At 65.5% G+C, this 228,065-nt stretch carries 213 protein-coding genes, 2 tRNA genes and 1 pseudogene (2 of these 216 running past the window's edge); 88 read left to right on the top strand and 128 right to left on the bottom strand.

Annotation, left to right across the window (positions count from 1 at the left end):
- Positions 1–2,599, top strand: partial view of a valine--tRNA ligase gene (locus AXW83_RS07665; protein WP_066612043.1) — the 3' portion only. 221 nt of this gene lie to the left of the window's left edge; only the last 2,599 of its 2,820 coding nucleotides appear in the window; its start codon lies off the left edge, out of view; it ends in the stop codon at positions 2,597–2,599.
- Positions 2,600–2,762: 163 nt separating this feature from the next.
- Here the strand turns inward: AXW83_RS07665 and AXW83_RS07660 are convergent, their stop codons facing one another.
- A complete protein-coding gene (locus AXW83_RS07660) occupies positions 2,763–3,839 on the bottom strand; it encodes a malate/lactate/ureidoglycolate dehydrogenase (RefSeq protein WP_066612042.1) in 1,077 nt (358 codons plus the stop codon).
- A 179-nt stretch (positions 3,840–4,018) separates the two neighbouring features.
- Here AXW83_RS07660 and AXW83_RS07655 point away from each other — a divergent pair, with 179 nt between their 5' ends.
- Both AXW83_RS07655 and AXW83_RS07650 read left to right on the top strand, forming a co-directional pair.
- Positions 4,019–4,411, top strand: coding sequence for a HesB/IscA family protein (locus AXW83_RS07655; protein ID WP_066612040.1), 393 nt, complete (start codon positions 4,019–4,021; stop codon positions 4,409–4,411).
- 8 nt (positions 4,412–4,419) lie between these two features.
- Positions 4,420–4,779 (top strand): TfoX/Sxy family protein, encoded by a 360-nt coding sequence (locus AXW83_RS07650; RefSeq protein WP_066612037.1) that lies wholly within the window; start codon positions 4,420–4,422, stop codon positions 4,777–4,779.
- Here AXW83_RS07650 and AXW83_RS07645 read toward each other — a convergent pair.
- Together AXW83_RS07645 and AXW83_RS07640 are read right to left on the bottom strand one after the other, a co-directional pair.
- Positions 4,739–5,806 carry a GGDEF domain-containing protein gene (locus AXW83_RS07645; protein ID WP_066612036.1) on the bottom strand — a complete coding sequence of 356 codons (1,068 nt, stop codon included), beginning with the start codon at positions 5,804–5,806 and terminating at the stop codon, positions 4,739–4,741. The genes AXW83_RS07650 and AXW83_RS07645 overlap by 41 nt on opposite strands.
- Positions 5,807–5,984: 178 nt before the next feature.
- Complete coding sequence (locus tag AXW83_RS07640) at positions 5,985–7,559, bottom strand: DEAD/DEAH box helicase (protein WP_066612035.1); 1,575 nt, start codon at positions 7,557–7,559, stop codon at positions 5,985–5,987.
- A 161-nt stretch (positions 7,560–7,720) separates the two neighbouring features.
- Here AXW83_RS07640 and AXW83_RS07635 point away from each other — a divergent pair, with 161 nt between their 5' ends.
- A complete protein-coding gene (locus AXW83_RS07635) occupies positions 7,721–8,416 on the top strand; it encodes an alpha/beta fold hydrolase (protein ID WP_066612034.1) in 696 nt (231 codons plus the stop codon).
- Between the two features lie 11 nt (positions 8,417–8,427).
- Here the strand turns inward: AXW83_RS07635 and AXW83_RS07630 are convergent, their stop codons facing one another.
- Together AXW83_RS07630 and parE are read right to left on the bottom strand one after the other, a co-directional pair.
- A complete protein-coding gene (locus AXW83_RS07630) occupies positions 8,428–8,688 on the bottom strand; it encodes a hypothetical protein (RefSeq protein ID WP_066612032.1) in 261 nt (86 codons plus the stop codon).
- Between the two features lie 108 nt (positions 8,689–8,796).
- A complete protein-coding gene (gene parE / locus AXW83_RS07625; protein ID WP_082767003.1) occupies positions 8,797–10,935 on the bottom strand; it encodes a DNA topoisomerase IV subunit B in 2,139 nt (712 codons plus the stop codon).
- A gap of 299 nt (positions 10,936–11,234) precedes the next feature.
- On the opposite strand from parE, the gene AXW83_RS27490 reads away from it, so the two are divergent.
- Positions 11,235–11,405, top strand: coding sequence for a hypothetical protein (locus AXW83_RS27490; RefSeq protein ID WP_168166072.1), 171 nt, complete (start codon positions 11,235–11,237; stop codon positions 11,403–11,405).
- 70 nt (positions 11,406–11,475) lie between these two features.
- Positions 11,476–12,696 carry a glycosyltransferase family 4 protein gene (locus AXW83_RS07620; RefSeq protein ID WP_066612030.1) on the top strand — a complete coding sequence of 407 codons (1,221 nt, stop codon included), beginning with the start codon at positions 11,476–11,478 and terminating at the stop codon, positions 12,694–12,696.
- Between the two features lie 5 nt (positions 12,697–12,701).
- On the opposite strand, the gene AXW83_RS07615 is transcribed toward AXW83_RS07620, so the two are convergent.
- Complete coding sequence (locus AXW83_RS07615; RefSeq protein WP_168166071.1) at positions 12,702–13,502, bottom strand: FkbM family methyltransferase; 801 nt, start codon at positions 13,500–13,502, stop codon at positions 12,702–12,704.
- Here AXW83_RS07615 and AXW83_RS27010 point away from each other — a divergent pair.
- Positions 13,492–13,815, top strand: a complete 324-nt coding sequence (locus AXW83_RS27010; protein WP_168166070.1) for a hypothetical protein — start codon at positions 13,492–13,494, stop codon at positions 13,813–13,815. The two genes, AXW83_RS07615 and AXW83_RS27010, sit on opposite strands and share 11 nt — an antisense overlap.
- A 207-nt stretch (positions 13,816–14,022) precedes the next feature.
- Here the strand turns inward: AXW83_RS27010 and glnA are convergent, their stop codons facing one another.
- Complete coding sequence (glnA, locus tag AXW83_RS07610) at positions 14,023–15,432, bottom strand: type I glutamate--ammonia ligase (protein ID WP_066612026.1); 1,410 nt, start codon at positions 15,430–15,432, stop codon at positions 14,023–14,025.
- A 95-nt stretch (positions 15,433–15,527) separates the two neighbouring features.
- Positions 15,528–15,866 carry a P-II family nitrogen regulator gene (locus AXW83_RS07605; RefSeq protein WP_066620066.1) on the bottom strand — a complete coding sequence of 113 codons (339 nt, stop codon included), beginning with the start codon at positions 15,864–15,866 and terminating at the stop codon, positions 15,528–15,530.
- Between the two features lie 336 nt (positions 15,867–16,202).
- Here AXW83_RS07605 and AXW83_RS07600 point away from each other — a divergent pair, with 336 nt between their 5' ends.
- Positions 16,203–17,738, top strand: coding sequence for an NAD(P)H-hydrate dehydratase (locus AXW83_RS07600; RefSeq protein WP_335339342.1), 1,536 nt, complete (start codon positions 16,203–16,205; stop codon positions 17,736–17,738).
- A gap of 34 nt (positions 17,739–17,772) precedes the next feature.
- On the opposite strand, the gene AXW83_RS07595 is transcribed toward AXW83_RS07600, so the two are convergent.
- Entirely contained in the window at positions 17,773–18,312 is a 540-nt protein-coding gene (locus AXW83_RS07595) for a PRC-barrel domain-containing protein (RefSeq protein WP_066612022.1), read from the bottom strand.
- A 163-nt stretch (positions 18,313–18,475) separates the two neighbouring features.
- The gene (locus AXW83_RS07590; protein WP_066612021.1) at positions 18,476–18,658 is read right to left on the bottom strand and encodes a hypothetical protein; all 183 of its coding nucleotides are present in this window, start codon (positions 18,656–18,658) and stop codon (positions 18,476–18,478) included.
- Between the two features lie 188 nt (positions 18,659–18,846).
- On the opposite strand from AXW83_RS07590, the gene AXW83_RS07585 reads away from it, so the two are divergent.
- Positions 18,847–19,125 (top strand): hypothetical protein, encoded by a 279-nt coding sequence (locus AXW83_RS07585; RefSeq protein WP_156639859.1) that lies wholly within the window; start codon positions 18,847–18,849, stop codon positions 19,123–19,125.
- 21 nt (positions 19,126–19,146) lie between these two features.
- On the opposite strand, the gene AXW83_RS07580 is transcribed toward AXW83_RS07585, so the two are convergent.
- Positions 19,147–19,221, bottom strand: a tRNA-Lys gene (locus AXW83_RS07580).
- A gap of 101 nt (positions 19,222–19,322) precedes the next feature.
- On the opposite strand from AXW83_RS07580, the gene AXW83_RS07575 reads away from it, so the two are divergent.
- From AXW83_RS07575 to AXW83_RS07520, 12 genes are all read left to right on the top strand, one after another.
- Positions 19,323–20,420, top strand: a complete 1,098-nt coding sequence (locus tag AXW83_RS07575; protein ID WP_156639857.1) for a hypothetical protein — start codon at positions 19,323–19,325, stop codon at positions 20,418–20,420.
- 94 nt (positions 20,421–20,514) lie between these two features.
- Entirely contained in the window at positions 20,515–20,790 is a 276-nt protein-coding gene (locus AXW83_RS07570) for an FtsB family cell division protein (protein ID WP_236841856.1), read from the top strand.
- A gap of 173 nt (positions 20,791–20,963) precedes the next feature.
- Positions 20,964–22,064: a pyruvate dehydrogenase (acetyl-transferring) E1 component subunit alpha gene (pdhA, locus tag AXW83_RS07565; protein WP_082767000.1), complete on the top strand. Its 1,101-nt coding sequence runs from the start codon at positions 20,964–20,966 to the stop codon at positions 22,062–22,064.
- Between the two features lie 59 nt (positions 22,065–22,123).
- Positions 22,124–23,524, top strand: coding sequence for a pyruvate dehydrogenase complex E1 component subunit beta (locus AXW83_RS07560; protein WP_066620057.1), 1,401 nt, complete (start codon positions 22,124–22,126; stop codon positions 23,522–23,524).
- Positions 23,525–23,539: 15 nt separating this feature from the next.
- A complete protein-coding gene (locus AXW83_RS07555; protein WP_066612011.1) occupies positions 23,540–24,868 on the top strand; it encodes a pyruvate dehydrogenase complex dihydrolipoamide acetyltransferase in 1,329 nt (442 codons plus the stop codon).
- 55 nt (positions 24,869–24,923) lie between these two features.
- Positions 24,924–25,367 (top strand): hypothetical protein, encoded by a 444-nt coding sequence (locus AXW83_RS07550; protein ID WP_066612007.1) that lies wholly within the window; start codon positions 24,924–24,926, stop codon positions 25,365–25,367.
- Positions 25,368–25,394: 27 nt separating this feature from the next.
- A complete protein-coding gene (gene lpdA, locus AXW83_RS07545) occupies positions 25,395–26,852 on the top strand; it encodes a dihydrolipoyl dehydrogenase (protein ID WP_066612006.1) in 1,458 nt (485 codons plus the stop codon).
- Between the two features lie 217 nt (positions 26,853–27,069).
- A complete protein-coding gene (locus tag AXW83_RS07540; protein WP_066612005.1) occupies positions 27,070–28,149 on the top strand; it encodes an acyltransferase family protein in 1,080 nt (359 codons plus the stop codon).
- A gap of 80 nt (positions 28,150–28,229) precedes the next feature.
- The gene (locus AXW83_RS07535) at positions 28,230–28,568 is read left to right on the top strand and encodes a GlsB/YeaQ/YmgE family stress response membrane protein (RefSeq protein ID WP_236841855.1); all 339 of its coding nucleotides are present in this window, start codon (positions 28,230–28,232) and stop codon (positions 28,566–28,568) included.
- Positions 28,569–28,663: 95 nt separating this feature from the next.
- Positions 28,664–28,921, top strand: a complete 258-nt coding sequence (locus AXW83_RS07530; protein ID WP_236841854.1) for a GlsB/YeaQ/YmgE family stress response membrane protein — start codon at positions 28,664–28,666, stop codon at positions 28,919–28,921.
- A gap of 80 nt (positions 28,922–29,001) precedes the next feature.
- Positions 29,002–30,009, top strand: a complete 1,008-nt coding sequence (lipA, locus tag AXW83_RS07525; RefSeq protein ID WP_066612002.1) for a lipoyl synthase — start codon at positions 29,002–29,004, stop codon at positions 30,007–30,009.
- A gap of 13 nt (positions 30,010–30,022) precedes the next feature.
- A complete protein-coding gene (locus tag AXW83_RS07520) occupies positions 30,023–30,502 on the top strand; it encodes a type II toxin-antitoxin system RatA family toxin (RefSeq protein ID WP_066612001.1) in 480 nt (159 codons plus the stop codon).
- Here the strand turns inward: AXW83_RS07520 and AXW83_RS07515 are convergent.
- Genes AXW83_RS07515 through AXW83_RS27485 form a run of 3 tightly spaced genes read right to left on the bottom strand, consistent with a single transcriptional unit; the run spans position 30,489 to position 32,484 of the window.
- Complete coding sequence (locus tag AXW83_RS07515) at positions 30,489–30,989, bottom strand: CinA family protein (protein ID WP_066612000.1); 501 nt, start codon at positions 30,987–30,989, stop codon at positions 30,489–30,491. The two genes, AXW83_RS07520 and AXW83_RS07515, sit on opposite strands and share 14 nt — an antisense overlap.
- Positions 30,990–30,995: 6 nt before the next feature.
- Positions 30,996–32,195, bottom strand: a complete 1,200-nt coding sequence (locus AXW83_RS07510) for a bifunctional 2-C-methyl-D-erythritol 4-phosphate cytidylyltransferase/2-C-methyl-D-erythritol 2,4-cyclodiphosphate synthase (protein WP_066611998.1) — start codon at positions 32,193–32,195, stop codon at positions 30,996–30,998.
- A complete protein-coding gene (locus AXW83_RS27485; protein ID WP_168166030.1) occupies positions 32,173–32,484 on the bottom strand; it encodes a hypothetical protein in 312 nt (103 codons plus the stop codon). The genes AXW83_RS07510 and AXW83_RS27485 overlap by 23 nt, the downstream gene beginning before the upstream one ends.
- Here AXW83_RS27485 and dusB point away from each other — a divergent pair.
- The 7 genes from dusB (at position 32,414) to hflX (ending at position 41,666) form a co-directional block, all read left to right on the top strand.
- Positions 32,414–33,403 (top strand): tRNA dihydrouridine synthase DusB, encoded by a 990-nt coding sequence (dusB, locus tag AXW83_RS07505; protein WP_236841853.1) that lies wholly within the window; start codon positions 32,414–32,416, stop codon positions 33,401–33,403. The two genes, AXW83_RS27485 and dusB, sit on opposite strands and share 71 nt — an antisense overlap.
- 16 nt (positions 33,404–33,419) lie before the next feature.
- On the top strand, positions 33,420–34,562 hold the full coding sequence (locus AXW83_RS07500; RefSeq protein WP_236841852.1) for a two-component system sensor histidine kinase NtrB: 1,143 nt from the start codon (positions 33,420–33,422) through the stop codon (positions 34,560–34,562).
- Positions 34,563–34,580: 18 nt separating this feature from the next.
- Positions 34,581–36,029, top strand: a complete 1,449-nt coding sequence (gene ntrC / locus AXW83_RS07495; protein WP_066611995.1) for a nitrogen regulation protein NR(I) — start codon at positions 34,581–34,583, stop codon at positions 36,027–36,029.
- Between the two features lie 124 nt (positions 36,030–36,153).
- The gene (locus AXW83_RS07490; RefSeq protein ID WP_335339341.1) at positions 36,154–38,442 is read left to right on the top strand and encodes a sensor histidine kinase NtrY-like; all 2,289 of its coding nucleotides are present in this window, start codon (positions 36,154–36,156) and stop codon (positions 38,440–38,442) included.
- Positions 38,439–39,806 (top strand): nitrogen assimilation response regulator NtrX, encoded by a 1,368-nt coding sequence (gene ntrX / locus AXW83_RS07485; protein ID WP_066611993.1) that lies wholly within the window; start codon positions 38,439–38,441, stop codon positions 39,804–39,806. The genes AXW83_RS07490 and ntrX overlap by 4 nt, the downstream gene beginning before the upstream one ends.
- Before the next feature lie 214 nt (positions 39,807–40,020).
- Positions 40,021–40,269, top strand: coding sequence for an RNA chaperone Hfq (hfq, locus tag AXW83_RS07480; protein ID WP_066611991.1), 249 nt, complete (start codon positions 40,021–40,023; stop codon positions 40,267–40,269).
- Between the two features lie 5 nt (positions 40,270–40,274).
- The gene (gene hflX, locus AXW83_RS07475; protein ID WP_066611989.1) at positions 40,275–41,666 is read left to right on the top strand and encodes a GTPase HflX; all 1,392 of its coding nucleotides are present in this window, start codon (positions 40,275–40,277) and stop codon (positions 41,664–41,666) included.
- Here the strand turns inward: hflX and mazG are convergent.
- The gene (mazG, locus tag AXW83_RS07470; RefSeq protein ID WP_066611987.1) at positions 41,663–42,502 is read right to left on the bottom strand and encodes a nucleoside triphosphate pyrophosphohydrolase; all 840 of its coding nucleotides are present in this window, start codon (positions 42,500–42,502) and stop codon (positions 41,663–41,665) included. The genes hflX and mazG overlap by 4 nt on opposite strands.
- Positions 42,503–42,539: 37 nt before the next feature.
- On the opposite strand from mazG, the gene arfB reads away from it, so the two are divergent.
- Together arfB and AXW83_RS07460 are read left to right on the top strand one after the other, a co-directional pair.
- Positions 42,540–42,959 (top strand): alternative ribosome rescue aminoacyl-tRNA hydrolase ArfB, encoded by a 420-nt coding sequence (gene arfB, locus AXW83_RS07465; protein ID WP_066611983.1) that lies wholly within the window; start codon positions 42,540–42,542, stop codon positions 42,957–42,959.
- The gene (locus AXW83_RS07460; RefSeq protein WP_236841851.1) at positions 42,959–43,522 is read left to right on the top strand and encodes a regulatory protein RecX; all 564 of its coding nucleotides are present in this window, start codon (positions 42,959–42,961) and stop codon (positions 43,520–43,522) included. Before arfB ends, AXW83_RS07460 begins: the two co-directional genes overlap by 1 nt.
- A 27-nt stretch (positions 43,523–43,549) precedes the next feature.
- On the opposite strand, the gene AXW83_RS07455 is transcribed toward AXW83_RS07460, so the two are convergent.
- Entirely contained in the window at positions 43,550–44,530 is a 981-nt protein-coding gene (locus tag AXW83_RS07455; RefSeq protein WP_066611981.1) for a Bug family tripartite tricarboxylate transporter substrate binding protein, read from the bottom strand.
- 192 nt (positions 44,531–44,722) lie between these two features.
- Between AXW83_RS07455 and AXW83_RS26460 the strand changes: the two genes are divergently transcribed.
- Positions 44,723–45,436, top strand: a complete 714-nt coding sequence (locus AXW83_RS26460) for a class I SAM-dependent methyltransferase (protein ID WP_335339340.1) — start codon at positions 44,723–44,725, stop codon at positions 45,434–45,436.
- Here the strand turns inward: AXW83_RS26460 and AXW83_RS07445 are convergent.
- From AXW83_RS07445 to AXW83_RS07415, 7 genes are read right to left on the bottom strand one after another with little or no spacing between them, the layout of a single operon-like run.
- Positions 45,358–46,161 (bottom strand): MBL fold metallo-hydrolase, encoded by an 804-nt coding sequence (locus AXW83_RS07445; protein ID WP_066611975.1) that lies wholly within the window; start codon positions 46,159–46,161, stop codon positions 45,358–45,360. The genes AXW83_RS26460 and AXW83_RS07445 overlap by 79 nt on opposite strands.
- Before the next feature lie 13 nt (positions 46,162–46,174).
- The gene (locus AXW83_RS07440; RefSeq protein ID WP_066611973.1) at positions 46,175–46,975 is read right to left on the bottom strand and encodes a TatD family hydrolase; all 801 of its coding nucleotides are present in this window, start codon (positions 46,973–46,975) and stop codon (positions 46,175–46,177) included.
- Complete coding sequence (gene metG, locus AXW83_RS07435; RefSeq protein WP_066620047.1) at positions 46,975–48,549, bottom strand: methionine--tRNA ligase; 1,575 nt, start codon at positions 48,547–48,549, stop codon at positions 46,975–46,977. Before metG ends, AXW83_RS07440 begins: the two co-directional genes overlap by 1 nt.
- A 28-nt stretch (positions 48,550–48,577) precedes the next feature.
- A complete protein-coding gene (locus AXW83_RS07430) occupies positions 48,578–49,648 on the bottom strand; it encodes a DNA polymerase III subunit delta' (RefSeq protein ID WP_066611971.1) in 1,071 nt (356 codons plus the stop codon).
- A complete protein-coding gene (tmk, locus tag AXW83_RS07425) occupies positions 49,648–50,280 on the bottom strand; it encodes a dTMP kinase (protein WP_066611970.1) in 633 nt (210 codons plus the stop codon). The genes AXW83_RS07430 and tmk overlap by 1 nt, the downstream gene beginning before the upstream one ends.
- A 31-nt stretch (positions 50,281–50,311) precedes the next feature.
- Positions 50,312–51,532: a D-alanyl-D-alanine carboxypeptidase family protein gene (locus AXW83_RS07420; protein ID WP_066611968.1), complete on the bottom strand. Its 1,221-nt coding sequence runs from the start codon at positions 51,530–51,532 to the stop codon at positions 50,312–50,314.
- Positions 51,533–51,581: 49 nt separating this feature from the next.
- Entirely contained in the window at positions 51,582–52,709 is a 1,128-nt protein-coding gene (locus AXW83_RS07415; protein WP_236841850.1) for a septal ring lytic transglycosylase RlpA family protein, read from the bottom strand.
- 430 nt (positions 52,710–53,139) lie between these two features.
- Between AXW83_RS07415 and AXW83_RS07410 the strand changes: the two genes are divergently transcribed.
- A complete protein-coding gene (locus AXW83_RS07410) occupies positions 53,140–53,319 on the top strand; it encodes a hypothetical protein (protein WP_066611965.1) in 180 nt (59 codons plus the stop codon).
- 57 nt (positions 53,320–53,376) lie between these two features.
- On the opposite strand, the gene AXW83_RS07405 is transcribed toward AXW83_RS07410, so the two are convergent.
- A complete protein-coding gene (locus AXW83_RS07405; RefSeq protein ID WP_066611962.1) occupies positions 53,377–53,811 on the bottom strand; it encodes a MarR family winged helix-turn-helix transcriptional regulator in 435 nt (144 codons plus the stop codon).
- Between the two features lie 93 nt (positions 53,812–53,904).
- On the opposite strand from AXW83_RS07405, the gene AXW83_RS07400 reads away from it, so the two are divergent.
- Positions 53,905–54,771: an SDR family NAD(P)-dependent oxidoreductase gene (locus tag AXW83_RS07400; protein WP_066611961.1), complete on the top strand. Its 867-nt coding sequence runs from the start codon at positions 53,905–53,907 to the stop codon at positions 54,769–54,771.
- A gap of 69 nt (positions 54,772–54,840) precedes the next feature.
- Here the strand turns inward: AXW83_RS07400 and AXW83_RS07395 are convergent.
- A tRNA-Ser gene (locus AXW83_RS07395) sits at positions 54,841–54,930 on the bottom strand.
- A 319-nt stretch (positions 54,931–55,249) separates the two neighbouring features.
- Here AXW83_RS07395 and cysG point away from each other — a divergent pair.
- From cysG to rimO, 8 genes are all read left to right on the top strand, one after another.
- Positions 55,250–56,710 carry a siroheme synthase CysG gene (gene cysG, locus AXW83_RS07390; RefSeq protein ID WP_066611960.1) on the top strand — a complete coding sequence of 487 codons (1,461 nt, stop codon included), beginning with the start codon at positions 55,250–55,252 and terminating at the stop codon, positions 56,708–56,710.
- Positions 56,711–56,975: 265 nt separating this feature from the next.
- On the top strand, positions 56,976–58,013 hold the full coding sequence (locus AXW83_RS07385; protein WP_082766999.1) for a sulfate ABC transporter substrate-binding protein: 1,038 nt from the start codon (positions 56,976–56,978) through the stop codon (positions 58,011–58,013).
- On the top strand, positions 58,010–58,879 hold the full coding sequence (gene cysT, locus AXW83_RS07380) for a sulfate ABC transporter permease subunit CysT (RefSeq protein ID WP_236841849.1): 870 nt from the start codon (positions 58,010–58,012) through the stop codon (positions 58,877–58,879). Before AXW83_RS07385 ends, cysT begins: the two co-directional genes overlap by 4 nt.
- Entirely contained in the window at positions 58,872–59,759 is an 888-nt protein-coding gene (gene cysW, locus AXW83_RS07375) for a sulfate ABC transporter permease subunit CysW (RefSeq protein ID WP_066611958.1), read from the top strand. The genes cysT and cysW overlap by 8 nt, the downstream gene beginning before the upstream one ends.
- Before the next feature lie 15 nt (positions 59,760–59,774).
- Positions 59,775–60,821, top strand: a complete 1,047-nt coding sequence (locus AXW83_RS07370) for a sulfate/molybdate ABC transporter ATP-binding protein (RefSeq protein ID WP_066611956.1) — start codon at positions 59,775–59,777, stop codon at positions 60,819–60,821.
- A gap of 69 nt (positions 60,822–60,890) precedes the next feature.
- Complete coding sequence (locus AXW83_RS07365) at positions 60,891–61,328, top strand: OsmC family protein (RefSeq protein WP_066611955.1); 438 nt, start codon at positions 60,891–60,893, stop codon at positions 61,326–61,328.
- Entirely contained in the window at positions 61,325–62,188 is an 864-nt protein-coding gene (locus tag AXW83_RS07360) for a sulfurtransferase (protein WP_066611954.1), read from the top strand. Before AXW83_RS07365 ends, AXW83_RS07360 begins: the two co-directional genes overlap by 4 nt.
- Before the next feature lie 104 nt (positions 62,189–62,292).
- Entirely contained in the window at positions 62,293–63,612 is a 1,320-nt protein-coding gene (gene rimO / locus AXW83_RS07355; RefSeq protein WP_066611953.1) for a 30S ribosomal protein S12 methylthiotransferase RimO, read from the top strand.
- A 5-nt stretch (positions 63,613–63,617) separates the two neighbouring features.
- On the opposite strand, the gene AXW83_RS07350 is transcribed toward rimO, so the two are convergent.
- From AXW83_RS07350 to AXW83_RS07340, 3 genes are all read right to left on the bottom strand, one after another.
- Entirely contained in the window at positions 63,618–63,854 is a 237-nt protein-coding gene (locus AXW83_RS07350) for a hypothetical protein (RefSeq protein WP_066611950.1), read from the bottom strand.
- Between the two features lie 65 nt (positions 63,855–63,919).
- Positions 63,920–64,987 (bottom strand): hypothetical protein, encoded by a 1,068-nt coding sequence (locus tag AXW83_RS07345; RefSeq protein WP_066611947.1) that lies wholly within the window; start codon positions 64,985–64,987, stop codon positions 63,920–63,922.
- 93 nt (positions 64,988–65,080) lie between these two features.
- Positions 65,081–66,055 (bottom strand): quinone oxidoreductase family protein, encoded by a 975-nt coding sequence (locus AXW83_RS07340; protein WP_066611945.1) that lies wholly within the window; start codon positions 66,053–66,055, stop codon positions 65,081–65,083.
- Positions 66,056–66,244: 189 nt separating this feature from the next.
- On the opposite strand from AXW83_RS07340, the gene AXW83_RS07335 reads away from it, so the two are divergent.
- The gene (locus tag AXW83_RS07335) at positions 66,245–67,420 is read left to right on the top strand and encodes a UbiH/UbiF family hydroxylase (RefSeq protein WP_066611943.1); all 1,176 of its coding nucleotides are present in this window, start codon (positions 66,245–66,247) and stop codon (positions 67,418–67,420) included.
- A gap of 171 nt (positions 67,421–67,591) precedes the next feature.
- On the opposite strand, the gene AXW83_RS07330 is transcribed toward AXW83_RS07335, so the two are convergent.
- Complete coding sequence (locus AXW83_RS07330; RefSeq protein WP_066611940.1) at positions 67,592–68,743, bottom strand: CaiB/BaiF CoA transferase family protein; 1,152 nt, start codon at positions 68,741–68,743, stop codon at positions 67,592–67,594.
- A gap of 15 nt (positions 68,744–68,758) precedes the next feature.
- On the bottom strand, positions 68,759–69,730 hold the full coding sequence (locus AXW83_RS07325) for an AEC family transporter (protein ID WP_066611936.1): 972 nt from the start codon (positions 69,728–69,730) through the stop codon (positions 68,759–68,761).
- Between the two features lie 302 nt (positions 69,731–70,032).
- Here AXW83_RS07325 and AXW83_RS07320 point away from each other — a divergent pair, with 302 nt between their 5' ends.
- Together AXW83_RS07320 and hspQ are read left to right on the top strand one after the other, a co-directional pair.
- Positions 70,033–71,082: an HpcH/HpaI aldolase/citrate lyase family protein gene (locus AXW83_RS07320; protein ID WP_066611929.1), complete on the top strand. Its 1,050-nt coding sequence runs from the start codon at positions 70,033–70,035 to the stop codon at positions 71,080–71,082.
- 115 nt (positions 71,083–71,197) lie between these two features.
- Positions 71,198–71,527, top strand: coding sequence for a heat shock protein HspQ (gene hspQ / locus AXW83_RS07315; protein WP_066611925.1), 330 nt, complete (start codon positions 71,198–71,200; stop codon positions 71,525–71,527).
- Between the two features lie 134 nt (positions 71,528–71,661).
- On the opposite strand, the gene AXW83_RS07310 is transcribed toward hspQ, so the two are convergent.
- Complete coding sequence (locus AXW83_RS07310; protein WP_066611924.1) at positions 71,662–72,459, bottom strand: invasion associated locus B family protein; 798 nt, start codon at positions 72,457–72,459, stop codon at positions 71,662–71,664.
- A gap of 377 nt (positions 72,460–72,836) precedes the next feature.
- On the opposite strand from AXW83_RS07310, the gene AXW83_RS07305 reads away from it, so the two are divergent.
- Entirely contained in the window at positions 72,837–74,558 is a 1,722-nt protein-coding gene (locus tag AXW83_RS07305; protein WP_236841848.1) for an extracellular solute-binding protein, read from the top strand.
- A 9-nt stretch (positions 74,559–74,567) separates the two neighbouring features.
- Positions 74,568–75,587, top strand: a complete 1,020-nt coding sequence (locus AXW83_RS07300) for an AMP-binding protein (protein ID WP_066611922.1) — start codon at positions 74,568–74,570, stop codon at positions 75,585–75,587.
- 9 nt (positions 75,588–75,596) lie between these two features.
- Here AXW83_RS07300 and mfd read toward each other — a convergent pair whose 3' ends face one another.
- Together mfd and AXW83_RS07290 are read right to left on the bottom strand one after the other, a co-directional pair.
- The gene (mfd, locus tag AXW83_RS07295; protein WP_066611921.1) at positions 75,597–79,145 is read right to left on the bottom strand and encodes a transcription-repair coupling factor; all 3,549 of its coding nucleotides are present in this window, start codon (positions 79,143–79,145) and stop codon (positions 75,597–75,599) included.
- Positions 79,146–79,306: 161 nt separating this feature from the next.
- A complete protein-coding gene (locus AXW83_RS07290; protein WP_066611920.1) occupies positions 79,307–79,603 on the bottom strand; it encodes an FAD assembly factor SdhE in 297 nt (98 codons plus the stop codon).
- Positions 79,604–79,751: 148 nt separating this feature from the next.
- Between AXW83_RS07290 and recG the strand changes: the two genes are divergently transcribed.
- Complete coding sequence (recG, locus tag AXW83_RS07285) at positions 79,752–81,854, top strand: ATP-dependent DNA helicase RecG (protein ID WP_066611918.1); 2,103 nt, start codon at positions 79,752–79,754, stop codon at positions 81,852–81,854.
- Here recG and AXW83_RS07280 read toward each other — a convergent pair.
- The 3 genes from AXW83_RS07280 to AXW83_RS07270 all read right to left on the bottom strand — a co-directional run bounded on the left by AXW83_RS07280 (position 81,832) and on the right by AXW83_RS07270 (position 83,197).
- A complete protein-coding gene (locus AXW83_RS07280) occupies positions 81,832–82,563 on the bottom strand; it encodes a DUF502 domain-containing protein (RefSeq protein WP_066611916.1) in 732 nt (243 codons plus the stop codon). The genes recG and AXW83_RS07280 overlap by 23 nt on opposite strands.
- 65 nt (positions 82,564–82,628) lie before the next feature.
- Complete coding sequence (locus AXW83_RS28230) at positions 82,629–82,886, bottom strand: DUF5615 family PIN-like protein (protein ID WP_442855245.1); 258 nt, start codon at positions 82,884–82,886, stop codon at positions 82,629–82,631.
- Between the two features lie 77 nt (positions 82,887–82,963).
- Positions 82,964–83,197: a DUF433 domain-containing protein gene (locus AXW83_RS07270; protein WP_066620040.1), complete on the bottom strand. Its 234-nt coding sequence runs from the start codon at positions 83,195–83,197 to the stop codon at positions 82,964–82,966.
- 53 nt (positions 83,198–83,250) lie between these two features.
- Here AXW83_RS07270 and AXW83_RS07265 point away from each other — a divergent pair, with 53 nt between their 5' ends.
- Positions 83,251–83,637, top strand: a complete 387-nt coding sequence (locus AXW83_RS07265) for a YbaN family protein (protein ID WP_066611913.1) — start codon at positions 83,251–83,253, stop codon at positions 83,635–83,637.
- A 4-nt stretch (positions 83,638–83,641) separates the two neighbouring features.
- On the opposite strand, the gene glmS is transcribed toward AXW83_RS07265, so the two are convergent.
- Both glmS and glmU read right to left on the bottom strand, forming a co-directional pair.
- Positions 83,642–85,468 (bottom strand): glutamine--fructose-6-phosphate transaminase (isomerizing), encoded by a 1,827-nt coding sequence (gene glmS, locus AXW83_RS07260; protein WP_066611912.1) that lies wholly within the window; start codon positions 85,466–85,468, stop codon positions 83,642–83,644.
- A gap of 113 nt (positions 85,469–85,581) precedes the next feature.
- Positions 85,582–86,955, bottom strand: a complete 1,374-nt coding sequence (gene glmU, locus AXW83_RS07255; protein WP_066611911.1) for a bifunctional UDP-N-acetylglucosamine diphosphorylase/glucosamine-1-phosphate N-acetyltransferase GlmU — start codon at positions 86,953–86,955, stop codon at positions 85,582–85,584.
- Positions 86,956–87,267: 312 nt separating this feature from the next.
- Between glmU and AXW83_RS07250 the strand changes: the two genes are divergently transcribed.
- Together AXW83_RS07250 and mdoH are read left to right on the top strand one after the other, a co-directional pair.
- Entirely contained in the window at positions 87,268–88,827 is a 1,560-nt protein-coding gene (locus AXW83_RS07250; RefSeq protein WP_082767469.1) for an OpgD/OpgG family glucan biosynthesis protein, read from the top strand.
- Positions 88,815–91,001 carry a glucans biosynthesis glucosyltransferase MdoH gene (mdoH, locus tag AXW83_RS07245; protein WP_442855244.1) on the top strand — a complete coding sequence of 729 codons (2,187 nt, stop codon included), beginning with the start codon at positions 88,815–88,817 and terminating at the stop codon, positions 90,999–91,001. The genes AXW83_RS07250 and mdoH overlap by 13 nt, the downstream gene beginning before the upstream one ends.
- 9 nt (positions 91,002–91,010) lie before the next feature.
- Here the strand turns inward: mdoH and AXW83_RS07240 are convergent, their stop codons facing one another.
- From AXW83_RS07240 to tpiA, 7 genes are all read right to left on the bottom strand, one after another.
- A complete protein-coding gene (locus tag AXW83_RS07240; RefSeq protein WP_236841847.1) occupies positions 91,011–91,910 on the bottom strand; it encodes a VOC family protein in 900 nt (299 codons plus the stop codon).
- 22 nt (positions 91,911–91,932) lie between these two features.
- Positions 91,933–93,102 (bottom strand): glutathionylspermidine synthase family protein, encoded by a 1,170-nt coding sequence (locus tag AXW83_RS07235; protein WP_066611900.1) that lies wholly within the window; start codon positions 93,100–93,102, stop codon positions 91,933–91,935.
- Position 93,103: 1 nt separating this feature from the next.
- Complete coding sequence (locus AXW83_RS07230) at positions 93,104–93,718, bottom strand: DUF1190 domain-containing protein (RefSeq protein WP_066611898.1); 615 nt, start codon at positions 93,716–93,718, stop codon at positions 93,104–93,106.
- An 11-nt stretch (positions 93,719–93,729) separates the two neighbouring features.
- A complete protein-coding gene (locus AXW83_RS27475; RefSeq protein WP_066611896.1) occupies positions 93,730–94,131 on the bottom strand; it encodes a DUF350 domain-containing protein in 402 nt (133 codons plus the stop codon).
- 784 nt (positions 94,132–94,915) lie between these two features.
- Positions 94,916–96,544 carry a CTP synthase gene (locus AXW83_RS07210; RefSeq protein WP_066611890.1) on the bottom strand — a complete coding sequence of 543 codons (1,629 nt, stop codon included), beginning with the start codon at positions 96,542–96,544 and terminating at the stop codon, positions 94,916–94,918.
- A gap of 154 nt (positions 96,545–96,698) precedes the next feature.
- Positions 96,699–97,097, bottom strand: a complete 399-nt coding sequence (secG, locus tag AXW83_RS07205; protein ID WP_066620029.1) for a preprotein translocase subunit SecG — start codon at positions 97,095–97,097, stop codon at positions 96,699–96,701.
- Between the two features lie 141 nt (positions 97,098–97,238).
- Positions 97,239–98,000 (bottom strand): triose-phosphate isomerase, encoded by a 762-nt coding sequence (tpiA, locus tag AXW83_RS07200; RefSeq protein WP_066620026.1) that lies wholly within the window; start codon positions 97,998–98,000, stop codon positions 97,239–97,241.
- Between the two features lie 188 nt (positions 98,001–98,188).
- Here tpiA and AXW83_RS07195 point away from each other — a divergent pair, with 188 nt between their 5' ends.
- The 8 genes from AXW83_RS07195 (at position 98,189) to lexA (ending at position 106,812) form a co-directional block, all read left to right on the top strand.
- Positions 98,189–100,102: a peptidylprolyl isomerase gene (locus AXW83_RS07195; RefSeq protein WP_066611888.1), complete on the top strand. Its 1,914-nt coding sequence runs from the start codon at positions 98,189–98,191 to the stop codon at positions 100,100–100,102.
- A gap of 2 nt (positions 100,103–100,104) precedes the next feature.
- A complete protein-coding gene (gene trpE, locus AXW83_RS07190; protein WP_066611886.1) occupies positions 100,105–101,619 on the top strand; it encodes an anthranilate synthase component I in 1,515 nt (504 codons plus the stop codon).
- 197 nt (positions 101,620–101,816) lie between these two features.
- Positions 101,817–102,440, top strand: coding sequence for an anthranilate synthase component II (locus AXW83_RS07185; protein WP_066611884.1), 624 nt, complete (start codon positions 101,817–101,819; stop codon positions 102,438–102,440).
- 14 nt (positions 102,441–102,454) lie between these two features.
- Positions 102,455–103,468, top strand: a complete 1,014-nt coding sequence (gene trpD / locus AXW83_RS07180) for an anthranilate phosphoribosyltransferase (RefSeq protein WP_066611882.1) — start codon at positions 102,455–102,457, stop codon at positions 103,466–103,468.
- A gap of 7 nt (positions 103,469–103,475) precedes the next feature.
- The gene (gene trpC / locus AXW83_RS07175; RefSeq protein ID WP_066611880.1) at positions 103,476–104,288 is read left to right on the top strand and encodes an indole-3-glycerol phosphate synthase TrpC; all 813 of its coding nucleotides are present in this window, start codon (positions 103,476–103,478) and stop codon (positions 104,286–104,288) included.
- On the top strand, positions 104,285–104,770 hold the full coding sequence (moaC, locus tag AXW83_RS07170) for a cyclic pyranopterin monophosphate synthase MoaC (RefSeq protein ID WP_066611878.1): 486 nt from the start codon (positions 104,285–104,287) through the stop codon (positions 104,768–104,770). The genes trpC and moaC overlap by 4 nt, the downstream gene beginning before the upstream one ends.
- The gene (locus tag AXW83_RS07165) at positions 104,767–105,978 is read left to right on the top strand and encodes a molybdopterin molybdotransferase MoeA (RefSeq protein ID WP_066611875.1); all 1,212 of its coding nucleotides are present in this window, start codon (positions 104,767–104,769) and stop codon (positions 105,976–105,978) included. The genes moaC and AXW83_RS07165 overlap by 4 nt, the downstream gene beginning before the upstream one ends.
- 129 nt (positions 105,979–106,107) lie before the next feature.
- A complete protein-coding gene (gene lexA, locus AXW83_RS07160; RefSeq protein ID WP_066611873.1) occupies positions 106,108–106,812 on the top strand; it encodes a transcriptional repressor LexA in 705 nt (234 codons plus the stop codon).
- Here the strand turns inward: lexA and AXW83_RS07155 are convergent.
- Entirely contained in the window at positions 106,806–109,070 is a 2,265-nt protein-coding gene (locus tag AXW83_RS07155) for a ComEC/Rec2 family competence protein (protein ID WP_066611872.1), read from the bottom strand. The two genes, lexA and AXW83_RS07155, sit on opposite strands and share 7 nt — an antisense overlap.
- 153 nt (positions 109,071–109,223) lie before the next feature.
- Between AXW83_RS07155 and gltX the strand changes: the two genes are divergently transcribed.
- From gltX to AXW83_RS07140, 3 genes are all read left to right on the top strand, one after another.
- On the top strand, positions 109,224–110,642 hold the full coding sequence (gene gltX, locus AXW83_RS07150; RefSeq protein ID WP_066611871.1) for a glutamate--tRNA ligase: 1,419 nt from the start codon (positions 109,224–109,226) through the stop codon (positions 110,640–110,642).
- Between the two features lie 284 nt (positions 110,643–110,926).
- Entirely contained in the window at positions 110,927–112,216 is a 1,290-nt protein-coding gene (gltA, locus tag AXW83_RS07145; protein WP_066611870.1) for a citrate synthase, read from the top strand.
- 130 nt (positions 112,217–112,346) lie between these two features.
- Positions 112,347–113,342 (top strand): Bug family tripartite tricarboxylate transporter substrate binding protein, encoded by a 996-nt coding sequence (locus AXW83_RS07140; RefSeq protein ID WP_066611869.1) that lies wholly within the window; start codon positions 112,347–112,349, stop codon positions 113,340–113,342.
- Between the two features lies 1 nt (position 113,343).
- Here the strand turns inward: AXW83_RS07140 and lpxB are convergent, their stop codons facing one another.
- The 24 genes from lpxB to AXW83_RS28025 all read right to left on the bottom strand — a co-directional run bounded on the left by lpxB (position 113,344) and on the right by AXW83_RS28025 (position 141,776).
- The gene (lpxB, locus tag AXW83_RS07135; protein WP_066611867.1) at positions 113,344–114,516 is read right to left on the bottom strand and encodes a lipid-A-disaccharide synthase; all 1,173 of its coding nucleotides are present in this window, start codon (positions 114,514–114,516) and stop codon (positions 113,344–113,346) included.
- Positions 114,513–115,373, bottom strand: a complete 861-nt coding sequence (locus AXW83_RS07130) for an LpxI family protein (RefSeq protein WP_082766996.1) — start codon at positions 115,371–115,373, stop codon at positions 114,513–114,515. The genes lpxB and AXW83_RS07130 overlap by 4 nt, the downstream gene beginning before the upstream one ends.
- Positions 115,370–116,179, bottom strand: coding sequence for an acyl-ACP--UDP-N-acetylglucosamine O-acyltransferase (gene lpxA / locus AXW83_RS07125; RefSeq protein WP_066611866.1), 810 nt, complete (start codon positions 116,177–116,179; stop codon positions 115,370–115,372). The genes AXW83_RS07130 and lpxA overlap by 4 nt, the downstream gene beginning before the upstream one ends.
- Positions 116,180–116,211: 32 nt before the next feature.
- Positions 116,212–116,670 (bottom strand): 3-hydroxyacyl-ACP dehydratase FabZ, encoded by a 459-nt coding sequence (fabZ, locus tag AXW83_RS07120; RefSeq protein WP_066611865.1) that lies wholly within the window; start codon positions 116,668–116,670, stop codon positions 116,212–116,214.
- Between the two features lie 176 nt (positions 116,671–116,846).
- Positions 116,847–117,902 (bottom strand): UDP-3-O-(3-hydroxymyristoyl)glucosamine N-acyltransferase, encoded by a 1,056-nt coding sequence (gene lpxD / locus AXW83_RS07115; protein WP_066611864.1) that lies wholly within the window; start codon positions 117,900–117,902, stop codon positions 116,847–116,849.
- A 38-nt stretch (positions 117,903–117,940) separates the two neighbouring features.
- Entirely contained in the window at positions 117,941–120,454 is a 2,514-nt protein-coding gene (gene bamA, locus AXW83_RS07110; protein ID WP_066620023.1) for an outer membrane protein assembly factor BamA, read from the bottom strand.
- Positions 120,455–120,691: 237 nt separating this feature from the next.
- The gene (rseP, locus tag AXW83_RS07105; protein ID WP_066611863.1) at positions 120,692–121,840 is read right to left on the bottom strand and encodes an RIP metalloprotease RseP; all 1,149 of its coding nucleotides are present in this window, start codon (positions 121,838–121,840) and stop codon (positions 120,692–120,694) included.
- Positions 121,841–121,863: 23 nt separating this feature from the next.
- The gene (dxr, locus tag AXW83_RS07100; RefSeq protein WP_066611862.1) at positions 121,864–123,042 is read right to left on the bottom strand and encodes a 1-deoxy-D-xylulose-5-phosphate reductoisomerase; all 1,179 of its coding nucleotides are present in this window, start codon (positions 123,040–123,042) and stop codon (positions 121,864–121,866) included.
- Between the two features lie 7 nt (positions 123,043–123,049).
- A complete protein-coding gene (locus AXW83_RS07095; protein ID WP_066611860.1) occupies positions 123,050–123,880 on the bottom strand; it encodes a phosphatidate cytidylyltransferase in 831 nt (276 codons plus the stop codon).
- The gene (locus AXW83_RS07090; protein WP_066611859.1) at positions 123,877–124,638 is read right to left on the bottom strand and encodes an isoprenyl transferase; all 762 of its coding nucleotides are present in this window, start codon (positions 124,636–124,638) and stop codon (positions 123,877–123,879) included. Before AXW83_RS07090 ends, AXW83_RS07095 begins: the two co-directional genes overlap by 4 nt.
- A 59-nt stretch (positions 124,639–124,697) precedes the next feature.
- Entirely contained in the window at positions 124,698–125,261 is a 564-nt protein-coding gene (gene frr / locus AXW83_RS07085; protein ID WP_066620021.1) for a ribosome recycling factor, read from the bottom strand.
- Between the two features lie 108 nt (positions 125,262–125,369).
- Positions 125,370–126,077, bottom strand: coding sequence for a UMP kinase (gene pyrH, locus AXW83_RS07080; RefSeq protein WP_066611854.1), 708 nt, complete (start codon positions 126,075–126,077; stop codon positions 125,370–125,372).
- Between the two features lie 129 nt (positions 126,078–126,206).
- A complete protein-coding gene (gene tsf, locus AXW83_RS07075; RefSeq protein WP_066611852.1) occupies positions 126,207–127,130 on the bottom strand; it encodes a translation elongation factor Ts in 924 nt (307 codons plus the stop codon).
- 200 nt (positions 127,131–127,330) lie between these two features.
- Positions 127,331–128,338 carry a 30S ribosomal protein S2 gene (locus AXW83_RS07070; RefSeq protein WP_066611850.1) on the bottom strand — a complete coding sequence of 336 codons (1,008 nt, stop codon included), beginning with the start codon at positions 128,336–128,338 and terminating at the stop codon, positions 127,331–127,333.
- Between the two features lie 214 nt (positions 128,339–128,552).
- Positions 128,553–129,956, bottom strand: coding sequence for an amidase (locus tag AXW83_RS07065; protein ID WP_082766994.1), 1,404 nt, complete (start codon positions 129,954–129,956; stop codon positions 128,553–128,555).
- 16 nt (positions 129,957–129,972) lie between these two features.
- Complete coding sequence (gene pncA / locus AXW83_RS07060) at positions 129,973–130,701, bottom strand: bifunctional nicotinamidase/pyrazinamidase (RefSeq protein WP_066611845.1); 729 nt, start codon at positions 130,699–130,701, stop codon at positions 129,973–129,975.
- Complete coding sequence (locus AXW83_RS07055; protein ID WP_066611843.1) at positions 130,698–131,426, bottom strand: FkbM family methyltransferase; 729 nt, start codon at positions 131,424–131,426, stop codon at positions 130,698–130,700. Before AXW83_RS07055 ends, pncA begins: the two co-directional genes overlap by 4 nt.
- 157 nt (positions 131,427–131,583) lie before the next feature.
- The gene (gene dnaE, locus AXW83_RS07050) at positions 131,584–135,060 is read right to left on the bottom strand and encodes a DNA polymerase III subunit alpha (protein WP_066620018.1); all 3,477 of its coding nucleotides are present in this window, start codon (positions 135,058–135,060) and stop codon (positions 131,584–131,586) included.
- 378 nt (positions 135,061–135,438) lie between these two features.
- A complete protein-coding gene (locus AXW83_RS07045) occupies positions 135,439–136,128 on the bottom strand; it encodes an ABC transporter ATP-binding protein (RefSeq protein WP_066611840.1) in 690 nt (229 codons plus the stop codon).
- A 4-nt stretch (positions 136,129–136,132) separates the two neighbouring features.
- Positions 136,133–137,437 carry a lipoprotein-releasing ABC transporter permease subunit gene (locus tag AXW83_RS07040; RefSeq protein ID WP_066611836.1) on the bottom strand — a complete coding sequence of 435 codons (1,305 nt, stop codon included), beginning with the start codon at positions 137,435–137,437 and terminating at the stop codon, positions 136,133–136,135.
- The gene (gene proS, locus AXW83_RS07035; RefSeq protein ID WP_066611834.1) at positions 137,434–138,765 is read right to left on the bottom strand and encodes a proline--tRNA ligase; all 1,332 of its coding nucleotides are present in this window, start codon (positions 138,763–138,765) and stop codon (positions 137,434–137,436) included. Before proS ends, AXW83_RS07040 begins: the two co-directional genes overlap by 4 nt.
- A 130-nt stretch (positions 138,766–138,895) precedes the next feature.
- Positions 138,896–139,396, bottom strand: coding sequence for a pantetheine-phosphate adenylyltransferase (gene coaD, locus AXW83_RS07030; RefSeq protein ID WP_066611833.1), 501 nt, complete (start codon positions 139,394–139,396; stop codon positions 138,896–138,898).
- A gap of 39 nt (positions 139,397–139,435) precedes the next feature.
- Complete coding sequence (locus tag AXW83_RS07025) at positions 139,436–141,574, bottom strand: methyl-accepting chemotaxis protein (protein ID WP_156639852.1); 2,139 nt, start codon at positions 141,572–141,574, stop codon at positions 139,436–139,438.
- 79 nt (positions 141,575–141,653) lie between these two features.
- Positions 141,654–141,776 carry a hypothetical protein gene (locus AXW83_RS28025; RefSeq protein WP_257722115.1) on the bottom strand — a complete coding sequence of 41 codons (123 nt, stop codon included), beginning with the start codon at positions 141,774–141,776 and terminating at the stop codon, positions 141,654–141,656.
- Positions 141,777–141,931: 155 nt separating this feature from the next.
- On the opposite strand from AXW83_RS28025, the gene AXW83_RS07020 reads away from it, so the two are divergent.
- Positions 141,932–143,809, top strand: a complete 1,878-nt coding sequence (locus AXW83_RS07020) for an ABC-F family ATP-binding cassette domain-containing protein (RefSeq protein WP_066611831.1) — start codon at positions 141,932–141,934, stop codon at positions 143,807–143,809.
- Positions 143,810–143,904: 95 nt separating this feature from the next.
- Here AXW83_RS07020 and AXW83_RS27755 read toward each other — a convergent pair whose 3' ends face one another.
- From AXW83_RS27755 to AXW83_RS07005, 3 genes are read right to left on the bottom strand one after another with little or no spacing between them, the layout of a single operon-like run.
- Positions 143,905–144,315, bottom strand: a complete 411-nt coding sequence (locus AXW83_RS27755) for a hypothetical protein (RefSeq protein WP_236841846.1) — start codon at positions 144,313–144,315, stop codon at positions 143,905–143,907.
- On the bottom strand, positions 144,312–144,764 hold the full coding sequence (locus tag AXW83_RS07010; RefSeq protein ID WP_066611830.1) for a DNA polymerase III subunit chi: 453 nt from the start codon (positions 144,762–144,764) through the stop codon (positions 144,312–144,314). The genes AXW83_RS27755 and AXW83_RS07010 overlap by 4 nt, the downstream gene beginning before the upstream one ends.
- A gap of 22 nt (positions 144,765–144,786) precedes the next feature.
- Entirely contained in the window at positions 144,787–146,280 is a 1,494-nt protein-coding gene (locus tag AXW83_RS07005; RefSeq protein ID WP_066611829.1) for a leucyl aminopeptidase, read from the bottom strand.
- A gap of 159 nt (positions 146,281–146,439) precedes the next feature.
- On the opposite strand from AXW83_RS07005, the gene lptF reads away from it, so the two are divergent.
- From lptF to rsmA, 5 genes are all read left to right on the top strand, one after another.
- Entirely contained in the window at positions 146,440–147,627 is a 1,188-nt protein-coding gene (lptF, locus tag AXW83_RS07000) for an LPS export ABC transporter permease LptF (RefSeq protein WP_236841845.1), read from the top strand.
- A complete protein-coding gene (gene lptG / locus AXW83_RS06995; protein ID WP_066611828.1) occupies positions 147,627–148,715 on the top strand; it encodes an LPS export ABC transporter permease LptG in 1,089 nt (362 codons plus the stop codon). Before lptF ends, lptG begins: the two co-directional genes overlap by 1 nt.
- Positions 148,716–148,772: 57 nt before the next feature.
- Positions 148,773–151,289, top strand: coding sequence for an LPS-assembly protein LptD (locus AXW83_RS06990; RefSeq protein ID WP_066611826.1), 2,517 nt, complete (start codon positions 148,773–148,775; stop codon positions 151,287–151,289).
- A gap of 61 nt (positions 151,290–151,350) precedes the next feature.
- A complete protein-coding gene (gene pdxA / locus AXW83_RS06985; protein WP_066611824.1) occupies positions 151,351–152,358 on the top strand; it encodes a 4-hydroxythreonine-4-phosphate dehydrogenase PdxA in 1,008 nt (335 codons plus the stop codon).
- Positions 152,355–153,203 (top strand): 16S rRNA (adenine(1518)-N(6)/adenine(1519)-N(6))-dimethyltransferase RsmA, encoded by an 849-nt coding sequence (gene rsmA / locus AXW83_RS06980; protein WP_066611822.1) that lies wholly within the window; start codon positions 152,355–152,357, stop codon positions 153,201–153,203. Before pdxA ends, rsmA begins: the two co-directional genes overlap by 4 nt.
- Positions 153,204–153,214: 11 nt before the next feature.
- Here the strand turns inward: rsmA and gmk are convergent, their stop codons facing one another.
- From gmk to fabD, 7 genes are all read right to left on the bottom strand, one after another.
- Positions 153,215–153,868 (bottom strand): guanylate kinase, encoded by a 654-nt coding sequence (gene gmk, locus AXW83_RS06975; RefSeq protein WP_066611820.1) that lies wholly within the window; start codon positions 153,866–153,868, stop codon positions 153,215–153,217.
- 6 nt (positions 153,869–153,874) lie between these two features.
- On the bottom strand, positions 153,875–154,756 hold the full coding sequence (locus AXW83_RS06970) for a YicC/YloC family endoribonuclease (RefSeq protein WP_066611819.1): 882 nt from the start codon (positions 154,754–154,756) through the stop codon (positions 153,875–153,877).
- 170 nt (positions 154,757–154,926) lie between these two features.
- The gene (gene mltG / locus AXW83_RS06965) at positions 154,927–156,264 is read right to left on the bottom strand and encodes an endolytic transglycosylase MltG (RefSeq protein WP_066611817.1); all 1,338 of its coding nucleotides are present in this window, start codon (positions 156,262–156,264) and stop codon (positions 154,927–154,929) included.
- 116 nt (positions 156,265–156,380) lie between these two features.
- Positions 156,381–157,646, bottom strand: a complete 1,266-nt coding sequence (gene fabF / locus AXW83_RS06960; protein ID WP_066620013.1) for a beta-ketoacyl-ACP synthase II — start codon at positions 157,644–157,646, stop codon at positions 156,381–156,383.
- Between the two features lie 55 nt (positions 157,647–157,701).
- Positions 157,702–157,935 (bottom strand): acyl carrier protein, encoded by a 234-nt coding sequence (locus tag AXW83_RS06955; RefSeq protein ID WP_054207921.1) that lies wholly within the window; start codon positions 157,933–157,935, stop codon positions 157,702–157,704.
- Between the two features lie 256 nt (positions 157,936–158,191).
- Positions 158,192–158,929: a 3-oxoacyl-[acyl-carrier-protein] reductase gene (gene fabG / locus AXW83_RS06950; protein WP_066611815.1), complete on the bottom strand. Its 738-nt coding sequence runs from the start codon at positions 158,927–158,929 to the stop codon at positions 158,192–158,194.
- Positions 158,930–158,978: 49 nt separating this feature from the next.
- Positions 158,979–159,923 carry an ACP S-malonyltransferase gene (gene fabD / locus AXW83_RS06945; protein ID WP_066611813.1) on the bottom strand — a complete coding sequence of 315 codons (945 nt, stop codon included), beginning with the start codon at positions 159,921–159,923 and terminating at the stop codon, positions 158,979–158,981.
- Positions 159,924–160,293: 370 nt separating this feature from the next.
- Between fabD and rpsF the strand changes: the two genes are divergently transcribed.
- From rpsF to rplI, 4 genes are all read left to right on the top strand, one after another.
- On the top strand, positions 160,294–160,761 hold the full coding sequence (gene rpsF / locus AXW83_RS06940) for a 30S ribosomal protein S6 (RefSeq protein WP_066611811.1): 468 nt from the start codon (positions 160,294–160,296) through the stop codon (positions 160,759–160,761).
- Between the two features lie 3 nt (positions 160,762–160,764).
- The gene (rpsR, locus tag AXW83_RS06935; RefSeq protein WP_038367644.1) at positions 160,765–161,010 is read left to right on the top strand and encodes a 30S ribosomal protein S18; all 246 of its coding nucleotides are present in this window, start codon (positions 160,765–160,767) and stop codon (positions 161,008–161,010) included.
- Between the two features lie 168 nt (positions 161,011–161,178).
- Entirely contained in the window at positions 161,179–162,123 is a 945-nt protein-coding gene (locus tag AXW83_RS06930) for a DUF2232 domain-containing protein (RefSeq protein ID WP_066611810.1), read from the top strand.
- 35 nt (positions 162,124–162,158) lie between these two features.
- Positions 162,159–162,722, top strand: coding sequence for a 50S ribosomal protein L9 (rplI, locus tag AXW83_RS06925; protein WP_066611809.1), 564 nt, complete (start codon positions 162,159–162,161; stop codon positions 162,720–162,722).
- A gap of 66 nt (positions 162,723–162,788) precedes the next feature.
- On the opposite strand, the gene AXW83_RS06920 is transcribed toward rplI, so the two are convergent.
- Together AXW83_RS06920 and AXW83_RS06915 are read right to left on the bottom strand one after the other, a co-directional pair.
- A complete protein-coding gene (locus AXW83_RS06920) occupies positions 162,789–163,202 on the bottom strand; it encodes a type II toxin-antitoxin system VapC family toxin (RefSeq protein WP_066611808.1) in 414 nt (137 codons plus the stop codon).
- Entirely contained in the window at positions 163,199–163,447 is a 249-nt protein-coding gene (locus tag AXW83_RS06915; protein ID WP_066611802.1) for a plasmid stabilization protein, read from the bottom strand. Before AXW83_RS06915 ends, AXW83_RS06920 begins: the two co-directional genes overlap by 4 nt.
- A gap of 204 nt (positions 163,448–163,651) precedes the next feature.
- On the opposite strand from AXW83_RS06915, the gene AXW83_RS06910 reads away from it, so the two are divergent.
- From AXW83_RS06910 to AXW83_RS06885, 6 genes are all read left to right on the top strand, one after another.
- A complete protein-coding gene (locus tag AXW83_RS06910) occupies positions 163,652–165,139 on the top strand; it encodes a replicative DNA helicase (RefSeq protein WP_066611800.1) in 1,488 nt (495 codons plus the stop codon).
- A complete protein-coding gene (gene alr / locus AXW83_RS06905; RefSeq protein WP_066611798.1) occupies positions 165,136–166,266 on the top strand; it encodes an alanine racemase in 1,131 nt (376 codons plus the stop codon). The genes AXW83_RS06910 and alr overlap by 4 nt, the downstream gene beginning before the upstream one ends.
- A 167-nt stretch (positions 166,267–166,433) precedes the next feature.
- Complete coding sequence (gene radA, locus AXW83_RS06900; RefSeq protein WP_066611797.1) at positions 166,434–167,831, top strand: DNA repair protein RadA; 1,398 nt, start codon at positions 166,434–166,436, stop codon at positions 167,829–167,831.
- A 106-nt stretch (positions 167,832–167,937) separates the two neighbouring features.
- Positions 167,938–168,621: a CvpA family protein gene (locus AXW83_RS06895; protein WP_066611796.1), complete on the top strand. Its 684-nt coding sequence runs from the start codon at positions 167,938–167,940 to the stop codon at positions 168,619–168,621.
- Between the two features lie 42 nt (positions 168,622–168,663).
- A complete protein-coding gene (gene purF / locus AXW83_RS06890) occupies positions 168,664–170,136 on the top strand; it encodes an amidophosphoribosyltransferase (RefSeq protein ID WP_236841844.1) in 1,473 nt (490 codons plus the stop codon).
- A 9-nt stretch (positions 170,137–170,145) separates the two neighbouring features.
- Positions 170,146–170,892: an SDR family NAD(P)-dependent oxidoreductase gene (locus AXW83_RS06885; protein WP_066611792.1), complete on the top strand. Its 747-nt coding sequence runs from the start codon at positions 170,146–170,148 to the stop codon at positions 170,890–170,892.
- A 184-nt stretch (positions 170,893–171,076) separates the two neighbouring features.
- Here AXW83_RS06885 and der read toward each other — a convergent pair whose 3' ends face one another.
- The 27 genes from der to AXW83_RS06755 all read right to left on the bottom strand — a co-directional run bounded on the left by der (position 171,077) and on the right by AXW83_RS06755 (position 196,297).
- Complete coding sequence (gene der, locus AXW83_RS06880; RefSeq protein WP_066611790.1) at positions 171,077–172,501, bottom strand: ribosome biogenesis GTPase Der; 1,425 nt, start codon at positions 172,499–172,501, stop codon at positions 171,077–171,079.
- Between the two features lie 155 nt (positions 172,502–172,656).
- Entirely contained in the window at positions 172,657–173,319 is a 663-nt protein-coding gene (locus tag AXW83_RS06875; protein WP_066611788.1) for a tetratricopeptide repeat protein, read from the bottom strand.
- 303 nt (positions 173,320–173,622) lie between these two features.
- Entirely contained in the window at positions 173,623–174,714 is a 1,092-nt protein-coding gene (gene queA / locus AXW83_RS06870) for a tRNA preQ1(34) S-adenosylmethionine ribosyltransferase-isomerase QueA (protein ID WP_066611787.1), read from the bottom strand.
- 23 nt (positions 174,715–174,737) lie between these two features.
- Complete coding sequence (locus AXW83_RS06865) at positions 174,738–175,208, bottom strand: peptidylprolyl isomerase (RefSeq protein ID WP_066611785.1); 471 nt, start codon at positions 175,206–175,208, stop codon at positions 174,738–174,740.
- Complete coding sequence (locus tag AXW83_RS06860) at positions 175,208–175,849, bottom strand: hypothetical protein (protein ID WP_066611783.1); 642 nt, start codon at positions 175,847–175,849, stop codon at positions 175,208–175,210. The genes AXW83_RS06865 and AXW83_RS06860 overlap by 1 nt, the downstream gene beginning before the upstream one ends.
- Positions 175,850–175,872: 23 nt before the next feature.
- The gene (locus AXW83_RS06855; protein WP_066611781.1) at positions 175,873–176,418 is read right to left on the bottom strand and encodes a peptidylprolyl isomerase; all 546 of its coding nucleotides are present in this window, start codon (positions 176,416–176,418) and stop codon (positions 175,873–175,875) included.
- Positions 176,419–176,801: 383 nt separating this feature from the next.
- The gene (locus tag AXW83_RS06850) at positions 176,802–177,032 is read right to left on the bottom strand and encodes a DUF1467 family protein (protein ID WP_066611779.1); all 231 of its coding nucleotides are present in this window, start codon (positions 177,030–177,032) and stop codon (positions 176,802–176,804) included.
- Positions 177,029–177,418, bottom strand: a complete 390-nt coding sequence (locus AXW83_RS06845; RefSeq protein ID WP_156639850.1) for a RidA family protein — start codon at positions 177,416–177,418, stop codon at positions 177,029–177,031. The genes AXW83_RS06850 and AXW83_RS06845 overlap by 4 nt, the downstream gene beginning before the upstream one ends.
- A 17-nt stretch (positions 177,419–177,435) precedes the next feature.
- Positions 177,436–177,840: a methylmalonyl-CoA epimerase gene (gene mce / locus AXW83_RS06840; RefSeq protein ID WP_066611776.1), complete on the bottom strand. Its 405-nt coding sequence runs from the start codon at positions 177,838–177,840 to the stop codon at positions 177,436–177,438.
- A gap of 179 nt (positions 177,841–178,019) precedes the next feature.
- Positions 178,020–179,690 carry a ribonuclease J gene (locus AXW83_RS06835; protein WP_066620011.1) on the bottom strand — a complete coding sequence of 557 codons (1,671 nt, stop codon included), beginning with the start codon at positions 179,688–179,690 and terminating at the stop codon, positions 178,020–178,022.
- Between the two features lie 124 nt (positions 179,691–179,814).
- Positions 179,815–180,573: a biotin--[acetyl-CoA-carboxylase] ligase gene (locus tag AXW83_RS06830; protein ID WP_066611774.1), complete on the bottom strand. Its 759-nt coding sequence runs from the start codon at positions 180,571–180,573 to the stop codon at positions 179,815–179,817.
- A gap of 141 nt (positions 180,574–180,714) precedes the next feature.
- Positions 180,715–182,145, bottom strand: coding sequence for an NADH-quinone oxidoreductase subunit NuoN (nuoN, locus tag AXW83_RS06825; RefSeq protein ID WP_066611772.1), 1,431 nt, complete (start codon positions 182,143–182,145; stop codon positions 180,715–180,717).
- A gap of 12 nt (positions 182,146–182,157) precedes the next feature.
- On the bottom strand, positions 182,158–183,669 hold the full coding sequence (locus tag AXW83_RS06820) for an NADH-quinone oxidoreductase subunit M (protein WP_066620008.1): 1,512 nt from the start codon (positions 183,667–183,669) through the stop codon (positions 182,158–182,160).
- A 4-nt stretch (positions 183,670–183,673) separates the two neighbouring features.
- A complete protein-coding gene (gene nuoL / locus AXW83_RS06815; protein ID WP_066611767.1) occupies positions 183,674–185,704 on the bottom strand; it encodes an NADH-quinone oxidoreductase subunit L in 2,031 nt (676 codons plus the stop codon).
- A 26-nt stretch (positions 185,705–185,730) separates the two neighbouring features.
- Positions 185,731–186,039 carry an NADH-quinone oxidoreductase subunit NuoK gene (nuoK, locus tag AXW83_RS06810; protein ID WP_066620004.1) on the bottom strand — a complete coding sequence of 103 codons (309 nt, stop codon included), beginning with the start codon at positions 186,037–186,039 and terminating at the stop codon, positions 185,731–185,733.
- The gene (locus AXW83_RS06805) at positions 186,036–186,659 is read right to left on the bottom strand and encodes an NADH-quinone oxidoreductase subunit J (protein WP_066611765.1); all 624 of its coding nucleotides are present in this window, start codon (positions 186,657–186,659) and stop codon (positions 186,036–186,038) included. Before AXW83_RS06805 ends, nuoK begins: the two co-directional genes overlap by 4 nt.
- 271 nt (positions 186,660–186,930) lie before the next feature.
- Positions 186,931–187,425 carry an NADH-quinone oxidoreductase subunit NuoI gene (nuoI, locus tag AXW83_RS06800; RefSeq protein ID WP_066620001.1) on the bottom strand — a complete coding sequence of 165 codons (495 nt, stop codon included), beginning with the start codon at positions 187,423–187,425 and terminating at the stop codon, positions 186,931–186,933.
- A gap of 20 nt (positions 187,426–187,445) precedes the next feature.
- Positions 187,446–187,643 (bottom strand): hypothetical protein, encoded by a 198-nt coding sequence (locus AXW83_RS06795; RefSeq protein ID WP_066611763.1) that lies wholly within the window; start codon positions 187,641–187,643, stop codon positions 187,446–187,448.
- Entirely contained in the window at positions 187,643–188,662 is a 1,020-nt protein-coding gene (nuoH, locus tag AXW83_RS06790) for an NADH-quinone oxidoreductase subunit NuoH (RefSeq protein ID WP_066611761.1), read from the bottom strand. The genes AXW83_RS06795 and nuoH overlap by 1 nt, the downstream gene beginning before the upstream one ends.
- A gap of 6 nt (positions 188,663–188,668) precedes the next feature.
- Positions 188,669–190,735, bottom strand: a complete 2,067-nt coding sequence (gene nuoG, locus AXW83_RS06785) for an NADH-quinone oxidoreductase subunit NuoG (RefSeq protein ID WP_066611759.1) — start codon at positions 190,733–190,735, stop codon at positions 188,669–188,671.
- Between the two features lie 4 nt (positions 190,736–190,739).
- Complete coding sequence (nuoF, locus tag AXW83_RS06780) at positions 190,740–192,044, bottom strand: NADH-quinone oxidoreductase subunit NuoF (protein WP_066611757.1); 1,305 nt, start codon at positions 192,042–192,044, stop codon at positions 190,740–190,742.
- 10 nt (positions 192,045–192,054) lie between these two features.
- On the bottom strand, positions 192,055–193,005 hold the full coding sequence (gene nuoE / locus AXW83_RS06775) for an NADH-quinone oxidoreductase subunit NuoE (protein ID WP_066611756.1): 951 nt from the start codon (positions 193,003–193,005) through the stop codon (positions 192,055–192,057).
- A 1-nt stretch (position 193,006) separates the two neighbouring features.
- Positions 193,007–193,129 carry a hypothetical protein gene (locus AXW83_RS28020; protein WP_257722114.1) on the bottom strand — a complete coding sequence of 41 codons (123 nt, stop codon included), beginning with the start codon at positions 193,127–193,129 and terminating at the stop codon, positions 193,007–193,009.
- A gap of 322 nt (positions 193,130–193,451) precedes the next feature.
- The gene (locus tag AXW83_RS06770) at positions 193,452–194,642 is read right to left on the bottom strand and encodes an NADH-quinone oxidoreductase subunit D (protein WP_066611755.1); all 1,191 of its coding nucleotides are present in this window, start codon (positions 194,640–194,642) and stop codon (positions 193,452–193,454) included.
- Between the two features lie 12 nt (positions 194,643–194,654).
- Positions 194,655–195,257, bottom strand: a complete 603-nt coding sequence (locus tag AXW83_RS06765; RefSeq protein WP_066611751.1) for an NADH-quinone oxidoreductase subunit C — start codon at positions 195,255–195,257, stop codon at positions 194,655–194,657.
- 9 nt (positions 195,258–195,266) lie between these two features.
- Complete coding sequence (locus AXW83_RS06760; protein WP_066611750.1) at positions 195,267–195,851, bottom strand: NuoB/complex I 20 kDa subunit family protein; 585 nt, start codon at positions 195,849–195,851, stop codon at positions 195,267–195,269.
- Between the two features lie 65 nt (positions 195,852–195,916).
- Positions 195,917–196,297, bottom strand: coding sequence for an NADH-quinone oxidoreductase subunit A (locus tag AXW83_RS06755; protein ID WP_066611749.1), 381 nt, complete (start codon positions 196,295–196,297; stop codon positions 195,917–195,919).
- A gap of 415 nt (positions 196,298–196,712) precedes the next feature.
- Here AXW83_RS06755 and AXW83_RS06750 point away from each other — a divergent pair, with 415 nt between their 5' ends.
- Positions 196,713–197,228, top strand: a complete 516-nt coding sequence (locus tag AXW83_RS06750) for a YcbK family protein (RefSeq protein WP_168166069.1) — start codon at positions 196,713–196,715, stop codon at positions 197,226–197,228.
- 636 nt (positions 197,229–197,864) lie between these two features.
- On the top strand, positions 197,865–198,794 hold the full coding sequence (locus AXW83_RS26450) for a sensor domain-containing diguanylate cyclase (protein ID WP_082766989.1): 930 nt from the start codon (positions 197,865–197,867) through the stop codon (positions 198,792–198,794).
- A 190-nt stretch (positions 198,795–198,984) separates the two neighbouring features.
- On the opposite strand, the gene edd is transcribed toward AXW83_RS26450, so the two are convergent.
- The 13 genes from edd to AXW83_RS06680 form a co-directional block, all read right to left on the bottom strand.
- Positions 198,985–200,817 (bottom strand): phosphogluconate dehydratase, encoded by a 1,833-nt coding sequence (edd, locus tag AXW83_RS06740; RefSeq protein WP_066611742.1) that lies wholly within the window; start codon positions 200,815–200,817, stop codon positions 198,985–198,987.
- 149 nt (positions 200,818–200,966) lie between these two features.
- Positions 200,967–201,920 (bottom strand): carbohydrate kinase family protein, encoded by a 954-nt coding sequence (locus AXW83_RS06735; RefSeq protein ID WP_066611740.1) that lies wholly within the window; start codon positions 201,918–201,920, stop codon positions 200,967–200,969.
- Positions 201,921–201,974: 54 nt separating this feature from the next.
- Complete coding sequence (gene xylB / locus AXW83_RS06730; RefSeq protein WP_066611738.1) at positions 201,975–203,447, bottom strand: xylulokinase; 1,473 nt, start codon at positions 203,445–203,447, stop codon at positions 201,975–201,977.
- 2 nt (positions 203,448–203,449) lie between these two features.
- Complete coding sequence (locus AXW83_RS06725; protein WP_236841843.1) at positions 203,450–204,967, bottom strand: mannitol dehydrogenase family protein; 1,518 nt, start codon at positions 204,965–204,967, stop codon at positions 203,450–203,452.
- Positions 204,955–205,725, bottom strand: a complete 771-nt coding sequence (locus tag AXW83_RS06720; RefSeq protein ID WP_066611736.1) for an L-iditol 2-dehydrogenase — start codon at positions 205,723–205,725, stop codon at positions 204,955–204,957. The genes AXW83_RS06725 and AXW83_RS06720 overlap by 13 nt, the downstream gene beginning before the upstream one ends.
- Positions 205,722–206,726 (bottom strand): ABC transporter ATP-binding protein, encoded by a 1,005-nt coding sequence (locus AXW83_RS06715; RefSeq protein ID WP_066611735.1) that lies wholly within the window; start codon positions 206,724–206,726, stop codon positions 205,722–205,724. Before AXW83_RS06715 ends, AXW83_RS06720 begins: the two co-directional genes overlap by 4 nt.
- On the bottom strand, positions 206,723–207,553 hold the full coding sequence (locus AXW83_RS06710) for a carbohydrate ABC transporter permease (protein ID WP_066611733.1): 831 nt from the start codon (positions 207,551–207,553) through the stop codon (positions 206,723–206,725). The genes AXW83_RS06715 and AXW83_RS06710 overlap by 4 nt, the downstream gene beginning before the upstream one ends.
- Before the next feature lie 2 nt (positions 207,554–207,555).
- Complete coding sequence (locus AXW83_RS06705; protein ID WP_066611730.1) at positions 207,556–208,419, bottom strand: carbohydrate ABC transporter permease; 864 nt, start codon at positions 208,417–208,419, stop codon at positions 207,556–207,558.
- Between the two features lie 117 nt (positions 208,420–208,536).
- Complete coding sequence (locus AXW83_RS06700) at positions 208,537–209,787, bottom strand: ABC transporter substrate-binding protein (RefSeq protein ID WP_236841926.1); 1,251 nt, start codon at positions 209,785–209,787, stop codon at positions 208,537–208,539.
- Positions 209,788–210,070: 283 nt separating this feature from the next.
- Entirely contained in the window at positions 210,071–211,042 is a 972-nt protein-coding gene (locus AXW83_RS06695) for a sugar-binding transcriptional regulator (protein WP_066611728.1), read from the bottom strand.
- Positions 211,043–211,215: 173 nt separating this feature from the next.
- A complete protein-coding gene (locus AXW83_RS06690) occupies positions 211,216–212,217 on the bottom strand; it encodes a LysR family transcriptional regulator (RefSeq protein ID WP_082767467.1) in 1,002 nt (333 codons plus the stop codon).
- A gap of 103 nt (positions 212,218–212,320) precedes the next feature.
- On the bottom strand, positions 212,321–213,097 hold the full coding sequence (locus AXW83_RS06685) for an SDR family NAD(P)-dependent oxidoreductase (protein WP_066611727.1): 777 nt from the start codon (positions 213,095–213,097) through the stop codon (positions 212,321–212,323).
- Positions 213,097–213,795, bottom strand: coding sequence for a hypothetical protein (locus AXW83_RS06680; RefSeq protein WP_066611726.1), 699 nt, complete (start codon positions 213,793–213,795; stop codon positions 213,097–213,099). Before AXW83_RS06680 ends, AXW83_RS06685 begins: the two co-directional genes overlap by 1 nt.
- A 132-nt stretch (positions 213,796–213,927) precedes the next feature.
- Between AXW83_RS06680 and AXW83_RS06675 the strand changes: the two genes are divergently transcribed.
- The 5 genes from AXW83_RS06675 to AXW83_RS06655 all read left to right on the top strand — a co-directional run bounded on the left by AXW83_RS06675 (position 213,928) and on the right by AXW83_RS06655 (position 218,361).
- Entirely contained in the window at positions 213,928–214,791 is an 864-nt protein-coding gene (locus AXW83_RS06675) for an IclR family transcriptional regulator (protein ID WP_082766988.1), read from the top strand.
- Positions 214,788–215,609, top strand: a complete 822-nt coding sequence (locus tag AXW83_RS06670) for an ABC transporter permease (protein ID WP_066611724.1) — start codon at positions 214,788–214,790, stop codon at positions 215,607–215,609. Before AXW83_RS06675 ends, AXW83_RS06670 begins: the two co-directional genes overlap by 4 nt.
- Before the next feature lie 66 nt (positions 215,610–215,675).
- Positions 215,676–216,668, top strand: a complete 993-nt coding sequence (locus AXW83_RS06665; protein WP_066611723.1) for an ABC transporter substrate-binding protein — start codon at positions 215,676–215,678, stop codon at positions 216,666–216,668.
- Positions 216,669–216,675: 7 nt separating this feature from the next.
- Positions 216,676–217,455 (top strand): ABC transporter ATP-binding protein, encoded by a 780-nt coding sequence (locus AXW83_RS06660; RefSeq protein WP_082766987.1) that lies wholly within the window; start codon positions 216,676–216,678, stop codon positions 217,453–217,455.
- A gap of 12 nt (positions 217,456–217,467) precedes the next feature.
- Positions 217,468–218,361: an NAD-dependent epimerase/dehydratase family protein gene (locus tag AXW83_RS06655; RefSeq protein WP_066611721.1), complete on the top strand. Its 894-nt coding sequence runs from the start codon at positions 217,468–217,470 to the stop codon at positions 218,359–218,361.
- A gap of 367 nt (positions 218,362–218,728) precedes the next feature.
- Here AXW83_RS06655 and AXW83_RS06650 read toward each other — a convergent pair whose 3' ends face one another.
- Positions 218,729–219,220 carry a DUF427 domain-containing protein gene (locus AXW83_RS06650; protein ID WP_066611719.1) on the bottom strand — a complete coding sequence of 164 codons (492 nt, stop codon included), beginning with the start codon at positions 219,218–219,220 and terminating at the stop codon, positions 218,729–218,731.
- A 277-nt stretch (positions 219,221–219,497) separates the two neighbouring features.
- Here AXW83_RS06650 and AXW83_RS06645 point away from each other — a divergent pair.
- Positions 219,498–220,322, top strand: a pseudogene (locus AXW83_RS06645) (LysR substrate-binding domain-containing protein); the annotation flags it as partial.
- Between the two features lie 81 nt (positions 220,323–220,403).
- Here the strand turns inward: AXW83_RS06645 and map are convergent.
- Together map and AXW83_RS06635 are read right to left on the bottom strand one after the other, a co-directional pair.
- Entirely contained in the window at positions 220,404–221,156 is a 753-nt protein-coding gene (gene map / locus AXW83_RS06640; protein ID WP_066611715.1) for a type I methionyl aminopeptidase, read from the bottom strand.
- 14 nt (positions 221,157–221,170) lie between these two features.
- On the bottom strand, positions 221,171–223,249 hold the full coding sequence (locus tag AXW83_RS06635; protein ID WP_236841842.1) for a prolyl oligopeptidase family serine peptidase: 2,079 nt from the start codon (positions 223,247–223,249) through the stop codon (positions 221,171–221,173).
- Positions 223,250–223,386: 137 nt separating this feature from the next.
- On the opposite strand from AXW83_RS06635, the gene AXW83_RS06630 reads away from it, so the two are divergent.
- Positions 223,387–224,040, top strand: coding sequence for a TetR/AcrR family transcriptional regulator (locus tag AXW83_RS06630; RefSeq protein ID WP_066611711.1), 654 nt, complete (start codon positions 223,387–223,389; stop codon positions 224,038–224,040).
- Positions 224,041–224,152: 112 nt separating this feature from the next.
- Here the strand turns inward: AXW83_RS06630 and AXW83_RS06625 are convergent, their stop codons facing one another.
- Entirely contained in the window at positions 224,153–224,560 is a 408-nt protein-coding gene (locus tag AXW83_RS06625; RefSeq protein WP_066611709.1) for a RidA family protein, read from the bottom strand.
- 131 nt (positions 224,561–224,691) lie between these two features.
- Between AXW83_RS06625 and AXW83_RS06620 the strand changes: the two genes are divergently transcribed.
- Together AXW83_RS06620 and AXW83_RS06615 are read left to right on the top strand one after the other, a co-directional pair.
- Positions 224,692–225,588, top strand: coding sequence for a LysR family transcriptional regulator (locus AXW83_RS06620; RefSeq protein WP_066611707.1), 897 nt, complete (start codon positions 224,692–224,694; stop codon positions 225,586–225,588).
- A 209-nt stretch (positions 225,589–225,797) separates the two neighbouring features.
- Positions 225,798–226,148: an ethanolamine utilization protein gene (locus AXW83_RS06615; RefSeq protein ID WP_066611706.1), complete on the top strand. Its 351-nt coding sequence runs from the start codon at positions 225,798–225,800 to the stop codon at positions 226,146–226,148.
- Between the two features lie 99 nt (positions 226,149–226,247).
- Here the strand turns inward: AXW83_RS06615 and AXW83_RS06610 are convergent, their stop codons facing one another.
- Positions 226,248–227,630, bottom strand: a complete 1,383-nt coding sequence (locus AXW83_RS06610; RefSeq protein ID WP_066611705.1) for an aldehyde dehydrogenase family protein — start codon at positions 227,628–227,630, stop codon at positions 226,248–226,250.
- Positions 227,631–227,641: 11 nt separating this feature from the next.
- Positions 227,642–228,065, bottom strand: the final stretch of a protein-coding gene (locus tag AXW83_RS06605) for an acetolactate synthase large subunit (protein ID WP_066611704.1). Its footprint extends 1,232 nt past the window's final position; the window shows 424 of its 1,656 coding nt (coding positions 1,233–1,656); its start codon lies off the right edge, out of view — the gene reads right to left on this strand; its stop codon occupies positions 227,642–227,644.

Below are 228,065 nucleotides of genomic sequence, written 5' to 3'. Positions count from 1 at the left end.
GGACGTGCTCTGGCAGCCGGGAACCGACCATGCAGGCATCGCGACGCAGATGGTGGTCGAGCGCAGGCTCGCAGCCGAGAACAAGACCGACCGCCGGACGATGGGCCGCGAGGCCTTCCTCGAGGAGGTCTGGCGCTGGAAGGAGGAATCCGGGGGGACGATCGTCAACCAGTTGAAGCGGCTCGGCGCTTCCTGCGATTGGTCACGCGAGCGTTTCACCATGGATGAGGGCCTGAGCCAGTCCGTCGTCAAGGTCTTCGTCGCCCTGCACAGGCAGGGGCTGATCTATCGTGCCAAGCGCCTGGTCAATTGGGATCCAAAGTTCCAGACCGCGATTTCGGACCTCGAAGTCGTCCAGGTCGAAAAGCTCGGCTCGTTCAAATGGCAGCGCGGCGGGGAAGAGGCGTTCGATGCCGCCAAGCTCGACAAGGTCCTGAACAAGGATCCGAACGGGCATCTCTACTATTTCAACTATCCCCTCGAAGGTACGGTGTACGATGCCGACGACGCCTCGACCTTCATCACCGTAGCGACGACTCGGCCGGAGACGATGCTGGGCGACACCGGCGTCGCGGTCCATCCCGAGAACGATACGCTCGGCCATCTGATCGGCCGCAACGTCGTCCTGCCGCTGGTCGGTCGCGTCATTCCGATCTTCGGCGACGATTACGCCGACCCTGAGAAGGGCACGGGTGCGGTCAAGATCACGCCGGCTCATGATTTCAATGATTTCGAGGTCGGTCGGCGTCACAAGCTGCGCATCGTCAATATGCTGGACGGCGAAGCTCATATCCTGCTTCAAGACAATGACGACTTCGCCGGCGACGGCCCGCTGGAGGCCGGGACGCTCGCATTGAACGGGCTCGACCGCTTCGCCGCACGCAAGGCCATCGTCGCGATGATGGCGGAGCGAGGATATCTCGCGAAGATCGAGCCTCATGGTCACACCGTGCCGCATGGCGACCGCTCGGACGTCGTGATCGAGCCCTGGCTGACCGACCAGTGGTATGTCGACGTCAAGCCCATGGCGCAGCGTGCCCTGAAGGCCGTCCGGGACGGCCGGACGAAGATCACTCCGGAGAGCTGGAACAAGGTCTATTTCGACTGGCTCGAGAACATCGAACCCTGGTGCGTCTCGCGCCAGCTCTGGTGGGGGCACCAGATTCCGGTCTGGTACGGACCCGACGGCGAGGTCTTCGTTGCCGAGTCGGAAGCCGCGGCACAGGCGCAGGCTCTCGGTCATTATGGCGGGACGGTCGCGCTGATCCGCGACGAAGACGTGCTCGACACATGGTTTTCGTCGGCGCTGTGGCCGTTCTCGACTCTCGGCTGGCCCGAGGAGACGTCGGAGCTGAAGCGCTACTATCCGACTGCGACGCTCGTCACCGCCTTCGACATCATCTTCTTCTGGGTTGCCCGGATGATGATGATGGGCCTGAACTTCATGGACGAGGTGCCGTTCAAGGACGTGTACATCCACGCCATCGTTCGCGACGAGAAGGGCGCGAAGATGTCGAAGTCGAAGGGCAACGTCATCGATCCGCTGGTCCTGATCGACCAGTATGGGGCCGATGCGCTGCGCTTCACGCTTGCCGCCATGGCGGCGCAGGGACGCGACATCAAACTCTCTACCGCGCGTGTCGAGGGCTATCGCAACTTCGCGACCAAGATCTGGAACGCGGCGCGCTTCGCCGAACTGAACGGCTGTGCTCGAGTCGAGGGCTTCGATCCTGCGTCCGTGAAGCAACCGCTCAACCGCTGGATACTGAGCGAGGCGGCGCGCGCGGCGGACGAGATCGCGGCCGGAATCCCGAGCTTCAGGTTCAACGAGGCGGCAGGCGCGGCCTATCGCTTCGTCTGGGGCCAGTTCTGCGACTGGTATCTCGAACTGGCGAAGCCGGTCCTGCAAGGCGAGGGTGTCGATCCGGCCGAGAAGGCGGAGACACAGGCGACGGTCGCGCATGTCATCGACCTGATCTGCCAACTGCTGCACCCGTTCATGCCGTTCCTGACCGAGGAGCTTTGGGCGCAAAAGGCAGGTGAGGGGGCTCCGCGCTCGCTCGCTGCCGGCGACGATGCGCTGGTCTGCCTGACACGCTGGCCCGAGCTTGCGGCGCTGAAGGACGAGGCGGCGGAGGCCGAGATCGGTTTCGTCGTCGATCTGATTTCCGATATTCGCTCGGTGCGCTCGGAGATCAATGTCCCGGCCGGAACGCAGGCGCCACTGGTGCTGGTCAACGCTTCGCCCGCGACGCGAGCGACGATCGAGAGCTGGCGGCCGATGATCGAGCGGCTGGCGCGCATCTCGGAAATCGCCTTCGAGGAGACGCCGCCGGCCCAGTCGGCACAGATCATCGTGCGCGGCGAGGTCGCGGCCCTGCCCTTGGCAGGCATCATCGACCTCGACGTCGAGCGGTCCCGCCTGATCAAGGAAATGGCCAAGCTCGACCAGGATATCGCTGTCGTCGACAAGAAGCTGGGCAATCCCGATTTCATGGCGCGCGCGCCCGAGGAGGTCGTTGAAGAGAACCGCGAGCGCAAAGCGGCGGCGGAAGCACGCAAGATCAAGATCGCAGAGGCGCTGGCGCGGCTGTCTTGACGGTTTTATCTTTTCCAACACACCGCCGTCATCCCGGACGAAGCGAAGCGAAGATCCGGGATCCATCGTAGGGAACAACAGCGCTCTATGATGGATCCCGGATCTGCGCCGCTATGCGGCTTGTCCGGGATGACGGCGGTGTTTCCGCGGCAAATCATCAAGCTCAGTCGAAACTCTCGGCATCGATGCCGAAGCGCTTTGCGGCGGCCGTAATCTGCGACCAGGTCTCGTCGTCGAGCGGGATGCCGTTCCGCTGGCGCTCAACGCGCGTTGCGCGCTCCTTGTCACCGGGCACCAGCACCGGGTTGGCCTCCTCCTGCGGCTTTGCTGCCCGCACGAAGGCGAGATAGCTCTCGATCCGGCTTTTGCGTAGCGCCTCGTCCGGCTCCAGCCGGGCGGGGTCGATCAGGATGCCGAAGAGCGAGTTGATGATCCAGCTCTTCTGCGGCTTCTGGTCGATACGGGCCGCTCCCATCAGGCCGGCCGATAGCAGTTCGACGATCAGCGAGAGACCGGCGCCCTTGTGGTCTCCGAACGGCAGCAGCGCACCAAGCGGAAGGTCCGGAATGGCGTGCTGGAAGACGTGCCTGGGCTCCGTCGTGGGGCGGCCTTCGCCATCGATGATGTAGCCCGGCGGCACCTGCTCGCCCTTGTTGAACGCGACGCGGGCCTTGCCATGCGCCATCCGGCTCGTGGCGAAATCCAGAATGATCGGGTCACCACCGGGCAGCGGTATGCCGATCGCATGAGGATTGGTGCCGAAGCGCGCTTCCTTGGCCGCATGGGGGGCGACGATCGGCGGGCGGCCGGCGACGTTGACCCAGAACAGCGAGATCAGCCCGGCCTGCGCTGCGACTTCGGCATAATGGCCGATGCGGCCGATGTGGTGGGCGTCGAGAAGATTCAGGATGGCGACGCCGCCTGCCTTCGCCATCGGAACGGCGCGCTCGACCGCGTTGCGAGCCGTCGGCTGGCCGAGCGAGACCTGCGCATCGACGATCAGAAACGGTGCAGCGTCCAGCCTGTCGCTGGGTGCGGAAGTCGGCGACAGGTTCCCATCGGCCAGGGACTGGAAATAAAGCGGGATCATGCCGACGCCATGGCTGTCATGGCCGCTGAGATTGGCCAGCACCAGATGGTCGGCGGTTTCTTGAGCCTCAGCGTCGGTCCAGCCAGCTTTGGCGACCATCTCGCGAACAAGGGCGCGGAGCGCTTCGGGGCGGTGCAGCCGGTAGGTCATGAGTTTTTCGTCGTTGGTTTCGAGGCCGCCAGAGTGCATGACCCGCCAAGTCATGCAAGGCGCGCAGGCCGAGAGGGGTTGCGCGTGGCGGCATCTCGACGCCGGGTTCGTCAATCCTTATGTTAGGCGATGCAATCTTGCTTCACCGGACCTTGAATCCGGTCGGGGAGGGACAACAGATGTTTTCGATTCCGGGCTTCAAGGTCGTGTCGCTGACCGATGGTGCCGCCGCGCGCATTCGCGAGATCATGGCGCACTCGGCGTCGGATGTGGCCGCCCCTGCACTCGGCTTGCGCGTCGGCGTCAAGAAGGGTGGCTGTGCGGGTATGGAATACACCTTCGAAGTCGCGCACGAAACGGCCAAGGGCGACGAGGTCGTCACGGAGAAGGGCGCGACCGTGATCGTCGATGCCAAGGCCGTCCTGTTCCTGCTCGGCACCGAACTCGATTTCAAGACCGACCGCTTTTCCTCGACCTTCGTCTTCAACAATCCCAATCAGGTTTCTGCCTGCGGTTGCGGCGAATCAGTCGAGATCAAGCCGCAGGCCGAAAGTGCGCTCGCGGCGCATTGAGCGCGGCGATGGACGCCGACGGTATCCGCGAGGTTTTCGCGGAGATCATGCCGGTTCGGGTGCGCCGTATGTTCGGCGGCCACGGCATCTATGACGGCGAGACCATGTTTGCGCTGGAAGCCGGCGGCGAGATTTACCTGAAGGTCGATACGCAAACCGAGAGCCACTTCGTGGCAGTCGGAGCTGCGCCTTTCACCTACAGCCGGAACGGCGAGCCATTCGCGATGAGCTACTGGCGGCTGCCGGATGAGGCGTTCGACGATGGAGAAGCGCTGCGCGCCTGGACCGCGCTTGCCCTGGCTGCGGCCCGGCGCGTCGTGCGGCCGGTCAGGCGACGCGCCTCGCCAGTTCGAGCGCGTCTTCCGTGACGGTGCGGTTGCGGCCGTCGCGCTTGGCCTGCATCAGGGACTGATCGGCACGATCCACCAGCGAACTTGCAGTATCGCCCCGATGATAACTGGCAACGCCCAGCGAAATGGTGATGCGTCCTAGATTCTCGTTCGTGGAGCGTTTGATCAGCTCTCGCGTCAGCAGCGCCTGACGCACGGTCTCGGCACCAAACTTGCCGGCGATGAGATCGGCTTCCGGCAGGATGATGGCGAATTCCTCGCCGCCGAAGCGTGTGATCACCGCCTTGTCCTTGAATTTGTCCTTCATGGTTCGCGCCACGAGTCGCAGAACCTGGTCGCCGGTGAGATGGCCATGGGCGTCGTTGAACTTCTTGAAGAAGTCGATATCGGCCATCACCAGTGCAAAGGGCTCGCGGCGAAGTGTGGCCTGATCGATCGATTTCTGCAGCATTTCTTCGAAATGGCGGCGGTTGGCGAGTCCGGTCAGCGGATCGGTCAGCGCTTCGGCACGGGTCGATTCGAGCGCTTCGCGCAGATTGCGGATTTCGTTGGCACTGTCGCGCAGTTGCGTCTCGAGCTGGGTCTTGCGGATGACCTCCTCGCGGGTCGACATGACCAGCGCTTCGACCCATTCGCGCAGCTTCTGCCGGTCGGCGGGCTGGGGCACGTCGTCCGACATCGCGGTCAGGCGGCCATGATAGCGCTCGCTGGAATTGAGTGACTGATCGACCAGGCTCATCAGGCTGTCGATCTCGCCCAGTACCTGCAGGCTGGTGCGTTCGGTCTGGCGTGCCAGCCGCTCCGTGCCGATGAAGCGCTCGTAGAGGCTGTCGATGTCGGCTGCGCCGACCTTGCCGCCTTCGCTGCCGGTGATGATGGCGTTCATCGCCATGCTCACGGCGGGCATTTCACCGCTCAGATGCGCGTACCAGACCTCGAAGGCGCGGGGATAGCTCGGAGAACCATGCACGCGCATTGCGGCAACGACACTGTCGGCAAGGTCGTATGCCGGGGACGTACTCTGCGCTTCTTCGCTCATCGCCATCGACAATCCGGACAGGAAGCCGATTCATGGCGTCAACCATGACAGCTTCGATCGTGAATCGAAGCGGGACATCCTGTCCGTCTCAACGGCGGCATGCGCCCGTTCGCGGCCGCAATCCGATTGCAACCGCGCGAGCATTCTGCCGAGGACGGGTTAAGATCAGGTTGATGACCCTGCGTCAGCCGACGCGGACGGGCCTCAGCAGGAAGGCAGGGACGTGGTCGCCAAGGCCCTTGACCTTCGGGCCATCGTCGTCGTCGCGACGGCGGGGCTCATGCGTGCGCTCGGGCCGCGGGGGACGGGTCTCGGGCGCGGGTGCCTTCGTCCTGGCAGCACGCGGCTCGGGTGTCTGCTCGGGCTTGGCGGCTGGCGCCGCGGCGACCTCGCCACGGATCTTGGTCCTGGTCGGTCCGTCCGCCTTGGCGCGGCGACGACGTGGCGCGGCCTCCTCCTCGGACGCAGGACGCTCGACCTTGACCGCGCGCGTCGGGGTCTCGGGCTCGGCACGGGGCCCACGCTCGGGGCGCCCGCGGCCGCGCTCGCCGCCACGCGCCGGGCGGCGCTCGTCACCGCGCCCGCCTCTGCCGCCAGAGCGCTCCTCGCGCGGCGCACCGGGCGGAAGCGTGTCGATGCCGCCGCCTTCCCAGGCGATGGGCTGGCCCATCAGCTTCTCGATGGCGGCAACCAGTTTCTCGTCATGACGGGTGACGATGGTGAAGGATGCGCCTTCGCGACCGGCGCGGCCGGTCCGGCCGATGCGGTGGACGTAATCCTCGGCATGGGTCGGCACGTCGTAGTTGAAGACGTGGCTGACGGCGGGGATGTCGAGGCCGCGCGCAGCGACGTCGCTGGCCACCAGGATCGGCATCTCGCCGGTGCGGAAGGATTCGAGCGCGGCCATGCGGGCATACTGGTCCATGTCGCCGTGGAGCGACACGGCGGGAAGACCATGCGACTGCAGCGATTTGTGCAGGGTCGCGACATCGCGCTTGCGGTTGCAGAAGACGATCGCGTTCTGCAGGTCCTTGGCGTCCTTGATCAACTTGCGCAGCGTATCGCGCTTCTCGAAATCCTGTCCGTTCGAGGCGATCAGACGCTGGGTAATCGTGGTCGCGGCGGTGGCCGGGCGCGAAGCCTCGATGCGGACCGGATTGTGCAGGAACTGCTCGCTGATGCGCGTGATCTCGGGTGGCATCGTCGCGGTGAAGAACAACGTCTGGCGTGTGAAGGGCACCAGCTTGCAGACCCGCTCGATGTCGGGGATGAAGCCCATGTCGAGCATCCGGTCGGCCTCGTCGATGACGAGGAGTTCGACGCCGGTCAGCAGCAGCTTGCCACGTTCGACATGGTCGAGCAGGCGGCCCGGCGTCGCGATCAGCACATCGACGCCCCGCGTGATCTTGGCATCCTGGTCGCCGAAGGAGACGCCGCCGATCAGCAGCGCAACTGAGAGCTTCTGGTTGACGCCGTAGCGCGAGAAATTCTCCTCGACCTGGGCAGCAAGCTCGCGGGTCGGTTCCAGGATCAGGGTGCGCGGCATACGCGCTCTGGCGCGGCCGTTCTCCAGTATCGTCAGCATCGGGAGGGTAAAGGCCGCGGTCTTGCCGGTGCCGGTCTGGGCGATGCCGAGAACGTCGCGACGGGCCAGGACATGGGGGATGGCCTGGGCCTGGATGGGGGTGGGCGTGGTGTAGCCTGCGGTCGTGACGGCCGTCAGAACCTTTTCGCTCAGGCCGAGTTCGGCAAATGACATAGAGTGTTGCGCTTCTTCAAGGGTCGGTTACTCGTGGCGGGATGACCTATCAACCGGCACGGTGGCGCGACATCTCTTTCCAGCGCGCCTTCGGACCCTCGTGCAATGCAGAAAAAGCGCGGCGAAGTCAATAAACCAGCGAACTGCGAGGGATACCCGCCATGACGGAAGCGCTCGTGCTGGTCCCGGGCCTGAATTGCTCGGCTGCGCTCTATGGCCCGCAATGGCCGCATCTGGCACATGGACGTTCGATACTGGTCGCCGACCATACGAGCGACGAGACGCTGGAAGGTATCGCCGCGCGGCTGCTGGCGGCGGCGCCTGACCGTTTTGCGCTCTGCGGCCTGTCGATGGGCGGCTATATCGCCTTCGAGGTGATGCGCCAGGCGCCGGAGCGGGTGATGCGGCTTACCCTGCTCAACACCAGTGCCAAGCCCGCCACGCCGGAGACCAATGGGCCGCGGGAGCAGATGATCGCGCTGGCGCAGAAGGGCGCTTTCGACAACGTCACCACGCTGCTCTGGCAAAAGCTTGTCGCGCCGGACCGGCTCGCCGACGAGTCCCTGCGGCTGACTGTGCGGGCGATGGCGGACGACGTCGGCGCGGAAGGCTTCGTGCGCCAGCAACGCGCGATCATGGGCCGGCCGGATTCGCGGCCGGGATTGGCGACGATCGCGGTGCCGACGCTGGTGCTGGTCGGCGAGGAGGACGCGCTGACGCCGCCGACCGAGGCGCGCGAGATCGTTCAGGGGATCGGAGCCAATGCCAAGCTTGTCATCGTTCCCGGCTGTGGTCATCTCTCGACGCTGGAGGCGCCTGATGCGGTAACGCGGGAACTGCTTCGCTGGTTGGGCTGAGGGCTGAGGGCTCAGCGCTGGACGACGCAGGGGTCGAGTTTGGTCTCGTTGGCGCGTTTCAGGATCGAGCCTGTGACGAGGGGGTCGATGGCCTGGCCCCGGGACGCTGCCGAGGCGACCTGGCCCAGACGCTCCTGATCGAGATTGGTTGTCCGGCTCGAGACGAAATTGGCGGCGACGACCGAGAGAAAGGCGATCGCGGCTCCGGCCTTGGCGATGTCGGCGACCATGGTGCCGCGCTCGTTCTTCCAGAACAGTTCGATCAGCCGCATCGGGCGCTCCATCCTTGTCGGGCGCAAGCCGGTCCCTGCGTCACCATGCGGCCTGGGCAGTAAAGGGATGGTTAGCGAAGCGTTGCGGTGGCGGCAGGACCCGCTGCCTCACAGATCGATCAGTTCGCCGGCGAAGGCTGCCCGCTCCTGGATGAAGATGAAGCGCGCCTCGGGCTTGTTGCCCATCAGCCGCTCGACCGTGTCCGAGGTCTCGTCGCGGGCCTCGTGATCGACCATGACCTTGAGCAGGATGCGTTTCGCCGGGTCCATCGTGGTCTCCTTGAGCTCGGCCGGCATCATCTCGCCGAGACCCTTGAAGCGGCCGATCTCGGGCTTCTTGCCCTTGAAGACCGTAGCCATCAGCTCGTCCTTATGGGCGTCGTTGCGCGCATAGATGCTCTTGCCGCCGTGGCGGAGCCGGTAGAGGGGCGGGATCGAGAGATAAAGATGCCCCTTCTCGATCAGGCGCGGCATCTGGCGCCAGAAGAAAGTCACCAGCAGCGAGGCGATATGGGCGCCATCGACATCGGCGTCGGTCATCACGATGACCTTTTCGTAGCGCAGGTCGTCCTCGCGAAACTGGGTGCCGATGCCGCAACCCAGCGCCAGGATCAGGTCGGCGAGCTGCTGGTTCTGGTTCATCTTCTCGCGCGTCGCATTGGCGACGTTGAGGATTTTCCCGCGCAGGGGAAGAATGGCCTGCGTCGCGCGGTTGCGCGCCTGCTTGGCGGAGCCGCCAGCCGAATCGCCCTCGACGATGAAGATTTCCGAGCCCGCCGCGCCGGCATTGCTGCAATCGGCGAGCTTGCCCGGCAGGCGCAGCTTGCGAGTGGCGGTCTTGCGCGAGACCTCCTTCTCGAGGCGGCGGCGCAGGCGCTCCTCGGCCCGGTCGACCGACCAGTCGAGCAGCTTCAATGCTTGTTGCGGCGCGGCGGCCAGCCAATGGTCGAATGCGTCGCGAACCGCGTTCTCGACGATGCGCGAGGCTTCAAGCGTCGCGAGCTTGTCCTTGGTCTGGCCCTGGAATTCAGGCTCTCGAATGAAGACCGAAAGCATGGCGGCGCAAGTCGCCATCACGTCGTCGGAGGTCACCTGCGCCATGCGCTTGGACTGGCCGATGCGCTCGGCGTGGTCGCGCAGACCCCGCAGCAGGGCGATCCTCAACCCGGCTTCATGGGTGCCGCCTTCGGGCGTCGGAATCGTGTTGCAATAGGAGGACGAGAAGCCGTCCTCGCCGGTTGCGAGCCAGGCGATCGCCCATTCGAGCGAGCCGTGGCTGCCCTCTTTCGTGATCTTGCCCGAGAAGATCGGTTCGGCGACGAGGTCCTTGCCCTCGATCTCGCGGCCGAGATAGTCGCGCAAGCCCCCCGGGAAACGGAACACGGCCTCGGCTGCTACATCGCCTTCGGGCTTCAGTAGGGCAGGGGCGCAGTGCCAGCGGATTTCGACGCCGCCGAAGAGATAGGCTTTCGAGCGCGCCATGCGGAACAGGCGTGACGGCACGAAGTGCGCGCCCTCGCCAAAGATCTGCGCGTCGGGATGGAAACGCACGCGGGTGCCACGCCGGTTGGCGACGGGGCCGACCGTCTCCAGCGGCCCCAGCGGCAGGCCACGCGAAAAATGCTGACGGTAGAGCGTCTTGCCGCGCGCGACCTCGACCTCGAGCGCGTCGGAGAGCGCATTGACGACCGAGACGCCGACGCCGTGCAGGCCGCCCGAGGTCTCATAAGCCTTGGAATCGAATTTTCCGCCGGCGTGCAACGTCGTCATGATGACTTCGAGCGCCGATTTTCCGGGGAATTTCGGGTGCGGGTCGACCGGGATGCCGCGGCCATTATCGGTGACGGCGATCGAGCCGTCATCGAGAATCTCGACATCGATGAAGGTGGCGTGGCCCGCCACCGCCTCGTCCATGGCGTTGTCGATCACCTCGGCGAAGAGATGGTGCAACGCGCGCTCGTCGGTTCCGCCGATATACATGCCCGGACGGCGGCGGACCGGCTCCAACCCTTCCAGCACCTCGATGGCGGAGGCGTCGTAGCCGGCCTCCGACAAGGTGCCGTTGCGCGGCGGGGTCGGCGCGGCGGGCTGGGCAAGCCTCACCTCTGTCGAGACGGTGCCCGGCCGCCGGACGGCACCTGTGGCGGCGTCCGTTCTGGCCGGTGCCGGCCCTGGCGCGACAGCCCGCGGCACGGCGGCTGCCGGCCGCTCGGGGTCAGCGCCGAAAAGATCGCCGTTCTCCGCCATCGTGTCCGCAGGCCCCCTGATTCGCGACGACAAATCCTAGTGCAGATGCCACCATGACGCGCTGCGGCACTTCCTACAGCCAAGGGCATCGCGAGGAAACCCGCGAGGTCGAGATCCCGTCATCCCGCAGACATGCAGATTGGCTACTCAGTGCAATGGAATCGGACTTTCAGACCGTATCAACCTGCGCATCGGCGAAGGGCTGCGACGATCGAAGGGCTGGGCGGCAGGCGGCGGACTGCTATGATCGGTCGAAAACGGGGGAGGGTGTCGTGGCGTCTGGTCGTATTGTGCCAAGCATGAGAGTGGCGGGCCTGCAACGAGTCGCGCGCCTCGCGGGCGAAGCCTTCGGGCATGAGGAAGCGGCTGCGGTGCCAGGCTGGCGGCTTGCGGTCTTTACGCGCGCGCTTCTCGCTCCGATCCTGGGCGTCGCCGTCGCTTTGGCGGTGGTCATCCTGTCGCTTCGCTGAACGCGAACAGCGCCACTTACGTAAAAAATCAACGATTGCCTTTTACGCTTTTCGGCGGAGAATCTTCGCCATGCGCGTCGTCATCATCAGCGACTTTGCATCCGTCAACGGCGGCGCGGCCAAGGTCGCGATCGAAAGCGCCCGCGGCCTGGCCGAGGCGGGTGTCGATATCGTTCTGGCCTGCGGAATCGGACCGGTCTCGAACCGACTCGATCACCCGCGTATCCAGGTCGAGATGTTCCGCGGCGACGAGATCTGGAAGGTCGGCAGCAAGTTTGCGGCTGCTCGGCAGGGAATCTGGAATGCCCCGGCCCATGCCTTCCTGAGCGCGCTGCTGTCGCGCCAGCCGGCCGGAACGCTGGTGCATCTGCATCAATGGACCAAGGCCTTCAGCCCGGCCGCGATTGCGGCAGCTGGCGAGAGCGGGCTGCCCGTCGCGATCACCATGCACGACTATTTCTCGTTTTGTCCCGTAGGCGGCTATTTCGACTTCAAGGCCGGCGCACCCTGCAAGCGCCAGCCGATGTCAGTCGGCTGCATCGCAAGCAATTGCGACCGCGCATCCTATGCCCATAAGCTGGTGCGAGTCGCCCGGCAGTGGCGCTCAGACGAGGCGATGCGCAGCCTCAAGGCGCCGCTCTTCATCCATGTCAGCGAATTCGCACGGCGCTTCGCCGAACCCTTCCTGCCGAAGCAGGGGCGTCATGTCGTGGTCGAGAACATGATGGAAGCGCAGAAGAGCCCGCCAGTGGAGGTGGCGGGCAATAGCCATACGCTGTTTGTTGGACGGCTGACGCAGGAGAAGGGCGTGCTGCTGTTAGCTGAGGCGGCTTATAAGGCTGGGCTGCCTTTGCGTTTCGTCGGCGATGGAGAAAGCGATATCAAGGCACAGATCGTCAAGCTCAATCCAGCCGCCGAGATCACAGGCTGGCTTGACCCAAAAAGCTTGCTGCCCGAACTGCGCGCGGCTCGCTGCCTCGTTGCACCTTCGCTCTGGTACGAGACCGGGCCCCTGACGGTCGTCGAGGCCATGGCGCAGGGCGTTCCCGCAGTGTTGTCGCAGAGGACGGGCGCCGCCGGACGTGTTCGGGACGGCATCGACGGAGTTCTCCTGCCGTCGCTCGATGTCGGGGCCCTGACGGAGGCCTTGGTGGCCCTGCAAGACGACGCGTATGTCCGCAGGCTTGGTCTCGCGGCCTATGAGACCTACTGGGCCGACCCACCGACACTGGCGCGCCATCTCGAAATGCTGCGGCGCAGCTATGGCGCCACCGAGAGCCTGGCGGCCTAAAAAGCTCAGACGGGGAGCTTGGCCGTAGCCACGAGATTGACGGCATGGGTTGGAGCCGCGTCGACCTGTTCAAGCCAGCAGCGATGACCCCGTGCAAGCCGGACGAACTCCCGGACAAGGGGCGGCTGATTCTGCGCCGTGTGCTGCAGCGCGTAGAGACGGTCGTATCCGAAGCTCTGCAGAAGATGCCAGACCGGATTGCCGAGTTCGGCTGAATTGCTCTCGAAAGCGATAACCGGCCGCGCCTGGGTCAGGGTCAGCGCCAGCCCCTCGAACACGGATTGCTCGAAGCCTTCGACATCGCATTTGACGAAGGTGATCGCGGCTTCAAGCCCCAGTTCGGCAATGAGGCGGTCGCCATGCCGCACCGGCAAAGTCCGTTCGCCCGCCTCCTTGGCAAAGGTGCCGGTGCCGTCATTGCCGGCTTCATGAAACGAGAACGGTAGCTCCGCGTCACTGGTGCCGAGCCCGGCATCGACGACACGGACATTGCTGCATTCATTGAGGGTGAGATTGGCGCGCAGCACCGCGACCATATGGGGGTTGGGTTCGAAGCAGACGACGTGCTCGAACAGCCGTGACCAGATCACCGCGTGGTTGCCGATGTTGGCGCCGATGTCGAGGCAGGTGCCGCTGCCGAGACGGTGTTCGCGAATCAGCGCCGAGAGGCAGTCGAGTTCCTCACGCTCGTAAAGCCCGTTCGTCAGGACGGCGAGCCCGACATGCTCGTGCGGCACGACGGCAAGGCGCGGCGATGAGCCCCGCAAGCCGGCCCATTGACGCCGAACGAGTGCCTTGATCGCCAAATCCCTGATCCGAAACAGCGCGCCCAAACTTTTCCCCCACCTGTCCAGTGCAGCGACATGCCTTGGATATCGAATTTTTGACATCGTCGTCGTGGCCGATCCTGCGACGCCACCGCTTGCCGGTTTCACCAGCACGACGATCGGTGCTGCGATCGAAGCAGCACGCGTGGCCGGCAAGCCGCTGCAGGTTCGGCCGGGCAGCTATAGCGTCTCGAATATTGACATACTCACAACGAACGGTGCCGGTCGTGGCATCGAGGTCTATTGCCTGGCCGGAATCGCGCGATCGTCGCGGCGCCGTCGATCGGGCTGACGCCTCCGCTGGTCAGCTACAAGGCCGATCTGCTGTCGCAGACGGTCGGTTCCGGTTCGCAGATACTGATCGCGCATAATCGCGCATCCTGACCCATGATTCCTCACAACAAAAAACCGGGGCGTCGCCGCCCCGGTTGTCAAGGTGGATCGCGACCAGGTCGCGATCGGGAGGAAGCTCTGGGCGGCCGCTTGGCCAGCCGAAACCTCAGTAGGAATAGTACATGGCGAACTCGACCGGGTGCGGCGTCATTTCGAAACGCATCACGTCCTGCATCTTCAGTTCGATATAGCTCTCGATGAAGTCGTCGTTGAAGACGCCGCCGGCCTTGAGGTAGGCGTTGTCCTTCTTGAGATTGTCGAGCGCTTCGCGCAGCGATCCGCAGACGGTCGGGATCTTCTTCAACTCGCGCGGGGGCAGGTCGTAGAGATCCTTGTCCATGGCCGGGCCCGGATCGATCTTGTTGATGATCCCGTCGATGCCTGCCATCAGCAGAGCCGAGAAGGCGAGATAGGGGTTCGCCATCGGATCGGGGAAGCGGACCTCGACGCGCTTGGCCTTGGGCGAGTTCGTCCACGGAATACGGCAGGAGGCCGAGCGATTGCGGGCCGAATAGGCCAGCAGCACCGGAGCCTCATAGCCCGGGACGAGGCGCTTGTAGGAGTTCGTCGACGGGTTGGTGAAGGCGTTCAGCGACTTGGCGTGCTTGATGATGCCGCCGATATACCAGAGGCACTCCTGCGACAGGTCGGCATATTTGTTGCCGGCCATGATCGGCTTGCCGTTTTTCCAGATCGACTGGTGGACGTGCATGCCGGAGCCGTTGTCGCCGAAGATCGGCTTGGGCATGAAGGTCGCGGTCTTGCCGTAGCTCTGCGCGACGTTGTGGATCGCGTATTTGTAGACCTGCATCGTGTCGGCCATCAGCGTCAGCGTGTCGAACTTCAGGCCGAGCTCGTGCTGGGCGGAAGCGACCTCGTGGTGGTGCTTCTCGACCTTGGCGCCCATGGCAGCCATGGCAGCCAGCATCTCGCCGCGCATGTCCTGCGCCGAATCCTGCGGCGGGACGGGGAAATAGCCGCCCTTGGTCGCGATGCGGTGGCCGAGGTTGCCGCCTTCGTATTCGGTCATGCCGTTGGTCGGCAGCTCGACGTTGTCGAGCTTGAAGCCCGTGTTGTAGGGGTCGGCGGCGATCTTGACGTCGTCGAAGACGAAGAACTCGGCTTCTGGGCCGACATAGCAGGTGTCGCCGATGCCGGTCGATTTGAGATAGGCCTCGGCCTTCTTGGCCATGCCGCGGGGATCGCGGCCATAGGGCTCGCCAGTGGCGGGCTCGAGCACGTCACAGGTGATGACCATCGTGGCCGCCGAGAAGAACGGGTCCATGACCGCTGTCGTCGGGTCCGGCATCAGCAGCATGTCGGATTCGTTGATGGCCTTCCAGCCGGCGATCGAAGAGCCGTCGAACATCGTGCCTTCGGCGAAGATGTCCTCGTCGATCATCGTGATGTCGAACGTCACATGCTGCCACTTGCCGCGCGGGTCGGTGAAGCGGAAATCGACATATTTGACATCGTTGTCCTTGATCGCCTTGAGGACGTCCTTGGCGCTCTTCATCTCAGCATTCCTCTTGCAAGCAGTTTCTCAAACTTCGCTGATCCGCGGTGTGTCCAAACCACCGGGACGCTGAATTCTCGGGTGGGGATGCAGCCCTAGATCGCGTCCGCGCCGGTTTCGCCGGTACGGATACGGATCGCCCCCTCGACCGTCGATACAAAAATCTTGCCATCACCGATCCGACCGGTCTGGGCGGCCTTCTTGATCGCTTCGATGGCGGCTTCGACCATCTCGTCGGCAAGCACGATCTCGATCTTTACCTTGGGCAGGAAGTCGACGACATATTCGGCGCCGCGGTAGAGTTCGGTATGGCCCTTCTGGCGGCCGAAGCCCTTGGCCTCAAGCACCGTGATGCCCTGCAGGCCAACCTCCTGCAGCGCCTCTTTGACCTCGTCCAGCTTGAACGGCTTGATGATCGCTTCGATCTTTTTCATCGGCCGACCTGTTTCCCTTGCGCGTTGCCGGACCTGGGGCGATCGCCCGGTCCATTCATCAGCTTCATCGCCTCCGCTCCCGTTCTCCGGAGCCGCGGCGCGGCCGATCCAGAGGACGTGGAAGGCGATGAAGAACCCCGCCATTTCTGCTCATAGCATCGGCGCATTTTGCCCGCCATGAGGAAGGAGGGGCAGAGCAGCCCGATGATAAGGCAGGAAACGGCATATAAAATAAGCAAATGATCATTTCATAGCCATTCTATTGCGTTTCGCCATTCGCTTGTGGTTGTCGCTGCTGTCGCCGATGATGTTTGGATGGACTTGCCGGACAGGAATTTGCAAGCGCTTTTGACCGTTGCCGAGATGGCGGCCGCCGACCGCACCGCAATCGCGGCCGGCGTGCCGGCGAGTGTGCTGATGGAGCAGGCGGGGCGCGCCGTGGCCGATGCCGCGGGACGGAGGCTTAGGCCGGGCGATGCCGTGCTCGTGCTGTGCGGGCCGGGCGACAATGGCGGCGACGGCTTCGTGGCGGCTCGGGTCCTGCGAGAACGCGGCTTCGCCGTGACGCTGGCTGGCACGGCCAGGGGGCCTGCTACGTCGTCGGTCGCAGCAGAGATGACGGTGCGCTGGCTTGGGCCCGCCGAGTTGCTGGAGGCGGTCGATCTCAGCCGGTACGCCTTGGTCGTCGATGCGTTGTTCGGAGCAGGGCTCAGCCGTTCTTTGACGGGCCAGATCGCGGCCGCGGTTTGCCGCGTCAACGAGTCGGACGTGCCGGTACTGGCCGTCGATGTTCCTTCGGGAGTGTCGGGCGATAGCGGGCGTGTCGATGGCGTTGCGCTGCGCGCAGCCGAGACCGTGACGTTCTTTCGCCTGAAGCCGGGACATCTGCTCCAGCCCGGCCGGACGCTTTGCGGCACCGTCACGCTGGCTCAGATCGGGATTGCGCCGGAGGTCGCGTTTGCGGAGGCAAAGCCCCGCACTTTTCGCAATGGTCCGGCGCTGTGGCGTGCAACCTGGCCGCATCACAGTGCGGAAACGCACAAATTCCAGCGCGGCGCCGTGCTGGTGGCGGCTGGTGGTCTCGAGAGCGTGGGCGCGCCGCGCCTGAGCGCGCGATCGGCGCTTCGGATTGGGGCTGGGCTGGCCACAATCGCTTGCCGTCCCGAGGCGCTGGCAACTCATGCCGCACGCGGGCCAGACGCTCTCATGCAGCGACCGGTCGCCGACGCCCGGGCGCTGGATACGCTTCTGGGCGAGAAGCGCCTCGGAGCCGTGCTCGCCGGGCCGGCGCTGGGACTGGACGCACAGGCCAGAGCCATGCTGGCCAGCGTGCTGCGCAGCCGCGTGCCTGCGGTTCTCGACGCCGACGCGCTGACGCTGCTCGCCGCCAGGCCAAGGGCGCTGCGCCGCTCCGTCGCCGCGCGCGGCGCTCCTTGCGTGCTGACCCCGCATGAGGGCGAGTTCAAACGGCTGTTCGGAGAACGGCCCGAGATCGCCGATGCCAGCTCCAAGCTCGAGCGCGCCAGGCTCGCGGCGGCCGTGTCCGGTGCGGTCATCGTCCTCAAGGGATCCGACACCGTTATCGCCGCACCCGAGGGTGAGGCGGTGATCAATACCACCGGCTCTCCAGCCCTGGCGACGGCAGGGTCCGGCGACGTGCTCGCCGGGCTGATCGCGGGCCTGCTGGCGCAGGGTATGCCGGCATTCGAGGCCGCCTGTGCTGCGGTCTGGCTGCATGGCAAGGCGGGGGAGCATCTCGGGTTTGGACTGATCGCGGACGACCTCCCGGAGGCTATCCCTCGGTTGCTGTCGGAGATGGAGGATGCCGCGCAGTCAATCGGCCCGCCCTCATGCGAAGGCGGGCCGATCTGATCGTCTATCTATCCGGGATTTCAGCCTGACCGGGTCAGCGGGCGGCGTAGGTCACGGCGGGAGCCGAGGTCAGCTGGTCCTTGGTCATGGTGATCTTGCCATGGTCGGGATACATCTGCGGCGCCTTGGGGGCATTCGCAGGCGAAGCCGCGGGCGCCATACCGCCAGGCGCCGCCGTTCCGCCAGACGGCGCGGGGGCTGGCGCTGCGGCGGCCACCGGCTGGTCGCTCCAGCTTACCTGCTCGAAGGGGATGGCGACGTCCTTCGAGCCGATGCCGAGGAACCCGCCGACGCCAACGGTGACCATCTCGACCTTGCCCATCTTGTCGAACAGAATCTCGGTGACATCGCCGACCTTGTTGTTGTCGGGGCCGTAGATATCCACGCCCATCAGTTTAGACGCGCGCCACTTGCCCTGCCCGGCAAGGTTGTTTTCGGGTGACTTGGAGGTCTCCGTAGTGGGCGCAGGCGCGGCTCCCGGTGCGGCCGGCGATGGCGCGCTGGTCTGTGCGACAGCCGTCGCCGCAAGCATCGTGCAGCCGAGAAGACCGAATGCGATATGACGATTGAACATGACTTCCTCCTGTCGTCGCTGCGTTGAGCAGACTGCGAAATCAACTCGTCAGGAGTGACTTGGTTCGTCTCGATCCCTCAAAAATCCGCCTGTCGATGCTTGCTTGCGCTCGCTTTTTGCCCGCGTTCGGGTTGATGCCGGCCAGTCCGAGCCGGCCGACAGCTCATTCCAGAGCTTCGTCGCGCCGCAACTCGAAGGCGAGCATCGCTTCGGCGAGCGCCGCGATTTCGGCCTCGACATCGCGATGGAGTGCGGCGTCTCCGGCGGCCTTGGCGCTCAACTCCTCGGCGCGGCGCTGCGCGCGTTCATAATCTTCTTCGGTGTGGATCAAGATCGGTTCGCGCATGTTCGTCCCTCCAGCCTTGGCGTAGCACAGCATGATTCACCAGCGCCTGCCGGTCACTACCCGTGGACCGGTATCCGGTTCCGTTGGGCATCTTGCCGTTCTCAAGGATTTGGTAAGGCATCGCCATGCCTAATGACGATGCGGTGGATCTGAGGCCATTACGGAGTTCGGGAGCAAGGCGTCGTATCATGCCAAAGACCATGGTCGCGGCTCTGATCGGTGCCGGGCTCCTGATTCTGCTGCCCGGGCCATCGCAGGCCTTCTGGCAGCGCGGCCAGCTCAGCGCCTGTTCCGACGCGACCTCCGAGCTCGAGCGGATCCGCCTGCGCTGCTGGGAACTCGACCCCTACGCAACCACTCTGCCGTCGCCGGTCGGTCTCGATGGCGGCTTGCGCGATCGCCCCTTCGGGCATCGGTCGGGCGCTGGCGCGCCCTATCGCGGCCCTGTCGCCCGCCGCCTGGGATAACGTATCCGGGGTCGGCGGTCGTGGTGAGCGGGGTGGGTATCGAACCCACGACCACATGATTAAAAGTCACGTGCTCTACCACTGAGCTACCCGCCCTCACTGGGGCGCTGACATAGCAGGGCCGACAGTCGCGTCAATGTTGAAAACACCGCGCGCCCGTGCCAATCGACGCAGGTCGGCACGCAAGGGGAAGCACCATGGCTTCGCGCGGTGATCGGATCGCCGCGTCGTCATGGATGGTGTGGGTCCAGAGTTTCGCTCTCACCGCGGCGGTCGCGCTGACCCTGCTCGGCGGCTTTTCCTTGGCGGTCGATCCTTACGGCGCGCGCGTCGGGCCCGGCGATTCCCCGCGCCCGCTCGTCGATCTCAATCAGCGCTTCGTTTATCCCCAGCTCCTGCGCTCGCGCCGTTTCGACGCCGCGATCGTCGGTACCTCCACCATGCGATTGATCGACCCCCAGGTTCTGTCGAGCCGGGCTGCGATGCGGTTTGCCAACGTCGCCATGGATGCGGCGACGCCGTGGGAGCAGATGCGGATGGCTCTGCTCTTCGGCAGATCGGCGGACGCACCGAAAGCGCTCGTCTGGGGTATCGACCCGCTGTGGTGCGAGGCGGATGCGGACCACCCCCAGAAGCGTTTGACGGGCCGCCGTTTTCCCGATTGGCTGTATGACGGCAACCGTCTCAACGATCTCCAGAACCCGATCGAGCCACGCCTGCTCGAAAATGCTTGGCGGGTCGTGCTGCACCGCCTCGGCTACCCCCGGTCACGGTTCCGCGACGATGGTTTTGCAGTCTTCACGCCGCCCGAATCGCAATACGATCTCGCTCGGGCGCGGGCGCATATCTATGGCGATAGCGGCGCCGGCAGGGAGCCCAAACCGCTCGCCCGACCTGACGAAGTCACCGCCGCAGTCCGTGAAACGTGGACATTTCCGGCGCTGCATTGGCTCGAAACCACCTTGGCCAGTCTCCCTCCCGGCGCGACGAAGATCCTGGTCTTGCCACCGCGCCACATTGCGGCCCTGCCGCAGACCGGCTCGGCCGGCTGGCAGCAGTTCGAATCCTGCAAGGATTCGATACGCCAGATCGCCGCGCGGACGGCCCAGGCAACCGTGCTGGATTATGCCCGCGCCTCGCCGATGACGCAGGCAGACGAGAATTTCTGGGATGGGCTGCACTATCGCCTGCCGGTCGCGACCCGGCTCGAGCGCGACCTTTCCACCATGCTGACGTCCGGAAACCTCCTACCGGACGAATCCTTCGTGGTCACGCCTTCGCCGCGGCAGCCTTAACGAAGGTCCGCAGCTATTCGTTAACCTCGCAGAAACCACCCGGGCCTAGCCTCGTGACATGGTCATCCGTCGCGGCGTCAGATCCGTTTTCGTCATGCTCGCCCTCTACCTAGTGTCGGGCGGGGCGGTGTCGTATTTTCTGTTTCACGCCCAGCACGGCGCCCGCGGTCTCGAGGCGCGTGGCGGATTGCGCGACTCGCTCAAGGAGATGCGGGAGGAGCTTGCAACCCTGTCGGTGGAGCGGCGACAGTGGGAGCAGCGGTTGGCACTGGTTCGCGACGAAGCAGTCGATCGGGATCTGCTTGAGGAACATGCCAGGCACGTCCTCGGGCGGGTCCACAGGAACGATGTCATCCTGATGGGTCGTTGACCGTGAGCCGGCCATCAAAATAGTTCCGGACACGCCGATTAACTGAAATCCAGTTAATTGACAGAAATTGATTCATTTCAATAACTTAGACAATGCTGCATTGCGAGATGGCTCTCTCGCAAATGGTTTTGCGATCCTCTACAACTTCGGGAACTGTTCCTGGAGGATCGCCGATGGCCGTTGCCGCGCGCAAGACGAAAGCCCCCGCCACCAAAGCCGCGGCCAAGGCGCCGTCGAAGTCCGCTTCGGCGAAGTCCGGGGCCGACAAGGAGCCGTCCAAAGCGCTCAGCAACATGCCGGTCTTCAGCAAAGCCGAGGAACTGCACGCGTATAGCGAGATGCTGCTGATCCGCCGCTTCGAGGAAAAGGCCGGCCAGATGTACGGCATGGGTCTGATCGGCGGGTTCTGCCATCTCTATATCGGCCAGGAAGCCGTTGTCATCGGTATGCAGATGGCCTCCAAGGACGGCGACCAGACCATTACCGGCTATCGCGACCATGGCCATATGCTCGCCTGCGGCATGGAATCGCGCGGCGTGATGGCTGAGCTCACCGGCCGGCGCGGTGGCTACTCGCACGGCAAGGGCGGGTCCATGCACATGTTTTCGCGCGAGAAGAATTTCTACGGCGGCCACGGCATCGTCGGCGCGCAGGTCTCGCTCGGCACGGGCCTGGGCTTCGCCAACTGGTATCGCGAGGATGGGCGCGTCTCCTTCGCCTATTTCGGCGATGGCGCAGCCAATCAGGGCCAGGTCTATGAGAGCTTCAACATGGCCCAGCTCTGGAAGCTGCCGGTCGTGTTCGTGATCGAGAACAACCGCTACGCCATGGGAACCTCGGTTAGCCGCGCCTCGGCGCAGACCGATTTCTCCAAGCGCGGCCTCTCCTTCGGCATTCCCGGCGAGCAGGTCGACGGCATGGATGTGCGCGCCGTCCGGGAGGCCGCCACGCGTGCCATCGAACACGCCCGGACCGGCAAGGGCCCCTACATCCTGGAGATGCAGACCTACCGCTATCGCGGCCACTCGATGTCCGACCCGGCCAAGTACCGCTCCAAGGACGAGGTCCAGCGTATGCGCGAGGAGCACGATCCGATCGAGCAGGTGAGGGGGCGTCTCGTTCGTGAGCACAAGCTCGGCGAGGACGAGTTGAAGGCGATCGACGCCAAGGTTCGCGCGATGGTCAACGACGCCGCCGAATTCGCCACACATGATCCCGAGCCCGATCCGTCGGAACTCTGGACCGACATCACGCTGGAGACGGCGCGCGCCTGATCCGGCGCCCGTCCGTCTTCGTTTCAAGTCCGACGTTTTCCGATCATCCGGGTGTGTTCATGCCGATCGACATTCTCATGCCTGCCCTTTCGCCCACGATGGAGCAGGGCAAGCTCGCCAAATGGCTGAAAGCCGAAGGCGACAAGATCAAGGCCGGCGATATCATCGCCGAGATCGAGACCGACAAGGCGACCATGGAGGTCGAGGCGGTCGACGAGGGCATCCTGGCCAAGATCCTGATCGCGGACGGGACGGACAACGTTGCTGTCAACACGCCGATCGGCGTGATCGCGGCCGAGGGCGAGGATGTCAGCGCGGCATCGAAGCCTGCTGCCAAGGCGCCCGAGAAAGCCCCGGAGCCGGAAGCGAAGGCAGACGTGCTGCCGGCAGATGCCCCCGCCGTCACCGCGCCTGAAATGACCGTGCCGGCGCAGGCGAGGTCCTATGATTCCTCGTCCGAGTTCCCCGCCGGCGCCGAGGTCGTCAGCATGACCGTGCGCGAGGCCTTGCGCGACGCCATGGCCGAGGAGATGCGCCGCGACGGCGACGTCTTCGTCATGGGCGAGGAGGTCGCCGAATATCAGGGCGCCTACAAGGTCACGCAGGGGCTGCTGCAGGAATTCGGCGCCAAGCGCGTCATCGACACCCCGATCACCGAGCACGGCTTTGCCGGCATCGGCGTCGGCGCGGCGCTGACGGGCCTGAAGCCGATCGTCGAGTTCATGACCTTCAACTTTGCCATGCAGGCGATCGACCATATCATCAACTCGGCTGCCAAGACGCTTTACATGTCGGGCGGCCAGATGGGGTGTCCGATCGTGTTCCGCGGCCCCAACGGAGCCGCTGCCCGTGTCGGCGCCCAGCACAGCCACGACTACGCCGCCTGGTACTCCAACGTGCCCGGTCTCAAGGTGGTGATGCCCTACAGCGCTTCGGACGCGAAAGGGCTGCTCAAGAGCGCGATCCGCGATCCCAACCCGATCATCTTCCTGGAAAACGAGATCCTCTACGGCCGCCAGTTCGAGGTGCCCAAGGGCGACGATTTCCTGATCCCGATCGGCAAGGCCAAGGTCGTGCGGCCGGGCACCGATGTCACCATCGTCTCCTTCAGCATCGGCATGACCTATGCGCTGGCTGCAGCCGAGGCACTGGCCAAGGACGGCATCGAGGCGGAGGTCATCGATCTGCGGACGATCCGGCCGATGGACATCGAGACGGTGATCGCCTCGGTGCAGAAGACGCATCGCTGCGTCGCCGTCGAGGAAGGCTTCCCGCAGTCGGGCGTCACGGCCGAGATCGGCATGAGGATCATGGAGGCGGCGTTCGACTATCTCGACGCACCGGTCATCCGCGTCACCGGCAAGGACGTGCCGATGCCCTATGCGGCGAACCTCGAAAAGCTGGCGCTACCGAATGTCGGCGAGGTCGTCGCGGCGGCCAAAGCCGTCTGCTATCGCTGAGAAGGGGCTTCACCGATGCCAACCAACATCCTGATGCCCGCGCTCTCTCCCACCATGGAGAAGGGCAATCTCGCCAAATGGCTGAAGAAGGAAGGCGACGCCATCAAGTCCGGCGATATCATCGCCGAGATCGAGACCGACAAGGCGACCATGGAAGTGGAAGCCGTCGATGAGGGCATTCTGGCGAAGATCCTGGTGCCGGACGGCACGGCCGATGTAGCGGTCAACGAGATCATCGGCGTGATCGCGGCCGAGGGCGAGGACGCCAAGAGCGTGTCGGCTCCTGTGAAGGCCGAAGCACCGAAGGCCGAGGCTTCCAAGGCCGAGCCTGCCGCCACGAAACCGGCCGAGGCCGCGCCTCCGGCTGCCGCAACTGCTCCGGCATCGAGCGGTGATCGCCCTTTCGCCTCGCCGCTGGCCCGTCGCCTCGCCAAGGAGGCCAGGCTCGACCTCGGCAAGGTTCAGGGCTCGGGCCCGCATGGCCGCATCGTCGAAAAGGACATCGAGGCGGCCAAGGCCGGGGGCGGTGCCAAGGCTAGCGCCCCTGCCCCCCAGACGAGTGCGCCATCGGCAGCCAAGCCCGCCGCTGCTCCGCTCGCCGCCGGCATGTCCGACGAGACCGTCAAGAAGCTGTTCGCGCCCGGTTCGTACGAGGAAATTCCTCATGACGGGATGCGCAAGACGATCGCGCGCCGCCTGCTCGAATCCAAGCAGACCATCCCGCATTTCTACCTGACGATCGACTGTGAACTCGACGCGCTACTGAAGCTGCGGGGCGAGCTCAATGCGGCGGCGCCCGAGATCGACGACAAGCCGGCCTACAAGCTGTCGGTCAACGACATGGTGATCAAGGCGATGGCGATGTCGCTGCGTGCCGTGCCGGACGCGAATGTGAGCTGGACCGAAAACACCATGCTCAAGCACAAGCACGCCGATGTCGGCGTCGCGGTCTCGATTCCTGGCGGCCTGATCACGCCTGTGATCAGGGACGCCTGCCACAAGACGCTGAGCCAGATCTCGAACGAGATGAAGGACCTCGCGGCGCGCGCCAAGAACCGCAAGCTGAAGCCCGAGGAGTATCAGGGCGGCACCACGGCGGTCAGCAATCTCGGCATGTTCGGCGTCAAGGATTTTGCCGCCATCGTGAACCCGCCGCATGCCACGATCCTGGCGGTCGGTGCCGGCGAGCAGCGCGCGATCGTCCGGAAGGGCGAACTGGCGGTCGCAACGATCATGTCCGTGACGCTATCGACCGACCATCGCGCGGTGGACGGCGCGCTCGGTGCGCAGCTGATGCAGGCGTTCAAGGGTTATATCGAGAAGCCGATGGCGATGCTGGTGTGAGGACTGGGCCATGGCGGGCGCTGGCAGCGGTTCGTCCGGGGGAAATCCCCTGGCCATGGTCTCGCTAATCATTGCCGGAATGTCGCTGGGGGCGTCGGTTCTGCAGAACATCAATTACGCCCGCAGCATCGACAGCGTTCAACGGAATGTCCTGCGGGCCGAAAGCCTGCGCAGTTGCAAGGACATCATCGCGGTGTTCTTCGAATTCCGCCTGAAGGCCGAAGCGGCCAACATAGCGGGAGGAGCCGAGGGCATGAGCGCCGTCGAACTCAAGGGTCTGGCCTATCGTTTTGGAGCGCTGGGCACGTTCCTGGCCAATTTCCAGGAACAGCCGGCCCGCGACCGCTACACGACGCTGGCATGGCACCTCAACAAGATCGCGGATGAGGGGCCACGCCTGCCCAAGGCCGCGTTCGATGCGCTTTTCAATGAGGCCGACAAGCAGTTCACCGCGATCAACGACGATTGCGTCAAGGCTGCGACGGGCCATCTCCTCTGATACCACGCTGACCGGGAGCGTCACCCCATGGCTGACTACGACATCATCATCATCGGCTCCGGCCCCGGCGGCTATGTCGCCGCCATCCGCGCGGCCCAGCTCGGCTTCAAGACCGCGATCGTCGAGCGCGAGCATCTGGCCGGCATCTGCTCGAACTGGGGCTGCATTCCGACCAAGGCGTTGCTGCGCTCGGCCGAGATCCTGCACTACGGCCAGCACGCCAAGGATTACGGCCTGGTGCTGGAGGGCTCATTCAAGGCCGATCTGGCGGCTGTCGTCGCTCGTTCGCGAGGCATTGCGGCGCGGATGAACAACGGCGTCCAGTTCCTGATGAAGAAGAACAAGGTCGACGTGATCTGGGGCGAGGCGACACTGACCAAATCTTCAGACAAGGACCGGCCCGGCACGATCTCAGTTGTGCCGACCAAGAAGCCGGCGATGCAGCCGCAGGTGCCGCCGCCCAAGAACGCCAAGGGCGAGGGCAGCTACACCGCCGACCACATCATCGTTGCGACCGGGGCACGCCCCCGGGCGCTGCCGGGCATCGAGCCGGACGGCAAGCTCATCTGGACCTATTTCGAGTCGATGGTGCCGGCAAAAATGCCGAAATCGCTGCTCGTCATGGGCTCGGGCGCGATCGGCATCGAGTTCGCCTCGTTCTACCGGACGATGGGCGTCGAGGTCACTGTCGTCGAGGTGATGTCGCAGGTCGTGCCAGTCGAGGATGCCGAGATCGGCGCTTTTGCGCGGAAGGCCTTCGAGAAGCAGGGCATGAAGATCCTGACCGGCGCCAAGGTCACCAAGGTCGAGAAGGGCGCTGACAGCGTCACCGCCCATATCGAGGATGAGAAGGGCGGCAAACAGACCGTCACGGCCGATCGTATGATCTCGGCGGTCGGCGTCGTCGCCAATGTCGAGAACATCGGGCTGGAGGCGCTGGGCGTGAAGACGGATCGCGGCTTCATCGCGATCGACGGCTTCTGCCGGACCAACGTCAAGGGCATCTATGCCATCGGCGACGTCGCCGGCCCGCCGATGCTGGCCCACAAGGCCGAGCACGAGGCGGTGATCTGCGTCGAGGCGATCAAGGGTCTGCACCCGCACCCGATGGACAAGAACATGATCCCGGGCTGCACCTATTGCCATCCGCAGATCGCCAGCGTCGGCCTGACCGAGGCCAAGGCCAAAGCCGCAGGCCACGACCTCAAGGTCGGTCGCTTCCCCTTCGTCGCCAACGGCAAGGCGGTGGCGCTCGGCGAAGATTCAGGCCTGGTCAAGACCATCTTCGATGCCAAGACCGGCAAGCTTCTGGGCGCGCATATGGTTGGTGCCGAAGTGACCGAGTTGATTCAGGGCTTCGTCGTGGCGATGAACCTCGAGACCACCGAGGAAGAGCTGATGCACACGATCTTCCCGCACCCGACCCTCTCGGAGACGATGAAAGAAAGCGTGCTCGACGCCTATGGCAAGGTCCTGAACGCTTGAGGCTCTGACGGACCATTGCCGTCGCCCCGCCACGATGCAAGCGGGCCACAAGATCCAACTCGTGTTAACCTGAACCCGTCGACTTGGAACGCGCTGGGTTGATCTTTGCCGTGACCCAGCGGTAGTTCAGGCGCTCGCCGCCTGTGTTTGGATTGTTACCGTCGCTGCATACGCTTCGGGTGCCGTCCGCTTCAACCCTTAGCCCTGTGATCGCCAGATGGAAAAATTGCCCGTCCTGACTGGCTTGCAGGCCCTTCGCATTCAGGCCGCAACGCTCGTTCTCTGGAGCCATCTGATCACGGAACTGGCCAAGGCCGGCGTCATCTCCACCCAGCATAACCTGCTGGCACTCCAGATGGGTGGTTTCGGCGTCAAGATCTTCTTCGCCGTCAGCGGCTTCATCATGGTAAGGTCGAGCCGGTCGGGGTTTGGAAAAAAGGGATTTGCAGTCGACTTTATGATCAGGCGACTTTATCGCATTGCGCCGCTGTACTATTTGACGGCATCTATCTGGATGGCGACGGTCTTTTTCTTAGGCCACCATGAGATGGACATTGTGAACGTCATCAAGACGTTTCTGTTCCTGCCTTACCTGGATCATCGCGGATCTTTAGAGCCTTATTACAACATAGGCTGGACATTAAACTACGAGATGTATTTCTATGCCGTATTCGCACTGGCGCTCTGTTTTCGATACGCGATCGGCGTCTGCGTCTGCATCGGTCTGATTGCGCTGGTTTTTGCGGCCGGCCAGCTTTACGCGGTCTCGGCCGGCGATTCTGGAGCTAGGTTGGCCCTGTTCGTCTACAGCCGGGGGATCGTGTTCTATTTCGTGCTGGGCATGATCATCGCCGTGTCGAACAGGTTTCTGGCACCGAAACTCAAGGTCATCGGTCACGGTGCCGGACTGGCCTTGTCGACGGTACTCATCGTTGTGGCCCTGACCTTCGACAGCAAAGCCATCGCCTTTGCGATCTGCTTCTGCCTGATCATGGCAGCCAATCTCGAGGCGCCTCCGCATCGCGGGACATCATCCCGTGACGATCTCTATTCCCGCTGGGTCGTTTTCCTCGGGAACGCCTCATACAGCGTCTACCTGACCCATGTCTTCGTGCTGGTGCCCGTGGTCGCGGTCCTTGCCCGGTTCGGATCATTGGGTGTCGCCGGCTTCACAATCGCCATGGTTGTCGCGACGGCTCTTTGCCTTGCGATTGGCGCCATCGTGCATGTCACAGTCGAGCGGCCGCTCCATCTCGCCCTGAACGGGAGACGTCTGCGGCCTGCCGTGGCAGCCTGAGACACTTCCGGTCCCTGCGTCCGGTCCCTGCGTAGCTTCCGCCTCTGGACTTTACGCGCGATTTTTGCCGAAATCGGCTCATGATGACACGCACCCGCAAGCCGCACCATCCCGGCCATACCGTTCCCGACGACAAGGTCGAGATCCTCCCGCCCGGCGGTGGCCTCATGCTGGATTGGCGCGTTCTGGCGCCGACGATCGCGCTCGGCACCGTGACGGGTTTCGCCGCGAGCCTGATCGTAGGCGGCGGAGGGTTGGTCCGACATGCCGTCGTCGGCGTGCTCGGCATGTTGGTGGGGCAGGGGCTCGTGCGCCTGACCGGCTGGCGCCTTCGCACCGGCCATGCTTTCCTCGACGAAGCGGCGATGGCGGTGATCGGAGCGATCCTCGTCGTACTGCTGGCGCGCTTTATCGCCTGAGGGAGCCGGCGTCGTCTCGTCGGCGGCCGTCGGCGGTGAGGGCGCCCTTCTGACATGTCTGGGGGAATTCGACGATGCAAAGCTTCGCTGCCACAATGGCCCAGCCGGGCTACGGCTTCTTCGCCACCATTCTGATCGGGATGCTGGCCGGCTGGATTGCCGAGCGCCTGACCTCGTCCGATCATGGCCTCTTCACCAACATGCTGGTGGGGGTGGCCGGTTCCTTTCTGGGCAGCCGGGTCGCCGAGTTGCTGGACATCCAGATCTTCGGGTTCTGGCGCACGCTTGCGGCAGCCATCGTCGGCGCTGTGGTCGTCATCGTGATCTGGAATGCGGCGCGCGGTCGCCGCTGACGAGGTTGCCCTGCGACGCCGGGGCGATTAGCTAGACAGCATGGGCGGCGGCAGGACAGCCGCCGCGACGGATTGGTGCCATGGCTCTCGTTCTCGATCTCCTGAACCGCGACCCGCGGCCCAATATCGGCAATCCGAAGGCCGATGGCGCATCGGTGCCTGCCGAACTGCGCCATCCCGAGAAGCAGAAGCGGCCCGAGAACCCGATCCTGCGCAAGCCGGACTGGATCAGGGTCAAGGCGCCGGGCTCGCCGAAATGGGCCGAGACCCAGAAAATCGTCAAGGAGAACAAGCTCGTCACGGTCTGCGAAGAGGCAGGCTGCCCCAATATCGGCGAATGCTGGGAGAAGAAGCACGCCACCTTCATGATCATGGGCGACACCTGCACGCGGGCCTGCGCCTTCTGCAACGTCAAGACCGGTGTTCCGCTGCCTCTGGATATCCTGGAGCCGGCCAAGGTCGCCCAAGCCGTCGCCAAGTTGGGCCTCGAGCATGTCGTGATCACTTCGGTCGATCGCGACGATCTGAAGGACGGCGGCGCCGAGCATTTCGCACAGGTCATCCGTGCCATCCGCGCCGCGTCCCCCGGCACCACGATCGAGATCCTGACGCCGGACTTCCTGCGCAAGCCTGGCGCTCTGGAAGTCGTGGTCGCGGCCAAGCCCGACGTGTTCAACCATAATCTCGAGACGGTGCCCGGCAGGTACCTGACCGTTCGGCCAGGCGCGCGCTACTTCCATTCGCTGCGGCTGCTGCAGCGGGTCAAGGAACTCGACCCGACCATCTTCACCAAATCCGGCATCATGGTCGGGCTCGGCGAGGAGCGGAACGAAATCCTGCAGCTGATGGACGATCTGCGCTCCGCCGATGTCGATTTCATCACCATCGGCCAGTATCTCGCGCCCTCCCGCAAGCACCATGCCGTAATCCGCTTCGTCACGCCCGAGGAATTCAAGGGTTTCGAGGCGATCGCCTATGTGAAGGGCTTTCTGATGGTCTCCTCGACGCCATTGACGCGCTCCTCACATCATGCGGGCGAGGACTTTGCGCGTTTGCGCGCGGCACGGGCCGCCAAGACCGGCAACTGAGGTCGGACCGCAGATGCCGATGTTCAACAATAGCAGGCGGGTGAAGCACTCGCCGGAGCAGATGTTTTCGCTCGTCGCCGATGTCGAGAACTACCCGCAGTTCCTGCCGCTCTGCGAGGGGCTGACGGTGCGCAAGCGGACCCCGCGCGAGGGCGGCGGCGAGGTGCTGCTTGCCGATATGAGTGTCGGCTACAAGGCGATCCGCGAGACCTTCACCAGCCGCGTCACGCTCGATCCCGCCAATCTCAAGATCCTGGTCGAATATGTCGATGGGCCGTTTCGCTATCTGGAGAACCGCTGGACGTTCAAGCCGCATGACAGCGGCTGCGAGATCGGCTTCTTCATTTCCTACGAATTCGCCAGCCGGATGCTCGGGCTGCTGATGGGAGCGATGTTCGACAAGGCTTTCCGGAAGTTCGCGGAAGCCTTCGAGCGGCGCGCCGATTTGGTCTATGGCAGGGGCATCTTGCCTGCTGCCGTCAGCGGCGGCTGAGCGCGGCGTCCTTCAGCATCTCCAGCGCGACGATGACCGATTGCCGGCGGATTTCGTCACGCGACAGCGGCCCGAAGCGGCGCTCGCGATGCTGCGTCGACTGGCCTTGCGACGCGCAGCCGAAATGCACCAGTCCGACCGGCTTTTCCGTGCTACCGCCTCCGGGACCGGCGACGCCGGTGATCGAAACCGCGAGATCGGCGTCGAGCCGTGCGCGACCGCCTTCGGCCATGGCCTGCGCGACCGGTTCACTCACGGCGCCATGGGCTTCGATCAAGGCTGGGGGAACGCTGGCGAGCGCGCTCTTGGCGGCGTTCGAATAGGTCGCGAGCCCGCCCAGAACGATGTCCGACGAGCCCGGTATCGACGTTAGTGCGGCGCAGACCAATCCGCCGGTGCAGGATTCGACGGTTGCGACAGTCAGGCCGCGCTCGCGGCAGAGTGCCAGGACTGCAACGGCAAGGGCGGTGATCTCCGCATCGAACATGTCGCCTCACTCCGACTCGGGCAGGCGGACGGTCGCTGTCGCGAAAGCCGCGAGCCCTTCGCCGCGTCCTGTGAAACCCAGGCGCTCGGACGTGGTCGCCTTGATGGCGACCTGGGCGATCCGGATGCCGGCGATTTCCGCGATGCGGGCGCGGATCGTTTCGCGGTGCGGGCCGACCTTCGGCGCCTCGCAGACGATGGTGATGTCGAGATGGTCGATCAGGCCTCCCCGCTCGGCGACGCGCCCGGCTGCGAAGGCCAGGAAACGGTCCGAGGAGGCTCCCCTCCACTGCGGATCGCTCGGCGGGAAATGCGTGCCGATATCGCCGTCGGCCAGTGCGCCCAGCAGCGCGTCGGTCAAGGCATGGAGTGCGACATCGCCGTCCGAATGCGCGATCACGCCTTGGGCATGCGGGATACGGATGCCGCCGAGCCAGACATGGTCGCCCGGCCCTAAGGCGTGGACGTCGTAGCCCGAGCCGACGCGGACGGTCAGGCTGCGAGCATTTTGTGCGCGGACGAAGTCTTCGGCATGGGTCAGCTTCACGTTGGCGGGGTCTCCGGGGAAGGTCGCGACCCTGTGGCCGGCCCATTCCATCAGTGCGGCATCGTCGGTGAAGCTGTCCTGCCCGGCCGCGCTCGCAGCATCATGGGCTGCGAGCAGCCGGTCAAACTCGAAGGCCTGGGGCGTCTGGACGCTGACGAGGCGAGCGCGTGCCGGTGTCTCCTCGACGTGGCCTTGCGCGTCGACGCGCTTGATCGTGTCGGTCACGGGTAGCGCCGGGATGGCGGCGGGTGCTTCGACGGCCGCGGCGATCGCGCGCTGGATCAGTGCCCCGGAGACGAAGGGGCGCGCCGCGTCATGGACCAGCACGACGCCCCGGAAGCCGGACTTTGCCAGCGCCTGCAGGCCTCGCCGGACCGATTCCTGGCGAGTTACCCCACCGGTGGTCGGGCCGACGAGCTTGTCCGTGGCAAGATCTGCGATGGCATCGGCATATCGCATCTCGTCGCCTGCGCCGATCACGACCGCCACCGTGGTGATTGCAGCCTCGTCCAGGAACGGTTTCAGCGCATATGCAAGAACCGGCCTGCCGGCGATGTGGCGATATTGCTTGGGACGATCGCCGCCGGCACGCAGGCCACGGCCGGCAGCGACCAGAAGGGCTGCGACCAAAATCTGGTCATCGGAAGTGTCGGTCGGCATGGGCTCTGGTCCTGCAGGCGTTGCGGTGATAGTCGCAGCGCCGGAATTCGCCAAGTCCGCCTTGCGCAGATATCGGAGCGGCCGGGCGATCGCGGGCCTGCGGCGGGGGTGCGGCAATGATGCGCTGCAATATCAGTTCGAGCCTCTTGCGCTTGTGCAGCAATGTCCAATAAATATGCACAATGGAAGTTGCCTCATATTCGGGCTCTGATGTGCAGATGATTGGCGGGGTTGCCGTCGCGTCGCGTGCGTTCCTGGCGCCGATGTCGGGCGTGACCGATATCGTCATGCGCCGGATAGCCGCGCGCTACGGGGCGGGACTCGTCGTGTCCGAGATGGTCGCGTCGGACGAGTTCGTACGCGGCAGCGAAGAGGCGCGGATCCGCGCCGAGGGAGCAGGCGTCTTCCCTCATGTCGTGCAGTTGGCGGGATGCGATCCGCATTGGCTCGGCGAGGCGGCGAGGTTGGCCGAGGCGAACGGCGCGCAGATCGTCGACATCAACATGGGGTGCCCCGCCAAGAAGGTGACTGGCGGCTGGGCGGGCTCGGCGCTGATGCGCGATCTCGATCATGCGATGCGGTTGATCGAAGCCGCTGTCACGGCGGTCTCCGTTCCGGTCACGGTCAAGATGCGGCTGGGCTGGGATGACAGCAGTCGCAATGCGCCGGAACTCGCGCGCAGAGCGGTGGCGGCCGGAGTGGCGATGATCGCCGTGCATGGCCGCACCCGCCAGCAATTTTATAAAGGCGTCGCCGACTGGCAGGCAATCCGGGCCGTGCGCGACGCTGTCGATGAATTTCCGCTCGTCGCCAATGGGGACATTCACGACGTGGCCGATGCCCGGGCCTGCCTTGCGCAGTCCGGCGCGGATTTCGTCATGGTCGGCCGGTCGGCACTGGGCCGGCCCTGGATCGTCGGGGAGATCGGCGCAGAGCTTGCCGGCCGCACTCCGCAGCGCCTGGGCCTCGCGCAGAAGCACGATGTTGCCCGCGAACACTATGAGGGCCTGTTGTCGCTGCTGGGGCAGGACCACGGGGTCAGGCATGCTCGCAAGCACCTGGCGGCTTATGCCGACGAGGCCATTGCAAGTGGCTGCGACGGCGAGCCGGACGTGCGGCGCGCGCTTCTGACCACGGACGATCCGCGCCGAGCGCTGACCGCGCTTGGCGATCTTTTTTCCACCGAACGGAGCCGCAAGGCGGCTTGAACGAAAGGTGTTGCGTATGGCGATGGCGTTCTTTGACGGCGGAGGTCCGGGCCGAGGCGAATTCCTGCTGGATTCGATCGAGTTCCAGGCCCTGAACGTGCTGCCTGTGCCGATTCTCGTGATCGGGGAGGGCCATGGCATCCTCTACGCCAACACGGCGGCGGAAGACTTCTTCCAGTCCAGCGCCGTCGTCCTGAAGCGGCAGCGCATCGACGACCACATCGCCTTTGGCTCACCCGTGCTTGCGCTGGTGGAGGAGGTGCAACGGCGCGGTTCGAGCGTCAGCGAGTATCGTCTCGATCTCGGCTCGCCACGTCTCGGAACCGACCGTGTCGTCGACGTGTTTGCCTCGCCTTTGTCCAGCCAGAGCGATGCCGTCGTATTAATGCTTCAAGAACGGACAATTGCCGAAAAAATGGACAGACAGCTGACCCATCGTGGGGCGGCCCGGTCGATCACGGCGCTCGGAGCGATGCTGGCCCACGAAATCAAGAACCCGCTCTCCGGCATTCGCGGCGCGGCGCAACTGCTCGAAGCGTCCGTCCCCGACAGCGAGCGTATCCTGACCCAGCTGATCTGCGACGAGACCGACCGGATCGTGAAGCTCGTCGAGCGCGTCGAACTGTTCGGCGACGAACGCCCGAGCGAGCGCGGCCCCGTAAACGTCCATGATGTCCTTGACCATGTGAAGCGGCTGGCCCAGTCGGGCTTTGCCCGCCATATCCGTTTCAACGAGGTCTACGACCCGTCGCTGCCGGCGGTCGCCGGAAACCGGGACCAACTCGTCCAGGTTCTGCTGAACCTAGTGAAGAATGCGGCCGAGGCCATCGGAACGCATTCGATCGACGGCGAGATCACCCTGACGACGGCTTACCGTCCCGGCATCCGTATGCAGCTTGCCGGCTCCTCCGGACGCATCGCCCTGCCGTTGGAAATCGGCATTCGCGACAACGGGCCCGGCGTGCCGTCGGACCTGCTGCCGCATCTGTTCGATCCCTTCGTCACGACCAAGGCGCAGGGCAGTGGCCTTGGACTTGCACTTGTCGCCAAGGTGATCGGCGATCACGGCGGAATCGTCGAGTGCGACTCTGCCGCGCGCCGGACCACCTTCAGAATTCTGCTGCCTCTGCACCAGTCGCGAGCGCTTCAGACCGTTTAGGCCTACAGGACCCAGTGAATGCCGACCGGTAACATCCTCATCGCGGACGACGACGCCGCGATCCGCACCGTGCTCAACCAGGCTCTTGCCCGCGCCGGATACGAAGTGCGGACAACCGGTCAGGCGGCGACGCTCTGGACCTGGGCCGCGCAAGGTCTCGGCGACCTGATCATCACCGATGTCGTGATGCCGGACGGCAACGCCTTCGATCTGCTGCCGCGCATCAAGCGGGTTCGTCCGGAACTGCCGATCATCGTGATGAGCGCGCAGAACACCTTCATGACCGCGATCAAGGCATCCGAGCGAGGCGCCTACGAATATCTGCCGAAACCCTTCGACCTGAAGGAACTCGTCGCCATCGTCGGTCGCGCCTTGTCGCGCCCGCGCGGCGATGGCGGACGCGCCAACGCGGCCGAGCCCGACGACATTCCGTTGATCGGCCGTTCGCCGGCGATGCAGGACGTCTATCGCGCGCTCGCCAGGCTGATGCCGATCGACCTGACGGTCATGATCAACGGCGAGTCGGGTACCGGCAAGGAGCTGGTCGCGCGTGCGCTGCACGATTACGGCAAGCGCAAGAATGGTCCGTTCGTCGCGATCAACATGGCCGCGATCCCGAAGGACCTGATCGAATCGGAGCTGTTCGGCCATGAGAAGGGTGCCTTCACCGGCGCGCTGACCCGCTCGTCGGGCCGGTTCGAGCAGGCCGAGGGCGGCACGCTCTTTCTCGACGAGATCGGCGACATGCCGATGGAGGCTCAGACCCGGCTGCTGCGCGTTCTCCAGCAGGGCGAATACACCACGGTCGGCGGGCGGACTCCCATCAAGACGAACGTCCGCATCGTCGCCGCGACCAACAAGGATCTGCGCATCTCGATCGCCCACGGGCTGTTCCGGGAGGATCTGTTCTTCCGTCTGAACGTCGTGCCAATTCGCCTGCCGCCGCTGCGCGAGCGCGTCGAGGACATTCCCGATCTCGTTCGGCACTTCTTCCTGCTGGTCGAGAAGGAGGGTCTGCCGCGCAAGCAGATCGATTCGGAAGCGATGGACGTGATGCGGCGCTATCGCTGGCCCGGCAATGTTCGCGAACTTGAGAATCTGGTTCGCAGGCTCGCGGCGCTTTATCCGCAGGAGACGATAACCGCGCCGATCGTCGAGGCCGAACTGCAGCCGGCCACCTCCCATACGAGCTTCTCGGGGGGCTCCACGCAGGAGCGGGCCGAGACGCTGTCGGGTTCGGTCGAGCGGCATCTCACGCAATATTTCGGCGGCTTCGGCGACAATATCCCGCCGCCCGGACTCTACCACCGCATTCTGCGCGAGGTTGAGCCGCCGCTGATCGCGGCCGCCCTGGCCGCGACGCGCGGCAACCAGATTCGTGCAGCGGAACTGCTCGGACTAAACCGCAATACGCTGCGCAAGAAGATCCGCGAACTCGATATGCAGGTCGTGCGTTCGCCCCGGTAAGCGAGAGGCTGACCTCCGCCTTTTCTATGTCATATTTTGACAACACCGTTGCGGCGGCGCATCAGTTGCGCGCCGGGAGACGGTTCCACATGGAACCCGCCCCGAACGGAGTCGTTGTCAGATCGTGTCCTCGTCCGTCGCCGACGTCAAAATCATGCCGCGTGGCGAGGAGCCGCGACGGCGGGTCTCGGGCTGGCTCGGGGCGATCGTCGTCGCCTTCGCGCTGATCTCCGCGCTCGTCACCTTTCTCGTCCTGTCGGGCGTTACGCCGATCGCCCCGGTGCATGAAGTCGTCATCGGCGTCTTCATCCTCAACGGCCTGCTGATTCTCCTGTTGCTGGTCATCGTCGCTTTCGAGGCCGCGGTGCTGGTGAGAGCAAGGCGGGCCGGAGCGGCAGCGGCGGGTCTGCATGTTCGTATCGTGGGACTTTTCAGCATCGTCGCGGCGCTGCCTGCGATTCTGGTCGCGGTCATCGCGACGATCACGATCGAGCGGGGATTGGAGCCCTGGTTCTCGGACCGTATGCGGGGTGCCATCTTCAAGTCGGTCGAGGTGGCGGACGCCTATGTCGCCGGCCAGTGCCAATCGCTGGGCCGCGAGATCAGGATCCTGTCGGACGATCTAGCTCGTGCCAGGCCGGCCTTCGAGACCAACCGGCAATGGTTCGAAACCTTTTTGACCGCACGGGCGACTGCGCTCGGCGTGCCCGTTGCCGCGATCATGCGCGGGCCTGACGACGTGGTCGTGCGCGCCAACATCAACGTGCTGCGCAATGCGCCAAAGCCCGAACAAGCCGCCTTCGAGGACGCTTTGTCCTCCCCCGAACCGATCTGCGTACTCCCCGCAACGGGGCGCGTCTTCGGTGCGCTGGTTAAATTGCCGGCCTATGAGAACAGCTTTCTGCACATCGCCCGCGAGGTCGATCCGCTCGCGGTCGAATTTCCGGCGGTCGCACGAGGGGCGGCTGCAGAATACCTTTCCATCGATGCTCGCCGGAAGGGCGTGCAGATCGCTTTCGCATCCATGTACGCGCTCATCGCGGTCATCCTGCTGCTGTCTGCGATCTGGCTTGGACTGAGCTTCGCGAATGCGCTGGTGGCGCCGATCAGGCGAATGATCCATGCGACGGACCAGGTTTCCAGCGGAAACTTCTATGTCCAGGTTCCGATACGCCGCTCGGAAGGCGATCTTGCCCATCTTGGCGAGACCTTCAACAAGATGACCGCCGAACTACGCCGGCAGCGCGACGGGCTGATTACCGCCAGCGACGTCATCGACCGACGACGGCGCTTCACCGAGACTGTCCTTTCGGGCGTATCGTCGGGCGTGCTCAGCCTCGACAGTGATGGCCATGTCACGATCGTCAATCGCTCGGCCGAATCGCTGCTCAGCACGGGCGGGCGGCTGCTCGGCGAGCCGATCGCGGCGGTCGCGCCGGAAATCGCGAGCTTCGTCGCAGAGGCACTTCAGGGTCGGCAGCGCTCGAGTTCGGGGCAGATCGCGATCACGCGCGGCGGGCGCGACCGCATGGTCAATGTCCGTGCGGTGCGCGAGGGGGAGGGGGCCGGTGCCGGCCTCGTCGTCACGCTCGACGACATCACGGATCTCGTGCTGGCGCAGCGGACCGCGGCCTGGGCCGACGTGGCCCGAAGGATCGCTCATGAGATCAAGAACCCGCTGACGCCGATCCAGCTTTCGGCCGAGCGCATCCGGCGCAAGTTCGGCAAGGTCATCCATGAGGACAAGGACATCTTCGACCAGTGCACGGCCACGATCGTGCGGCAGGTCGAGGATATCCGCCGGATGGTGGACGAGTTCTCGTCCTTCGCGCGAATGCCGAAGCCCTCGCTCGCCCGCGAGGACATCGTCGAGACCGTGCGCCAGATCGTGTTCCTGATGCGTGTGGGCAATCCGGAACTGACCATCTCGGAAAACCTGCCGGCTGTACCGGTTCTGGCGCAGTTCGACAGGCGGCTGCTCTCGCAGGCCCTGACGAACGTGATCAAGAACGCGACCGAGGCGATCGAGGCCGTTCCGATGGAGGAGCGGGGTCCGGGCCGGATCGAGGTCGCCTTCGAGCGGCAGGATGACGGCCGGATCGTCATCGACATCGTCGACAACGGCAAGGGCCTGCCGGCGGATCAGCGCCAGAAGCTGCTTGAGCCCTATATGACGACGCGCGACGGCGGCACCGGCTTGGGTCTCGCGATCGTCGGCAAGATCCTGGAAGACCATGGCGGCGGGATCGAGCTGCTCGACCGGGCCGATGCGGCCCAAGGCGTCCGCGGCGCCCGCATCCGGCTCTGGTTCCCGGAGGCTGGCCCGCCCGACGATATCACCCCTGCCGAGGAGACCGGCAAAAACGGCTCAAACGCCGCCAAACGCGACAAGCAGAATGAGATCCACGCATGAGCGCCGACATCCTGGTCGTTGACGATGAGGCCGATATCCGCGAGCTGGTCGCCGGCCTGCTCGAGGATGAGGGCTACCGCACACGCAAGGCCGGCTCGGCCGACGAGGCGCTGGCAGCGATCGCCGCGCGCCGGCCCAATCTGGTCTTCCTCGACATCTGGCTCCAGGGCAGCCGGCTCGACGGCCTGCAGGTGCTGGAACTGGTCAAGGAAAGCCACCCCGACCTGGCGGTGGTGATGATCTCGGGCCATGGCAACATCGAGACCGCCGTCTCGGCGATCAAGAGCGGCGCCTACGACTTCATCGAAAAGCCGTTCAAGGCCGATCGGCTCGTGCTTGTTGCGGAGCGGGCGCTCGAAGCGTCGCGGCTCAGGCGCGAGGTGCGCGAACTCAAGACGCGCTCGGTCCAGGCAAGCCGCATTGTCGGTCGCTCGACCACGGTCAACCAGTTGCGCCAGACGATCGAGCGCGTTGCGCCCACCAATGCCCGCGTGCTCATCACCGGTGCGCCGGGCTGCGGCAAGGAATTGGCGGCGCGTACGCTGCACGAGGCTTCCAGTCGTTCGTCGGCGCCGTTCATCGTGATCAACGCGGCGACGATCACGCCCGAGACGATGGAGGAGGAACTTTTCGGGGTCGAAGGCGGGGAAGGGCGCACGCGCCGGGTCGGGGCGCTCGAGGAAGCGCATGGCGGCTCGCTCTATATCGACGAGATCGGCGACATGCCGCGCGAGACGCAGAATCGCATCCTGCGCGTGCTCGTCGACCAGAATTTCCAGCGGGTCGGCGGCGCGACCCGCGTCCATGTCGATGTGCGGATCATTTCCTCGACCAGCCGCGACCTCGCCCAGCTTATCGCCGACGGGCATTTTCGCGAGGATCTCTATCACCGCCTGAGCGTCGTTCCCGTGCGGGTTCCGGCGTTGTCCGAGCGGCGCGAGGATGTGCCGGAGCTGATCGAGTTCTTCATGGACCAGATTTCAGTCGCGACCGGGCTGCCAAAGCGGCGGATCGGCTCCGACGCCATGGCGGTGCTGCAATCGCACGAATGGCCCGGAAACGTCAGGGAGCTGCGCAACAATGTCGAGCGGCTGATGATCCTGACCAAGGGCGATCCGACGGCCGATGTCACCATCGACATGCTGCCGGCCGAGGTCGGGGCGATGGTGCCGACGACGCCGTCAGGCTCGGGCGGGGAGCGGCTGATGAGCCTGCCGCTGCGCGACGCCCGCGAGATTTTCGAGCGCGAATATCTGATCGCGCAGATTGCGCGCTTCTCCGGCAACATCTCGCGCACGGCCGAATTCATCGGCATGGAGCGCTCGGCGCTCCACAGGAAGCTGAAGTCGCTCGGGGTCGGTTGATGCGTCGTCCGGCGCAGATTGCATGAGCGTCTGCACGATACGCAGGCTGATTGCGCAAATAGCGTGCGCTGCAACACTTGCTTTGTCGTATGGCTCGACGATCTAATGATCGATCGGTGTTTCGAAGCGATGTCTCCACGGCGGAGTTCGCGAACGGAACGAAATGGATCGCGGGCATGAACCCGATGAGCGATCCCAACAACAGGGGCTAACCATGGCCGCAGAGCGGGCACAAAACCTCCAGGACACGTTCCTCAACCACGTCCGCAAGCAGAAGATACCGCTGACGATCTTTCTCGTGAACGGCGTCAAGCTGCAGGGCGTCGTCACCTGGTTCGATAATTTCTGCGTGCTGCTGCGCCGCGATGGCCATTCGCAGCTGGTCTACAAGCACGCCATCTCCACGATCATGCCCGGGCACCCGGTCCAGCTGTTCGAGCCCGAGGAAGCGGACAAGGCCTGAACGTCGTGTCCGGCCGCAAGGGGGCGGAGGACGGCGAACCGGTCGCGAAACCGCTCGACGAGATCGAGCGGGAGATCGCGGCCAATACGCGCGCCTATGTCATCGGGCCCTATTCCCAGCGCCGGGGCGGCGCCGGGACGACCGAGGCCAATCAGCGCTCCTTCGCCGCCCGGCTCGATGAGGCGGTCGGACTCGCTGCTGCCATCGACCTGACCGTCGTCGAGCCGATCCAGGTGATGCTGACGGCGTTTCGCCCTGCGACCTATCTGGGCAAGGGCAAGGTCGAGGAGATCGCCGAGCGGATCAAGATCGAGGAGATCGGTCTCGTCGTGATGGATTGCGCGCTCTCGCCGGTTCAGCAGCGCAATCTCGAAAAGGCCTTCGGCTGCAAGGTCATCGACCGGACCGGGCTGATCCTCGAGATCTTCGGCCGGCGCGCGCGGACCCGCGAGGGCACGCTGCAGGTCGAACTTGCGCATCTCAACTACCAGAAGAGCCGGCTCGTGCGGTCCTGGACCCATCTGGAGCGCCAGCGCGGCGGCTTCGGCTTTCTCGGCGGCCCCGGCGAAACCCAGATCGAGGCGGATCGGCGCATCATCCAGGAGCGGATGACCAAGATCGAGCGCGATCTGGAGAGCGTCAAGCGCACGCGCGGTCTGCATCGTGCCAGCCGCAAACGCGTGCCTTATCCGGTGGTTGCGCTCGTGGGCTACACCAATGCCGGCAAATCGACGCTGTTCAACAGGCTGACCTCGGCCGAGGTGCTGGCGCAGGACATGTTGTTTGCGACCCTCGACCCGACGGCGCGCGCGCTGAAGCTGCCGCATGGCGCGCGGATCATGCTGTCGGACACGGTCGGCTTCATCTCCGATCTGCCGACGCAACTCGTCGCTGCCTTCCGCGCCACGCTGGAGGACGCGATCGAGGCCGATGTTCTGCTGCATGTCCGCGACGTCTCGCATGAGGATACGCAAGCGCAGGCCGCCGATGTGCAGGGCATCCTGCGCGATCTCGGCATCGATCCCGATGACGGACAGCGCGTCGTCGAGGTCTGGAACAAGTCGGACCTGCTCGACGAGGCCGAGCGCGAGCGACAGCTCGGGCTGGCCGCACTGAAGCCGGAGGTCTCGCGGCCCGTGCTGGTCTCGGCGCTGACAGGGGACGGGATCGGGCGCCTGACGGACGCGATCGAGGTTCGCATTGCCAAGAGCCGGCCAGTGTACCGGCTGATGCTGGCGCCTGGCGACGGCAAGTCGCTGGCCTGGCTCCATGCCAATGGCGAGATCCTGGACCGGGAGGATGCCGAGGACGGGGCGCTGAACCTGCTTGTCAGGCTGCCGCCGGAGCGGGAAGGGGCCTTTGGCGCGCGGTTTCCGGAGGCCGAACGGCAGGGTTAGACGCCGTTTGCCTTCTCTGCCCGCTTCACCGCCTGCCAGAGTGCTTCCATCTCGTCGAGTGTCGCATCCTTCGCGGCCCGCCCCTGCGCTTCGAGCGCCTGCTCGATGCCGCCGAACCTCCGTTCGAACTTGGCGTTGGCGGCGATCAGGCAGCCTTCCGGGTCGGCGTCGACATGGCGGGCGAGGTTGGCGACGACGAAGAGCAAGTCGCCGATCTCCTCTTTGATCGCCGCCTTGTCGCTGCAGGACATGGCTTCGTCGATCTCAGCCGTTTCCTCGCGGATTTTGTCGAGCACGAGACGCGCATCCTTCCAGTCGAAGCCGACTGTCGAGGCTTTCGCCTGCAGCTTCCAGGCGCGGGTGAGGGCGGGCAGGGTGTGCGGCACCCCGGCGAGCACGCCCTTGTCCTCGGTCTTCTCCGGCAGGCCGGCGGCCGCCCTCGCAGTCGCCTTGTCAGCTTTCTCCTGCGCCTTGATGGCGTGCCAGAGCGCCTTGACCTCGAGCGGTGACAGATCGCGCGCCTCGCCGAAGACATGCGGATGGCGGCGGATCATCTTGGTGGTGACCGTCTCGACCACGTCGGGGAAGGCGAAGGAGCCTTCCTCCTGCGCCAGCTGCGCGTGATAGACGACCTGCAGCAGGAGATCGCCAAGTTCGTCCTTGAGGTCGAGCCTGTCGCCGCGCGCGATCGCATCGGCGACCTCATAGGCCTCCTCGACCGTGTAGGGTGCGATCGAGGCGAAATCCTGCTCCAGATCCCAGGGGCAGCCACTGCCGGGCGTGCGCAGCGCGGCCATGATCTCGATCAGGCGGGAGATGTCGCGGGACGGCTTCAACGCTGCAAATCTCCTGCAAGTGAGGTAACTTGCTCCCATGATTCAGGTGACGCCGTCCATCGCGATCGACGAGAGCGAGATCGAGGAAAGTTTCGTGCGTGCCTCGGGGCCGGGCGGCCAGAACGTCAACAAGGTGTCGAGCGCGGTCCAGCTCAAATTCGACATCAGGCGCTCGCGTTCGCTGCCCAACGACGTCGCCATCCGCCTGATGAAGCTCGCCGGCAGCCGGCTGACGCTGGACGGGGTCATCGTCATCGTGGCGCAGGCGCAGCGGAGCCAGAAGCGCAACCGCGAGGAGGCGCTGGAACGCCTGCTGGAGCTGATCCGTGAGGCTGCGGTCAAGCCGCAGGTCCGGCGGCCGACGAAGCCGACCAAGGCCTCGAAGGAGCGGCGACTAGTTTCCAAGGACAAGCGCGCCTCGATCAAGGCAGGCCGCTCCAAGCCAGGTGACGACTAGTGGCGGAATTGTTCCGGGCGACGGCCGATCGAAAGCGACCTGAGCGGCGCCCTCCGCGCAAGATCAGCTTCGACTACCTCCAGCGCGCGGCGATGCACTATCTCGAACGCTACGCTGCGCCGTCGGCGCAGTTGCGGCGCGTGCTGCAGCGCAAGGTGCTGGTCAGTTGCCGGCATCATGGCGCCGAGCCCAGCGCATTCGATGCCATGCTCGACGAGGTCGTGGCGAAATGCGTCTCGTCTGGTCTCGTCGACGACAGGCGCTTTGCGGAAGCGCGGGCGGCGACCTTGCGGCGCAAGGGGCAATCGGCGCGAGCCGTGGCCGCGAGGCTTTCGGCGAAAGGTGTCGATCGCGATCTCGTGGCCCAGCACAGCACCGCGACCGAGGAGCAGGAACTTGCCGCAGCGCGCATCGCCGCCAAGCGCAAACGGCTCGGACCGTGGAGCCGTGGAGACCGCGCGGCCAGCCGTCAGAAGGATTTGGCCGCGCTGGCCCGAGCCGGCTTCGCAATGCAGATCGCCCGCACCGTGATCGACGGCGCGGGCGACGAGGCTCAGCTCTGACGGTGGCCGGGCAGGGGGTGTCGTAGCTCACTCCAGCCGGATATTGGCCTCGGCGACAACTTTCCCCCAGCGCGAAACCTCTGCCGAAACGAACTTGCCGAATTCCGGGCCGTAGAGATTGGGTATGGTCGAGCCGTTCTTCTTCCAGGCCTCGACGATCATCGGGGCCTTCAGCGCCTTGGCGATCTCCTCGCGCATCCTTGTCGCGATCGGCTCAGGCGTCCCCTTGGTCGCCCAGATGCCGTACCAGGTCGCGACCTCATAGCCGTCGAGGCCGGCCTCCTTGGCTGTCGGCACGTCGGGGAAGGCTTCGGCACGTGTCGGCGCCGCCACCGCAAGCGCGCGCAGCGAGCCGCCAGATATCTGTGCGGCCGATGAGCCGAGGCCGTCGAACATGACATCGACCTGGCCGGCGACCAGATCCTGCATGGCCGGGCCAGCGCCGCGATAGGGGACATGGGTCAGCGGGGCCTTCGCCAGCAGCTTGAAGAGTTCGCCGGCGAGATGATGCGTCGTGCCGTTGCCCGCGGAGGCGTAATTCAGCTTGTCGGGATTGGCCTTCGCGAAGGCGATCAGCTCGGCCAGCGTCTTGGCCTGCACTTTCTGCGGGTTGACGACGACGACCTGCGGCGGCTGGGAGATGACGCCGACGGGGATGAAGTCCTTCTCGATGTTGTAGTCGAGTTTTGGATAGAGCGCGGGCGCGATGGCGTGGTGCGCCGCGCCGATGAAGAAGGTGTAGCCGTCGGGTGCGGCCTTGGAGGCGGCGGACGCGCCCACCGTCCCGCCGGCCCCGCCGCGATTGTCGATGATGATGCGGTGGCCGAGCTGCTGTTCGAGCTGCGCCGCCAGCGGCCGCGCAAAGGCGTCGGTGCCGCCGCCGGCCGGGAATGGCACGATGAAGGTGATCGATTTCGTCGGCCAGCCCTGGGCGGCTGCCGGGGCCGCCAGCCCGGAAACAAGGGCTGTAGCGGCAAATGCGAGCAGCAGTCGGCGTGATATCGTCATGGAATGGTATTCCTCCGGGATTGATCAAAGCAGGCTCTTTGCGGCCGCTTCTTTGCGTCGCGATAACGTATCACGATTGCACTTCGACGGGATTAGGCCATTCGACCAAGGCTTTGGCAAGCTTGCCGCAGAAGCCGGTTTTGGAATGCCGTCGCGATTGACTTCGCGGGCGTGGCCGCCGATCAGGACCGTATGAGCCGCCTCGACAGTTTCATCCGCCGCATGCAGGCGCAGCGCCTCGTCCTCGACTGGGCTGCGGCAAGCATCGCCGGGCGGGCAGGGATCGTCCTCGAACTCGGGCTGGGGAATGGCCGTACCTACGACCATCTGCGCGAGATCCTGCCGGGCTGCGAGATCTACGCCTTCGACTTTGCGGCCAAGGCCAATCCGCGCTCTTTGCCCGCCGCCGACCGCCTGATCCTCGGCGACATGGCGTTGACGCTGCCTGCCTTCAGAGCGGTCCATGGCCGCTGCGCGGTGCTCGTCCATGTCGATGCCACGACCGGCCAGCCGGAGCGCGACGTCGTCGAACTGGCCTGGCTGCCGGGCCATGTGGCGGCGCTGGCTGCCGACGACGCGCTCGTCGTCAGCGGCTGGCCGCTGAACCATCCAACGCTGCGACCGTCGCACTGCCGGAGGGCGTGCCGGAAGGGCGGTACTTCGCGTATCGGCGGCTGGCGGGCGAGGCGAAGCGCTAGCCGAGCGCTGCTATCGGGAGGTGGGCTGGGGAATGTCGCCGGGCCGGTGTCGTACCCTGCAAGGTTGATTCGCATAAGACATATTATGGAACTAAACAGGATGCCTTTGAGGGCAGATGAGAAGTGCTTTCAGCCCGGCGCCGTCAGCGTCATCCCATCGAACGCGACTTCAATCCCGGCCCGCAACCTGTTGGAAAGGCTAGCATAATCGAGATCGGTGTGAAGGTTGGTCAGCACCGTGCGCTTTGGCTTCAGCGCTGCGATCGTGGCAAGCGACTGCTCCAGATGGAAATGGCTCGGATGCGGTGTCTCGCGCAGGCAATCGAGAATCAGCGTATCGAGGCCGACCAGCTCGTCGGCGGCCTGCTGCGGGAGCAGGCTGACGTCAGGCAGATAGGCCAGCGCGCCGAAGCGGAAGCCGAGCGCCTCGTAGTTTAGCCCATGTTCGACGGTGAACGGCATGGCGGCGATCGGGCCGCCCAGGCCTTTGATCTCCAGCGCCTGTCCGGCGGCGAGCGGGCGCATTTCCAAGATAGGCGGATAATAGCTGCCGGGCGGCGTCTCGAAAATGTAGCCGAAGCGGCTGGCCAAGGATTGCGAGGTACGCTCGTCAGCATGGACCGGGATCCGGCGGCGCATATGCAGCACCAGCGCGCGCAGGTCGTCGATGCCATGGGTGTGGTCGGCGTGGTCATGAGTAAAGAGCACCGCGTCGAGGCGGGTCACCTTCGCGTCGATCAGCTGTTCGCGCAGATCCGGCGAGGTATCGACGATCAGGCTCGTGGTGCCGCCGGGGCCGGAGCGCTCGACCAGAATCGAGCAGCGGCGACGGCGGTTCTTCGGCTCGGCCGGGTTGCAGGCACCCCAGCCCATGCCGGGACGCGGCACGCCTCCCGACGAACCGCAGCCCAGGATCGTGACGGTCAGCGCCATGCGGGCCTGCGTCTCATGCAACCTTGGCGACCGGCGCGGCGTGGTCCATCTTCCAGTAGCAGCGGCGGGCGTTGGCGCTGGTGATGCGGGCGATCTCGTCGAAACCGACACCGAACGTCGCTCCGAGAATCTTCGCGGTTTCAACGACATAGGAAGGTTCGTTGCGCTTGCCACGGAACGGCACCGGGGCGAGATAGGGCGCGTCCGTCTCGACCAGAAGCCGGTCTTGCGGGACCATGCGGGCGATGCGGCGCAAATCCTCGGATGTCTTGAAGGTCAGGATACCAGAGAACGAGACGTAGAGGCCAAGTTCGACTCCCGTAATGGCCAGTGCTTCGCCGGCGGTGAAGCAATGCAGGATGGCGGGGAAGGCACCCTTCCCCATTTCCTCGCGCAGGATCGCGATCATGTCGTCATCGGCCTGGCGGGAATGGATGACGAGCGGCAGCTGCGTGATGCGGGCGGCGGCGATGTGGACGCGCAAGCCCTGAGCCTGCGCCTCGCGCGGGCTCTTGTCGTAATGGTAGTCGAGCCCGGCCTCGCCGATGGCGACGCAGCGCGGATGCGCCGAGAGCGAGACCAGCTGCTCAGCCGTCACGTCCAGCTCCTCATGGGCGCCATGGGGATGCGTGCCGACGCTGCACCAGACCGAGTCGAAGCGCTCGGCAATCGCAGCATAGGCGGCAAAGCGCGCGACGCGGGTCGAGATCGTGACCATGCGCGAGACACCGGCGGCCTCGGCGCGCGCGACATAGGAATCGAGTTCGTCGGCGAAGTCCGGGAAGTCGAGATGGCAGTGAGTGTCGATCAGCATCAGGCGCCCTTGCCCGACGCGTCCTGGCCGGCCTCCGGCTCGACATAGCGCGGGAAGACGCCGGTGGGAGCGGGCAGTGCCGTGCCTGCGGTCAGCCGGCCGCCTTCGCCGAGCGCGGCAAAGCTGCGCGCATCGGCCGCGACGGCGAGCAGGTCGAGCAACTTGGCCATGGCGTCCGGCATCACCGGCTGGACGAGGATCGCGACCTGCCGGATCACCTCGGCGGTGACGTAAAGCACAGTGTCGCGACGCGCCGGATCGCTCTTGCTCAGGCGCCAGGGTTCGTTAGCGGCGAAATACCGGTTGGCCTCGGCCACGACGGCCCAGATTTCGGCGAGCAGAACATGCAGGGCGAAATCCGTCATCGCCGTGCGCGCCTTGGCAAGTGCGCCGTCGGCGAGCGCGAGCATTGCCTCATCGGCCTCTGCCAGCGTCCCGCAGACCGGCACCCGGCCCTCGCAGTTCTTGGCGATCATCGAGAGCGAGCGCTGGGCCAGATTGCCGAGATCGTTGGCGAGATCGGCATTGATGCGGCCGACGATCGCCTCATGGCTGTAGTTGCCGTCCTGGCCGAAGGAGACCTCGCGCAGGAAGAAATAGCGCAGCTGATCGACACCATAGGTATCGGCCAGTTCGAAGGGATCGACGACATTGCCGAGCGACTTCGACATCTTCTCGCCCTTGGTGAGCAGGAAGCCATGGCCGAAGACCCGCTTGGGCAGCGGCAGGCCGGCCGACATCAGGAAGGCCGGCCAGTAGACAGTGTGAAAGCGCACGATGTCCTTGCCGATGATGTGGACATCGGCCGGCCAGTAATGCGCGCGCGGATCCTCCGGATCGGGAAAGCCCGTCCCGGTGACGTAATTGTTGAGCGCGTCGACCCAAACATACATCACGTGCTTGGGGTCGCCCGGCACGGGCAGGCCCCAGTCGAAGGTCGTGCGGCTGATCGAGAGATCCTCGAGCCCACTCTTCACGAAGGAGACGATTTCGTTTCGGCGCGTCGGCGGCGAGATGAAGTCCGGCACCTCCTCATAGAGCTTCAGGAGCCGGTCCTGATAGGATTTGAGGCGGAAGAAATAGCTTTCCTCCTCGACCCATTCGACCGGCGTCCCCTGCCCGCCCAGCCGCGAGCCGTCAGCCAGGAGCGTGGTCTCCTCCTCGCCGTAGAAGGCCTCGTCGCGGACCGAGTACCACCCGGCATACTTTGCAAGGTAGATGTCGCCATTGGCTTCCATCCGCCGCCACAGTTCCTGCGTCGAGGGCAGATGGTCGGCGTCGGTGGTGCGGATAAAGCGGTCGAAGGAGCAGTTCAGCCGCTCCTCCATCTCCTGGAAGCGATGGGCGATGCCGTCGACATAAGCTTTCGGCTCGAGCCCGGCCTGCGCCGCCGTCCGCTGTACTTTCTGGCCGTGCTCGTCGGTTCCCGTCATCGCGAAGACGTCGTAGCCGTCGAGCCGCTTGAAGCGCGCGATCGCGTCCGACGCCACCATCTCATAGGCGTGGCCGATATGAGGCGGGCCATTCGTGTAGTGAATGGCGGTCGTCAGATAGAATTTCGGGGCCTTGGCCATCGTCGATCCGCGGGGTTCGCTTTGCGCTTCACGCTGCGCGCGAGCGGGCGACCGCATCCGACAGATCATGAAACATCGTCATCACGAGCGGGCGGCGGTCGAGATTGTAGGTTTCGACCTCGCGAGCGGCGCGCTCGAGCTTTTCCCATACCTCCGCCAGCGGTGCAAGGCGCGCCGGCCGTGCCGCCGCATGCGCATGAAGGTGGTCGGAGAGCCAGCTCTGCACCGTGTCGATCATCACGGCGAAATCACTCTCGCCGGCTTTTCCGGCGACGTCTTCCGCCAGCGCCAGCAACGCCGGCAGATCGAGGCGCGGCAATGCGTCGAGGCGGGCGCGCACGGCCTCCACCAGCGCCAGCGTCTCCGGATCGATATAGGTCAGGGCGCGCCTGACCGAGCCGTCCGCCAGAGTTGCCGCCCGGTCGATCGCCGACTCGTCGAACGGGCCGCCCATACGTTCGAGCGCGATGCGCCCGGCCTGCGCAACCTGCACCGCGTCCAGTGCCGAAAAGCTCAGTAGCCGGCAGCGCGAGCGGATCGTCGGCAACATCCGGCCGGGTGCATGGGAAACGATGAGGAAGAGCGCGCGCGCCGGCGGCTCTTCGAGCAGCTTCAGCAGGGCGTTGGCGGACGGCCGGTCCATGTCCTCGGCGGAGTCGACGATGCAGATGCGCCAGCCACCCTCGGCCGCGCTCGAACCGAAGCGGTCGAGGATGCGACGCACGGCCGGGATGGGAATGTTGCTGGTATAGCCCTTCCCATCTGTCTTCGGGATCCGGCGCAGGAGATGCAGGTCGGGGTGCGACTGCGCCATGATGCGCCGCGTCGCCGGATCGTCCGCCGGCATCGCTAACGTGTCCGTATGAGCGGCGCGTGCCAGCGGGTCGCCAGCCGCCAGCATAAAGCGGGCGACGCGATAGGCGAAGCTCGCCTTACCGATGCCTTCTGACCCGCCGAGCAACCAACCATGGTGCAGGCGGCCTGAACGGAGCGCGTCGAGAAAGGCGTGTTCCTGCACGCCATGGCCGACCAGAGCGAGCGTCTCGCGCGGATGCGGCGCGCTCGGCATGCGGTCCGGTTCGTCGCTGGTCTGGAGCATCAGGCGCTTTCGGTCATCGGCAGGCGCTGGCGCAGCGCGCCCCAGGCGTCATCGGCAAGGGCCTCGGGCGGCTGAGCGGCGTCGAGTATGACGCAGCGGCCCGGCTCGTCGGCGGCAATGGCGAGATAGGCCTGGCGCAGGGTGCGGTGGAAGGCAAGCGCCTCGCTCTCGAAGCGGTCGCTGACCTCGCCGGGCGCCCGGCGGCGGGCGGCGCGGGCCAGCCCAATCTCGGGCGGCAGGTCGAGAATGAATGTCAGGTCAGGGACCAGGCCGTCGATGGTGACGCGTTCCAGTTCGGCCAGCAGGCCCTTGTCGATGTTGCCGAGCACGCCCTGATAGGCTCGGGTCGAATCGATGAAGCGGTCGCAGATCACCCAGTCGCCGCGCGCCAAAGCGGGGCGGATGAGCCGGTCGATATGGTCGATCCGCGCGGCGGAAAACATCAGCGCCTCGACGAAGGGACCATGCGGCTTGACCGCCCCCGACAGGATGGTCTCGCGGATCGCCTCGGCCCGCGGCGAGCCGCCGGGTTCGCGCGTCAGCTCGACCTTGACGCCTTGCTTGGCCAGACGCTGCGCCAGGACGCGCGCCAGCGTCGATTTGCCCGCGCCCTCCCCACCTTCGAGCGTCATGAAACGACCTGCCTCCACGGGACGGCGCCGTTCAGCTCCGGCCGAGGGCTTTTCGCACCCAGCCGGTCGAAACCTCGATCAGCGCATCGAGCGCGCGGCGTTGCAGCGTGCCGGGTTCGACGCTTTCGGCCGCATAGAGCGGGATGTCGAGCGTCTTGACCTCGCCGCGCGTGACCAGCAGCCTGGCGATCTCGTCGCCTTCGCGCACCGGCACGGTGAGAGGGCCGCGATAGACGATGCGGGCGTTGAGGCGTTCGGAACTGCCGCGCGGCAGCAGCAGGCTGACCGCGCCCTTGGCCTTCAATCCGACGCGGCCCTTCTCGCCGCCGAAGACGCTGGCCTCGCCTACGATCTCGCCCTCGCTGAAGACGCGGCGCGGCTCGAAGGAGCGAAAACCCCATTCCAGCAGCTTGCGCGCTTCGACGGCGCGATCACGTGCGGTCTTCAGGCCGTTGACGACGACGATCAGCCGCTGGCCGCTCTGCACGGCCGATCCGACTAACCCATACCCGGCATCGTCGATATTGCCGGTCTTGAGGCCGTCGGCGCCGATATCCATGGTCAGCAGTGGGTTGCGGTTCTGCTGTTTGATCTTGTTCCAGGTGAATTCGCGCTGGCCGAATATCTTGTAGAGCTCGGGATAGGTCCGGATGATGTGATCGGAGAGCTTTGCGAGTTCGCGGGCGGTGACCTTCTGCTGCGGATCGCCCATGCCGGTGGCATTGCGGAACACCGACTTGGTCAGGCCTAATGCGCGGACGCGCTCGGTCATCAGCCTGGCGAAATTGGCCTCGTCGCCGGCAACCGCTTCGGCCAGCGCGATCGAGGCATCGTTGCCGGACTGGACGATGATGCCGTGCAGGATGTCGTTGAGCTTCACCCGGCTATTGAGTTGCGCGAACATGCTCGACCCGCCCGAGACGCCGCCGCCCTTGCGCCAGGCATTCTCGGAAATGCCGATCTCGCTATCGAGCGTCAGACGGCCCTGCTCGATTTCCTGAAAGGCGACAAGGACGGTTGCGAGCTTGGCCAGGCTCGCCGGCACCATCAGCTCATCGGCGGCCTTCTCGTAGAGCACCGTGCCGCTGGCGGAATCGAGCAGTACGGCAAAGGTGGCGGGCGACTGGAAGGCCTGCGCCTGCGCGTCATTGATCCCGCCTGCCGATACGAAAAGCAGCGCCGCACCGGCGAGCGCCCGCCCGAGGCGATGCGTCTGCAAACCATGAATGGGCGAGAAAGCGAGAGCGCTCATGCCCTGATCTGAAGCAGAGCCGGGATCGGGCGGTCAAGCCCGAAGCGCGTCAATTCCGCGACAGCGGCTGCAGCGCCTGCGCCACGAGATCGCGCGCCAGCGGATGCGTCGCCGAAAACCGTTCGGCCGGGGCGCGTTCGGGCGCCGCGAACAGGCTGGCGACGGTGTTGCGCAGCGGCGGCAGCGGCGTCGCAGTCGGGCGGACCCGAACCGGCGTCCCGGCGTTGGCGATGGTGTCGAGATCGAAGGGGCGGCTGGGCGGCAGCGGCGCGCCACGGACCGGAACGCCGGCGCTGGAGGATGTCGAGGACACCAGGCTCGCCGCGACGGGTGTCGAGGGGGCGATCGTCCGCACCGGCTCGGGGGCATAGGCCTGGACCACCGGCTGCTGCGACGGGCGAACGGTCTCTTCGCGGACCGGCGACGACCTTTGATCGTCGAGATCGGCGCTGGCGGAACGCGAGGTGAAGACCTGTCCGGCACTTGCGACCATGGTCGGAGCGCTCGTTCCCGGGATCGCGGCGGGCTGGCCGTCTGTCCGGAGTGTGGCGAGCAGGAGATTGTCGTCTGAGCCGGCGAGCGAGGCCTGGCCGAGATATTCCAGCTTGATGCGGGCGGTGCCGAGATGGCGGAATGCGAGCGCATCGGCCGTCTTCTGCGAGACGTCCATCAGCCGGTTGCCGTGGTAAGGGCCGCGATCGTTGACGCGTACGATGATCGAGCGATTGTTCAGGACATTGGTGACGCGGGCATAGGCCGGCAACGGCATGGTCGGGTGAGCGGCGCTGATGCCGAAGCGATCATAGACCTCGCCATTGGCGGTGCGGCGGCCATGGAAGGCCTCGCCGTACCAGGAGGCGGTGCCGACCATCGTATAGCCGACAGGCTTGTCATAGGGGGTGTAGCGCTTGCCGGCGACCGAATAGGTCTTGCCGATCATCTGGCGGCCACCGCCCTTGGGAACATCTTCGCCTTCCGCGACGACGCGCGGGCTCGCCGGCCCGTATTTGGCATGGGAGAAGGCGCCGATTTCCTTGGACTTGCCGCGTTTGGCGACCTGGTCGCTGGCGCAGTTGGCGAGAAAAAGCCCTGCAAGAGCGACGCAGCCGAGCCTTGCTACTCGGCCGGAGACGGATTTGGAGGGCGGCGCTTCGCGCGGTCCGGTCGTGGCTGACAACGATTCCGAGGCCGGTGAACCTGCGCCGAGCATCATTCCGTCGTTCCGTCTTCTACGCCGAAAACCGTCTGGCCAGCCAAGCTGCGACAGCAGCGAGACCGCAGTTTTCAGTCAATCCCGTTAAGGGACGGTTAAGCGGAGAACTGCTGGACGCAGCACCGTTAACGGCGATCCCGTGTGCCCTTGAGCGGGCACAAAGGTGTCGGAAATGCGGCGGGAGTCAACCTGGCATTCGCGATGCAGCATTTTGTGGAGTGGCGTGGCGGGGTTGCAACTGAGCGTCCGCAACGCAAATCCGTGGTCGCCATGGCCTCGCAGCCACAAGATTGGGGAGTCCGCGCGAGATTCCGGCTCTGAACCGCACAACCGGACTGAGTCGGCGCCGCATTCGACGCGGCACGCTGGGCACATCGCATATCCGGAGTCCGTCATGGCCAAATCGTCGAACACCGTCACCACCCTAGCCACGGCGGACGTCCTGTCTGTAACGGCCGACAATGATGGGATGGACCCACGGTTCGTGGAAAAACTGCTGCTAGGCTCGGTGGCCGTCTTCATGGCCATATGGCTGGCGTTTCTCGGCTGGCTGGCCTGGTGGCTGATCGCCTGACGCCCGCTGAACTGAAATCGGGTGCGCCGGCAGGGATCCTCGCGCTGCCATGTGTTTTCAAATTCGGTTGAACTTTTTCAGCAAGCCGATGAACAGCGTGAGTTCGGCATCGCTCCACCCATCCACGCGCGAAAAGAACGCGCCGGATTTGACCGCGTTCGCGGCTTGAATTCCGTCGCGCCCCGCGTCGGTCAAACTATAGACGATCGCCCGCCCATCGTTCGGATCAGTCGAGGCGTGCGCCAGCCCGTTGTCGCAAAGGGATTTTGCCAACCGGCTGATGGCGCTCTTGTCCATACCGAGCCGTTCGGCAAGCAGTCCCGCCTTTGTGGGGCCCTGGCCGGCAAGCATGGCGGCAAGCTGGTAGGCGGCGGGCTGAAGAGCAGGATGAAACCCGGCGGCCGAAGCGGTCATGACCGTGCGGGACGCAACGAGCAGGACGTTCAGCTGGCCGCCCAACTCCGTCGTGAGCTCCCTGCGCGTCTTGCTCATGTGCAGCCTCCCATCGGCGGGACAGTCGATTTAGTGGACATTTATCCACCAGCCTGATTGGTGGACATATATCAACAAATGGTGCCCTGCCCCATGTCCGATTGCCCGAAAATTCTTATCACCGGCGCCACCGATGGGATCGGCCAACGCGCCGCTCTCGATCTTGCCCGAAGCGGCGCCCACCTCATCCTGACCGCGCGCAGTGAAGCCAAGGCTGCGCGGACCCGCGCCGCGATCGAAGAGGCGGCTCCTGGCACACATGTCGATGTGCATTTTGTGGACTTCTCAGATTTGGCCGCTGTCGTGACGACCGGCAAGGCCATTGCTGCGCAGCATCCGCGCATCGATGTGCTCATCAACAATGCGGGCCTGCACGCCTTCGAGCAGCGCGTCACCAAGGACGGTTATGCGGAAATGATCGCCGTCAACTATTTCGCCCCTTGGTTGCTGACGGACACCTTGCGGGAAACCCTCGTGCATTCCGCACCTTCGCGCATCGTCACCATTGGCTCGGAAGCATCGCGCCGGAGCGGCGATCTCGACCTCGAAAGGGACTTGCTCGATACCGCGCTCTTCACCGCGCCTGGATCGTCGAGGATCTATGGCCGAACCAAGCTTTTGAACATTATGTTCTCCCTCGAACTGGCCCGCCAGCTCAGGTGGACAGGGGTAGCCGTCAATTGCCTGTGTCCGGGCTTCAACGTCACGGGGCTCGGCCGTGAACTGCACTTTGCTCGCCCGCTTGCGACGGTGCTGAACTGGCTTGGCATCGGCAATCCGGAACGCGGTGCGGGGGGCATCGTAAGGCTCGCCACACATCAGGGGTTCGGTCAGCAGACCGGGGCGTATGTCTCGGCGCGGAACGCCCGCCCGCTGACGCCGGTTACCCCAGCGGATAGCGAGGAAGCACGGCGACAATTATGGGAAAAGACCACCGAAACCCTGGCTCGCTTCCGCTGATGCCGCGCGGCATTCGGCGGTGCTCGCGTAGCCATCGCACAAAATGTCGCGTCACAGAATCGGCGGGGCTGGCGGAAGGGGTGGGATTCGAACCCACGGTGGACTTGCACCCACGGCGGTTTTCAAGACCGCTGCCTTAAACCACTCGGCCACCCTTCCCGATATCGTGTTCATTGCCGGGCGCGGAGCGGCTTGGCAAGTGCGATCGTGCCCGACCGCTATCGGGCTTCGGGTTCTCAACCGGGGTCGTCCGGCTCCTGGCGCTGTTGCCGAGCGAGGGCAGCCAGAAGAATTGCTTCGACATCGTCGGGCGGGTGGGGCCCGCGATGCGACGCACTGCTTCCGGGCCACCGGCATGAGGGCTGGTTCGGTTTATGCTTTGGTCTTATCAACGCGGTGCCGGTCGGCATCTGGTTCCGACGCCGCCGGCTGCGGGCAAATCCCGTAGGATCGACAACATGGTGGCTGCAACGACCCGATGACCGGCAGACGACCCGAACCGTCCATCGCGCGCCGCATCGAGCGGCTGGCGACCTTGCCGCTGTTCCACAAGCTGGACGGGCGCAAGGTCGTGCTCGTGGGCGGCAGCGAGGGCGCGCTCTGGAAAGCCGAGTTGCTGACGGCGGCCGGAGCCGATCTGCTGGTGCTGTCCGAGCACGATTCGGAGCTGTTCGCCGCTTTGGCGGCCGACCCTCCGGCCGGCCGGGTCGAGGTCCTGGCGCGCGGCTGGCAACCTGGCGATCTTGACGGCGCCGCACTTGCCATCGGCGATATCGAGGAGCTTGACGACGCGCGCGCCTTCGTCGCCGCTGCTCGAGGGGCCGGCGTGCCGGTCAATGTCGTCGATAAGCCGGAATTTTGCGATTTCGCCTTCGGGTCGCTGGTCAACCGCTCGCCGCTGATCGTCGCGATCTCGACCGACGGAGCCGCGCCGGTCTTCGGCCAAGCGATCCGCACGAAGATCGAGGCGCTGCTTCCCGCCGGCCTCAAGCAGTGGGCGCAGGCTGCGAAGGACTGGCGGCCGGCCGTACAGGCACGCGCCCTGCCCTTCCACCTGCGCCGGGCCTTCTGGGAAATGTTCACGCATCGGGCGATGGCGGCGCCCGAGCGCGCGCCGGACACCGGCGACGAGGATCTGCTGTTTGCGGCGCTCGGCCGGGCCGAGGCCGTGCATGAGGGCACTGGCCGGGTGACGCTGGTCGGCGCCGGCCCCGGCGATCCCGAATTGCTGACGCTGAAGGCGGTGCGGGTGCTGCAGAGCGCCGACATCATTCTCTATGACGATCTCGTCTCGCCGGGCGTGCTGGAGTTGGCACGCCGCGAGGCGAAGCGGATGATGGTCGGAAAGACCGGCTACGGCCCGTCCGTCAAGCAGTCCGACATCAATACACTGATCGTCTCGCTCGCCAGTCAGGGCAAGCATGTCGTGCGGCTCAAGGGCGGCGACCCCGGCATATTCGGGCGGGCGGGTGAGGAAATCGCCGCTTGCGAGGCTGCGGGCCTGCCCGTGGCGATCGTGCCGGGGATTTCGGCTGCGCAGGGTGCGGCCGCATCGCTGGGCCTGTCGCTGACCCATCGCGACCATGCACGTCGGTTGCAATTCGTCACCGGTCACGCCCGCAGCGGCGATCTGCCCGAGGATCTCGACTGGCGCGCCATGGCCGATCCGTATGCCACGACGGTGATCTACATGGCACGCGCGACCCTGACCGGCTTTCGCGACCGGGCCCTGGCCGCCGGGCTCGATCCGCAGACGCCGGCGATCGCGGTTCAGTCCGCGACTCTGCCCGATGAAGTGACGATCGTCGCCACCGTTGCGACGCTTCCCGAACGGCTTGGAGAACTCCCGACGGGCGGCCCGGTGCTGGTGCTCCTTGGGCGCGCACTCGGTTCGGCCCGAGTGCGGGCCGACAGCCTGGACGAGAGACGGAGCGCCTGAGTCGACATGGAGCGGGCGGCGGCGATTTCGGAATTCCGCCTGATTTGACGGTCAGTATCGAGACCGCGAACTCGATCGTTACCCGTCAGAGTTCGACATGAAGCGCCCCTGGCGGAGAGGGGTTATCTCCGGCGGGCTTGAAGTTTGGAACGGACCTTGCGTTCCGTGCCGTTGTGACAAGAGTGACAATTCAGTACGTTTCGTTTGCTTTTCAGAACGGGCGCGGGGGTTTTCCAAGCCCGATTGCCGCCAACGGGGCCCTGACATGACACGCGCTCTTCTTTTCCGCCGCTTCTTCCGCACAGGCTTGGTGATCGGCGCTTTCTCGCTCTGCTTGGGTGCAACCACCGGTGTGCGGGCGCAGACAGAGCTTCTGAACGTGTCCTACGATCCGACCCGCGAACTCTATCGTGATCTCAACGCTGCATTCATCGCCGAGTGGAAGGCCAAGACGGGCGAGATCCTGTCGATCCGGCAGTCGCATGGCGGCTCGGGTTCGCAGGCGCGTTCCGTGATCGACGGCCTCAATGCCGACGTCGTGACGCTCGCCCTGGCGGGCGATATCGACGCGATCGCCGAGCGCTCGAGGAAGTTGCCGCTCGACTGGCAGAAGCGCCTTCCGCAGAACGCCGCGCCCTATACCTCGACGATCGTCTTCCTGACCCGCAAGGGCAATCCCAAGGGAATTAAGGATTGGGGTGATCTCGCCAGGCCCGGCGTCAGCGTGATCACGCCCAATCCGAAAACCTCCGGTGGCGCGCGCTGGAACTATCTCGCCGCCTGGGCCTGGGCCGAGAAGGCCTATGGCAAGGACGACAGCAAGGTGCGCGACTACATCGCCGCCGTGCTCAAGAACGTGCCGGTCCTCGATACGGGAGCGCGCGGCTCGACCACGACCTTCGCCCAGCGCGCTCAGGGCGACGTTCTGCTGTCCTGGGAAAACGAGGCGTTCCTCGTCCTCAAGGAGTTCGGCGCCGACAAGTTCGATATCGTCGTCCCGTCGCTGTCGATCCTGGCGGAGCCGCCGGTCGCCGTGGTCGATGGCAATGTCGATGCCAAAGGCACGCGCGCTCCAGCCCAAGCCTACCTCGAATTCTTCTATACGCCGAAGGCCCAGGCCATCATCGCGAAAAACTTCTACCGGCCGCGCAACAGCGAAGCGGTTGCGGCCGAGGATCTGGCGCGCTTCCCCAAGCTCGATCTCGTGACCATCGATGGTGCCTTCGGCGGCTGGGCGAAGGCGCAGAAGGAGCATTTCGGCGACGGCGGTACCTTCGACCAGCTCTACAAGCCGGCGCGGTGACGCCTTTGGCCGTCGCGACCTCCCCCGTGTCGGCGTCACGCTGGCGCCAGCACAGCGTTCTTCCGGGCTTCGGCCTGGCGCTCGGGGTCACGTTGAGCGCGCTCTGCCTGATCGTGCTCGTGCCGCTGGCGGCGCTCGTCATCAAGGCCGCAAGCGCCGGTCCCGCCGACATCTGGGCGATCGCGAGTTCGGCGCGAACGCTGGCGGCGCTGCGGCTCTCGGTGCTGGGCGCCCTGGTCGCGGCCTGCACCAATGCGGTGTTCGGCCTGATGCTGGCCTGGGTGCTGGTGCGCTACGAGTTTCCTGGACGGCGACTGGTCGATGCAGCGGTCGATCTGCCCTTCGCTTTGCCGACCGCCGTCGCCGGGATTTCGCTGGCAGCGATTTATGCGCCCAACGGCTGGGTCGGAGCGTGGCTCGCTCCTTATGGGATCAAGGTCGCCTATACGCCGCTCGGCGTGATGGTGGCGCTGGTCTTCGTCGGCCTGCCCTTCGTGGTCCGGACGGTCCAGCCGGTGCTGGAAGAACTGCAGTCCGACGTCGAGGAGGCCGCGGCGCTGCTCGGGGCGAGCCGCTGGCGAACCGTCGCCACGGTGCTGCTGCCGCCGATCTACCCGGCGCTGCTGACCGGCTTCGTGCTCGCATTCGCGCGCGCCGTGGGCGAATATGGATCGGTGATCTTCATCGCCGGCAATGTGCCGATGGTGTCGGAGATCGCGCCGCTGCTCATCGTCATCCGGCTGGAACAGTTCGACTATGCCGGCGCGGCGGTCGTGGCCATGCTGATGCTGCTGATCTCCTTTGGACTGATCTTCGCCGTGAACCTGATCCAGGCCAGCGCGCGACGGAGGTTCGGCGATGTCTGATGCCGCCATTCCTCTTGCCGGCGCCGCGCTGCGCCGGGACGGTCGCCGCGTCCGCGGCGAATCCAGACTGGTGCAGATCGTTCTTGTCGCAATCTCGCTCGTCTTCTTGTCCTTCTTTCTGCTCCTGCCGCTGATTTCCGTCTTCGTCGAAGCCGGCGCGCGAGGCTGGAGCGCCTATCGCGAGGCGATCACCGAACCCGACGCCTTGGCCGCGATCCGTCTGACGCTGCTGGTGGCGGCGATTGCCGTGCCTTTCAACGTCGTGGTCGGGGTGGCGGCGGCCTGGGCCGTGGCGAAGTTCGAGTTTCGCGGCAAGAACTTTCTGATCAGCCTGATCGACCTGCCGTTTTCGGTCTCGCCGGTGATCTCGGGCCTCGTCTTCGTGCTGCTGTTCGGGGCGCAGGGCTATCTCGGACCATGGCTGCAGGCGCACGACGTCAAGATCATCTTCGCCGTGCCGGGGCTCGTGCTAGCGACGATCTTTGTCACCTTTCCCTTCGTGGCACGCGAGCTGATCCCGCATATGCAGTCGCTCGGCTCGGCCGACGAGGAGGCGGCGCTGACGCTGGGCGCATCGGGCTGGCGCACCTTCTGGACGATCACGTTGCCGAACGTGAAATGGAGCCTGTTCTACGGCGTTCTCCTCTGCAACGCCCGCGCCATGGGCGAGTTCGGTGCCGTTGCGGTCGTCTCGGGCAAAATCCGCGGATTGACCAACACGATGCCGCTGCATGTGGAGATTCTCTACAACGAGTACATGAGCGCTGCGGCCTTCGCCATCGCTTCGCTGCTGGCCGGGCTCGCTCTGGTGACGCTCGCGCTGAAGACGCTTCTGGAATGGCGCTTCGGCGATGCCATAGCCGCCAGCCGCCGCCACTGATCCGGGGAATCTGCCATGTCGGTCGCCGTCAGCATCGAATCGATCGAGAAGCGCTTCGAAGGCTTCTCTGCCCTGCGGGGCGTCTCGCTCGACATCCAGCCGGGCGAACTCGTCGCGCTGCTGGGGCCCTCCGGCTCCGGCAAGACGACGCTTCTGCGGTTGATCGCCGGCCTGGAACAGGCCGACCAGGGCCGCGTGCTGTTCGGCGACACCGACATCGGCCAGCTTTCCCTGCGCGAGCGCCGGATCGGCTTCGTCTTCCAGCATTACGCCCTGTTCAAGACCATGACCGTGGCCGACAACATCGCCTTCGGTTTGCGTTCGCGACCCCGCGCTCTAAGGCCGCCGGAGAGTGTTGTTCGCGAGCGTGTCGGCACGCTGCTCGACCTCGTACAGCTGCCCGGCCTCGAGAAGCGCTATCCCAGCCAGCTTTCGGGCGGCCAGCGGCAGCGTGTGGCACTCGCCCGTGCCCTGGCGATCGAGCCCAGCGTACTGCTTCTCGATGAGCCCTTCGGTGCGCTTGATGCCAAGGTACGCAAGGAGCTGCGGGCATGGCTTCGCGAACTGCATGGCCATACAGGCCACACCACCGTCTTCGTCACCCATGACCAGGAGGAGGCGCTGGAACTCGCCGACCGGGTCGCCATCCTCAACGACGGCAAGCTCGAGCAGGTCGGCACGCCCGACGACGTCTACGATCATCCGGCGACGCCCTTCGTCTGCGAGTTTCTCGGCGAGGTGAACAAGCTGCCGGTCAAGGTCGTCGGCAGCCAGGCCTTCTTCGGCGATCGGCCGGTGCTCGGCGGGCTGTCGCAGAACCAGGGCGGCCAGGCCTCGCTTTATGTCCGCCCGCAGCATCTGCGCATCGTCGACGACACGCCGCTCGCGCTTCCCGGCGTCGTCGAGCATCTGCGCCGCAACGGGCCGCTGCGGCGGGCCGAGGTCGCGGTTCAGGGCCTGCCGCGCCGGCTCGACGTCGATCTGGCGAGCCAGGTCGCGCCTGCGATCGGAGAGCGCATCCGGCTCCGCATCACACATGGCAGCCTGTTTGCGGCGGCCTGAGACCGCCCTCGCCTCCGACGCCCGCAGAGTCTATGCCTGTCTCGGACGTGAATCGGACAGGAGACCGGCATGAAGGCCAGAGCGGCTTGGGTCGAAGGCATGGCCTTCATGGGCGAGGCCGGCAGCGGCCATGCCGTGATCATGGACGGCGCGCCTGAATATGGCGGCCGCAATATCGGCATCAGGCCGATGGAGATGCTGCTGATCGGACTTGCCGGCTGTACCGGCTTCGACGTCGTCCAGATCCTGAAGAAGGGCCGCGAGCCCGTCACCGGCTGCGAGGTCGAGGTGGAGGCCGAGCGCGCCACCAAGGATCCGAAGGTTTTCACGAAGCTCCACATAGCCTACCGCATCAGCGGGCGCGGGCTCTCGGCCGCCAAGGCAGAGCGGGCCGTCACATTGTCGAAGGAAAAATACTGTTCCGCTTCGATCATGCTCGGCGCGACCGCGGCGATGACCTACGCGATCGACCTCGTCGACGAACTCAAGCAGGTATCAGCGCAATGAGCGATTCCATCTTCTCCGGACTGATCACGCCCGAGGCCGTCGTGGCCCGGCTCAGCGACGACAACCTCATCATCGTCGATATCCGCTCCTCCATCGATGGTGGCGGCAAGGAGGCCTATGAGGCGGGGCACATTCCCGGCGCCGTCCACTCGGACTATGTCGGGGATGGCTGGCGCGCCAAGGTCGGCAACGCTCCGGGCATTTTGCCGCCGCTCGACCAGCTTTCCACACTGGTCGGCAGGCTGGGCATCAAGCCGCATGACGACGTGGTGATCGTGCCCGCCGGCGTCAGCGCGACCGATTTCGCCGCCGCGGCGCGCGTCTACTGGACGCTGAAGCTGATCGGTCATGGCCAGCAGGCGATCCTGGACGGCGGCTTCAGGGCCTGGAGCGCCGATCCCGAGCGCCCCGTCGAGGCCGGGCCGTCCGCGCCGAAAGCAGCCGATCCCTATCCGGTCGTGATGCAGCAGATCCTGCGCAGCAACACCGATGCGACGCTGGTGGCGTCCCGCAGCAAGCTCGCCACGCTGGTCGATGCGCGCTCGGCGAGCTACTTCGAGGGTCGCGAGAAGGCCCCGGAGGCGACGCGCGCCGGGCATATCCCCGGCGCCGTATCCCGTGACTACGCGGAAGCCTTCGACCCGGCCAGCGGGCGGCTGAAGCCGGTGGGTGATCTGTCGGCGCTGTTCAGCGTCGTGCCCAGAGGACCGGCGGTGTCCTACTGCAACACCGGGCATACGGCGGCGCTGAACTGGTTCGTGATGTCGGAGGTTCTAGGTCGCGATGAGGTCGCGCTCTATGACGGCTCGATGACCGACTGGACGCAGGATCCCGAGCGGCCGGTCGCGACCGGAGCCTGACGCGCCCCGCATTTGCCAAATCGGCTAAAAAGCGTCAAAGGAAGCGGCATGCGCGCTGGCCAGCGCCGCGCCCTGCCCTTTCCAGATCGCCGAGTTTGCCGCCGATGAACGCCGTCGCGCCGAAGATTTCATTCGTTTCCCTGGGCTGTCCCAAGGCGCTGGTCGATTCCGAGCGGATCATCACCTCGCTGCGCTCGGGCGGCTATGAGCTCACCAAGACGCATGCCGGCGCCGATCTCGTCATCGTCAACACCTGCGGCTTCCTCGACAGTGCCAAGGCCGAGTCGCTGGAGGCGATCGGCGCCGCGATGGCGGAAAACGGCAAGGTCATCGTCACCGGCTGCATGGGCGCCGAGCCCGAGCAGATCCGCGACGCCTTCCCCAACCTCCTCGCGATCACCGGGCCGCAGGCCTATGAGAGCGTGGTTTCGGCCGTGCACGCCGCCGTGCCGCCTCGTCACGATCCCTTCGTCGATCTGGTGCCGGAGCACGGCATCAAGCTGACGCCGCGCCACTACGCCTATCTCAAGATTTCGGAGGGCTGCAACAATCGCTGCAGCTTCTGCATCATCCCGAAACTACGCGGGGATCTCGTCTCGCGGCCGATCGGCGAGGTGCTGCGCGAGGCCGAGAAGCTGGTCAAGGCCGGCGTCAAGGAACTGCTGGTGATCTCGCAGGACACCAGCGCCTACGGTCTCGACATCAGATACGCCCCGTCGATGTGGCAGGATCGCGAGGTGCGCACGCGCTTCTTCGAGCTCGCCCGCGAACTCGGCCAGATGGGCGTCTGGGTGCGGATGCACTATGTCTACCCCTATCCGCATGTCGATGAGGTCATCCCGCTGATGCAGGAGGGGTTGATCCTGCCCTATCTCGACATCCCCTTCCAGCACGCCTCTCCCAACGTTCTCAAGGCGATGAAGCGCCCGGCTCATCAGGACCGCACGCTCGACCGGCTGCGCAAATGGCGCGAGATCTGTCCCGACCTCGCCGTCCGCTCTACCTTCATCGTCGGCTTCCCCGGCGAGACCGAAGAGGACGTCCAGTTCCTGCTCGACTGGCTGAAGGAGGCCAGGCTCGAGCGCGTCGGCTGCTTCAAATACGAGCCGGTGAAGGGTGCGCCCGCCAACGACCTCGGGCTTCCGCTCGTTCCCGAGGACGAGAAGGAGGCGCGCTGGCACCGCTTCATGAAGGCTCAGGCCGAGATCAGCACGCGCATCGTCAGGAACCGCGTCGGCAAGCGCATCCAGGTCATCATCGACGAGGCCGGTCCGACGGTCGCCAAGGGGCGCTCGAAATGGGACGCGCCCGAGATCGACGGCAATGTCTACGTCGCGAGCCGCCGGCCGCTCCGGGCAGGCGATATTGTCACGGTGAAGATCGAGCGCGCCGACGCCTATGACCTGCATGGGGTCGCGGTCTAGCATCCTCAACGTGGCGGAGCGATCGCGACCTGGACGATGACCGCGTCGCGGACGCCACGCGTTTCGATCGGGCGGGTCAGACGGGCCTTCTCGACCTTGGTCATAGGCGCGTGCAAGACAGTATCTGCGCTGGCATCGGTCAGGCCGCAGGAGTTCACCTTTGGGCACTGCTGGGCGAGAGCGACCGTCGCGACGGTGAGGCAGGAAAGTGTGAGACCGACGAGGCGGAGGCGGCGTTTCATGACGTGATCCGAAAGGCAGGAAGCAACAACGCTCCGGCCTTGGCCGTGTCAGAGGCCGTTTCGGTTCATGCCGTCTGGATTTCCGCCGTTTGCGGTCTCGGGGCTGGTTTCAGCCTGCGCCCCAACCACCAGCCGAAGCGCTGCGCCAGCATCGCCACCGCAATCGCATAACCGACGAGCGCGAAAAGCCAGCCCATCGCCGTCATGCTCAGCGCTCCCAGAACCAGTGCGCCGCGTCCCAGCACTTTGAGAACGGCACGAAAACTGCCGCCTTTTGCGACCGCAAGTTTCGATGCCTTCGCGATGTCGCCGGCATCGTCTGCGACGGCCAGGACCTGTCGCAGGCCGCGCTGGCCGGCGCGGGCATAAAGCCCACCGGCATCCTGCCCGAGCGCCGTCAGCCTGGTCAGGGCCGCGGGCTTCAGTATCGCACCGGCGGCGGTGCGCGAGGCGGCAAGGTCGAATTTCGCGGCCGCCGCGAGGCTTGCCGTCAGAGCCGGCCGGTGCACGGCATCGCGCGTCAGCCGCGCCAAACTGGTGGTCAGCGCAGGCGATAGCAGCTTGGCCTTCGTTGCTGCCTTGACGACGCTGAGGCCGTTTCTGGCAGGCAGCGCGGCGCCGATGCTGGCGATGGTCGCAGCGCTGATCGCAAGACCGCCCGCCGCCAATGCGAGTACGGTCGGGTCGATCGCCTCGCCGCCGAGCCATTTGCGCCCTTCGGCGGCGAGATCGCGCAGATCGCCGAAGCCGATCAGGTCTCCCGCGACTGCGCCCGCCATGGCGGCGCCGCTGTCGCGGTCGCCGGCGATCAGCCCATGGCCGAAATCCTCGACGGCATCGACAGGCGCCCGCTCGGCCAGCGCCCGGATCGCCGCGTGCCGGTCGGCAGGGATGACGATACCGCGCTCCATCGCCAGAGCGACGAAGCTGGCCGCAAGGTCGGAATCACGGGCGGTGATGGCTGCGTCGATCTCTGCCATGACTCGCTGGGGCGACAGTGCCTCGTCGAGGCGCAGCTGACTGAGCGCGACGGGATCGTCGGCGGCCGCGACGATCTGCCAGTGCCGCCAGGCCTGCGGAGCGACCACTGCGCCCACCGAGACCAGCGCGATCGCCATGATCAATCTCTTCATGGCGATTGCGCCGCTCCGGAAAAGCCTGCGCCCGGATCGGACGCAGGTTCTCGCTTAGGCGGAAATCTTGGCGGGATTGTCGCGGCCCGCCGATCAGGGGATCAGGACGGTCGATCCGGTCGTGCCGCGGCCTTCCAGCGCGCGATGGGCATTGGCGACGTCCGTCAGTGCGAAGGTGGCGTTGACGGGCACCTTGACCTTGCCGGTGGCGACGGTCTCGAACAGGTTCCTCGCTATCTCGACCATGGTCGCGCGCGTGGCGATATGGGTAAACAGCGTCGGCCGCGTGACGTAGAGCGAGCCCTTGGGGCCGAGCAGGCCGAGGTTGAAGGGTTCCACCGCTCCAGAGGCGTTGCCGAAGCTTGCCAGCACGCCGAAGGGGCGCAAACAATCCAGCGACGGCAGGAAGGTGTCCTTGCCGACGCCGTCATAGACGACGTTGCAGAGCTTACCACCGGTGATCTCCTTCACCTTCGCCACAAAGTCCTCCTCGCGATACAGGATGACGTGATGGGCGCCATGCGCCATGGCCAATTCTGCCTTGTCCTTCGAGCCGGCGGTGCCGATGACGGTCGCGCCCAGCGCCCTGCCCCATTGGCACAGGATCAGCCCGGTGCCGCCGGCCGCTGCATGGACGAGGATCGTGTCGCCGGGGCCGACCTTGTAGGTCCGGTGCAGCAGGTATTCGGCCGTCATGCCCTTGAGCATCATGCTGGCCGCCGCCTCGAAGGAGACCGCCTCGGGCAGCGCCACGACGGAATTGACCGCGACGATGCGCTGCTCGGCGTAAGAACCGAGTGTCGCGACATAGGCGACGCGGTCGCCGGGCTTGAACTCCGTGACGTTGGGCCCGACGGCGACGACCTCGCCAGCACCCTCATTGCCCGGTACGAAAGGCATTTGGGGCGCCGGATAGAGCCCCGAGCGGAAATAGGTGTCGATGAAGTTCAGGCCGATGGCCCTGTTCTGGACGAGCACCTCGCCGGGGCCGGGCGCCGGCAGGGTAATATCCTCGACCTGCAGCACTTCGGGCCCGCCGACCTTGTGAACGCGGATGGCTTTGACCATGGACTTCGAACTCCCTGTTTGGATGGCGGACCATAGTGACTTGCTACCGTCGCAGGCAATGTCCCGGCTGCGCAGCGGGCCGGCGTGCGGCGCTGTCCGCTTCGTCTGTCCAAGGGCCATATTCGGCAGTGCCGGGCTGCGGCGAGTGGGCCGATGGTCAAGGTCCGCGTCTTCGGCTAGCCAGAGATCATGAACACGCCCGGTGCATCGCAGGTCGAGATCGCCATCGTCGGCGCCGGGGCCGTCGGCCTTGCCGCTGCGCTTGCGCTTGCCGGCGAAGGCAGGCGGGTCGCCGTGCTCGGGCCGATCGGCGCGGCACGCGACGGCCGCACCGTGGCGCTGCTCGACGGCTCCTGGCGGCTGCTTGGCGAACTGGGCCTCGGGGAAGCGCTGTTGGCTGTCGCCGCACCGCTTTCGGTGATGCGGTTGGTCGACGATACCGGCAGCCTGTTCCGCCAGCCACCGGTCGAGTTCCGCGCCTCCGAGGTCGGACTCGATGCCTTCGGCTGGAACGTCGAGAACGCCGTGCTGGTCGAGGCGCTGGCGGCGGAGGCGAAACGAAACCCGCTAATCAGTTTCATCCCTCATCTGGTTGCCGACATCGCCGCCGATGAAGAGGGGGTGACGCTGAGCGGCGAGGGTTTTACGCCCGTGCGGGCCAAACTCGTGGTCGGGGCCGACGGGCGGCGCTCGCAGGTGCGCGTGGCCGCCGGGATCGGCGCGCGCGAGTGGCGCTATCCGCAGGTGGCTTTGACAGGCCTGTTCTCGCATCGGCGCGAGCATGGCGAGGTCTCGACCGAATTCCATACTCGCAAGGGTCCGTGCACGCTGGTGCCCCTGCCCGGCCGGCGCTCTTCGCTGGTCTGGCTGCTCGATCCCGCCGAGGCGGATCAGGTGGCGGCGCTCGACGATGTCGCCTTTGCTCGCCGCGTCGAACGGCAAACGCATTCGCTGCTGGGCGCGATGACGCTCGACGGGCCGCGCGGCCGGGTGCCGATGGGGGGATTGTCGGTCGAGCGTTTCGCTGCTCCGCGCATGGCGCTGATCGGCGAAGCCGCGCATGTCTTTCCGCCGATCGGTGCGCAGGGGCTCAATCTCGGCCTGCGCGATGTCGTCGCCTTGCGCGAGGCGCTGCGGGAGATCGACGATCCCGGCGAAGAGGCGGCGATGAGCCGCTACGATTCAGCCCGCCACACCGATGTCCGGCTCCGCACCGGCGCCGTCGATGCGCTGAACCGCACCCTGCTTACGGATCTGCTGCCGGCCGATCTGCTGCGCGGCGCCGGCCTGCTGGCGCTGTCGCGGATCGGGCCGCTGCGTCGACTCGTGATGCGGCAGGGGCTGGCCGGCGGCACGGCGCGCTGATCTTGTCGCAGCATCGCCGTCATTCCGGGGCTTCGCGTAGCGAAGAGCCCGGAACCCATAGACATTGTCCGTTCCGAATGGGGCGATCGGCGTGACGCTACGTCCGGCACCATCCGAGTTTATGGGTTCCGGGCTCGCTGCTTTGCAGCGCCCCGGAATGACGGGGTTGGGTCACGTGGTCATCCGGCTCGGGTCGGGCTTCTCCTCGTCAGCGAGCCAATCCCGCGTATCGGCGCCGCTCGCCCTGACATCGCGCAGCGCCGCCGCCTGCTCGCGAAACACCGGCGCCAGCGGCAGCGGGGTCGAGACGAGGCGGCGCCCGCCGGGCTCCTGCGCCTGCGCGTCGAGCAGGCCGCGCGCGGTGAGGTGAGGATCGTTCATCGCCTCTGCGAGCGTCCGGACGACGGTGCAGCAGCAATCGCGCGGCTCCAGTTCGGCACGCCAGTCTGCGGAAGGCCGGCTGGCGATGATCTTCGTGATCGCAGCATGTGTCGAAGCGGCGTCGCGGCTGTCATCCCGCAGGCTTTCGTCGAGTGCGATCGTCTCGCAAAAAACCGTCCAGAACTTCTGCTCCAGCGCGCCGACGGCGAGGAACCAGCCGTCCTGTGTCGCATAGAGGCCGTAGCGTGGACTGCCGCCGGTCAACTGGCCCTGCCCGCCCGCCGGGTAGTGCCCGCCCGCCTGACCCTGCGCCAGCCCGTACCAGGCGAAAGCGGGCATGGCGTCGCTCATCGCGATGTCGAGATGGCAGCCCTGCCCGCTGCGCTCGCGCTGGCGCAGGGCGAGCAGGATGTTGAGCAAGGCGGGCATGGTGCCGCCGCCGATATCGGCGACCAGAGGCGGTGGCAGCGGCGGCGGTGCGCCGCGTGCAAGAGACTGCCCAAGTAGGCCGCCGATCGCCTGATAGTTGATGTCGTGGCCGGCCTCCTGGGCGCGCGGCCCGGTCTGGCCGTAGCCGCTGATCGAGCAGTAGATCAAACGTGGATTGAGTGCTTTCAGTGCGTCGTAGCCGAGGCCCAGCCTCTTCATCACGCCAGGCCGGAACTGCTCGATCAGGATATCGGCACGTGCGATCAGCGGGGTCAGGCGCGCGACGGCATCGGGCGCCTTCAGATCGAGTTCGATGCTGGCCTTGCCCCGGTTCAGCACCGCAAACGGTGCCGAGGTCTCGCCGAAGCGTGGCGGGAAGCGGCGCATGTCCTCGCCGCCGGGGCGCTCGATCTTGATCACCGTCGCGCCCGCCTCCGACAGGAACAGGCTCGCCAATGGGCCGGGCAGCAGCGTTGAGAAATCCAGGACCGAGAGGTCGTCCAGCGGCAGCATCGGCTTCTCGCGCTGTCAGGGAAACAGGTCGGCCGCCATCCTGCCCGTCTTCACCAGCCACAGGAAGCCCGTCAGCGTAGCCATCGAGACGATGGTGCCGACGAGGATGCAGGTCGAGGCGCGTTCGACGCCGACGCGGTACTGCGTTGCGATCACGAAGATGTTCAGCGCCGGCGGCAGCGCTGCCATGATGACGGCGGTGAAGATCCAGATATCGGGAAAATCGCCGATCGCCGAGAGCAGCGCCCAGACCAGCAGCGGATGCAGCACGAGCTTGATCGCGACCAGCACCGGCACTTCGGCGGGGACTGCCTTGATCGGCCGCAGCGCGACCGTGACACCGAGCAGGAAGAGCGCGCAGGGCGCCGCCGCCTGCGCCAGCCACAGCGTCATCTTGTCGAGCGCCGTCGGCAATTCGTAATGCGCATAAGCAGCGAGCACGCCGAGCAGCGTCGCGATATTGAAGGGATGCGTCAGAACTTGCCAGGCGACCTGACGGGCCGTGGCGAGCGGGCTTTTCTTCTCGACGCCGGCGATCGCCATCAGGAACGGGATCAGCGAGAACAGCAGCACGCTGTCGAAGACGAAGATCAGGACGAGCGGCGCGCTCGCGGCGGGACCGAGCGCCGCGAGCAGCAGGGGCGGCCCCATATAGCCCGTATTCGAATAGGAGCCGGCGACGCCCTGCATCACCGACTGCGGGATATCGCGGCCGGTCGCTCTCATTCCGATCGCGAAGGACAGCGCGAAGGCGAGGAATGTCGACAGCGTGGTCGCGAGAATGAAGCGGCCATTGGCAAGTTCGGTGACCGGCTTGTCGGCGATCAGCCGATAGAACAGCGGCGGCAAGGCGACATAGATCAGGAAGAACTGCAGCCATGCGAGCCCCGCCTCGGGCGCCTGGCGATAACGCCCGATCAGGTAGCCGAGCAGGATCAAGCCGAAGAAGGGCGCGACGAGGTTCAGGATGTTGGCGAGATCGGCCATGCGGGCGGAAACCTGAGACAGCGTCCAGCGCGTCAAGGAAGGCGACGGCCGCGATGCGAGCCATCTAGCCTGTAGGTCGAACGACGCAAAGGCTGCCGACGCCGGGTGGCCCATCACTCAGGACAGGACGTGGAGAATATGCCTAGGAATTATTACCTCAATTCATCATAGGTGTAATTTCCTAGGCATTTGGTCCGCCTGAGCAGCCCCGACCTCCGGCCTTTATCTCGCCGCCGCAATCGCCCATGGACGCCGGGCGAGGCATCCGGCAGATTTGTTGCGTTGCATCGTGGAGTTCGTCGATGACCGTCAAGACGCCGCGCCAGTTCTTTCGTCCGCTCGCCATCGGCGCGCCGGAGCCCTTTCGGGAGTTGCCACTTAAACTGGAGCGGATGATCCATTTCGTGCCGCCGCATCTGGAGAAGGTGCGAGCCAAGGTCGGGGAACTGGCGCCTCAGGTCGATATCGTGCTCGGCAATCTGGAGGATGCGATCCCGGTCGAGGCCAAGCAGGCGGCGCGCGACGGCTTCATCGCGATGGGCAAGGCCGTCGACTTCGGCAAGACCGGCCTGTGGACGCGGGTGAATGCGCTGAATTCGCCGTGGTTCCTCGACGACATCACGGAGATCATGGCGCAGATCGGCGGCAAGCTCGACGTTGTGATGGTGCCCAAGGTCGAGGGGCCGTGGGACATCCATTATGTCGACCAGCTGCTGGCGCAGTTCGAGGCGAAGCACGCCCTTCCCAAGCCGATCATGATCCACGCGATCCTGGAGACGGCCGAGGGCGTCAAGAACGTCGAGACGATCGCGACCGCCTCGCCGCGCATGCACGGGATGAGCCTGGGTCCGGCGGACCTCGCCGCCTCGCGGGCGATGAAGACGACGCGGGTCGGCGGCGGCCATCCCGAATACAAGGTCATCGCCGACGCCTCGCCCGATGGCGGGGCGCGGGCGGTCGCCCAGCAGGATCTCTGGCACTACACGCTGGCGAAGATGGTCGATGCGTGTGCCGCGGCCGGGATCAAGCCGTTCTATGGACCTTTCGGGGATTTCTCGGATGCGGAGGCCTGCGAGGCGCAGTTCCGTAACGCCTTCCTGCTCGGATGTTCCGGCGCCTGGACGTTGCATCCCTCGCAGATCGCGATCGCCAAGCGCGTCTTCAGCCCCGATCCCGGCGAGGTCGCCTTCGCGATACGCATTCTGGAGGCGATGCCGGACGGATCGGGCGCCGTGATGATCGACGGCAAGATGCAGGACGACGCGACCTGGAAACAGGCCAAGGTCATCGTCGATCTGGCGAAACAGGTGGCCGGCCGCGACCCGGCCTTGGCGGAACAGTATGGCCTGTGATGTTCGCCATGGCTCCAGCTGGTTGATTTCGACGCAATTGCGACGCAATCCTAACGCAAGCGCGAGGCAACATGATAGCCGGCGCTAAAACGCTCTCTGATGGACGATATCGACTATGGAATCACGTTCCGCAAAATTCAGGATCGGACAGGTGGTCAAGCACCGGGTTTATCCCTTCCGGGGCGTGATCTTCGACGTCGATCCGGTCTTCGCCAACACCGATGAGTGGTGGATGGCGATCCCCGAGCAATTGCGTCCCTCCAAGGACCAGCCCTTCTACCATCTCTTCGCCGAGAACGAGGAGACCGAGTATGTCGCTTACGTCTCCGAGCAGAATCTCGTGGTCGATGAGTCGGGCCGGGCGATACGGCATCCGCAGGCGAAGGAATTCTTCAGGCGCGACCGCAAGGGGCGCTACACGATCGACCGGGCCGGGCTGAACTGAAAGCGCTTACGAGATTCTACTCCATCGGCCGGAGCGAATTCGATACGGGCTCTGCGCCTTCTGGTTTCCCGATTAAAAAAGCCGGCCCCGCGAGGGGCCGGCCTTTTTGTTTGGCTGGGGTTGCCGCTAGGCGATCAGGGGCGCGGGGCCGGCGCCGCACCTGGAACGCCTGGAAGCGTGGGCGCGGGAGCCGGGGCAGCGCCAGGGGTCGCGTTGGCGCCGCTGCCGCCGAGACGCTGGCGCAGTTCGTCCTGGCGCTTGGCAAGCTCGTCCTGCAGCTGCTTCTGTTGGTCTTCGAGAACCTTCGGGTCGATCGGGGCGCCGTCGAAGCCCTTGGCGAAATCGGCCAGCGGGATCGAGAAGGAGACTTCGCGAGCGCCCTGGTTCTGGACGCTGACGCTTAGCGCCGTGCCCTTCTTCATGCTGTTGATGAAGTCGTCCTTGACCTGCGCCTCGGCGAAGCAGCCATTGGGGAAGCAGATCGCAAAACGGCCGGGGATCGGCTGGGCCGTATCGACGCCGAAGCGGATGCCCGGCTGAAGCAGCAGTCCGAGCGGCATCAGGAAGCGCACAATCTTGTTGGGGTCGCCCTTGACGTCGTAGATCGCGACCGCCAGCACCGGCTGGCCCTGATCGGAGACGAAATCGCGGGTCGTGTAGCAGATTTCCTTGTTGGCGGCCGGATCCTTGCCGCAAACCTTCGTCCAGCTTGTCTGAGACGGCTCGGGCTTGACCTGCACGACGGTCGGGCCGGTCGCGGCGGCGGCGCCTGCCGCGGGGGGCTGGGCCGGTTGTGCAGGCGTAGCCGGGCGCGGCGCGGCCGGACGCTGCTGTGGCTGCGCTTGGGCAAAGGCCGCCACGGGCGACAGAGCGAGCGTGGCGCTCAGGGCGACGCCGAGTGCGCGCGGCGACAGGCAAAACGAAGCGGACATTGATCTTTCCTTACTCTGCGAATTCGGGATCACGACTTCGCAAGCCGCGCGCGCCAGTCCCAACGTTTCGACCGCATCCGAACAACAGCCAATGGGATGGGCTGCACATCAAGTGCGATTGAGGCGTTTGAATGACAACTCGCGTTGCGTTTAGCGAGTTCCGTCGCGGGTTTCCAGCCCGAAGCGTCAGCGCAACCCGCTTCAAGTCATGTTATTCTTCTGCCTCAGAATCAGGGCGGATGATGGCTTGGTATCGAACGGCCCGTGCGGTAACCAGCGCGACGGGACAATTGCTGGTCGGTCTAGCGCTCACGCTTGCGGTGAGCGGGTCGTCCCACGCCGAATCCGCCAGCGGCGGAGTCCATCACGCCATCGCCATGCATGGATTACCGGCGCTGGAGGCGGGCTTTGCCCATCTGCCCTATTCAGACCCGAAAGCACCCAAGGGCGGTCGCATCGTTTTTGGGCTGCAGGGCACCTTCGACAGTCTCAACCCGCTGGTCGTGCTGGGCGTCGCGCCCGATGCGGTGCCGCGCTATGTCCAGCAGAGTTTGCTGTTCCGTTCGGCCGACGAGCCCTTCACGGCCTATGGGCTGCTGGCCTCGCGCGTGGAACTCGACGAGGCGCGCACCCGGCTCGCCTTCGAGATCGACCCGCGCGCCCGTTTTTCGGACGGCAGGCCCGTGACCTCCGAAGACGTCGTCTTCACCTTCGAGATGCTGAAAGCCAAGGGCAAGCCGTTCCACCGCTCCAGCCTGGGGCGGGTGACGAAGGTCGAGGCGCCCTCGCCGTCCCGCGTCGTCTTCGACCTCGGCGACGGTAGCAATCGCGAATTGCCGCTTGTCATCGGCGCGATGCCGATCTTCGCAAAACACGCGACCGATGCCGGGCGTTTCGGCGAGACCAGTTTCAGGCCGGCGCTGGGGTCGGGCCCCTATGTCGTGAGCGAGGTCAGGCCGGGCGAGGCGCTGACCTTGAAGCGCCGCGGCGATTTCTGGGCGGAGGACCACCCGCTGACGCGCGGGCTCTTCAATGCCGACGAGATCCGCTACGATTTCTACCGCGATGCCAATGCGCTGTTCGAGGCCTTCAAGGCCGGGCTCTACGATGTCCGTCTGGAAGGCGACCCGACCCGCTGGATAACCGGCTACGACGTGCCGGCCGTACGCGACGGGCGGATCGTGCGCGAGGCCCTGCGCTTCCAGTCGCCCAAGGGCATGACCGGCTTCGTCTTCAACACCCGCCGCGCCATCTTCGCGGATATCCGCGTGCGCGAGGCGTTGGGGATGATGTTCGACTTCGAATGGGTCAATCGCAACCTGTTCAACGGCGTCTATCGGCGGGCGGGAAGCTTCTTTTCCGATTCCGAGTTGTCGTCGCTGGGCGTCCCGGCCGATCCTCGCGAGGTCGCCTTGCTGGCTCCATTCGCCGGCAGCGTGCGCGAGGACATCCTCGCCGGAACCTGGGTGCCGTCGGCATCCGACGGGTCGGGCCGCGATCGCGATCAGGCGCGCAAGGCGCTCGACCTGCTCAAGGCGGCGGGATTTACGCTGCAGGACGGGACATTGCGCAAGGGAGCGGGCGGCGAGCCGCTGGCCTTCGAGATCACCGTGACGAGCCGGCCGCAGGAACGGCTGGCGCTGAACTTCGCCAGTACGCTCGGGCGTATCGGGGTCGGCGTCACCGTCCGGCTGATCGACGACGTGCAGTACTGGCGCCGGCTCGCAGGCTTCGATTTTGACATGGTCCAGTGGACCTGGCCGGCCTCGGCCTCGCCCGGCAACGAGCAGATCGGGCGCTGGGATTCCAGCAACGCCGACCGCAAGGGTGCGCTGAATTATGCCGGCGTGCGTTCGCCTGCGGTCGATGCCGTGCTGAAAGCGATGCTGGGCGCGCGGCAGCGCGAGGATTTCGTCGCCTCGGTACGGGCGCTCGACCGGCTGCTGATCTCGGGCTTCTACGTCGTGCCGCTCTACTACCTGTCCGAGACCTGGCTGGCGCATGGCCGAGACATCGTTCTGCCGGCGCGGCCGCCGGCCTATTTCCTGTCCAACGAAGTGCTGGCCCGCGCTCCCGCGTCGCCGGCCCCGGCGAATTGAGGGGCTGCGATGCAGGCTGACCAGGATGAGGCCGCGTCCGCCCTGCTCGACGGGCTCGACCTCGACACCCTGCTCGCAGCACTGGTGCGCGGGCGCGGCTACGAGACGGCATTGCGCGATCCTCCTGGCCGGCGCAGCTGGAGCGACGAAGCCCCCGGCTCGCTGAGCTTTTCCGAACTCGACATCCGGATCGACAGGCTGGCTTCGCTCCTGACGATCAACCGGGCGCAGCCCGGCGCCAGCGTCGCGATCCTAGCGCCGCTCGGCGTCGAGGCGATCGTCTGCGTGCTGGCTTGCCTGCGCGCCGGCCTGTCGCCGCTGATGTTGCCGTTGCATGGCGACGAGGCCGAGCTTCTGCGCCTGTTGGAGGCGTCGGAGGCGGTGATGGCGCTGGGCGTCGGCCGGATCGGCGAGATGCGGCCCCTGTTGGTGCTGCGCGATCTTGCCGTGCGCTCGTTCGGGACGCGCTTCGTCGGCGGTTTCGGCAGCGACATTCCCGACGGCGTGGCGCCGCTCGACAGGCTGATGGAAAGTCCGGCCTCGCATCCTCTACCCGCGGACGTGGTTCGTCCGATGCTTCAGGTCGTCGACGCGGGCACGCTGGCCGGACCTCTGCGCATCTCCGAGCGCGACGTGCTGGGCAAGGCGCTTGAGATTTCACGGCTGCTCAAGCCGCTCTCATCCTCGCGCATCGTGACGACGCTGGTCGGCGGCGATCTCGCCGCGCTAGCCAGCGGTCCCGGCATGGCGATGCTGACCGGTATCGAACTGCTGCCGCTCGGCCTGTTCAGCCTGGGCGAGCTGCAGGCCTGCGTCAGTGGCGGGCGCCCGGTGCATCTGGTGCTGCCAGGTGCGATGGAGCCCGCGCTGGCGCGGTCTAGACTGGCGAGCCATGCCGCGATTTCCAGTCTCGTCTTCGTACAGCGCCGGGGCGAGGAGCGCGCCCTGCCCGCGATCGACCGGCCGGACGTCGCGATCGTCGATATCATGGTGCGCTCGGCCGCGGAGATCGAGGTCAGCCGGCGGTGACCAGCATGCTCAGGCCGCCTTCTTCCGCTCCGCGATCCGCGCTAAATCCGTGAGCAGGCGGCGGGTGCCGGTCAGGCGCTGCTCTGCCGTGTCGTAATTGTCGATGAAGACGACGCGCATGTCCGGGCGCACCTTCGCCAGCGTGCCGATCTTTGCAACGTATGAGACGAGGCCTTCTGGATTGGCGAACTCGTTGTCGCGGAAGGCGACGATGATGCCCTTGGGGCCGGCCTCGACCCTCTCGACATTGGCGCGCTTGCACAAAGCCTTGATCGCGACGATCTCCAGAAGCTGCTGGACCTCCTCGGGCAGCGGCCCGAAGCGATCGATGAGTTCGGCGCCGAAAGATTGGATGTCGCCGTCGTCGTCGAGCGTCGACAGGCGCTTGTAAAGCGTCAGCCGCAGCGTCAGGTCGGTGACGTAATGTTCCGGGATCATCACCGGCGCACCGATCTGGATCGCCGGCGACCATTGGGCATCGGTCTCGAAATCGACGCCCGACTTCAGAGCCGCGACTGCCTCCTCCAGCATCTGCTGGTAGAGTTCGTAGCCGACCTCCTTGATATGACCGGACTGCTCGTCGCCGAGCAGGTTGCCGGCGCCGCGGATATCGAGGTCGTGGCTGGCGAGCTGGAAGCCCGCGCCCAGCGTATCGAGCGATTGCAGGACTTTCAGCCGGCGCTCAGCCTGGTCGGTCAGCTTGCGGTTCACGGGCATGGTGAAGAGCGCATAGGCACGGATCTTCGAGCGGCCGACACGGCCCCTGAGCTGGTAGAGCTGCGCGAGGCCGAACATGTCGGCGCGGTGGACGATCAGCGTGTTGGCGTTGGGGATGTCGAGGCCCGATTCGACGATCGTGGTCGAGAGCAGCACGTCGTACTGTCCCTCATAGAAGGCCGTCATCACGTCCTCGAGCTGGCCTGCCGCCATCTGGCCATGAGCGATGCCGACCTTGGCCTCGGGCACCTGCTTATCGAGGAAGTCCTTGACGTCGGAGATGTCTTCGATGCGGGGCACGACATAGAAGGACCGTCCTCCTCTGTAGCGTTCGCGCAGCAGCGCCTCGCGGACGATCAGCGGATCGAAGGGCGTCACGAAGGTGCGGACCGCCAGGCGGTCGACCGGCGGCGTCGCGATGATCGAGAGTTCGCGCACGCCGGTCATGGCGAGCTGGAGCGTGCGCGGGATCGGCGTCGCGGTCAGCGTCAGCATGTGGACCTCGGCGCGGAACTCCTTCAGCCGTTCCTTGTGGTTGACGCCGAAATGCTGCTCCTCATCGACGATGACGAGGCCGAGATCCTTGAACTCGATCGCCTTGCCGAGCAGCGCATGGGTGCCGACGACGATGTCCATCGTGCCGTCCTTGATGCCCGTCTTGACGGCCTTAAGGTCCTGCGCGCCGACGAAGCGCGAGGCTTGGCCGACATGGACGGGCAGACCTTTGAAGCGCTCGGAGAAGTTGCGATAGTGCTGACGGGCGAGAAGCGTCGTCGGCACCACCACAGCGACCTGCTTGCCGTTGAGCGCGCAGGCGAAGGCAGCGCGGAGCGCAACTTCGGTCTTGCCGAAGCCGACATCGCCGCAGACCAGCCGGTCCATCGGGCGGCCGGCCGCCATGTCGTCGAGCACGGCGTCGATCGTCGCCTGCTGGTCTTCCGTCTCCTCGAACGGGAAGCGGGCGCAGAACTCGTCGTAGAGCCCTTCCTGCGGGATCAGGCGCGGAGCCTCCTTGAGCGCGCGGGCGGCGGCGATCGCGATCAGCTTGCCCGCCATCTCGCGGATGCGCTGCTTGAGCTTGGCCTTGCGCGCCTGCCAGCCGCCGCCGCCCAGCCGGTCGAGCGGGACGTCGGTGTCCTCCGAGCCGTAGCGCGAGAGCAGTTCGATGTTCTCGACCGGCAGGAAGAGCTTCGAATCGGCCGCGTAGTGGATTTCCAGGCAGTCATGCGGCGCGCCGACTGCCGTGATCGTGCGCAGGCCGATGAAGCGGCCGATGCCGTGATCGACATGGACGACGAGATCGCCGGGGCTGAGCGAGGACAGCTCGTTGATGAAATCCTGCGGCCGGCGCGACTTCTTGCGCGGACGCACCAGCCGGTCGCCGAGGATGTCCTGCTCGCCGATGACCGCGAGCTTGCCGGCCTCGAAGCCGGTTTCGAAACCCCAGACGGCCAGCGCCGTCGTGCCGGGCTTGAGATCGAAGGCGGCGCGCAGCGAGCCGGTCGTCTGGACCGTCTTGAGGCCGTGATCGGCCAGCACATGCGCCAGGCGCTCGCGCGAGCCTTCCGACCAGGCCGACAGGATGACGCGGCGCCCATCGGCCTGCAGCGCCTTCACATGGGCGACAGCCGCATCGAAGACGCTGCCGGCATTGTCGGCGCGCTCGGCGGCGAAGTTGCGGCCCTGACGGGCGCCGAGATCGACGATCAGCTTGCCGTCGCTGTCGGGAAGCTGGAACGGCGTCAGAGCCGCGACGCCGGCCTGATCGACGATGCCGCGCCATTCGGACGGGGAGAGATAGAGCGCGTCGGGCTTGAGCGGCTTGTAGGGGATGCCGCCGGCGCTGGGCTGGTCGAGCGCGGCCCTGCGGGCGTCGTAATAGTCCTTGATCAGGCTGATGCGCTCGCCGACCGCATCGTCGGCCTGATGGTCGAGCACCAGCGGCACGTCGGGCAGATAGGTGAATAGCGTGTCGAGCTTTTCGGCCAGCAGCGGCAGCCAGTGTTCGAGGCCCGCCGGCCTGCGGCCCTCGCTGACCGCCTCGTAGAGCGTGTCGTCGCGGCCGGGCGTGCCGAAGTTGGCGATATAGCTCTGGCGAAAGCGCCTGATGCTCTCGCTCGTCATCTGCGCCTCGGACATCGGCACGAGGTCGAGCCCGCGCATCTGCCCCGTCGTGCGCTGCGTCTCGGGATCGAAGGTGCGGATCGACTCCAGCGTATCGCCGAAGAAATCGAGCCGGATCGGGGCCGGCATGCCCGGCGGATAGAGATCGACGATGCCGCCGCGCACCGCGAATTCGCCGGTCTCGCGCACGGTCGAGGTGCGCAGATAACCGTTCATATCGAGCCAGCGCGCGAGCTGCTCGGTGTCGACCATGTTGCCCGGCGCGGCCGAGAAGCTTTCCGAGGCGACCTTGGAAAAGGCCGGCACGCGCTGGAGCGCGGCGTTGACGGTGGTCAGCAGCAGACGCGGCTTGTCGCCGGATTTGGTCTTGGCCAGCCGCGACAGCGTCGTCATGCGGTGGGCGACGATGGACGGCGCGGGCGAGACGCGGTCATAGGGCTGGCAGTCCCAGGCCGGGAAGGACATCACCTCGAGATCGGGCGCGATGAATTGCAGTGCGTTCTCCAGCACCTGCAGGCGCTGGCCGTCGCGGGCGACGAAGACGAGCATAGCCGCGCCTTCGGCCTTTTTTGCGCGTGCGCGGGTCAGGTCGGCGAGAATGACGGCGTCGAACCCGTCCGGCACGCTGGCCAGCGTCGGCTTGTCGCCGCGGTTCAGCGCGTCGAGGATGCGGTCGCTCTGGAGTTTGGCGAGCTGGGCGGGAGGCGGGATGCTCATGCTGTGTTGCTAATGTCCTGATCGATTTCGCGCCGTCATTCCGGACAAGCCGCGCAGCGGCGCCGATCCGGAATCCATCTAAGGGCACTGAGCTCTACGATGGATTCCGGGTCTTCGCTTCGCTGCGCCCGGAATGACGGCGCGCGGAATGATCCAGAACGTCACACATGAATCGGCTTGCCGTGGTGGTGAAAGGCCTTCAGCCGCCGGAACACGTCGGTGTCGTAGTTCTCCGGCACCGGTGCCTCCCCCGTGATCCAGGAGATCAGATCGCGGTCGAGCACTTCGATCAGGCGCTCGAACTCGTCGAGATCAGCCTCGCTCAGATTGCCGATCTCGGCATCGGCGAAGCGCCCCATGATTAGGTCGTTCTCCCTCATGCCGCGATGCCAGGAGCGGAACAGGATTTTTCGCCGGCGCGGGTCGAGATCGGCGCTTGAACGGGTCGAGCCGGACATTCCTGAACCTCGGGACTATGCAATGGAAACAGGGCCGGCCCCGTCGCGGAGCCTGCCGTCGCGGGTTATATAGCGTTGCCACCCGGCGAAGTCAGCGGCGAAACGCCCGCGATCTTCGCACTCCTGACAACAGCCTGAGAGCCATCCTTTGCGCCCGTCCTTGCTCGATCCGCTGTTTGCTCCCGCCACGACACTGTCGGGCGTCGGCCCCAAGCTCGGCAAGCTGCTGGACCGGTTTCTAGGCGACGAGACGAGGCCGGCGCGGGTCGTCGATTTGCTGTTTCATCTGCCGAGCGGGGCCATCGACCGGCGCCCCAGCCAAAGCATCGCCGACGCACCTATCGGTGATATCGCGACCTTCAACGCACAGGTAACCGAGCACCGGCCGCCGCAGCCAGGCAAGGCGAAGGCGCCCTATCGCATCCTGGTCGAAGACGAGACCGGCGACGTCACGCTCGTCTTCTTCCATGCCGATGTCCGCCATCTGCTGCAGACCATGCCGATCGGCGCCTATCGCATCATCTCCGGAAAACTCGAACTCTGGGACGGGATGCGCCAGATGGTGCATCCCGACCGCCTGCTCGATCCGGAGCTCGCCGCCACCCTGCCCGCGATCGAGCCGGTCTATGGCCTGACCGAAGGCATCGGCCCGCGTGTGATGACGCGGATCGCGGCGGCGGCTGCCGAGAAATGCCCGGATCTGGCGGAGTGGCAGGATCCCGGCTTTCTGGCGAAGAGCGGATTTCCTTCCTTCGCGCAGGCGATGCAGGCGTTGCATCACCCGCCCGATCTCAGGGCGATCGAGGGCGACACGGTCGCGCGCCGCCGCGTCGCCTATGACGAATTGCTGGCGAGCCAGATCGCGCTTGCGCTGGTACGCCGCCAGCAGAAGAAGGCGGCCGGGCGCGCCACCGCCGGCGATGGCGCGATCAGGCGCGCGATCGAGACCGCCCTGCCCTTCACGCTGACGGATGGCCAGCGCCAGGCGCTCGTGGATATCCATGACGACATGGAAAAGCCCGAGCGCATGCTGCGGCTGCTGCAGGGCGATGTCGGCTCGGGCAAGACCGTGGTCGCGCTGCTGGCGATGGCGGCAGCGGCCGAAGCAGGCCGGCAATCGGTGCTGATGGCGCCGACCGAGATCCTGGCGCGGCAGCATGCCGAGCGGCTGCTGCCGCTGGCGGAGGCTGCGGGCCTGAAGCTCGCCTTGCTGACCGGCCGCGACAAGGGTCCGGGGCGCGCCCGCGTTCTGGAGGGGCTGGCGAGCGGCGAGATCGCCATCGCGGTGGGGACGCACGCGCTGTTCCAGGAGGGCGTCGCCTTCCGCGATCTCGCGCTCGCCATCGTCGACGAGCAGCATCGCTTCGGCGTGCATCAGCGCCTGCTGCTCGGGTCGAAGGGCGAAGCGGTCGATATCCTCGTCATGACCGCAACCCCGATCCCGCGCACGCTTTCGCTGACCTGGTTCGGCGACATGGATATTTCCGTGCTGGCGGAGAAGCCGGCAGGCCGCAAGCCGATCGCGACCAAGGCGCTGTCACTGGACCGCTATGACGAAGTCGTCGGCGGCATCGGCCGTGCGATCGAGACGGGCGCACAGGTCTACTGGGTCTGTCCGCTGGTGCAGGAATCGGATTTGCTCGATGTCGCAGCGGCACAGGAGCGCTTCGAGGCCCTGCGGGAATTTTTCGGCGATCAGGTCGGTCTGCTGCACGGCCAGATGCCCGGCCGTGATAAGGATGCAGCCATGGCGGCCTTCGTCGCAGGGCAGACGCGCATCCTCATATCCACCACCGTGATCGAAGTCGGCGTCGATGTGCCCAATGCCAGCGTGATGGTGATCGAGCATGCCGAGCGCTTCGGCCTTGCCCAGCTTCACCAGCTGCGCGGGCGCATCGGGCGCGGCTCTGCCGCCTCGACCTGCCTGTTGCTCTACAAGGGGCCGCTTGGCCCCGTTGCCGAGGCGCGGCTGACGATCATGCGTGAGACCGAGGACGGCTTCCGCATCGCCGAGGAGGATCTGCGCCTGCGCGGCGAGGGCGAGGTCCTCGGGACCAAGCAATCGGGCTCGCCCGACTGGCGGATCGCGAGACCCGAGACCGATGGCGACCTGCTGGCGGCGGCGCGCGACGACGCGCGACTCCTGATCGAGCGCGACCCGCATCTGGAAGGTCCGCGCGGTGAGGCCGTCAGGACATTGCTCTATCTGTTCGAGCGCGACGTCGCGATCAGGCTGCTGCGGGCGGGATGACCGTCCCCGGCATAAGTTTCGAAACAGCCTCGCCGGGCTGAATCAGCCCGGCCGACATCACGAGCTTGGCTCCGTCCTCGACGGTGATATCAAGCTCCACCACCTCCCTGCGCGGCAGATAGAAGAAGAAGCCGGTCGTCGGGTTCGGCGTGCAGGGCAGGAAGACGCCGATCTGCTCATGCCCTGGCTCTTGGCCGTCGGGCAGCTTGCCGGCGATCTCGGGTGCCGCCTCCTGAGCGATGAAGACGATCGACCACATGCCCGGCTGCGGAAACTGCACCATGCCGACCTTGCGGAACGACGTGCCGCTTTGCGAGAAGATCGTCTCGAAGACCTGCTTGATGCCCTTGTAGAGGCTGCGGACCACCGGCATCCGGTTCAGGATCGCCTCGCCAGCATCGAGCAGCGTGCGGCCGACGAGGTTCGCCGTCATGAAACCGAGCAGTGTCAGGCCGATCAACCCAATCACGAGGCCAAAGCCTGGAATCGGGAACGGCAGATAGCTGTCGGGCAGATAGGAGTTGGGGATGAGCGGCTTGACCAGCCCGTCGATGAAATTGATGAACCACCATGTCACGGACGCCGTAATCGCCAACGGTGCGGCGATGACCAGCCCGGTCAGGAAATAGCGCCGCAGCCGCGTGCCGAAGGTCGGGCGCAGCAGATCGGTCTGGATCACGAGGCGGGGATCAAGCGGCGCGGGCGTCATGCAGGGTCCGATCGAACGCGAATCTGGCCTTGATGCGCCAGCAAGCGACAGACGTGCCAACAGGCTCAGCGGATTTCAAGGACCGCTACGTCTCCGACTGCGAAGGCGAGTTCGATCTTGTCCCGTCGCTGCGTCAGTTCGGCGATGATCCGAGCATTCGTGCAATTGCCAAGCTTAAGCCAGATCACGCCCGGCGGGGCTCCTTCCAGCGCACTGATGTCGGCGAAGTCGGCGTCGTGAGTGACGAGGATGTAGCCCTGATCGCGGGCGAGGTGCCAGATCGCACGGTCGTCGGATCTTCTGGACGCTTGGAATTGCGAGATATGCGCGCTTCCCGGAAAATCGTGAGCAAGAAAGCGTAGAAGCGAGACAGGTTCTCGTCGAGCAACAGCTTGGCCATTCAGATGATTCTCGTCATACGTTCGCGCGCTGCGGCATAAGCTAGGCAGGCCCGTATGTCGTCGGGTTCGAGATCAGGAAAGTCCTCGATGATCTCCGCCTCGCTCATTCCTGAAGCCAGCCAGCCGAGTACGTCGCCGACCGTAATGCGAAGCCCGCGTATGCAGGGGCGGCCGCCCCGTTTCCCTGGCTCGATCGTGATACGCTGGGTGAGACCATCGACCTCGTCATGCATCTCGGTCTCCTCGCCAGTGATCGGGCACATGCCTTCGCCAAACAGGAGAAGTCATGCCGCATAATAGCAGCGGGCGCCTTCGACGTCTGATCTTTCTCGCCGCCGGCTGGGTCTTCACCGCGCTGGGCGTGGTCGGGCTGATCCTGCCGGTGATGCCGGGAACCGTGTTCCTGATCCTTGCCGCCTGGTGCTTCTCGCAGTCGTCGCCGCGCTTTGAGCTATGGCTGCTCGACCATCCTCGCCTCGGTCCGTATGTGCGGCGCTGGCGCGATACCAGGAGCATCGGCCGCAAGGCGAAGTATCTCGCCTGCGGCTCGATGGCGGCAAGCTTCGCCCTGCTGGCGATCACGGACGCGCCCCCGATCGCCTTGTGGGTCAGCGGCGCAGGGCTGGTCGCGGCCGGCGCCTATGTGGCGAGCCGGCCGGAAACGGGCACCTGATGCCTCACTCCACCGTGACGGATTTCGCCAGGTTGCGCGGCTGATCGGCGTCCTTGCCCATGAAAACTGCCGTCTGGTAGGCGATCATCTGGATCGGCAGCGCGTAGACGATCGCGGCGAAGGTCGGATCCACGTCCGGCATGATGATCGTGGTCTCCGGCTCGATGCCGCATTCGGCCGCGCCCTTCGCGTTGGTGATCAGGATGATCCGACCACCGCGCGCGGCGACCTCCTGCATGTTCGAGGCGGTCTTCTCGAACAGCGCGTCGTGCGGCGCGACGACGATGACCGGCATGGCCTCGTCGATGAGCGCGATCGGGCCGTGCTTGAGTTCGCCAGCCGGATAGCCCTCGGCGTGGATGTAGCTGATTTCCTTGAGCTTCAGCGCGCCTTCGAGCGCCAGCGGAAAGCTCGTGCCGCGGCCGAGATAGAGCACGTCCTTGGCCTTCGAGAGTTCGCGAGCCAGCTTTTCGATCTGGGGTTCCAGAGCCAGCGCATTCGCCATCAGACCAGGCAACGCAATCAGGTTCTGGACGTGGCGGGCCTCGTCCTCGGCCGACAGATGCCCTCGCGCCCTGGCGGCGGCAAGCGCAAGGCAGGCCAACGCGGCCAGTTGGCAGGTGAATCCCTTGGTCGAGGCGACGCCGATCTCGGGGCCGGCGAGCGTCGGAGCGACGACGTCGCTCTCGCGTGCCATCGTCGATGTCGCGACATTGACGATCGCGCTGATCACCTGCCTTTCCTGCCTAGCATAGCGCAGGCAGGCCAACGTATCGGCGGTCTCACCCGACTGCGAGATGAAGAGGGCAAGCCCGTTGTCCGGAAGCGGTGCTTCGCGATAGCGGAACTCGGAGGCGACATCGATCTCGACCGGCAGGCGGGCGAGCCTCTCGAACCAGTATTTCGCGATCAGCCCAGCATAATAGGATGTGCCGCAGGCCGCGATCGAAAGCCGGGACAGCGAGGTCCAGTCGATCTTGTCGGCGAAAGGCAAGCGCACGCGGCCCGCCGCCATGTCGAGATACTGCGTCAGCGTATGGCCGACGACCTCGGGCTGCTCGTAGATCTCCTTCGCCATGAAATGGCGGTGGTTGCCCTTCTCGACCAGAAGCGCGCCGGCTGCAACGCGCTGGGCGCGCCGCTCGACCGGGTTGTTGGCCTTGTCGTAGAAGGTCGCGCTTTTGCGATGAAGCACGACCCAATCGCCCTCTTCAAGATAGGCGATGAGATTGGTGAAGGGCGCCAGCGCCAGCGCATCCGAGCCGAGATACATCTCGCCGTCGCCGATGCCGACTGCCAGCGGTGAGCCCTTCCGGGCGCCGATCAGGAGGTCTTCCTCACCCTGGAACAGAAATGCCAGCGCGAATGCACCACGCAGGCGTGGCAGAGACGCGGCGACCGCATCGGTCGGGCTCTTGCCACGATCGAGCTCGCGGGTGACGAGATGGGCGACTATCTCGGTGTCGGTCTCGGTCGCAAAGACGTAGCCGTCGGACTGCAGTTCGGCCCGCAGCTCGCGAAAATTTTCGATGATGCCGTTATGGACGACCGCCAGCTTTGCGGTGGCATGGGGATGAGCGTTGGTCTCGTTGGGCTTGCCATGCGTCGCCCAGCGGGTATGGCCGATGCCGATCAGGCCTTCGAGCGGCTCGTTGGACAGACGGATTTCCAGGTTCCGGAGCTTGCCCTCGGCGCGGCGGCGGGTGAGCAGGCCGTTCTCCAGCGTGGCGACGCCGGCAGAATCGTAGCCGCGATATTCAAGCCGCCGCAGAGCCTCGACGACCTGAGTCGCGACCGCTTCCTTGCCCAGAATCCCGACGATGCCGCACATGCCCCACCTCTTCCGCAATGGCCGTTGCAACCCCGCATAGCGGGCAACGGCACACATGCCCAATCACTATGGATGTCGAACTATGAATGCAGGCTTGCCGGAAACGCCGTGTTTCAGTCCGATTTGGCGGCCTGCTTGCGGGCGGCGGCTGTTTCGCGGAAGGCCTTGGCCCAGCCTCCCTTGACGGTCTGCCGGCCGCGCGCGATCGCCAGAGCGTCGGGGGCGACATCGTCGGTCACCACGGAGCCGGAGCCGACGAAGGCCCCGTCGCCGATCGTGACAGGTGCGACCAGCGACGAGTTCGAGCCGACGAAGGCGCCGGCCCCGATCGTCGTCCGGTATTTGAAGAAGCCGTCGTAATTGCAGGTGATCGTGCCCGCACCGATATTGGCGTTCGCGCCGACGCTGGCATCGCCGATATAGCTGAGATGGCTGACCTTGGCGCCTTCACCGATGTCGGCCGCCTTGACCTCGACGAAGTTGCCGACCTTCGCGTTGGCGCCGATTTTGGCGCCCGGACGGAGACGGGCATAGGGACCGACATTGGCGCCCTCGCCCACCGTGGCGCCTTCGAGATGCGAGAAGGCGTGGATCACCGCGCCGTCGGCGATGCTGACGCGCGGGCCGAAGACGACATGGGGCTCGATCAGCACATCGCGGCCGATGATGGTGTCGTGGCTGAAGAAGACGGTCTCTGGCGCCGTCAGCGAGGCGCCAGCTGCCATGACCTCCAGCCGCTTGCGGCGCTGGAACTCCGCTTCCGCCATAGAGAGTTGCACACGGTCATTGATGCCCTGAACCTCACTCTCAGCGGCGTTATGCGCAACCGTCCTGAGCGCGCGCGCGCGCGCCACCGCAACGGCTTCGGTCAGATAGAATTCTCCCTGGGCGTTGTCGTCGCCGATCGCCTTTAAGATCGAGAGTGCGTGCTGTCCGTCGAGCGCCATCAATCCGGCGAAACATAAGCTGATCGCGCGCTGCAGGTCACTGGCGTCCTTATGTTCGACGATCGCCTCAAGTGCGCCGTCCCTGGTGATGAGCCGACCGTAGCCCGTTGGATCGCGCGCCTCGAAGCCGAGCGCCGCGATGGCCGCGCCGTTCGCAAGGGCGGCGCGCATCGCGGTAAAGGTCTGCGGCCGCACGAGCGGCGTATCGGCGAAAGCAACGATGATGTCGTCGAAGCCGAGCGCCAGCGTCTCGCGTGCCGCCAGCACGGCATGGGCCGTGCCGAGACGCTCGCGCTGCACCACGATCTGGGCTTCCGGACGCTGCTCGTGCACGGCTGCGGCGACGTCGTCGCGATCCGGGCCGATCACGACGACGATCTTGTCAGCTCCGGCGCCAGAGACGGCCTCGAGCGCGTGGCCGAGCAGACTGCGGCCGGCGACCTCATGCAGCACCTTGGGCCGGCGCGACTTCATCCGCGTGCCCTCGCCGGCCGCCAGGATGATCGCGAGACAGCTCCGGCTCGACGGCGTTTGGGTCATGATGCTCTCTCTCTTTGGAAATTCCCGGCCGACTGGCAACGTCGCCACGCCACCGTCGCCGCTGTCTCATGCATGACGATGTTGCGGACGCGTTGGATAGCCGATCCCGCGGGCTTTTGCCAAAACGCCGATATCCTTCGATTGGTGTCTCGCAGTGGCAGGCCAAACCGCGAAAGCTCGCCTCACCAAGAGCACAACCGCCAAATAGAACGACGCGATCTGCATTTTCCGCGCGCAACCGCTTTTCAGCTTGCGTAAAAATGCTCTAGAAGCGCGAGAGGGTGAGAGTACAGCCCGTCTATGTTGGACCTGATGTCGAAACCATTGAATCGCCGACAGTTTATCGAAGGTGCGGCGGGCGCGCTGGCATCGGTTCCCCTCATAGGCGCGACGGCGGCGAGTGCGCAGAGCAACCCGGCAGCCGTGGTCCAGTCGGTCCTCGCCGAAGGCCAGCGTTTCGATCCCGCGCTCGTCGTCGAAACCGCGCGGACATTAGCCCGGAAGCCGCTCGTTCCGGTGGTCGCGACCGACCTGCCCGACGGCTATGCCAACCTGCCCTTCGACCAGTATTCAGGCATCCGCGCCCAGCCGAGCGGGATGATCTGGGCGGGCGAAAATCGCGGCTTCACGATCGAGCCGCTGCATCGCGGCTATGTCTTCTCGAATCCGGTCAGCCTGTTCACGGTCGAGGACGAGATCGTACGCAAGGTCGCTTTCGACCGTGGCAAGTTCGACTACGGCCGCGTGCCGCCGCCGCCTGCCAATGTCGATCTGCAGTTTTCGGGAATGCGGATCGCAACGGGCCTGGAGCGCCCTTACGAGGTTGCGACCTTCCAAGGGGCGACCTTCTTCCGCTCGCTGGCGCGGGGCCAGAACTACGGCTCGATGGCACGGGCCTTGATCCTGCGTCCCGGCGAGACTCGCGGCGAGGAAATCCCGTTCTTCCGCGCCTTCTGGATCGAGCGGCCGAGCCCGGCTCTCGGCGTGCTCGTCATCCATGCGCTGCTCGATTCCGAAAGTCTCACCGGCGCCGTCAGGATGACGCTGCGGCCCGGCGACATGACGCTAATCGATGTCGAAATGACGCTGTTTGCCCGGCAGGCGCTCGATCATGTCGGCCTCGGCTGTACCATGGGCACGTTCCTGTCGGGTCCGCAGAGCCGGCGGACATTCGACGATCTGCGGCCGGCTGTGCATGAGATCTCCGGCGTGCAGATGCTCACCGGCGGCGGCGAATGGATCTACCGACCGGTCAACAACCCTGCGACGCTGCAGGTTTCGTCCTTCATGGATTCCAACCCGCGCGGTTTCGGCCTGGTGCAGCGGGAACGCGATCCCGCCGCCTTCCAGGACGACGACCAGCGTTACGAACTCAGGCCGAGTGTCTGGATGGAGCCGCTCGGCGAATGGGGTGCAGGCTCGGTCCAGCTGATCGAGATCCCCAGCGATTCCGACCTCAACGACAATGTCATCATGTACTGGCGTCCGCGCCAGCCGATCGCGGCAGGCAGCGAGACCGCCTTCGCCTATCGCCAGGCGTGGTGCTGGCAGCCGCCGGAGCGGCCTGTCCTCGCGCTTGCCAGCCGGGTCCGGCAGGGCCGCGGCTCGCAGGGACGGCGGCGACGCTTCATCGTCGATTTCACCGGCGACAGGCTAGCCGATGCAGGCGTGGTCACCTCGACGCGCGCCAATCTGACGGCAACGCCGGGCGCCATCCATAACCTCAGAATCTGGCCTTATCCGGAGCGCAAGCTGATGCGCGTCGGTTTCGAGGTCGATCCCGGGCCTGACTCGCTTTGCGAACTCAGACTCGTGCTGGAGTCCGGCGGTCAGCCGGTCTCGGAAACATGGCTGGATCGATGGACGTGGTGACCGAAACCCGGCCCGAGGATCAGGCTGCGCCGCCGGCGCCGCCGATTCGGCGAGGCGCCGAGGCCGCGACGCCGCCGGAGAAGCGGCTGGTGATGCCGGTCCAGTCGTTCCGGCGCTGGAACGCGTCCGACCGCCGCAAGCCGGCCGCGCCGTCGCGTTGGACGACGCCCTGGCTGAAGCGGCTGTTCGTCTTCGGCGGCGGCATGGCGCTGACCGCCTATGGCGCGTGGGAGATGTACAGCGTCGTGTCGGTCAGCCGGACGACGTCGCTGCAGTATGCCTTGCTCGTGCTGTTCACGGTGAATTTCTCCTGGATCGCGCTCGCCTTCACCAGCGCGATCCTCGGATTTTTCGGCGTGCTGTTCGGTTCTGGGCGCTTCGGCCGGGTCGAGAGCCTGCAGCACCGCACGGTCGTGGTGATGCCGATCTACAATGAATCGACGGCGCGGACTTTCGCGGCCTTGGCGGCGATCAGGGAATCGGTCGAGGCCACGGGCCTTGGAGCCCATTTCGACTATTTCATCGTGTCCGACACGACCAATCCCGATGTCTGGGTCGCCGAGGAGCGGGCGTTCCTCGCCCTGCGCGAGCGTCTCGGACCGGAGGCGCGGGTGTATTATCGGCACCGGCCCAAGAACCATCATCGCAAGGCCGGCAATATTTCCGACTTCGTGACACGCTGGGGCGGCTATTACGAGCACATGGTCGTGCTCGACGCCGACAGCCTGATGACCGGCAGCTGCATCGTCCATCTGGCCGCCGCGATGGAAGCCGATCCCGATTCCGGCATCATCCAGTCGCTGCCCCTGATCATCAACCGCAACACCTTCTTCGCCCGGCTCCAGCAATTCGCTGCCCGCGTCTACGGTCCGGTGATCGCGACCGGTCTGGCGATGTGGTCGGGCCGCGACGGCAACTACTGGGGCCACAACGCGATCATCCGGACGAAGGCCTTCGCCGACCATTGCGGCCTGCCCGACCTGAAGGGACGGCCGCCCTTCGGCGGGCATGTCCTCAGCCACGACTTCGTCGAGGCGGCGCTGATGCGTCGCGCCGGCTGGTCGGTCTACATGCTGCCGGACCTGACGGGCTCCTATGAGGAAAGTCCGCCATCGCTGATCGACATCTCGGTCCGCGACCGGCGCTGGTGCCAGGGCAATCTGCAGCATTCGCGCATCATCGGCGCGAAAGGCTTCGTCTGGTCGACCCGGCAGCATTTCTCCACCGGCATCATGGGCTATCTCGCCTCGCCGTTCTGGCTGATGCAGCTCGTCGTCGGCATCATGATCGTGCTGCAGGTCAATTACGCCAGGCCGGAGTATTTCACGCAGGAGTTCACCCTGTTCCCGATCTGGCCGCGCTTCGATCCCGAGCGCGCCTTGAACCTGTTCGCGTTGACCATGGCGATCCTGCTGGCGCCGAAGGGGTTTGGGCTGATCCTGACCCTGTTCAACGGCAAGCTGCGGCGGGCCGGCGGCGGCGCGATCCGGCTCGTGATCTCCGCTTTGATCGAGGTGCTGTTCTCGGCGGTCTTCGCGCCGATCATGATGCTGATCCAGTCGGGCTCCGTCTTCCAGATCCTGCTCGGACGCGACACCGGCTGGAATCCCCAGCGTCGCGACGACGGTTCGATCCCGCTCAAGGACATCGTCCGGCGCCATCGTATGCACAGCGCGCTCGGCCTGATCGCCGGCATTTCGGCTTTCATGATCGCGACCTCGCTGTTCGCCTGGATGTCGCCGACGATCCTCGGGCTGCTGCTGGCGATTCCGCTGTCCTGGGCGTCCGGGCAGCTTGCGCTTGGGCTTTGGCTCAAGCGCCACAAGCTCCTGCTGACGCCGGAAGAAGGCGATCCGCCGTCGATCGCGCTGCGCGCCAACGCATTGCAGGCCGAGTTCGCGGAGGCAGGTTTCGACGACGCCGACGGCATCAAGGCGCTCCATGCCGACCCGGTGCTGCGCGAGGCCCATGAGGCGATGCTACCCGAGGCCCATCCGCGCCGGCGCGGCGAGATCGAGCCCGACCGTGCGGTGGCACAGGCCAAGCTCGTCGATGCCGAGACCGTCGAGGATGCGGCGATCTGGCTGAAGCCGAAGGAGCGCATGGTCGTGCTGCACGACCGCGCTCTGGTCGGCCTGCTCGCCTCGCTGCCAAAAGAGCGCGCGGAGGCCTGAGACCTCCGCTCAGGCCTGCTCGAATGCGATGACGCATCCCAGCGCGGCTTCGGCCGGCACGATGAGCCGCTCTTCGCCTTGCGCGAAGGGAACGCCGGCGGCGCGCAGCCGCTCGGCGACCGGTTCGAGCGCCGGCACGGTGACGCAGAAGCCCAGGAAGCGTGCGGGCGTCGGCTCCGGCGAGGTCTGGTAGATCGCGCTCGCAGCTTCGGCGTCCAGCACGTCGACGCGGCCGCGCGGCAGATCGACGACGAAATCCTCATTGCCTTCGAAAATCTCGGCGCTACCTGTGAAGGCGGTCAGGAAAGCGCGGTGCTTTTCGGGATCGTCCGTCACCATGATCGCAGCCGTCAGCGCCGTGGTGCCGTTTTCGTGCTGCTGAAAGGTGGGATTCCAGAAATTCTGGGGCTCATGCTGCTCGCAGACGAAGAAGCCGCATTCGGGCGCCTCCGGATCGTCGGCGAAGGCGAGCGAGAAGGCGACGCGGACCTCCTCGCCGCTCGGGCGACGGGCCTGACGCTCGAAGGAGAACGGCTCGAAGGCGCCGATTCCGGCGGCGGCGAAGGCGAGATTGTCGGCCTTCGCGTCGCGGCTCTCCAGCACCAGCATCGACATGCCTTCGCCGCGTGCCAGCGCATCGCGCACGAAAGCGCCGAACGAGAAGCGGCCGGGCCTGGGCTCCTCGATCGCGCCTGCGTCACCGATCGCGATGAGTTCGAGGAACGAGCCGGGGAACTGGACGATCCGGTTCTCCGTGCCCCAGGGGTGGCGGTTCCGGGCGCCGACGCGGAAGCCGAGGCGCTCGTAGAGCGCGCCGGCTGCGTCGAGATCGCGGACGCCGATGACGAGATGGTCGAGGCCGCGGGCTTGAGTCGGGTTTTCCATCCCTCCTGTGTAGCGCCGATTCACGACGCCGTCATGGCGAGCCCGATCACGGCGCGATGTAATGCGGCACGAAGCGCGAGGTGTTTTTGGTGATCGGCGTCACATCCTCGCGGACGCACAGCCCGCAGGCCTGCGAGGCGACGAGCCAAGAACCCAGCACGGCGTAATTGCCGTCCGCCGAAAACAGGTTGGTCGCCGCATCCTGCAGGATGTAGCCTTCGGCGCCATAGGGGCCGTCGTCGCTGTCGAGCACGGTTCCACGCTCGATCAGGCTGATATTGGCGCCCTCGCGTGAATAAAGCGGCTTGCGCACCCGGCGCGGCGACAGGGTCTCGCAGCGTGGATCGCACTCGAAGAAGGCAGGCAGCAGGTTGGGGTGGCCCGGCTCCATCTCCCAGAGACAGGCGAGCAAGCCCTTGTTGGAGAGCAGCGCCTTCCAGGGCGGCTCGACGAACTGGCAGCGTGAGCCGGCGAGCGCATCGGCATAGCGCTCGCGGAAGAGCCATTCCCAGGGATAGAGCTTGAACAGGGTCTCGATCGGCTGGTTGGCGCCGTCGCAGAAGCGGCCGTCCGAGAGCAGGCCGATCTCCTCGATGTAGCTGAAGCGCGCATCGAGCCAGGCCTGCCTTGCGCAGTCCTGCAGGTAATCGACCGTGCCCTTGTCCTCCTGGCTGTTCTGGACGCAGGCCAGATGCAGCCGGTAGGGCGAGGGCTCGCGCAGGGCCCCGAAGGCCGCGATCAGGCGTTCATGCAGCGAGTTGAACTGGTCGCAGCCCTTCGGCAGCAGGCGCTGCGCCATCGCCTGTTCGAGCCAGTCCCATTGCACCACGGCCGATTCGAACAAAGCGGTGGGCGTGTCGGCGTTGTATTCCAGCAGTTTCGCCGGGCCCTTGCCGTCATAGGCGAGGTCGAGCCGACCGTAGAGATTGCGGTCGCCGCGCCGCCAGGATTCTGCGACGAAGGACCAGTGCGCCTCCGGAATGGCCAGTTTGGTCAGAGTTGCCTCGTCGCCGATCGCCTTCTCGATGAAGGCGAAGCAGAGCTGCTCGATCGCCTCGGTCGGGGCCTCTATGTCGCGTTCGATCTCGTCGAGCGTGAACTCGTATGCCACGCTCTCGTCCCAATAGGTCGCGCCGTCGATCGTGTGGAAGGCGAAGCCGAGGCGCTCGACCTCGGCCTGCCAATTCGGGCGCGCGGGCAATCGGATGCGGCGCATGTCAGGACGAGGACGAGGAGGAGAAGGAACGCGAGGTCGAGCCGAAGCCGCCCCGCGAGGCGACGGTCGCAACCCCGGCCGTGGTGCCTCCGCGCGCCACCACGGCAGTCCCGCTCGTCGTCGAGTAGGCGCGGGACGAACTGCTGTGGCGCGAGCCGCTGCTGCCCGATGAGGACGAGGACGACGAGGATGTGGACGAGCGTGCCTGCTGGCATTCCTGCGCAGGGCTGCCGGGCGGGCAGGCCTCGCGCGTCGGCGGCAGCAGCGGCTGCGCTGCGCCGCCGCCCTGCGACAGGCTGCGCGCCAGCATGATGCCGGCCAGCGCGGGGATGACGACCTGCGCGCCGTTCCAGACTGCGCTGCGACATGAGCCGGAACCATATTCCGCCTCGCAGGCACCGGTATTGTTGAACTTCTTCGCGTCACGGAGATGGTCGGCGGAGGCCTCGTTGAAGCGGGCTTCGCATTGGCTGCCGCTGAGCTGGCCGGCGGTTCGGCAGTCTGCGAGCGTGTTGTAGACGAGGCTCTCGTCCGGCTCGTCGCCGGACATCGACCAGACCGTCGCGACGAGGACGACACCCGCTGCGGCAAGGCCGATCTGGGTCGAGCGCTTCATGGAGACCTCCCTCAGACAGTCATGCTGGCTGCCGCCAGCGTGCCGGAAATCACGGCGATGACCGCCAGCATCGCGGCCGAGGGCAGCCGGTCCTCCTCGATTTTGCGCGAGAGATCGGGGATCAGGACGCGGGCGAGCCCGTAGGCCGCGAACTGAACCAGCATGGCTGCGAGCGCCCAGAGCACGCAGTCGGGGATGCTGCTCGCCTGCGCGATCGCCTTTTCCAGCGGAATCGAGAAACCGGTCAGGTTGCCGCCGAGCGCAACGGCCGCCGAGAGGTTGCCGGCGCGGATCAGCGCAATCTCGTCATGGGCGGTGAGCTTCAGATAGACCGCCGCAAAACCGGCGATCAGCGCCGCCCCAAGGCAAAAATACAGCAGGAACGCGGGCAGGCCCGCCATCGAGATCGCCATGCCGCCCGCCCCCAAGCCGCCCATTATTGGTGCTCCGACTATACGCGACGGTCGGATCGACGCCAGTGGGCACGTGATTCGATGGCCGACCGCGCTTTTGCGCATCGGCTTCAATGAGGGGCGAGCGGAGCGCCGCGAGGCGCGGGGGTATAATAGCCGCTTCGTTGAGCCAGAAGCGGCGCGGAGGGATTTAGCCACCCTCCGCACGCCCCGTGGCGCTCCGCTCATCGGCGATTTGACGACTCCGGGCCGCGCTTATTCGGATTTCGGGAGTTCGATCTGGAAGCTTAGGTGCCAGTTCGCCTGAGGCTCGTCGCGACCGTCGCCGTCAGTCCGTCGTCCCGTCACCCTTCCAGCGAGCTCCTCGCACAGGGATCGTAGTATCCTCAGGGCGGTGCCCCGAAGCCTCCCGGAGATGGATCGTGACTCCACCCGCAGGCGCCGCCCCCACCCCCACCAACGGCACACCTCCGGATGGCTGCCCCTCGGGGATGAGGTGGTGGGAGGATAGGGGAGGTGTGGAGGGGCGGGGATTAGTTTTTTGGGAAGCGCCGCCGCCTCTTCGCGCCCTCCGCGGATGGCGCGGAAGCCCGATGGAGAGCCCTCTCCCGGAGAGAGGGCAGGGTGAGGGGTCGGACGCTGACCGCTTGAGGCGAGACCTCGCCGGTGCTGCGCTGGCTCAGCGTTTCGCTGGTCTAAGGGCCCTCACCTCTCCCCTGCCCCTCTCCTTACAGGAGGGGTTCCCCGCGCTTGATTCTGGCGAGACTTGCCGCGTCGTCCAAGTTTAAACCAACCGGCTCTGCACCATCGCCGCCTCGACGAAGCTCGCAAATAGCGGGTGGGGCTCGAACGGACGCGACTTCAGCTCGGGGTGGTATTGCACGCCGATGAACCAGGGGTGGTCGGGGTATTCGACCGTTTCGGGCAGAAGGCCGTCCGGCGAGAGACCGCAGAAGCTCAGGCCTTGCGCCTCCAGCCGCTGGCGATAGCCCATATTGACCTCGTAACGGTGGCGATGGCGCTCCGAGATTTCGGTGGTGCCGTAGATTTTCGCGATCTTCGAGCCTTCGGCGAGCGTCGAGGCATAGGCGCCCAGCCGCATCGTGCCGCCGAGATTGCCATTGGCGGCGCGCTGTTCGAGTTCGTTGCCGCGCAGCCACTCGGTCATCAGGCCGACGACCGGCTCGCTGGTCGGACCGAACTCCGAGGAATTGGCCTCGGGGATGCCGGCAAGCGAGCGGGCTGCCTCGATCACGGCCATCTGCATACCGAAGCAAATGCCGAAATAGGGCACCTTGCGCTGCCTTGCGAAGGTCGCCGCCCGGATCTTGCCCTCGGCCCCGCGATGGCCGAAGCCGCCTGGCACCAGGATGCCGTGGACATGCTCCAGGAACGGTGTCGGATCCTCCTTCTCGAAGACCTCCGACTCGATCCAGTCGAGATTGACCTTGACCCGGTTGGCGATGCCGCCATGCATCAGGGCCTCGATCAGGGACTTATAGGCGTCCTTCATGCCGGTGTACTTGCCGACGATGGCGATGGTGACTTCGCCCTCGGGGTTCTTCACCCGCTCGGAGATGCGGCGCCAGTTCGAGATGTCGGGCTCATGCGAGTGGTCCATGCCGAAGGCGGCCAGGACCTCGTTGTCGAGCCCCTCGGCGTGATAGGACAGCGGCACGTCGTAGATCGAAGAGACGTCGCGGGCCTCGATCACGGCCGTCTCGCGGACATTGCAGAACAGCGCCAGCTTGCGGCGCTCCTCGCGCGGAATCTCGCGGTCGGTGCGGCAGAGCAGGATGTCGGGCTGGATGCCGATCGAGCGCAGTTCCGCGACCGAATGCTGCGTCGGCTTGGTCTTGAGCTCGCCGGCTGTGGGGATATAGGGCAGCAGCGTCAGGTGGATGAAGATGCACTGGCCGCGCGGCAATTGCTGGCCGGTCTGGCGGATCGCCTCCAGGAAGGGCAGGCTCTCGATGTCGCCGACTGTGCCGCCCACTTCGATCAGAACAAAATCATAGCCCTCATTGCCGTCGAGGATGAACTCCTTGATGGCATTGGTGACGTGCGGGACGACCTGGATCGTGGCGCCGAGATAATCGCCGCGACGCTCCTTGGTCAGGATGTCCATGTAGATGCGGCCGGTGGTAATGTTGTCGCCCCGGTTGCAGGGCCGGCCGGTGAAGCGCTCGTAATGGCCGAGGTCGAGGTCGGTCTCGGCCCCGTCATCGGTGACGAAGACCTCGCCATGCTGATACGGGCTCATCGTGCCCGGATCGACATTGAGATAGGGGTCGAGCTTGCGCAGGCGCACCGTGTGTCCACGGGCCTGCAAGAGGGCGGCCAGTGCCGCCGACGCCAGGCCTTTGCCCAGCGAAGACACCACGCCGCCGGTGATGAAAACATACCGCGTCATGGGGGCTCACCTCTAACGGCAGGGTTGCGATTCGCTAAGCACATCCTTGCAGGGCGACCCCGCGTGGCGCGCTTGTCCACATAAGAAGAACGCCGGTTGCCCGGCGTCTCCCGTCAAAAGAGAAGGGCCGGTTTCCCGGCCCCTGCCCTTCATCTCATTGCTGCGGCGCCGCGGGCGGCGTCGGCGGCTGCGCGCCGCCGGCCGGGGCCTGCATCTGGCGCAACTGGTCGAGCACGCCGCCGGCGTTGGGGGCGCTCGGGCCGGTCGGTGCCGCAGGCGCGGTCGATCCGGGAGCGCCGTCGATGATCGAGCGCTGCACGCGGCCCTGCGTGGCGAGCACCGCCAGCACGATCGAGGTCAGGAAGAAGGCGCCGGCCAGGATCGCGGTGGCCCGGGTCAGGGCGTTCGCCTGGCCGCGGCCGGTCATGAAGCCGCCTGCCCCGCCGCCGCCCGAGCCCATGCCGAGCCCGCCGCCTTCGGAGCGCTGCAGCAGGACGACGCCGACGAGCGCGACCACGATGATCAGATGGATGACGATGAGGACGTTCTGCATGGTCTCACGAAAATGGGTATGGAGCGCGACGCCGCCAAGGGCCTCCTGCTCCGACTGCTCGCCGACATGCGAACCCGGCGGGCACATAGCATGCGTGTGTTGGGTATGCCACCCGACAATTAGCGGCCGGGCAAGCAGTCCTCAGGCGCAGGCGCGAGCGATGCCCAGGAAATCCTCGGCCTTGAGGCTCGCGCCGCCGACGAGCGCGCCGTCGACATTCGCGACGTTCATCAGTTCGGCCGCATTGGAGGGCTTGACCGAGCCGCCATAGAGCAGGCGGACGCCCGCCGCCGTGACCTTGCCGAGAAGCCGCCCGAGTTCGTTGCGGATCGCCTCGTGCATCTCGGCGACATCGGCAGCCGTGGGTGTAAGCCCGGTGCCGATCGCCCAGACCGGCTCATAGGCGACGACGAGCGTCGCCGCGGTCGAGCCGTCGGGGATCGAGCCGCGCAACTGCTTCTTGACGATGGCGACGGCCTTGCCGGCCTCTCGCTCGTCGCGGGTTTCGCCGACGCAGACGATCGGCACGAGCAGCGCCTTCTGTGCGGCCTGCGCCTTGTCCTTGACCGTAGCGCTCGTCTCGCCATGGAGGGTGCGGCGCTCGGAATGGCCGACGATGGCGAAGGTCGCACCCGTATCGGCCAGCATCACGGCGGATGTCTCGCCGGTGAAGGCGCCCGAATCTTGCGTGCTGCAATCCTGGCCGCCGGTTGCGATGCGTGAGCCGAGCAATGCCGCAGATGCGAGATAGAGCAGGGTCGCGGGCGGGCAGATCGCGAGATCGACCGCCGCCTTCATTCCCGTGTCATAGCCCTTGGCAACCTCGGTCGCGATGGCGAGATCGGCCTTCAGCCCGTTCATCTTCCAATTGCCGGCCACGAGCGGCCTGATGGTGCGCGTCACGTCTTCGCCTCCGATTTGCTTCGCCGGCTCTAGCAATGCCTGACCGCCGCCGCAATCGCCGGGCATGGGCTCGAGCGCGATCCCGCGGGAACGATTGCGACTTGCGTCGCCGGTTCCTATAAGCAGCGCCGACAAAAACCGGCGGCGCGCCCCTTTGCGCCGCATCCGGACAGGGAAAGACCGTTTCAATGATGATGCAAGGCATTCGCAAGGCGGGGCAGAGCTTCGTTGGCAAGCTGATCATCTTCGTGCTGTTCGGATTCCTGATCTTTTCCTTCGCGATCTGGGGCATCGGCGACATCTTCCAGGGCTATGGCCGCAATTCGGTCGCGAGGGTCGGCAAGTCCGAAATCGGGCTGGAACAGATGCGCACCGCCTATCAGAACGAAGTGCAGCTGCTGACCCGTCAGCAGCGCCGCCAGATCACGCCCGAGATGGCGCGCGCGCTCGGCCTCGACCGGCAGGTGCTGTCGCGGCTGGTGACCGAGGCCGTGCTCGACCAGACGACGCGCAGCATGAAACTCGGCGTCTCGGACGAGACTATCCGCGACCTGATCCTGCAGGATGCGACGTTCCGCGACGGGTCCGGCCAGTTCTCGGCGGCGCGATTCAACGAATTGCTGCGCTCGAACGGCTTTACCGAGCAGCTTTACGTGCGCGAACAGCGCGCCACGATCCTGCGCCAGCAGATCGCGGAGATGGTCGTCGGCGCGGTCGGAGCGCCGGGCGCGTTGCAGCAACTCGGACATCGCCTGCGCAACGAGCGGCGCGCCGTCACCTTCGCCCGGGTGCCGGCCACCGCTGCGGGCGAGATCGCGGCACCGAGCGAGGCCCAGCTGAAGACTTTCTTCGACGAGCGCAAGGCGAGCTTCCGGGCGCCGGAATTCCGCAGCGCCAACCTGCTCTCGATCTCGGCCGAGACGCTGGCCGATCCGAGCAAGGTCGGCGACGACGAGGCCAAGGCGCGCTACGAGCAGATCAAGGCGCAGCGCTTCACGACGCAGGAGACGCGTACCATCCAGCAGATCGTGTTCCCCAACGCCGAGGAGGCGCAGGCCGCCAAGGCGCGGATCGATGCCGGCGAGACCTTCGACGCCATCGCTGCGGCGCGCAACGTCGCGGCGAGCGACCTGACTCTGGGCACCGTGACGCGGGCGCAGGTCTTCGACGCGGCCGTGCGCGACGCCGCCTTCGCGCTGGTGCAGGACGCGGTCGGGGGACCGGTCGCGGGTGGGTTTGGGCCGGTGCTGCTGCGCGTCACGGCGATCGTGCCCGAGAACGTCCGGCCCTTCGAGGCGGTCGCGGCCGAACTCAAGACCGAGATCGCGCGAAGCAAAGCCGCCGGCCAGATCACCGATCTGCACGACAAGATCGAGGACCAGCGCGCCTCTGCCAAGCCGCTGACGGACATCGCGCGCGAGTTCGGCCTGCCGCTGATCGCCTTCGGACCGGTCGACTCCGGTTTGCGCAAGCCCGACGGCTCGCAGCAGCCGGCTCCGGTCGGCGGCGACCCCACCGTGCAGGCGATCTTCCGCTCGGATACCGGGGTCGACAACGAGGCGATTCGTCTGCCGCGCGACACCGGCTATGTCTGGTTCGACGTGACCAAGATCGACGCGGCGCGTGAGCGTGGCTTCGACGAGGTCAAGACCGAGGTCGAGGCGCAATGGCGTGCCGACGAGGTGGCGAGCAGGCTTTCCGCCAAGACCCGCGACTTCGTGCAGAACCTCGACAAGGGCGAGACTTTCGATGCTGTCGCTTCCGCCGCCGGACTGACGAGCGAGACCGCCGAGGGCCTGGGTCGCCAGGACCAGCGCCCCGATTTGCCGGTCAATGTGGTGAGCCTGATCTTCGGCACCGTCGTCGGCAAAGCCGGCTCGGCGGCACTGGCCGATGGCAGCCGCATCCTGTTCAGGGTCGATGCCGCCACCGTCCCCCCTTATGTCCGCACGACGCAGGAGGCCGAGAACTTCGCCACACGGCTGGGCGCAAGCGTCAGCGAGGACATCCTGTCGCAATATGTCGGCAAGCTGCAGGCGGATCTCGGCGTCTCGATCAACGAGACGGCTTTCCGCAATGCCACCGGCGGCGCGACGAACTGACCATGGAGCCGTCGCAGGATTTCGAGCGGTTCGCGCAGCGCTACGAGGCAGGCGAGCCGCAACTGCTGCGGCAAATTCTCGTCGGGGACTGCGAAACGCCCGTCGCCGCCTTCATGAAGCTGCGCCACGCCACGGCGGGGCCGGCCTTCCTGCTCGAATCGGTCGAGGGCGGCGCGGTGCGCGGACGCTATTCGATGATCGGTCTGGCGCCCGACCTGATCTGGCGCTGCCATCGCGGCGAGGCAGCCTCGTGCCGGCCGGCGCTCGGCGAGGAATTCCTGCCCGATCCGCGCCCGGCCTTCGAGAGCCTGCGCGCGCTGCTCGACGAGAGCGCGATCCCGGAAGCCGATGGCCTGCCGCCGATGTCGGCCGGCGTCTTCGGCTATCTCGGTTACGACATGGTGCGGCTGATGGAGCGGCTGCCGGCGGCCAAGGAGAGCGGGACCGGCGTGCCCGACGCCATCCTGGTCCGGCCGACGCTGATGGTGGTGTTCGATTCGGTGCGCGACGAGATCCATGTCGTGACCCCGGTGCGCCACCAGCCCGGCGTCACGGCGCGCGCCGCCCATGAGCGGGCGCTGGAGCGGCTCGACGCGGTGATCCTGGCGCTGGAGGGGCCCCTGCCCCCGGATGCGGCGATCGACATCGCCAACCTGCCGGAGCCGGCGATCGTCTCCAATACGAGCGAGGACGAATTCCACGCGATGGTCGCCACCGCGCAGGACTATATCCGCGCCGGTGACATCTTCCAGGTCGTGCTGTCGCAGCGCTTCGAGGCGCCCTTCGCGCTGCCGCCCTTTGCGCTCTACCGGGCGCTGCGGCGGGTCAATCCAGCGCCCTTTCTCTGCTACCTCGACTTCCGCGATTTCCAGATCGTCTGTTCCAGCCCCGAGATCCTGGTGCGGCTGCGCGACGAGACCGTCACGATCCGGCCGATCGCCGGGACGCGCCGGCGCGGCGCCACGACCGTCGAGGACGAGGCGCTGGCGCTGGAGCTGCTGGCCGACCCGAAAGAGCGTGCCGAGCACCTGATGCTGCTCGATCTCGGCCGCAACGATGTCGGCCGCGTCGCGCAGATCGGCACCGTCAAGGTCACGGACTCCTTCTTCGTCGAGCGCTACAGCCAGGTTATGCACATCGTCTCGAATGTCGAGGGGACGATCGACCCGCAGCATGACGCGCTCGCTGCTCTTTCGGCAGGCTTCCCGGCAGGCACGGTCTCCGGCGCGCCCAAGGTGCGGGCGATGGAAATCATCGACGAGCTGGAGCGCGATGCGCGCGGCGCCTATGGCGGCTGCATCGGCTATTTCGGCGCGAACGGCGAGATGGATACCTGCATCGTGCTGCGCACCGCCGTGGTCAAGGACGGGCGCATGCATGTCCAGGCCGGCGCCGGCATCGTCTACGATTCCAACCCGGCCTCCGAGCAGGCCGAATGCGTCAACAAGGCCAAGGCGCTGTTCAAGGCGGCGGAAGAGGCGATCCGGTTCGCGGCGAGGGTCGGGCGGGGGCAGTGACAGGTCACCCTTGGCCCTCCTCCTGAGGATCCGCGAAGCGGCGTCTCGACGGATGGCTCCAGAAGTCGCTGCCATCGCGAACTGGAGCATCCTTCGAGACACGCCTGCGGCGCTCCTCAGGATGAGGGCTGTGGGTGGAACTTGACCGCGCCGCCCCCAACCGTGCATGACCGGAGCCCAAAATCACGGCTCAGTCCATGCGCATCCTGCTGATCGACAATTACGACAGCTTCACCTGGAACCTCGTCCACCTGATCGGTGGGCTGGGGGCGCAGGTCGTCGTGCGCCGCAACGATGCGATCTCCGTCGACGAGGCGCTTGGCGACGCGCATGATGCGATCGTGCTGTCGCCCGGCCCCTGCACGCCCAACGAGGCCGGCATCTGCCTCGATGTCGTGCGCGAGGGCGCAAGCCAGGTGCCGATCTTCGGCGTCTGCCTCGGCCTGCAAGCCATCGGCCAGGCCTTCGGCGGCAATGTGGTGCGTGCGCCTGTGCCGATGCACGGCAAGGTCTCGGCCATCGGCCACCAGTCGCGTGGGCTGTTTTTCGGCATCAACGGGCCGATCCAGGCGACGCGCTATCATTCGCTCGTCGTCGCGCGCGAGACCTGCCCGACCGATCTCGAGATCGAAGCCTCGACCGAAGACGGGCTGATCATGGCGCTGTCGCACCGCCATCTGCCGGTGCATGGCGTGCAGTTCCACCCCGAAAGCATCGCTTCGGAGCATGGCGCGACGATCCTGCGCAATTTCCTCGACATGGCGGAGCGATGGCCGCGCCAGCGCGCAAACTCCGACGCCGCCCTGATCCAGACAGCCTGATCGACAGAGTTCCCATGGACGATTTCAAACCCTTCATCGCCAAGGTCGCGACCGGCGCCACGCTGTCGCGCGACGAGGCCCGCGGCGCTTTCGATGCCATGCTGTCGGGCGAGGTCACCAACGCCCAGGCGGCAGCCTTCCTGATGGCGCTGCGCGTGCGCGGCGAAACCGTCGAGGAGATCACCGGCGCGGTCAGCGCCATGCGCGGCAAGATGCTGAGGGTGTCGGCCCCAGCCGAGGCCATCGACATCGTCGGGACCGGCGGGGATGCCTCGGGCTCCTATAATGTCTCGACGCTGGCGGCGATCATCACGGCCGCGTGCGGCGTGCCGGTGGCCAAGCACGGCAACCGGGCCGCCTCCTCGCGCTCGGGTGCGGCCGACGTGCTGACGGCGCTCGGGGTCAAGGTTGGACTCGCGCCGGCCGCGACCGAGCACTGTATCGCCGAGGCCGGCGTCGGCTTCATGTTCGCGCCGACGCACCATGCCTCGATGCGCCATGTCGCGCCGGTGCGCACCGAACTCGGCACGCGCACGATCTTCAACCTGCTCGGCCCACTCTCCAACCCGGCCGGTGTGAAGACGCAGCTCGTCGGCGCCTTCTCCGAGACCTGGCTGGAGCCGATGGTCAAGGTGCTGGCCTCGCTCGGCTCGACGCGGATCTGGGCCGTGCACGGCTCCGATGGGCTCGACGAGATCACCACGACCGGGCCGACGCGCGTCGTTTCGCTCGACAGCGGCAAGATCGAGAGCTTTTCGATCAGCCCCGACGATGTCGGGTTGATGCGGGCGAAGCCCGAGGATCTGCGGGGCGGCGAGCCGGAGCAGAATGCGGCAGCGCTGCGCGCCGTGCTCGATGGGCAGAAAACGCCGTTCCGCGACATCGCCGCGTTCAATGCGGCTGCGGCGCTCGTCGTCGCCGGGCGGGCGGGCGATCTGCGCGACGGGCTGAGGCAGGCCGAGAGCGCGATCGATTCCGGCAAGGCGAAGGCGACGCTCTCGGCCCTCGTCGCAAGCTCGAACGCGTGAGGCGGCGATGACCGACATCCTCGCGAAGATTGAGGCCTATAAGCGCCAGGAGATCGCGGCTGCGAAGTTTGCGGTCCCGCAGGCGCAGATCGAACGGCTTGCCCGCGACGCCTCGCCGCCGCGCGGCTTCACGGACGCGCTGACCGCCAAACACGCGCGAGGCAAGCCGGCCTTGATCGCCGAGATCAAGAAGGCGAGCCCGTCCAAGGGCTTGATTCGCTCCGATTTTGATCCGCCAGCGCTGGCGAAAGCCTATGCCAAGGGCGGGGCGGCCTGCCTCTCCGTGCTGACCGACGCACCCTCCTTCCAGGGGCGGCCGGAATTCCTGATGCAGGCGCGCGAGGCCTCGGGCCTGCCGGTGCTGCGCAAGGATTTTCTCTACGATCCCTATCAGGTCTTCGAGGCGCGGGCCTGGGAAGCAGACTGCATCCTGATCATCATGGCAGGTGTCGACGATGCCACCGCGCGGGCGCTGGCCGAGACGGCGGCGGCGCTGGGCATGGACGTGCTGGTCGAGGTCCATGACGAAGCCGAGCTGGAGCGCGCGCTGCCGCTCGGCTGCCGCCTGCTCGGCATCAACAACCGCGATCTACGCAGCTTTGCCGTCGATCTCGCGGTGACAGAACGGCTGGCGCCACGCGTGCCGGCCGACCGGATCATCGTCGGCGAAAGCGGTATCTTCGAGCCGACGGATGTGACCCGACTGAAGCGCTGCGGCGTCGAGACGATCCTGGTGGGTGAAAGCCTGATGCGCCAGGCCGATGTCGCGGCGGCAACGCGCGTTCTTCTGGGCGCACCCGGCACGGAGGCCGCGGCGTGAGCCGGCTCAGCCATCTCGACGCCCAGGGACAGGCGCATATGGTCGATGTCGGCGACAAGGCCGAGACCACGCGCATCGCGGTGGCCGAGGGCTGCGTCGTGATGCAGCCGGAGACGCTGGCGATCGTGCGGGCCGGCGACGCGAAGAAGGGCGACGTGCTCGGCACGGCGCGGCTCGCGGGCATCATGGCGGCCAAGCGGACGCATGAGCTGATCCCGCTCTGCCACCCGCTGCTGATCAGCAAGATCGCGGTGGATCTCGCGATCGACGAGGCGCTTCCCGGCGTCCGCGTGAAGGCCGAGGTCAAGATGCGGGGCCAGACCGGGGTCGAGATGGAGGCGCTGACGGCTGTGAGCGTCGCCTGCCTGACGGTCTACGACATGGTCAAGGCGGTCGATCGCGGGATGCGGATCGAGGACATCCGGGTGCTGCACAAATCAGGCGGGGCATCGGGGATCTACGAAGCGGAGACGACGGCGTGAGCCTGACCCCGGTCCCGGTCGCGCTGAAGGCGCTGCTCGACAGCGTACCGGGAACGACGGTGGCGGAAACGCTGCCGCTTGCCCAATGCGCCGGCCGCGTTCTGGCAGGCGATGTCGCGGCGCTGCGGACACAGCCGCCCTTTGCCAATTCGGCGATGGACGGATACGCAGTGCGTGCCGACGATCTGTCGTCGGCAAAAGAGTTGCGGGTCATCGGCGAATCGGCGGCCGGGCGGGCATTTGCGGGGAGCCTCGCTGCAGGCCAGGCCGTACGGATTTTCACGGGCGCGCCGATGCCCGATGGTGCGGATACGATCCTGATCCAGGAGAATGCCGGGGGTGTCGGCGGCCCGGTCATCCGGGTGCTGGAGGCTGCCGCGAAGGGCCGCTTCGTGCGGCCGGCGGGGCTGGATTTCAGCGAAGGCGAGGTTCTGCTCAAGGCCGGACGCCGGCTCGACAGCGCCTCGCTGGGGCTGGCGGCTGCAATGGGGCATCCGTCGTTGTCGGTGCGGCGCCGTCCGCTTGTGGCTATCCTGGCGACCGGGGACGAGCTCGTCTTGCCGGGCGAGCCCGTTGGGCCCGACCAGATCGTCGCTTCGAACAGTTTTTCGCTCGCGGCGATCGTCGAGCAGGCCGGTGGCCAGGCGCTCGATCTCGGCATCGCGCGCGACGACCATGACGATCTCGCTGCGAAGATCGGCAAGGCGAAGACTGCCGGCGCCGATGTGGTGATCACGCTGGGCGGAGCCTCCGTCGGCGCGCATGATCTCGTGCAGGAGGCGCTGAAGCGCCAGGGCATGGCGCTCGGCTTCTGGAAGATCGCGATGCGGCCCGGCAAGCCGATGATGATGGGCCGGCTCGGCCAGATGGTGGCCGTCGGCCTGCCCGGCAACCCGGTGTCCTCGATCGTCTGCGGGCATCTTTTCGTCACCCCGCTGATCGAGGCGCTGCTTGGGATACCTGATCCAGCCAGAGACCGCAGCGAGCCGGGGATTCTCGAAATTGATATGCCGGCTAACGATGAGCGTGAGGACTATCTTCGCGCCGAACTGGCGCTGACTATCGACGGCTGGCAGGTCACGCCGTTTGCTAAGCAGGATTCATCCATGCTGGGCATTCTCGCCCGCGCCGACGCGCTGGCGATCAGGCCTGTCTTTGCTGAGCCGGCAAATAAGGGCGAGCGCTGCCGCTTTATCCGTCTGCGCTGAGGATTGCCGGAGAGCGGATCGGTAAGACATGCCAGCAATTCGCCGTCCGTTGCTTGCGGAACACAACGCGAACCTGTATGGTGTTCGTGATTTGTTTCGATTCTGCGCCGTTGGGCGCCGGCGGGGACCATGCTGACACGCAAACAGTTCGAACTGCTTCGCTTCATCCAGGAACGCCTGCGCGAAAGCGGCGTGCCTCCCTCCTTCGACGAGATGAAGGACGCGCTCGATCTCAAGTCTAAATCCGGTATCCACCGCCTGATCATAGCGCTGGAGGAACGGGGCTTCATCAGACGGCTTCCGAACCGGGCGCGAGCTTTGGAGGTGATCAAGCTGCCCGACGGTGTGGGTGGGGCACCGGCCCCACGCGGCCGTTTCAGCCCCTCGATCGTTCAGGGCGGGCTCGGCAAGGGCCGGCCGGTGACGGCGCAGGCAGATGACGACGCACGCGGCACGATTACGATTCCCGTCATGGGCAGGATCGCCGCCGGCACGCCGATCTCGGCGATCCAGAGCCGCAGCCACAATGTCGCGATGCCGGCCGACATGCTGGGCGCCGGCGAGCATTACGCTCTGGAAGTGCGCGGCGATTCGATGGTCGAGGCCGGAATTCTGGACGGCGACACGGTCGTCATCCGCAGGCAGGACACCGCGAATACGGGCGACATCATCGTCGCCCTGATCGACGACGAGGAAGCGACGCTGAAGCGGCTGCGCAAGCGCGGGTCCTCGATCGCGCTGGAGGCGGCCAATCCCGCCTATGAGACGCGCGTGCTGGGTCCCGACCGGGTCAAGATCCAGGGCCGGCTCGTCAACCTGATGCGGCGCTACTGATGCGGATCGAGGTCCGCTGCGTCGGCCATGTCCGTTGCCGGACGTAGCGGAGGCGAGTCTGTAAGTGCAGGGGCTGCTGCTGGCGGTGGTCTTCGATTCCAGGGACGCTGGCTGTCGTTGCGCTCCGCGGTCAGGGTGCGCCAGCCGTCGCCTGAGCTGACGAGAGCGGTCGCGCCATTGCGGCCGAGCGCAAGCCGGTCGATCAGCCTGGCCTGGCATGGCGCCGACCAGGGGATGGGCGTGATCACAAGATCGGCCCGGCGGCAATCCTCGACGATCGCCAGCCGGTCGCGGGCATAGGCGATCTTGCGGCCGGCGGCGGTCGTGACGACGCAACCGAGGCCGTCGCAGTCCGCGCCCTGTCGCAGGCTTTCGTCCTGCGGTAGGCGGCCGTCGCCATCGGCAGTGAGCCATTGCTGCAGGACGAAGGCGCTGGGCTTGCCGGCCAGCACGAGCCGGCCCTCGGTGCCGCGCACCAAGACGCCGGAGCCGTCGCGTTCGATCAGGATGTCGGGCCTGTCTGGTTTGGCCGCGGCCGCTACGCCGATGAACAAGGGTATGACGGCCAGAAGCCGCAGTTTCGTTGTCCAGAGCGTGGCCCAAAGCAGTGCCACGGCGAAGCCAATCAGAGCCGCTTGCCCGAAGGCCGGCATCACCAGCGTCGAGTGGTCGATCGTCGCGACCCAGTGCGCGAGCCTCAGGACCCAGTCGGAGGCGATGCCCATCAGCCGCCAGGCCGGCCAGTCGAGCCCGAACGGATAGGCCAGCACGCCGAAAACAGCAGCCGGCATCACGATCAGCGAGACGAAGGGCAAGGCGAGCGCGTTGCCGAGCAGCCCGAAGGGGTTGAAGGTCTGGAAGTGATAGGCACTGAGGGGCGCGGTTGCCGCCGTCGCGAGCAAGGTCGTGATGATGATGCCGGAACTGGCGATCCAGAGCGGCTGGAGCGGCCATGGGAGTCGGATCGGAGGCTCGGCTCGTCCGCGTGCTTCCCAGCGTTCGGCGAAGGCGATCAGGGCGGCGACCGCGCCGAAGGACATCTGGAAGCTGGGTCCGAGCAGGGCCTCGGGCTCGCGCAGCAATACGATCACGGCGGCGATCGCCAGGTTGCGCATACTGAGCGCGGGGCGATCGACGAGGATCGCGCCGAGCATGACGAGCGTCATGATCAGCGAGCGCACGGTCGCCACCTCCGCTCCCGAGAACACGCAGTAGGCGGTCGCGCCGGCCATGGCGACGAGGGCGGCGAGTTTCTTGACCGGAAGATGCAAGGCCAGCGTCTGCGACAGGGCCAGCGAGGCGCGCACGAGCCAGAAGATCGTGCCAGCAGCAAGCACCATGTGCAGCCCGGAGATCGAGACGATGTGGTAGATGCCGGCGGCACGCAGATCGGCGTTGGTCGTCTCGGTGATCAGTCCGCGCTTGCCGGTGACGAGGGCCGCGGCCATGGCGCCCGCCTGTCCCTCGCCCACGCTTGCGATGCGTTGCGTCAGGGCGTTTCGGGCCTTGTCGATCAGGACAGCCGTGGCAAGGCCCTGCGGCGGCGGGTGCGGTGCCGGCGTAAGCGAGATCTTGCCCGGGATATTGCCGACGGCGCCAATCCCGCGAAAGAAGGCGTCACGGCCGAAATCATAGCCTCCTGGCCGCGCCGGACCGGGCGGCGGCAGGAGACGTGCCGTCGCAGCGATATGGTCGCCGGGCGCGATCGCGCCGGACTTCACATTGACCCGGACGCGGCGCGGCTGCAGCGCAGGGTCGAGCCCGGCGATGCCGGTAACCAGAATCACGAGCCGGGCGCCGGCATCGCGCGCCTCGATCGATTCGACGAAGCCGGTGACCTGCCCGATGCGCGGCCGATCCAGGATTGGCGCGGCGATATCGGCAGTGCGCCAGGCGGCCGCAAGAAATCCTGCCAGGATGGCGGCAACGGCTACGCAGGCGGCGAATACAATAGGCCGGTTGCGTAAAGCGAGCGCAATCCCGCCTGCAAGCACAAGGCCCGTGCCCGGAGCCCAGAGAGCCGGCTCCCGGTCGGCGATGAAGTAGAGAAGGATGCCGACGCCCATCATGACGGGGAGCCAGAGGAACAGCCGCCTGCGCTCGATCTCGGCGGCGATGCCGCGCTGCGCGCGCTTGTTCCAGTCCGACAGAACCATCGCCGTCGTGGCGCCGCCGAGAGTCAAAGCAGGCAGCCGCGCCGGGAGGACGCCGGCCTGCGAGCCGCGCTGCGTCCGGTGCTGTGGCGGCAGCGACGACATCGGCCGGTCCCCTGCTCCAGCCGGACGCGAGGTTGCGCTTAACGCGGGCGGCAGAGCCATGTTACAGGGGCCGCGCCGGATGTCATGTCGTCGGCTCTTTTATGTTCTTTGCTCCGGACTTTTCCTCTGCCGTCCGGTTGGAGCCTGCCTTCTATGACCGATGCCGTCGTCACGCGCTTTGCCCCCTCGCCCACCGGTTTCCTGCATATCGGCGGCGGGCGGACGGCGCTGTTCAACTGGCTCTATGCTCGCCGTCATGGCGGCAAGATGCTGCTACGCATCGAGGATACCGACCGCGAGCGTTCGACGGAGCCCGCGATCGCGGCGATCCTCGATGGGCTGAACTGGCTCGGTCTCGATTGGGACGGGGATACGGTCTACCAATTTTCCCGCGCCGAGCGGCATCGCGAGGTGGCACAGCAGATGCTCGCAGCCGGCAATGCCTATCATTGCTATGCGACGCCGGCCGAGCTCGACGAGATGCGAGAGCAGGCCAAGGCCGCCGGCAAGCCGATGCGCTATGACGGGCGCTGGCGCGATCGCGATCCGGCGACCGCGCCGGCCGGCGTCAAGCCGGTGATCCGACTGCGCGCACCGCAGACTGGGGAGACCGTGGTCGAGGACGAGGTCCAGGGTCGGGTCGTCTGGCAGAACGAGAATCTCGACGATCTCGTGCTGCTGCGCTCTGACGGCAACCCGACCTATATGCTCGCCGTCGTGGTCGACGACCACGACATGGGGGTGACCCATGTCATCCGTGGCGACGACCACCTGACCAATGCCGCGCGGCAGACGCAGATCTACCAGGCGATGGGCTGGAGCGTGCCGAGCATGTCGCATATCCCGCTGATCCATGGCGCCGACGGCGCAAAGCTCTCCAAGCGCCATGGCGCGCTCGGCGTCGACGCCTATCGTTCGATGGGCTACCTGCCGGCGGCCGTGCGCAATTACCTGCTGCGGCTGGGCTGGAGCCATGGCGACCAGGAGATCTTTTCTACCGAGGAGATGATCTCGCTGTTCAACCTCTCCTCGATCGGGCGCTCTGCCGCGCGCTTCGATTATGCCAAGCTCGAGAGCCTCAACGGCCTTTATATGCGCCAGTCGGAAGCTCGCGACCTGCTCGAGGCATTGAAGGTAATCCTGCCCGAGATCGGACCGGCGCGCGGCTTGGCCGGAACACTTTCGTCCGAGCTGGAGGCACGGTTCCTGGCGGCGATGCCGGGACTGAAAGATCGTGCCAAGACGCTGATCGAGCTGCTCGACAGCGCCTATTATCTCTATGCCAAGCGCCCCCTGCAGCTCGACGCGAAAGCCGCCGCCCTGCTTGACGACGCCGCAAAACAGCGTCTGCCGGGATTGACCGAGAAGCTGGAGGCCGTGAACGACTGGTCCACGGAAGCATTGGAGGCGGCCGTGCGCGGTTACGCGGAAGAGAACAACTTGAAGCTCGGCCAGGCGGCGCAGCCGCTGCGGGCGGCGCTGACGGGGCGTGCGATGTCGCCTGGCCTGTTCGACGTGATGGCGGTGCTTGGCCGCGAGGAGACGCTGGCGCGACTGGGCGATCAGGCATGACGCGGGGGAGTTGCGGACCGTCTTTCGGCTTGGTTGAACCGCTTATGCAAATGGTCTAGTGACGCGGCACGTGTCCGGTCCGCCGCGTGGTGGGGCGGGCACAAATATTGCTTGAATATCAGTTGGATGAACCGCCTTCCTGCCTCGTATCCGCATTTGCTTTCCGTCACCGTGCCGTCACGTCCAGGCCTTCGGATGACTGAGATGTCTCGTGCGCCACAATCGGGTGTCGGGCCTGACGGAAAAGCGATTGATCAGCAACGAGCCTGAAAGGATCGGTATCGATGAGCGGAAACAACGGACAGCTCCAGGTCGGCGACAAGACGGTCGACATGGCGATCAAGAAGGGTTCGATAGGGCCCTCCGTCATCGACATCGCCAAGCTCTACTCGCAGACCGGGATGTTCACCTATGATCCCGGCTTCACCTCGACGGCGAGCTGCGAGTCGCAGATCACCTATATCGACGGCGACGAGGGTGTGCTGCTCTATCGCGGCTACCCGATCGAGCAGCTCGCCGAACATGGCGACTTTCTCGAGACCTGCTACCTGCTGCTCGAAGGCGAACTGCCGACCGCGGCGCAGAAGGCCGATTTCGACTATCGCGTGACGCGCCACACCATGGTGCACGAGCAGATGGCCCGCTTCTTCCAGGGCTTCCGCCGCGACGCGCATCCGATGGCGGTCATGGTCGGCTCGATCGGCGCGATGTCGGCTTTCTATCACGACTCGACCGACATCTCCGATCCGTATCAGCGCATGGTCGCGTCGATGCGGATGATTGCCAAGATGCCGACGCTGGCGGCGATGGCGTTCAAATACACGGTCGGCCAGCCCTTCGTGTATCCGCTGAACTCGCTCGACTACACCTCGAACTTCCTGCGCATGTGCTTTGCTGTGCCGGCCGAGGAGTACAAGGTCAACCCGGTGCTGTCGCGGGCGCTGGATCGCATCTTCATCCTGCACGCCGACCACGAGCAGAACGCCTCGACTTCGACAGTCAGGCTTGCCGGCTCGTCGGGCGCCAATCCCTTCGCCTGTATCGCGGCCGGCGCGGCCTGCCTCTGGGGTCCGGCCCATGGCGGCGCCAACGAGGCGGCGCTGAAAATGCTGGAGGAGATCGGGACGGTCGACAACATCCCGAAATTCATCGCCAAGGCGAAGGACAAGAACGACCCCTTCCGCCTGATGGGCTTCGGCCACCGCGTCTACAAGAACTACGATCCGCGCGCCAAGATCATGCAGAAGACGACGCATGAGGTTCTGGCCGAGCTCGGCATCAAGGACGACCCGCTGCTCGACGTGGCGATCGAGCTCGAGCGGATCGCGCTGTCGGACAGCTACTTCATCGAGAAGAAGCTTTATCCGAACATCGATTTCTATTCGGGCATCACGCTGAAGGCGATGGGTTTCCCGACCTCGATGTTCACGGCGCTGTTCGCGCTGGCGCGCACCGTCGGCTGGATCGCGCAGTGGAAGGAGATGATCGAGGATCCGTCACAGAAGATCGGCCGTCCGCGCCAGCTCTATACGGGCTCGCCGCAGCGGGAGTATTCGCCGATCGGTCGCCGCTGAGGCCCTCGACTTTCATCGATATCCGGCCGTGACGGGAGACCGTCGCGGCCGTTTTCGTTTCCGCGACCTTGTGATGGCTTTTTTGCCGGCGATCCTGCGCTATAGTCCGCCCAACTCTTTGGGAGGTCTCATGTCAGAATACCACGCCGTCAATCGCAGAATATTCCTGGCCGGTGCATCGGCGCTGTCCGTCGCGGGGCCTTCCGGCCTCGCCCAGGCCCAGGCCAATTTTCCCAGCAAGCCGATCACGCTGATCGTGCCCTTCGCCGCCGGCGGCTCGACCGATATCGTCGCGCGGCTCGTCGGGCAGAAGATGGGCGAGTTGCTCGGCCAGAACGTCGTGATCGAGAACCGGGCCGGTGCCGGGGGCAATATCGGCTCGACGGCGGTCGCCCGGGCTGCGCCTGACGGCTACACGATCCTAATGGGCACGATCTCGACCCATGCGCTCAATCCCGCGATCCTCAAGACGGTGACCTTCGATCCGGTCAAGGATTTCACACCGATCTCGCTGCTGGCAATCGTTCCGAACGTCATGGTCGTTCACCCGGACTTCCCGGCCAAGACGGTGCAGGAGGTGATCAAGATCCTGAAGGACAATCCCGGCAAGTACTCCTACGCCTCGTCGGGTGTCGGCACGCCGCTGCATCTGTCGGGCGAGCTGTTCAAGTCGATCGGCGGCGTGCAGATGAACCATGTGCCCTATCGCGGCGCGGGGCCGGCGCTGAACGATGTGGTCGCGGGCGCGGTGCCGATCATGTTCGACAATTTGCCCTCGTCGGACCAGTTCATCCGCAGCGGGCAGCTTCGCGCGATCGGCGTCACCACCAAGGCGCGGGTCGCCTCATTCCCGGACCTGCCGACGATCGCCGAGGGCGGGCTTGCCGGCTACGAGACCTATACCTGGAACGCATTGTTCGGCCCGGCGAACATGCCCAAGGCCGTCATCGACAAGCTCAATGCCGCAGCCAACAAGGCGTTGACCGACCCCACCGTGAAGCAGCGCCTCACCGACGTCAGTGCCGACATCGTCGGCTCCACGCCGGAAGCGCTCGGCGAGCATGTCAAGGTCGAGGTGGCGAGGTGGTTCCCGATCGCCAAGGCGTCGGGCGCCGCGCTCGAGTGATCTAGCCGCGCCGAGCTGCCACCAGGGCCAGCGCGGCGTCCACTGCATTGGCGGCCGGGCTCCTGCCGGCCGCACTCATGATCGTCTCGACCTCGGTGAAGCCGGCAAGCTGGTTCGCGCGCGAAGGGCCGTCAGCGAGTGCGTCGAGCAGATGCCGGCTCAGCGTTTCAGGCGAGGCATCGTTCTGTATGAACTCCGGTACGACGCGTCGGCCGAGGATGAGATTGGGCAGGATCACGCTCGGCAGTTTGATCAGGCGCCGGGCAATGGCAGCTTCCCAGCCGGCGCCGCGATAGGCGGCAACCGTCGGCACCTGCGACAGCGCGAGTTCGAGCGTCACCGTGCCCGACGCCGCCAGCGCGGCCCGCGCCGAACGGAAGGCGGCCTGCTTGGCGGGCTCGCCTTCGACGATCTCGGGCCGGACTTTCCATTCCGATGTGATTTCGCGGATCGCGTCTGCCAGATGAGCGACGGCGGGCAGAACGAAGCGGGTGCCCGGCAGCGCTGCCGCGACCTGCTCGATGGCGCGACCGAAGACCGGCATCAGGTGGTGGATTTCGGAGCGGCGACTGCCCGGCAGAACGAGGATGACAGGGTTCTTGCCATCGACCCGATGGGCCGCTTCAGTGGCGTTCGGCCGCAGATCGCCGAGGCGCTCCATCAGGGGATGGCCGACATAGACTGTCCTGGGGCCGTGCAATCGTTCGAGCGCAGCCGGCTCGAACGGCAGCAAGGCCAGGATGGAGTCGATATGGGGCGCCATCCGGCGAGCGCGGCCCGAGCGCCAGGCCCAGACGCTCGGACAGACCCAGTGCACGATCGGGATGGCAGGTGCTCGGCTGCGGACTTTCTTCGCAACCCGGAGCGAAAAGTCGGGGCTGTCGATGGTCAAAAGCAGGTCGGGCTTGAACGCAACGACGCCTCTGGCGGCATCCTCCATGCGACGCAGCAGCAACGGGAGGCGTGCGACCACGGGCCCGAAGCCCATCACGGCGATGTCGGCCTGAGGGAAGAACGCTTCCAGCCCCTGCTCGATCAGGCGATGGCCGCCGACGCCGGCGAGAGCGAGCGGCCTGTCGCCCAGCCGTTCCCGCAGACTTGCGATGAACGGAACGGCGAGCGCGTCCCCTGACGTTTCGCCGGCAATGATGGCAAGACGGAACGGCTCGCTCACGCGATGCCCTCGACGAACAGGGCGTGCCTGTCCGCAAGTCGCCCAAGTTCTGCGGTGTCTCCCAACAGCACGCTGCCGGCTTTGACGGCAACGCCCGCCAGCCCGGCATTCGCGAGGCCGCGCAACGTCTCGGCGCCGATAGCCGGCATGTCGACGCGCAGATCCTGCCCTCGCTTGGGCGCCTTGACCATGACGCCGTCGCCTTTCGCGAGCTTCAGCCGACCAGCCGCTGTCAGATCGGCAACACGGCGGAGCATCGCGTCCGTACCTTCGGCGGCTTCGACTGCGATGACGCGATGATCCGCCAATATGGCGGCCTGGCCGATATCGAAGGGCGAGAGCGCTTCCAGCAGGGCAAAGCCGCGCGTGATCGTGGCCTGCATCACTGCCGATGGGCGGGTCCGGCCACAGGGGCCCAGCGGGGCGGTCAATTCGGGGGCGATATCGGCCGGGCCGAGAACCCTGAAGCCCTGCGTCTCGAAGAACTGCACCACGCCCCTGAGCAGATGATCGTCGCCGCCCTGGAAGGCGCGGGCGAAATGCGGCAGGTATTTCAGCGTCGAGGCCTCCGGCATCAGTGCACTGAAGCTGGGGCGCGGCAGCCCGCCGATCAAAACAAGGTCGCCGATCTCGCGCCGGCGCAACTCATCCAGCAGGCGGCCGAGCTGGCCCAGGCGGTAGCTCCGAACATCGGAATCGGCAAAGGCGGACGGGTTCGCGACGCCGTCGAGTGCCGCTATGAAGACCTCGCGCCCCTGCTGAGCCGCCAGGCGTGCGAGGCGCGGCGGGTAGTCGCCGCCGCCTGCGATGATGCCGAGAGGTCGTGTCGGTGCCATCCCGGCCGGATCGCCGCTCACCGATCCAGCGCGTTGACGTCGTGCGGAACGCAGATGGCGCGCTCGCCGCCGACACGGATAAAGTCCAGAATCTCGTGGATCAGCGGATGCGAGGCGAATTCGCTGCCGACATCCTCGACGCGCTCGGCAAGTGTGCCCTCGTCGGCAAAGAGCAGCCGGTAGGCGCGGCGGAGTTCATGGATATGCTCGCGCGAAAAGCCGCGGCGGCGCAGGCCGACGAGGTTGAGCCCGGCGAGATGGGCCGGGTTGTCGCGCACCATGCCGAAGGGGATGACATCATGCATCACCCCTGCCCCGCCACCGATGAAGGCATGGTCGCCGACGCGGATGAACTGGTGCAGGCCGGTGCCGCCGCCGACGATGACGAAGTTGCCGACCTTCACATGGCCGGCGCACATCACATTGTTTGAGAAGATGACGCTGTCGCCGATCTGCGTGTCATGCGCGACATGGGAGTTGGCCAGAAAGAAGCATTTGTCGCCGATGATGGTCTTCATGCCGCCGCCCTCGGTACCGGGATTCATGGTCACGCCTTCGCGGATAATGCAATCGGCTCCGATCGTCAGCGTCGAGGGCTCGCCATGGTATTTCAGGTCCTGAGGCGGATGGCCGATCGAGGCGAAGGGATAGATTTTTGTGCGGGCGCCGATCGCGGTGCGTCCGGCTACGGCGACATGGCTGACGAGTTCGACGCCCTCGCCCAGCACGACATCGGCGCCGACGGTGCAGAACGGGCCGACCATGACGCCATCACCGAGGCGCGCATTCGGGTCGACGATCGACATCGGGTGGATGGTGACGCTCATGGAATCATTTGTCCTTATGTCGACGCTTTGGCTCAGACGACCATGGCCGAAAGGTCGGCCTCGGCCACCAGCACGCCATCGACCCTGGCCTCGCCACGGTAGAACCAGATGTTGCGCTTGCGCGCGACTTTGGTCAGGTGAAAGCGCAACGTGTCGCCCGGCACGACCGGCTTGCGGAACTTGGCCTTGTCGATCGTCGTGAACAGCACGCTGCTGACCGCCGGGTCGGCCTCGCCGCGCGAACTGACGACGAGCACGCCGGCCGTCTGCGCCATCGCCTCGATCATCAGCACGCCTGGAAAGACCGGCCGGCCCGGGAAGTGACCGGTGAACTGGGGCTCGTTGATGGTGACGTTCTTGATGCCAACGCCGGACTCGTCGCCGTTGATTTCGACGACCTTGTCGACGAGCAGGAAAGGATAGCGGTGCGGAATGCAGGCCATGATCTTCTGGATGTCGGCCACACCCAGCGCCGTCGTCGCCTCGGTCATCGTTTCTTCTCTCCCGTGCGAGCCGTCCGAGCGGCCGCATCATCGATCCGTTCTAGCCGCGTCAACGCGCGACGCCAACATCTCTGGCAGGCCAATTGCTGCCAGCCTCGTGCTCATGAACCGGGATGCACCGGAGCATCCCAACGTAGGATCGCGACAGGCGTGGCGCTGGCCGATCAGCTCGGGGTCCGGCCTTTGCCACGGTTTGCGACCAGCGACTTCAGCAGCGCGCTCTCGCGCGCCCAGCTCAGCGCCGGCTGCGCCGGAGAGCCGCCATAACGTGCACCACGCGGAACGTCGCCCGCGACGCCGCTTTGTGCCGCGACCTGCGCGCCCATGCCGACGGTCAGATGGCCTGCAAGACCGACCTGGCCACCGAGGACGACGAAATCCTCGAGCGTCGTGGAACCGGCGATGCCGACCTGCGCAACGATGACGCAATGGCGACCGATGACGACGTTATGGCCGATCTGGACCAAGTTATCGATCTTGGTGCCCTCGCCGATCACCGTGTCACGGCTGGCGCCGCGATCGATGCAGGTGTTGGCGCCGATCTCGACATCGTCCTGAATGATGACGCGCCCGATTTGCGGCACCTTCATGTGCCCCTTGGGGCTCATGGCGAAGCCGAAGCCGTCCTGGCCGATGCGCACGCCCGGATGAATGATGACGCGGTTGCCGATCAGCGTGGATTGCAGCGTGCTGCCGGGGCCGATCGAGCAATCGCGCCCGATCCGGACCTGGGGGCCGATGACCGCGTGGGCCGAGATCACCGTGCCGGCACCGATCTCCGCGCCGGGACCGACAACGGCGCCGGGATCGACGGTGACCCCGGCTTCGAGCCGGGCCGTCGCGTGGACAAAGGCGCCGGGCGCCACACCCTGCGCGCCGAACATCGATCCGGGCTTCAGTGCAGCGGGAAACAACCGGGCCAGGACCTGGGCAAAAGCATGGTAGGGGGCCGGCGAAACCAGAGCCGTCGTGCCGACCGGGACACGGGCGGCGAAACGAGCCGAAACCAGGCACAAGCCCGCACCGGTCACGGCCAGTGCTTCGGTGTATTTCGGGTTGTCCATATAGGCGAGATCGGAAGAACCCGCCGCTTCGAGCGCGGCGACGCCGGTGATCGGCCGTGCCGCATCGACGCCTTCCGGCAAGGAGAGGCCGGACATGGAAGCGACCTCGCCGAAATCGAGCGAGGTCGCGACCGGAAAGAACTGGGGTTCTGCCATCGACTGGATCCGAAGCGGGGCGCGAACGCCCCACTGCGTCAGAAGCGCGTGCCGCCGGAGAAGCGGAACGCCTGGAGGCGGTCGCCGCCGAACTTGCGGCCCGCAACCGGGTCGAACTGGCCGTCATCCTTCGACAGGGCATAGGCATAGTCGAAGCGGATCGGGCCGAGCGGCGACTGCCAGAGCAGGCTGACGCCGACAGACGAGCGGATCATGTTCTTGTCGCGTACGCAGGCCACGTTGGTCTGGTATTGCGATGTCGTCGCGACATTGAACTGGCGCGCCTCGGAGCCGGCCGGGCAAGCCGTCGGCGTGGTGATCGTCTTCGAACCGCCGTCATAGTCGAACAGCGTGCCGGCATCGGCGAAGACCGCACCGCGCAGGCCGAGATCGCGGGGCAGACCGAAGATCGGAAACTGCAGTTCCACGGAGCCGCCGAAATAGGTCGTGCCGCCCAGCGCGTTGGCCGTCGGATCGTTCAGGACGTCGCGCGGACCAATGCCCGAGGGAGCAAAACCACGGACCAGCGTCGGTCCGAGGAAATAGTGGTCGATCATGCGCAGATCGCCGCTGGTAGCCTGGACGTGGCCGCCCTGCACCCGCAGGAAGCCGACGACATCGTCGAAGACTTCGCGATAATATCGGGCATCCGCCGAGACGCGCAGGAACTTCGAGTCGCCGCCGACACCGGCAAATTCTGGCTTCAGTTCCGCGATGAAACCATTGCGCGGGCTCTGGACGCTGTCGAGCGAGTTGTAGTTGAAGTTCAAGCCGACGAGCGAAGTCAAGGTCGTTCCGGCCGCCTCCTTAACCGCGATCGTCGCCTCGCCGTTGGTCAGGCAGTTGATGGCGGTGGTGGCGACCGGGTAAATGGACCCGGCCGTTCCCGGCGTCACGCCTGCAAGCGGAACGCTACAATCGTTATAGGGCCGCTCGGCCGTATTCGGGATCTCGATTTCGGTCTGATAGAGCGAATAGCGCGGCGTGATCGAGAGTTCTTCCGTGATCGGGAAGGTCAGGCGAACCTGACCGCCCGTCACGCGGCTCTCGAAGCGGCCGGTGTTGTAGTTATCGCTGAACTTGGAAAACAGGTCGAAGCCCGCTGCGATGCGGCGATCGAGGAAATAGGGCTCCGTGAAGGAGAAATCGATGCCCTGGGTGCGCTGGCCGAGCGTACCGGCGATCCGGACGAACTGGCCGCGGCCGAGGAAGTTCGATTCCGAGAGCGACACCTCGCCGATGATGCCGTCCGAGGTCGAATAACCGCCGGCAACCGAGAAGGAGCCGGTTGCCTTGTCCTCGACGTCGATGTTGACGACGACGCGATCGGGCGCGCTGCCAGGCTCGTTGGTGACGCGGACCTTGTTGAAGAAGCCGAGATTGTTCAGGCGACGCTCGGCGCGGTCGATCTGAACCTTGTTATAGGCATCGCCCTCACCGAGATCGAGTTCGCGGCGAACGACATAGTCGCGGGTGCGGGTGTTGCCGCGCACATTGATGCGCTCGACATAGACGCGCGGGCCTTCGTCGACGACATAGGTAATGCCGATCAGGCGGCCCGCCGCATCACGGTCGCCGCGCGGGCGAACCTGCGCGAAGGCATAGCCGCGACGCGACACTTCGTTGGTCAGGTTGAGGAGCGACTTCTCGACCGCCTCGGCATTGTAGGTATCGCCGGCCGATGTCGAAAGGTAGCGCTGGAGCGTCGCAGGATCGATATCGCGCAGACGCGAGTCTACGGCGACATTGCCGACCTTGTACTGCGGCCCCTCGTTGACGACGATGTCGAGGATCCAGCCGCCTTGCGCGTCATCGAAACGCGCCGTGTTGGAGACGATCTGGAAGTCGGCATAGCCGTTCTTCAGGTAAAAGCGCCGGACCAGTTCGAGGTCGGCGGTGATGCGGTCGGCGTCATAGACGTCGGAGGTCTTGATGAAGCTGAGGAAATTCGACTCGGTCGAGCTCATCAGGCCGCGAAGACGACCGGCCGAATACTCGTTATTGCCCGAGAAATTGATCGTCTTGATGCCGGTCTTGCCACTCTCGACGACGGTGAAGACGACGTCCGAGCGACCATTCGGCAGCGGCGCGATGCGGCCGGTGATCGCGGTCGTGCCATAGCCGGAGCGGCGATAGATCTCGCGCAGGCGCTGGGCGTCGGCGTCGATCAAAGCCTGGCTGAGCGGGCCATTGGCCTTGGATTCGACCTGCTGCATCAGGATTTCGCTCTTGACGCGGCGGTTGCCTTCGAAAGCGACGCGATTGATCGTGTCGTTTTCCTGAACCGAGATCACGGTCTGCGCGCCACGGCGGCTGACCTGCACGTTGGAGAACATGCCGGTCGCGAGCAAAGTCTGGCGGATCTCCTGCGGGCCGCCCTGCCCTGTCGCATAGGAGCGGATGGTCTCCGCATCCACACGACGATTGCCCTGGACTATCACGGCCTGCGCAAACGCAACGCCACCGCTTACGGCCAACATGAAGGCCGAAAGTCCGACGGATCGAGAGAGCCGCATTCTCGAAGACCGGCTCTTTAGAGTCGACGTCATCAGGTCGCCTATTCCATTTTCTAAGGTCGCCATCCCGACTTGGGAGCATCCGCTTCGCAGCAGTCGCACGACGACATTGCAGTCCAATCGCTTCTACAAAGTTTCACGATGGGTGCAAACCGGCATTGTCGTTAACAAAGTGTTTTTCGCCCCGTCGTTGCCATGAGGCCACGCCACGCGCCGTCGTTTTGCCTCAATTCGGCACAGAAAAACTGCCTTCGAGCGGGCTGCGACGCGATTTCACAACAACGAGCGAACATGGACCAGATCGTTCCAGGTCACGAAAAGCATTAACATCAGGACGAGACCCAGACCGACGCGCAGGCCAATTTCCTGAGCCCGTTCGCTGAGAGGGCGGCCGCGCAAGGCCTCGATCGCGTAGAACATGAGGTGTCCGCCATCGAGCATCGGAATCGGGAACAGGTTCATCAGGCCGATCGAAACCGAGAGGATCGCGGCCAGGTTGATCAGGCCCAACAGGCCGCCGCTCGATGCGACCATGCCGGAGACCTGCGCGATCCGGATCGGACCGGAGAGCTGGTCGGTCGATTCCCGGCCGACGACGAGCTTGGACAGGTAGTCATAGGTTCGCTCGACGACGAACCAGCTTTCGGTGACGCCGAGCCTGGCGGATTCCAGCAGGCCGAATCGTTGCGTCGACCAGTCCTGCGGATTGCGCGAGGCGCGCACGCCGATGATGCCGATACGCTGCTTGCCGAGAGGAGAACTGGTCTCGACCAGATCGGGCGTGACCGGGAGGGTCAGCGCGCTGCCGGCGCGGTCGACGACGAGCGAGAGCGTTTCGTTCGGCCTGATGGAGACGGCGCGCTGCATGTCGCCGAAGCTGCCGATCGGACTGCCGTCGATCGACAGGACGAGATCGCCCGACTTCAACCCGGCGCGTTCGGCCGCGCTGCCGGCAACGATTTCGTCGACGCGCGGGATCAGCACCTGCTTGCCGAAAATGAACGATGTGGCACCGAAGATAAGGATGGCGAGCAGGAAATTGGCAATCGGGCCGGCTGCGACGATCGCGGCGCGCTCGCCGATCGACTGGGCCGGAAACGAGCGTTCGCGCTCGCGCTGCGACATCTGCGCAACTTCGGCATGGTCGGGCGCACTCGAGGCGTCGGCATCGCCGGAGAATTTCACATAGCCGCCGAGCGGGATCATGGCGATGCGCCAGCGCGTGCCGTGCTTGTCGTTGAAGCCGACGATCTCGCGGCCAAAGCCGATCGAGAACACCTTCACGTCCACGCCGCACCAGCGTCCGACGAGGAAATGGCCGAGTTCGTGGACGAAGATCACGGTCGTCAGGACGAACAGGAAGGGCAGCAGGTAGCTCAACAGGAAATGACCCGCATTCCAGATCGTTGTCACGAATTCCATCAAACTCTCCCGCTTCCTACCCCTTAGGTGACAGCGAAGGCGGCTTGCGACAAGAGCGCTTGCGCGCGCTTTCTCGCGTCTTGGTCAATGGCGAGGGCTTCCTCGACATCCAGTGGCGCAGTCAGCCCGGACGCGGTTTGCGCGCAGACGGCCTCGACCAGGCCGGCTATCCCCGGGAACGGGATATGGCCTGCCAGGAAGGCCGCGACCGCGATCTCGTTGGCGGCGTTCAGAACTGCCGGCATCGCCCCGCCGCCGGCCAGTGCCGCAATGGCGAGGCCGAGCGCGGGGAAGCGCGCCAGATCAGGGCGCTCGAAGGACAAGGGGGCTGTCGTTGCCAGATCGAGAAAGCGCGCGGGCGGTGCGTCCAGGCGGCCATCGACGCCGAGGCAATGGGCGGCGGCGACCCGCATGTCGGGCAAAGCGAGGCCCGCACTGACCGAGCCGTCGCGGAAGGTGACGAGCCCATGGACGATCTGCTGCGGATGGACCAGCACGTCGAGCTGGTCCGGCGTCAGGCCGAAGAGGAAGCAGGCCTCGATCAGTTCGAGACCCTTGTTCATCATGCTGGCCGAGTCGATCGTGATCTTGGCGCCCATGGCATAGTTGGGATGGGCCAGTGCCTGCTCGGGTTTCGCTCCCGCGATCTGCTCCGCGCTCCAGGTCCGGAAAGGCCCTCCCGAGGCGGTCAGCGTCATCTTGCTGATCGCAGAAATCGGCTCGTGGCCCAGCACTTGGAAGAGGGCGTTATGCTCGGAATCGAGCGGCAAGATGCGGGCGCCGACGGCGGCGGCGCGGCCCATCACCGCAGCACCGGCACAGACCAGGCTCTCCTTGTTGGCGAGCGCGATGACCCTGCCGGGCGTCAGGGCGGCAAAAGTCGCCTCCAGCCCCGCTGCGCCGGAGATGGCGCTTACGACGATGTCGCTCGGCCGTGCCACGGCGTCGAGCACGGCCGAGCGCCCTGCCCCGCTGGCGATGCCGGTTCCCGCGAGCGCCCGTCCCAGTTCGCCGCCAGCGCTCGCATCGGCGAGCGCGGCGAAACTTGCGCCGGTTTCGATCGCGACGCGCGCCAGCGCCTGCGCGTCGCGGCCACCGACGACAGTGGCGATGCGCAGGCGCTCCGGGTTCTCGGCCACGACGTCGCGGGTCGAGCGGCCGATGGAGCCGGTGGCGCCGAGAAGAGTGACTGTACGGAGCATCGGCCGGTCAGATGTCCAGTTGCGTCGCGAACAACGCCAGCCCAGCGAAGACGAGCACGGCCCAGTAGCCGTCGAGCCGGTCGAGGAAACCGCCATGGCCGGGAATCAGATGGCTTGAATCCTTGGCGCCGAAGCGGCGCTTGATCGCCGATTCGAACAGATCGCCCGCCTGGCTTGCAATGGAGGCGAAGAGTGAGGCCGCGATGACCGCAAGCGGTCCAATCAGGCCTTTGGCCGCAGGCGATAGTGCCCAGACGGCATAGCCGCAGGCCGTGCCGGTCACCGCACCGCCGATGGCACCAGACCATGTCTTCTTGGGACTGAAGCGCGGCATAAGCTTCGGGCCACCGAGCCGGCGTCCCGTGAAATAGGCGGCGATGTCGGTGAACCAGACGACCGCGAAACTCCAGAAGATCAGCACGATTCCGACATCGGGGACGGCGCGCAAGGCCGGCGCGATCAAAGCGAAGGCCAGTGCATAGGCGATGCCGCAGGCCTCCAGCGCGTGCCGATCCTCGACATGCGGCGTCGCGATGGCGCCGGTCACCGCGGCTATCGCGGCGACGCCGGCAAGCGCCGCAGGGCTGACGGGGAGCAGTCCCAGTGCGATGCCCGCAGCGACAACACCCAGCCCGGCGGCAACGGCATGGCGCCGGCTGACGATCGAGAGCCATTCATAGGCGACGAGCCCCGCAACCAACGTCCAGACCAGGCGGAAGGGCCAGCCGCCCCAGGCGGTCGCGGCCAGGATGCCTGCCGACAGGACGAGGGCCGAGACGACCCTCAGCTTCAACTCGCCGGAGCCGGCCTTCGACGTGCCGGGCGGGGTTTCATTCACGCCGCGCCGACTTTTCGGTCGGCCGGCTCGGCGAGCCCGCCGAAGCGGCGCTCGCGGCGGCGATACTCGGCCAGTGCCTCTTCGAGGGCGGCGCGGTCGAAATCCGGCCAGAGCACGGGCGTGAAGACGAATTCGGCATAGGCCGCCTGCCAGAGCAGGAAATTCGAGATGCGGGTCTCGCCGGAGGTTCGGATCACCAGTTCGGGATCGGGCAGGTCGTGCGTGTCGAGCCGGCTCGACAACATTGCCTCGTCGATCGTGGCGGCAGCGATCCGGCCTGCCGCGACATCCGCTGCAAGGCCGCGTGCCGCACGGGCGATCTCGTCGCGGGCGCCATAGTTGAAGGCGACCACCAGGGTCATCCCCGTATTGCCGCGGGTCACGGTCTCGGCGTGTTCGACGAGGCCGCGCAGGTCCGGCGTCAGGTCGTCGCGACCGCCGATGATGCGCACGCGCACGCCGGAGCCATGGAGTTCTTCGAGGTCCTTCTCGACGAAGCGCCTGAGCAGTCCCATCAGGAATGACACCTCGGCCTGCGGCCTGCGCCAGTTCTCGGTCGAAAAGCTATAGAGCGTCAGCACCTTGATGCCGAGCTCATCGGCATTGCGGACGGTCCGGCGCAAGGCCTCGAGGCCCCGGCGGTGGCCTTCCTGGCGCGGCAGGTTGCGCATCTTCGCCCAGCGGCCGTTGCCATCCATGATGATGGCGACGTGGACGGGGCCTTGCGCGTTGTCTCCCTGCCGCTGGCCTGTTGACATTTTATGCCTCGTTCGGCCTTGCGCCGGTTGCTCGCAGTATTGAAAACGGCCGCGGCGGCTCAGACGCTCAGGATTTCCTTTTCCTTCACCGCCAGCGCCTGGTCGATCTCGGCGATGTGCTGATCGGTCGCCTTCTGGACGAGGTCGGACTGGCGGGTGACGTCGTCCTTGGTGTAGTCGCCGTCCTTCTCGACCTTCTTGATGATGTCGATCGCGTCGCGGCGGACATGGCGCACGGCGATCTTCGATTCCTCGGCGTATTTATGGGCGACCTTGACCATTTCCTTGCGGCGCTGCTCGTTCAGCTCCGGCACTCGGATGCGCAGCACCTGGCCCTCCGTCTGGGGATTGAGGCCGAGATCGGATTCGCGGATCGCCTTCTCGACGGGGCCGACCATGCTGCGATCCCAGACCTGGACGCTGAGCAGGCGCGCCTCGGGCACGCTGACGGTGGCGAGCTGGCTCAATGGCGAGCGGGCGCCATAGGCCTCGACCTGGATCGGATCCAGCATGTTGGCCGACGCCCGCCCGCTGCGCAGCGAGGCGAGGTCGCTCTTGAAGGAGGTGAGCGCGCCCTGCATGCGGCGCTTCACGTCGGCGAGATCGAAAGTTGTCTGGGCCATCGTCTTCAAGACCTTGCAGATCATACGGAACCGGGCGCGACCATGGCGGGGAGGCCCCGAAGGGTCAAGGAATTCCGCAAGGTCAGGAATGTCTCATACTTCGTGGCGTCACGGCGTCACATAAGTCGCCCTGCCCTCGCCGCGCAAGACCGCAGCCAGTGCACCGGTCTCCGCGATGGAAAAGACGACGATGGTGAGTCCGGCATCGCGCGCCAGCGCGAAGGCGGCCGTGTCCATCACCTTGAGGTCCTTACGGATCGCCTCGGCATGGGTCAGCGTGTCATAGCGCGTCGCGCTCGGATCCTTCTTGGGATCGGCGGTATAGACCCCGTCGACCTGCGTTGCCTTGAGAAGGTGACTGCAGCCGAGTTCGGCCGCGCGCAGGGCGGCGCCTGTGTCGGTGGTGAAATACGGGTTTCCGGTGCCGCCGCCGAGCACGACGACCTTGCCGTTGGTCATGTGGTCGAGGGCGCGCTTGCGGGCATAGCTCTCGCAGAGCGAGGGCATCGGGACCGCCGACATGGCGCGCGCCGGGGCGCCGGCGCTGTCGATGGCATGTTCGAGCGCGAGCGCATTCATCACAGTGCCGAGCATGCCGATCGAATCGGCGCTTGTCCGATCGAGCCCCTTGGTCAGTCCCTGCACGCCGCGGAAGAAATTGCCGCCACCGACCACGATGGCGATCTCGACGCCCTCGCGCGCGGCATGGGAAATATCAGCCGCGAGCGCCGTCAGCGTGCCTCCATCGAGGCCCGATCCTGCCGGTCCCGCAAGGGCTTCGCCGGAAAGCTTCACAAGAACGCGCTTGGGTCTCATCAGCTCTCTCCCGGTCTCAGGCTTGGTCGATCTGGGCTTGGTCCGTGCTGCGGCGATTCCAGCCGCGCCGGCCTTCTTACAAAAAAGGCCGCGCGATGCGCGGCCTTTTCGTCATGCTATCAACCGAAATCAGCCGGTCGTTCCGCCAGCCGCCGCCACTTCCGCGGCGAAGTCCTGCTCTTCCTTCTCGATGCCCTCGCCGAGCGCGAAGCGGGCAAAGCCCGTCAGCGCCACGGGAGCGCCGACCTTGCCTTCGATTTCCTTGAGGATCTGGCCGACGGACTTCGAGCCGTCATGGATATAGGCCTGCTCAAGCAGGCAGTATTCCTTGGCGTAGCTCTTCAGGCCGCTCTCGGTGATCTTCTCGAGCACATGGGCGGGCTTGCCGGCGTTCTTCTCGGCCAGGATCGCCTTTTCGCGCGCCAGAACCTCGGGATCGACCGAGGCGAGATCCAGCGCGACCGGGTTGGTCGCGGCGACATGCATGGCGAGCTGGCGGCCGAGCAGCGTCAGTTCCTCGACCTTGCCGGCCGATTCGAGCGCAACGATGACGCCGATCTTGCCGAGGCCGTCGGCGACTGCGCCGTGAACGTACTGGCCGATCACGCCGGCATGGACCTTGAGCGATGCGACGCGGCGCAGCGTCATGTTCTCGCCGATGGTGGAGATGGCATTGGCAATCGCATCGGCGACCGTGCCGCCGCCGGGATAGTGATGCGCCAGAACCGCTTCCGCATCGCCGCCGCGCTCCAGCGCGACATTTGCGATGCCGTGGGCCAGCGCCTGGAATTCCAGGTTGCGGGCGACGAAGTCGGTCTCGGAGTTGAGCTCGACGACGACGCCGCTATGGCCGGAGACGACAACGGCGACGAGGCCTTCGGCGGCGACGCGGCCGGCCTTCTTGGCAGCCTTGGCGAGGCCCTTGGTGCGCAGCCAGTCGATCGCCGCCTCGATGTCGCCATCGACGGCCGAGAGCGCGGTCTTGCAGTCCATCATGCCCGCGCCGGTCTTGTCGCGGAGTTCCTTCACCATTGCGGCGGTGATCGCAGCCATCTGTCTTGTCCTTATCGTCATGTGGTCAGGGCGCCCGGGCGCGCTGCCACTGAAATCCGTTCGCCGGCTCTTGTGATGGGAGAACGCCGACGCTCCGTTTCCGGCCGTCGGCGCGTCTTCGACAATCACTCGACTGGAGTCCGAGCGCACTCAAGAATGCGATCTGCGACGCGCCGATGACGCGTCGCAGGTCATCGAGATCAGGCGTCGGCGAATTCGCGCGCCTGGGCAACCCAGCCCTCGCGCTCGATCTTGCCGCCGAGCTTGAGATCGTGGTCGAGCTTGGTGACGTCGGCCGGCGACATCGCCGCGACCTGCCAGAAATGGTAGACGCCGCCGTCGTTGAGCTTCTGCACGGCGTCGGGACCCATGCCCGAAAGCTTGGTCAGGTCGTCGGGCGCGCCGCGGGGAGCGGTCAGCAGCTCGAAGGCCGCCACGGATTCGGCCGCTGCGGGCTCGGCGACGACTTCCTCCACGACCGGGGCTTCGGCAGCACCGATATCGATGCCGTGATCGCCCGAGGCGCGCGAGATGCCGTCGATCGCCGAACGGGCGACGAGATCGCAATAGAGCTGGATCGCGCGGCCGGCGTCGTCATTGGCCGGGACCGGGAAGGTGATGCCATCGGGATCGGAGTTCGAATCGATGATGGCGGCAACCGGGATACCGAGGCGCTGGGCCTCCTTGATCGCGAGCGCTTCCTTGTTGGTGTCGATCACGAAGATCATGTCGGGCGTGCCGCCCATGTCCTTGATGCCACCGAGCGCCTTTTCGAGCTTGTCGCGCTCGCGCGCCAGCATCAGGCGCTCTTTCTTGGTCAGGCCGGTGCTGGCGCCGTTCAGCATCTCATCGACCTTGCGCAGGCGCTGGATCGAAGCGGAGATGGTCTTCCAGTTGGTCAGCATGCCGCCGAGCCAACGCGAATTCACATAATACTGGGCCGAGCGCTTGGCCGCATCGGCAATGGCGTCCTGGGCCTGGCGCTTGGTGCCGACGAAGAGGACGCGGCCGCCGCGAGCGACGGTGTCCGAAACCGCCTGCAGGGCGCGCGACAGCATCGGCACCGACTGCGAGAGATCGAGAATGTGGATGTTGTTGCGGGTGCCGAAGATGTAGGGCGACATTTTCGGGTTCCAGCGATGCGACTGGTGGCCGAAATGGGCGCCGGCTTCGAGCAGCTGGCGCATGGAGAAATCTGGCAGTGCCATGGTCTGTGACGTCCTTAACCGGTTGAGCCTCTGGGGTGCGAATAACCGAGCATGAGCTGCAAGGTCACCGGAACGTCTCAGGATCTGAGACGGTGCTCCCCATGTGGGATGGGCTGCGCCATACAGGGGATAGGGCGGGAATGCAAGGTCGCGCGATATTGTTTGCAGCGTCCTCGGCGACAAACGCGCGGGCGGCGCGGCAAACGCGCGATCCCTAGCGTCGCATCGCCGTTTCGATCGCATACCCCAGAGCGAACAAAGTCGGCTCGTTCAGCGGTGGCGCCATCAGATCGAGGCCGACCGGCAAACTCAACCCGTCAGCCTCTATGGCGGCGACTGGCACGTTCAACGCCGGCCAGCCCAGTGCCGAAGCAAGAACGCCGTTTCTCTCTGGCCGAGACGGTTCGCCGATTGGCAAGGCCGGGCGCTGCTGCGCCGGATAGGCGAAGGCGTCGAGCCTACGATTGCGGGCGAGATCGTTCATCATAGCGGCCATATCGGCGATCGCATGCCGTTTAGCGCGATACCCATCGCTCGCCGCTGGGTCGGGCGTCGCCATGGCGGTGTCGAGCAAGCTTTTCATAGTCGATGCTGGCCAACGCCCATCAGCGACATAGGCGCAGAAGTCGGCGATGGGGGCGGCATCCTCGAGGCTCAAGAGCCAGCCGTTGAATGCGCTCTGAAATTCATAAGCATGCAGGGCGAGATCCTGATAGAGCCGCCCGGAATCGAAAACTGGATCGGCGACCTCGACCAGCACCGCGCCGGCTGAATGCAAGTGGTGCAAGGACGTTTCCAGGGCGGCGTTAATTGCATGGTGCTCGGCTCCCGCGCCGAACAGGCCCCGGAGGATGCCGACCCGCAATCCGGCGACCTTTGGCCAGCGCTCGGCCGCGAACCGCCCGACGTCATGGCCGATCATGACCCCCAGCATCGTCGCCAGTTCCTCGACGCCGGCGCCCATCGGACCTACGACATCCATCGTCGGCGAAACCGGAATGACGCCCGACAGGCCGACGAGCCCGCGCGTCGGCCGCAGGCCGGCGACGCCGCAGACATGGGCCGGATTGCGGATGGAGTTGACCGTTTCCGTTCCCAACGCCAGAACGCACGCTCCGATGGCGACCGCGACGGCCGAACCTCCCGACGAGCCCGCCGGGGTGCGACGCGGATCGAACGGGTTCAGCGTCCGACCCCCAAGCGAGCTCAGTGTGCTGCCTGCACCCGCCAGTTCGTCGAGATTGGTCTTGCCGACCACCAGTGCGCCGGCCGCCTTCAGCCTGGCGACCACCGAGGCGTCGGCGCGCGGGACGTAGCCCGCAAGCGCTACCGCCCCACCCGTGGTTTCTATGCCGGCCGTCTCGATGTTGTCTTTGACCGCGACCGGGATGCCATGAAGCGGCAGAAACTCGCCAGCGCGCAGCCGGTCGTCGAGCGCCTTCGCCTCTTCGAGTAGAACGGGATTCAAACGAATGAAGGCATTCAGAGCACGATGTGTCTGCTCCTGCTTCAGGCAATGCTTTGCAAGCGCCTCGCAGGAGATCGCGCGGTCCTTGAGGCTCGCAAGCAAAGGACGAAGCCTCAACGGGCTTTCGGCCATGTCGAAGTTACCACGCATCGGGACGGCCTGAGCCTCAGCCGGACAACTCCGCAACCTTCACCCGCTTCACCCCCAACGCTGTCATATCCGCCCAGGCCTTTGCCAGCGAACCGTTGAGGTCGATGGCGCGGCAGGCTTCCTCGACGACCAGCGTCTCCAGCCCCGCTTTCGCCGCGTCCTGCGCTGTCCAGCTGACGCAGAAATCGGTGGCCAGCCCGACGACGACGGCGCGCGTCACACCGCGTTCCTTGAGATAGCCGCCCAGGCCCGTGGGGGTCTTGCGGTCGGCCTCGATGAAGCCGGAATAGCTGTCGATCTGCGGGCGATAGCCCTTGCGGATGATGGTCTGTGCTGTCGGAAGGTCGAGATCGGCGCGGAACTCGGCGCCCTTCGTGCCCTGGATGCAGTGCTCGGGCCAGAGCACCTGCGGGCCATAGGGCATCTGGACCAGCTCGAAGGGTTTCTTGCCCGGATGGCTCGTCGCGAAGGAGGAGTGGCCCGCGGGATGCCAGTCCTGGGTCAGCACGATGCTCGAAAAGCGCTTGCCGAGCGCGTTGATCACGGCAACGACCTCGTCTCCTCCCGAGACGGCCAGATTGCCGCCGGGGCAGAAATCGTTCTGGACATCGACGACGATGAGAGCCGTGCTGGCGTCGATCATCTTGTTCTCCTGCGCTTGGAGCGGGCAGATTGCAGCCGTGGCCGTCAGGATGGTGGCGCCGGTGATGAGCTGGCGCCGGTCGATCTGGAAACGGTCGGTCATGGATGCCTCCCGGGCGCGCGGCTCATCCGCGTCACGCCTTTGCGCACGGCGAACATGCGACCATAGACGTCGCCGGCGAGGTCGGGCCTGTAGCAGCGCTGTTCGAGCAGCGGGTCCCAGATGTGCTCGACGGTGTCGATCAGGTCGAAATCCGCCTTCAGGCGGGCCGCGAGCTGATCGCGGTTCTTGCGGTTCTGGTATTCCAGCAGCACCAGCGAGGTCTTGGACAGGTCGATCCTGTCCAGGACGTCGCCCTCGCCGCCTTCGATGTCGATCTTGACGACGTCCGCGGAGGGCAGGCTGGCAGGGTCGACGACCGCGACCTCGTAGCGCTCGATCATGGCATCGGCCACGAAGGTGTCGCCGGCATAGGACGCCAGGCCGGATTCGCCGTCGCCGGCGAAACGGCTGACGAAGCTCGCGGTCGCCTTGCCGCCTGGAAATAGCGCCGCATTGACCGGCACGATGTCGCGCCGCGATTGAGTGTTGCGCTTGAGGAACTCGAAGGTGCCGGGATGGGGCTCGTAGGACGTGACCATGCTGCCCGGCCAGCGCGCGGTCGCCCACAGCGCAAACGACCCGACATTGGCCCCGACATCGAGGATATCGAGGCCGACGCCGTCGAAACCCGCCTCGTATTCGCCTTGCAGCACATCCTTGATGGCCCAATGCATCGCATCGGGCACGACGAGGCTCATCGGGATATGCGCGATGTAATGCTTCACTTCAGCCCCCCGGCATGCGTGTCGCGTCCCGCCCGACGATGAAAGCAGATTCCTGCTTCGGACAGCCCGCTTTTTCTCCGCTCCACCAGAAAGCATTGCTCCCCGGCCTGCACAAGGCCTGTCGGCCGAACAAGGAATGACACCCCGGTCGAAGGTCTCAGCGCAGCTCGACGCTGACGACGCCGGGTGCAGCGCGCACCGCGTTGGCGATCTGCTGGTTGACCGGATATTTTCCGGGCAGTTCGATCTCGACCTCCTGCGCGCCTTCGTCCAGGATCATGACCAGCGCGATCTTGCCCTCGGCCTTGAGGCCGTCGCCGCGCGGCCTGACCCGTTCGGCGATCGAGGCGAGCGCCTTGTCGTCGCGCAGATAGACCAGGAGATCCTGCTTCTGGCGGGCGGCGAGATCGTCGAGGACCTCGACATCTTCGATACGCGGCCTGACCTCCTCACCGTCGAGCACGGCCGAGAGCCGCAGCACCAGCGCCCGGCCCGGCTCCAGCAGGTCGCGGTAGCGCTGCAGCCCTTCCGAGAACAGGATTGCCTCGAACTGCCCGCTCTGGTCCGAGAGCTGGACGATGCCCATCTTGGAGCCCGATTTGGTGCGCCGCTCCGACTTGTCGATGACGGACACCGCGACCTTGGCGACCGAGGTGCCGTTGGCGCGCACCGTCTGGGCGAAGTCGGCGAAGCGCTGGACGCGCAGCCGCTTCAGCACATGCTCATAATCGTCGAGCGGGTGGCCCGAAAGGAAGAAGCCGACGGCATCGTGCTCGCGCCGGAGCCGCTCGGCCGGCGACCAGGGCTCGACCGAGGGTATGCGGAAGGCCTCGGTGACCATGCCGCCGCTGAAAAAATCGTTCTGGCCGGCTGCGGCCTCGTCGCGGGTGCGGTTGGAGAGTGCCAGCATGCCGTCGATCGCCGCGACCGCCCTCGCCCGTTCCGGTTCGATCTCGTCGAGCGCGCCGGCCGCGATCAGCGCCTCGATGGTGCGGCGGTTGACCAGCTTGGCATCGATGCGGCGGGCGAAGTCGGCGAGGTCCTTGAACGGGCCGCCAGCCTGGCGCGCCGCCACGATCGCCTCGACGGCGGCTCCGCCGACGCCCTTGATGGCGGCCAGCGCATAGAAGATCGCGCCGTCGGCGACGTCGAACGCGACGCCGGAGCGGTTGATCGCCGGGCGTTCGACCGTGATGCCCATGCGCTCGGCGTCGCGGCGGAATTCCGAGAGCTTGTCGGTGTTGCCCATGTCGAGCGTCATCGAGGCCGCCATGAACTCGACCGGGTAATTCGCCTTGAGATAGGCGGTCTGGAAGGCGACGACGGCATAGGCCGCCGCATGGCTCTTGTTGAAGCCGTAATCGGCGAATTTCGCCAGAAGATCGAAGATCTCCGACGCGATGTCCTTGGTCATGCCGCCCTCGACGGCTCCGCGGACGAAGCGGTCGCGCTGGGCGTCCATCTCCGACTTGATCTTCTTGCCCATGGCGCGGCGCAGCAGGTCCGCCTCGCCCAGCGAATAGCCCGAGAGAGCCTGAGCCACCTGCATCACCTGCTCCTGGTAGACGATGATGCCATGCGTCTCGGACAGGATCGGCTCCATCTTGGGATGGAGATAGGTCGGCGCCTCCTGCCCGAGCTTGCGGCGGCAATAACTCGGGATGTTGTCCATCGGGCCCGGCCGGTAGAGGGCGACCAGCGCGATCAGATCCTCAATGCGGTCGGCCTTCATCTCGACCAGCGCGCGGCGCATGCCGGCGCTTTCCACCTGGAACACGCCGACGACCTCGCCGCGCGCCAGCATCTCGTAGCTCTTGGGGTCGTCGAAGGGCAGGCTCGCCAGATCGACCCTAATGCCGCGCTGGGCGATCAGTTTTACCGCCGTCGTCAGCGTGGTCAGGGTCTTGAGGCCGAGGAAGTCGAACTTCACCAGGCCGGCCTGCTCGACCCATTTCATGTTGAACTGCGTCACCCGCATGCCGGTACGCGGATCGACCGAGAGCGCGACAAGCTCTTCCAGCGGTCGGTCGCCGATGACGACGCCCGCCGCATGGGTCGAGGCGTGACGATGCAGCCCTTCGAGCTTCTGGCCGATTTCGAGGAGGCGGGCGACGATCGGCTCTTCCTCGGCTGCCTGCTGCAGTTTCGGCTCACCCTTGATCGCATCGACCAGCGAGATCGGCTTGGCCGGGTTTTGCGGCACGAGCTTGGTCAGCTTGTCGACCTGGCCGTAAGGCATCTCCAGCACGCGGCCGACATCGCGCAGCACGCCGCGCGCCAGCAGGGTGCCGAAGGTAATGATCTGGGCGACGCGCTCCTTGCCGTAGCGGCGCTGGACGTAGTCGATCACCTCTTCGCGCCGGTCCTGGCAGAAGTCGATGTCGAAGTCGGGCATCGAGACGCGGTCGGGGTTGAGGAAGCGCTCGAAGAGCAGGCCGAACCGCAGCGGATCGACGTCCGTGATGGTCAGCGCATAGGCGACAAGCGAGCCTGCGCCGGAGCCGCGGCCAGGCCCGACGGGTATGTCGTGATCCTTGGCCCATTTGATGAAGTCGGCGACGATCAGGAAGTAGCCGGGATACTTCATGCGATCGATGACCGAGAGCTCGAAGGCGAGCCGGTCCTCATAGTCTTGGACAGAAAAGCCGGCTGACGGCCCATGTTTTTCGAGGCGCGCCTTCAGCCCCTGCTTGGCCTGGATATCGAGTTCCAGTGCTTCGTCGAGGCCGTTCTCGCCGCCGAAGCGCGGCAGGATCGGCTTGCGCAGCCCGACGCGCCAGGTGCAGCGCATGGCGATCTCGACCGTGGCGGCAAGCGCCTCCGGCAGATCGGCGAAGCGGCGTTTCATCTCGGCGCGGCTGGCGAAATGATGCTCGGGCGTCACCCGCCGGCGCTCGCCGTCGGAGACGAGCCGGCCCGCCGCGACGGCGAGCAGCGCATCATGAGCGTCGTAGTCGGCGGGCTTGGCAAAGAAGGATTCGTTGGTCGCGACGATCGCGAGATCGGAATCATAGGCGAGCCGGAGAAGCTGCGCCTCGATGGCGGCCTGCCCATCGCGGGCGTGACGCTGGATCTCGACATAGAGCCGGTCGCCGAAGATCGTGGCGAGTGCGGCGAGCCGTCCCTTGGCCTGCGCCGCCTGCCCTGCCCGCAGAGCCGAATCGAGCGGCCCGCCATAGCCGCCGGTCAGGGCGATCAGGCCTTCGTGATGGGCCGCAAGACGCTCTATCGTCGAGAGCGGCTGTCCCGAACCGCCGCTGGCGATGCAGGCCTCCGTCACCAGCTTCATCAGGTTGACGTAGCCGGCCTCGTTCATAGCGAGCAGGACGATATGGGGCACGTCCTGATTTAGCGGCTTGCGGCCGCCTTCGGCCTCGTCGGCGAAATCGACCGAGAGCTGGACGCCGGCGATCGGCTGGAGGCCGGAGCCGGCGAGCTTTTCAGAGAATTCGAGTGCACCGAACAGGTTGTTGGTATCGGTCAGCGCCAGCGCCGGCTGGCCGTCGGCCGCCGCCATCTTGGCGATCGTTGCGACGGTCATGGCGCCTTCCAGCAGCGAGTAGCTGGAATGGACATGGAGATGGACGAAGCCGACGTCTCTCAGGATGCGGGATTCGTCGTGATCGCGGCTCATCTCGGCGTCCTCCCCGCCGCTCCGAAGGCAGCGCGACTCGTTGATGGTGAGCCGCATTCTTGGAGCCGGCGCTTGCAGGCGTCGAGAGATTTGATGCCGGTCGCGGCGCCGCCTGTGGATTGTTCAGACGCCCGGCGCAGCAATCAGCGCTGCCCAGATCCAGATCATCCCGAAGAAAAGGCCGAGTGCCGTGAGCTCTGCCAAGCCGGCTGCCAGTTTGCGTGCCAAAACCATGTTCATCTCCAATGTTCTATCTATGTCTGTTTTTAATTCATGTTTTGTTCTCGTCAATGCCGATAGGTCAATCGGAGGTCGCGTTCCGGCCGAACAGTTAATCAGAGGTTAAGTGGAGTTAGCGGCGCGGCTGGAACCCGTGAGTTAGTCGAGCGGCACGACATGGCCGTCGCGGATCGTCACCTGCCGGTCCATGCGTCGGGCGAGATCGAGATTGTGCGTCGCGATCAGGGCCGCGAGCCCCGAGGCGCGGGCCAGAGCGACCAGCGTGTTGAAGACGTGCAGCGCCGTTTGCGGGTCGAGATTGCCGGTCGGCTCGTCGGCCAGCAGCAGGCGCGGCGCATTGGCGACGGCGCGGCCGATGGCGACGCGCTGCTGTTCGCCGCCCGAAAGCTCGCCGGGCAGATGGTCGAGACGCTCGCCGAGGCCGAGGAAGGTCAGGAGTTCGGTCGCCCGAGTCTCGGCTTCGCCCTTGGACAGGCCGCGGATGCGCTGGGGCAGCACGACGTTCTCCAGCGCCGTGAACTCAGGCAGCAAATGGTGGAACTGGTAGACGAAGCCGATCTCGGTGCGGCGCAGGCGGGTGCGGCCCTTGTCGTCGAGCTTGGTCGTGGCGAGCCCGCCGACGAAGACCTCGCCGGAATCGGGCTTTTCGAGCAGACCGGCGACATGCAGCAGCGTCGACTTGCCGGTGCCGCTGGGGGCTACAAGCGCCACAAGCTCGCCGGGCCAGAGCGCGAAATCGGCCTTGCGCAGGATTTCCAGCGGGGCGTCGCTCTGGGGATAATAGCGCTCGACCTGAGACAGGAAGAGCGCGGGCGTTTCGCGTGCCATTCGCTCAGCCCATCCTCAGTGCCTGGACGGGGTCGAGACGCGCCGCTTTCCAGGCCGGATAGAGCGTCGCCAGCAGCGAGAGAACGAGCGCCATCATGACGACGCTGGCGACCTCGCGCCAGTCGATGACGGACGGGACGTCACTCAGGAAGCGCACCGTCGGGTCCCAGAGATTGGCGCCGAACAGCCAGTTGATCCCGGCCGTGATCGACTTGATGTTGTTGGCGAAGACGATCCCGAGTCCGAGGCCCGCGAGCGTGCCGAAGACGCCGATCGCGGCCCCGGTTATCAGAAAGACGCGCAGGACGGTGCCGCGCGTCGCGCCCATGGTCCGCATGATCGCGATGTCGGCGGTCTTGTCCTTCACCAGCATGATCAGGCCGGAGACGATGTTCAACGCCGCGACCAGCACGATCAAGGTCAGGATGATGAACATGACGTTGCGCTCGACCTCCAGCGCATTGAAGAAGGTGCGGTTGCGCTGGCGCCAGTCCGAGAGCACGAGCGGGCGCGGCGCATCGGCCTCGATCGCGTCGCGTACGGCCTGCGTCTTGTCGGGATCGTCGACGAAGATCTCGATGACGTTCACGTCGCCGTCGCGGTTGAAATAGGCTTGGCTTTCGGTCAGCGGCATGAAGACGAAGGAGCCGTCGAACTCGGTCATGCCGATCTCGAAGACTGCCTGCACCGGATAGGCTTTGATGCGCGGCGCAGTGCCGAACGGGGTCGAGGCGCCGCGCGGGGTGACGATCGTGATCGAGTCGCCCGCCTGCAGCGACAGCTGGTCGGCCAAACGCTTGCCGATAGCGACGCCGCCGGCGGTGTCGAAACCGTCAAGCGTGCCGCGCCTGATGTTGCCGCCGACGAAGGGGATCGACTTGATGTCGGCCTCGCTGATACCGCGTACCAGCACGCCGCCATTGGCATATTGCGACGAGGCCAGCGCCTGGCCCTCGACCAGCGGGATCGCGAGCTTGATGCCCTTGATCTTCCGCAGTCGCTCAGCGACGGCCATGTAGTCGTCGAGCGGGCGGTCGATCGGGGTGGCAAAGATGTGGCCGTTCACGCCGACGATCTTCTCCAGCAGTTCCTTGCGGAAGCCGTTCATCACGGACATCACGATGATCAGCGTCGCGACGCCGAGCAAGATGCCGAGGAACGAGAAGCCGGCGATGACCGAGACGAAGCCCTCGCGGCGGCGGGTGCGCAGATAGCGACCGGCGAGCAGCCATTCGAAACCGGCGAAAGGGCGGGTCCCGGTAGGCTGGTCGCGCTCGGCGGCGACGGGTGTGTCCGCGGCGACGTTCACGCCGCCTTGCCCTTGAAGCGGTCGAGCGCAGCGTCCAGCGCGACGATCTCCTTCTCGCCGCCGGCGCGTCGCTTGATCTCGACCTTGCCCTCAGTCAGCCCTTTGGGACCGACGATGATCTGCCAAGGCACGCCGATCAGGTCGGCAGTGGCGAATTTTCCGCCGGGCCGTGTGTCGGTGTCGTCGTAGAGCGCGTCGTAGCCCTTGGAGAGCAGCGACTTGTAGAGCTGGTCGCAGGCGGCGTCGGTGGCGGCGTCGCCCTGCTTGAGGTTGAGCACCGCGACGTCGAAGGGCGCGATCTCGTCGGGCCAGATAATGCCGTTGTCGTCATGGCCGGCCTCGATCAGGGCCGCGACCAGCCGGCTCGGTCCGATGCCGTAGGAGCCCATATGGACGGGCAGGTTCTGGCCATCGGGGCCGGCCACCGTCGCGCCCATGGGATCGGAGTATTTCGTGCCGAAGTAGAAGATGTGGCCGACCTCGATGCCGCGCGCCGAAAGCTGCTTGTCGGCGGGGATCGCCTCATAGGCGTCTTTCTCGTGCATCTCGTCGGTCGCGGCGTAGAGGCTCGTCCATTTGTCGACAACAGCCTGCAAACCCTCGACGCTGTCGAAATCGGTGTCGATCGCGGGGGTCTCGAAGTCGAGATAGTCCTTATGGCAGAAGACCTCGCTCTCGCCAGTCGAGGCCAGAACGATGAATTCGTGGCTGAGATCGCCGCCGATCGGCCCGGTATCGGCCCGCATCGGGATCGCCTTCAGGCCGAGCCGCGCGAACGTCCGCAGATAGGCCGTGAACATGCGGTTATAGGCGTGGCGGGCCGCATCCTTGTCGATATCGAAGGAATAGGCATCCTTCATCAGGAACTCGCGGCCGCGCATGACGCCGAAACGGGGGCGAACCTCGTCGCGGAATTTCCACTGGATGTGGTAGAGGTTGAGCGGCAGGTCCTTGTAGGACTTCACATAGGACCGGAAGATGTCGGTGACCATCTCCTCGTTGGTCGGGCCGTAGAGCATGTCGCGGTCATGGCGGTCCTTGATGCGTAGCATCTCCTTGCCATAGGCGTCGTAGCGCCCGCTCTCGCGCCAGAGATCGGCCGACTGGATCGTCGGCATCAGGATCTCGACGGCGCCGGAGCGGTTCTGCTCCTCACGCACCACGGCACTGATCTTGTTGAGGACGCGCAGGCCCAGCGGCAGCCAGGAATAGATGCCGGCCGATTGCTGGCGGATCATGCCGGCGCGCAGCATCAGCCGATGCGAGACGATCTCGGCCTCTTTGGGCGTGTCGCGCAGCAGCGGCAGGAAATAGCGGGAAAGGCGCATGAACGAACTCGTGGAGCGGTGTGGAGTCGCGTCGCCGGGACGCGAGTCAGTCGTGCCAGAGACACCATTGCGGCGGTGAAATTGCAAGCAGCAGGCTATGTCGCATCCGGCGCGACGGCGGGATAACGGCTCAGCGGGCGCTGAATTTCAGCTTCAGCCGGGCATCGACCGCAGGTGGGACAAAGGGCGATACGTCGCCGCCCATGCTGGCGATCTGGCGCACCAGCGTCGCCGTGATGTGCCTGACGGAGGCGGAGGCGGGCAGGAAGACGGTCTGCAGTTCGCCGTCCATGGCCTCGTTCATACCCGAGAGCTGCATTTCATAGTCGAAATCGGTCGCATCGCGCAGGCCCCGGATCATCAGCGTCGCTCCGGCCTCGCGGGCAGCCCGAACGGTCAGGTGATCGAAGGTCACGACCTCGATCGTCACGCCAGCCGCGGCGGCGATCGGTCCGGCGACCTCGCGCAGGAGATCAGCACGTTCCTCCGCGGAAAAGATCGGCGCCTTGCCAGGATGAACGCCGATGGCGAGGACGAGCCGGTCGCAGAGCCGGCAGGCCCCGGCGATGACATCGACATGTCCATTGGTGACGGGGTCGAACGACCCGGCATAGAAGGCGGTGCGGCTCATGGCTCAAGCGTTAGCGCCTGGGCGGCAGGCCGACAAGCGCTAGGCGGCCCGGACCTGAAGGATGAACTGATCGACGCGCGATTTCAGCGACTGCGCCAGCCCGGCGAGGTCGGATGATGCTCGCAATACGGCGGCGGCGGCTTCCGAGGTCTGCTGCGATGCCGACGAAACCAGACTCGTGGCATCGCCGATGCGGCTGAACTCGTCCGTCGCGACGCCGACATCGGCGACGATGGCATGGGTAACGCCGTGCTGATGGCGCATGGTCTTGGCAGTCCGCTGCATGGCGTCGCTCAGGCCGCCGATCATGCCGCGTATCCCGGCGATCGCATCGACGGTCGCACCCGTGGCCTCGTTCATGCCGGCGATCTGGCGGGAGATATCCTCGATGGCGCGTGCGGTTTGGCCGGAGAGACCCTTGACCTCGGATGCCACCACGGCAAAGCCCCGTCCCGCCTCGCCGGCGCGCGCGGCCTCGATCGTGGCGTTGAGGGCGAGCAGGTTGGTCTGGGCAGCAATGTCCGAGATCAGGCCGATGACGTCGGAGACACGGGCCGCGCCACTCGCAAGCGAGTCTACGATCGTACCCATCTCGTCGGCATAGTCGCGCGCCGAGCGGGCCGAACGGTCCGAGGTCTGGACGTCGTCGTCGAGCCGGTCGATCGCAAGTCGCAGGTCGCGCGCAGCCTCTTCGATCGAACTCATGCTGAAAACGGCGCGCGAGGTCGATTGATGGACCGTGCCGGCATTGACCTGCGTCTGGTGGGCGCTGTCAGAAAGGTCGTTGGCGGTGAGGCCGAGTTCACCCGCCGCCGCCGAAATCGCGGTGGTGACGCTCAGGATCGAACGTTCGAGGTCGGAAGCAAGGTCGGCAAGAAGGGCGCCGCGCTGGCGCTGCTCCTCATCGTCGCGCTCCTCGCGCTCGCGCAGCCGGGCGCGTTCCTCTTCGATCATGTTTTCGCGAATGCGCTGGACCGAGCCAGCGATGGCCCCGATCTCGTCCTTGCGCTGTGCGCCGGGTATGCGCAGGTCGGTGCGGCCTGCCGCCACCCCGGCCAGAGCGTGCGACAGGCCCGCAATAGGCCGAGCGACCGAAAGACCAAGAAGCAGCGCCACCAGCAGAAGTGGTCCCAGCGCCATGAGGCCCGCCGTGACGATGGCCCGGTTGATCTTGCCGACTACGGCAAAGGCCGTGGCCTCCGGTTCAGTCAGCCAGAGCAGCCAGGAGAAGTTGCCGATCCGCATCGACCGTGCGGTCACCACCAACGGCTCGCCATCACGGCTTGCCATGTGCCGGATCGTGTCTCCGGAGGTGGATGCGATGCGGTCCTTGTCGAGCGTTTCGCCTGGCGCCGAGGCGCTGCGGCGGGCAGCGGGGTTGGAGCGCATGAAGCCGTCGGCGCCGACCACATAGACGCCGATATCGCGCGAGCCGCTGGCACTGGCCGCTATGACGGAGTCGATCAGCCTGGCATTCACGGCGATGACGAACACGCCCGCCGGGCGGTCGGAGTCTAATTCTTCGCTGCGGAAAGGAGCGGCCAGAAAGGCACGCGGTTCGCCGCCGACCGGGGCGTAAGGAGCAAAATCGACCACCACCTGCTCACCGGGCGGCAATGTCCGGGCTGCCGCGAAGACTTGGCCGAGGCCCGTTTCGGCAAATTCCGGCTCGCTGACGAGACGGCCGAATTCGGGGCCTTTCGTCACGCTGTAGATGATGCGACCCTTGTCCGAGATCAGATAAATTTCGGCGTAGTCGAACTGCTTCAGCGCCGCGCGATAGGTCTCGTGGATCGGGACATGCCGCCAGGAATAGCCGTGATGGTGATTGCGCCCCGTGCGGGCAATGCGCTCGTCTTCGGAGAGAAATCCGTCGCCCTGATAATGCGTCTGGATGGCCTTTCGGTCGTATGCGCCGAGTTCCATCCATTTCCCGATCTCCTCCAGCGTGGAGACGGTGTAGGCGCTGCTCGCATGGACGGAGAGTTCGGACTGCAGTTGCGACCAGCGATGTTCGATCGCTCGCACATGGCCTTCCGCCAGCGCGCTCAGCCGACCGCTGGCTGCCTCCCGCGCCCATTTTTCCGCGGCGATGTAACCAGAGCCGCCGACTACGAGAGCAGCCAGACACGCCAATGCGAGCATGGCGACCGGTAGCCTAACTCTGAGGCTGAACACGTCCTGAATCCCCGCCCGTCATCTTTTAGAATTTGGCGCAGTTCATCACCCTTGCGTTAACGTTCGTTGAAGCCGCCCCTCAAGGCAGCGGGACGAGTGCCGCCAGCGCGGCGGCGCTGCCTGCCACGAGAGCGAAGAAGACGAGAAGCAGAGCCGCAACTGAAGAACGGCGCTGACTGGTGAGACGATTATCGATCTGCATGGCCTGACCTTGCCGAATCGGGACGAGACTTGGTTGTCCTTGCGTGAGGTGCGGGGCTGGCCCCGGCATGGCGAGACTGTGGCGAAAGCATGATTGCGTGTTGCAGTGCCGTTTCGCGATTGCGTTATGGCCGGTTTCCCGCCTAAACCGCAGCCATGCTCACGATCAGCGACATCACATATCGTCTCGGCGAGAGGCTTTTGCTCGACAAGGCCAGCGCATCCTTGCCCGATGGTTCGCGCGTCGGGCTCGTCGGCCGCAACGGCACCGGCAAGACGACCCTGTTCCATATCATCACCGGCGACCTCTCGCCCGAGGGCGGCACGATCGGGATGCCACGCGGCATGCGGATCGGCGGCGTGGCGCAGGAGGCTCCCGGCGGGCCGGAAACGCTGATCGAGGTCGTGCTGGCGGCCGATACCGAGCGCGCCGCGCTGATGGCGGAATCGGAGACGGCGAAGGATCCGCACCGCATCGCGGAGATCGAGACGCGGCTGGCCGACATCAACGCGCATTCCGCGCCGGCACGCGCCGCGACCGTGCTGCACGGGCTGGGCTTCGACGAGGAAGCGCAGCAGCGGCCCTGCTCGGACTTCTCCGGCGGCTGGCGTATGCGCGTAGCGCTGGCGGCGGTGCTATTCTCCGAACCCGACCTGCTGCTGCTCGACGAGCCGACCAACTATCTCGATCTCGAGGGCACGCTCTGGCTCTACGATTATCTCGAGCGCTATCCGCACACCGTGCTGGTCGTGAGCCATGATCGCGAACTGCTCGACACCTGCGTCGATCACATCCTGCATCTCGATGGCGGCAAGCTGACGATCTATCGCGGCGGCTACACATCCTTCGCCAGGCAGCGCGCCGAAAAGCAGATGCAGCTCTCCAAGGCCAAGGAGAAGCAGGACGCCGAGCGCAAGCATCTCCAGGCCTTCGTCGACCGCTTCAAGGCCAAGGCCTCGAAGGCGCGTCAGGCGCAGTCGCGAGTGAAGCGGTTGGAGAAGATGGAGTCGATCGCGACCATCGTCGATCGCGACGTGCAGCCGTTCAGCCTGCCGGGGCCGGAGCGGCCGCTGGCGCCGCCGATGATCGTGCTGAACGATGCCAGCGCCGGCTATGGCGAACGCAAGGTGCTCTCGAAGCTCAACCTGACGCTGCTGCCCGACGACCGCATCGCCCTGCTCGGCTCGAACGGCAACGGCAAGTCGACCTTCTGCAAGCTGATCGGCGGACGGTTACCGCCGCTGTCGGGCGAAATGCGCAAATCGTCGAAGCTGGAGACGGCGTATTTCGCCCAGCACCAGCTCGACGAATTGCGGATGGAGGATACACCAGTCGCCCATATCCGCGACCTGATGCCCGATGCGCCCGAGGCCAAGGTGCGTTCCAAGGCGGCCCAGATCGGCTTTCCGGCACAGAAGGCCGAGACGCCGGTCAAGAACCTCTCGGGCGGCGAGAAGGCGCGGCTGATGCTGGGTCTTGCGGCCTTCGGTGGCCCGCATCTGCTGATCCTAGACGAGCCCACCAACCATCTCGACATCGACAGCCGCACGGCGCTGGTCAACGCGATCAACGATTATCCCGGCGCCGTGATCCTCGTCAGCCACGATCGCTTCCTGATCGAATCCTGCGCCGACCGGCTCTGGATCGTCGGCGACGGCACGGTGAAGAACTTCGACGGCGACATGGAGGACTATCGCAGCCTCGTGCTCGGCGGCGGCAAGGCGGCCAGGCGCGAAAAGGCCGCGCCGGAGGCTGCCGCCGCCAGCGGCAAGGCCGAGGAGCGCAAGGGCGCGGCGGTCAAGCGCGTGGCGCAAGGGCCGCTGCGTCAGAAGCTCAATCTTGCGGAAGCGAAGATCGCCAAGCTGACGGGATTGATCGAGAAGGTCGACGGCGTGCTCGGCAACGGCTCGGCTTTTGCGCGCGACCCGAACAAGGCGCGGGAACTGTCGAAACAGCGCGCGGTGCTGGCCAAGACCTTGTCGGCGGCCGAAGAGGAATGGCTGGAGCTAAGCTCGGAGCTGGAGAGCGCCTAATCACGCTCGTCATGGTCGGGCTTGACCCGACCATCCCAGGCAGAATTCACTTTTTAAGAGGTGCTCGGGTCAAGCCCGAGCATGACGGCAGCGGATCACCCCTGCCCCGGCTTCACGATCCGGCTGAGCCTGTTGTCGGTGAACATGTAGATCTCGCGGCCGCCGGGCTCGGAATAGAGCACCTGGACCTCGCGCTGGCCCTTGCCGCTATCGCCGATCAGCACATCGGTCGGGCGCGTCCCTTTCAGCTTGACCAGTTCACATTCTGTGATGCCCTCCGCGATGACAGCCGGTGCCGGACGCGTCGCAGGAGTCAGCGCGGTTTCGGCATCGCATTCGCCTTCGGGCGTCAGGCGCGCCTCCTGCGTCGAGGCCCGGGCGGCGAGGCTGCTCGTCGTCGTGACGGTCTTGCCGCCGCGGCTTTCAGACGTGAAGGCAAAACCGCCCATATCGACGGAGCAACCGCCAAGCGCGGCAGTGCAGAGCAACAAAACGGGCAATCTCACGCTTTTTTCTCCCAACGGCCGGCATCGTCCTGCTGCCAGTAGCTGGCCGCCTCGCCCAAAGCCTTGATCGACTTCCAATCCTCGCGCGCGGCCGCCAGTGCGTCGGGATCGTCGCCATCGAAGATCAACACGACGCGCTCGTAATCCGCCAATGCGTCGGGAATGCGGACACCTTCGGCGCAGATGCGCACGGTTGCCGCATTGGGATTGTCGCCCTTCGTCGTCAGCACGATCGGATTGGTGGCCGCATCGGGCTCAGCGGCCGTGACATGGGGCAGGAAGCTTTCGTCGGAATAGGTCCAGAGATGATCGTCGAGCCCGCTCAGCCGCTCGGGACTCGACACCTCGACGACGACCTTCTGCCCGCGCGACAGCGAGCGGTCGAGAATGGTCGGCAGGACCTGCTCCAGAGGGCGCGACTGGAGATGGAAGAACAGGATTTCGGGCATCCGGCTTGTCTCCTGATCCGCCTCAGCCCTCGTAATGCTCGCTCACGAGCCGGTCGAGCAGGCGCACGCCCCAGCCGGATCCCCAGGAGCGGTTGGTCTCGCTGTTGGGCGATCCCATGCCGGTGCCGGCAATGTCGAGATGGACCCAGGGCGTCTCGTTGACATGGCGCTGCAGGAACTGGGCCGCCGTGATCGAGCCGCCATGACGGCCGGCCGAGTTCTTCATGTCGGCGAATTTCGAATCGATCATCTTGTCGTAGGCCTTGCCCAGCGGCATGCGCCAAACGGTTTCGCCGGTGGCCTTGCCCGCAGCCGAGAGGCGGTGTGAGAGTTCGTCGCTGTTGGAGAACAGACCGGCATTTTCCTGCGCCAGCGCAACCAGGATCGCACCGGTCAGCGTCGCCAGATTGATCATGAATTGCGGCTTGAACTCTTCCTGCGTGTACCAGAGCACGTCGGCGAGAACGAGGCGGCCTTCAGCGTCGGTGTTGATGATCTCGATGGTTTGCCCTGACAGCGAGGTGACGATGTCGCCCGGGCGCTGGGCGTTGCCATCGGGCATGTTCTCGACAAGCCCGATCACGCCGATGGCGTTGACCTTGGCCTTGCGGGCGGCAAGCGCGTGCATCAGCCCGGTCACGCAGGCCGCGCCCGCCATGTCGCCCTTCATGTCCTCCATGCCGGCGCCTGGCTTGAGCGAGATGCCGCCCGAGTCGAAGGTCACGCCCTTGCCGACGAAAGCGACGGGCTGGACGCTCGATTTGGCGCCGTTCCAGTGCATCACGACGACGCGGCTTTCGCGGCGCGAGCCCTGGCCGACGGCGAGCAGTGCGCGCATGCCGATCTTCTTCAGCTGTTTTTCGTCCAGCACTTCGATCTCGACGCCGAGCTTTTCCAGCTTGGCCGCGCGCTCGGCGAACTCTTCCGGGAACAGCACATTGGGCGGCTCGTTGACGAGATCGCGCGCCAGCTCGACGCCGGCAGCGACCGCGTCGGCGGCCTTCATCGCCTTCTTGACCCGCGAGGGATCCTCGACACGCAGCGTCACCGTGATCGGCTCCGACTGTTCGGGCTCCTTGCTCTTGGTCTTGTAGCGATCGAAAGCATAGGCACGCAGCCTTATACCCAAGGCGATGTCGGCAATCTGCGCAGGAGTCAGTTCGCCCTCGGGCAGCGCCGCGACGATGTCGGCCTTGCGGCCATGGCCGAGACGGCCGGCGACAGCACCGCCGAGCTTGGCGAAATCGAGCACATCGCGCTCCGCTTCGGGGCCGAGCCCGATCACGATCAGGCGCTCGTAGCCCGAGCCGTCGGGCGCCAGCATGGTCAGGCCTGACAACGCCTTGCCCTTGAAGCGCTCCGCTGTCGCGGCGCGAGCCAGAAGTCCGTGCGCGCCCTCGCCCAGCCATCCATCCGCGGCCTTGGGCGGCGTCAGCGTGTCCGAGACGAAGATGACGAGGTCCTCGTCCGAAATTGCGTTCAAGGCTTTGATCTCAAGCTTCAGGCGCTGCGACATAAACGGCTCACGATATCGGGAAGGGATCGTCCGGCGTAACGAGATACAAGCCGACACAAACGATTCCCGTTTGCGCCTTGATTACGCCTATACCATAGGGTGAGTTCCGCGAGCCGTCCAAGGAAAGCCTGAGGCTTTCCGTCCATCGAAAGCCCAAGCGTGTTCCTGCAGCGCCTCGACCGTTACATTCTGAAGATTGCGGCGGTCGCGGCCATCGTCCTTCTGATCGGGCTGACAAGCGTGATCTGGGTGACGCAGGCGTTGCGCGAGGTCGATCTGATTACCGGCAAGGGCCAGACGGTCGTGATCTTCTTCACGGTCACGCTTCTGTCGCTGCCGGCGCTGATCGCGGGTATCGCGCCGGTCGCCCTGTTCATGGCGACACTCTATACGCTGAACCGGTTGAACGGTGATTCCGAGCTGATCGTGATGAACGCCGCTGGTGTGGCGCCGCAGCGCCTGACGCGCCCGTTTATCGTTCTGACGATTGCTACATCCCTGCTTGTCGGCTGGATGTCGCTTTCGGTGATGCCGGCGGGCTTTCGCATGTTGCGCGATCTCATCACACTGATCCGAGCCGATTTCGTCGCCAACGTCGTCAAGGAAGGCCAGTTCGTCTCGCTCGATTCCGGCGTCACGTTCCATTACCGCGAGCGCCAGGGCGATGCGCTGGTCGGCATCTTCATGCAGGACCGGCGCGACCCCAACCAGCCCTCGATCTATATCGCCGAGCGCGGCCGCACGGTCGATGTCGAGGGCAACAGCTTCCTGATGCTGGAAAAGGGCACGATCCAGCGCGAGACCAAGAACACCGAGACGAGTTCGATCATCTCCTTCGAGCGCTATGCGCTGAATCTCTCCGCGCTGTCGGGCGATGGGATCGGTGGCGAAGGCAGCGGCGACAAGGTCATCTACAAGCCCCGCGAACGAACGACCTGGGCGTTGCTGACCCAGGACACCAACGAACAGTATTACAAGTTCCAGGAGGGACGCTTCCGCGCGGAGCTGCACAACCGGTTGTCGGCGCCGCTCTATCCGATCGCCTTCATGCTGATCGCGTTTGCGGCGCTGGGCCAGGCGCGCACGACCCGCCAGGGCCGGGCGGTGGCGATCCAGGCCGCGATCTTCATCGTCAGCGCGACGCGCATTGCTGCCTATGCCGCCTGGACGGCGAGCGTGCGGTCGAGCTTCGCTGTGGTGCTGCTCTATCTGTTGCCGATCGCGGCGACGGTGCTGTCCGTGACCTGGATCCTCTATGGTGAGCGACTGCGGCCGGTCGTATCGGGCCTGCTGACGCCCCTGACGGCGCCGGTGATCGGGCTGGCCTCACGGCTGCGGCGCGCCTGATGATCCTGACTTCGACCTTCGGCCGCTATCTGACGGTGCGTTTCGCGCGCGCGATTCTGGGCGTGTTCTCGACGTTCTTCTTCCTGATCGGAACGCTGGATTTCGTGGAGTTGATGCGTCGCGCCGGCGATTCGCCTGCCGCTACGACACCTCTTCTGGTGCAACTCGCACTGTATCGGGCGCCTGCGGTCGCGGAACAGATCTTTCCCTTCGCGGCACTGTTTGGCGGCATGTTCGCCCTGCTGACCTTGAGCCGGAAGCTCGAGCTCGTCGTGGCACGGTCCGTGGGAGTCTCGGCCTGGCAGTTCCTGCAGCCTGCTGCGCTCGTCGCCGGGTTGATCGGCTTGGCCTCGATCCTGGTCTACAACCCCGTCGCCGCCGATCTGAAGCGCAATGCGACCGCGCTGGAAGCCAAGCTGTTCGCGCGGACCGGGCAGGTCGCAGGCGTGCGCGAGACCTGGATCCGGCAGCGCAGCGTCGACGGTCAGGCCATCATCCGCGGTGCGGCCCCCCTGCCCGACGGTGACGGGCTGTCGCAGGTCGCCGTGTTCAGCTTCACGCCCGGCGGGGGCTTCAGCGAGCGCATCGATGCCCGTGAGGCGATTCTTCATCAGGGCTACTGGGAACTGAGCGACGCGCGCGTCGTATCCGTCGCGGAAGAGCCGCAGACCTACAAGACCTACCTGCTGGCCACGACGCTGGAGCCCGAGCAGGTGCGGCAAAGTTTCCTGCCGCCCGACGCGGTCGGGTTCTGGGCGATGCCTTCCGTGATCGACAGAACGCAGAAGGCGGGGCTGGACTCGACCCGATATGAGCTGCGTTATCAGTCGCTTATGGCGAGGCCGTTGCTGCTGATCGCGATGGTGCTCGTCGCGGCATCCGTTTCCTTAAGATTTTTCAGGTTTGGTGGCGTCACGAGATTGGTGGTGGGTGGTGTCGCGGCGGGGTTCGTGCTGTATGTTGCGACGCAGCTTTCCGAGGAACTCGGGTCCTCGGGCATCGTCAATCCGCCGGTGGCTGCATGGCTGCCAGCCATCGTCGGGACGATGCTCGGTGCCCTCGCCCTGCTTCATCAAGAAGACGGGTGAAGATACCGTGCATATGGTTAATATAGGATTGAGCGTATGGGTTGGGGCGTGAGACGGATGGCGCGATTTGCTGCGGCGACCGCCCTTGCGTCCAGCCTCGCCTATCTGCTGGCGGCTGGCGGGCCGGTATCGGCACAGGCGCCGGCCAAGCCGCCCGAGCGCATGGTCGTGGATGCGCGTGAACTGGTCTACGACAACGACAAGAATACGGTCGCGGCAGTCGGCGACGTGCAGATCCTGTATCAGGGCCGCACGATCGAGGCCGACAGGGTGGTCTATGATCGCGGGGCCAAGCGCGTCGTCGCCACCGGCAATGCCCGCATCACCGAAGCGAACGGCACCGTCATCACCGGCGACCGCTTCAATCTGACCGACGATTTCCGCGACGGTTTCATCGATTCGCTGAGCGTCGTAAACCCCGACAAGACACGCTTCACGGCCCCTCGCGCCGAGCGGACCGACGGCGAGACCTTCGTGTTCGACAAGGGCATCTACACGGCCTGCGAGCCCTGCAAGGACAACCCCGAGCGGCCGCCGTTCTGGCAGGTGCGCTCGGCCCGGATCATCCACAAGAAGGCCGAGCAGACGATCTATTACGAGGATGCGCGCCTCGAATTCCTCGGCATTCCGATGGCCTATATCCCTTATATGTCGGGACCGGATTCGACGGTGAAGCGCAAATCCGGCTTCCTGTCGCCGAGCTTCATCAATACAGGGCCGCTCGGCTTCGGCATCGGCCTGCCCTATTTCTTCAATCTCGCGCCGAATTACGACCTGACGGTTACGCCAACCTTCCTGACGCGGCAGGGCGTCCTCGGTCAGGCCGAGTGGCGTCACCGGCTGGTCAACGGATCCTACGCGATCCGCGGGGCCGGCATCTTCCAGCAGGAGCAGGAAGCCTTCCTGGAGACGCCGTTCGGCGCGCGCGACAGCAAGTTCCGCGGCTCGCTGGAGACGAGCGGCAAGTTCTTCATCAACCCACGCTGGAATTTCGGCTGGAACGTCACGATGTCGACGGACCGGTGGTTCTACCGGAACTACCGTATCCGCAACGAAAGCCTGAGCACGACGACCTACCTGCAGGAAGCGATCTCGTCGGTCTACCTGAATGGCCAGAGCGCGGATGCGTGGTTCGACCTGCGGGGATACTACTTCCAGACGCTGTCCTCGACCGACTGGCAGAAGCAGCAGCCCGTCGTGCTGCCGGTGCTCGACTACAACAAGCGCATCCACAAGCCGTCCTTCCTGGGCGGAGAGATCGCCTTCAACGTCAACGTTACGAATCTGACGCGCGACGCGACGGCCTATCAGCAGTTGCCGACCCAGAGCGCCTATCTCGTCACGACGCCGGGCTATTCGCTCTATGACGGCTGCGCGATCTACCAGAAGAGCACCTGTCTGGTCCGCGGCCTGGGCGGAAACATCGCCCGCGCGACCGCCGAGGTTTCGTGGCGGCGCAATTTCATCGACCCGATCGGGCAGGTCTGGACGCCCTATGCCTCGCTGCGCGCCGACATCCTTTCCGTCAGCCCGTCGATGACGGGCTACGCCAATGCCAATGCCTCGAACCTAGTCGACACCTCCGACGAGGTCTTCGGCCGCGCCATGCCGGCGATTGGCCTGATGTACCGCTATCCGTTTGTGGCCAAGACCGGCTTCGGCACGCATATTATCGAGCCGGTGGCGCAGATCGTTGCCCGCCCCAACGAGACCAACCATCTGCGCATCGCCAACGAGGACGCGCAAAGCCTGGTCTTCGACGACAACAACCTGTTCGAGTGGAGCGGCAAGTTCTCGGGCTATGACCGCCTCGAAGGCGGGTCGCGGGCCAATATCGGCGCGCTCTATACCGGACGTTTCGGACAGGACGCCTATGCGAACCTGCTGCTTGGCCAATCCTACCATCTCGGCGGCCGCAATTCGTTCGCAAGCGGGGATCTGTCCAATACCGGACTGGATTCCGGCCTCGACACCAGGCGTTCCGACTATGTCGCGCGCGCGCAGCTTTCCCCGCTGAAGAGCATCATCCTCACCAGCGCCGCCCGCTTCAACGAAAGCAATTTCGAGATGCAGCGGATCGATGCGGCCGCGACCTACAGCGGCAGTGTCGTATCGGCATCCGTCGGCTATGCGCGCTATGAGCCGCAGCCGAATCTCGGTATCACCCGGCGACGCGAGGGCCTGTCTCTCAGCGGCTCCCTGCTGGTAACGTCGAACTGGCGTTTGCGCGGCGGCGTGCTGTTCGATCTCGACAAGTACAAGTTCGACCGCGAACGCTATCGCGAGACCTATGCGTCCTATCTGGCGTCGCCTTCGACCATTGCCCAGCCGACCTACCCCAATACGGGGCCGTTCCAGACCGCCTCGACCTCGTTCGGAATCAACTACACCGACGAATGCACCATTTTCGACGTGTCTTATTCGCAGTCCTATGCCGACCGTCAGGCCGGCGCGACCAAGGACAGTCGAACGGTCATGTTCAAGCTCGAATTGCGGACATTGGGCGAGGTCAGCTATTCGCAGAACCTCGATCAGGGCTCGGTCGGCGACGGCGTCTCGTCCGCCTCGCGCTGACGGTAAGCGGATCGGCGAAGAGCCCGATGCGGCCTGTCCCAGCGACAAGGATTGACCAGACGTGCTGCTGGCGCTGACACAGGGCGACCCGGCCGGGATCGGGCCGGAGCTCACGCTGACGGCGTGGCTCGAACGCGAGACGCGCGGGTGCCCGCCCTTCGCGCTGATCGGGAATCCCGATTTGCTTGTGAAGCTGGCAAGAGAGCTCGGCATGGATGTGCCGGTCGTGAGTTGCGACTGGGACGACGCCGAGCTTCGCTTCTCTGACGGCCTACCGGTGATTTCGCTGGAGAACCATGTGGTTGCGCCGCCCGGCCGCCCCGATCCCGCGTCGGCGGCCGGAACGATCGAGTCGATCACGCGAGCCGTCGCCGCGGTGCGCCAAGGCAAGGCGGCCGCGGTCGTCACCAACCCGATTGCCAAGTCGGTGCTGTATCAAGCCGGCTTCTCTCATCCAGGGCACACCGAATTCCTGGCGCATCTGGCTGCCGACGGGAAGGACACCCCCCTTCCGGTGATGTTGCTGTGGTCGGACGATCTCGCGGTCGTCCCGGTCACGATCCATGTGCCACTGAGTGCGGTGCCGGGATTGCTGACCGCCGAGCTGATCGTGGAGACCGGACGGATCGTCGCCCGCGAGTTGGCGACCCGTTTCGGGATCGCGCAGCCGCGGCTCGCCGTAACCGGCCTCAATCCGCACGCCGGCGAGAACGGCGCGCTCGGCAGCGAGGATGCTGCGGTCGTGGCGCCCGCAATCGCCCGGCTGCAGGCTCTCGGCATCGCGGCGACCGGTCCCTACCCCGCCGATACGCTCTTTCATGCGCGGGCGCGCACCGGCTACGACGTCGTGCTGGCGATGTATCACGATCAGGCCCTGATCCCGATCAAGACCATCGCCTTCGACGAGGGCGTCAACGTCACGCTGGGGCTGCCCTTCATCCGCACCTCGCCCGACCACGGCACGGCTTTCGACATTGCCGGCAAGGGCATCGCGCGACCCGACAGCCTGTGCGCCGCCCTGCGGCTGGCCGCCCGCATGGCCCGCCATGAAGCGCAAGTCGTCGCATGAGCCAGATCGACGATCTGCCGCCGCTGCGCGATGTGGTCGAGCGCCATGGCTTGATGGCGCAGAAGGCGCTCGGCCAGAATTTCCTGTTCGACCTCAATCTGACAGGGCGAATCGCGCGCGCATCGGGACCGCTCGACGGCGAGACGGTGATCGAGATCGGGCCCGGGCCCGGCGGCTTGACGCGGGCGCTTCTCGCCAATGGCGCTGCGCGCGTCATCGCCGTCGAGCGCGACCGACGCTGCCTGCCGGCGCTCGCCGAGATCGCGGCACATTACCCTGGCCGGTTGGAGGTCGTCGACGGCGATGCGCTGGCGGTCGATCTGTCGTCACGTCTCGACGGCGGGCAGGCAAGGATCGTCGCCAATCTGCCCTACAACATCGGAACGCCACTGCTCGTCGGATGGCTCAGCCTGGAGCCGTGGCCGCCCTGGTGGCGCTCGCTAACGCTGATGTTCCAGCGCGAGGTCGCCGAGCGCATCGTCGCGACGCCGGAGCAGCGGGCCGATTATGGGCGGCTCGCCGTTCTGACGGGCTGGCGCAGCGAGGCGAAGATCCTGTTCGATGTACCGAGGACTGCTTTCGTGCCGCAGCCGAAGATCACCTCGTCGGTCGTCCATCTCGTGCCGCGGGCGACGCCCGAGCCCTGCGACAGGCGGTTGCTGGAGCGAATCACGCTGGCTGCGTTCGGGCAGCGCCGCAAGATGCTGCGTCAGAGCCTGAAGGCGGTGCTGGCGGAGCCCGGGGACTGGATCGAGGCGGCCGGCCTGCCGGAAACCGCACGGGCCGAGGAAATTCCGGTCTCGGGATTCGTGCGCCTTGCGCAGGCGTTGGCGGCCCGCCCCTGATATCGCGTCGTTCAGGGCAGTTTTTCAGTTAGAAGCCGCTCGACGAAGGTGCCCAGACCGATGGCACGTGTCCGCTTGAGCCGCTCGGCGGCGAGGATCGAACGGACCGCCTCATAGGCCTTTTCAAGATCGTCGTTGACGATGACGTAGTCGTAGACGGTCCAGCGGGCGATTTCCTCGCGGGCGTTGGCAAGGCGCTTGGCGATCACGTCGGGCGCATCCTCCGCCCGACGCACCAGGCGCGAGCGCAACTCGGCCATCGACGGCGGCAGGATGAAGATGGTGACGACGTCCTCGCGGGCGCGCTCCAGGATTTGCTGGGTGCCCTGCCAGTCGATGTCGAAGAGCACGTCCCGCCCGGCTTTCAGCGAGGCCTCGACGGGCTTGCGCGGCGTGCCGTAGCCGTTGCCGTGAACCTCGGCCCATTCCAGCAGTTCGTCGCGCTCGCGCATCTGGTCGAAGGTTTCGCGGTCGGTGAAGTGGTAGTGCACGCCTTCGATCTCGGAGGGCCGCTTGGCCCGCGTCGTCACCGAGATCGACAGGTCGAGATTCGTCTCCGTCGGCGATTTCGACAGTGTCCTCGTCAGCGTGGATTTTCCTGCGCCGGACGGCGAGGACAGGATCATGATCAGCCCGCGGCGGGCCGGGCGCACGGATTCAGGCATCAGCCGTCACTCCACATTCTGGACCTGTTCGCGCATCTGGTCGACGACCGTACGCAGATCGAGCCCGATGCGCGACAGGCCGGCATCGCCCGCCTTGGCGCAGAGTGTCGAGGCCTCGCGGCCGAACTCCTGCGACAGGAAGTCGAGTTTGCGGCCAATTGCACCCCCCTGCTCCAGCAGGATGCGCAGGGCTGCGACATGGGCGTGAAGACGATCGAGTTCCTCGCGGATATCGGCCCTCACGGCGAGAAGCGCCGCCTCCTGATGCAGACGCTGCTGATCGAGCGGCTGGCCCGTGTCGAGCAGTGCGCGGACCTGCGTCGCCAGACGGTCGCGGACCGCCTCGATGCTGCGGCCCGGGTGGTTCTCGGCTTCGGCCGTCAGCCCGGCGATGTTGTCGAGCTGGCCAACAATGACCGCTTCCAGAGCCCTGCCCTCGCTGGCGCGCGCCTCCTTTAGGGACACGACCATGGCTTCCAGCCCTGCGGTCAGGGGCGCCTGGAGGATTGTCAGACCGTCCTCGGCCTCTTCGGCCATTTCGACCACGCCACGGACGGCGAGAAGTCCGTCATAGGAGGGCGGGCGGACGGCCTGCGATGCCGGCATCCGCGCCACCGCATCCAGCAGAGCGTTCAGCGCAGCCTCGTTGATGCGCGGCCTGGCCGGGCCGGCATCGCGGCTGATCGAGAGGTTGACGTGGAGCGTGCCGCGCGAGAACGCGCCGGTCAGACGCTTGCGCGCAGCTTCCGCCAGCAGCTCGTAGCCGGGCGGAACGCGGACGCGAACATCGAGGCCGCGGCCGTTGACGCTGCGGACTTCCCAGGCCCAGGCGTGAATGCCCGCCGCACCGGCGACTCGGGCAAATCCCGTCATGCTCTCGATGGCCATGGATGGTCTCAGCTTTCGATTGACGGCCTAGGACCGCGAAGAGCAGCGAGCGCTATCTCATGATGCGCCGAATATCCGTCGCGGGCGGGACCGTATTGGCGCCGCGCCCGGGTCGCAAGCCGAGAAAGCGGCTTCCTCACCCGAGCCGGTGAATTCCCAGCTGCGGCCCCTCAGGGGCGCAGTGCCGGAACGGCCTTCGGCGAGTTAAGGTCGAAGGAGCGGTTCTTCAGCGGGTCGCGGGTCGTTCCTTCCGAGGCGTCGAAAGCTCGGGTACGCTGCGTGCTGTCGCCGGCCTGTGCCGCCGGGGCGCCGGGCGCCTCGGTGCGGTTGTCGGGCCCCGCCGGAGGTTCGACCTTGTCGATGCCGGCATCGGCTGGCGATCTGCCGGGGTCGCGGCGGTTTCCCTCAACCTGGCGCCAGCGCGCGACATTGCGGTTGTGCTGCTCGAGCGTCTCGGCGAAGGCATGGCCGCCGCTGCCGTCGGCGACGAAATAGAGATCCTTCGTGCGCGAGTGGTTGACGACCGCTTCCATCGCGGCGCGGCCGGGGTTGGCGATCGGGCCGGGCGGCAGGCCGTCGATGACGTAGGTGTTATACGGCGTCGCCTGCGTGATCTCGTTGCGCTGGATCGACCTACCCAGCGTGCCCTTCCCGCCGACCAGACCGTAGACGATCGTCGGGTCGGACTGCAGCTTCATCTTGCGGTTCAGGCGATTGATGAACACGCCCGCGACACGGGGGCGCTCGTCGGCGCGGCCGGTCTCCTTCTCGACGATCGAGGCGAGGACGACGAGTTCCTGCGGAGTCTTGATCGGCAGGTCGGCGGGGCGACGGGCCCAGACCTCGTTCAGGATACGGCGCTGGTCGCGTGTCATGCGATCGACGATGGCCTGGCGGGTCGAGCCGCGCTGGAACTTGTAGGTATCGGGGAGGATCGTGCCTTCGCGCGGCGTCTGGATCAGCTCGCCGGTCAGGAGATCGTTGTCCTTCAGCCGCGAGATGATCTGTTCGCTCGTCAGGCCTTCCGGCACCGTGACGGAGTGTTCGACGGCCTTGCCCTCGGCGATGATGTCGAGAATGTCCTGCTGGCTCGCGCGTGCCTTGAAAAGATATTCGCCGGCCTTGAGCTTGGTCCAGTTGCCGGTCACGAGCGCCGAGACGCGGAAGGCCCAGGGGTGCTCGATCAGCCCTTCCTTTTGCAGGAGTTCGGTGATCTCGGTGAGGCCGCTCTCCTTGGGAACGATCAGCACGCGATCGTTGGCGAGCGGTCCCGGCGCCTTGCTCTGGCTGCTGATCACGGCAAGGCCAGCGCCCACGACACCGGCCAGAACGAGCAGGGCCGTGAACAGCCCGCTCAGCATCGCGACGAACGGGCTGCGCCGCCTGCGGCGGGTCTTCGGCGGCGGCCCGGGAGGGGCTACCGGCTTCAGCGCCTCGCTCGGGCTTTTGGGGGCAACGCGGGGCGAATTGTTCACGGGATGAGGCGCTCGCACGGTTGGGTTTTGCATGGCGATCGCGCGCGTCCGGTCCGGGAGGCCGGTTCAGCGATCGATCCTGTTCTGCATTCGCACAACAGATTAGCAGACATTATGGCGAAAGCGCGCTTGAGGGGCCGCTTTCGCCGTCACTGCGTCAGGCGGCGCATCACCAGGGACGCGTTCGTGCCCCCGAACCCGAAGGAGTTCGACAGGACGATATCGACCTTTCGCTGCTGCGCGACATTGGGAACGAGGTCGATATCGGTCTCGACGGAAGGGTTGTCGAGGTTGATCGTCGGCGGGACGATCTGGTCGCGCATCGCCAGGATCGAGAAGATCGCCTCGATCGCGCCGGCTGCGCCGAGCAGGTGGCCGGTCGCCGACTTGGTCGAGGACATAGCGGGCTTGCTGGGCGCATTTGCCAGAAGCCGCTCGACGGCGCGTAGCTCGATCTCATCTCCGAGCTGTGTCGAGGTGCCATGGGCGTTGATGTAGTCGAGGTCGGACGCCGTGATGCCAGCGCGGTTCAGCGCCGCCTGCATGCAGCGATAGGCGCCGTCGCCATCCTCTGCAGGCGAGGTGATGTGATAGGCGTCGCCAGACATGCCGTAGCCGACGATTTCGGCATAGATATGCGCGCCACGTGCCTGGGCATGCTCGAGTTCCTCGATCACGACGACGCCCGCCCCCTCGCCCATGACGAAGCCGTCACGATCCTTGTCGTAAGGACGAGAGGCTTTTTCAGGGGTGTCGTTGAATCCGGTGGATAGAGCGCGGCAGGCGCAGAAGCCGGCAATTCCAAGCCGGTTGATCGCCGATTCGGTGCCGCCTGCGACCATCACGTCTGCATCGCCGAGTGCGACCATGCGCGCGGCGTCGCCGATTGCATGCGCCCCGGTCGAGCAGGCGGTCACGACCGCGTGGTTGGGGCCCTTGAGCCCGTTCTCGATCGAGACATAGCCGGCAGCGAGATTGCTCAGGCGGCCGGGAATGAAGAACGGAGAGAGACGGCGTGGACCGCGCTCCTTGAGCAGGATCGAAGCTTCGTAGATGCCGCCGAGGCCGCCGATGCCGGAGCCGATGGCGACGCCGGTGGCGATCTGGTCCTCGTAGCTTTCCGGCTTCCAGTTCGCGTCGGTCAGCGCCTGCGTGGCGGCGGCCATGGCGAAGACGATGAAATCATCGACCTTGCGCTGCTCCTTGGGCTCCATCCAGTCATCCGGATTGAAGGTGCCGTCAGAGCCATCTCCGCGTGCGATGTTGCAGGCGATGCGGGCGGGGAGATCGCTCGCATCGAAGCTGGTGATGGGCCCCGCGCCGCTTTCGCCGGCCAGTAGCCGGCGCCAGGTCGGCTCGACACCGCATCCAAGCGGCGTCACCATGCCGAGCCCGGTTACCACGACGCGCCGGATGGGAAGACTGCGAGGAACCATTGCGCTTTCGGCTGCGAGCGACCGGAGAGGCCGTTCAGGCCGTCTTGGACAGGAATTTGACGGCGTCGCCGACGGTCACGATCGTCTCGGCGGCATCGTCGGGAATTTCAACGCCGAATTCTTCTTCGAACGCCATCACCAGTTCGACCGTATCAAGGCTGTCCGCACCGAGATCCTCGATGAAATTGGCGCCGTCGACAACCTTCTCCGGCTCCACACCGAGATGCTCGACGACGATCTTCTTCACGCGCTCGGCGACATCGCTCATGGGTCTCTTCCTTAAAACTTGAAACACATCGCTGGATCGCGACGCGTAGCTGGAACCGCACTCCTGCATCCCGCTCCATCGAAACGATGCCAGCGAGCCGGAACTCTCAGATGCTGCACAAACGCAACAACCGGGTTCGCGTCAAGCCCCCCGGACGGCGCGAGGCGGCGCGATGGCGCTAGTTAACACATGGACGATTGGCTGGCGAGAGCATCGACGGGGTTTCTCAATCTTTCAACGAATTCTCTCAAGCCCTTTAAATCATTGCCATTCCGCCGTTGACGTGGAGCGTCTGGCCGGTGACGTAGGCGGCTTCCGTGCTGGCAAGATAGGTGACCGCCGCGGCCACGTCGGCCCCGACGCCGAGCCGGCCCATCGGCACGTCGGAGAGGATGGTCTCGCGCTGCTTGTCGTTCAGGGCCTGCGTCATGGGCGACTCGATGAAGCCGGGCGCGACCACGTTGACGGTAATGCTGCGGCTGGCGACCTCGGCGGCGAGGGCCTTCGACATGCCGATCAGCCCGGCCTTGGAGGCGGCATAGTTGCCCTGCCCGGGATTGCCGGTGACGCCGACCACAGAGCCGATCGAGATGATGCGGCCATAGCGGCGGCGCATCATGCTCTTCACGGCCGCACGCGAGAGGCGGAAGGCGGCTGTCAGGTTGACGGCGATGACGGAGTCCCAATCCTCGTCCTTGAGACGCAGGAAGAGATTGTCGCGCGTGACGCCGGCATTGTTGACGAGGATGTCGAGTCCGCCGAGCTTCTCCTCCGCGGCCGGGACCAGCGCCTCGACCGAATCCTTCTCCGACAGATTGCAGGGCGTCACCACGACGCGTTCGCCGAGTTCGGTGGCGAGCGCCTCAAGGGCCTCGACCCGCGTGCCCGACAGAGCGACGGTCGCGCCCTGGGCGTGAAGCATCCGCGCGATCGTACCTCCGAGACCGCCGGTCGCACCTGTGACGAGGGCTTTCTTGCCCGTCAGATCAAACATATGGCCTCCCTTGGATTTTAGCCTTTTGGGCTTCGGCTTTTTGCCGATCTTACCCGTTCTGGGACTTGTAATTCACGATATCCTCGGCCGTTCCGAGCGAAACCGACGTTGTGCCGGCCGCAATACGCTTGACCAGGCCGGCGAGAACCTTGCCGCTGCCGGCCTCGACGAAGCGCGTCACACCGGCTGCCTGCATGGCTACAACGCATTCACGCCAGCGAACGGTTCCCGTGACCTGCGCAATCAATGAGATGCGGATTGCGTCAGGGTCGCTTAGCGGGGCCGCGCCAACATTAGCCATGACAGGCACGACAGGCGCCTGCATGGCGACGTCGGCAAGGGCCGCGCGCATCGTCTCCGCAGCGGGCAGCATCAGGGCGCAGTGGAAGGGAGCCGAGACCGGCAGCAGAATGGCACGCTTGACGCCACGCTCGCCCGCCATCGCAATGGCGCGGTCGATCGCGGCCTTGGCGCCCGACAGCACGACCTGGCCGCCGCCATTGTCGTTGGCGGCTTCGCAGATCTCGCCCTGCGCGGCGTCATGGGCTATCGCCCGAGCGAGGTCGAGTTCGGCGCCGAGCAGGGCTGCCATCGCGCCCATGCCGGCGGGAACCGCCTGCTGCATGGCGTCGCCGCGGATACGCAACAGGCGGGCGGCGTCCGTTATCGAGAACGTTCCCGCCGCGGCGAGCGCGGAATACTCGCCCAAGGAATGCCCCGCGACAAAGGCCGCATCGCGCCCAATCGAAAGGCCGGCTTCCGATTCGAGGACGCGGATCACGGCGAGGCTGACGGCCATCAAGGCGGGCTGCGCGTTGGCGGTGAGCGTCAACTCTTCGATCGGCCCGTCCCAGATCAGCGCCGACAGCTTCTGGTCGAGGGCGGCATCGACTTCCTCGAAGACTGCCCGTGCGACCGGGAAGGCGTCTGCCAGGCTCTTGCCCATGCCGACGGCCTGCGAACCCTGGCCTGGAAAGATGAACGCCGTCGTCATACAGCAAAACCTCAAGCTTCGCAGGGTGGTGATCTGGACTCCCGCGATGGGTGATCGTGACGCCGCTGTCACATTGCCGGGAAGTCGAAGTCAAGCACGCGCACCGTGCAACCCCCATCCGGAGGATGACTTTGCACCGATTTTGCTTGCGTGGACGGTGATGAAGCGCTAACGACCGGCCTCTGTTTGTTCGGCCGGAGGCTGAACGGATGGCAGGCCGATTGTCCCGCTTGGGAAACGAAGCCCGCAAGGTTCGGTTCGCGAACCGTCATCCCGTGTCTCCGCCTTCGATGAAATCCTGTCGGGCCTTATCCAGGGCTCGGAGGGCTCCGCGTCGGACGAAACAGCGTGAAACGAAGGAAGGCCAACAATGGCATTATACGAGCATGTTCTGCTCGCGCGGCAGGATGTCAGCGCGCAGCAGGTCGAAGCTCTTGTCGAGCAGTACAAGGGCATCATCGAGGCGAATGGCGGCTCGGTTCCGAAGGTCGAGTATTGGGGCGTCAAGTCGCTCGGATACCGCATCAGAAAGAACCGCAAGGCGCATTATTCGCTGCTGAACATCAACGCCCCCTCCGCCGCCGTGCTGGAGATGGAGCGCCAGATGCGCATCAACGAAGACGTCCTGCGCTTCCTGACCATCCGCGTCGAGGAGCTCGAGGAAGGCCAGTCGGCCATGCTGCAGAAGCGCGATCGCGACGATCGTGGCGAGCGCGGCGACCGCTTCGACCGTCCCGGCGGCGGCGACCGCTTCGACCGTGGCGGTGATCGCGGCCCGCGTCGCGACCGTCCGCGTCGCGACGACGAAGGCACCGAAACCCCCAGCGCGGAGGCCTGAGCCATGTCCACTGCATCAGCCGGCGCACGCCGCCCCTTCTTCCGCCGCCGCAAGTCCTGCCCCTTCTCGGGCGAAGGCGCTCCGAAGATCGACTACAAGGATGTGCGCCTGCTCTCGCGCTACATCTCCGAGCGCGGCAAGATCGTGCCCTCGCGCATCACGGCGGTCTCCGCCAAGAAGCAGCGCGAACTCGCCCAGGCGATCAAGCGCGCCCGCTTCCTCGGCTTGCTGCCCTACGTCATCCGCTGAGCGGCTTCGATAACGTCCCGGCAGCCTCGCGCTGCCGGGATATTTCTCACGTCATCAAACAAGTCGCCCAGTGGTGAGACTCCACCGGGTTCGTTGAGGCGAAACGCCTCTCACCCTGCCGAGCCCCCGCCAAGGGAGGTCGAGCAGCGGGACAGCAGGACGAAATATATGCTTCCGATCGTCGGCATCGGCGCGGGTCTCGTTGCGGCCCTGCTCTTCTCGGTGGTGATCACAGGATCGCCGCTGGCCGTCGTGCTGTATTCGGCAGCGCCCCTCCCGATCTTCATCGCCGCTCTAGGCTGGAATCACCGCGCCGGGCTCGCTGCAATCGCGGCGGGCACAGTGGCCGTTGCCGTATCGCTCAGCCTGTCGGCCGGCCTGGCCTTCGCCGTGATCATCGCGCTGCCGGCCTGGTGGATCGCCTATCTCGCGCTGCTTGCCCGCATCGACGGGGCCGGGGCAGCGGAATGGTACCCGCTGGGGCACCTGATGGTCTGGATCGCCGCCACCGCCGCGCTCGCCACCATCGGCAGTGCGCTGGTGATGACGACAGATTACGAGATGTATCGCTCCGTCATCGCCCGCGTCATCGAGAGCCTGCTCGGCGAGATGGTGCGCAGCAAGCTTGTCACGTTGCCGGCTGATGTCCGGCTAGCGGATCTGGCGCAGACTCTCGCACCCGCGGTTCCGGTCGGGATCGGCGCCTCCTTCGTCACGACCATCGCCGCCAATCTGTGGCTCGCCGCCAAGGCGGTGCAGGTGTCGGGCCGGCTGCCCAGGCCGTGGCCGTTCATTCCTTCGACCTCGCTGCCGCGCCAGGCGCTGCTGCTTCTGGCCCTCGCGCTCGTCGTCGCATGGCTCGACGGTTTCGTCGGCGTGGCCGGCGCCGCGATGGCCGGCGCCCTGCTCGCCGGCTTCATGTTCAGCGGGCTCGCGACGCTGCACGATCTGTCGCGCGGAAAGCCCTGGCGCACACCGATGCTGGTCTCGGTCTATGTCGCGCTCATCGTGATGCAGGCCGTGCTCACCCCGTTGCTGGCGCTGGCCGGCATCGTCGATTCTCTGGTCGGGCTGCGCAGACGCGCCCTGCCGCCACCTCCTCCAACCGCCTGAACCCTCACCCTCAAGACTGATTAGGAGAAACCACCATGGAAGTGATCCTGCTCGAACGCGTCGCCAAGCTCGGCCAGATGGGCGAAGTCGTCCGCGTCCGCGATGGCTTCGGCCGCAACTACCTTCTCGCCCGCGGCAAGGCGCTGCGCGCCACCGAGGACAACCGCAAGCGCTTCGAGACCCAGCGCATCGAACTCGAGACGCGCAATCTCGAACTGAAGTCGGAAGCCGAAAGCGTTGCCGAGACGCTGGACGGGCACTCGGTCGTGATGCTGCGCCAGTCGGGCGAATCCGGCGTGCTCTACGGTTCGGTCTCTACCCGCGACATCGCCGAGGCACTGAGCGCCGACGGCTTCACCGTCGCGCGCAGCCAGGTGACGCTGAACGCCCCGATCAAGACACTGGGCCTGCACACCGTTCCGGTCGTGCTCCATCCGGAAGTCTCGGTCACGGTCACCGTCAACATCGCCCGTTCGGCGGAAGAGGCCGAGCGCCAGGTCCGCGGCGAGAACGTCACGGCCCGCGAGGAGTTCGACCTCGACGATCTCGGCCTGGAAGTCGGCGCGGCGCTGGCGGAAGCCGGCGAGGACGATCGCTGAGGCATGGCTCCGGCCGTCTGATGAAAGGCGTCGCGAGCGATCGCGACGCCTTTTCTCGTAATGAGATTAATCGGTCCAGGGATTGAACAGCGTCAGGCCAGTCGTCCGAATATCCTTGAAATTCCGAGTCGCCAGTTGTCCGCCATTGACCAGTGCGATCGCGGCAATCATTCCGTCCGCCATGGAGACGATAATCCCCTGACGCACTGCCCGCCCCATGAACTCGCCATAGACTAGGGCGGCCTCCTCGTTGAACGTGAAGAGCTTTCCTGAGAATCGTCGACGCAACGCCTGCAGTCTCTGCTCGAAACGGTGGGCACGCTGCTCCGGCCGGATGCGTTCGATTCCGAAGGCGATTTCCGCAAGGACGATGGTCGAAAGAGAAAGCTCGGCATCGTGGCGCTTCAGCCAGGCGCTTACGCGAACGTCCGGTTCGCTCCGCATGGTCTCCGACACGACGTTTGTATCAACAAAGATCACAGATCGATGCCGGTGTGAGGCTTTCGCGCTTCGTTGATGAATTCCATTAGATCAATGTCGTCACCTTCATCAGCGCGCATCCGCGCATAGAATTCAGCCGCAGGCTCGCGCGCGGCTTCGCTCGCTTCATAGCGTTCCAGCGCGCGCTCGACGACCTGCGCCACGGTGCGCTTCTCCCGCTGCGCAAGGCGATGGGCGATGTCGCGGGCGCGGGCGCTGCGAACGGACAATTGCGGTTCGGCCATGTCGACCTCCTAAAATAATGGCAGATACTAGCCTCGGCATGATCTGCCATCAAGATGGCACCTGGTGGCTTGATGGCAGCCACACGGTACTGGCCCAGCTCTTGAGCGCTCGAGTCTGTGGACAGCGGGTACATGTGCGGTCAATTGTTGTGTTCTTATTTTGTTCCGGTTACATGACACCTCACTTGTGACTTATCGGAGCCCATGGCCACAGCAACCGCCCTCGTCACCCGTCTCGACAACCGCGAGGCGGAGTACCGCGTCCAGCCTCACAACATCGAGGCGGAGCAGGCTTTGCTCGGCGCGATCCTGGTCAATAACGACGCCTTCTACAGGGTTTCGGATTTCCTCCTGCCGGACCATTTCTTCGAGCCGATCCACCAGCGCATCTTCGAGCTGATGGCGAGCCTGGTCCGCGCGGGCAAGATTGCGACGCCGATCACGCTCAAGACCTTCGTCGGCGAGATGGATCTCGGCGGGATCACCGCCTCGCAGTATCTGGCGCGCCTCGCCGCCGAGGCGACGACGGTTATCAATGCCGGCGATTACGGTCGCACGGTCTACGAGTTGGCGATCCGCCGCCAGCTGATCGGGGTCGGTGAGGATCTCGTCAACGTCGCCTATGATGCGCCGGTGGATCTGCCACCGCGCGAGCAGATCGAGGAGGCCGAGCGCAAGCTTTACGAGCTGGCGGAAAAAGGCCGCTATGAGGGCGGTTTCCAGAAGTTCGACGGGGCGCTGCGGCTCGCGATCGACATGGCGGCCAGCGCCTATCAGCGCGCCGGCGGCCTGTCGGGCATTTCATCGGGTCTACGCGATCTCGACCAGCGTATGGGCGGCCTGCAGCCGTCGGATCTGATCGTGCTCGCCGGGCGCCCGGCAATGGGCAAGACATCGCTGGCGACCAATATCGCCTTCAACATGGCGAAAGCCTATCGCGGCGAGCGCCAGACCGACGGCTCGATCAAGACCGTCGATGGTGCGATCGTCGCCTTCTTCTCGCTCGAAATGTCGGCCGACCAGCTCGCGACCCGCATCGTCGCCGAGCAGTCGGGTATCTCGTCCTACAAGATCAGGCAGGGGCGGATCACCGAAAGCGATTTCGCAAAGCTGACCGATGTCGCCGGCCAGATCGAGAAACTGCCGCTCTACATCGACCAGACCGGCGGCATCTCGATCGCGCAGCTCGTCGCCCGCGCCCGTCGCCTCAAGCGCCAGAAGGGGCTCGACGTCCTCTTCATCGACTATCTCCAGCTGCTGTCCGGCTCCGGCAAGAACGGCCAGAACCGCGTGCAGGAGCTGACCGAGATCACGACGAGCCTGAAAGCCCTGGCCAAAGAGCTTTCGGTACCGATCGTGGCGCTCTCGCAGCTTTCGCGTCAGGTCGAAAGCCGCGACGACAAGCGGCCGCAGCTGTCGGATCTGCGTGAATCGGGCTCGATCGAGCAGGATGCCGACGTGGTCATGTTCGTCTACCGCGAGGAATACTACCTCAAGGGCAAGGAGCCACGCCCCGGCACTGACGATCACAACAAATGGCAGATCGAGATGGAGGCCGCCCATGGGCTGGCCGAGCTGATCATCGGCAAGCAGCGCCATGGCCCGACCGGGACGGTGCAATTGCAGTTCGATGCCGATGTGACGCGCTTTTCCGATCGCGCCGACGAATCCCATCTGCCGGATCGCCTATGAGCCCCTTCGACACGCCCGATCCCGATCTGGCCGGCGCGACGCTGACGATCGACCTCGGCGCGCTGGTCGCGAACTGGCAGGCGCTGGGTGCGCGCGCCGGCACGGAGGCTGCCGCCGTCGTCAAGGCGAACGCCTATGGCATCGGGATCGAACCCGCGGTAACCGCGCTTTCGGCTGCGGGCTGCAAGACCTTCTTCGTCGCGCATCTGTCGGAGGGCGCGCGGGCCCGGGCCGTGGCGCCAGATGCCACGATCTATGTGCTGAACGGGCTTCTGCCCGGAACCTGCGGGGGCTATGCCCGGCACGAGCTTTCGCCGGTTCTGGGATCGCATGAGGAGCTGCTGGAATGGGCTGCGTTCCGGCAGGCGGGGGCCAATGCGAGGCCGGCGGCGTTGCATGTCGATACGGCGATGAACCGGCTCGGCCTGTGGCCGGGCGAAGGGCTCAATCTGGCGCGCGAGCGGACGAGCGTCGTTTCGGCAGCCGGAATCGGCCTGCTGATGAGCCATTTCGCCTCCTCCGAAGACGAGGCGGACCCGGCCAACGCGCGGCAGATCGCGGCCTTTGCCGAGATCGCCGCTGCCCTTCCTGGCATTCCGGCCTCGCTCAAGAATTCCTCGGGCCATTTCCTGAAGGATTGCCCGTCCTATGCGCTGACCCGCCCCGGCTACGCGCTCTATGGCGGCAACCCGACGCCGGGACGGCCCAATCCGATGCAAGCCGTCGTCGGGCTCGAGGCCCGCATCATCCAGCTGCGCGAGGTCGAGGCCGGCACGCAGGTCGGCTATAACGGGCGCTGGACGGCGCAGGGCAAACGCCGGCTCGCCACGATCTGCCTCGGCTATGCCGACGGCTATCCACGCAATGCGAGCTGGACCGACGCGTCCAGTGGCGGCTCCGCCGTCGTCGGCGGGGTGGTCTGCCCCTTCGTGGGGACCGTCTCGATGGACCTTATCATCGTCGATGTCAGCGAGGCGCCGACGGGCAGCGCGGTTCGCGGCGGACCGGTGACGCTGATCGGCGGCCCGCTCGATCTCGACGTGGTCGGGGCGGGCGCTAAAACCAGCGGCTACGAGATCCTGACGAGCCTCGGCCGGCGTCATGCGCGCCGATATGTCGGGTTGTGACGCGTTGACTGGCACCCGCTTTGTCATTCCGGGGCTTCGCGTAGCGAAGAGCCCGGAACCCACGACCGGGCGAGCACACTCGACTGCGTTTGGAAAAGACCGCGTCCCGTCGTGGGTTCCGGGTTCGCGGCTGTGCCGCGCCCCGGAATGACAATGGGGACCGCCTGATGGCCAAGCGCGGCCCCACCTACATCTGCCAAGCCTGCGGCGCGGTCTATCACCGCTGGCAGGGCAAATGCGATTCCTGCGGGACATGGTCGTCGCTGTCCGAGGAGGCGCAGGCCGCGCCGGTGCCGGGCGGACGGACATCGTCGAGCGGCAAGCCGCGTGGCCGCGTCTTCGCGCTGGAGACGCTTAAGGGCGACACCCAGGACGCGCCGCGCATCAAGGCCGGGATCGGCGAGCTCGACCGGGTGACCGGCGGCGGCTTCGTGCCGGGCTCCGTGCTGCTGATGGGCGGCAATCCCGGCATCGGCAAATCGACGCTGCTGATGCAGGCCTGCGCCGCGCTCGCGCTGTCGGGGCAGCGTGTCGTCTATGTCTCTGGCGAGGAATCGACCGGTCAGGTCAGGCTGCGGGCCGAGCGGATGGGGCTCGCCGACGCGCCGGTCGATCTCGCCGCGGAGACCAATGTCGAGGACATCATCGCGACGCTGAGCCAGGGCCCCCGCCCTGCCCTCGTGATCATCGATTCGATCCAGACGATGTGGTCGGGTGAGGTCGAGAGCGCACCCGGCACGGTGACGCAGGTGCGCGGCTCGGCGCAGTCTCTGATCCGCTACGCCAAGACCAGTGGTGCCTGCCTGATCCTCGTCGGCCACGTCACCAAGGACGGGCAGATCGCGGGGCCCCGCGTGGTCGAACACATGGTCGACGCCGTGCTCTCGTTCGAGGGCGAGGGCGTGCACGCCTTTCGCATCCTGCGCGCCCAGAAGAACCGCTTCGGCCCGACAGACGAGATCGGTGTCTTCGAGATGACCGGGCTCGGGTTGTCCGAAGTCACGAATCCCTCGGCGATGTTCCTGGCCGGTCGCGATCAGGCGGCGCCGGGTGCGGCGGTCTTCGCCGGTATGGAAGGCACGCGGCCGGTCCTGGTCGAGATCCAGGCACTTGTCGCGCCAACCGCGCTGGGCACGCCGCGCCGTGCCGTCGTGGGCTGGGAGAACAGCCGGCTTGCCATGGTGCTGGCCGTGCTGGAAACCCATGGGGGCCTGCGTCTCGGCCAGCACGACGTCTATCTCAACGTCGCCGGCGGCCTGAGGGTCAACGAGCCGGCTGCGGATTTGGCCGTCGCGGCCGCACTGGTCTCCTCGCTCAGCGGTTCGATCCTGCCTGCGGAGGCCGTCTATTTCGGCGAGATCGCGCTGTCCGGCGCGATCCGTCCTGTCTCCGTTGCGGCGGCACGGCTGCGCGAATCGGCGAAGCTTGGCTTCGAGTCGGCCTTGATGCCGGTCGGCGGAGCCGATTTCGGCGATGGCGGCGGCCTGACACTGCGACGTTTCGGCCATGTCACGGAACTTGTTGCCGATATCGCGGCCCGTGCGCCTCGCCGAGATGTGAAATGACGCCGGCGCAATGGTGACGTGCGGGGCGCGAGCGCGTATAGCAAAACCGTGACGGCCAGCCCATCTAGCGCAGGCCACCCCGACCTAGAACAAAGCGGCCGCTTCGATGCCTGTCACCATCCTCGATCTCGTCGTCATCGGCGTGGTTCTGATCTCGGCATTGCTGGCCGCCGTGCGCGGGCTGACGCGCGAAGTGCTGGCGATCGCGTCCTGGGTGGCGGCGGCGGCCGTTGCATGGGTGTTCCATCCCCAGCTTCTGCCGATCCTGAAGCAGTACATCCCCAACGACACGATCGCGCTGATCGCATCGATCGCCTCGCTCTTCCTGGTGACGCTTATCGTCGTGTCGCTGATCACGGCGCGGATTTCCGATTTCGTGCTCGATTCGCGCATCGGCGCCCTCGACCGCACGCTCGGCTTCCTGTTCGGCGCCGGCAGGGGCCTACTGCTGGCCGTGATCGGCTACCTATTCTTCACCGCGCTGGTCCCCGAGAAGCTTCAGCCGCCCTGGGCGCGCGAGGCGCGGGCCAAGCCGATCCTTGAAGAAACAGGGCGTTCCCTGCTGGCGATGCTACCGCAGGACATCAATTCCGACATCATCAAGAAGATGCTGAAGCCCAAGACCGGCGACGAGCCGACCGACGCGCCGGCCGAGGAGCCGCGCGCGCCGGTCAATCCGACGGCAGAGCCGCAGCGCCGCACCGAGGTTCCCAATGCCACCGATCGACAGGCGCTGCAGCGCGCGATCGATGCCAGCCGTCCCGCCACGCCTGCCCCGACACGTCCGTAATTCGAGCGTAAGACTGCCCCGCGCAGCAGCATGGAGATGCAGATGATCTCGCACACCGAGAAAGAATCCGCTTTCGATCCTTATGCCGACCGGCTGCGGGAAGAATGCGGCGTCTTCGGCATCTTCGGCCATGCGGATGCGGCAGCGCTGACGGCGCTGGGCCTGCACGCGCTCCAGCATCGCGGCCAGGAAGCGGCGGGCATCGTCACCTTCGACGGTTCTCGTTTCCATTCGGAGCGCCGCCTCGGCCTTGTCGGCGACGCCTTCTCGGAGGCCTCGGTGATCGAGAAGCTCAAGGGCGCGCAGGCCGTCGGCCATGTGCGCTACTCGACGACCGGCGAGACGATCCTGCGCAACGTCCAGCCTCTCTTCGCCGAATTGCATGGCGGCGGGTTTGCGGTCGCCCATAACGGCAATCTGACCAACGGGCTGACGCTGCGTCGCAACCTCGTGCGCGACGGCGCGATCTATCAGTCGACCTCCGACACCGAGGTGCTGCTGCATCTGGTCGCGCGCAGCCGCAAACCGCATTTCATTGAACGCTTCGTCGAGGCGATCCGCCAGATCGAGGGCGCCTATGCCTTCGTCGGCATCACCAACAAGAAACTGATCGGCGCGCGTGATCCACTCGGCATCCGCCCGCTGGTGCTGGGCGAGCTCGACGGTGCGCCCATTCTGACCTCGGAGACCTGCGCGCTCGACATCATCGGTGCGAAATTCATCCGCGAGATCGAGAATGGCGAGGTCGTCGTCATCTCCGAGAACGGTATCGAGAGCCACAAGCCGTTCCCGCCGATCGCCGAACGGCCCTGCATCTTCGAGTACATCTATTTCGCCCGTCCCGATTCGATCGTGAAGGGCCAGAGCATCTATGAGCGCCGCAAGCGCATGGGCGCGCAGTTGTCGCTGGAAGCGCCCGCCAATGCCGATGTGATCGTCCCCGTGCCGGATTCCGGCGTGCCCGCCGCGCTCGGTTTTTCGCAAGCGAGCGGCATCCCGTTCGAGCTCGGCATCATCCGCAACCATTATGTCGGACGCACTTTCATCGAGCCCACGCAGAAGGTCCGCGAACTCGGCGTGCGGTTGAAGCATTCGGCCAACCGTTCGGTCGTCGAGGGCAAGAGCATCGTGCTGGTCGACGATTCGATCGTGCGCGGCACGACCTCGTTCAAGATCGTCAAGATGATGCGCGAGGCCGGCGCGCGCGAGGTGCATTTCCGCATTTCATCGCCGCCGATCACCCATCCCGACTATTACGGGATCGACACGCCCGACCGCGAGAAGCTGCTGGCCGCAACCCACACTCTGGAGGAGATGCGCCAGTTCGTCGGGGCCGATTCGCTGGCCTTCCTGTCCGTGGACGGGCTCTATCGCGCCATGGGCCATGAGCGCCGCGACCCCGTCCGGCCGCAGTTCACCGACCATTGCTTCACCGGCGACTATCCGACCTCGCTGACCGATGTGATCGGCGAGAGCGCCAAGCAGCGGGTCTCGCTGCTGGCCGAGGCCGGCTGACCTCCCAGGATGTCGATCTCGAAGCCTCTGGAAGGACGCGTCGCGCTCGTCACCGGCGCGTCGCGTGGGATCGGCCGGGCCGCCTGCATCGCCTTCGCACAAGCCGGCGCGCATGTGGTGGCGCTCGCCCGGACGACGGGCGCGCTGGAGGAACTCGATGACGAGATCAAGGCGCTGGGTGGCAGCACGACGCTGGTGCCTGTCGATCTGTCAGACGAACCGGCGATCGAGCGACTTGGACCTGCGCTGATCGAGCGCTGGGGCCGGCTGGACATCCTGCTTGCCAATGCCGGTATGCTGGGGCCGCTGACCCCCCTTACCCATGTCACACCGAAGGAATGGGCGCAGGTCTTCGACACCAATGTCACGGCGAACTGGCGGCTGCTTAAATCGGTCGAGCCCGCCTTGCAGAGATCGACAGCGGCTCGCGTGATCCTGATGTCCTCGGGCGCGGCCCATAAATGCCTGGCCTATTGGGGGCCCTATTCGATCTCGAAGGCCGCCGTCGAGGCGATGGCGCGGACCTATGCGGCCGAAACCGTGACGACGGCAACGAAGGTCATGCTGGTCAATCCGGGGCCGCTGCGGACCAAGATGCGCGCCGAGGCGATGCCGGGCGAGGATCCGATGACGCTGCGGACGCCGGAGGATCTGGCGCCGCATCTGGTCGCAATGGCCTCGCCCGACTGGACCGAGACCGGCAAGATCTTCGATTTCCCGCAAGGCAAGGTGATCGCGCCGCAGATGCCGGCTTGAAAGCGACGCCCGCGCCTTCCCTTCTCCCCTTGCGGGAGAAGGTGGCTCGGCGAAGCCGAGACGGATGAGGGGTCGCGCGACGCTGCCGCTCTCGGTTTGATGTGCCGCACGCGGACAGCCCCGTGTGACCCCTCATCCGCCCCTTCGGGGCACCTTCTCCCGCAAGGGGAGAAGGGAAGGCGCCTCAGCCCGCCCGCTTGTCCTTGTCATAGGGGTTCTCGCCGCCGCGCGTGTGCAGGCGGACAGGCGTGCCCGGGAGCTCGAAAGCCTCGCGCAGGTTGTTGACGAGATAGCGCGTGTAGGACACCGGCAGATGGTCGAGCTGGTTGCCGAACAGGGCGAAGGTCGGCGGGCGTGCCTTGGCCTGCGTCATGTAGCGGATCTTGATGCGCCGGCCGGCGACGGCTGGTGGCGGATGGGCCGAGAGCACGCCTTCGAGCCAGCGGTTGATCCGCGCGGTCGAGATCCGCTTGTTCCAGACATCGTAGGCGCCGAAGACGGCCTGCATGAGCCGGTCGATGCCCTCGCCCGCCAACCCTGAGAGCGGCACGATCGGCACGCCGCGCACCTGCGCGAGCAAATGATGCGCCTTCTCCTTGAGCTCGGCGAGCAGGCCGTTCTTGTCGGCGACGAGGTCCCATTTGTTCAGGCCGATGACGACACAGCGGCCTTCGCGCTCGGTCAGATCGACCAGCGTCAGGTCCTGCTTCTCGAAGGGGATCGTCGCATCGAGCAGCACGACCACGACCTCGGCGAAGCGGATCGCGCGCAGCGCGTCCTGCACCGACATCTTCTCGAGCTTCTCCTCGATGCGGGCGCGCTTGCGCATGCCGGCCGTGTCGAAGAGCTTCACGGGCTTGCCGCGCCATTCGTAATCGACCGAGATGGTGTCGCGGGTGATGCCGGCCTCCGGACCGACGAGCAGGCGGTCTTCGCCGATCATCCGGTTGACCAGCGTCGACTTGCCGGCGTTGGGGCGGCCGATGATGGTAACGCGCAGCGGCTTGCTCGGGTCGTTGTATTCCTCGTCCTCCTCACCGGCAGCGGCCGGCGCATCCACCCAGCGCTTGTCGCCATAGCTCTCGTCGAAGGCCTCTTCCTCTTCGGGCTCCTCATCGACGAAAGGCGCCAATGCCTCCAGGAGATCGGATGTGCCCTCGCCGTGCTCGGCCGAGAACGGCACGGGATCGCCCAAGCCCAGCGCGTAGGATTCGAAGATGCCGTCGGTGCCCTTGCGGCCTTCCGCCTTGTTGGCGAGCAGGATCACCGGCTTGCCAGAGCGGCGCACCAGGTCGGCGAAGGGCTGGTCCATCGGCGTGATGCCGAGTCGGGAGTCGATCATGAACAGGATGACGTCGGCCTGCTCGATCGCGGTCTCGGTCTGGGCGCGCATGCGGCCGGCGAGCGACTCCTTGTCGGCCTCCTCCACCAGCCCGGCCGTGTCGATGATGGTGAAGCGCAAATGGCCGAGCGAGGCCTCGCCCTCGCGCCGGTCGCGGGTCACACCCGGCCGATCATCGACGAGCGCGAGCTTCTTGCCGACGAGCCGGTTGAACAGCGTCGACTTGCCGACATTGGGGCGGCCGATGATGGCGACGGTTGCGGTCATGTTCGTTCCAATACAACAGCACAGCCCCTTCGTCATTCCGGGGCGGCCGAAAGGTCGAACCCGGAACCCGCGACTGTATGCCGGCCGCGTCGGGCGGCTGCAGCCAGTCACGGGTTCAGGGTCCATCGCTCCGCGATGTCCCGGAATGACAGGACCTAGTTCTTCGTCTCGACCGGGCCGCCGCGCACCAGCGCGAGATAGAGGTCGGTACGTTGCCGCAGCACCTGCGGCGCCTGCGGGTCGGTGACGATGGCGTCGAACCAGCGGCCGGCATCTTCGAACAGGTTGGCCTTGAGCGCGGCGATGCCGAGGAACTCCCGGGCCGAATGGCGCCAGGCGCCCTGCGGTATGGTCAGCGGCTCCATAGCGGTGCGGACCTCCGCATAGGGCAGCAGGTCTACCCGCAGCATGCCGGCGCGCAGGCGGGCGAGATCGCGGTAGAGCTGTTCCAACCCGCCATCGTTGGCCAGCGCGTCGAATTCGGCAGCGCCGGCAGCGGCGTCGCGCTTGGCTGTTTCAGCTGCAAGGCGGAAGCGGGCGATCTGGCGATAGCCGGCCGGTGCGGTCGCAGCGAGGTCCTTGAGGCTAGCCTCGGCCTGCTCGCCATTGCCGTCGCGGGAGAGTTTCAGGGCCGCCTCGAGCTTGGCACCAACGGCCTGGGAGGCCTGTGCCTCGCGATGCTGCCAGTACTGCCAGCCGGCGACGGCGGCGACCGCGATCACTGCGAGCGCGATGAAGACGCTGCCGTATTTGCTCCAGATGGCGGCCGCCTTGTCGCGGCGCACCTCCTCGTCGATCTCACGAAAAATATCGGCCATGGCCCGTCGGGTTTCCCTGTTGTCGTGCGCGGTAGCATTTTCGTGGCGGGATTGCGAGCCGGAACAGCAGCTTGCGAACCGTTTCGACCACCTCGCTTAGAGCAAGCAGCTCCGTTCCGCCGGCAAACGCTCCGTCATCCCGGACAAGCGGCGAAGCCGCGCCGATCCGGGATCCATCATCGAGCACCGCGGCGCCTTACGATGGATCCCGGATCTCCGCTTCGCTCCGTCCGGGATGACGCGGTGTTGTGGCGGTGGCGAATAGAACCACGCAGGCGTGGACATCGATGTCCAGTATCTGGACTACTCCTGCGGTGCCCGATGCAGTAGGCTTGCGTCGCCATAGGAATAAAACCGGTATTCCTTCGCGATCGCATGGGCATAGGCGCGTTTCATGATGTCGAGGCCGCAGAAGGCGCTGACGAGCATGAAGAGCGTCGAGCGCGGCAGGTGGAAATTCGTCAGCAGCATGTCGACGGCGCGGAAGCGATAGCCCGGGGTGATGAAGATCGCCGTGTCGCCGCTGAAGGGGGCTATGGTTCCGTCCTCGCTCGCGGCGCTTTCGAGCAGACGCAGCGAGGTGGTCCCGACCGCGACGATGCGGCCGCCATTGGCTCTGACCGCGTTGAGCGCTGCGGCCGTGACGGGGGAGACCTGCCCCCATTCGGAATGCATATGGTGGTCGCGCGTGTCTTCGGCCTTCATTGGAAGAAACGTGCCCGCCCCGACATGCAGGGTCACGAGATGGCGTGAAATCCCGCCGGCATCGAGCGCGGCGATCAGTTCGGGCGTGAAATGCAGGCCTGCGGTGGGCGCGGCGACGGCGCCGTCGTGGCGGGCATACATCGTCTGGTAGTCGGCGGCATCGGCCGCGTCGGTCTTGCGCCGGCCGGCGATATAGGGCGGCAGCGGCAATTCGCCGAGCCGGGCGATAGCCTCGTCGAGCGCCGGGCCGGCGAGCGCAAAGCGAAGCTCGACCTCGCCGCCCTCGCCTTTCGCCACGACTTCGGCTTCGAGGCGGCCGAGTTCGCAGGTATTGGAAGCGGCGTCGCTGCCGAAGAGGATCGTCTCGCCGAGGGCAAGTTTTTTGGCCGGACGAGCGAAGGCGAGCCAGCGATCGCCGCTTTGGCGCTTGTGCAACATGATTTCGACGCGGGCCGAGACGTCGCCGCGATGACGGCGGCCATGGAGTCGCGAGGGAATGACGCGGGTATCGTTGAGCACCAGCGCATCGCCCGGCCGGAGCAGGCGGACGAGATCGCCGATGCTGCGATCCTCGCAGGGCTCGGCGGCATCTGGCCTGACGACGAGCAGGCGCGCCGCATCGCGCGGGCTTGCTGGCCTCAGCGCGATGCGGGCTTCGGGGAGATCGAAATCGAAAAGCCCGATGTTCATTTGCAATCAGGCCGCACGACGGCTCAGGCGACGTCCGCCATCACCTTCATCGAGACGATCGAATCGGGCTCGCGCACCGGCTCGCCGCGCTTGATCCTGTCGACGTTCTCCATGCCTTCGACGACTTCGCCCCAGGCGGTGTACTGCTTATCGAGGAAGCGGGCGTCGTCGAAGACGATGAAGAACTGGCTGTTGGCCGAGTTGGGGTTCGACGAGCGGGCCATCGAGCAAATACCGCGGACGTGCGGCTCCGCATTGAACTCGGCCTTGAGGTCGGGCAGATCCGAGCCGCCGGTGCCGGTGCCCTGCGGGCAGCCGACCTGCGCCATGAAGCCGTCGATGACGCGATGGAAGACGATGCCGTCATAGAAGCCCTGGCGCGACAGGGTCTTGAGGCGCTCGACATGGCCGGGGGCGAGATCGGGGCGCAGCTTGATGACCACCTTCCCCTTGGTGGTTTCCATAACGAGGGTGTTTTCGGGATCGAGAGACATCAGATTGCCTTTTCGTTGGACGGCGCGCGGCCGTGGAAGCGGATGGTGAAAGGTCGCCCCGCGATACTCGCTCCGAGCTGCGGCGACAACCTCATCGGTGTGCAACCGCGAACGGCGGCGACGACCGAGTCGGTGAAGCGCTGACGCAGATCCGGCTCGGTGCGCGTGGCTTCCCAGGTGACGCGGGGCTGGCCGAAGAGCGTACCGTCGCGACGCAGGCTGAAGCGGACGGTCGCCATCGCGCCGGCGTTGGGGCCATCGATTTCGGGCGGCTGCCAGCACCGGCGTAAAGCAGGAGCGATATCGGCGAGGCGATCGAGTTCCTCGCCCGCGAAGGCTTGCGTCGAAGGCGCAAGCGAGCCCGCAACGCCGATCTCGCCGCTGCCCGACCGTCGCGGCGACTGACCCGGCCGCTGCTCGCTGCCGGGAATGTCGTCGCCGCTGAATTGGCCGCCGACACCGGGCACATAGCGCTGGCCCGACTGCGGAGGCAGGACCGGGTTCTGCGAGCCTGATTGCGGCGGCAGCACGGGATATTGCGAACCCGACTGCGGCGGCAGACCGAGATCGCGCGTCTCCTGAGCGACGGCGGCTCCAAGAGGCAGCATCAAGGCCAGACAAGCGAGAGCCGTGCGCATCATCCTCCCGGCCCTCCCCGTTCGGTTTACTTTGCGTCCGCCAGCAGGCGCATACGGACGATCTTGTCAGGCGAGGTCACCTGGCCGTTGGCGGCCGAACTGCCCTTCTTGATCTTGCGGACGGCATCCATGCCGGAGACGACTTCGCCGAACAGGGTGTACTGGCCGGTCAGCGGCCCGCAGCCTTCGAAGCAGATGAAGAACTGCGAATTGGCGGAATCGGGCGACTGTGAGCGCGCCATGCCGACCGAGCCGACCTTGTAGGGTGTCGGCGTGAATTCGGCCGGAAGGTTCGGAAGCTCCGACTTGCCGGTGCCCGTGCCGGTCGGATCGCCGGTCTGGGCCATGAAGCCGTCGATGACGCGGTGGAAGACGATGCCGTCATAAAAGCCCTGCTTCGCCAGCGTCTTGATCTGCGCGACGTGTTTGGGCGCGAGATCGGGGCGCAGGCGAATCGTCACCTTCCCATCCTTGGTCTCGAGCACCAGCGTGTTGTTGGGATCCGGGGCCTGGGCGTGCGCGGCGCCGAGCGAGGCGGCGAAAGCAAGAGCAACGAAAGCGGGGCGCAACATCAAGGTTCTCCATGATTGCCGAAATAATCGGCTGATCTCTCGATTTCGAGGTCGTAGCGGCAACCTTTGGCCGGAACAAGGCCGGGCTGAAGCGACACGGGGCGTTTGCTGCACTGCACAAGTGCAAACGAGAATAAATTTGCAAAAAGATGAGGCTTGGCGTGCCTAAACTGGTGACAGGCCTGTCACAATCCGCTAATCATTTGGGGCTGGGCACGCTCGGTTCTAACTTGAGCGCCGCGGACCAGGTCTTGGGAGGAATAAACGCCCGCCTAGTATATGAGTTGCGCACAAATAGATGCGTGCCTTTACTGCGGTAAAAATAGACTTCCAAGGCAGGGCTCGGGCCCTGCCTTTTCTTTTTGCAGTTTTGCGGACCGAGGCTACAGGTCGAAGGTCGCCCAGATATACCAGACGAGCGCAAACACCGCCGCTGCGATCACGGACGTGATCAGTGCCTTCCTGACGAGACCCGGCGCAACCGGCGCGCCCGGTTCGGTGCCTTGCGTTACCTCGCCGGCGTCGGCCTGGCTGCTGACGCCGAAGGGCAGTACTGCAAACAGCACCGTCCACCAGATCACGAAGTAGACCGCCAACCCGCCAGCCACGGTCATGACTGGCTCTCATTCGAAAGCGCGATGCAGGAAAAGGCGACGCGGGCTTCGGTCGGCACGCCGAAGCGCGCGGTGTGCCGTGCCGGCAGGCCGGCCGGGAAATGCTTCACATATTCGGCGTTGCAAGCGGCGTAGTCGGCCGGATCGGTGATCAGCATGGTCATCTGGACGACGCGATCGAGCGAACTTCCTGCCTCGATCAGGATTTTGGCGATTTTTTCAAGCGCGTTGCGAACCTCGTCGGCGGGCGTGTTGCCGCGATACACTCCGCGCGCCGGATCATGCGGGGCGGACTGACCGGAGACGAAGATCAGCCCGCCAGCGCTCGTCGCCTCGCTGAAAGGCCGGGAGGAGCCCACCTCCGGCTGGCCGAAGAAATCGATCATGAGCGTCTCATTCGGGTTCACGCCTGTTCGAGCTCGACCAGCGTGCCGCAGAAATCCTTCGGGTGAAGGAACAGCACCGGCTTGCCGTGAGCGCCGATCCGCGGTTCGCCGGAGCCAAGTACGCGAGCGCCATCGGCCTTCAGCTTGTCGCGCGCGGCGATGATGTCGTCGACCTCGTAGCAGATGTGATGGATTCCGCCGTCGGCGTTGCGCTCCAGGAACTTCGCGATCGGGGAATCAGGTCCCATCGGTTCCAGCAGCTCGATCTTGGTGTTGGGCAGTTCGACGAAGACGACCGTAACGCCGTGATCCGGCTGCGGCAGCGGCTGCGAGACCCGCGCGCCAAGCGTGTCGCGGTAGAGTGCCGTCGAGGCCGCCAGATCCTTCACGGCGATGGCGACGTGGTTGAGGCGTCCGATCATGGCTTCCCCTTCATCGAGCTTACCATTCTGGCACTGACCAATTCGTCATCCCGGACAAGCGGCGAAGCCGCGCCGATCCGGGATCCATCATAAGACAACGTCGTTCGCTACGATGGATCCCGAATCTCCGCTTCGCTGCGTCCGGGATGACGGTGCGTCTCCGTGCAATGTGCGCCAGTTTAAACCTCGATCACCAGCGCGTGCACCAGCGGCTTCTTGCCCCACTCCTCGTTGACGGCGCTGCGTAGGCCGCGCTCCAGCGCGTTGCGCAGGGCTTCGGGGTCACGCCGGCGCGCCTTGGGGATGCCGTCGATCAGTTCGGAGACGGCGTCGGCGACGTACTCGTCGAAATCCGTGCCGTCGCGGGTACGCGGCGGCAGGCCGAGCACCGCGATCTCAGGGTCGCCAGCGAGCCCGCCCTTCTCGTCGATCGCGACCGCAACCGAGATCATGCCGGCGAAGGAGAGCTTGCGGCGTTCAGCGATGGTCTTTTCCAGCGAATTCACCAGCAGGTTGCCGTCCTGATAGAGCCTGCCATGGGTGACCTCGTCGATCTTGCTGGCACCGTCGGCCGTGATCGCGATGACGTCGCCATTGACGGCGCGCATCACGGTCTTGACGCCGAGACCACGCGCGAAGGTCGCGTGCTCGGAAAGATGCAGATCCTCGCCATGGGCCGGGATGGCGATCTTCGGCCTGAGCCAGCCATAGAGCCTGGCCATCTCCTCGCGGCGCGGGTGGCCGGAGACATGAACCAGATGGGTGCGGTCGGTGATGATCTCGATGTTATCGCGGGCGAGCGCGTTCAGGATGTTGCCGACGGCCTTCTCGTTGCCCGGAATGGTACGCGACGAGAAGATCACGCGGTCGCCCGGAGACAGAGCAATCTCGGGGTGGTCGTCCCCCGCGATGCGGGAAAGTGCGGCGCGCGGCTCGCCCTGGCTGCCGGTGAGCAGGCACACGACCTTGTCGCGCGGCAGGTAGCCATAGGTGTCGGCCGAGCGGAAGGCCGGGATGCCGTCGAGATAGCCGCATTCGCGCGCGACATCGATGACGCGGTCCATGGCGCGGCCGACGACGACGACCTCGCGCTGGTCGGCCATGGCTGCTTCCGCGACGGCGCGCAGGCGGGCGACGTTGGAGGCGAAGGTGGTGACGGCGACACGGCCCGGTGCCGAATGAACCAGTTCCTTGATCTTGGCTGCGACATCGGCCTCGCTCGGGCTGGTGCCGTCGCGCATGACGTTGGTCGAGTCGCAGATCATGGCGATCACGCCCTCGTCGCCGAGTTCGCGCAAGCGTTTCTCATCGGTCGGCAGTCCGACCTGCGGCGTCGGGTCGATCTTCCAGTCGCCGGTGTGGACGACAAGGCCGACCGGAGTGCGGATGGCGAGCGCGTTCGATTCCGGGATCGAATGGGCGACGGGGACGAATTCGATGTCGAAGGGGCCGAGCGTGACGCGCCCGCCCTGCGCCACGACATGCATCGGCACCTTTGGCGCGCCCGGCTCCGACAGGCGTCGCGTCGCCAGCAGGCCTGCGGCGAATTTGGTGCAGTAGACCGGCGCGCGAAGCGAGGGCCAGAGCGCCGCAAGCGCGCCGATATGGTCCTCATGGGCGTGGGTGATGACGATGCCCAGCAGGTTCGCCCGCTCCTCGATGATGTAGCGCAGATCGGGCAGCACGATATCGACGCCGGGCGCCTCGGGGCCGGCGAAGGACAACCCGCAATCGACCAGGATCCATTTGCGACGGCCTTCCGGGCCGAAACCGTAGAGGGCGGCATTCATGCCGATCTCGCCGAGGCCGCCGAGGGGAACGAAGACGAGCTGGTCGCTGGAACGGGTCACGAAAAATCCTGACTGGGACAAGGGATAGCGCATGCGCGCGAAGGCGTTGCGGGAGCCCTAACACGCGAGGCGGCAGGTCTCCATAGCGGGATGCGAAGGCGAGGACAGCATCGGACGGGTTCGCTCAGGTCGATGCGCCAAAATAAAGATCGCCGGCATCGATCAGGCGGCGGCCTTCGGATGTGTCCAGTTCGAGCCGACCTGACGGGTCGAGCCCGTCGAAGCGACCACTGACCGGCCCCTCGCCGAGCCGGATCGTGATGGTCTCACCGAGAAAGGCGGCGCGCTCAAGCCAGGCGGCGCGCGTCGAGCCGAAGCCGCCGGGCTGAGACCAGGCGTCGAGGCGCGCGACCCAGGCATCGCTGAGCGCCGCCAGCATGGCCTCGACGCTGGCCTGCGGCTGGTGTTCCTTCAAAAAGGCGGCGGGATAGGGCGTGTCTTGCGGACAGGAGGCGATGTTGACGCCAAAGCCGATGACGACGCTGAACACCGCTCCCCGGCTTTCGCCTTCGAGCAGGAGGCCCGCGGTCTTGGCACGGCCGATCAGCAGGTCGTTAGGCCATTTCAGGGCGAGGTCCGGCGCTGACGGGCCGATCATTCGGGCCGCCGCATCATGCAGAGCAAGTCCCGCGACGAAGCCGAGTTGGGGGGCGAGCGCCGGCTCGCAAGGCGCGGTCAGCAGCAGGCTGGCATAGAGGTTTCCCGGCGGCGAGCCCCATTGCCGGCCATGGCGGCCTCGTCCGGAATTCTGGCTTCGGGCGACTATCCAGAGCTTGCCGGCGTCGCTCTGGTCGAGCGCCCGGCGCGCCTCCTCCATGGTGGAGCCGACCTCGTCGCGGATGATCAACCGGTAACCGGAGGCGCGGGCGACTTCACCCAGCATGGCTGCTGTCATTCCGGGGCGCTGCGCAGCAGCGAACCCGGAACCCACGACCGGGCGAACGGCTGCGATGCATGGTGTCGCGCGTCATCCCGTCGTGGGTTCCGGGTTCGCGCCTTCTGCGCGCCCCGGAATGACAGCCGTTCAAAACAGCGACTTCGCCGCCGCCGCGGCGGAGTTGAACAGCGGGGCCGGCAGCAGCGAGAGCACCAGTACGAACCCCGCCGAAACAAGCAGCACCGCGCGCACGCCGATATCGCCCTGCTCGAAGGCGGGCTTGGGCTCGTCGAAATAGATGATCTTGACCAGGCGCAGGTAGTAATAGGCGCCGATCACACTGGTCACGACGCCGACCACCGCAAGTACATAGAGCTTGGCGTCGATCGCGGCGAGGAAGACGTAGAATTTCGCCCAGAAGCCCGCCAGCGGCGGAATACCGGCAAGCGAGAACATCATCATCGAGAGCGCGAAGGCCATCCAGGGATTGGTCCGCGACAGGCCGGCGAGTTCGCCGATCTCCTCGACCGCCTTGCCGTCGCGACGCATCATCAGCACGCAGGCGAAGGCGCCCAAGGTCGTGGCGAGATAGATCGCCATGTAGACCATGACGCCCTGGACGCCGGCGGCCGTGCCGGCGGCGAGGCCGACCAGCGCGTAGCCCATGTTGGCGATCGAGGAATAGGCGAGCAGGCGCTTGATGTTGCTCTGGCCGATGGCTGCGAAGGCGCCCAGCGCCATCGAGGCGATGCCGATGAAGACGACGATCTGCTGCCATTCGTGCAGCGCGCCGGGGAAGGCGCCGACGAAGACGCGCACCATCATGGCCATCGCCGCCATCTTCGGGGCCGAGGCGAAGAAGGCCGCGACAGGGGTCGGCGCGCCCTCATAGACGTCGGGCGTCCACATGTGGAACGGCACGGCCGAAATCTTGAAGGCGAGGCCCGCCGCGATGAACACGATGCCGAAGATCAGGCCGATGCCGGGATGGCCGTGCTGCACGGCGGCCGCGATACCGGTGTAGTTGACCGTGCCGGTGAAGCCGTAGACCAGCGACGAACCATAGAGCAGCATTCCCGAGGAGAGCGCGCCGAGAACGAAGTATTTCAGGCCGGCTTCGGTTGATTTGGCGTTGTCGCGGTCGAAGGCGGCGACGACGTAGAGCGCCAGCGACTGCAGTTCAAGGCCGACATAGAGGCTGATGAGATCGTTGGCCGAAATCATCATCATCATGCCGATGGTGGCGAGCACGATCAGGATCGGGAATTCGAAGCGCATCGAGCCGTCGCGGCGCAGATTGTCCGACGACAGGATGATCGCAGCGGCCGCGCCGAGCAGCGTCAGAACCTTCATGAAGCGCGCGAAGCCGTCGGCGACGAAGCCGTCGTTGAAGGTGAAGACCCTGCCCTCACCCGACAGGACCAGCACGAGCGCCAGCGCGAAGAGCGCGATCGCGCAGCCTTCGAGCAGGCGCGTGGCGCGCTCGCCCCGGATTGCGCCGAACAGCACCATGGCGATGGCGCCGAGCGCGAGGACGATTTCCGGCAGTGCGGGCCCGAGGGCGGGGACGGCGGTCATTTTGTCTCGACCTTACTGCACGACCAGCATCGCCGTTTTCGCGGCGGTGAGTGCGGCCTGATAATTCTTGATGAGGGCTTCCGTCGGTGCGGCGAAGGCGTCGAGGATCGTGCCCGGGCGGATACCGTACCAGATCGTCAGCACCACCAGCGGCACCAGGATCGCCGCCTCGCGACGGTCGATATCCGTGATGCCTTTGAGTTCCGGCTTGACCAGATCCCCGAACATGACGCGGCGATAGAGCCAGAGCGCATAGCAGGCCGAGAGGATGACGCCCGACGTGGCGATGAAGGCGACCCAGGGATTGGCCTTGAAGGCGCCCAGCAGCGTCAGGAACTCGCCGACGAATCCGGCCGTGCCCGGCAGGCCGACATTGGCCATGGTGAAGACCATGAAGATGACGGCATAGACCGGCATCCGGTTCACCAGCCCGCCATAGGCGGCGATCTCCCGGGTGTGCATCCGGTCGTAGACCACGCCGACGCAAAGGAAGAGCGCGCCCGATACCAGGCCGTGGCTGACCATCTGGTACATGGCGCCCTGGATGCCCTGCGGCGTCAGGGTGAACAGGCCCATGGTGACGAAGCCCATATGGGCGACCGAGGAGTAGGCGATCAGCTTCTTGATGTCCTCCTGCATCAGCGCCACCAGCGAGGTGTAGACGATGGCGATGACGGAGAGCGCGAAGACGAAGGGCGCGAAATATTGCGACGCCTCGGGGAACATCGGGATCGAAAAACGGATGAAGCCGTAGCCGCCCATCTTCAGCAGGATCGCCGCCAGGATGACGGAGCCCGCCGTCGGCGCCTCGACATGCGCGTCGGGCAGCCAAGTATGGACCGGCCACATCGGCATCTTCACCGCGAAGGATGCGAAGAAGGCGAGCCACAGCCAGGTCTGCATCCCGGCCGGGAACTTATGGGCCAGCAGCGTCGGGATGTCGGTGGTGCCGGCGTGCCAGTACATCGCCATCAGCGCCAGCAGCAGCAGGACCGAACCGAGCAGCGTGTACAGGAAGAACTTGTAGGAGGCGTAGACCCGGCGCTTGCCGCCCCAGATGCCGATGATCAGGAACATCGGGATCAGGCCGGCCTCGAAGAAGAGGTAGAACAGCACGAGATCGAGCGCCACGAAGACGCCGATCATCAGCGTCTCGAGGATCAGGAACGCGACCATGTATTCGCGCACGCGCTTGGTCACCGAGACCCAGGAGGCCAGGATGCAGAACGGCATCAGGAAGGCGGTCAGCACGACGAAGGGGAAGGAGAAGCCGTCGACGCCGAGCTTGAACTTGATCGCATCCGACACCCAGCCATGGGTCTCGACCATCTGGAAGCCGGGATTGCCCGGCTCGAAGCGCGCCCAGGCGACCAGCGCCAGCACGAAGGTCGCGACCGTGGCGGCAAGCGCCGCATAGCGCGCATTGGAGTCGACCGAAGCGTCGTCGCCGCGCTGCGCCAGGATGAAGGCCGCGCCGACCAGCGGCAGGACGAGAAGACCGGTGAGGATTCCGAATCCGAACATCATCTCACCCGCGCGCCAGCAGATACCAGGTCACCAGCCCGGCGACGCCGATCAGCATGGTGAAGGCATAATGATAGAGGTAGCCGGTCTGCAGCCGAACCACCCGGTTGGTGACGTCGACGACGCGCGCCGAGATGCCGTCGGGTCCCATTCCGTCGATGACGAAGCCGTCGCCCTTCTTCCAGAGGAACTTTCCGAGCCACATCGCCGGCTTCACGAACAGGAAGTCGTAGATCTCGTCGAAATACCACTTGTTGAGCAGGAACTTGTAGAGCGCCGGGTTGGCGGCGGCGAGCTTGCCGGGCACGTCGGGCCGCAGCACGTACATGTAGAGCGACAGCAGGAAGCCGATCACCATTGCGATGAAGGGCGAGGCGACGACCCAGCCGGGAACCTCGTGCATCTCGTGCAGGATGTGGTTGTCCTTGCCGGTGAAGAGCGCCGCCTTCCAGAAGTGTTCGTAGTTGTGGCCGATGAAGGCCTCCTTGAAAGCGAAGCCGGCCGCGACCGCGCCGAGCGACAGCACCGCCAGCGGAACCAGCATCACCAGCGGGCTCTCATGCGGGGTGTGGGCGTGGCCATGACCGTGATCGCCATGGGCATTGTCGTCGTGGGCGTGCGCCGCGTGAGCGTGGTCGTCATGCGCATCGTGACCGTGGCCGGCATGGGCGTCCGCGCCCCAGCGCGGCTTGCCCTCGAAGGTCATGAAGTACAGCCGCCATGAATAGAACGAGGTCATGCAGGCGGCGACGACGAGCAGTACGAAGGCGTAGGAGGCCGGAAAGCCGGTATGGGCGACCGAGGCATAGGCGCTCTCGATGATCGCATCCTTGGAGAAATAACCGGCGAAGAGGGGGAAGCCGGTCAGCGCCAGCGTGCCGATGGTCATGGCGGCGGCCGTGAGCGGGATGTGCTTCCTGAGGCCGCCCATGTTCCGCATGTCCTGCTCGTGATGCATCGCGTGGATGACCGAGCCGGCGCCCAAAAACAGCAGCGCCTTGAAGAAGGCATGGGTGAAGAGGTGGAAGATGCCGGCCGAATAGGCGCCGACGCCGAGCGCCACGAACATGTAGCCGAGCTGCGAGCAGGTCGAATAGGCGATGACGCGCTTGATGTCGTTCTGCACGAGGCCCACCGTCGCCGCAAAGAAGGCGGTGGTGGCGCCGATGACGATGACGACGGTCAGCGCTGCGGGTGCGTATTCGAAGATCGGCGACAGGCGCGCCACCATGAAGACGCCGGCGGTGACCATGGTCGCGGCGTGGATCAGCGCCGAGACAGGAGTCGGGCCCTCCATCGCGTCGGGCAGCCAGGTGTGCAGCAGGAACTGCGCCGACTTGCCCATGGCGCCCATGAACAGCAGCAGGCTCGCCAGCGTCAGCGCGTGCCAGTCGCGCCCGAGGAAATGGAAGGTTGCATTGGTCAGGTCGGCGACGCGCGGGAAGATGGCATCGAAGCCGACCGAGCCGAACAGCACGAAGACCAGGAAGATGCCGAGCGCGAAGCCGAAATCGCCGACGCGGTTGACGATGAAGGCCTTCATCGCCGCCGCATTGGCCGAGGGCTTCTTGTACCAGAAGCCGATCAGGAGATAGGAGGCGAGACCAACGCCCTCCCAGCCGAAGAACATCTGGACGAGATTGTCCGAGGTGATCAGCATCAGCATCGCGAAAGTGAACAGCGACAGATAGGCGAAGAAGCGCGGACGATGCTCGTCCTCGTGCATGTAGCCGATCGAATACAGATGGACGAGGCAGGAGACCGTGTTGACCACGACCAGCATCACGGCGGTCAGCGTGTCGATGCGGAAGGCCCAGTCGACGCGCAGGTCACCCGAGGCCATCCAGGTTGCGATCTGGATGCGGGTGGTGCCCGAGCCGAAGCCGACGCTGAAGAAGGCGACCCAGGACAGGACCGCGGAGACGAACAGAAGCGAGGTGGTGACGATCTCCGAGCCGCGCGCGCCGATCAGCCGGCCGAACAGTCCGGCGATCAGGAAGCCGATCAGGGGAAGGAAGACGATCGCGTGATACATGGGGCAAATCCGGGCGCGTTCGCGCCTCAGCCTTTCATCATGTTGATGTCTTCCACCGCGATCGTGCCGCGGTTGCGGAAGTAGACGACGAGGATGGCGAGCCCGATCGCCGCTTCGGCTGCGGCGACGGTGAGCACCAGCAGCGCGAAGACCTGACCGACGATGTCGTTCAGGAAGCTCGAGAAGGCGACGAAGTTGATGTTGACCGAGAGCAGAATGAGCTCGACCGACATCAGGATGACGATGACGTTCTTGCGGTTGATGAAGATGCCGAGCACGCCCAGCGTGAACAGGATCGCCCCGACGGCGAGATAATGGCCCAGTCCGATCATCAGACCGTCTCCTCCGGCAGGCCGGCGCGCGAGGGCACCTGCCTGATTTCCATCGCGGTCGCCTTGGTGCGGGCGTTCTGCTGCACAATGTCCTGGCGCTTGATGCCGAAGCGCTCGCGCAGCGTCAGCACGATCGCGCCGATCATGGCGACCAGCAGCACGAGGCCGGCCGCCTGGAAGTAGTAGACATATTGCGTGTAGAGTACTTGGCCCAACGCGGCGGTGTTGCTGATGTTGTTGGGGATCGGCGCGACCGGGGCGCGCACGATCTGCGGGTCGATGACCCAGGCACCGACGACCAGCAGCAGTTCGACCGCGAAGACCAGCCCGACCAGAGCGCCGATGGGCAGATAGTTCAGGAAGCCCTGGCGGAACTCGGCGAAATCGACGTCGAGCATCATCACCACGAACAGGAACAGCACTGCGACCGCGCCGACATAGACGACGATCAGCAGCATCGCCAGGAACTCGGCGCCGAGCAGCAGGAACAGCCCCGACGCGTTGACGAAGGCCAGGATCAGGAAGAGCACCGAGTGAACGGGATTGCGCGACGTCACCACCATGAACGCCGAAGCGACGGTGACGCCTGCGAAGAGATAGAAGAAAGCCGCTGCGGCGTTCATTCTGGCCAGCCTTTCCGCCCTTGCGGGCGGTCCTTGTTGAAGCGCATTCCGAACACGTCAGATGCGATTTCCAGCGTCTATAGTCAGGCCCGCCAAGCGCGACAACCGCGCGACGGGACTGCGTTGACCTTGTCCTACCCTCTCCGTCATTCCGGGCGTAGCGAAGCGGAGACCCGGAATCCATCGTGGAGCGCAGTACCCTTCGATGGATTCCGGATCAGCGCGGCTGCGCCGCTTGTCCGGAATGACGTCGGAGGGTGATAAAAACGGTTCACCGATACGGCGCGTCCATCGCGATGTTGCGCGCGATCTCGCGTTCCCAGCGCGCGCCGTTCGCGAGCAGCTTGTCCTTGTCGTAGAACAGTTCCTCGCGGGTCTCGGTCGCGAATTCGAAGTTCGGTCCCTCGACGATCGCATCGACCGGGCAGGCCTCCTGGCAGAAGCCGCAATAGATGCACTTCGTCATGTCGATGTCGTAACGGGTCGTGCGACGCGTGCCGTCGTTGCGGCGCGGTCCGGCCTCGATGGTGATGGCCTGAGCCGGGCAGATCGCCTCGCAGAGCTTGCAGGCGATGCAGCGCTCCTCGCCATTGGGATAACGGCGCAGCGCATGCTCGCCACGGAAACGCGGGCTGAGCTGCCCCTTCTCGAAGGGGTAGTTCAGGGTTGCCTTCGGCTTGAAGAAATAGCGCATCGACAGCGCGAACGCGCCGACGAACTCCTTCAGCAGCAGGCCCTTGGCGGCTTGGCCAAATGCGGTTGCCATGATCCTTGCCTTGTCCAATCTCAGCTGGCGATAAAGCCGAGCCATTCAAAACTCTTATACCCGACGAAGCCACCGACGAATGCCGCGACTACGGCGCCCACGATGACGACTTCTCCGGTCTCCGGCGTCACCAGACGCCGCCATCTCCAGCATGCGCCCCAGAACGCCAGCGCGCCGCCGACCATGCCGATCATCGGAGCGATGACCGACGTCGTCATCACCGCACCGGTCCCCAGCCCGTAACCTGCAGCACGAAGGCGACCACCACGACCGAAACCAGCGAGAGCGGCAGGAACACCTTCCAGCCCAGCCGCATCAGTTGGTCGTAGCGGTAGCGCGGCACGAAGGCTTTCACCATCGCGAACATGAAGAAAACCAGGCAGATCTTGAGCGCGAACCAGAACACGCCTGGCAGCCAGGTGAAGGGTGCTACGGGGAATGGCGGCAGCCAGCCGCCGAGGAACAGGATCGTGGTCAGCGAGCACATGGTCATGATCGCCACGTATTCGCCGAGCATGAACAGGAGATAGGGCGTCGAGGAATACTCGACCATGAAGCCGGCGACGAGCTCAGATTCCGCTTCCGGCAGGTCGAAGGGCGGCCGGTTCGTCTCGGCCAGCGCCGAGATGAAGAAGACCACGAACATCGGGAAGAGCGGCAACCAGTACCAGCGCAGCATCCCCCAACTGGTGTTCTGTGCCTCGACGATGGCCGAAAGGTTCAGCGAGCCGACGCAGAGCAGCACCGTGATGATGACGAAGCCGATCGAGACCTCGTAGGAGACCATCTGCGCGGCCGAGCGCAGCGCGCCCATGAACGGGTATTTCGAGTTCGAGGCCCAGCCGGCCATGATCACGCCGTAGACGCCCAGCGACGAGATCGCGAGGATATAGAGCACGCCGACATTGATGTCGGCGATCGCCCAGCCCTCGGCCACCGGGATGACGGCCCATGCACCCAGCGAAAGCAGGCACGAGATGAAGGGCGCCAGCAGGAACACGCCCTTGTTGGCGCCCGACGGGATGATCGGTTCCTTGAAGGCGAACTTCAGCAGGTCGGCGAAGCTCTGGAACAGGCCGAACGGGCCGACGACGTTGGGGCCGCGCCTGAGCTGTACCGCCGCCCAGATCTTGCGGTCGGCGAGCAGGATATAGGCGATGAAGACGAGCAGGCAGACCAGCAGCAGCAGGCTCTTGCCGAGCATGATCGCGAGATCGAGGACGATATCCCAGTTCATGGCCGCTTACTCCGCCGCCTGCCGCAGCCGGCCCGAGGCCAGCGCCGAGCATTCGGCCATCACGGCGGAGGCCCGCGCGATCGGGTTGGTCTGGTAGAAATCGGCCACGGGCGAGACGAAGCCGGCCTTGTCGGTCTTGCCGCCGAGGCCGGCGAGCGCCGCCAGACCCGATGCATCGACCGGCGCCAGCGTATCGAGAGCGGCGAAATGCGGATGGGCCTCATAGAGCGCCCTGCGCAGGCCCGACAGCGAGTCGAAGGGCAGCGTCTTGCCGAGCGTCGATGAGAGCGCCCGCAGGATCGCCCAGTCCTCGCGGGCGTCGCCCGGCGGGAAGGTGGCGCGGTCGGTCATCTGCACGCGCCCTTCCGTGTTGACATAGGTGCCGGACTTCTCGGTGTAGGCTGCGCCGGGCAGGATGACATCGGCGCGGTGCGCCCCCTTGTCGCCATGCGTGCCCTGATAGATCACGAAGGCTCCGGACGGAACCGCGATCTCGTCGGCGCCGAGCAGGAACAGGACATCGAGTGCGCCGGGCGCGATCATCCCGGCGACATCGAGACCACCCTCGCCTGGCACGAAGCCGAGATCGAGCGCGCCGACGCGCGCGGCGGCCGTGTGAAGCACGCCGAAGCCGGCCCAGCCGCCGATCGTCGAAGCGCCCAGAAGCTGCGCCGCCTTGGCGGCCATCGACAGGATCGCCTCGCCGTCGGGACGGGCCAGAGCGCCCTGCCCGACCAGGATCATCGGCTTGGCCGCGCCTGCCGTCGCGTTCCTGACGAGGTCGGCCAGCGTGTCCGTACCGGCGCCGAGATAATCATAGGAATAGGTTAGATCGGACTGCTCGCCGATGAGGCTGACCTTGAAGTCTCCGCGCAGCCAGCGCTTGCGGATGCGGGCGTTCAGGATTGGTGCTTCCCTGCGCGGATTGGCGCCGATGATCAGAAGCGAATCCGCTTCGTCGAGCCCCGCGATGCCCGCGTTCAGGATATAGGAGGCGCGGCCGTATTTCGGGTGCAGCTTCGTGCCGTCCTGACGCGCGTCGAGATTGGCGCTGCCGAGCGAGGCCATCAGGGCCTTCAGGGCGAACATCTCCTCGACCGCGGCGAGATCGCCGGCGATGGCGCCGATCTTATCGGGAGCCGCCGTCTTCACCTTGCCGGCAATCAGCGCGAAAGCGTCCGCCCAGCTCGCGGGCTTCAGCATGCCGTCGATCCGGATATAGGGCCGGTCGAGCCGCTGCGTGCGCAGGCCGTCGACGATGTGGCGGGTCTTGTCGGAGATCCACTCCTCGTTCACCGCCTCATTGAGGCGAGGCAGGATGCGCATGACCTCCTTGCCGCGCGAGTCGACGCGGATGGCCGAGCCGACCGCGTCCATCACATCGATGGACTGGGTTTTGCTCAGCTCCCAGGGCCGGGCCTTGTTCTGATAGGGTTTTGAGGTCAGCGCGCCGACCGGGCAGAGATCGACGACGTTGCCCTGGAGCTCCGAGGTCATCGCCTGCTCAAGATAGGTCGTGATCTCCATGTCCTCGCCGCGGCCGATCGCACCAAGATCCTGCCCGCCGGCGACTTCTGTGGTGAAGCGGACGCAGCGCGTGCACTGGATGCAGCGCGTCATCGAGGTCTTCACCAACGGGCCGATATACTTGTCCTCGACGGCGCGCTTGTTCTCGGCATAGCGGGAATTATCCACGCCATAGGCCATAGCCTGGTCCTGCAGGTCGCACTCGCCGCCCTGGTCGCAGATCGGGCAATCCAGCGGGTGGTTGATCAGGAGGAACTCCATCACCCCCTCGCGCGCCTTCTTGACCATCGGCGACCTGGTCGAGACGACCGGCGGCTCGCCATTGGGGCCGGGGCGCAGGTCGCGCACACCGATGGCACAGGAGGCCTGCGGCTTCGGCGGCCCGCCCTTCACCTCGACGAGACACATGCGGCAATTGCCGGCGATCGAAAGGCGCTCATGGAAGCAGAAGCGCGGCACCTCGGCGCCTGCGGCCTCGCAGGCCTGCAGGACCGTGTAGTCGGAGGGAACGTCGACCTCGATGCCGTCGATGAGGAGTTTGGTCATGATCTCACTCCGCCGCCATCAGCCGAACCGGCTCGGAATGCGGGTTCGCGGCATAGTCGTCGATGCGCTTCTCGATCTCGTGACGGAAATGCGCGATCAGGCCCTGGATCGGCCAGGCGGCAGCGTCGCCGAGCGCACAGATGGTGTGGCCCTCGATCTGCTTGGTAACGTCGAGCAGCATGTCGATCTCGCGCTTTTGCGCCCTGCCCTCGGCCATGCGGTTGATGACGCGCCACATCCAGCCCGTGCCCTCGCGGCAGGGCGTGCACTGGCCGCAGCTCTCATGCTTGTAGAAATAACTGATGCGCGCGATCGCGCGGACGATGTCGGTCGATTTGTCCATGACGATCACGGCCGCCGTGCCAAGGCCCGATTTGAGCTTGGAGAGCGAGTCGAAATCCATCGGCGTGTCGATGATCTGCTCGGCCGGCACCATGCGCACCGAGGAGCCGCCGGGGATGACCGCCATCAGGTTGTCCCAGCCGCCGCGCACGCCGCCGCAATGGCGATCGATCAGTTCGCGGAAGGGGATGCCCATCACCTCTTCGACATTGCAAGGCTTGTTCACATGCCCGGAAACGCAGAACAGCTTTGTACCTACATTGTTGGGGTTGCCGAGCGAGGAGAACCACGCCGCGCCACGACGCAGGATCGTCGGAGCGACCGCGATCGACTCGACGTTGTTGACGGTCGTCGGGCAGCCGTAGAGGCCGACATTGGCCGGGAACGGCGGCTTGAGGCGCGGCATCCCCTTCTTGCCTTCGAGGCTTTCGAGCAGCGCCGTTTCCTCGCCGCAGATGTAGGCGCCGGCGCCGTGATGCACATAGAGATCAAAGGGGTAGCCGTGGATGTTGTCCTTGCCGATCAGACGCGCCTCATAAGCCTCGTCGACCGCGCGTTGCAGCGCCTCGCGCTCGCGGATGTATTCGCCGCGAATGTAGATGTAGGCGGCATTGGCGTTCATCGCGAAGGAGGCAATCAGGCAGCCCTCGACCAGCGTATGCGGGTCGTTGCGCATGATCTCGCGATCCTTGCAGGTGCCCGGCTCCGACTCGTCGGCATTGACCACGAGGTAGCTCGGGCGCCCATCGCTCTTCTTGGGCATGAACGACCATTTCAGCCCCGTCGGGAAGCCGGCGCCGCCGCGTCCGCGCAGGCCAGACTTCTTCATCTCGTCGATGATCCAGTCCTGGCCCTGCTCCAGCAGGAATTTCGTACCGTCCCAGGCGCCACGCGCCATCGCGCCCTTCAGCGAGAGGTCGTGCCGACCGTAGAGATTGGTGAAAATGCGGTCGCGATCAGCAAGCATCGTCTTCGCCTCACTTCACCGGCTTGTCGGCAGGCTTGGCAGCCCGCGGACGGCGAGCCGGCGCCTTCTCCGGCGCTGCCTTGATCGTGTCGCCCGCAGCCGAGGGCGTATCCTGCGCACTGTTCGACGGCTGGGCCGGGTCGGAGGGCTTCGGCCGGCCGGGGCTCGCAGCAGCGGGCGCAGGCGCCGCCTTGATGTCGGTCGGCCCGGCGGTGCCCGTCGCAGCCGTCTGGGTTTCCGCCGTCTTGGCCTCGGCCTCGGCTGCTGTTTTCGCGGCCGCAGCTTCGGCGGCAGCCTTGCGCTGCTCGGAGACTCGCGTCTGCCAGTCGCCGGCACCGATCACGGTGCCGTCATAAAGCGCGGGATCCTTCAGCGTCTCGCCCCCGCCCAGCGGCTCGGAGCCGGAGCGATCGACCTGCGGACCCGGCCTGGTCGGCCGGCCATGACGCAAATCGTCGAGCAGAGCGCGGAAATTATCCGGCGTCAGATCCTCGTAATAGTCGAAATTGATCTGCACCATCGGTGCATTGCAGCAGGCACCGAGACACTCGACCTCGAGCCAGGAGAGTTTGCCGTCGGCCGAAACGGTCGATTGCGGGCCGATGACGTCCTCGCAGACCTTCCTGATCGCCTCTGCGCCGCGCAGCGCGCAGGGCGTCGTGCCGCAGAGCTGGATGAAATGCTCGCCGACCGGCTGCAGGTTGAACATGGTGTAGAAGGTCGCGATCTCCATGACGCGCATCGGAGCCATGTCGAGCTTGCGGGCCACCGCCTCGATCGCGGCGCGCGGCACCCAGCCGTGATGCTGCTCCTGCGCCTTCCAGAGAAGCGGAATCACGGCCGAGGCCTGGCGGCCTTCCGGATATTTGGCGATCTGCTGATCGGCCCAGTTCTCATTCGCCGCGTCGAATGCGAAGGAGGCGGGCTGGACGTGATCGGGGGCGAGACGACGGACGGACATATCAGTTCTCTCTCGACGTCATGCTCGGGCTTGTCCCGAGCATCCACGCCTTCGCAACATCGGCCACGTTCAAGACGTGGATGGTCGACACAAGGTCGACCATGACGGGGAACATCGCGCTCATCGCTTGCCCTCCCCCAGGAGCTTTGACAACGCGCGCGCACACCACTCCGAAACGAGGACCGCGGCGTGTCGCCATGCCCGCAGGAATTGTGACAGCTCGCGCGAGGCCCTCGCCTGCATTCGACGGCTCGACATCAGCTCGGGACAAGCAAAAAGTAGCGCCGCACATACGACCCAGGAGATTGCAGTGCCCCACAACACATCGCCCCAAACAACGGGGTTACCCGACAATTCCAACCAGAGTCGCACAATTGTCGTCGGCGACGAATAGATCAGAGCGAAACAGGCAGCTCTGACGAGTCGTGGATGCGATGCGATTAGCCTCACCGATCGACCTCCCCGAACACGATGTCCAGCGAACCCAGAATCGCGGAGACATCCGCCAGCATGTGCTTGCGGCACATGAAATCCATGGCCTGGAGATGGGCGAAGCCCGGTGCCTTGATCTTGCAGCGATAGGGCTTGTTGGTGCCGTCCGAGACCAGATACACGCCGAACTCGCCCTTGGGCGCCTCGACCGCCGCATAGACCTCGCCGGCGGGCACCTTGTAGCCTTCGGTGTAGAGCTTGAAATGGTGGATGATCGCTTCCATCGAGCGCTTCATCTCGCCCCGCTTTGGCGGCACCATCTTGCCGTCAAGCGCGGAGATCGGCCCGCCTCCCTCGGGGGAGAGCAGCTTTTCGCAGCACTGCTTCATGATCCGCACCGACTGGCGCATCTCTTCCATGCGGAGGCAGTAGCGGTCGTAGCAGTCACCATTCTTGCCGATGGGGATGTCGAATTCCATCTCCTCGTAGCACTCATAGGGCTGCGACTTGCGCAGATCCCAGGCGGCGCCCGAGCCACGGACCATCACGCCCGAAAAACCCCATTTCCAGCAGGTGTCGAGATCGACGACGCCGATATCGACATTGCGCTGCTTGAAGATGCGGTTGTCGGTCAGAAGCGTTTCGAGATCGTCGCAGACTTTTAGGAACGGGTCGCACCATTCGGCGATGTCGTGGATCAGCGAGGTCGGCAGATCCTGATGCACGCCGCCTGGCCTGATATAGGCCGCGTGCATGCGCGAGCCGCTGGCGCGCTCGTAGAAGATCATCAGCTTCTCGCGCTCCTCGAAACCCCACAGCGGGGGCGTGAGTGCGCCGACATCCATCGCCTGCGTGGTGACGTTGAGCAGATGCGAGAGGATGCGGCCGATCTCGGAATAGAGCACGCGGATGAGCTGGCCGCGGCGCGGGACCGTGACGCCCATCAGCTTTTCGACCGCGAGCGAATAGGCATGCTCCTGGTTCATCGGCGCGACGTAATCGAGCCGGTCGAAATAGGGCAGTGCCTGCAGATAGGTTTTTGCTTCGATCAGCTTCTCGGTGCCGCGATGCAGCAGGCCGATATGCGGATCGACGCGCTCGACGATCTCGCCGTCGAGTTCGAGCACGAGGCGCAGCACGCCGTGGGCCGCCGGGTGCTGCGGCCCAAAGTTGATGCTGAAATTGCGGATATTGTGCTCGCCCATGTCCCGCTCCGATCAAGCCGTCTTCGCTTTTTCGTCACCCGGAAGGACGTAGTCGGTCCCTTCCCATGGCGACAGAAAATCGAAGTTGCGGAATTCCTGGTTGAGCTTCACCGGCTCGTAGACCACCCGCTTCTGTTCGTCGTCGTAGCGCACCTCGACGAAGCCGGTCAGCGGGAAGTCCTTGCGGAGCGGATAACCCTCGAAGCCGTAGTCGGTGAGGATGCGACGCAGGTCTGGATGGCCCGAGAAGAGAATGCCGTAAAAATCGTAGGCCTCGCGCTCATACCAGTTCGCAGCCGGAAAGATGTCGATCACGGAAGGGACCGGTGTCGCCTCGTCGGTCTGGACCTTGACCCGGATGCGGTGGTTATGATGCGGCGCCAGCAGATGATACACGACGTCGAAGCGCTTCTCGCGCTGCGGATAGTCGGCACCGGCGATGTCGGTGAAGTTCAGAAAACGGAAGCGCGGGTCGTCGCGCAGGGTCCGTAGAACCTCGACGATCGTGCCAGCCTCAACAAGTATCGTCAGTTCGTCGAAGGCGATGACCGCCTCCGTCACGGCGTCGGGCAGCGCCGCCTTGATGTTGTCCCCGAGAGCAACGAGATCGCTCATGACAGGCCCTCAGCGCTCGATCGTGCCGGTGCGGCGGATTTTCTTCTGCAGCAGCAGCACGCCGTACAGCAGCGCTTCCGCAGTCGGAGGACAACCGGGCACATAAATGTCGATCGGCACGATGCGGTCGCAGCCACGTACCACCGAGTAGCTGTAATGGTAGTAGCCGCCGCCATTGGCGCAGGAGCCCATCGAGATGACGTAGCGCGGCTCCGGCATCTGGTCGTAGACCTTGCGCAGCGCCGGGGCCATCTTGTTGGTCAGCGTACCTGCCACGATCATCACGTCGGACTGGCGTGGTGAAGCACGCGGGGCGAAGCCGAAGCGCTCGACGTCATAGCGCGGCATCGACATCTGCATCATCTCGACGGCGCAGCAGGCCAGACCGAAGGTCATCCACATCAGCGAGCCGGTGCGCGACCAGTTGATCAGGTCGTCCGTCGCCGTGACGAGGAAACCCTTGTCGGCGAGTTCGTTGTTCATCTCGACGAAGAAGGGATCGCGCGCACCGACAGGCAGGCCGTCGGGGCCAAGTAGACCTTTTGGCGCCGGTGCGACGAGCGGGTCGTCGCGGTCGATCGCTGTGATTGCCATATCAGAACCTTTGTGAAGCCATAGCCGTCAGATATGTCGCGACAATCAAGTCTGCGATCGGACGATTAGTCCCACTCCAAGGCGCCCTTGCGCCACTCGTAAACGAATCCGACGGTCAGAACGCCCAGAAAGATCATCATCGAGCAGAAACCATACCAGCCGAGCCCGCCGAAGGCGACGGCCCAGGGGAAGAGAAAGGCGACCTCGAGATCGAAGATGATGAACAGGATCGCGACGAGATAGAAGCGCACGTCGAACTTCATGCGGGCATCGTCGAAGGCGTTGAAACCGCACTCATAGGCCGAGAGCTTCTCGGGGTCGGGCTTCGAATAGGCGATCGCGAAAGGGGCGATCAACAGGGCCAGCCCGATGACGGCGGCGACGCCGATGAAGATGACCAGCGGCAGGTAGTCGTTCAGAAGGGACGGCACCTGGAGAGTTTGCATGGACGGTCTCCATATCTCGCGGCCGTGCGGCGGCGCGGTCGATCAGTCGATTAGACCTTGGATTAGAATGAAGCAAGAGTTTGCCGCGTCGCACAATCGCTCTGCAGGGTTGAGCGCAGCGCAGGCGCGATCCGGGCGTGAGTTCATGTCACCATAAAAAGCCGCCAGCAAGCTCGACCTCGACGCGGCGGGCTGGTCGCGAGACGCATCACGCGACAGAGTGGTGCCGAATCGACGCCAACTCAGGCGTCCGCGATCTTGAGAGACCCTCTGTGCCGTTACCCGTGCCAACAGCTCTTCTCCGACCGTTTTCGGAGATATTCGGCGCGTGATGCTGTCCCGCCATTTCGCGATCAGCGCCCTTCTATGCGTTTTTGCCCTCCCCGTTTCCGGCGCAAAGACGCAGGGGCAGGCTATGCGTGCACCCTACCCGCCTGAGCGCCCTTTCGATCTCGACCTACCAGCTGCGTCACCGTTGCCGCCGATCATCGTGCCGGCGCCGGCTATTGCACCGGGAGCTCCTGCGACGGCGGAGCCCGAGGAGGATGAGGGTCCGGAATGGCCAAAACTTGCGCCAGGGCAGAAGGCCGGCGCCGAACCGCAATACGATCCCGAAGAGCGGCCGGACAAGCCCGGCGTCTCGACCGATCCGGGAACCTCGGTCGTCTGCCTGCCGCAGCCGCTGAAGCTGATCCTCGGCAAGATCGCCGACAAGTTCGGTGCCGTTAAGGTGACATCGACCTGGCGGCCGCCCTGGCGGGCGCGGCGCGGCTCCTATCACAAGCGTTGCGAGGCTATGGACTTTCGCGTGCCGGGCATCCGGCCGCGGACCGTGCTCGACTATGCGCGCGCGATGCCCGATGTCGGTGGCAGCAAGGTCTACTGGAATGGCATCATCCATATCGACACCGGGCCGAAGCGGCCCTGGTGAAGCCTCACACGACGCTGACAAGCTCTCATGATGCGAGCAGCGACGGTGGCGATGGTTCGATGTCTGGATAATGGCGCGGGCGACGGGGCTCGAACCCGCGACCTCCGGCGTGACAGGCCGGAATTCGTTCAATGATTACAACGACTGGTTACTAATTTCGCAGCTGGAAGCGACTGATAATGGCCGAGAAGTGTAACGGGATCCGACAGCAACCAGCGGGTTCCATATTGATGCTTTAGGCCGCTCTTTCGAACCTATTCGCCTTATGCAAAAGCCAATCTCTCCAGCTCGCGGCTGGCCTCTCATGATCGTCAGCGACCATCGCACTGAGCAGACATCGCGAGCGATCCTGCAATCATAGGAAGGTACTCGAGTCCCTGCCTGAACCGGACTTTTCACTTAGAATCCATCTAGAGATGATCCTTTAGAAAAGGTTCTGGACGAGCTTCATTTGTTGTCCAAGATGAGAACCATCGCAGCGTAGCCGAGCTGGCGCGCCATCTCTATCAGCAGCATAGAAAATTAAATGATGGCGGTTTGAATAACTTGATAATGCGAGGGGAAAACTAGACACCCCGCAGAGTCGCTGGCCATACGCCCCCCAATTCGGGGCTGGTCGTTCCCGGAGCCGCCCCAATGAAAAACTTCATGGCTCGCGATCTAGCAGGGTCTGTGGTCGACGCGCTGACGTCGAATATCTGCGTTGTGGATTTGGCTGGGCAGATCCTAGGGGTAAATCGCGCCTGGGTGGAGTTCAGCACAAGTAATGCCGGCAGCGCTGAAAAAAACTACCGCGGAACAAACTATCTTTCAGTTTGCCAACAGTCTGCAGGAGCGGCCTCGGCTGAAGCCTCAGAGTTTTCGAGTGGACTGCAAGCTGTCCTTCAAGGGCGAAAGAAAGTTTTTCAGCTAGAGTACCCTTGTCACTCTCCAACTACTTTGCGCTGGTTTTTAGCGAGAGTGACTCCGCTATCCCGATCCAGTATCAAAGGGAGGTTTGAAATATATGGCGCGGTCGTTTCGCACATGGATATCTCGGACCGCAAGTTACTAGAGCTGGAGTATGCGAAGCTAGCCTCCACTGATCCTCTAACAGGCTTGCCTAATCGACGCTTTTTTGAAGAGTATGCAAAACTCGAAATCGAACGATTGCGACGATTTGGCGGATCTATGTCACTCCTAATGATAGACTTAGACAATTTTAAGAGCGTCAATGACACCTATGGCCACGTCGCTGGCGATGAAGTGCTCAAGACTTTCGCTACACGCGGAAATATTCTGTTCCGGGCGACGGACCTCTTCGCACGCATCGGGGGCGAGGAATTTGTTGCTTTGCTCGTCGGCACCGACAAAGCCGGTGCGTTGCTGGTCGCAGAGCGACTCAGGTCCAGCATAGCTGAGTCGAGTATTCGGACGAGCGCTGGCTCCATTCGGGTTACAGCCAGCGTGGGGCTCGCGGCAGTCACGATGAAAGATCGATCAGTGACATCCTCGCTTCGCCGCGCTGACAAAGCGCTGTATCGGGCGAAGGAAAGCGGCAGAAACCGGGTAGAGGTCGCGCCTTAAGCGTATCTCGTTCCTGCGAGCCTCGCATCACTGTCGACGTCGTGGCCTTCTGAACTCAGCTGACGAGGGAGCTTTTCGGACGAGGCCTCCCTGCAATCTGAGCCCACAGCGCACCCTCCGCACTTCAGGTCACGATTGCACCCATCCAGGCCTTAGCCAGTCGAACGAGGAAGAGCATCGATCACCTTCTTTATGCGACCGCGAAGACCGTCGCGCCGCTGTCGGCTGGGCCCACCGCTGCACGGAAGGTCGCGAACAGGTCGCGCCCGACACCTTGATGCGACGCCGACAGATCGACCGTGGCCGGTTCGCGCGCCGCCCAGAGCGCGGGATCGACCAGGACCGACAGCCGGCCCGCGACCGCATCGACGCGGACGATGTCGCCGTCGCGCAACCGCGCGATCGGCCCCCCATCGGCGGCCTCTGGCGTGACATGGATCGCCGCTGGCACCTTGCCCGACGCGCCCGAGAGCCGCCCATCCGTGACGAGCGCGATCCTGAAGCCCCGGTCTTGCAGCACGCCGAGCGGCGGCATCAGCTTGTGCAGTTCTGGCATGCCGTTGGCGCGCGGTCCCTGGAATCGAACCACGGCGATCAGGTCGCGCTCGAGTTCGCCTGCCTTGAAGGCGGCCTGCAACTCCTCCTGACCGTGGAAGATGCGCGCTGGCGCCTCGATGACATGGCGCTCGGCGGCGACGGCCGAGGTCTTGATCACGGCCCGGCCGAGATCGCCGTCGAGCACGGTGAGCCCGCCGGTCGGCTGAAAGGGCCGGCTTACGCCGCGCAGAATTGTGTCGTCGCCGGTAGAGTCGGCCCCGTCGCGCCAGGACAGCCCACCGTCTTCGCCCAGCACCGGCTCGCGGACATAGGCTTCGAGGCCCCTGCCGGCGACCGTCTCGACGTCGCGGTGCAGCAGGCCGGCTGCGAGCAACTCGCGGATGACGAAGCCCATGCCGCCGGCGGCGTGGAAATGGTTCACGTCGGCCTTTCCGTTCGGATAGATGCGGGCGAGCAGCGGCGTGACCGCCGCGAGGTCCGAGAAATCGTCCCAAGTCAGCGCAATCCCCGCTGCGGCAGCCATGGCGACGAGATGCAAGGTGTGGTTGGTCGAGCCGCCGGTCGCGTGCAACCCGACCACGGCGTTGACGAAGGCTCGCTCATCGAGCATGCGGCCGACCGGCGTGTAGGCGTTGCCGAGCGACGTGATCGCCAGCGCCCGCTCGGTCGCAGCCTTGGTCAGCGCGTCGCGCAGCGGCGTGTTCGGGTTGACAAAGGCGGCGCCCGGCAGGTGCAGCCCCATGATCTCCATGACCATCTGGTTGGTGTTGGCGGTGCCGTAGAAGGTGCAGGTGCCGGGCCCGTGATAGGATTGCGCCTCGGCCTCCAGCAACGTCTCGCGGCCGACCTTGCCCTCGGCGAAGAGCTGGCGCGCCTTGGCCTTGTCGTCATTGGACAGTCCCGAGGTCATCGGCCCGGCCGGGATGAACACCGCCGGCAAATGGCCGAAGGCGAGCGCGCCGATGACGAGGCCGGGCACGATCTTGTCGCAGATGCCGAGGAAGACCGTCGCGTCGAAGGTCTGGTGCGAGAGCGCGACCGCCGTCGAGAGTGCGATTACGTCTCGCGAAAACAGCGAGAGCTCCATTCCCGCTTCGCCCTGGGTGATGCCGTCGCACATCGCCGGCACGCCGCCGGCGACCTGCGCGACGCCGCCAGCGGCGCGCGCCGCCTCGCGGATCAGCGCGGGGAAGCGCTCATAGGGCTGATGCGCCGAGAGCATGTCGTTATAGGCGGAGACGATGGCGAGGTTGGCGCCATGGCCGGCCCGCAACATCACCTTGTCGCCGGGCAGGCAGGCGGCGAAGCCGTGGGCCTGGTTAGCGCAGCCGAGGCTTTGGCGTCGCGGCCCGGCCTCGGCGGCGGCCGCGATCCGGTCGAGATAGCGCGAGCGGGCGTCCCGCGAGCGCCCGACGATGCGCTCCGTCACCTCGGCGATCCGGGCATTGATCGCGGCATGGGTCATCGCGGCCTCCTCGTGGTGCTGGTTTCGACCGAACGACACATCAAGAATGTCGCGGGACGATGTCGGTCGGTTCGCATGTTCAATGCCCGTCCTTCCGCCACATCCGGTCGCGCGCCGGCGTGCGGCGGCTCCTTGGGCGGCGGCTTCCGTCATACGCATGACTGCAGGCTCGCCGCGACCTCGGCTTCGGTCGGCAGGTCGGCCCCCCGACGCCCGACCGTGATCGCCGCCGCCGCGCCGGCATAGGCGACGAGGTCGCCGATCGCGGCGAGGTCGAGAGCCCCGATCGACTCCGGCGTCAGACGGCCGGTGCGGGAAAGCTGCGCGAGCAAGGCGGCGTGAAAGGTGTCGCCCGCGCCGACCGTGTCGCACACGCTGACGGCGCGGCCCGGGACGGCGATCTGGCCTGCGACTGAGTACGCGACCGCGCCCTCGACCCCCGTGGTGACCACCACCAGCTTCGCGCCAAGCCCAAGCCACCAAGCGGCGGCGTCCCCGATGGAGAAGTGACCGCCCCAGGCGATGTGGACGTCTTCGTCGCTCGCCTTGACGATCGTGGCAGTGCGGTAGAAGCGCTCAGCCGCCCTGGCCCAAACGGCCATGTCGCCGACGACGGTAGGGCGCAGATTGGGATCGATGCTGATGACGCGGCGGCCATGCTCGCGCTCGGCCAAAGCGGCGAAACTGGAGCCGACCGGTTCGACCACCATGGTGTAGGAGCCGAAGGTCAGCGCCGCGATCTCGGGCGGCAGCTCGGAGGGCAGGTCCGACGGCAGCAACGAGCGGTCGGCTGCGCCCTCGCCATGGAAGCTGTAGCTCGGCTGCCCATCGGGCGTCGTCGCGACCGCCGACAATGTCGAGAGCCGGTCGGTCAGCACCAGGAAGCGCTCGTCGACGCCCTCCCTCCGCAGCGTTTCCGCAAGAAGCTGGCCGAACCGGTCGCGCGAGACGCCGCCAAGGAAGGCCGCCTCGACGCCCTGTCGTGCTAGGCCGATCGCGACGTTGAAGGGCGACCCGCCGGCGACGGCGCGCGCCGGCAGTTCGGCGCCCTCCGGTGGCCCGACGAAGAGATCGATCAGCGCCTCGCCGCAAACCAGGATCATGACGCGGCTCCCCAGGCCATCTCAGGATGCTTGCGCGACGTAACCGCGATCGAGCTAGGAACAGGCATCGAAAGCGCCTTTCAACCTTGCGTAGAGATCGCGGAAGCGTGGCATCCGCTCCCCATAAAACGACGCTAGATACGGGTCCGGAGCGATCACGTCGCGAACCGGCGGCTTCATGCAGACGTCGCGGACCGCCTCCCCGGTGACGGCCAGCCTGGCAAGCCGCGCGGCGCCGAAGGCCGGCCCCTGCTCGCCGCCGTCATGGCGGGTCAGGGGAAGGTCAATCGCCGAGGCAACGACCCTTATCCAGAAGTCGGACCGCGAACCGCCACCGATAACGCTCAAAGACGAAAGCGGCGTGTCGGCCGCCGAGAGGCAGTCCTTGGCGTCGAGGCATGAGAAGGCGACACCTTCGAGCACCGCGCGCACCATTGATGCCGGCGTCGTGTGAGGGCTCAGTCCGATGAAGGCCCCCCGTGCTGAAGGATCGTTGTGTGGGGTCCGCTCGCCCGACAGATAGGGCAGGAACATCAGGCCCGTCGGTCGCGGCGCCTCGTGCTCGGTTCGTTGCAGTAATGCGCCGATATCGGGCTCTTTCAGCACGTCGGCGATCCACGACAGGCAGGCCGCGCCGTTCAGCATCGCGGCCATCTGGAACCACCGGTCCGGCAAAGCGTGGCAATAGGCGTGCAGGAAGCGTTCCGGCCGCGGGCGGTAGCTCCCGGTCGCCCTGAAGAGCTGAGCCGAGGTGCCCAGCGACAGGAACGCATCGCCTTCATCGATCGCGCCGACCCCGATCGCTCCCGCGGCGGCGTCGCCGGCGCCGGCCGCTACGGCCACGCCCGGCGACAAGCAAAGTTCGCGCGCGATCGACATGGACAGGGAGCCGCCGGCGTCGGTTCCTTCCATAAGCTGCGGCATATGAGCGAGCGTCAAACCCGACGCGGCGACGAGCTCCGGGGACCAGCTTCGGCCGGCCTGGTCGAGCCAGAGCGTGCCGGCGGCGTCAGAACGATCCGTCGCATACTCGCCGGTTAGCTTGAGCCTGATGAAATCCTTCGGCAACAGGACATGCGCGATGCGCGAGAACACGTCGGGCTCGTGCTTCCGCAGCCAGAGCAGCTTCGGCGCGGTGAAGCCGGGCATCGCTGGAACGCCGGCCTTGCGGCCGAGCTCCGGAACGACCCGCTCCAGATCCGAGCACTCCTCGTGGCTGCGTCCGTCGTTCCAAAGGATCGCCGGGCGCAGCACGACGCCTTGCGCGTCGAGCACAACCGCGCCGTGCATCTGGCCGGACAAGCCGATCGCGGTCACGCGGCCCCAGGCCTCGGTGCTATCGGCCCGCAGGGTGGCAAGCGCCTTCAAGGTCGCCGCCCACCAGTCGTCCGGATCCTGTTCGGACCATCCGGGGTGTAGCGATCGCCGGCTGAGGCGCGCCTCGCCGCTGGCGACGACGCGCTGAGAAGAATCGACCAGGACCGCCTTGACGGCCGAGGTGCCGAGGTCGATCCCGATGAAGTGCATCGTCAACCGCCGCTCTTCAGCCAGCGCTGCAGCGTCGCTGAGACGCCGTCGGACGCCAGCGACCGCAGTGCGTCCTCGAAGGACGAGACGAAATCGGGGTGATCGCCCACGGCGCCGTACACATCCTGCATCGCCAGCCATGCGGTCGGCGTGGTTTGCGCTGCTTGCGCAACCCTAGAAAGACCTTCCCAGTTAGGGTCGTTCGGCGCAATGGGCCGACCGTCCTCGGTTCGCCCGAGGCAATACCTGCACCATAATGCCGACACGAGCGCGAGCCCACTGAACCGACCGCCGTTCGCGAGTGAGTCGGCGATGGCCGGAACGATGAACTTCGGTTGCCGGTTCGATCCGTCGAGGCACAGCCTTTGGACGGTGTCTCCGACCTCCGGATTGGCGAAACGGCGGGCGATCTCGGCTTGGTAGATCAGCAGGTCCGTGCCGGGCACAGGGGGAGTTTGCGGGATAATCTCGTCGCCCGTCAACTTTTCTAGAAAGCCGGCGATGAGCGGGTGCCTCATGGCGTCATGGACGAAATGAATGCCCAGAAGCGCGGCCGGATAGGCGATGGCAGCATGCCCGCCATTGAGGATCCGGATCTTCATGATCTCGAACGGCGTGACGTCCGCAACGAACGCAACGCCGGCATTCTCGAGAGGCGGCCGTCCGTTGCAGAAATCGTCCTGGAGAACCCATTGCCTGAAGGTCTCGCTGAATACCGGCGCGGCGTCGGACAGGCCATGGTTCGCCTCCAGCCATTGGCGCTGGCCATCGGTTGTCGCCGGCGTGATGCGATCGACCATTCCGTTGGGAAACCTGACCTCGGCGGCGATCCACTCGGCCAGGTCCGGATCGATACGACGTGCGAACTGTAGGACGGCATCACTCGTAACATCGCCGTTATGAGGGATGTTATCGCAACTCATGATCGTGAACGGCGGCAAACCCGCAGCCCGTCGTAGCCGAAGACCCTCCACGAGGTAGCCGAAAACCGTTGTCGGGTTGGCAATGTCAAGGGCGTCGCGCTGGATATCAGGATGCTCGACATCGAAGCGGCTCGTGGTCGCGTCGATGAAATAGCCGCCTTCGGTGATGGTCAGTGACACGATGCGGATCTGCGGATCGGCCAATTTGGCCAGAAGAGCCGCAGTGTCTCCGGGCCGAACGAAATCGATTATTGACCCGATGACGCGAACCCGGCGGCCGTTCTCGTCCTGCTCAACCAGGGTCGTCAGGAAATCCTGCGACGCGAGGCGCTGCGCCATCCCGGCGTCGGACACAGTCACGCCGGCCCCGACGATGCCCCAGTCCAGCGCTGCGCCAGCGTTCATCAGATCGTCGAGATAGACGGCCTGGTGCGACCTGTGGAAATTGCCGACGCCGAAATGTACGATACCGGGGGTGACGGCGGCCCGGTCGTATCGGGGCGTCGCCACATCCGTCGGGAGATCGCGGAGGCTTGCGGTCGATAAGGGCATCGGCGTGGATGCCGCGGGCGTGCGCATCCGCATCAGCTCATCCATTGTCCGCCGTCGACGTTGAAGGTTTGCGCCACGACGTATCGGCTCTCGTCTGAGGCCAGAAACACGGCGCAGCCGACATGGTCCTCCGGCGTGCCCATGCGGCCGAACGGGACGGCCTCGCCGACGAGGCGCTTCTTCTCGCCGGGCGGCCGGTCCTCGTATTTTGCGAAGAGCGCGTCCACCTCTTCCCACATCGGCGTGTCGACCACGCCGGGCGAGATGCCGTTGACGTTGATCCCGTGACGGATGAGCGCGAGACCGGCCGATTGCGTCAGGCTGATCACCGCTGCTTTCGAGGCGCAGTAGACGGCTACGAGTGGCTCGCCGCGACGTCCGGCCTGCGACGCCATGTTGATGATCTTACCGCCTTTGCCGCGAGCCACCATGGAGCTGGCCGCCGCCTGCAGCATGAACAGCGTGCCCTTCACGTTTACGGCGAAGAGACGGTCGTAGCTCGCCTCGGTGATCGCATCGATAGGACCCATGTCGAAGATCGCGGCGTTGTTCACCAGGATATCGACCCCTCCGGCGATCCGCTCGACCTCGGCGACGCATTGGGCGATCGACGCCGATCGGGTTACGTCGAGTTCGATTGCGAAGGCATCGGCGCCGATCGCGGCGGCGACCTTGGCGGCCTCCGCGCCATCGATGTCGGCGACGCAAATCCGCGCGCCCTCGCGGGCGAAGCCCTCAGCCATTGCCCGCCCGATTCCGCGTGCGCCGCCGGTCACGATGGCGGTCTTCTCAGTCAATCTCATACGCGAAGAACCTTTCCGGAAGCGTCGAAACGATGGATGCGTTCGAGGGGAAACGACACGCTGACTAAGCCGCCGGGTTCGGTGGGGAACTCGCCCTGCGTGCGCGCCACCAAAGGCCCGAGCGGCCCCGCATCAAGATGGAGGAAGGTGTCCGAGCCCAAATGCTCCGCCAGCCGGATCACGCCCGTATGGGGGCCGGCTGCACCTAATGCGACATGTTCGGGCCGGATGCCGATGGTCGCCGCGCCGTGCCGCTCGGCCTCCGCTCCTTCGACGAAATTCATCCTGGGCGAACCGATGAAGCCGGCGACGAAGAGATTGTCGGGGCGGTGGTAGAGTTCCAGCGGCGTGCCGACCTGCTGCACGACCCCCTTGTCGAGCACCACGATGCGGTCAGCCATCGTCATGGCCTCGACCTGGTCGTGCGTGACGTAGATCATCGTCGCATCGAGCGATTTGTGCAGCTGCGTGATCTCCAGCCGCATCTGCACGCGAAGCGACGCGTCGAGGTTAGAGAGCGGCTCGTCGAACAGGAAGGCCTTGGGTTCGCGGACGATGGCGCGGCCGATGGCGACGCGTTGGCGCTGCCCGCCCGAGAGCTGTCCGGGCTTGCGGTCGAGATAATCGGTCAGGTTCAGCGTCCGGGCCGCCTTCTCGACCTTCGCTGCGATCTCGGGCTTGGGCACATTGGCCATTCTGAGGCCGAAGGAGATATTGCCGCGCACGCTCATATGCGGATAAAGCGCGTAGGACTGGAACACCATCGCCAGGCCTCGCTTGGCCGCGGGGAGATCCGTCACGTCGACGCCGTCGATCGAGATCTTCCCTCTGGTGGTGTCCTCCAGCCCGGCGATCAGCCGCAGCAAGGTGGACTTGCCGCACCCCGAAGGTCCGACGAAGACGACGAACTCGCCGGCGGCGACGGCGAGGTCGATGCCCTTGATGATCCTGACGTCGCCGAACGCCTTTTCCACGCCTATCAGTTGTATCGAGCCCGTCATTTCACCGCTCCAAATGTGAGGCCGCGGACCAGCTGTTTCTGGGCGAACCAGCCGAGGATCAGGATCGGGCCAATCGCCATCGTCGAGGCGGCCGAAAGCTTCGCCCAGAACAGCCCCTCGGGACTCGAATAGCTCGCGATGAACTGCGTCAGGGGCGCTGCGTTCGTCGTCGTCAGATTCAACGTCCAGAACGCCTCGTTCCAGGCGAGGATGACGTTCAGGAGCAGCGTAGAGGCGATGCCCGGGAGTGCCATCGGCGCGAGAACGAAGGCAAGCTCCTTCCAGAGGGAGGCGCCATCCATGCGCGCCGCCTCCAAAATATCGACCGGGATTTCCTTGAAGTAGGTATAGAGCATCCAGATCACGATCGGCAGGTTGATCAGGAACAGCACGAGGACGAGGCCAGTGCGCGTGTCCAGCAGGCCGAAATCGCGAAACAGCAAGTAGAGTGGGATCAGCGCTCCGACAGGCGGCATCATCTTGGTCGAGAGCATCCACATGAGCACGTCCCGCGTTCGCTTCGTCGGCTGGAAGGCCATGGCCCAGGCGGCCGGTATGGCGAAGACGAGCGCCAGTAGCGTCGAGCCCAGCGCGAGCACCACCGAGTTCATCGCGAACCGCGCGTAGTTCGACCGCGCCTGAACCTCCGCGTAGTTCTCCGTCGTCCACTGGAAGAACAAGAACTTCGGGGGGAGCGAAAAGGCGTCGAATTCGGTTTTGAAGCTCGTGAGGATCGTCCAGAGCACGGGGAAGAAGATGACAAAGCCGACGCACCAGGCGAGCGCGGTGACCGATACGCGATGCAGGGTCGAGGTGCGGCGCGCCATGATCAGCTGTCCAGGTTTCTGCCGATGATGCGGATGAGAAATACGGCGACGATGTTGGCCAGGACGACGGCGACGATGCCGCCGGCGGACGCGCCGCCGACGTCGAAGTTCAGCAAACCCTGGAAGTAGACGAGGTAGGACAGGTTGCCGGCGGTGCCGCCCGTGCCGGTCACGTAGATCTCGGCGAAGACGTTCAGCAAGAAGATGGTCTCGATCAGGACGATAACCGCCATCGGGCGGGCCAGATGCGGCAGCGTGATGAAAACGAACTGCGAGACGAAGCCCGCGCCGTCCATTTCGGCTGCATCCTTCTGCTCCTGGTCCAAGGATTGCAGCGACGTCAAAAGGATCAAGGTCGCGAATGGCAGCCACTGCCAGGCAAGCATGATCGAGACTGAGGTGAGCGGAAGATCGCCGATCCAGTCGATGGGCGTCAGGCCAAGAGCCGTCATGCCGGCGGCCAGGATTCCCGACACCGGATGCATCATCATGTTCTTCCACACCAACGCCGAAACGGTCGGCATGACGAAGAACGGCGAGATGATCATGATCCGCACGATACCGCGGCCATAGATCGGTTGGTCGAGCAGCAGCGCCAGCAGTATACCTCCGACGACGCTCGCCCCGACAACGTTCACGACGATCGCCAGCGTATTGAAGAGCGCCTTGAAGAAAGCCGGATCGGACAGGAAGTACCGATAGTTGCCAAGGCCCGCAAAGGATTCCGTGCCGGGATCGAGCAGATTGTAGCGCAGTAGCGAGAACCAGACGGTCAGCGCCAGCGGAACGATCATCCATACCAAAAGCACCGTCACGGACGGCGCGACTGCGATGCGGCTCAGGCGGTTGGCGTGGAGGGTTGCCATGGCGGCCTCGCGGCTCCCGACGACGATCTGGCGCCGGACACGTTGGGGGATCGACGAAGGGAGGCCCGCCCCTGCGCCGGGAGGAGGAGCGCGGGGCGGGCCAGACCTGCTTCCAGGCTACTTGATATAGCCGGCGCGGGTCATCTCGCGGGTGCTGATCTCCTGCGCCTGCTTCAGGGCGGCATCCACGGTCACGCCGCCGGACAACGTCTGGGAAAAGATCTGCCCGATATTGGTCGCCAGTCCCTGGAACTCGGGGATGGCGACGAACTGCACGCCGACATACGGCACGGGCTTGACCGACGGCTTTGCGGGATCGGCCGCGTTAATGGAATCGAGCGTCATCTTTGCGAAGGGCACTTTCGCATATTCGGCGTTCGCATAGAGCGAGGTGCGGGTGCCGGGAGGCACGTTGGCCCAGCCTTCCTTGGCCGCGACCAGGTTCCCGTACGACTTGCTCGTGGCCCAGGAGATGAACTTCTGCGCCTCGGCCGACTTCTTGGAACCGGCGGGCACGGCCAGCGACCAGGCCCAGAGCCAGTTGCCGCGCTTGCCCAGGCCGTTATCGGGCGCCAACGCGAAACCGACCTTCGTCGCGACCTGGGAATCCTTCGGATTGGTCACGAAGGATGCCGCTACGGTGGCGTCGATCCACATGCCGCATTTGCCGGAGTTGAACAGAGCCAAGTTCTCGTTGAAGCCGTTCGACGAGGCCCCGGGAGGGCCGGCGTCCCGCATCAGGTTGACGTAGAAATCGAGCGTCGCCTTCCACTCCGGCTGATCGAACTGCGGCTTCCACTGCTCGTCGAACCAGCGCGCGCCAAAGGAGTTGGAGGTCGCGGTGAGGAACGCCATGTTCTCGCCCCAACCGGCCTTGCCGCGCAGGCAGACGCCGTAGACGCCGTTGGCCTTGTCGGTCATCTTGCGTGCGGCCTCGCCGACGAACTGCCAGGTCGGGGCGTCGGGCATTTTCAGCCCGGCCTTATCCATCAGGTCGGTGCGGTACATCACCATCGAACTCTCACCGTAGAAGGGTGAGGCGAAGAGCTTTCCGCCCTCGGAAAGCCCGCTCCGGATGGCCGGGATCAGGTCGTCGACGTCATAATCGGCGCCCAGGCCGTCAAGCGCGACGAGCCAGCCGCGCTTGGCCCAGATCGGAACCTCGTAGGTGCCGATCGTCAGAACATCGAATTGGCCGCTCTTCGTCGCGATGTCGGTCGTGACGCGCTGCCGCAGCACGTTCTCCTCCAGCGTCACCCATTCCAGGGTGATGCCGGGATTTTTGGCGGTGAAATCGGCGGTCAATCCCTGCATTCGGATCATGTCGCCGTTGTTCACCGTCGCGATAGTGAGCTTGGTCTGGGCCATCGCGCCGGTCGTAAACAGCGAGACGGCGGCGGCAATCGCAAGAAGCCTCTTGGTGGGTTCCATGTCGCTCTCCCTGATAATTGGTGGGCGCTGATATCGCGTCCTTGGTCCTGCGGTCAGCCGCCGACGCTGTGATCCCAGGACTTCCGTGGGGTCGCAGCGGGCAATTGCCCAAGACACAAGCAAATGATCACTCGGCCATCTTCAAGTCAAGCCGAATTGCGAGCGTCGGTCGTCGAGGGGGAAGCGATAGTGCGAGCGTCCGAGCGGGAGAACCGATGCCTCAGGCGACGAGCCGTCTGGCCATCTCCTCGCTAGTGATCAGGCCACTGAGCAGCCGCCCGGCCAAGGCTGCGCGGATCGCGCGAAGGCGGCCGGGTTCCATGGACACGCCGATGACCGGCGTCTTGGGGTCGCGCTGCAAGCGAACGCCGGTGGCCCGGTCGTTCGTCAGGCCCTCGATGAATTCACCGGCATCGTCATAGGCCCATCCGGTGATCTCGCCCGCCGAGCCGATCGCCATCATCGCGCGCATCTCGGCAAGCGACAGGAACCCGTCCACCACCAACGGGGCATCCTCTACCATCGAACCGACGCCGACGAAGGTCACGTCGGCTCCACCCGCGAGCGCGTGCACCTGCCTCACATGGCTTTGCGACAGGATCTTCTCGCGCTCGGCCGCGGACGCGGCGATGACCGGACAAGGCATCGGGAAATGGGGCGCCTTGACCATGTCGGCCGCGCGACTGACGGAGTCGAGAAGCGAAGCGGAACCGTCCGGTGCGATGTTACCGCACAACGAGACCAGCTTGTGCTGCGGGCATTCCATCGGCCTGATTTGAAGCGCCGTCGCGCGCATTTCCTCGCCCGTGCCCATGCCGATTACCGTAGAACCGGGCCGGGAGAGCCAGCGCTCGATCTCGGCGGCTGCCGCGTTGGCGATCCCCAGCGTCGTCGAGCGATTGTCGGGATCGCTCGGCGTCACCTCGCAATGGACCAGGCCGAACTTGTCTTTCAGCACGTGCGCGAGCTCCATGCAGACGCCAATCGGGTGGTCTATGCGCACCTTGACCAGACGAAGTGTGACTGCCAGCGCAACCAGACGCTGCGCAGCCTGGCGCGAGATGGAGAGCTTTCGCGCGATCTCGTCCTGCGTATTGCCGCCGACGTAATAGAGCCAGCCCGCGCGCGCGGCATCGTCGATCCGGGCACTGGCCTTGTCGGCCGGTTCAACCTCCAGCAGTTCCTTGCGCATGCGGGATCTCACTCCAATCTGGTCGACACACCTGCGCTCGGTATTGAAACCGTTAAGCGGCGCCGACGCTATCGATAGCAGGGCGCGCCTGGGCAGGGCAAAATGGCTACCGCCGCCAGGATGGGCGGACCCTGCTGACCCGCCCAATCGGCGCGCTGCGTCGAGGCGGCCGGTTATGGGCCGTTCCCGGCTGCGCCCTTGATGAAGTCCAGGAAGGCGCGAAGCGGCGGCGGAACGAGGCGGCGGCCGGAATAGTAGAGGAATGGTCCGGAGAAGGATTGCCACCAATCCTGCAGCACGGGTTCGAGCGCTCCGCTTTCGAGGTGGGGCCGCAGCCAGCCTTCGAAGAGCTGGATGACCCCGCTGCCCGCGATCGCTGCATCGACAGCTAAATCGATGGCCGCGCCCACGCGCACCACCAGCGGTCCGCGAGGCTCAACGCACAGCAACTCGCCGGCGCGCTCGAACTCCCAAGGGGTTGTCTGAGCGCCGCTGGCGAAGCGGCCGCGCAGGCAGGCATGGGCGAGCAGGTCGCGCGGATGCTCAGGCCGGCCGTTCCGATCGAGATAGGTAGGCGAGGCGGCCGTGGCGAACCGCTGAAAGCGGGGGCCGATTGGGACCGCGATCATGTCCTGCTCCAGCCGCTCATCGTAGCGAATGCCGGCGTCGCAACCCGATGCCAGCACATCGACGAAGCTGTCTTCGGCGACGATCTCGACCTCGATGTCGGGATAAGCGGCCAGGAAGGCGGGCAGGATGGCGGGGAGCACGTGGCGCGCGGCGCTGACGGGCACGTTTAGGCGAAGCTTGCCCGCCGGGCGGTCGCGAAAGCCGGTCACGACGTCAAGCGCCGCTTCCACCTCGGCAAGCGCCGGGGTCAGCCGCTCGATTAGCCGTGCGCCCGCCTCGGTCGGCGTGACGCTGCGGGTGGTGCGGTGAAACAGGCGGACGCCCAGGCTAGCCTCAAGACGCCGCACGGCCTCGCTGAGGGTGGAAGCGCCCGTGCCGTGAGCTGATCGCCGACAGAGGCTACAACAGCACTCCGTTCCGCCAGGCACTCGCAGCCAACGGCATCGAACCCTGCATCCCGTCGAGCAGAAGCCGGAAAGTCCCCTACGCTTATCGACCCGCGGCACGCCATGCGATTGCGGGAAATACCCCGCGATCTGCGCCATCGGGCGCTCGCCCAGAAAAAACAAATCACCCATCACAGCATCGTCCCGGACACCGTGAATTATATATCAAATCGGACAATTAGGTCCTGAGCCTAGCCGCCGCTCAATAGCTCGCCCTGCCCCCCGACAAATCGAACACGCCGCCTGTTGAGAACGAGCACTCGTCCGACGAGAGCCAGAGCACCAGCCGCGCCACCTCGTCGATCTCGACGAAGCGGCCCATCGGGATGCGGGCCAAAATGTCTGCGCGGCGTTCGGCGGATATTTGCTTGGCCATCGCGGTCTCTGCGGCGGCCGGTGTCACTGCGGTGACGATGATGCCTTCGCGAGCGCATTCCTTGGCGACGCTCTTGGTCAGCGCGATCAGCCCCGCCTTGGAGGCAGAATAGGCAGCGGCCATTGCCATGCCCTCCTTGCCCTGGATCGAGGCGATGTTGACGACATGGCCGCGCAAGTGATGCGGCGTTGCATCCCGTGCCGGCTGCACGCGCATGCGCCCGACGATGGCGCGGGTGACGAGATAGGCCCCGAACAGATTAACCTGCAGCACACGCTGAAAGTTTTCGGGGGAGGTTTCCCAGACCGGCCTCACCTCGCCGAGCATCCCGGCATTGTTGATCAGGATGTCGATGCGCCTATGTGCCGCGAAGGCGGATTTGGCGGCCGTGTCGACCGCCGCAGCGTCAGTGATGTCGAGTTGCCGTGCCTGCGACCTCGCGCCGAGTTCGGCCGCCGCTTCGTCCAGAGCTACTTCATTCTCATCCCAGAGTTCGACGCTTGCCCCCGCCTCCAGCAGCGCCCGCGCGATGCCGCGCCCGAGTCCGCCCGCCCCGCCGGTGACGATGGCGACGCGGCCCGTGAGGTCGTAGGTCGCGCCCATCAGCCGGCGCTCCAGGCGGTCTTGGTCCGGGTGATCTGGTGGCGGTAGAGCCCCAGTGAATACGGGCCCCGCGCCCCAAGCGTATCCATCTTCAAGGAGGCCAGCTCGGCCTTGGCGAGCGCGACGAAGTTGTCCTCGTCACCCCAGCCTTCTAGCAGCAGCACCCAGCGCGGCACGACATTGGCAACGCCGCGCGCAGTCTGTTCGGCGGTTGCGACGCCGCTCGCCTGCGCGTCCGCCGTCAGCAGGTGCACGCCGGCGACGCCGGGCATGGCCAGCAGATCGGGAATGGTCTGGCGCAGCAGCGCGCCCTTGTGTTCGGCCGTATTTTCGTCGGCCACGTCGTAGCGCAGCGTGGCCATCAGACCGCCTTGCGCGGGTCCCGCGCTATGAGCGACGCGGCAGATCGAGCGCGCTACGTCACGGAATGCCTTGACGGCGTCGAGCGTCCATGGGGTAGGCGCGTTAACGCGGGCCGCATAGTCCTGGCTCTTGAGAACTTCGACGCTCAACGCCTCGTAGAGATTGAAGAATTCCAGATCCGCCTCTATCGCGACATAACGCCGTCCGCGCAGGAAGCCAGGAATGCCGACGCGCTCGGGCATATGCTCCTGCCCATGCCAGGCATAGAAATTCGCACGCCCCTCCGGCGCGATGTCGTGCCAGATCGCGACCGCCCCCTCACCTGCCAAGCTCACGGCAATCCTCCGGTTTTTTTCTGGTTTTGCAACTTTGACTAGACGCGTTGACTCCGCATCTGGACGCCCTTATACGAAACTCAATTCTGAATTGGAATTTAATTCCAAAAATAAAGCGACAGGGATGGGACAGTGACGATCGCAGCGGTGGAGCGAGCGTTCAAGATGCTGGAGGCGCTGGCGGGCGAACCCGACGGCGTCGATCTCAGCCTGCTTGCCGAACGTCTCGACCTGCCGGCCAGCGCGACCCACCGCCTGTTGACGACCTTGTCCGAGCGCGGTTTCGTCGCGCGGGATGCGGCGTCGGGGGCCTATGGTCTGACGCTGAAGCTCTCGCAGCTCGCCTTCCGCAATCTCGATCTGCGCAGCCTGCCAGATGCCGGACAGATCGTGCTCGATGAGCTCGCCCGCGCCACCCGCGAATATTGCCGCCTCGCCGTCGTCGAGGACGAGAACCTGGTCTGGATTGCCCGCGCCCAAGGCGCCACAGCCGGCCTGCGCTACGAACCGCCGATGGGCACGGAGATCGTGTTGCACGCGACCGCGACCGGCAAGGCCTGGCTCGCCTCCCTCCCCGAGAGCGAAGCGCTGCGTATCGTCTGCGCGCGCGGCTTTGACGCGCAAGGGCGCACCGGCCCCAATGCCCTCTCGGATGTCGATGCCTTGCGCGACCATCTCGCCGAAACCCGTAGGCGCGGCGTCGCGCTCGCCGTCGAGGAAGGCGAGATCGGCACGGTCGCGCTGGCTACGACCTTCCGCTCCGGCCCCGAGGCCGATGCGCCTATCGCCGGCACGCTCAGCGTTGCGGGCCCGTCGCCGCGCATGACCGAGGAGCGGCGCGGCGTCATCGCGGACGCACTCCGCCACGCGGCCGACGAGATGACGGCGATCTGGCCGCTGCGCCGCCGTCAGATCCGGAAGCTGGCGACGCCGTCCCTCAACGGCCAGCCTCGACCGACACTCGCACTCTCCACGCTTGCAGGAACATCGGCATGACCGACGACGCCGCAATAGCCGCGCCGCGGCCGCCGGCCGCGCAGGACGCCGGCCCGGGCAAGGCCGCCGAGTTGGCGTCTGCTATCGCTTGGCCTTTGGCGAGCTTTGCCGTGCTGCTGCTTGCGTGGGAGTGGCTCGTGCCGCTGGCCGGCGTGCCGGAATACATCCTGCCGATACCAAGTGCCTTCTTCGAGCGGCTCTGGACCGACCGCGCGCTGATCTTCCAGCACACGCTGGTCACGGCCAATGAGATCGTGCTCGGCTTCCTGATGGCGGCGGTGATCTCGATCCCGCTCGGCTACATCATCGTCTCGGTCCGCATTCTGGAGAAGGCGGTCTATCCGGTCATTGTCTTCTTCCAGCTCGTGCCGAAGATCGCGATCGCGCCGCTCTTCGTGGTCTGGTTCGGCTTCGGCCTGTTCCCGAAGGTGCTGCTGACCTTCCTGCTCTGCTTTTTCCCGACGCTGGTCGCCAGCATGACCGGCTTCAGGGCGCTCGACGAGCGCGTGCTTTATCTGACCCGCTCGATGGGCGCGACCGCCTGGCAGACCTTCCGCTATGTCCGAGTGCCCGCCGCGCTGACCTACATCTTCTCCGGCCTCAAGGTCTCGGCCGTCTTCGCGGCGACCGGCGCGATCGTCGGCGAGTTCGTCGGGGCCAACGCCGGGCTGGGTTACCTGCTGCTGCGCGGCACGAGCTTCCTCGACATGCCGCTCATCTTCGCCTGCCTCGTTGCGCTCAGCGTTGTCGGCATCCTGTTCAGCTACCTCGTCGACGGGCTCGAGGTGCTGCTGATGCCATGGCAGCGCAAGAGCTGAGTCTTACCGCCGACCACCAATCATCGAGCCGGGCTCAACCGGACTTTCTCAGGGAGGATCGAGACCATGAACCGCCGAACGCTTCTGACCACTGCCGCCATGCTGGCGCTGAGCGCGACCACAGCCTTCGCGCAAGGCGCAGGCAAGCCGATGAAGATCACGCTGAACTTCCTCGCCGCCGCGCCCAATGCCGGCTTCATGATGGCCAAGCAGATGGGCCTTTACGAGAAGGCCGGCATCAACCTGACGATCGAGGAGGGCAAGGGCTCGGGCACCACCGCCCAGATGGTCGCCACCGGCCAGACCGATATCGGCTTCGCCGACGCGCCGGCCGCCATGCAACTTCGCACCAAGGGCGCGCCGGTGAAGATCATCGCGCCCGTGCTCCAGACCAACGGCTTCGCCATTATCGCGCTGGAGGACAGCGGCATCGCCTCGCCCAAGGATCTCGTCGGCAAGAAGGTCGCGGTCCAGCCCGGCACGGCGCAGACGACGCTGCTGGAGGCCATCCTTGCCAGCAACCAGATCGACAAGACCAAGGTCGACGTCATTGCGATCGACCCCGGCGCCTTCGTCGGCGCGCTGCTGGAAAAGAAGGTCGACGCCATCCTCGGCGGCGCGGATTTCCATTCGATCCAGATCCGCGAACGCGGCTTCAAGATCCGCGATCTGTTCTACCGCGACATCGGCGTGCCGACCGTCGGCCTCTCGATGATAGCCCGCGACGACCGGATCAAGGCCGATGCGGAGCTCTTCAAGAAGTTCGTCGAGGCTAGCCTCCAGGGCTGGGACGCCGCGCGGAAAAACCCCGATGCCGCCGCCGACGCCGTCGTGGCGCAGTTCCCGGCGGTAAAGAAGGCGCAGGTGCTGGCGCAGTTCGAGGTCGTCAATAAGCTGCTCTGCGCGCCGGGCGCAACCGCGCTTGGCCGGGTGCCGGACAAGAACTGGACCGTCAGCTACGACCTGTTGACCCAGTATCTCGGCCTGCCAAAGGACAAGCCGATCACCGACTACTACACCACCGAACTGCTGCCGGCCTCCGCGGCAGCGTGTTCGTGAGGCGCGCGTGACCTCGGCCTCGGCCACCGCCGCCTCGATCACCGGGCGCGGCATCGTCAAGACCTTCGGCGGCTTCACCGCCGTCGATGGCCTGACCCTCGACATCCGGTCCGGCGAATTCGTCAGCCTGATCGGCCCGTCCGGCTGCGGCAAGAGCACCTTCATGCTGATGGCGGCGGGGCTGATCCCAGTCACCGCCGGCGAACTGCTGGTCGATGGCCGCGCGCTGACCTCGCCGCTGACCGATATCGGCATCGTCTTCCAGGACCATCTCCTGCTGGACTTCAGGACGGCGCTGGAGAACGTCATGCTGCAGGCCGAGATCCGCGGGCTGCCGCTGGGCGCCGCCAAGGCGCGCGCGCTCGAACTTTTCGGCAAGCTCGGAATCAGCCATGCCGCCGACCGCTATCCCAAGCAACTTTCCGGCGGCATGCGCCAGCGCGTTTCGATCGCGCGCGCGCTGATCCACGACCCCTCCGTGCTGATGATGGACGAGCCCTTCGGGGCGCTCGACGCGATCACGCGCACGCAGATTCGGCACGACCTCGAAATGCTCTGGCTGGAGACCGGCAAGACCGTCGTCTTCATCACCCATTCGATCGACGAGGCGATCGGCCTGTCGGACCGCGTGCTGGTGATGTCGCCGACGCCGGGCCGTGTGGTCGACGAGATCGCGATCGAATTGCCGCGTCCGCGCCCGGCCCATCTCGGCGACTATCCAAGCTTCAACGCCTATGCCGACCGCATCCACGACGCCTTTCGCCGTTTTGGCGTGATCAAGTATTGAGCGCCGCGCGCCATGCGTATCGCGATCACTGGCGGCGCTGGCTTCCTCGGACTTGCCTCGGCCATGAGGCTCGCCGGCGACGGCCACGAGGTGCAAGCTCTCGACATATCAGCCCCCCCTGCCCGGCCCGACATCACCTTCCGCGCATGCGACGTCGCCGAGATGGGTGACGTCACGTCGGCCTTCTCGGCGTTTCGGCCCGACATCATCGTCCATCTTGCGGCCCTTCTTACGCTCGACGCGAAGGCCGACATCGCCGCGGCAACCCGGGTCAACGCGCTCGGGACCGCCCATGTCTTTGCCGCCGCGCTCGAGACCGGCGCAAAGCGCATCGTCTATGCAAGCTCTGTCGCGGCGCTCGGCGACGCCGACACAGTGCCGGGCGATGCGGCCATGGCGCGCCCCGCCAGCGTCTATGGTGCGACCAAAGCCTTTGGCGAACATCTCGCCCGCGCCTTTGCAGCCGACAATCCCGACCTGACCCTCATCGGCCTGCGCTTCGGCTCGGTCTACGGCCTCGGCCGGGCACGCGGCTGGCGCGCGATTCAGACGCTGGTGGAGCAGGCGGCGAGCGGGGCCGGCGACCTCGCCTTCCCCGATTTTCGGGAGCCGATCGACTGGACCTGGATTGGCGACGCCGCCGAGGTCACGGCCTGCGCGGCGACGGCCTCGCTCTCAGGCAACCATGTCTTCAACGTCGTCGGCGACAAGCGCCTGATGCGCGAGGCGGCGGCGCATTTAGCGACCCGGTTTCCGGGACTCAGGCTCGCGCCGCAACCAGACGTCACGCCGCCATCGGCCTGGAGCTTCGCCAACGACGGATTGCAGGCGGCGCTGGGTTATGTGCCGCATACATGTATGGAGGACGGCATCGACGCCATGCTGGCGGCCATGCCGGCGCGCTGAGGTGTGCTGCATTGCATCGGCGGCGCTTCCCGGATGCGGCCGCCTCTTCTGACGTTACAACTCCGTTCATGGCGGAGAACAACTCTCAAGAACAAAAGCTAGGCTCAGGACAGGCCCTCCCCGTGCTGGGGTCCAAGATTTAACAATGTGGTAGGTGATTAATCTCGATCTGAGGACTCGGCGCTTAGACTAGTCCCTTCGAGTACGGAGAAAGCAAGAAAATACCTTATCTGCCGGTCCAAAGAACTGGCAGCAGTCCAGTAGACCGCGCCAACGTCTCTGTGCCGGCAAGTGTGAAGGCTTCCAACAAAAAGAGGCGCGAGCAGTGGTGACGGTTCGCGTCATGCCAAGATTTTTGCCAGATCGACTACCAGAACCGACTACCGGGGATGCCCTTGAACGGTCCGGCGACGTGGGATGTTATCCAGCCGCCATAGAAGCCGCCGGGCTGTGGGGTGACCACTTCGCCATCGACCAGGCATTCGTCGAACGGCTGTGCGTAGAAGGCGATGAAGTCGGCCAGGATTGCGAAGGCAGGCGTCGGCGATGGATAAAGCCAGCCGACTTGGCGCAGCGTCTCGGACCCAAACACCAGATCGATATAGCTCGCCTGCCCTTTCCACTCGCAGATCGAACGATGCGGCGACGGCAGCAGCCGAGCGTTCACGCTGTCTGGCGGAATATAATAAGTCGGCGGATGGCTGGTTTCGATTACGCGGACAGAAGCCGTCGTGTCGGCAACTGTCTCGCCGCGATGGCGGATTACGATGCGTCGGTCACAGGGCTCCGCGATAGCCGGTCGCGGGAAGGTCCAGACGCTGTCCTGACCTGGCCGAGTTGGCTCCGGGACGATGCTCATTGGCTACCTGCGACGTTTCCGAAGTTCACCATGTAGGCCAAACCCTCGTCCATGGCGAGGCTGCTCCTAATCGGCGCATCAAGCGACGTCGCCCATGCAGCGGTCGGCGACGAGAGGTGCGCCGGGCAGATGGCCAGCTCTCAATCCGGCTTATAACGCGATCACTCGCCAAGGTAGGGATCGTTACCACTCCGTTTCTGAAATGCAGCGATGAGCGCGCGCTCCGGCCTTATGCTGTTTGAGCTGGCTCATATTTCATGGAGGATGGAGCGGCTGTCGGCTCGGCGTGACCCGCTCGGCCGTCAGTCAGACCATCCGCCGCCTGGAGGCGAGCCTGGGAGTTGCGCTCGTCCGGCGCACGACGCGCAGCGTCGGCCTGACCGAGGCCGGGGAGCGTCTCGTCGCCTCCGTCGCGCCGGCCCTCTCCGACATGCGTGCGGCGGTCGAGGTGGTCGGTAGCCTCGAGGGCCGTCCGCGCGGGCAGTTGCGGCTGGCCGTCACCTCCATCGCGGAACGGTTCCTCTCCGGCTCGTTCCTTGGTGGGTTCACGGCCGGCAATCCCGATATCCAGCTCGACGTCACGGTCACCGACGAAGAGTTCGACATCGTCGCCGAGGGCTATGACGCGGGTGTCCGGCTCGGCGAGGTGATCGAGCAGGACATGATCGCGGTGCCGGTTTCGGGCGAGCAGCGCCAGACCGCGGTCTGCGCGCCGTCCTATCTGGAACGCTTTGGCGCGCCGCAGCATCCGCGCGAGCTTGTGGCGCATAGCTGCATCGGCTGGCGACCTGCGCCGAAGTCCGCGCCCTATCGCTGGGAGTTCGGGGAAGGCGGCCGGGAGTTCGACATCGCGGTCGCGCCCGAAGTTACAACCAACGACATGGCCCTGATGATCAAGCTCGCCATCGCCGGCGCCGGCATCAGATTCGGCATGGAGGAGACGTTCGCGCCGGCGGTCGAGAGCGGCGAACTCGTGCCGATCCTGACCGACTACTTTCCTCCTTTTTCGGGCTTCTATCTGTACTACCCGAACCGGCGCAACCTTGCGCCCAAGCTGCGCGCGCTCGTCGAGCATGTGCAGCACATGAAGCTGTCGCGATAGGTGCGAAGCTCACGATACAGGCCGGACCATCGTCATCCGCGGCAACCTCCGGCCCTCGGGCGCAGGCATAGGTTTGCGCCTCTACAGTCCCGGCAGCGTGAGAACCAGAGGCCCGTGTCGCGTGGCGACAACCGTGTGCTCATACTGAACGGTGGGGGCACTGGGCCGACTGTAGAGGGTCCAGGGGTCGTCGCCGTCCTCGGCAAAGTCGGCACCAAGGGACAGAAAGGGCTCGACGGTGAAGACCAGACCTTCGCTCATGATCCGACGCTCGGAGGCATCGGGCCAAGTCGCGATTTCCTTCGGATCCTCGTGCAGGGACAAGCCCACGCCGTGGCTGGCGAGGTTGCGCACGAGCGTATAGCCATTCCTTCGCGCGAAAGCGCCCACAGCGCGTCCGATGTCGGCCAGCGGCTTATTGGCGCCCACTTGGCGCAATCCCATCCACATCGCCCGGCGTCCATCCCGGCACAGCCGCTCAACCGCCCTTGTAGCGGGCGGCACGGCAAACGACGCTCCGGTATCGGCGAAGAAGCCATCCTTGTCGGCCGAAACGTCGATGTTTACCAGATCACCCCGGCTGATCCTGCGAGTACCTGGGATGCCATGCGCGATCTCCTCGTTCACGCTGATGCAGGTCGCTCCGGGAAAGCCGTAGACCAACTCTGGAGCCGGGCGGGCTCCGGTTGTTTCCATGAATGACCGCCCGATCTGATCGAGTTCGCGTGTGGTCATGCCGGGCTCGATTGCCCTCCCCATGAACGCGAGCGTATCGGCAACGATGCGCCCGATCTGCTTCAACCCTTTGAGGTCCTCATCACTCGATACCGTCATCGCGTTCCTTGTCGTCAGGGCTTTTGGGTCTGGAGCCCCGTCCAGCGGGCGGCGAAGGCCCACATGTCGGCGGCCTCGGCGATAATCTTGTCCAGCGGCTTGCCGGCGCCGTGGCCAGCGCGGGTCTCGACACGTAGCAGGCGCGGCTTGGTGCCAATGCCGGCAGCTTGGATTGCGGCGGTGTATTTGAAGCTGTGCGCGGGCACGACGCGGTCGTCGGAATCGGCGGTCGTGACGAGGATAGCAGGGTAGGATTTCCCCGCATCGACGTTGTGGTAGGGCGACAACGCCATGAGGTTGTCGAACGCCGCCTCCTCGCGCGGGTCGCCGAAATCATAGGTCCAGAAGCCGCCGCCGGTGAAGTGGTGAAAGCGCAGCAGATCCATGACCCCAACGCCCGGCAGGGCAGCGGCGAACAGGTCGGGCCTCTGGTTCGTCACCGCGCCGACGAGCAGCCCGCCATTGGATTCGCCCTGGATCGCGATGCCGTCCGGCTTGGCGATGCCTGCGTCGCGCAAAAACTCCGCGGCTGCGATGAAGTCGTGATAGGAGTTCTGCTTGTTCGACAGGCGGCCGGCTTCGTGCCAGGCGCGGCCGTATTCGCCGCCGCCGCGGATATTGGCGATCGCCAGCGTGCCGCCCTGCGTGACCCAGGCCAGCTTCGCTGGATCGTAATAGGGCGTCATGCTGATGCCAAAGCCTCCATAGCCGTAGAGCAGCGTCGGGGCCGGCGCCTGCACGCCCTTGCGACGGATGACGAACATCGGGATCGAGGCGCGATCCTTCGAAGCATAAAAGCGCTGTTCGACCACGATCTCGCTGAGGTCGAAGCCGAGCCTGGGCTGGGCCCATACAGTCTGGGTCCCGGCCTCCACCTCGTAGCGATAGACCGTCAGGGGCGCGTTGAAGCTGGTAAAGGCGATGAACGCCTCATCGTCGGCAAACGTGCCGCGGATGCCGGCGCTGCCGATGCCGGGAAGTTCGATCTTGCCCTCCGGCGTCCCGTCGAGCGCATGACGGCGAAGTTCGGTGCTGGCGTCGACCAGATAGCTTGTCACGAGACGGCCGCCGACGAGCCAGGCATACTGAAGGACCGCCTCGTTCTCGTCGACAAGATCGAGCGGCTTCGGATCGGTCTGCGCGAGATCGATCGTGACGATCCTGCGGCGCGGCGCGTCCAGGCTCGTTAAGACGAACAGGGTTTGCCCGTCATTGCCGATGGCTGTCCATTCGGCGGCGAAATCCGCCCCGGCTACGGTTCGGACCGCCCACTCTGCCGCCGTCAGATCGACCGCGCTCAGCATCGTCATCGAGGAGCCGGGTGTCGACACGATGACGAGGTAGCGCCCGTCCTCGGTTACGCTGGCGATGTGCAGCAGATCGGGACGGTCCGGTGTGGCATGGACGATCCTGTCCTCGGCTTGGCAGGTGCCCAGCCGATGGAAATACACCGCATGATTGGCGACGGCGGCCTGCGAGGCCGTTCCCGGTTCAGGCTCAGGATAGCGCGAATAGAAGAAGCCCGTCCCGTCCTTGGCCCAGGAGACGGCGCCGAAGCGAGCCCATTCGACGAGGTCGTCGAGGGTCTTGCCCGTGGCGACGTCGAGCACCCTGATCTCGCGCCAGTCGGCGCCGCCGCGCTGAACGCCGTAGACGACATGCGAGCCGTCATACGACGCGTTCCATTCGGCCATCGCATCGGCACCATCCTGCGACCAGCCGTTCGGGTCGAGCAGAAGCCGGTCAGGCCCCTCGACCCCCACCCTCACATGGAGCGACGCCTGCTGCTGCAGTCCTTGCCGCAGCGTGTGGAAGTAGCGATCGCCACGCTTCTGGGGGACGCTGGACTGCTCGAAGTCGAACAGCTCTTTGATCTGGAGGCGGAACATGCCTTGCGCGGGCAGGCTATCGAGATAGCCCCGCGCCAGGGCATCCTGCTCCTTGACCCATCCGGCGACCTCGCCGTCGCGGCGCACATCGTTCTCCAGCCAGCGGTACGGGTCCGCAACCTTGTGCCCGAACTGGCTCTCGGTCACATCAACGCGACGCGTGTGCGGATAGTCCATAGGGGTCGGTGCCCGGTCGATGTTCATCTGCAATAGCCTCTCTTGATCCTGCCGGGCATCTGCTGCGGCAGGCCCGCATGTCATTTAGTGACAGATAATATGGCTTGATATGTCTTCAATAGGGCGGCTTGAATGATGTGTGTTTGCGATCAGATAACAGGACCATGAGCAGGAGCCTCACCCGAGAGAACACCCGCCTGGAGCTGTCCAGACACGCGGCCCGGCTGTTCCTGGAACGCGGAGTAGCCAACGCCAGCGGCGATGAGATCGCCGCTGCGGCCGGCATCGCGACGCGTACGCTCTGGCGGCATTTCCGATCCAAGGAGAGCGCCGTCGAGCCGCTGTTCGCGCAGTCGTCGCTTAGATTCGCCGCCATCCTGCGGCGATGGCCCCGGGAGATCTCGATCGAGGATCTGTTCGCCGCGCATCTTGGGCCCGACAGGCAGGCGGATGAAGACACCGCCGACGACATCCTCGTGGTCAGGCTCCTTGCCAAGTTACCGGAGGAACCGGCTCTGCGAAGCGCCTGGCTGATGTCCTGTCAGATCAGCGAAGAGCACCTGATCAAGATCATCGCCGAGCGCCTCGATCGTCCCCGGGGTGAGTTCGAGGTACGCCTGTGCGCAGCGACCGTGACGGCCGCGATCAGGATCGTCGACGAGACCGTCAGCCTGGCGGCGGTCAAGCATGGGCTGAAGACGACGACCGCGAAGGTGAACGCACATCTGGCTCAGGCCATCCGCCAAGCCAGCACCCTGCCCTTCTGCGACCCGGTCACGCCACGGATTTGGCCGGACGACCAGGGCGGGCGAGAGTGAGCCGGCCGGCGCATCGACGATCCCAGGCGCTGGGGAACGCCCGGGCCCCTGTGCTGAAGCCAACCAGCACACTGCGCCTTGTCTGCGCGTCATACGCGCAGTCCGTGATGCTTCATTCGGTCGATGACTTATCGGGGATCCGGGCGATCACCTTTATCTCGAAGTCGAACCCCGAGAGCCAGGTCACGCCGACGGCCGTCCAGGTCGGATAGGGCGGCTCACCGATTTCCTCGGCTCGAATGGCGAGCATCCTCTCGAACTGCGTCTGCGGATCCGTGTGGAAGGTGATGACGTCGATCACGTCGTCGAAAGTCGCTCCTGCGGCGGCCAGCACATCGCGCAGATTTGCGAAGGCGCGCCGAACCTGATCCTCGTAAACGGGTTCGGGCGTTCCGTCCTCGCGGCTGCCCACTTGCCCGGAGACAAAGAGCAGATCGCCCGAGCGGATCGCGGCAGAATACTGATGGACATCGTAGAGCGCGTGCCGGCCCGCGGGGAAAATGGCGTCGCGTTTGGTCATGGCGGTTCCTTTCACGAACAGGGAGCAGGCGGCTGATCCGCAAGCTTCGCTCTCGCCGACATGAGATAGCGGGTGATGATTGATCCGATTAGCCGTTGAATTCGGCACGAGCTGGTGCAAAATCACCAGCAATGATCCGCCCCTCGCTCCACGATCTGAACGCTTTTGTGACCGTCGCGACCCGTCGCAGTTTTCGGCGTGCGGCAGACGATCTCGGCACCGCCCCATCCACCTTGAGCCATGCGATGCGCGCGCTGGAGGAACGCCTGGGCGTGCGCCTGCTTAACCGCACGACGCGCAGCGTCGCGCCGACGGAAGCCGGTTTCGAACTGCTCGGTCGTCTTCAGCCGGTTATTGCGGGTCTGGACGAGGCGCTCGACGCCGTACAGTCTTTCAGCGGCAACATTAGCGGAACCGTCAGGATCAACGCGCCGCGGCTGGCGGCGACGCTCCTTGTCCGCGACACCCTGCCGGCGATGTCCGAGCGCTATCCTGATGTGGTCGTCGACCTGGTCGTTGAAGGCAAGCTGATCGACATCGTGGCGGCAGGGTTCGATGCCGGCGTGCGCTTGGTCGATTCCATTCCCAAGGACATGATCGCCCTGCCCTTCGCCAGCGCGGTCAGCTTCATCTGCGTCGCGTCGCCTGCCTATCTCGAGTGCTTCGGCGAGCCGGCCACGCCCGATGACCTGAAACGACATCGCTGCATCGGTCATCGCCTACCCAGCGGCAAGCTCTACCGCTGGGAGTTCGAGCGGGCCGGACAAACACTGACGCTTGACCTGAACAGCTCCCTTATCCTCGACGACGAGGAATTGATGGTTGATGCCTCAATCAACGGGCTTGGCATCGCCTATGTCGCAAGTCCGGCAGCGGACCCAGCCCTGCAGGATGGCCGACTGCGCCGAATTCTATTGGCCTGGACGCCGGCCTCCGAGAAAATCGGGATCTATTACGCCGGACATCGGGCTGTTCCGCCGCCGCTGCGTGCCTTTCTCGATGTCGTGAAGGCGAGGCGATTAGAATAGTGCGGCTTCCGATCGAGCGCAGCGATCTCGCAGCAAATCCGTGTAGTGGAAACTCCACGGGGCCAATCCAAAGGGTGCGAGCGGTCCGCTTTCCCCACCATAGCGAGACGGCCGGGGTCGCTCCCTCCAGGAACATCCGTCTGCTCCTGACCGTTCAAGTCGCAGATCAAGCGCCGCATTGGCTAGAAAACGCAACCTAGGAGACTTCAATGAAACTGAGAAAACTCACTTTCGGCGAGGCGGAGATGGAAGCCACACCCGGCGAGAGGGGCGAGATCTTCGCAGGTAACCTCGTCGATGAACGTCATGGCGGGCCGGTCACGGTCGGCTACGGCCGTTGGGGCGCAAATTCCATTCTTGAGCAGGTCATGGCGGTCGACGATATCATGATCGTGCTAACGGGGCGGCTGTCGGTTTCGAGTGCTTCTGATACTTTTGAGATTGGCCCGGGCGAGATGGCCTATATGCCCAAAGGCGAGCGGGTAACGATCCGTGCCTACGAACAGGAGGCAGTCACGGCGTATGTCACGTTTCCACACTGGCGCGAGGCGGAAGCTTAGATCTGAGTCCCTGAACGGGATGGCTTGGCGACGACCGATGAGCTGAGGCGTTTCGATACCCGGCTGATCTGGATGCCTCGTTTGGCGTATTTTTCAACTCTATGATTTCCGCAACATGACCATCTTCTCCTGCGTCATGTCGCGCATGGTGAAGGGGATGCCGCCGGTGCCGTATCCCGACTCCCGCCGTCCGGCGAAGGGCATCCAGTCCGTCCGAAAGGTCGTCGGATCGTTGATCATCACGGCGGAGGCATCGAGCCGGTTGGCGGCGCGCATGGCGATGCCGATGTCCTGCGCGAAGATGCTGGCCTGGAAGGCGACCGGCAGCGCGTTCGCCTGCGCGATGGCGTCATCGAGCTTCGCATAGGGGTAGACGCAGACCACGGGCCCGAAGATCTCGAGCTGCGACACCTTGGCGTCGGCGGGGGGCGCCAGGAGCACCGTCGGCTCCAGCGTCGTCTCCGACAGGCGCCCGCCGCCGGTCGCCAAATCCGCGCCCGCCTGCACGGCCTCATCGACCCATGATGCGATGCGGTCGGCCTCCTTCGGCAGGATCAGCGGGCCGACCTCGGTGTCCTTCAGGACGGGGTCGCCGACCCGCAGCGCCTTCACCCCCGCGACCAGACGCTGGGTGAACGCATCGGCGATGTCCTGATGGACATAGATGCGCTGCGTCGACACGCAGACCTGGCCGGCATGATAATAGCCGCCCTTGACGATGGGGCCGATGATGGCGTCGAGATCGGCGCTGCGATCGACGATCGCGGGCGCGGCTCCGCCATGTTCGAGCGCCGAGCGCGCGCCATGCGCCAGTTTTGAATGCAGCGACCAGCCGACCTTGGCCGAGCCGATGAAGCTCAGGAAGGCAATGCGCGCATCGGTGGCCAGCTTCTCGGCAAGTTCGGTCGTCTCGGGAATGAAACTCTGGCACCAGTCTTCCGGCAGCCCCGCCTCATGCACGAGCGCCACGAAATCGAGGCAGGAGAGCGGGGTCGTGCCGGCCGGCTTGACGATAACGGGACAGCCGACCGCGATCGCGGGCGCGACCTGATGCACGATCAGGTTCAACGGATGGTTGAAGGCCGAGATCGCCGCGACGATGCCGATCGGTTCCCTGGTGGTGAAGGCCCAGCGGTCGGTGGCGGCCGGGGACAGCCCCATCGGGATCTCGCGGCCGGCAAGGTTACGCAATTCGTCGGCGGCGTTGTGGATGCCGTCGATCGCGCGCGTCACCTCGACGATGGCGTCGGGCAGCGGCTTGCCGCCCTCGCGCGCGATCTGCAGGGCGAGATGGTCGCGCTTGCCCTCCACCAGGCCGGCGAGCCGGCGCAGGATCGCCATGCGCTGATGTGGCTTGAGCCAGCCGTCGCGGTCGCGGAAAACCCGCTGCGCGGCTGCGAGCTTGGCTTCGAGAGCGGCCGCGTCATCGGTCGCGATCTCGGCGATCGGGGCGCGGTCGAAGGCCTGGACGACCTGCAGCATCGGATATCTCCTCAGGCGAGCTGGATGTCGGGGGTGCGGTTGCGCAGCTCCTCGACGAGCACGCGGGTATTCTCCGAATAATCGATGGGAATCTCGACGAGATGGACGCCGCCTCCCGCGAAGGCCGCCTCCAGCGTGGGGACAAGCTCGTCGGCAGCCGTCACGCGCGAGCCTTTGGCGCCATAGGACTGCGCGTAACGGACGAAATCCGGGTTGCCGAAGGTCATGCCGAAATCGGGAAAGTTGTCGACCGACTGCTTCCAGCGGATCATGCCATAGGCGTTGTCGTTGAGGATGACGACGACGAGATTGAGGCCGAGCCGCACCGCGGTCTCCATCTCCTGCGAGTTCATCATGAACCCGCCATCGCCGCACACGGCCATGACGCGGCGCTCAGGATGGAGCATCGCTGCCATCATCGCCGAGGGGAGGCCT

It is taken from the genome of Bosea sp. PAMC 26642 (assembly GCF_001562255.1).
Classification (GTDB): Bacteria; Pseudomonadota; Alphaproteobacteria; order Rhizobiales; family Beijerinckiaceae; genus Allobosea.
This window is presented reverse-complemented; position numbering and strand designations above follow the sequence as displayed.

Coding starts and splice junctions, on each gene's coding strand:
- AXW83_RS07660 (WP_066612042.1), bottom strand. CDS start 3,839: ATGACCTACCGGCTGCACCGCCCCGAAGCGCTCCGCGCCCTTGTTCGC.
- AXW83_RS07655 (WP_066612040.1), top strand. CDS start 4,019: ATGTTTTCGATTCCGGGCTTCAAGGTCGTGTCGCTGACCGATGGTGCC.
- AXW83_RS07650 (WP_066612037.1), top strand. CDS start 4,420: ATGGACGCCGACGGTATCCGCGAGGTTTTCGCGGAGATCATGCCGGTT.
- AXW83_RS07645 (WP_066612036.1), bottom strand. CDS start 5,806: ATGGCGATGAGCGAAGAAGCGCAGAGTACGTCCCCGGCATACGACCTT.
- AXW83_RS07640 (WP_066612035.1), bottom strand. CDS start 7,559: ATGTCATTTGCCGAACTCGGCCTGAGCGAAAAGGTTCTGACGGCCGTC.
- AXW83_RS07635 (WP_066612034.1), top strand. CDS start 7,721: ATGACGGAAGCGCTCGTGCTGGTCCCGGGCCTGAATTGCTCGGCTGCG.
- AXW83_RS07630 (WP_066612032.1), bottom strand. CDS start 8,688: ATGCGGCTGATCGAACTGTTCTGGAAGAACGAGCGCGGCACCATGGTC.
- parE (WP_082767003.1), bottom strand. CDS start 10,935: ATGGCGGAGAACGGCGATCTTTTCGGCGCTGACCCCGAGCGGCCGGCA.
- AXW83_RS27490 (WP_168166072.1), top strand. CDS start 11,235: ATGAGAGTGGCGGGCCTGCAACGAGTCGCGCGCCTCGCGGGCGAAGCC.
- AXW83_RS07620 (WP_066612030.1), top strand. CDS start 11,476: ATGCGCGTCGTCATCATCAGCGACTTTGCATCCGTCAACGGCGGCGCG.
- glnA (WP_066612026.1), bottom strand. CDS start 15,432: ATGAAGAGCGCCAAGGACGTCCTCAAGGCGATCAAGGACAACGATGTC.
- AXW83_RS07605 (WP_066620066.1), bottom strand. CDS start 15,866: ATGAAAAAGATCGAAGCGATCATCAAGCCGTTCAAGCTGGACGAGGTC.
- AXW83_RS07595 (WP_066612022.1), bottom strand. CDS start 18,312: ATGTTCAATCGTCATATCGCATTCGGTCTTCTCGGCTGCACGATGCTT.
- AXW83_RS07590 (WP_066612021.1), bottom strand. CDS start 18,658: ATGCGCGAACCGATCTTGATCCACACCGAAGAAGATTATGAACGCGCG.
- AXW83_RS07585 (WP_156639859.1), top strand. CDS start 18,847: ATGCCAAAGACCATGGTCGCGGCTCTGATCGGTGCCGGGCTCCTGATT.
- AXW83_RS07575 (WP_156639857.1), top strand. CDS start 19,323: ATGGCTTCGCGCGGTGATCGGATCGCCGCGTCGTCATGGATGGTGTGG.
- AXW83_RS07570 (WP_236841856.1), top strand. CDS start 20,515: ATGCTCGCCCTCTACCTAGTGTCGGGCGGGGCGGTGTCGTATTTTCTG.
- pdhA (WP_082767000.1), top strand. CDS start 20,964: ATGGCCGTTGCCGCGCGCAAGACGAAAGCCCCCGCCACCAAAGCCGCG.
- AXW83_RS07560 (WP_066620057.1), top strand. CDS start 22,124: ATGCCGATCGACATTCTCATGCCTGCCCTTTCGCCCACGATGGAGCAG.
- AXW83_RS07555 (WP_066612011.1), top strand. CDS start 23,540: ATGCCAACCAACATCCTGATGCCCGCGCTCTCTCCCACCATGGAGAAG.
- AXW83_RS07550 (WP_066612007.1), top strand. CDS start 24,924: ATGGTCTCGCTAATCATTGCCGGAATGTCGCTGGGGGCGTCGGTTCTG.
- lpdA (WP_066612006.1), top strand. CDS start 25,395: ATGGCTGACTACGACATCATCATCATCGGCTCCGGCCCCGGCGGCTAT.
- AXW83_RS07540 (WP_066612005.1), top strand. CDS start 27,070: ATGGAAAAATTGCCCGTCCTGACTGGCTTGCAGGCCCTTCGCATTCAG.
- AXW83_RS07535 (WP_236841855.1), top strand. CDS start 28,230: ATGATGACACGCACCCGCAAGCCGCACCATCCCGGCCATACCGTTCCC.
- AXW83_RS07530 (WP_236841854.1), top strand. CDS start 28,664: ATGGCCCAGCCGGGCTACGGCTTCTTCGCCACCATTCTGATCGGGATG.
- lipA (WP_066612002.1), top strand. CDS start 29,002: ATGGCTCTCGTTCTCGATCTCCTGAACCGCGACCCGCGGCCCAATATC.
- AXW83_RS07520 (WP_066612001.1), top strand. CDS start 30,023: ATGCCGATGTTCAACAATAGCAGGCGGGTGAAGCACTCGCCGGAGCAG.
- AXW83_RS07515 (WP_066612000.1), bottom strand. CDS start 30,989: ATGTTCGATGCGGAGATCACCGCCCTTGCCGTTGCAGTCCTGGCACTC.
- AXW83_RS07510 (WP_066611998.1), bottom strand. CDS start 32,195: ATGCCGACCGACACTTCCGATGACCAGATTTTGGTCGCAGCCCTTCTG.
- dusB (WP_236841853.1), top strand. CDS start 32,414: ATGATTGGCGGGGTTGCCGTCGCGTCGCGTGCGTTCCTGGCGCCGATG.
- AXW83_RS27485 (WP_168166030.1), bottom strand. CDS start 32,484: ATGACGATATCGGTCACGCCCGACATCGGCGCCAGGAACGCACGCGAC.
- AXW83_RS07500 (WP_236841852.1), top strand. CDS start 33,420: ATGGCGATGGCGTTCTTTGACGGCGGAGGTCCGGGCCGAGGCGAATTC.
- ntrC (WP_066611995.1), top strand. CDS start 34,581: ATGCCGACCGGTAACATCCTCATCGCGGACGACGACGCCGCGATCCGC.
- ntrX (WP_066611993.1), top strand. CDS start 38,439: ATGAGCGCCGACATCCTGGTCGTTGACGATGAGGCCGATATCCGCGAG.
- hfq (WP_066611991.1), top strand. CDS start 40,021: ATGGCCGCAGAGCGGGCACAAAACCTCCAGGACACGTTCCTCAACCAC.
- arfB (WP_066611983.1), top strand. CDS start 42,540: ATGATTCAGGTGACGCCGTCCATCGCGATCGACGAGAGCGAGATCGAG.
- AXW83_RS07455 (WP_066611981.1), bottom strand. CDS start 44,530: ATGACGATATCACGCCGACTGCTGCTCGCATTTGCCGCTACAGCCCTT.
- AXW83_RS26460 (WP_335339340.1), top strand. CDS start 44,723: ATGAGCCGCCTCGACAGTTTCATCCGCCGCATGCAGGCGCAGCGCCTC.
- AXW83_RS07445 (WP_066611975.1), bottom strand. CDS start 46,161: ATGGCGCTGACCGTCACGATCCTGGGCTGCGGTTCGTCGGGAGGCGTG.
- AXW83_RS07440 (WP_066611973.1), bottom strand. CDS start 46,975: ATGCTGATCGACACTCACTGCCATCTCGACTTCCCGGACTTCGCCGAC.
- metG (WP_066620047.1), bottom strand. CDS start 48,549: ATGGCCAAGGCCCCGAAATTCTATCTGACGACCGCCATTCACTACACG.
- AXW83_RS07430 (WP_066611971.1), bottom strand. CDS start 49,648: ATGCTCCAGACCAGCGACGAACCGGACCGCATGCCGAGCGCGCCGCAT.
- tmk (WP_066611970.1), bottom strand. CDS start 50,280: ATGACGCTCGAAGGTGGGGAGGGCGCGGGCAAATCGACGCTGGCGCGC.
- AXW83_RS07420 (WP_066611968.1), bottom strand. CDS start 51,532: ATGAGCGCTCTCGCTTTCTCGCCCATTCATGGTTTGCAGACGCATCGC.
- AXW83_RS07410 (WP_066611965.1), top strand. CDS start 53,140: ATGGCCAAATCGTCGAACACCGTCACCACCCTAGCCACGGCGGACGTC.
- AXW83_RS07405 (WP_066611962.1), bottom strand. CDS start 53,811: ATGAGCAAGACGCGCAGGGAGCTCACGACGGAGTTGGGCGGCCAGCTG.
- AXW83_RS07400 (WP_066611961.1), top strand. CDS start 53,905: ATGTCCGATTGCCCGAAAATTCTTATCACCGGCGCCACCGATGGGATC.
- cysG (WP_066611960.1), top strand. CDS start 55,250: ATGACCGGCAGACGACCCGAACCGTCCATCGCGCGCCGCATCGAGCGG.
- AXW83_RS07385 (WP_082766999.1), top strand. CDS start 56,976: ATGACACGCGCTCTTCTTTTCCGCCGCTTCTTCCGCACAGGCTTGGTG.
- cysW (WP_066611958.1), top strand. CDS start 58,872: ATGTCTGATGCCGCCATTCCTCTTGCCGGCGCCGCGCTGCGCCGGGAC.
- AXW83_RS07370 (WP_066611956.1), top strand. CDS start 59,775: ATGTCGGTCGCCGTCAGCATCGAATCGATCGAGAAGCGCTTCGAAGGC.
- AXW83_RS07365 (WP_066611955.1), top strand. CDS start 60,891: ATGAAGGCCAGAGCGGCTTGGGTCGAAGGCATGGCCTTCATGGGCGAG.
- AXW83_RS07360 (WP_066611954.1), top strand. CDS start 61,325: ATGAGCGATTCCATCTTCTCCGGACTGATCACGCCCGAGGCCGTCGTG.
- rimO (WP_066611953.1), top strand. CDS start 62,293: ATGAACGCCGTCGCGCCGAAGATTTCATTCGTTTCCCTGGGCTGTCCC.
- AXW83_RS07350 (WP_066611950.1), bottom strand. CDS start 63,854: ATGAAACGCCGCCTCCGCCTCGTCGGTCTCACACTTTCCTGCCTCACC.
- AXW83_RS07345 (WP_066611947.1), bottom strand. CDS start 64,987: ATGAAGAGATTGATCATGGCGATCGCGCTGGTCTCGGTGGGCGCAGTG.
- AXW83_RS07340 (WP_066611945.1), bottom strand. CDS start 66,055: ATGGTCAAAGCCATCCGCGTTCACAAGGTCGGCGGGCCCGAAGTGCTG.
- AXW83_RS07335 (WP_066611943.1), top strand. CDS start 66,245: ATGAACACGCCCGGTGCATCGCAGGTCGAGATCGCCATCGTCGGCGCC.
- AXW83_RS07330 (WP_066611940.1), bottom strand. CDS start 68,743: ATGCTGCCGCTGGACGACCTCTCGGTCCTGGATTTCTCAACGCTGCTG.
- AXW83_RS07325 (WP_066611936.1), bottom strand. CDS start 69,730: ATGGCCGATCTCGCCAACATCCTGAACCTCGTCGCGCCCTTCTTCGGC.
- AXW83_RS07320 (WP_066611929.1), top strand. CDS start 70,033: ATGACCGTCAAGACGCCGCGCCAGTTCTTTCGTCCGCTCGCCATCGGC.
- hspQ (WP_066611925.1), top strand. CDS start 71,198: ATGGAATCACGTTCCGCAAAATTCAGGATCGGACAGGTGGTCAAGCAC.
- AXW83_RS07310 (WP_066611924.1), bottom strand. CDS start 72,459: ATGTCCGCTTCGTTTTGCCTGTCGCCGCGCGCACTCGGCGTCGCCCTG.
- AXW83_RS07305 (WP_236841848.1), top strand. CDS start 72,837: ATGCATGGATTACCGGCGCTGGAGGCGGGCTTTGCCCATCTGCCCTAT.
- AXW83_RS07300 (WP_066611922.1), top strand. CDS start 74,568: ATGCAGGCTGACCAGGATGAGGCCGCGTCCGCCCTGCTCGACGGGCTC.
- mfd (WP_066611921.1), bottom strand. CDS start 79,145: ATGAGCATCCCGCCTCCCGCCCAGCTCGCCAAACTCCAGAGCGACCGC.
- AXW83_RS07290 (WP_066611920.1), bottom strand. CDS start 79,603: ATGTCCGGCTCGACCCGTTCAAGCGCCGATCTCGACCCGCGCCGGCGA.
- AXW83_RS07280 (WP_066611916.1), bottom strand. CDS start 82,563: ATGACGCCCGCGCCGCTTGATCCCCGCCTCGTGATCCAGACCGATCTG.
- AXW83_RS07270 (WP_066620040.1), bottom strand. CDS start 83,197: ATGCATGACGAGGTCGATGGTCTCACCCAGCGTATCACGATCGAGCCA.
- AXW83_RS07265 (WP_066611913.1), top strand. CDS start 83,251: ATGCCGCATAATAGCAGCGGGCGCCTTCGACGTCTGATCTTTCTCGCC.
- glmS (WP_066611912.1), bottom strand. CDS start 85,468: ATGTGCGGCATCGTCGGGATTCTGGGCAAGGAAGCGGTCGCGACTCAG.
- glmU (WP_066611911.1), bottom strand. CDS start 86,955: ATGACCCAAACGCCGTCGAGCCGGAGCTGTCTCGCGATCATCCTGGCG.
- AXW83_RS07250 (WP_082767469.1), top strand. CDS start 87,268: ATGTCGAAACCATTGAATCGCCGACAGTTTATCGAAGGTGCGGCGGGC.
- mdoH (WP_442855244.1), top strand. CDS start 88,815: ATGGACGTGGTGACCGAAACCCGGCCCGAGGATCAGGCTGCGCCGCCG.
- AXW83_RS07235 (WP_066611900.1), bottom strand. CDS start 93,102: ATGCGCCGCATCCGATTGCCCGCGCGCCCGAATTGGCAGGCCGAGGTC.
- AXW83_RS07230 (WP_066611898.1), bottom strand. CDS start 93,718: ATGAAGCGCTCGACCCAGATCGGCCTTGCCGCAGCGGGTGTCGTCCTC.
- AXW83_RS27475 (WP_066611896.1), bottom strand. CDS start 94,131: ATGGCGATCTCGATGGCGGGCCTGCCCGCGTTCCTGCTGTATTTTTGC.
- AXW83_RS07210 (WP_066611890.1), bottom strand. CDS start 96,544: ATGACGCGGTATGTTTTCATCACCGGCGGCGTGGTGTCTTCGCTGGGC.
- secG (WP_066620029.1), bottom strand. CDS start 97,097: ATGCAGAACGTCCTCATCGTCATCCATCTGATCATCGTGGTCGCGCTC.
- AXW83_RS07195 (WP_066611888.1), top strand. CDS start 98,189: ATGATGATGCAAGGCATTCGCAAGGCGGGGCAGAGCTTCGTTGGCAAG.
- trpE (WP_066611886.1), top strand. CDS start 100,105: ATGGAGCCGTCGCAGGATTTCGAGCGGTTCGCGCAGCGCTACGAGGCA.
- AXW83_RS07185 (WP_066611884.1), top strand. CDS start 101,817: ATGCGCATCCTGCTGATCGACAATTACGACAGCTTCACCTGGAACCTC.
- trpD (WP_066611882.1), top strand. CDS start 102,455: ATGGACGATTTCAAACCCTTCATCGCCAAGGTCGCGACCGGCGCCACG.
- trpC (WP_066611880.1), top strand. CDS start 103,476: ATGACCGACATCCTCGCGAAGATTGAGGCCTATAAGCGCCAGGAGATC.
- lexA (WP_066611873.1), top strand. CDS start 106,108: ATGCTGACACGCAAACAGTTCGAACTGCTTCGCTTCATCCAGGAACGC.
- AXW83_RS07155 (WP_066611872.1), bottom strand. CDS start 109,070: ATGTCGTCGCTGCCGCCACAGCACCGGACGCAGCGCGGCTCGCAGGCC.
- gltX (WP_066611871.1), top strand. CDS start 109,224: ATGACCGATGCCGTCGTCACGCGCTTTGCCCCCTCGCCCACCGGTTTC.
- gltA (WP_066611870.1), top strand. CDS start 110,927: ATGAGCGGAAACAACGGACAGCTCCAGGTCGGCGACAAGACGGTCGAC.
- AXW83_RS07140 (WP_066611869.1), top strand. CDS start 112,347: ATGTCAGAATACCACGCCGTCAATCGCAGAATATTCCTGGCCGGTGCA.
- lpxA (WP_066611866.1), bottom strand. CDS start 116,179: ATGAGCGTCACCATCCACCCGATGTCGATCGTCGACCCGAATGCGCGC.
- fabZ (WP_066611865.1), bottom strand. CDS start 116,670: ATGACCGAGGCGACGACGGCGCTGGGTGTGGCCGACATCCAGAAGATC.
- lpxD (WP_066611864.1), bottom strand. CDS start 117,902: ATGGCAGAACCCCAGTTCTTTCCGGTCGCGACCTCGCTCGATTTCGGC.
- rseP (WP_066611863.1), bottom strand. CDS start 121,840: ATGGAATTCGTGACAACGATCTGGAATGCGGGTCATTTCCTGTTGAGC.
- dxr (WP_066611862.1), bottom strand. CDS start 123,042: ATGCTCCGTACAGTCACTCTTCTCGGCGCCACCGGCTCCATCGGCCGC.
- AXW83_RS07090 (WP_066611859.1), bottom strand. CDS start 124,638: ATGTCAACAGGCCAGCGGCAGGGAGACAACGCGCAAGGCCCCGTCCAC.
- frr (WP_066620021.1), bottom strand. CDS start 125,261: ATGGCCCAGACAACTTTCGATCTCGCCGACGTGAAGCGCCGCATGCAG.
- pyrH (WP_066611854.1), bottom strand. CDS start 126,077: ATGAGACCCAAGCGCGTTCTTGTGAAGCTTTCCGGCGAAGCCCTTGCG.
- tsf (WP_066611852.1), bottom strand. CDS start 127,130: ATGGCTGCGATCACCGCCGCAATGGTGAAGGAACTCCGCGACAAGACC.
- AXW83_RS07070 (WP_066611850.1), bottom strand. CDS start 128,338: ATGGCACTGCCAGATTTCTCCATGCGCCAGCTGCTCGAAGCCGGCGCC.
- AXW83_RS07065 (WP_082766994.1), bottom strand. CDS start 129,956: ATGCGTGGTAACTTCGACATGGCCGAAAGCCCGTTGAGGCTTCGTCCT.
- pncA (WP_066611845.1), bottom strand. CDS start 130,701: ATGACCGACCGTTTCCAGATCGACCGGCGCCAGCTCATCACCGGCGCC.
- dnaE (WP_066620018.1), bottom strand. CDS start 135,060: ATGAGCCGCGATCACGACGAATCCCGCATCCTGAGAGACGTCGGCTTC.
- AXW83_RS07045 (WP_066611840.1), bottom strand. CDS start 136,128: ATGGCACGCGAAACGCCCGCGCTCTTCCTGTCTCAGGTCGAGCGCTAT.
- proS (WP_066611834.1), bottom strand. CDS start 138,765: ATGCGCCTTTCCCGCTATTTCCTGCCGCTGCTGCGCGACACGCCCAAA.
- coaD (WP_066611833.1), bottom strand. CDS start 139,396: ATGAGCCGCACCGCCTTCTATGCCGGGTCGTTCGACCCCGTCACCAAT.
- AXW83_RS28025 (WP_257722115.1), bottom strand. CDS start 141,776: ATGCAGATCGATAATCGTCTCACCAGTCAGCGCCGTTCTTCAGTTGCG.
- AXW83_RS07020 (WP_066611831.1), top strand. CDS start 141,932: ATGCTCACGATCAGCGACATCACATATCGTCTCGGCGAGAGGCTTTTG.
- AXW83_RS07010 (WP_066611830.1), bottom strand. CDS start 144,764: ATGCCCGAAATCCTGTTCTTCCATCTCCAGTCGCGCCCTCTGGAGCAG.
- AXW83_RS07005 (WP_066611829.1), bottom strand. CDS start 146,280: ATGTCGCAGCGCCTGAAGCTTGAGATCAAAGCCTTGAACGCAATTTCG.
- lptG (WP_066611828.1), top strand. CDS start 147,627: ATGATCCTGACTTCGACCTTCGGCCGCTATCTGACGGTGCGTTTCGCG.
- AXW83_RS06990 (WP_066611826.1), top strand. CDS start 148,773: ATGGCGCGATTTGCTGCGGCGACCGCCCTTGCGTCCAGCCTCGCCTAT.
- rsmA (WP_066611822.1), top strand. CDS start 152,355: ATGAGCCAGATCGACGATCTGCCGCCGCTGCGCGATGTGGTCGAGCGC.
- gmk (WP_066611820.1), bottom strand. CDS start 153,868: ATGCCTGAATCCGTGCGCCCGGCCCGCCGCGGGCTGATCATGATCCTG.
- AXW83_RS06970 (WP_066611819.1), bottom strand. CDS start 154,756: ATGGCCATCGAGAGCATGACGGGATTTGCCCGAGTCGCCGGTGCGGCG.
- mltG (WP_066611817.1), bottom strand. CDS start 156,264: ATGCAAAACCCAACCGTGCGAGCGCCTCATCCCGTGAACAATTCGCCC.
- AXW83_RS06955 (WP_054207921.1), bottom strand. CDS start 157,935: ATGAGCGATGTCGCCGAGCGCGTGAAGAAGATCGTCGTCGAGCATCTC.
- fabG (WP_066611815.1), bottom strand. CDS start 158,929: ATGTTTGATCTGACGGGCAAGAAAGCCCTCGTCACAGGTGCGACCGGC.
- fabD (WP_066611813.1), bottom strand. CDS start 159,923: ATGACGACGGCGTTCATCTTTCCAGGCCAGGGTTCGCAGGCCGTCGGC.
- rpsF (WP_066611811.1), top strand. CDS start 160,294: ATGGCATTATACGAGCATGTTCTGCTCGCGCGGCAGGATGTCAGCGCG.
- rpsR (WP_038367644.1), top strand. CDS start 160,765: ATGTCCACTGCATCAGCCGGCGCACGCCGCCCCTTCTTCCGCCGCCGC.
- AXW83_RS06930 (WP_066611810.1), top strand. CDS start 161,179: ATGCTTCCGATCGTCGGCATCGGCGCGGGTCTCGTTGCGGCCCTGCTC.
- rplI (WP_066611809.1), top strand. CDS start 162,159: ATGGAAGTGATCCTGCTCGAACGCGTCGCCAAGCTCGGCCAGATGGGC.
- AXW83_RS06915 (WP_066611802.1), bottom strand. CDS start 163,447: ATGGCCGAACCGCAATTGTCCGTTCGCAGCGCCCGCGCCCGCGACATC.
- AXW83_RS06910 (WP_066611800.1), top strand. CDS start 163,652: ATGGCCACAGCAACCGCCCTCGTCACCCGTCTCGACAACCGCGAGGCG.
- alr (WP_066611798.1), top strand. CDS start 165,136: ATGAGCCCCTTCGACACGCCCGATCCCGATCTGGCCGGCGCGACGCTG.
- radA (WP_066611797.1), top strand. CDS start 166,434: ATGGCCAAGCGCGGCCCCACCTACATCTGCCAAGCCTGCGGCGCGGTC.
- AXW83_RS06895 (WP_066611796.1), top strand. CDS start 167,938: ATGCCTGTCACCATCCTCGATCTCGTCGTCATCGGCGTGGTTCTGATC.
- purF (WP_236841844.1), top strand. CDS start 168,664: ATGATCTCGCACACCGAGAAAGAATCCGCTTTCGATCCTTATGCCGAC.
- AXW83_RS06885 (WP_066611792.1), top strand. CDS start 170,146: ATGTCGATCTCGAAGCCTCTGGAAGGACGCGTCGCGCTCGTCACCGGC.
- der (WP_066611790.1), bottom strand. CDS start 172,501: ATGACCGCAACCGTCGCCATCATCGGCCGCCCCAATGTCGGCAAGTCG.
- AXW83_RS06875 (WP_066611788.1), bottom strand. CDS start 173,319: ATGGCCGATATTTTTCGTGAGATCGACGAGGAGGTGCGCCGCGACAAG.
- queA (WP_066611787.1), bottom strand. CDS start 174,714: ATGAACATCGGGCTTTTCGATTTCGATCTCCCCGAAGCCCGCATCGCG.
- AXW83_RS06865 (WP_066611785.1), bottom strand. CDS start 175,208: ATGTCTCTCGATCCCGAAAACACCCTCGTTATGGAAACCACCAAGGGG.
- AXW83_RS06860 (WP_066611783.1), bottom strand. CDS start 175,849: ATGATGCGCACGGCTCTCGCTTGTCTGGCCTTGATGCTGCCTCTTGGA.
- AXW83_RS06855 (WP_066611781.1), bottom strand. CDS start 176,418: ATGTTGCGCCCCGCTTTCGTTGCTCTTGCTTTCGCCGCCTCGCTCGGC.
- AXW83_RS06850 (WP_066611779.1), bottom strand. CDS start 177,032: ATGACCGTGGCTGGCGGGTTGGCGGTCTACTTCGTGATCTGGTGGACG.
- AXW83_RS06845 (WP_156639850.1), bottom strand. CDS start 177,418: ATGATCGATTTCTTCGGCCAGCCGGAGGTGGGCTCCTCCCGGCCTTTC.
- mce (WP_066611776.1), bottom strand. CDS start 177,840: ATGATCGGACGCCTCAACCACGTCGCCATCGCCGTGAAGGATCTGGCG.
- AXW83_RS06830 (WP_066611774.1), bottom strand. CDS start 180,573: ATGCTGGGTGAAGTCGCCCGCGCCTCCGGTTACCGGTTGATCATCCGC.
- nuoN (WP_066611772.1), bottom strand. CDS start 182,145: ATGACCGCCGTCCCCGCCCTCGGGCCCGCACTGCCGGAAATCGTCCTC.
- AXW83_RS06820 (WP_066620008.1), bottom strand. CDS start 183,669: ATGTTCGGATTCGGAATCCTCACCGGTCTTCTCGTCCTGCCGCTGGTC.
- nuoL (WP_066611767.1), bottom strand. CDS start 185,704: ATGTATCACGCGATCGTCTTCCTTCCCCTGATCGGCTTCCTGATCGCC.
- AXW83_RS06805 (WP_066611765.1), bottom strand. CDS start 186,659: ATGAACGCCGCAGCGGCTTTCTTCTATCTCTTCGCAGGCGTCACCGTC.
- nuoI (WP_066620001.1), bottom strand. CDS start 187,425: ATGGCAACCGCATTTGGCCAAGCCGCCAAGGGCCTGCTGCTGAAGGAG.
- AXW83_RS06795 (WP_066611763.1), bottom strand. CDS start 187,643: ATGACGACGTCGGTCATCGCTCCGATGATCGGCATGGTCGGCGGCGCG.
- nuoH (WP_066611761.1), bottom strand. CDS start 188,662: ATGAACTGGGATATCGTCCTCGATCTCGCGATCATGCTCGGCAAGAGC.
- nuoG (WP_066611759.1), bottom strand. CDS start 190,735: ATGACCAAACTCCTCATCGACGGCATCGAGGTCGACGTTCCCTCCGAC.
- nuoF (WP_066611757.1), bottom strand. CDS start 192,044: ATGCTTGCTGATCGCGACCGCATTTTCACCAATCTCTACGGTCGGCAC.
- nuoE (WP_066611756.1), bottom strand. CDS start 193,005: ATGTCCGTCCGTCGTCTCGCCCCCGATCACGTCCAGCCCGCCTCCTTC.
- AXW83_RS28020 (WP_257722114.1), bottom strand. CDS start 193,129: ATGAGCGCGATGTTCCCCGTCATGGTCGACCTTGTGTCGACCATCCAC.
- AXW83_RS06770 (WP_066611755.1), bottom strand. CDS start 194,642: ATGGGCGAGCACAATATCCGCAATTTCAGCATCAACTTTGGGCCGCAG.
- AXW83_RS06765 (WP_066611751.1), bottom strand. CDS start 195,257: ATGAGCGATCTCGTTGCTCTCGGGGACAACATCAAGGCGGCGCTGCCC.
- AXW83_RS06760 (WP_066611750.1), bottom strand. CDS start 195,851: ATGGCAATCACAGCGATCGACCGCGACGACCCGCTCGTCGCACCGGCG.
- AXW83_RS06755 (WP_066611749.1), bottom strand. CDS start 196,297: ATGCAAACTCTCCAGGTGCCGTCCCTTCTGAACGACTACCTGCCGCTG.
- AXW83_RS06750 (WP_168166069.1), top strand. CDS start 196,713: ATGCGTGCACCCTACCCGCCTGAGCGCCCTTTCGATCTCGACCTACCA.
- AXW83_RS26450 (WP_082766989.1), top strand. CDS start 197,865: ATGAAAAACTTCATGGCTCGCGATCTAGCAGGGTCTGTGGTCGACGCG.
- edd (WP_066611742.1), bottom strand. CDS start 200,817: ATGACCCATGCCGCGATCAATGCCCGGATCGCCGAGGTGACGGAGCGC.
- AXW83_RS06735 (WP_066611740.1), bottom strand. CDS start 201,920: ATGATCCTGGTTTGCGGCGAGGCGCTGATCGATCTCTTCGTCGGGCCA.
- xylB (WP_066611738.1), bottom strand. CDS start 203,447: ATGCACTTCATCGGGATCGACCTCGGCACCTCGGCCGTCAAGGCGGTC.
- AXW83_RS06725 (WP_236841843.1), bottom strand. CDS start 204,967: ATGGATGAGCTGATGCGGATGCGCACGCCCGCGGCATCCACGCCGATG.
- AXW83_RS06720 (WP_066611736.1), bottom strand. CDS start 205,725: ATGAGATTGACTGAGAAGACCGCCATCGTGACCGGCGGCGCACGCGGA.
- AXW83_RS06715 (WP_066611735.1), bottom strand. CDS start 206,726: ATGACGGGCTCGATACAACTGATAGGCGTGGAAAAGGCGTTCGGCGAC.
- AXW83_RS06710 (WP_066611733.1), bottom strand. CDS start 207,553: ATGGCGCGCCGCACCTCGACCCTGCATCGCGTATCGGTCACCGCGCTC.
- AXW83_RS06705 (WP_066611730.1), bottom strand. CDS start 208,419: ATGGCAACCCTCCACGCCAACCGCCTGAGCCGCATCGCAGTCGCGCCG.
- AXW83_RS06700 (WP_236841926.1), bottom strand. CDS start 209,787: ATGGCCCAGACCAAGCTCACTATCGCGACGGTGAACAACGGCGACATG.
- AXW83_RS06695 (WP_066611728.1), bottom strand. CDS start 211,042: ATGCGCAAGGAACTGCTGGAGGTTGAACCGGCCGACAAGGCCAGTGCC.
- AXW83_RS06690 (WP_082767467.1), bottom strand. CDS start 212,217: ATGGCGCAGATCGCGGGGTATTTCCCGCAATCGCATGGCGTGCCGCGG.
- AXW83_RS06685 (WP_066611727.1), bottom strand. CDS start 213,097: ATGGGCGCGACCTACGACCTCACGGGCCGCGTCGCCATCGTCACCGGC.
- AXW83_RS06670 (WP_066611724.1), top strand. CDS start 214,788: ATGACCGACGACGCCGCAATAGCCGCGCCGCGGCCGCCGGCCGCGCAG.
- AXW83_RS06665 (WP_066611723.1), top strand. CDS start 215,676: ATGAACCGCCGAACGCTTCTGACCACTGCCGCCATGCTGGCGCTGAGC.
- AXW83_RS06655 (WP_066611721.1), top strand. CDS start 217,468: ATGCGTATCGCGATCACTGGCGGCGCTGGCTTCCTCGGACTTGCCTCG.
- AXW83_RS06650 (WP_066611719.1), bottom strand. CDS start 219,220: ATGAGCATCGTCCCGGAGCCAACTCGGCCAGGTCAGGACAGCGTCTGG.
- map (WP_066611715.1), bottom strand. CDS start 221,156: ATGACGGTATCGAGTGATGAGGACCTCAAAGGGTTGAAGCAGATCGGG.
- AXW83_RS06635 (WP_236841842.1), bottom strand. CDS start 223,249: ATGAACATCGACCGGGCACCGACCCCTATGGACTATCCGCACACGCGT.
- AXW83_RS06630 (WP_066611711.1), top strand. CDS start 223,387: ATGAGCAGGAGCCTCACCCGAGAGAACACCCGCCTGGAGCTGTCCAGA.
- AXW83_RS06625 (WP_066611709.1), bottom strand. CDS start 224,560: ATGACCAAACGCGACGCCATTTTCCCCGCGGGCCGGCACGCGCTCTAC.
- AXW83_RS06620 (WP_066611707.1), top strand. CDS start 224,692: ATGATCCGCCCCTCGCTCCACGATCTGAACGCTTTTGTGACCGTCGCG.
- AXW83_RS06615 (WP_066611706.1), top strand. CDS start 225,798: ATGAAACTGAGAAAACTCACTTTCGGCGAGGCGGAGATGGAAGCCACA.
- AXW83_RS06610 (WP_066611705.1), bottom strand. CDS start 227,630: ATGCTGCAGGTCGTCCAGGCCTTCGACCGCGCCCCGATCGCCGAGATC.